Origin of the sequence: Aquimarina rubra, from assembly GCF_042684305.1 — a bacterium.
Taxonomy (GTDB): Bacteria; Bacteroidota; Bacteroidia; order Flavobacteriales; family Flavobacteriaceae; genus Aquimarina; species Aquimarina rubra.
In genome coordinates this window covers 791,542-1,022,227 of record NZ_JBHULE010000019.1, presented here as the reverse complement: position 1 = coordinate 1,022,227, position 230,686 = coordinate 791,542, and the positions used below count along the sequence as shown (strand labels likewise).

Annotated in this window: 174 protein-coding genes and 1 tRNA gene (2 of these 175 running past the window's edge); 63 read left to right on the top strand and 112 right to left on the bottom strand. The window is 33.7% G+C overall.

Annotation, left to right across the window (positions count from 1 at the left end):
• The 3 genes from porW to ACFSR1_RS13020 all read right to left on the bottom strand — a co-directional run.
• Positions 1-914: the beginning of a type IX secretion system periplasmic lipoprotein PorW/SprE gene (porW, locus tag ACFSR1_RS13030; protein WP_378293159.1), read on the bottom strand. The gene continues 1,711 nt to the left of window position 1, outside the view; only the first 914 of its 2,625 coding nucleotides appear in the window; its start codon is at positions 912-914; the stop codon falls past the left edge of the window.
• A 296-nt stretch (positions 915-1,210) separates the two neighbouring features.
• Positions 1,211-1,906 (bottom strand): ABC transporter ATP-binding protein, encoded by a 696-nt coding sequence (locus ACFSR1_RS13025; RefSeq protein WP_378293157.1) that lies wholly within the window; start codon positions 1,904-1,906, stop codon positions 1,211-1,213.
• Positions 1,907-1,912: 6 nt separating this feature from the next.
• On the bottom strand, positions 1,913-3,388 hold the full coding sequence (locus ACFSR1_RS13020; RefSeq protein WP_378293155.1) for a DUF5687 family protein: 1,476 nt from the start codon (positions 3,386-3,388) through the stop codon (positions 1,913-1,915).
• Between the two features lie 241 nt (positions 3,389-3,629).
• Here ACFSR1_RS13020 and ACFSR1_RS13015 point away from each other — a divergent pair, with 241 nt between their 5' ends.
• Positions 3,630-4,682 carry a 2Fe-2S iron-sulfur cluster-binding protein gene (locus ACFSR1_RS13015; protein ID WP_378293153.1) on the top strand — a complete coding sequence of 351 codons (1,053 nt, stop codon included), beginning with the start codon at positions 3,630-3,632 and terminating at the stop codon, positions 4,680-4,682.
• A gap of 89 nt (positions 4,683-4,771) precedes the next feature.
• Here ACFSR1_RS13015 and ACFSR1_RS13010 read toward each other — a convergent pair whose 3' ends face one another.
• The 6 genes from ACFSR1_RS13010 to ACFSR1_RS12985 form a co-directional block, all read right to left on the bottom strand.
• Entirely contained in the window at positions 4,772-5,161 is a 390-nt protein-coding gene (locus ACFSR1_RS13010; RefSeq protein ID WP_378293151.1) for a hypothetical protein, read from the bottom strand.
• A 69-nt stretch (positions 5,162-5,230) separates the two neighbouring features.
• Positions 5,231-6,307, bottom strand: coding sequence for a glycosyltransferase family 9 protein (locus ACFSR1_RS13005; RefSeq protein ID WP_378293149.1), 1,077 nt, complete (start codon positions 6,305-6,307; stop codon positions 5,231-5,233).
• Positions 6,308-6,317: 10 nt separating this feature from the next.
• Positions 6,318-6,926, bottom strand: coding sequence for a DUF4254 domain-containing protein (locus ACFSR1_RS13000; RefSeq protein WP_378293147.1), 609 nt, complete (start codon positions 6,924-6,926; stop codon positions 6,318-6,320).
• 5 nt (positions 6,927-6,931) lie between these two features.
• Complete coding sequence (locus ACFSR1_RS12995; RefSeq protein WP_378293145.1) at positions 6,932-7,924, bottom strand: DNA adenine methylase; 993 nt, start codon at positions 7,922-7,924, stop codon at positions 6,932-6,934.
• 22 nt (positions 7,925-7,946) lie between these two features.
• Positions 7,947-8,591: a hypothetical protein gene (locus ACFSR1_RS12990; RefSeq protein WP_378293143.1), complete on the bottom strand. Its 645-nt coding sequence runs from the start codon at positions 8,589-8,591 to the stop codon at positions 7,947-7,949.
• The gene (locus tag ACFSR1_RS12985; protein ID WP_378293141.1) at positions 8,588-9,508 is read right to left on the bottom strand and encodes a DUF6427 family protein; all 921 of its coding nucleotides are present in this window, start codon (positions 9,506-9,508) and stop codon (positions 8,588-8,590) included. The genes ACFSR1_RS12990 and ACFSR1_RS12985 overlap by 4 nt, the downstream gene beginning before the upstream one ends.
• Positions 9,509-9,621: 113 nt before the next feature.
• Here ACFSR1_RS12985 and ACFSR1_RS12980 point away from each other — a divergent pair, with 113 nt between their 5' ends.
• Positions 9,622-9,852 (top strand): DUF6341 family protein, encoded by a 231-nt coding sequence (locus tag ACFSR1_RS12980; RefSeq protein WP_378293139.1) that lies wholly within the window; start codon positions 9,622-9,624, stop codon positions 9,850-9,852.
• 79 nt (positions 9,853-9,931) lie between these two features.
• Here the strand turns inward: ACFSR1_RS12980 and purD are convergent, their stop codons facing one another.
• Both purD and ACFSR1_RS12970 read right to left on the bottom strand, forming a co-directional pair.
• The gene (gene purD / locus ACFSR1_RS12975) at positions 9,932-11,203 is read right to left on the bottom strand and encodes a phosphoribosylamine--glycine ligase (protein ID WP_378293138.1); all 1,272 of its coding nucleotides are present in this window, start codon (positions 11,201-11,203) and stop codon (positions 9,932-9,934) included.
• 115 nt (positions 11,204-11,318) lie between these two features.
• Entirely contained in the window at positions 11,319-12,128 is an 810-nt protein-coding gene (locus ACFSR1_RS12970; RefSeq protein ID WP_378293136.1) for an O-antigen ligase family protein, read from the bottom strand.
• Between ACFSR1_RS12970 and ACFSR1_RS12965 the strand changes: the two genes are divergently transcribed.
• On the top strand, positions 12,127-12,525 hold the full coding sequence (locus ACFSR1_RS12965) for a hypothetical protein (RefSeq protein ID WP_378293134.1): 399 nt from the start codon (positions 12,127-12,129) through the stop codon (positions 12,523-12,525). The two genes, ACFSR1_RS12970 and ACFSR1_RS12965, sit on opposite strands and share 2 nt — an antisense overlap.
• 110 nt (positions 12,526-12,635) lie before the next feature.
• Here the strand turns inward: ACFSR1_RS12965 and ACFSR1_RS12960 are convergent, their stop codons facing one another.
• The 14 genes from ACFSR1_RS12960 to ACFSR1_RS12895 all read right to left on the bottom strand — a co-directional run bounded on the left by ACFSR1_RS12960 (position 12,636) and on the right by ACFSR1_RS12895 (position 29,202).
• Positions 12,636-13,988, bottom strand: coding sequence for an exopolysaccharide biosynthesis polyprenyl glycosylphosphotransferase (locus ACFSR1_RS12960; RefSeq protein WP_378293132.1), 1,353 nt, complete (start codon positions 13,986-13,988; stop codon positions 12,636-12,638).
• Positions 13,989-13,994: 6 nt separating this feature from the next.
• The gene (locus ACFSR1_RS12955; RefSeq protein ID WP_378293130.1) at positions 13,995-14,975 is read right to left on the bottom strand and encodes a UDP-glucuronic acid decarboxylase family protein; all 981 of its coding nucleotides are present in this window, start codon (positions 14,973-14,975) and stop codon (positions 13,995-13,997) included.
• Positions 14,972-16,282, bottom strand: a complete 1,311-nt coding sequence (locus tag ACFSR1_RS12950; RefSeq protein WP_378293128.1) for a UDP-glucose dehydrogenase family protein — start codon at positions 16,280-16,282, stop codon at positions 14,972-14,974. Before ACFSR1_RS12950 ends, ACFSR1_RS12955 begins: the two co-directional genes overlap by 4 nt.
• Positions 16,283-16,461: 179 nt before the next feature.
• Positions 16,462-17,805 carry an undecaprenyl-phosphate glucose phosphotransferase gene (locus ACFSR1_RS12945; RefSeq protein WP_378293126.1) on the bottom strand — a complete coding sequence of 448 codons (1,344 nt, stop codon included), beginning with the start codon at positions 17,803-17,805 and terminating at the stop codon, positions 16,462-16,464.
• A 5-nt stretch (positions 17,806-17,810) separates the two neighbouring features.
• The gene (locus ACFSR1_RS12940; protein ID WP_378293124.1) at positions 17,811-18,962 is read right to left on the bottom strand and encodes a glycosyltransferase family 4 protein; all 1,152 of its coding nucleotides are present in this window, start codon (positions 18,960-18,962) and stop codon (positions 17,811-17,813) included.
• Between the two features lie 113 nt (positions 18,963-19,075).
• Positions 19,076-20,128, bottom strand: coding sequence for a glycosyltransferase family 4 protein (locus ACFSR1_RS12935; RefSeq protein ID WP_378293122.1), 1,053 nt, complete (start codon positions 20,126-20,128; stop codon positions 19,076-19,078).
• Positions 20,129-20,176: 48 nt separating this feature from the next.
• On the bottom strand, positions 20,177-20,959 hold the full coding sequence (locus tag ACFSR1_RS12930) for an O-antigen ligase family protein (protein WP_378293120.1): 783 nt from the start codon (positions 20,957-20,959) through the stop codon (positions 20,177-20,179).
• 462 nt (positions 20,960-21,421) lie between these two features.
• Positions 21,422-22,732: an O-antigen ligase family protein gene (locus ACFSR1_RS12925; RefSeq protein WP_378293118.1), complete on the bottom strand. Its 1,311-nt coding sequence runs from the start codon at positions 22,730-22,732 to the stop codon at positions 21,422-21,424.
• 39 nt (positions 22,733-22,771) lie between these two features.
• A complete protein-coding gene (locus tag ACFSR1_RS12920) occupies positions 22,772-23,770 on the bottom strand; it encodes a glycosyltransferase family 2 protein (RefSeq protein WP_378293116.1) in 999 nt (332 codons plus the stop codon).
• Between the two features lie 43 nt (positions 23,771-23,813).
• A complete protein-coding gene (locus ACFSR1_RS12915; RefSeq protein WP_378293114.1) occupies positions 23,814-24,764 on the bottom strand; it encodes a class I SAM-dependent methyltransferase in 951 nt (316 codons plus the stop codon).
• A gap of 25 nt (positions 24,765-24,789) precedes the next feature.
• Positions 24,790-26,037 carry an oligosaccharide flippase family protein gene (locus tag ACFSR1_RS12910; protein WP_378293112.1) on the bottom strand — a complete coding sequence of 416 codons (1,248 nt, stop codon included), beginning with the start codon at positions 26,035-26,037 and terminating at the stop codon, positions 24,790-24,792.
• Between the two features lie 126 nt (positions 26,038-26,163).
• Positions 26,164-27,411 (bottom strand): undecaprenyl-phosphate glucose phosphotransferase, encoded by a 1,248-nt coding sequence (locus ACFSR1_RS12905; RefSeq protein WP_378294507.1) that lies wholly within the window; start codon positions 27,409-27,411, stop codon positions 26,164-26,166.
• Positions 27,412-27,586: 175 nt separating this feature from the next.
• Positions 27,587-28,282, bottom strand: coding sequence for a WecB/TagA/CpsF family glycosyltransferase (locus tag ACFSR1_RS12900; RefSeq protein WP_378293111.1), 696 nt, complete (start codon positions 28,280-28,282; stop codon positions 27,587-27,589).
• 17 nt (positions 28,283-28,299) lie between these two features.
• Positions 28,300-29,202: a hypothetical protein gene (locus ACFSR1_RS12895; RefSeq protein WP_378293109.1), complete on the bottom strand. Its 903-nt coding sequence runs from the start codon at positions 29,200-29,202 to the stop codon at positions 28,300-28,302.
• 87 nt (positions 29,203-29,289) lie between these two features.
• On the opposite strand from ACFSR1_RS12895, the gene ACFSR1_RS12890 reads away from it, so the two are divergent.
• Positions 29,290-30,417 carry a hypothetical protein gene (locus ACFSR1_RS12890; protein ID WP_378293107.1) on the top strand — a complete coding sequence of 376 codons (1,128 nt, stop codon included), beginning with the start codon at positions 29,290-29,292 and terminating at the stop codon, positions 30,415-30,417.
• Here ACFSR1_RS12890 and ACFSR1_RS12885 read toward each other — a convergent pair.
• From ACFSR1_RS12885 to ACFSR1_RS12770, 24 genes are all read right to left on the bottom strand, one after another.
• Positions 30,404-31,453: an acyltransferase family protein gene (locus ACFSR1_RS12885; protein WP_378293105.1), complete on the bottom strand. Its 1,050-nt coding sequence runs from the start codon at positions 31,451-31,453 to the stop codon at positions 30,404-30,406. The two genes, ACFSR1_RS12890 and ACFSR1_RS12885, sit on opposite strands and share 14 nt — an antisense overlap.
• A 12-nt stretch (positions 31,454-31,465) precedes the next feature.
• Positions 31,466-32,797 (bottom strand): fibronectin type III domain-containing protein, encoded by a 1,332-nt coding sequence (locus ACFSR1_RS12880; protein WP_378293103.1) that lies wholly within the window; start codon positions 32,795-32,797, stop codon positions 31,466-31,468.
• A gap of 18 nt (positions 32,798-32,815) precedes the next feature.
• Positions 32,816-34,042: an O-antigen ligase family protein gene (locus tag ACFSR1_RS12875; RefSeq protein WP_378293101.1), complete on the bottom strand. Its 1,227-nt coding sequence runs from the start codon at positions 34,040-34,042 to the stop codon at positions 32,816-32,818.
• 2 nt (positions 34,043-34,044) lie between these two features.
• Entirely contained in the window at positions 34,045-34,656 is a 612-nt protein-coding gene (locus ACFSR1_RS12870; protein ID WP_378293099.1) for an O-antigen ligase family protein, read from the bottom strand.
• A gap of 508 nt (positions 34,657-35,164) precedes the next feature.
• Entirely contained in the window at positions 35,165-36,202 is a 1,038-nt protein-coding gene (locus ACFSR1_RS12865; protein ID WP_378293097.1) for a polysialyltransferase family glycosyltransferase, read from the bottom strand.
• Between the two features lie 3 nt (positions 36,203-36,205).
• On the bottom strand, positions 36,206-37,495 hold the full coding sequence (locus ACFSR1_RS12860; RefSeq protein WP_378293095.1) for an oligosaccharide flippase family protein: 1,290 nt from the start codon (positions 37,493-37,495) through the stop codon (positions 36,206-36,208).
• Complete coding sequence (pseI, locus tag ACFSR1_RS12855; protein WP_378293093.1) at positions 37,496-38,515, bottom strand: pseudaminic acid synthase; 1,020 nt, start codon at positions 38,513-38,515, stop codon at positions 37,496-37,498.
• Positions 38,516-38,519: 4 nt separating this feature from the next.
• On the bottom strand, positions 38,520-39,566 hold the full coding sequence (locus tag ACFSR1_RS12850; RefSeq protein ID WP_378293091.1) for a hypothetical protein: 1,047 nt from the start codon (positions 39,564-39,566) through the stop codon (positions 38,520-38,522).
• Position 39,567: 1 nt separating this feature from the next.
• Positions 39,568-40,224: a PglD-related sugar-binding protein gene (locus tag ACFSR1_RS12845; RefSeq protein WP_378293089.1), complete on the bottom strand. Its 657-nt coding sequence runs from the start codon at positions 40,222-40,224 to the stop codon at positions 39,568-39,570.
• Between the two features lie 2 nt (positions 40,225-40,226).
• Complete coding sequence (locus ACFSR1_RS12840; RefSeq protein WP_378293087.1) at positions 40,227-41,120, bottom strand: HpcH/HpaI aldolase/citrate lyase family protein; 894 nt, start codon at positions 41,118-41,120, stop codon at positions 40,227-40,229.
• 5 nt (positions 41,121-41,125) lie between these two features.
• Positions 41,126-41,578 carry a MaoC family dehydratase gene (locus ACFSR1_RS12835; RefSeq protein ID WP_378293085.1) on the bottom strand — a complete coding sequence of 151 codons (453 nt, stop codon included), beginning with the start codon at positions 41,576-41,578 and terminating at the stop codon, positions 41,126-41,128.
• Positions 41,565-42,407 carry an HpcH/HpaI aldolase/citrate lyase family protein gene (locus ACFSR1_RS12830; RefSeq protein ID WP_378293083.1) on the bottom strand — a complete coding sequence of 281 codons (843 nt, stop codon included), beginning with the start codon at positions 42,405-42,407 and terminating at the stop codon, positions 41,565-41,567. The genes ACFSR1_RS12835 and ACFSR1_RS12830 overlap by 14 nt, the downstream gene beginning before the upstream one ends.
• The gene (gene pseF, locus ACFSR1_RS12825) at positions 42,397-43,101 is read right to left on the bottom strand and encodes a pseudaminic acid cytidylyltransferase (RefSeq protein ID WP_378293081.1); all 705 of its coding nucleotides are present in this window, start codon (positions 43,099-43,101) and stop codon (positions 42,397-42,399) included. Before pseF ends, ACFSR1_RS12830 begins: the two co-directional genes overlap by 11 nt.
• The gene (gene pseC / locus ACFSR1_RS12820) at positions 43,094-44,239 is read right to left on the bottom strand and encodes a UDP-4-amino-4,6-dideoxy-N-acetyl-beta-L-altrosamine transaminase (RefSeq protein WP_378293079.1); all 1,146 of its coding nucleotides are present in this window, start codon (positions 44,237-44,239) and stop codon (positions 43,094-43,096) included. Before pseC ends, pseF begins: the two co-directional genes overlap by 8 nt.
• Positions 44,240-44,244: 5 nt before the next feature.
• Positions 44,245-45,261, bottom strand: a complete 1,017-nt coding sequence (pseB, locus tag ACFSR1_RS12815; RefSeq protein ID WP_378293077.1) for a UDP-N-acetylglucosamine 4,6-dehydratase (inverting) — start codon at positions 45,259-45,261, stop codon at positions 44,245-44,247.
• Complete coding sequence (rfbD, locus tag ACFSR1_RS12810; protein ID WP_378293075.1) at positions 45,262-46,119, bottom strand: dTDP-4-dehydrorhamnose reductase; 858 nt, start codon at positions 46,117-46,119, stop codon at positions 45,262-45,264.
• Positions 46,120-46,146: 27 nt separating this feature from the next.
• On the bottom strand, positions 46,147-47,196 hold the full coding sequence (locus ACFSR1_RS12805) for a hypothetical protein (protein ID WP_378293073.1): 1,050 nt from the start codon (positions 47,194-47,196) through the stop codon (positions 46,147-46,149).
• A gap of 73 nt (positions 47,197-47,269) precedes the next feature.
• Positions 47,270-47,815, bottom strand: a complete 546-nt coding sequence (gene rfbC / locus ACFSR1_RS12800) for a dTDP-4-dehydrorhamnose 3,5-epimerase (protein ID WP_378293071.1) — start codon at positions 47,813-47,815, stop codon at positions 47,270-47,272.
• Positions 47,816-47,909: 94 nt separating this feature from the next.
• Positions 47,910-48,767, bottom strand: a complete 858-nt coding sequence (gene rfbA, locus ACFSR1_RS12795; RefSeq protein ID WP_378293069.1) for a glucose-1-phosphate thymidylyltransferase RfbA — start codon at positions 48,765-48,767, stop codon at positions 47,910-47,912.
• A gap of 129 nt (positions 48,768-48,896) precedes the next feature.
• Complete coding sequence (gene rfbB, locus ACFSR1_RS12790) at positions 48,897-49,913, bottom strand: dTDP-glucose 4,6-dehydratase (RefSeq protein ID WP_378293067.1); 1,017 nt, start codon at positions 49,911-49,913, stop codon at positions 48,897-48,899.
• Positions 49,914-50,921 carry a hypothetical protein gene (locus ACFSR1_RS12785; RefSeq protein ID WP_378293065.1) on the bottom strand — a complete coding sequence of 336 codons (1,008 nt, stop codon included), beginning with the start codon at positions 50,919-50,921 and terminating at the stop codon, positions 49,914-49,916.
• 5 nt (positions 50,922-50,926) lie between these two features.
• Positions 50,927-52,618: a DUF6909 family protein gene (locus ACFSR1_RS12780; protein ID WP_378293063.1), complete on the bottom strand. Its 1,692-nt coding sequence runs from the start codon at positions 52,616-52,618 to the stop codon at positions 50,927-50,929.
• Positions 52,619-52,644: 26 nt separating this feature from the next.
• Positions 52,645-54,144: a GH3 auxin-responsive promoter family protein gene (locus ACFSR1_RS12775; protein ID WP_378293061.1), complete on the bottom strand. Its 1,500-nt coding sequence runs from the start codon at positions 54,142-54,144 to the stop codon at positions 52,645-52,647.
• A 9-nt stretch (positions 54,145-54,153) separates the two neighbouring features.
• Positions 54,154-55,023: a M23 family metallopeptidase gene (locus ACFSR1_RS12770; protein WP_378293059.1), complete on the bottom strand. Its 870-nt coding sequence runs from the start codon at positions 55,021-55,023 to the stop codon at positions 54,154-54,156.
• A 375-nt stretch (positions 55,024-55,398) separates the two neighbouring features.
• Here ACFSR1_RS12770 and tatA point away from each other — a divergent pair, with 375 nt between their 5' ends.
• Positions 55,399-55,590 carry a twin-arginine translocase TatA/TatE family subunit gene (gene tatA / locus ACFSR1_RS12765; RefSeq protein WP_378293057.1) on the top strand — a complete coding sequence of 64 codons (192 nt, stop codon included), beginning with the start codon at positions 55,399-55,401 and terminating at the stop codon, positions 55,588-55,590.
• Positions 55,591-55,665: 75 nt separating this feature from the next.
• Here the strand turns inward: tatA and ACFSR1_RS12760 are convergent, their stop codons facing one another.
• From ACFSR1_RS12760 to ACFSR1_RS12735, 6 genes are all read right to left on the bottom strand, one after another.
• On the bottom strand, positions 55,666-56,736 hold the full coding sequence (locus ACFSR1_RS12760) for a Fic family protein (RefSeq protein WP_378293055.1): 1,071 nt from the start codon (positions 56,734-56,736) through the stop codon (positions 55,666-55,668).
• Between the two features lie 134 nt (positions 56,737-56,870).
• Positions 56,871-58,997, bottom strand: a complete 2,127-nt coding sequence (locus ACFSR1_RS12755; RefSeq protein ID WP_378293053.1) for a Tex family protein — start codon at positions 58,995-58,997, stop codon at positions 56,871-56,873.
• A 258-nt stretch (positions 58,998-59,255) separates the two neighbouring features.
• Positions 59,256-60,239 (bottom strand): DUF4837 family protein, encoded by a 984-nt coding sequence (locus ACFSR1_RS12750; RefSeq protein WP_378293051.1) that lies wholly within the window; start codon positions 60,237-60,239, stop codon positions 59,256-59,258.
• Between the two features lie 149 nt (positions 60,240-60,388).
• Entirely contained in the window at positions 60,389-60,868 is a 480-nt protein-coding gene (locus ACFSR1_RS12745) for a T9SS type B sorting domain-containing protein (RefSeq protein ID WP_378293049.1), read from the bottom strand.
• A 36-nt stretch (positions 60,869-60,904) separates the two neighbouring features.
• Positions 60,905-62,542, bottom strand: a complete 1,638-nt coding sequence (locus ACFSR1_RS12740) for a LysM peptidoglycan-binding domain-containing protein (protein ID WP_378293047.1) — start codon at positions 62,540-62,542, stop codon at positions 60,905-60,907.
• Positions 62,543-62,754: 212 nt separating this feature from the next.
• On the bottom strand, positions 62,755-63,942 hold the full coding sequence (locus ACFSR1_RS12735) for a phosphoglycerate kinase (RefSeq protein WP_378293045.1): 1,188 nt from the start codon (positions 63,940-63,942) through the stop codon (positions 62,755-62,757).
• Positions 63,943-64,251: 309 nt separating this feature from the next.
• On the opposite strand from ACFSR1_RS12735, the gene ACFSR1_RS12730 reads away from it, so the two are divergent.
• Positions 64,252-65,406, top strand: coding sequence for a DNA polymerase III subunit (locus tag ACFSR1_RS12730; protein WP_378293043.1), 1,155 nt, complete (start codon positions 64,252-64,254; stop codon positions 65,404-65,406).
• A gap of 81 nt (positions 65,407-65,487) precedes the next feature.
• On the top strand, positions 65,488-65,886 hold the full coding sequence (locus ACFSR1_RS12725) for a DoxX family protein (RefSeq protein ID WP_378293041.1): 399 nt from the start codon (positions 65,488-65,490) through the stop codon (positions 65,884-65,886).
• A 71-nt stretch (positions 65,887-65,957) separates the two neighbouring features.
• On the opposite strand, the gene ACFSR1_RS12720 is transcribed toward ACFSR1_RS12725, so the two are convergent.
• The 11 genes from ACFSR1_RS12720 to ACFSR1_RS12670 form a co-directional block, all read right to left on the bottom strand.
• Positions 65,958-70,313 carry a PA domain-containing protein gene (locus ACFSR1_RS12720; protein ID WP_378293040.1) on the bottom strand — a complete coding sequence of 1,452 codons (4,356 nt, stop codon included), beginning with the start codon at positions 70,311-70,313 and terminating at the stop codon, positions 65,958-65,960.
• A 260-nt stretch (positions 70,314-70,573) separates the two neighbouring features.
• Complete coding sequence (locus tag ACFSR1_RS12715) at positions 70,574-71,551, bottom strand: PorP/SprF family type IX secretion system membrane protein (RefSeq protein ID WP_378293038.1); 978 nt, start codon at positions 71,549-71,551, stop codon at positions 70,574-70,576.
• Between the two features lie 5 nt (positions 71,552-71,556).
• Positions 71,557-86,523: a T9SS type B sorting domain-containing protein gene (locus tag ACFSR1_RS12710; RefSeq protein ID WP_378293036.1), complete on the bottom strand. Its 14,967-nt coding sequence runs from the start codon at positions 86,521-86,523 to the stop codon at positions 71,557-71,559.
• Between the two features lie 54 nt (positions 86,524-86,577).
• Positions 86,578-89,853: a PorP/SprF family type IX secretion system membrane protein gene (locus ACFSR1_RS12705; protein WP_378293034.1), complete on the bottom strand. Its 3,276-nt coding sequence runs from the start codon at positions 89,851-89,853 to the stop codon at positions 86,578-86,580.
• 3 nt (positions 89,854-89,856) lie between these two features.
• Positions 89,857-91,905, bottom strand: a complete 2,049-nt coding sequence (locus ACFSR1_RS12700) for a hypothetical protein (RefSeq protein ID WP_378293032.1) — start codon at positions 91,903-91,905, stop codon at positions 89,857-89,859.
• A 670-nt stretch (positions 91,906-92,575) separates the two neighbouring features.
• Positions 92,576-93,103: an OmpH family outer membrane protein gene (locus ACFSR1_RS12695; protein ID WP_378293030.1), complete on the bottom strand. Its 528-nt coding sequence runs from the start codon at positions 93,101-93,103 to the stop codon at positions 92,576-92,578.
• Between the two features lie 229 nt (positions 93,104-93,332).
• Positions 93,333-94,181, bottom strand: a complete 849-nt coding sequence (locus ACFSR1_RS12690) for a class I SAM-dependent methyltransferase (RefSeq protein WP_378293028.1) — start codon at positions 94,179-94,181, stop codon at positions 93,333-93,335.
• Between the two features lie 546 nt (positions 94,182-94,727).
• Complete coding sequence (locus ACFSR1_RS12685; RefSeq protein ID WP_378293026.1) at positions 94,728-95,207, bottom strand: hypothetical protein; 480 nt, start codon at positions 95,205-95,207, stop codon at positions 94,728-94,730.
• Positions 95,207-97,078 carry a tRNA uridine-5-carboxymethylaminomethyl(34) synthesis enzyme MnmG gene (mnmG, locus tag ACFSR1_RS12680; RefSeq protein ID WP_378293017.1) on the bottom strand — a complete coding sequence of 624 codons (1,872 nt, stop codon included), beginning with the start codon at positions 97,076-97,078 and terminating at the stop codon, positions 95,207-95,209. Before mnmG ends, ACFSR1_RS12685 begins: the two co-directional genes overlap by 1 nt.
• A gap of 77 nt (positions 97,079-97,155) precedes the next feature.
• Complete coding sequence (ybeY, locus tag ACFSR1_RS12675; protein WP_378293016.1) at positions 97,156-97,578, bottom strand: rRNA maturation RNase YbeY; 423 nt, start codon at positions 97,576-97,578, stop codon at positions 97,156-97,158.
• Positions 97,571-100,975: a DUF4175 family protein gene (locus tag ACFSR1_RS12670; RefSeq protein WP_378293014.1), complete on the bottom strand. Its 3,405-nt coding sequence runs from the start codon at positions 100,973-100,975 to the stop codon at positions 97,571-97,573. Before ACFSR1_RS12670 ends, ybeY begins: the two co-directional genes overlap by 8 nt.
• A 100-nt stretch (positions 100,976-101,075) precedes the next feature.
• Between ACFSR1_RS12670 and ACFSR1_RS12665 the strand changes: the two genes are divergently transcribed.
• From ACFSR1_RS12665 to ACFSR1_RS12645, 5 genes are all read left to right on the top strand, one after another.
• Positions 101,076-102,116 (top strand): alkane 1-monooxygenase, encoded by a 1,041-nt coding sequence (locus ACFSR1_RS12665; RefSeq protein ID WP_378293012.1) that lies wholly within the window; start codon positions 101,076-101,078, stop codon positions 102,114-102,116.
• 110 nt (positions 102,117-102,226) lie between these two features.
• The gene (gene gltX, locus ACFSR1_RS12660) at positions 102,227-103,738 is read left to right on the top strand and encodes a glutamate--tRNA ligase (protein WP_378293010.1); all 1,512 of its coding nucleotides are present in this window, start codon (positions 102,227-102,229) and stop codon (positions 103,736-103,738) included.
• Between the two features lie 128 nt (positions 103,739-103,866).
• Positions 103,867-104,046 carry a DUF4177 domain-containing protein gene (locus ACFSR1_RS12655; protein ID WP_378293008.1) on the top strand — a complete coding sequence of 60 codons (180 nt, stop codon included), beginning with the start codon at positions 103,867-103,869 and terminating at the stop codon, positions 104,044-104,046.
• 63 nt (positions 104,047-104,109) lie between these two features.
• Positions 104,110-105,054: an SPFH domain-containing protein gene (locus ACFSR1_RS12650; RefSeq protein WP_378293006.1), complete on the top strand. Its 945-nt coding sequence runs from the start codon at positions 104,110-104,112 to the stop codon at positions 105,052-105,054.
• 252 nt (positions 105,055-105,306) lie between these two features.
• Complete coding sequence (locus ACFSR1_RS12645; RefSeq protein WP_378293004.1) at positions 105,307-105,816, top strand: hypothetical protein; 510 nt, start codon at positions 105,307-105,309, stop codon at positions 105,814-105,816.
• 59 nt (positions 105,817-105,875) lie between these two features.
• Here ACFSR1_RS12645 and ACFSR1_RS12640 read toward each other — a convergent pair whose 3' ends face one another.
• Positions 105,876-107,918, bottom strand: a complete 2,043-nt coding sequence (locus tag ACFSR1_RS12640; protein ID WP_378293002.1) for a glutamine--tRNA ligase/YqeY domain fusion protein — start codon at positions 107,916-107,918, stop codon at positions 105,876-105,878.
• 151 nt (positions 107,919-108,069) lie between these two features.
• Between ACFSR1_RS12640 and folB the strand changes: the two genes are divergently transcribed.
• Positions 108,070-108,426 carry a dihydroneopterin aldolase gene (gene folB / locus ACFSR1_RS12635; protein ID WP_378293000.1) on the top strand — a complete coding sequence of 119 codons (357 nt, stop codon included), beginning with the start codon at positions 108,070-108,072 and terminating at the stop codon, positions 108,424-108,426.
• Positions 108,427-108,479: 53 nt separating this feature from the next.
• Positions 108,480-108,550 (top strand) — tRNA-Cys (locus tag ACFSR1_RS12630).
• 35 nt (positions 108,551-108,585) lie between these two features.
• Here the strand turns inward: ACFSR1_RS12630 and ACFSR1_RS12625 are convergent.
• From ACFSR1_RS12625 to rnr, 3 genes are all read right to left on the bottom strand, one after another.
• The gene (locus ACFSR1_RS12625; RefSeq protein ID WP_378292998.1) at positions 108,586-109,281 is read right to left on the bottom strand and encodes a LysE family translocator; all 696 of its coding nucleotides are present in this window, start codon (positions 109,279-109,281) and stop codon (positions 108,586-108,588) included.
• Between the two features lie 44 nt (positions 109,282-109,325).
• Positions 109,326-110,000, bottom strand: a complete 675-nt coding sequence (locus ACFSR1_RS12620) for a head GIN domain-containing protein (RefSeq protein WP_378292996.1) — start codon at positions 109,998-110,000, stop codon at positions 109,326-109,328.
• A 65-nt stretch (positions 110,001-110,065) separates the two neighbouring features.
• A complete protein-coding gene (rnr, locus tag ACFSR1_RS12615) occupies positions 110,066-112,264 on the bottom strand; it encodes a ribonuclease R (protein WP_378292994.1) in 2,199 nt (732 codons plus the stop codon).
• A gap of 235 nt (positions 112,265-112,499) precedes the next feature.
• Here rnr and ACFSR1_RS12610 point away from each other — a divergent pair, with 235 nt between their 5' ends.
• From ACFSR1_RS12610 to ACFSR1_RS12590, 5 genes are all read left to right on the top strand, one after another.
• On the top strand, positions 112,500-112,682 hold the full coding sequence (locus tag ACFSR1_RS12610) for a hypothetical protein (protein WP_378292992.1): 183 nt from the start codon (positions 112,500-112,502) through the stop codon (positions 112,680-112,682).
• A 57-nt stretch (positions 112,683-112,739) separates the two neighbouring features.
• Positions 112,740-112,979, top strand: a complete 240-nt coding sequence (locus tag ACFSR1_RS12605; protein WP_378292990.1) for a DUF2007 domain-containing protein — start codon at positions 112,740-112,742, stop codon at positions 112,977-112,979.
• 565 nt (positions 112,980-113,544) lie between these two features.
• Positions 113,545-113,976 carry a ribose 5-phosphate isomerase B gene (gene rpiB, locus ACFSR1_RS12600; RefSeq protein ID WP_378292989.1) on the top strand — a complete coding sequence of 144 codons (432 nt, stop codon included), beginning with the start codon at positions 113,545-113,547 and terminating at the stop codon, positions 113,974-113,976.
• A gap of 12 nt (positions 113,977-113,988) precedes the next feature.
• Positions 113,989-114,909 (top strand): cation diffusion facilitator family transporter, encoded by a 921-nt coding sequence (locus tag ACFSR1_RS12595; RefSeq protein ID WP_378292987.1) that lies wholly within the window; start codon positions 113,989-113,991, stop codon positions 114,907-114,909.
• Positions 114,910-114,912: 3 nt separating this feature from the next.
• Complete coding sequence (locus ACFSR1_RS12590; protein WP_378292985.1) at positions 114,913-115,359, top strand: GNAT family N-acetyltransferase; 447 nt, start codon at positions 114,913-114,915, stop codon at positions 115,357-115,359.
• 57 nt (positions 115,360-115,416) lie between these two features.
• On the opposite strand, the gene ACFSR1_RS12585 is transcribed toward ACFSR1_RS12590, so the two are convergent.
• The 7 genes from ACFSR1_RS12585 to ACFSR1_RS12555 all read right to left on the bottom strand — a co-directional run bounded on the left by ACFSR1_RS12585 (position 115,417) and on the right by ACFSR1_RS12555 (position 125,214).
• On the bottom strand, positions 115,417-117,039 hold the full coding sequence (locus tag ACFSR1_RS12585; RefSeq protein ID WP_378292983.1) for a S41 family peptidase: 1,623 nt from the start codon (positions 117,037-117,039) through the stop codon (positions 115,417-115,419).
• A 43-nt stretch (positions 117,040-117,082) separates the two neighbouring features.
• Positions 117,083-117,463: a ribonuclease P protein component gene (gene rnpA / locus ACFSR1_RS12580; protein WP_378292981.1), complete on the bottom strand. Its 381-nt coding sequence runs from the start codon at positions 117,461-117,463 to the stop codon at positions 117,083-117,085.
• A 110-nt stretch (positions 117,464-117,573) separates the two neighbouring features.
• Positions 117,574-119,406 carry a M1 family metallopeptidase gene (locus tag ACFSR1_RS12575; RefSeq protein ID WP_378292980.1) on the bottom strand — a complete coding sequence of 611 codons (1,833 nt, stop codon included), beginning with the start codon at positions 119,404-119,406 and terminating at the stop codon, positions 117,574-117,576.
• An 11-nt stretch (positions 119,407-119,417) separates the two neighbouring features.
• Positions 119,418-121,121, bottom strand: coding sequence for a S8 family peptidase (locus ACFSR1_RS12570; protein WP_378292978.1), 1,704 nt, complete (start codon positions 121,119-121,121; stop codon positions 119,418-119,420).
• The gene (locus tag ACFSR1_RS12565) at positions 121,105-121,965 is read right to left on the bottom strand and encodes an MBL fold metallo-hydrolase (protein WP_378292976.1); all 861 of its coding nucleotides are present in this window, start codon (positions 121,963-121,965) and stop codon (positions 121,105-121,107) included. The genes ACFSR1_RS12570 and ACFSR1_RS12565 overlap by 17 nt, the downstream gene beginning before the upstream one ends.
• A 132-nt stretch (positions 121,966-122,097) precedes the next feature.
• Positions 122,098-124,356 (bottom strand): SulP family inorganic anion transporter, encoded by a 2,259-nt coding sequence (locus ACFSR1_RS12560; protein WP_378292974.1) that lies wholly within the window; start codon positions 124,354-124,356, stop codon positions 122,098-122,100.
• Positions 124,357-125,214: a universal stress protein gene (locus ACFSR1_RS12555; RefSeq protein WP_378292972.1), complete on the bottom strand. Its 858-nt coding sequence runs from the start codon at positions 125,212-125,214 to the stop codon at positions 124,357-124,359.
• A 127-nt stretch (positions 125,215-125,341) separates the two neighbouring features.
• On the opposite strand from ACFSR1_RS12555, the gene ACFSR1_RS12550 reads away from it, so the two are divergent.
• Both ACFSR1_RS12550 and ACFSR1_RS12545 read left to right on the top strand, forming a co-directional pair.
• Positions 125,342-127,177, top strand: coding sequence for a cation:proton antiporter (locus tag ACFSR1_RS12550; protein WP_378292970.1), 1,836 nt, complete (start codon positions 125,342-125,344; stop codon positions 127,175-127,177).
• Positions 127,178-127,294: 117 nt separating this feature from the next.
• Positions 127,295-127,576 carry a hypothetical protein gene (locus tag ACFSR1_RS12545; RefSeq protein ID WP_378292968.1) on the top strand — a complete coding sequence of 94 codons (282 nt, stop codon included), beginning with the start codon at positions 127,295-127,297 and terminating at the stop codon, positions 127,574-127,576.
• A 59-nt stretch (positions 127,577-127,635) separates the two neighbouring features.
• Here the strand turns inward: ACFSR1_RS12545 and ACFSR1_RS12540 are convergent, their stop codons facing one another.
• Entirely contained in the window at positions 127,636-128,691 is a 1,056-nt protein-coding gene (locus ACFSR1_RS12540; RefSeq protein WP_378292966.1) for an endonuclease/exonuclease/phosphatase family protein, read from the bottom strand.
• A 125-nt stretch (positions 128,692-128,816) separates the two neighbouring features.
• Here ACFSR1_RS12540 and ACFSR1_RS12535 point away from each other — a divergent pair, with 125 nt between their 5' ends.
• A complete protein-coding gene (locus ACFSR1_RS12535) occupies positions 128,817-131,771 on the top strand; it encodes a TonB-dependent receptor (RefSeq protein WP_378292964.1) in 2,955 nt (984 codons plus the stop codon).
• 29 nt (positions 131,772-131,800) lie between these two features.
• Positions 131,801-133,204 (top strand): DUF5689 domain-containing protein, encoded by a 1,404-nt coding sequence (locus ACFSR1_RS12530; RefSeq protein WP_378292962.1) that lies wholly within the window; start codon positions 131,801-131,803, stop codon positions 133,202-133,204.
• A 79-nt stretch (positions 133,205-133,283) separates the two neighbouring features.
• Here ACFSR1_RS12530 and ACFSR1_RS12525 read toward each other — a convergent pair whose 3' ends face one another.
• Complete coding sequence (locus ACFSR1_RS12525; protein WP_378292960.1) at positions 133,284-134,012, bottom strand: hypothetical protein; 729 nt, start codon at positions 134,010-134,012, stop codon at positions 133,284-133,286.
• 443 nt (positions 134,013-134,455) lie between these two features.
• A complete protein-coding gene (locus ACFSR1_RS12520; protein WP_378292958.1) occupies positions 134,456-135,427 on the bottom strand; it encodes an endonuclease/exonuclease/phosphatase family protein in 972 nt (323 codons plus the stop codon).
• 146 nt (positions 135,428-135,573) lie between these two features.
• Here ACFSR1_RS12520 and hflX point away from each other — a divergent pair, with 146 nt between their 5' ends.
• Positions 135,574-136,782, top strand: coding sequence for a GTPase HflX (gene hflX, locus ACFSR1_RS12515; protein ID WP_378292956.1), 1,209 nt, complete (start codon positions 135,574-135,576; stop codon positions 136,780-136,782).
• A 9-nt stretch (positions 136,783-136,791) separates the two neighbouring features.
• Here hflX and ACFSR1_RS12510 read toward each other — a convergent pair whose 3' ends face one another.
• Complete coding sequence (locus ACFSR1_RS12510; RefSeq protein WP_378292954.1) at positions 136,792-137,817, bottom strand: DUF3078 domain-containing protein; 1,026 nt, start codon at positions 137,815-137,817, stop codon at positions 136,792-136,794.
• A gap of 171 nt (positions 137,818-137,988) precedes the next feature.
• Here ACFSR1_RS12510 and ACFSR1_RS12505 point away from each other — a divergent pair, with 171 nt between their 5' ends.
• The gene (locus tag ACFSR1_RS12505; RefSeq protein ID WP_378292952.1) at positions 137,989-138,420 is read left to right on the top strand and encodes a GNAT family N-acetyltransferase; all 432 of its coding nucleotides are present in this window, start codon (positions 137,989-137,991) and stop codon (positions 138,418-138,420) included.
• 64 nt (positions 138,421-138,484) lie between these two features.
• Here the strand turns inward: ACFSR1_RS12505 and ACFSR1_RS12500 are convergent, their stop codons facing one another.
• From ACFSR1_RS12500 to ACFSR1_RS12475, 6 genes are all read right to left on the bottom strand, one after another.
• Positions 138,485-139,432 (bottom strand): DUF3078 domain-containing protein, encoded by a 948-nt coding sequence (locus ACFSR1_RS12500; protein ID WP_378292950.1) that lies wholly within the window; start codon positions 139,430-139,432, stop codon positions 138,485-138,487.
• 190 nt (positions 139,433-139,622) lie between these two features.
• Complete coding sequence (locus tag ACFSR1_RS12495; RefSeq protein ID WP_378292948.1) at positions 139,623-140,132, bottom strand: DUF2480 family protein; 510 nt, start codon at positions 140,130-140,132, stop codon at positions 139,623-139,625.
• A gap of 66 nt (positions 140,133-140,198) precedes the next feature.
• Positions 140,199-140,525, bottom strand: coding sequence for a DUF59 domain-containing protein (locus ACFSR1_RS12490; protein WP_091406545.1), 327 nt, complete (start codon positions 140,523-140,525; stop codon positions 140,199-140,201).
• Positions 140,526-140,576: 51 nt separating this feature from the next.
• Positions 140,577-140,999 (bottom strand): SufE family protein, encoded by a 423-nt coding sequence (locus tag ACFSR1_RS12485; protein ID WP_378180051.1) that lies wholly within the window; start codon positions 140,997-140,999, stop codon positions 140,577-140,579.
• 40 nt (positions 141,000-141,039) lie between these two features.
• Entirely contained in the window at positions 141,040-141,495 is a 456-nt protein-coding gene (locus tag ACFSR1_RS12480; protein WP_378292946.1) for a hypothetical protein, read from the bottom strand.
• Positions 141,496-141,508: 13 nt separating this feature from the next.
• Positions 141,509-142,723: an aminotransferase class V-fold PLP-dependent enzyme gene (locus ACFSR1_RS12475; RefSeq protein ID WP_378294506.1), complete on the bottom strand. Its 1,215-nt coding sequence runs from the start codon at positions 142,721-142,723 to the stop codon at positions 141,509-141,511.
• A 78-nt stretch (positions 142,724-142,801) separates the two neighbouring features.
• Between ACFSR1_RS12475 and ACFSR1_RS12470 the strand changes: the two genes are divergently transcribed.
• The gene (locus ACFSR1_RS12470) at positions 142,802-144,154 is read left to right on the top strand and encodes a serine hydrolase domain-containing protein (RefSeq protein ID WP_378292944.1); all 1,353 of its coding nucleotides are present in this window, start codon (positions 142,802-142,804) and stop codon (positions 144,152-144,154) included.
• Positions 144,155-144,311: 157 nt separating this feature from the next.
• A complete protein-coding gene (locus ACFSR1_RS12465; protein WP_378292942.1) occupies positions 144,312-146,273 on the top strand; it encodes an alpha/beta hydrolase family protein in 1,962 nt (653 codons plus the stop codon).
• Positions 146,274-146,356: 83 nt separating this feature from the next.
• Here ACFSR1_RS12465 and ACFSR1_RS12460 read toward each other — a convergent pair whose 3' ends face one another.
• From ACFSR1_RS12460 to ACFSR1_RS12405, 12 genes are all read right to left on the bottom strand, one after another.
• Positions 146,357-147,253, bottom strand: coding sequence for a YARHG domain-containing protein (locus ACFSR1_RS12460; RefSeq protein ID WP_378292940.1), 897 nt, complete (start codon positions 147,251-147,253; stop codon positions 146,357-146,359).
• The gene (locus tag ACFSR1_RS12455) at positions 147,250-147,813 is read right to left on the bottom strand and encodes a DUF2306 domain-containing protein (RefSeq protein WP_378292938.1); all 564 of its coding nucleotides are present in this window, start codon (positions 147,811-147,813) and stop codon (positions 147,250-147,252) included. Before ACFSR1_RS12455 ends, ACFSR1_RS12460 begins: the two co-directional genes overlap by 4 nt.
• 125 nt (positions 147,814-147,938) lie before the next feature.
• Positions 147,939-149,252: a Fe-S cluster assembly protein SufD gene (gene sufD / locus ACFSR1_RS12450; protein ID WP_378292936.1), complete on the bottom strand. Its 1,314-nt coding sequence runs from the start codon at positions 149,250-149,252 to the stop codon at positions 147,939-147,941.
• A 2-nt stretch (positions 149,253-149,254) separates the two neighbouring features.
• Positions 149,255-150,007: a Fe-S cluster assembly ATPase SufC gene (gene sufC, locus ACFSR1_RS12445; protein ID WP_378292934.1), complete on the bottom strand. Its 753-nt coding sequence runs from the start codon at positions 150,005-150,007 to the stop codon at positions 149,255-149,257.
• Positions 150,008-150,039: 32 nt separating this feature from the next.
• The gene (locus ACFSR1_RS12440) at positions 150,040-150,450 is read right to left on the bottom strand and encodes a hypothetical protein (protein WP_378292932.1); all 411 of its coding nucleotides are present in this window, start codon (positions 150,448-150,450) and stop codon (positions 150,040-150,042) included.
• Positions 150,451-150,476: 26 nt separating this feature from the next.
• Entirely contained in the window at positions 150,477-151,922 is a 1,446-nt protein-coding gene (sufB, locus tag ACFSR1_RS12435) for a Fe-S cluster assembly protein SufB (RefSeq protein WP_378292930.1), read from the bottom strand.
• A 44-nt stretch (positions 151,923-151,966) separates the two neighbouring features.
• On the bottom strand, positions 151,967-152,296 hold the full coding sequence (locus ACFSR1_RS12430) for a HesB/IscA family protein (protein WP_378292928.1): 330 nt from the start codon (positions 152,294-152,296) through the stop codon (positions 151,967-151,969).
• A 132-nt stretch (positions 152,297-152,428) separates the two neighbouring features.
• Positions 152,429-153,481: a cytochrome-c peroxidase gene (locus ACFSR1_RS12425; protein WP_378292926.1), complete on the bottom strand. Its 1,053-nt coding sequence runs from the start codon at positions 153,479-153,481 to the stop codon at positions 152,429-152,431.
• Positions 153,482-154,237 carry an MbnP family protein gene (locus ACFSR1_RS12420; protein WP_378292924.1) on the bottom strand — a complete coding sequence of 252 codons (756 nt, stop codon included), beginning with the start codon at positions 154,235-154,237 and terminating at the stop codon, positions 153,482-153,484.
• Between the two features lie 2 nt (positions 154,238-154,239).
• Positions 154,240-155,604 carry a hypothetical protein gene (locus tag ACFSR1_RS12415; protein WP_378292922.1) on the bottom strand — a complete coding sequence of 455 codons (1,365 nt, stop codon included), beginning with the start codon at positions 155,602-155,604 and terminating at the stop codon, positions 154,240-154,242.
• Positions 155,605-155,609: 5 nt separating this feature from the next.
• Positions 155,610-157,043, bottom strand: a complete 1,434-nt coding sequence (locus ACFSR1_RS12410; RefSeq protein WP_378292920.1) for a choice-of-anchor B family protein — start codon at positions 157,041-157,043, stop codon at positions 155,610-155,612.
• A 57-nt stretch (positions 157,044-157,100) separates the two neighbouring features.
• The gene (locus tag ACFSR1_RS12405; protein WP_378292918.1) at positions 157,101-158,318 is read right to left on the bottom strand and encodes a choice-of-anchor B family protein; all 1,218 of its coding nucleotides are present in this window, start codon (positions 158,316-158,318) and stop codon (positions 157,101-157,103) included.
• A gap of 221 nt (positions 158,319-158,539) precedes the next feature.
• On the opposite strand from ACFSR1_RS12405, the gene ACFSR1_RS12400 reads away from it, so the two are divergent.
• On the top strand, positions 158,540-159,055 hold the full coding sequence (locus ACFSR1_RS12400; protein WP_378292916.1) for a hypothetical protein: 516 nt from the start codon (positions 158,540-158,542) through the stop codon (positions 159,053-159,055).
• A 74-nt stretch (positions 159,056-159,129) separates the two neighbouring features.
• Positions 159,130-160,176, top strand: coding sequence for a thiamine-phosphate kinase (thiL, locus tag ACFSR1_RS12395; protein ID WP_378292914.1), 1,047 nt, complete (start codon positions 159,130-159,132; stop codon positions 160,174-160,176).
• Position 160,177: 1 nt separating this feature from the next.
• On the opposite strand, the gene ACFSR1_RS12390 is transcribed toward thiL, so the two are convergent.
• Together ACFSR1_RS12390 and ACFSR1_RS12385 are read right to left on the bottom strand one after the other, a co-directional pair.
• Positions 160,178-160,447, bottom strand: coding sequence for a hypothetical protein (locus tag ACFSR1_RS12390; RefSeq protein WP_378292912.1), 270 nt, complete (start codon positions 160,445-160,447; stop codon positions 160,178-160,180).
• A 219-nt stretch (positions 160,448-160,666) separates the two neighbouring features.
• Positions 160,667-161,446, bottom strand: coding sequence for an alpha/beta fold hydrolase (locus tag ACFSR1_RS12385; protein WP_378292910.1), 780 nt, complete (start codon positions 161,444-161,446; stop codon positions 160,667-160,669).
• Positions 161,447-161,516: 70 nt separating this feature from the next.
• On the opposite strand from ACFSR1_RS12385, the gene brnQ reads away from it, so the two are divergent.
• A complete protein-coding gene (gene brnQ / locus ACFSR1_RS12380; protein WP_378292908.1) occupies positions 161,517-162,794 on the top strand; it encodes a branched-chain amino acid transport system II carrier protein in 1,278 nt (425 codons plus the stop codon).
• A 126-nt stretch (positions 162,795-162,920) separates the two neighbouring features.
• The gene (locus ACFSR1_RS12375; protein ID WP_378292906.1) at positions 162,921-164,261 is read left to right on the top strand and encodes a cytochrome-c peroxidase; all 1,341 of its coding nucleotides are present in this window, start codon (positions 162,921-162,923) and stop codon (positions 164,259-164,261) included.
• Here the strand turns inward: ACFSR1_RS12375 and ACFSR1_RS12370 are convergent.
• Together ACFSR1_RS12370 and ACFSR1_RS12365 are read right to left on the bottom strand one after the other, a co-directional pair.
• Positions 164,258-164,632, bottom strand: a complete 375-nt coding sequence (locus ACFSR1_RS12370) for a VOC family protein (protein WP_378292904.1) — start codon at positions 164,630-164,632, stop codon at positions 164,258-164,260. The genes ACFSR1_RS12375 and ACFSR1_RS12370 overlap by 4 nt on opposite strands.
• A 148-nt stretch (positions 164,633-164,780) precedes the next feature.
• A complete protein-coding gene (locus ACFSR1_RS12365) occupies positions 164,781-166,076 on the bottom strand; it encodes an aminopeptidase P family protein (protein ID WP_378292902.1) in 1,296 nt (431 codons plus the stop codon).
• Between the two features lie 138 nt (positions 166,077-166,214).
• On the opposite strand from ACFSR1_RS12365, the gene ACFSR1_RS12360 reads away from it, so the two are divergent.
• The 5 genes from ACFSR1_RS12360 (at position 166,215) to ACFSR1_RS12340 (ending at position 173,563) form a co-directional block, all read left to right on the top strand.
• Complete coding sequence (locus ACFSR1_RS12360; protein WP_378292900.1) at positions 166,215-169,067, top strand: VPS10 domain-containing protein; 2,853 nt, start codon at positions 166,215-166,217, stop codon at positions 169,065-169,067.
• Positions 169,068-169,168: 101 nt separating this feature from the next.
• Positions 169,169-170,848 (top strand): helix-turn-helix domain-containing protein, encoded by a 1,680-nt coding sequence (locus ACFSR1_RS12355; protein WP_378292898.1) that lies wholly within the window; start codon positions 169,169-169,171, stop codon positions 170,846-170,848.
• 94 nt (positions 170,849-170,942) lie between these two features.
• On the top strand, positions 170,943-171,497 hold the full coding sequence (locus tag ACFSR1_RS12350; protein ID WP_378292896.1) for a collagen-like triple helix repeat-containing protein: 555 nt from the start codon (positions 170,943-170,945) through the stop codon (positions 171,495-171,497).
• A 175-nt stretch (positions 171,498-171,672) separates the two neighbouring features.
• Entirely contained in the window at positions 171,673-172,068 is a 396-nt protein-coding gene (locus ACFSR1_RS12345; RefSeq protein WP_378292894.1) for a DUF2721 domain-containing protein, read from the top strand.
• A 43-nt stretch (positions 172,069-172,111) separates the two neighbouring features.
• Positions 172,112-173,563: an ATP-binding protein gene (locus tag ACFSR1_RS12340; RefSeq protein WP_378292892.1), complete on the top strand. Its 1,452-nt coding sequence runs from the start codon at positions 172,112-172,114 to the stop codon at positions 173,561-173,563.
• A gap of 71 nt (positions 173,564-173,634) precedes the next feature.
• Here ACFSR1_RS12340 and pyk read toward each other — a convergent pair whose 3' ends face one another.
• From pyk to ACFSR1_RS12315, 5 genes are all read right to left on the bottom strand, one after another.
• Positions 173,635-175,062, bottom strand: coding sequence for a pyruvate kinase (gene pyk, locus ACFSR1_RS12335; protein WP_378292890.1), 1,428 nt, complete (start codon positions 175,060-175,062; stop codon positions 173,635-173,637).
• Positions 175,062-175,556 carry an IPExxxVDY family protein gene (locus ACFSR1_RS12330; protein WP_378292888.1) on the bottom strand — a complete coding sequence of 165 codons (495 nt, stop codon included), beginning with the start codon at positions 175,554-175,556 and terminating at the stop codon, positions 175,062-175,064. Before ACFSR1_RS12330 ends, pyk begins: the two co-directional genes overlap by 1 nt.
• Before the next feature lie 198 nt (positions 175,557-175,754).
• Positions 175,755-176,492 carry a ribonuclease III gene (rnc, locus tag ACFSR1_RS12325; protein WP_378179964.1) on the bottom strand — a complete coding sequence of 246 codons (738 nt, stop codon included), beginning with the start codon at positions 176,490-176,492 and terminating at the stop codon, positions 175,755-175,757.
• 2 nt (positions 176,493-176,494) lie between these two features.
• Positions 176,495-177,748 (bottom strand): beta-ketoacyl-ACP synthase II, encoded by a 1,254-nt coding sequence (gene fabF / locus ACFSR1_RS12320; RefSeq protein WP_378292886.1) that lies wholly within the window; start codon positions 177,746-177,748, stop codon positions 176,495-176,497.
• Positions 177,749-177,765: 17 nt separating this feature from the next.
• Positions 177,766-177,999 (bottom strand): acyl carrier protein, encoded by a 234-nt coding sequence (locus tag ACFSR1_RS12315; protein WP_027394586.1) that lies wholly within the window; start codon positions 177,997-177,999, stop codon positions 177,766-177,768.
• Positions 178,000-178,177: 178 nt separating this feature from the next.
• On the opposite strand from ACFSR1_RS12315, the gene purN reads away from it, so the two are divergent.
• Together purN and ACFSR1_RS12305 are read left to right on the top strand one after the other, a co-directional pair.
• Complete coding sequence (purN, locus tag ACFSR1_RS12310; RefSeq protein WP_378292884.1) at positions 178,178-178,756, top strand: phosphoribosylglycinamide formyltransferase; 579 nt, start codon at positions 178,178-178,180, stop codon at positions 178,754-178,756.
• A gap of 167 nt (positions 178,757-178,923) precedes the next feature.
• Entirely contained in the window at positions 178,924-179,559 is a 636-nt protein-coding gene (locus tag ACFSR1_RS12305; RefSeq protein WP_378294505.1) for a ribonuclease H1 domain-containing protein, read from the top strand.
• Positions 179,560-179,660: 101 nt separating this feature from the next.
• Here ACFSR1_RS12305 and ACFSR1_RS12300 read toward each other — a convergent pair whose 3' ends face one another.
• Both ACFSR1_RS12300 and ACFSR1_RS12295 read right to left on the bottom strand, forming a co-directional pair.
• Positions 179,661-180,731 carry a matrixin family metalloprotease gene (locus ACFSR1_RS12300; RefSeq protein ID WP_378292882.1) on the bottom strand — a complete coding sequence of 357 codons (1,071 nt, stop codon included), beginning with the start codon at positions 180,729-180,731 and terminating at the stop codon, positions 179,661-179,663.
• 416 nt (positions 180,732-181,147) lie between these two features.
• On the bottom strand, positions 181,148-181,345 hold the full coding sequence (locus ACFSR1_RS12295) for a hypothetical protein (RefSeq protein ID WP_378292880.1): 198 nt from the start codon (positions 181,343-181,345) through the stop codon (positions 181,148-181,150).
• 208 nt (positions 181,346-181,553) lie between these two features.
• On the opposite strand from ACFSR1_RS12295, the gene ACFSR1_RS12290 reads away from it, so the two are divergent.
• Together ACFSR1_RS12290 and ACFSR1_RS12285 are read left to right on the top strand one after the other, a co-directional pair.
• Entirely contained in the window at positions 181,554-182,483 is a 930-nt protein-coding gene (locus tag ACFSR1_RS12290; protein ID WP_378292878.1) for a PfkB family carbohydrate kinase, read from the top strand.
• Between the two features lie 97 nt (positions 182,484-182,580).
• Positions 182,581-184,479: an amidophosphoribosyltransferase gene (locus ACFSR1_RS12285; protein ID WP_378292876.1), complete on the top strand. Its 1,899-nt coding sequence runs from the start codon at positions 182,581-182,583 to the stop codon at positions 184,477-184,479.
• Between the two features lie 280 nt (positions 184,480-184,759).
• On the opposite strand, the gene ACFSR1_RS12280 is transcribed toward ACFSR1_RS12285, so the two are convergent.
• Positions 184,760-185,368 (bottom strand): superoxide dismutase, encoded by a 609-nt coding sequence (locus tag ACFSR1_RS12280; RefSeq protein WP_378292874.1) that lies wholly within the window; start codon positions 185,366-185,368, stop codon positions 184,760-184,762.
• Positions 185,369-185,570: 202 nt separating this feature from the next.
• Between ACFSR1_RS12280 and ACFSR1_RS12275 the strand changes: the two genes are divergently transcribed.
• From ACFSR1_RS12275 to ACFSR1_RS12225, 11 genes are all read left to right on the top strand, one after another.
• Positions 185,571-188,720, top strand: coding sequence for a UvrD-helicase domain-containing protein (locus tag ACFSR1_RS12275; protein ID WP_378292872.1), 3,150 nt, complete (start codon positions 185,571-185,573; stop codon positions 188,718-188,720).
• Between the two features lie 284 nt (positions 188,721-189,004).
• Positions 189,005-190,399, top strand: a complete 1,395-nt coding sequence (locus ACFSR1_RS12270) for an OmpA family protein (RefSeq protein WP_378292870.1) — start codon at positions 189,005-189,007, stop codon at positions 190,397-190,399.
• Between the two features lie 71 nt (positions 190,400-190,470).
• The gene (locus tag ACFSR1_RS12265; RefSeq protein WP_378292868.1) at positions 190,471-193,206 is read left to right on the top strand and encodes a PD-(D/E)XK nuclease family protein; all 2,736 of its coding nucleotides are present in this window, start codon (positions 190,471-190,473) and stop codon (positions 193,204-193,206) included.
• A 2-nt stretch (positions 193,207-193,208) separates the two neighbouring features.
• On the top strand, positions 193,209-194,057 hold the full coding sequence (locus ACFSR1_RS12260) for an alpha/beta hydrolase family protein (protein ID WP_378292866.1): 849 nt from the start codon (positions 193,209-193,211) through the stop codon (positions 194,055-194,057).
• A 57-nt stretch (positions 194,058-194,114) separates the two neighbouring features.
• The gene (locus ACFSR1_RS12255) at positions 194,115-194,399 is read left to right on the top strand and encodes a hypothetical protein (RefSeq protein WP_378292864.1); all 285 of its coding nucleotides are present in this window, start codon (positions 194,115-194,117) and stop codon (positions 194,397-194,399) included.
• 76 nt (positions 194,400-194,475) lie between these two features.
• On the top strand, positions 194,476-196,875 hold the full coding sequence (locus ACFSR1_RS12250; protein WP_378292862.1) for a TonB-dependent receptor: 2,400 nt from the start codon (positions 194,476-194,478) through the stop codon (positions 196,873-196,875).
• A 4-nt stretch (positions 196,876-196,879) separates the two neighbouring features.
• Entirely contained in the window at positions 196,880-197,422 is a 543-nt protein-coding gene (locus ACFSR1_RS12245; protein ID WP_378292860.1) for a type 1 periplasmic binding fold superfamily protein, read from the top strand.
• Between the two features lie 887 nt (positions 197,423-198,309).
• A complete protein-coding gene (locus ACFSR1_RS12240; protein ID WP_378292858.1) occupies positions 198,310-199,611 on the top strand; it encodes an acetyl-CoA hydrolase/transferase family protein in 1,302 nt (433 codons plus the stop codon).
• A gap of 297 nt (positions 199,612-199,908) precedes the next feature.
• Positions 199,909-201,399 (top strand): xylulokinase, encoded by a 1,491-nt coding sequence (locus ACFSR1_RS12235; RefSeq protein WP_378292856.1) that lies wholly within the window; start codon positions 199,909-199,911, stop codon positions 201,397-201,399.
• Positions 201,399-202,724, top strand: a complete 1,326-nt coding sequence (gene xylA / locus ACFSR1_RS12230) for a xylose isomerase (protein ID WP_378292854.1) — start codon at positions 201,399-201,401, stop codon at positions 202,722-202,724. The genes ACFSR1_RS12235 and xylA overlap by 1 nt, the downstream gene beginning before the upstream one ends.
• A gap of 73 nt (positions 202,725-202,797) precedes the next feature.
• Positions 202,798-203,829, top strand: coding sequence for an aldose epimerase family protein (locus tag ACFSR1_RS12225; protein ID WP_378292852.1), 1,032 nt, complete (start codon positions 202,798-202,800; stop codon positions 203,827-203,829).
• Between the two features lie 37 nt (positions 203,830-203,866).
• On the opposite strand, the gene ACFSR1_RS12220 is transcribed toward ACFSR1_RS12225, so the two are convergent.
• Positions 203,867-204,898, bottom strand: a complete 1,032-nt coding sequence (locus ACFSR1_RS12220; protein ID WP_378292850.1) for a LacI family DNA-binding transcriptional regulator — start codon at positions 204,896-204,898, stop codon at positions 203,867-203,869.
• Between the two features lie 504 nt (positions 204,899-205,402).
• Between ACFSR1_RS12220 and ACFSR1_RS12215 the strand changes: the two genes are divergently transcribed.
• The 12 genes from ACFSR1_RS12215 to ACFSR1_RS12160 form a co-directional block, all read left to right on the top strand.
• Positions 205,403-206,125 carry a glycoside hydrolase family 11 protein gene (locus tag ACFSR1_RS12215; protein WP_378292848.1) on the top strand — a complete coding sequence of 241 codons (723 nt, stop codon included), beginning with the start codon at positions 205,403-205,405 and terminating at the stop codon, positions 206,123-206,125.
• Between the two features lie 105 nt (positions 206,126-206,230).
• Positions 206,231-207,079, top strand: coding sequence for a formylglycine-generating enzyme family protein (locus ACFSR1_RS12210; protein ID WP_378292846.1), 849 nt, complete (start codon positions 206,231-206,233; stop codon positions 207,077-207,079).
• Between the two features lie 342 nt (positions 207,080-207,421).
• On the top strand, positions 207,422-209,038 hold the full coding sequence (locus ACFSR1_RS12205; protein ID WP_378292844.1) for a sodium:solute symporter: 1,617 nt from the start codon (positions 207,422-207,424) through the stop codon (positions 209,036-209,038).
• Positions 209,039-209,300: 262 nt separating this feature from the next.
• Complete coding sequence (locus ACFSR1_RS12200) at positions 209,301-213,467, top strand: hybrid sensor histidine kinase/response regulator transcription factor (protein WP_378292842.1); 4,167 nt, start codon at positions 209,301-209,303, stop codon at positions 213,465-213,467.
• A 575-nt stretch (positions 213,468-214,042) separates the two neighbouring features.
• The gene (locus tag ACFSR1_RS12195; protein WP_378292840.1) at positions 214,043-216,709 is read left to right on the top strand and encodes a glycoside hydrolase family 3 protein; all 2,667 of its coding nucleotides are present in this window, start codon (positions 214,043-214,045) and stop codon (positions 216,707-216,709) included.
• A 120-nt stretch (positions 216,710-216,829) separates the two neighbouring features.
• A complete protein-coding gene (locus ACFSR1_RS12190; protein WP_378292838.1) occupies positions 216,830-219,970 on the top strand; it encodes a SusC/RagA family TonB-linked outer membrane protein in 3,141 nt (1,046 codons plus the stop codon).
• Positions 219,971-219,999: 29 nt separating this feature from the next.
• Positions 220,000-221,550 (top strand): RagB/SusD family nutrient uptake outer membrane protein, encoded by a 1,551-nt coding sequence (locus ACFSR1_RS12185; protein WP_378292836.1) that lies wholly within the window; start codon positions 220,000-220,002, stop codon positions 221,548-221,550.
• A gap of 13 nt (positions 221,551-221,563) precedes the next feature.
• The gene (locus ACFSR1_RS12180; protein WP_378292834.1) at positions 221,564-222,733 is read left to right on the top strand and encodes a hypothetical protein; all 1,170 of its coding nucleotides are present in this window, start codon (positions 221,564-221,566) and stop codon (positions 222,731-222,733) included.
• A 139-nt stretch (positions 222,734-222,872) separates the two neighbouring features.
• The gene (locus tag ACFSR1_RS12175; protein ID WP_378292830.1) at positions 222,873-224,255 is read left to right on the top strand and encodes an endo-1,4-beta-xylanase; all 1,383 of its coding nucleotides are present in this window, start codon (positions 222,873-222,875) and stop codon (positions 224,253-224,255) included.
• Between the two features lie 321 nt (positions 224,256-224,576).
• Positions 224,577-227,858: a tetratricopeptide repeat protein gene (locus ACFSR1_RS12170; RefSeq protein ID WP_378292828.1), complete on the top strand. Its 3,282-nt coding sequence runs from the start codon at positions 224,577-224,579 to the stop codon at positions 227,856-227,858.
• A gap of 6 nt (positions 227,859-227,864) precedes the next feature.
• Positions 227,865-229,793, top strand: coding sequence for a DUF3857 domain-containing protein (locus ACFSR1_RS12165; RefSeq protein ID WP_378292826.1), 1,929 nt, complete (start codon positions 227,865-227,867; stop codon positions 229,791-229,793).
• Positions 229,790-230,686, top strand: partial view of a DUF3857 domain-containing protein gene (locus tag ACFSR1_RS12160; protein WP_378292824.1) — the 5' end (the start) only. It continues 1,083 nt past the right edge of the window; the window shows 897 of its 1,980 coding nt (coding positions 1-897); its start codon is at positions 229,790-229,792; the stop codon falls past the right edge of the window. Before ACFSR1_RS12165 ends, ACFSR1_RS12160 begins: the two co-directional genes overlap by 4 nt.

Here is a 230,686-nt window from a genome sequence, read left to right as displayed (position 1 = left end):
GGTCTATTCTCTCGGTCTTCTTCGAGATCGGTAAGCAACTCTAAAAACTCTTGCTTATTTCCGGTTTCATAATTAAAATTCCTTGCTTTTGCCATATATGCATTTAGCATATATCGTCTGGGTGTTTTTCTATTCAATTCAATCACTTGGTCAAAAGCATAATTGGCACTGTCTTTATATCCTAATTTATTAAGCAGCTGGCCTTTTATGTATAAGTACCTACCTTTTTCCTCATTATTCTTAGAATGGATTGCAGCTTTACTAATATAAGTCACCGCAGAATCTTTTTGCTCCAGATTAATATACGCCTGAGCTATCATAGCTACAGCGTCTGAGTAATCCTGAGCTTCCATATACTCTTCTTCTACCATCTTCATTAGATCCTCGACAGCTTTTTCGTTATTATCTAATCGAAGATTGGTTTTTGCTCTCCAGACCTTAGCATGATTGATATTATTACTAGTAGGATATTTATACAGTATATAATTAAAGGCTTCTAAAGCAGGAATAAAACGCTGTTCATTATATCTAGCTTTTCCTAAAAGTAAAAAAGATTCATCGATTTTAGGATTTCGTTCTCTATCGTCAATAAGCATACTATGCTTCTGAATTGCCTTTGCAGCTTTTTCTTCGGCTTTATCAAAATTTTGATTCAGCACTTCGTTAGGCAATCTAACATCCTCACTAACAATCAATCTTTCTACCGGAAGTAGTTCCCAAAAATTATCCTTATATGTTTGGACGATATCTTGCTTTCCTTTTTCGAAAGCTACTCTTCCGTTATATAGTGTATTGTTCTTAGTCGTTACGTCATGCCAAGTTCTATTTGTCCATTTGTCTTTTTTACGCGAACAACTGAACCCAATCGTTATTAGGAGAAGTATAGCGATGATCTGTGATAATTTCCTGCTCAAAATCTGAATAATTTATACGCTGATAACTTAAAAACTTGCGTTTTAGTGCATCAGAACGGCACAAAAATAATGTGTGAAACGTAAAAATACATTTCTTTCGGCAAAAAATAGGTTATTAACAACTTTTTCTCACTGGGTTAGTGATTTTATTATATCTTCCGAGGTTGTTAACAATGGACGTTCTTTTTTGTTTGTAGCCTCAAAACCTTATTTATTAGTGATCTTTTTCAATAAAAAACACCGATAGTAATCACCATCGATGCTTTTTAGTTTCCCTGCTTATTTTTGATAATATCTTATTTGTTAAAATGCTCTTCCAGCTCTTTTAAAGTTTCTGCTGAAGTCGCAAGATCTTTAACCACTTCTCCCTTATCTAATACTACAATACGTTCACATACTTCTGTAACGTGCATTAAATCGTGGCTAGAAACCAAAACAGTAACATTTGGATCTGCAGCAAGCTCTTTAATTATCTTCTTTAGTCTAATCTGAGTTGTCGGATCTAAGTTCGCAAATGGTTCATCCAGAATAATTACTTCCGGATTACCGATCAGTGCCGCCACTATACCAGCTTTCTTTTGATTTCCTTTAGAGAGGTCTCTTAAGTATTTTTTTTGCCCTAAAATTTCTCCATGAAAGAAATCCTCAAAATCAGCTAACAAGGCATCTACATCCGCTTTATTCTGACCTCTAAGCTCTCCTATAAAATAAAAATACTCTTCTGCAGTGAGATATCCGATTAAAAAAGTTTCATCTATAAATGCCGAAGTTATAGATTTCCATTCTTCGCTTTCGCTTACTTTAATACCGCTGTTTTCGATATACCCGGTTGTTGGTCTAATTAAATCCAATAAAGCACTGAACAATGTTGTTTTCCCTGCTCCATTGTTTCCTACCAATCCAAAACTATCGCCTTTAGGTATTTCTAAGTGCTCGATATTCAACACTGTATTTCCTGCATAAGTCTTCGTAATATTATGTACTCCTATCATCTTCTTTTATTTTTTTTGTTTATAAGCCCAGATTGTTGCGTATTTCTCTGTTCTGTAAATTTTTTCAATTTTATCAAAAACCATATTTCTAAATGCAAAACCAGCGATTCCTGCTACAGCAACTAACAAATATCCTGCGTAAGGACTGTATGCATAATGACCAATTGCATATAATACCATCGGTAATGCTAATTTTGGTAAAGACAACATCATTGTCTTAATATTAAATGATTGCTTATCTCCAAAAGCTTTTTTGTTACTTGTAAGATCTATAGGAGTTTTTACATAAGCACCTGCCCATAAAACAACGTGGGAGTTCATGCCCATATTATAAATCGCTCCAACGACGACTGCCAGGTAGGCTTCCCATCCAAAATATAAATATCCCGAAGCCAGTATTGTAGAGATAAATGTAGCCATAACCATCAACCACCACTTAGAGGATAAGTACTCTCTATATTTGATGTTTTGACTCATCATTAGTGGGTAATATGAGCTATCCCAGCTAGGTACAAATTGTCCAAAACTTAGCAAGAAACCACCAGACACAAAAATCCCTGCAAATATTTTCCATACAGGACCTTCATAAGCTTCCACAGCTCCGGTAAAGAATAACAGTCCGTAAAAAAGAAATAACGCACTCACAATTACGGTGGATCTAGCTCTTTTATTTCTTTTAATAAGTTTGATATCATTTTTAAGGAAAGTTGCTGTTTTACCAAAACGATCCAACCATTCCAGGTTTTCGGTTTTTACCGTTTTAGATTTAGTAGCTAATCCTGCATCCAGGTATAAATCCTTGACAAAAGATTTAAAGGCAATGATATACAATCCTATTGCAGCTACTATAGGTGCTACAAATAAAAACTGAGATTCATATAACCCTTGAAAAAATGGAGCGGTATACAATGTAACATCAAAATATCCCAAATAATGCAATCCTCCTAAAACAGCTATAACTCCTCCCACCCCGTAAATAAGGCTATCTTTATTGTTTAATAAAATATTCAGGAAGTTGTTAGCATATATTAATGCAATTAACCCAATATTCCATAGTAGTACGTTTAGCACTGGAGCGTTTCCTTCTGCAATTAACAGCACAGAAAATGGCACAAAAAAGAACGCATGTATGATGTTGAAAAACGATAACATCGTTTTACCCAAGGCAAAAGAAACTATTTTGTTTTTGGTAAAAGGTAAGATCAATAAGGGTGTTATATTGATTACCGGCATTTTTTGTAAGGCATATCTGAAAATAAGATCAAAAGCCCACCAATAAATCAAAAATCTACTAACTACTGTTAAGGGATCTAGGCACAAATCTTTATTGATATATTTAAAAACAAAAATGCTCCCTCCCATCATCATCAATATGAAATAGACCGCCCAAAATCCCATAAAGATTTTCATCCAGACTCCTGATGAAGCAGAGGCAGATCGCCAAAAGGATTTCCATTGTAAGGATATAAAGTGTTTAAACATAGTTGTGATAGTTTTTAAAGAAGTAAGAAGAACTTCCTACACTATTTAGTAATCAAAAAATGGATTTTGTTACAAATTATTTTTTTTAAGCCTTCAATTATAGTCGTTTAATCTTCTCCAAAGTAGTTTACTTTGTTATTTTTGCAAAAAAAATTTGATTCCTTAATGATCAGGGGTTATCACGATCTTATCTGAAAAACTTAAAAATCAAAGTATTCAGTTAAAAGTTTATCACATTGCTATGTCAGATTTTCACACGCTTACTATAAAAAACATTACAAGAGAAACTTCCAAAGCAGTTTCTATAGAGTTTGATATTCCATCAGAATTAAAGAAAGAATATGCTTTTACTGCTGGTCAATATATCACTATTAAAGCAGAAGTTGATGGTAAAGAAATAAGAAGAGCTTACTCTATTTGTAGCTCATTGGGTAGTGGGTCTCTTCGCGTCGCGGTAAAAGAGGTTGAAGGTGGTACGTTTTCAGCTATCGCTAATAACAAACTAAAAGTTGGTGATACCCTAGATGTTCATACGCCCGAAGGAAATTTTTTGTTAAAATCAAATCCAAACGCTACGAATACCTATGCTGCATTTGCCGCAGGAAGTGGTATTACTCCCGTAATGAGTATGATCAAAACTGTACTCGAAGAAGAGCCCAATAGTAATTTTGTACTAGTGTATGGAAATCAAACTCCTACTGAAACTATTTTTTTTAAAGAGCTTCTCGAATTACAGGCGCAACATCCAGAAAGATTGTTTATAGAGTTTTTCTATAGCCGAAGTCAGGAAGATGGAGCCCGTTTTGGAAGAATAGAAAAATCTACCATCAACTATATCACAAAAAATAAATTTAAGGACACCACTTTTGAAGCTTTTTATCTGTGTGGACCAGAAGAAATGATCAATACGGTTACTGATGTTTTGATTGAAAATGGTATTTCAAAAGAAAAAGTTCATTTTGAGCTTTTTACCAGTAGTACTGAAGCCACTGAAATCGATGCGGATTTAGAAGGAAAGACTACTGTTTCTATTCTTGTAGATGATGAAGAGTTTAGTTTTGTTATGGATCAGAAAAAAACAATTCTCGTTGCAGCTTTAGAAGAAGATATTGACGCTCCGTATTCTTGTCAAGGTGGTGTTTGTAGTTCTTGTATCTGCAAAATCACAGAAGGTAGTGCCGTAATGGAAAAAAATAGTATTCTTACTGACGGAGAGCTTGCCGAAGGTTTAGTACTTGCTTGCCAGGCGCATCCTACCTCATCTACCATTAAGGTGGATTTTGATGATGTTTAGTAGTTAGTAAATTAGAAAAACTAATACTCTTTTCAAAAATAGATTTCAGCCTCTATTAAAACAATCCTTAAAGAAAAACTTTACAGCACTTACTTATTCAGTAAATTATAGAGTTTTGGAAATTCATTTTCTAACCTCTTATCATCCATTTTTCCATCATAATTATTATCTCCGTATTCAAGTCCGGCGTATATTAGAAATTCTAAATCCTTTACTTGGTCTTCGCATAGGTTAGATATTAATTCTACAAAATAATCCTCTCCTAATCTATATATGATTTGAGTAATTATATATCCTAAATCATAGCATCCTGCTCCGCCTCCACACCAAAAATCCTTCAAATCAAGAATAGCATTTTCTTCTTTATTTAAAGAGTTTAATATTAACTCTTTAAGCTCTCTATTCTCCTTAAGGGTCTGGTGAACAAGCAATGTGTGTCCAATAACTACGTCATTTACCGTATCTTCTTTACATCCCAATAATATCAGAGTTAGAAATGTAAATAAGCACTTAATTTTGACTTGCATTATTAAAAATTCTGACTACAATTACAGTTTATTTATAGCTTCGATCACAGTCTCTGGTTTGATCGTATGCATTACTTTTTCATATCCTGCGGGTACTTTATTGCCGTAGATTGATGTAGGGATTTGTTCGTACTTTGCCAGATTAGGCAAAATTGCCCGTTCCATGGGTTGCCCAAAAGGCATAAAACCGGCAAAAGGATGTGTAACTCCCCAAAGCGTTATTGTAGGCACTCCGTACATAGCTGCTAAATGCGCATTCCCACTATCCATAGATAACATTGCATCCAGGTTTCCTATAAGTTTTAGTTCATCTTCAAAAGACAACTTCCCGGCAACATTGATCACATTTTTATATTTGCTATCAATGTTATTAAGCAAGTCAATTTCTTTTTTTCCACCGCCAAATAGCAATATTTCATAGGCTTCGCCTTGATCGAGTTGTTCAATCACCTCTACCATTAATTCTAAAGGATATACTTTACTCTCATACTGGGCAAAAGGTGCAATTCCGAGCCATTTTTTTGTTGAGTTCTCAGTTAGTTTAAGAATTTCTGGAGTTAATGCAGTTTTCTCAGGAAATGTATGTCTTTCCAAATCAACTGGATATCCTAATGCCTCAAAAACATCAGCGTATCGTTCATGTGTCGTTTTTAATTGTTTAAACTCTTTATTTACGGATCTTGTTAATGCTTTTTTCTCGGCTCTTCCCTTGTCAATTTGCACTACTTTAATTCCTCGTAGTGCGAAAAACTTCTTCAGAATATTGGATCGCAGTACATTGTGCAGATCTGCAACAGCTGTTATCCCAAGTCCTCTTAATTCTTTAGAGAGTTTTGACAACCCAAAAACTCCCTTGTGCTTTCCTTCGACATCTGCGTGATATACCTCAAGATTATCAATACCCGAAAATATAGGTTCAAAAAATTTTCTTGTAAGCACCGTTATTTTTACATTGGGATATTGTGCTCTAAAAGTTCTCAAAACTGGAACAGTCATAGCAACATCTCCCATTGCAGATAGTCGAATGACCAAAACATGAGCATCAAAGCCCTCAGAAAGGGCTTTGTTGTTTTTTACTATGTTTTTGCTTTTACTCAAAAATATTTTTCTATTTCTCTCCTCGTAAAACCGGATTTAATTCATCATCGTTATACATCTTCATCTGCTTATAGACTTTCATGTATTTATCACCATTCTCAATATCTTTTAATAGCGTATCTATCGCAGTAGAAAGATCCACTTGTTGCTCCAGCAATACATTGTATTTCTTTTGGCAAGCAGCTTTATGAGTGTCTGATGCACCTTCTCTAACTGTTTCTTCGTGCATATGATACACTTTCAGCGCTAATATTGATAATCTATCTACTCCCCAAGCTGGACTTTCTGTATTTATTGTTGCATCTTCTTTAGGAATAACATCCTTGTACGTTTCTAAAAAGTAACTATCTATATACTCCACCATATCTGTACGATCCTGATTGGATGCATCAATTTGTCTTTTTAGTTTTAAGGCTGCTACCGGATCAATTTCGGGATCACGAATAATATCTTCATAATGCCATTGTACGGTATCAATCCAGCACTTACGGTATAATAAATGCTCTATCTGCTGTGATTTACTATCATATGGATTAGAAAATTCCTGATCTACGCGATCAATCACATGATACATGTCTATTACTTCTTTAAAAATTTTGTTTGCTTTATCTGTAAACATTTCTTCTATTTTTCTAAGATGTGTAAATATTCTGTTGTTGTAGTAGCTTTATGGTTTCGGTTTTCGGTTTTATCTGCTTTAAACCTTTGGTATGCAGTAGTAGCCAAATCATATTTTCCATAACGCTTCATGACTTTTCTTATTTCTTCTTCTGCCATTAATCCTTCATTATTGTAGCTAAGAAAAATGTAGTTAAATTTCGCGTTCTTGATTAATTCTTCAAAAACCGATATCACTTCTCCTTTTTTACAATAATTCGATCTTTTATAAGGTCGTAAACCTGTTTTTCCGGCAGGTACAAAGGTATCATATTTTGCAATAGTATTTAGCATATGATAATTAGCTCCATATTGCCTAGCATTATACGGAGGATCAAGATATAAAATGTCTCCTTGTATCTCTTTTATCAGAGCATTACTATCTCTGTTATAAACTTTGTGTTTGTTGGTTGTAGTTTCAAAATTAGCGGGAACAATTTTTAATTCCTTTTGTGCCGTTTTTTTTAATTTTTTAAGATAAGCGCCATACACTGAAGCTGTATTTGCCACTTTATCTGCACTTTCTAATAATGAAGCCAGTAAAAAATAATAGATATCTTCATTAATCTCTTCAGATGCCTTCCATTTTTCTATCTTCATTCTTGCAGCATCAATCTTACGACCATTTTCATTACTGAAATACTGACGTTCAGAACCACCTAAACAATAATTTTTGTAGACAAAACCTGTTTTTCCTTCAAGTAGATTTAATTCTGCAATATAATCTGAAATTTCAATGGATTTATAGTTCCCTATATAATTCCTATTTAACACATAGCTATAATATTCTAAGTCATTAGCTATCACCTTTTTTACCGAGGTTTTAAAGCTTCTGCCAACAATACCGGTTCCTGCAAAAAGGTCGCAAAATACTTTGTTCTTTAATGAACTCCCAACCGTAGCATTTACAGAAGTTTTAATGAAATCAGAAAGTTTATATTTTGATCCTATATAGTTCATTTTCTATACAACAGATATACATTTATTTTACAGCCCATATCAAACCTGCCTTGGTAATTTTATATGGTTGTAATTGTAATCTAAATAATTTTGAATCGTCAAATGTAGCAACATATGCCGAGATTACATCTTTTAGCCAAGAAATTTGTGCTTTTAATTTCCAATGTTCACCATCATTTGCATGAACGATTATAAACATCCTATTTTCCAGATGTTTTCTTTGTTGTTGACTTTGATTATTATACAACCAAAATATAAGTTCTTTAGGATTTTTCTGGGCATACACCAATGATTTTTTAAATCCTTTGGGAAAAACACTGGTTTTATGATCGAAATTTTCTCCAAATATAGAGAAGTCTACCAACCTATTCTTTTTGTTTTTAGCGGGAATGACTCCATCCAAATCCGTAAAAATTAACTCTATTGCTAAAGAACTCCAATAGTTATACCATCTGTTAATTGCATAATAAAAGAACTCATTTTTATCAATTTTGAACTCTGTAATGGATTCAGAAATTTTGGGAATCAGATCTTTCCATTGTACTGTTGTATATATGAAATTACTATAGCTATCCCATACATCATTTTGTTTTCTGAACCATAAGTACTTATATGATAATCTATTTTGAAGTTCTGATTCTATGGTGGCTAAATAGGGTGTGATCAAAATAGTAAAGTCATAAATGGAAGTAGCAGAAACACCCAAAGATTAATTTCTTGTATGAATTTACCATGTTCCATTTCTACATAAGTAGTTCCAATAATTGCTAAAGGACTTGCTATAAAAATCATTTCTGAGGTATTTTTCTCTGGAGCTATCAAGATGATAGCAATTGCTATCAACAACTGCGAAATAATTAGTCGCAAAACGGGCTTTGATTTGGTAGGTTTTCTGTTAAATTTTAGCAAGTATATGGTCAAGAAAAATAAAATGCAGATCGTTAGAACTCCTACCAAAAAAACGCCTCCATTATAAAAATACCCTTCAAAAGAAAATGATATTGGTTTTACATAGGCTGTAATCGCAAAAAATGAATCATAAAATAATAAAGTGAAGCAGTTGGTTAACACATATACTGCCAACAATCCAATAATAGGAATAATCCAGTTCCTATAATTTTTAGGTTCAAAATATAAAATCCCTAAAAACACAATAATGATAAAACTTATACTCCAAAAATAGGCCAAAGAAGCCAATCCAATGCACAGAGTAGCGTCCAGAATGTTAGATTTTATATACTTTCCATTTCTTAAACTTAACACACTTCTTATTCCTAAAATAACCAGCAGATTTGAAAATAAAATATTTGGTGAGGTAAGTGCATTGGGTATGATAGCAGTTAGGAAAGCAAATAAAAGTATCGTATTGGTGCTTTTCTGAGTTAAATCATTCTTTTGGGTTATTAAGTTTACGATGAGCATTGCCAAAATGTATGCTACTAACCCACCAATGAACAAAAGAACAACACTATAATCAAGACTAAAACCTCTTTTATAATATGCTATATTGTATAGCACAAACATATATAACGCAATGATTATAAAATTAATCGGTTTTGATTTACTAAAAAAGCTTGATAACACTAGTATTTTTTATATTTTTGCGTCAAACAATATATTATTGTTTTCAAATATAATATAACTTATTTATAAAAAGTTTTTAGTTAGTTTTTTATAAAGAAAATGAAAATCATATTATGAAAGATTTTTTTGAAGCTATCGCATCTCTATTTGTTGACGTTCTTTTTGCTCCGTTAGATAGTCTTAGGGCTTTAGAATTAGAAAATTGGACAGCTGCTAATGTCGTTAACTGGTTGTTTATGCTTATCGGTTTTGTAGCTTTTTTCTATTGGATGAAGGAATTGAAAAAATTTAATGACAATAACGAAGAGGATAGAGATCCAAAAGCGCATTCTTTTTTAGATTAAATTATTAGAATTATTTTCTATAAAAAAAGCTCATTGTACTATACAATGAGCTTTTTAAGTTTCCAGTAATTTTATTTTATTATAAATCAAATCCAAGATCTTTTCGGTAGTACATTTTATCAAAATGTAATTTCTCTATATTATGATAAGATTTTTCTAATGCCTTTCTGAAATCATCATCAAATGATGTAACTGCAATAACTCGCCCACCATTAGTAACTATTTTGTTTTTCTCCAACTTGGTTCCTGCGTGAAAAACTATGGAGTCTGAAATTTGATCAATTCCTGTAATTTCCTTTCCTTTTTCATACGCTTCGGGATATCCTCCAGAAACTGTCATTACCGTAGTAGCGGTTCTTGGGTCAATTTCAATATCGATTTGATCTAAGGTTTGATTGGATACATGTTTAAATAGTGACACCAAATCAGTTTTTACTCTTGGTAAAACGGCTTCTGTTTCGGGGTCTCCCATTCGTACATTATATTCTATCACCTTTGGATCATCTCCAACCTTGATCAATCCAATAAATATAAACCCTTTATAATCTATGCCTTCTTTTGCTAGACCCTGAACTGTGGGTTTAATTATTTGTTCCTCGATCTTATTCATAAAAGCATCATCTGCAAAAGGAACCGGCGAAATCGCACCCATTCCTCCCGTATTAAGACCTTTATCGCCTTCTCCTATACGCTTGTAATCCTTAGCAGTAGGCAATGTTATATAATTTTTACCATCAGTTAATACAAATACGCTCAACTCGATTCCATCCAGAAACTCTTCAATAACCACTTTTTCGCTTGCCTCTCCAAATTTTTTATTTGTCAACATGTTTTCGAGCTCTATTTTGGCCTCTTCAATATCCTGAAGAATAAGAACTCCTTTACCGGCAGCTAACCCATCCGCTTTTAACACGTATGGAGGATTTAATGTTTCTAGAAATTGCTTTCCTTCATTAACTGTATTTGCAGTAAAGCTTTGGTATGCAGCAGTGGGTATATTGTGTCTAAATAAGAATTCTTTTGCATATTCTTTGCTTCCTTCTAATCTTGCTCCTTCTTGTGATGGTCCAATAACCGAAGTCTTCTTTAGATCATCATCTTCTGCAAAGAAATCAGCGATTCCCTGCACTAACGGATCCTCTGGTCCCACTACAACCATTTCTATTTTTTCTTTTAATACCAGCTCTTTTATTGCTTCGAAATCTGTTACAGATAACATTACATTAGTGGCAATCTCTGCTGTTCCCGCATTACCAGGGGCAACAAATAATTTATTGCATAAACTACTTTGAGCAATTTTGTAAGTAAAAGTGTGCTCTCTTCCTCCTGATCCTAGTATTAAAATATTCATCTTTGGTGGTTGTTTAATGGCTAATTTTTAAGCATTCAAAAATAATTCTTTACCTCTTTTCTTACTAATAATTTTGATGTCTATTTTGTTTATTTTGATATCTCTCCTGTGATATTTAAACATTACGAATAATTCTACCACTCAAAATACTCCTCTTTTTAAGTAATAACGGGATAACTATGGAGAAAAACACGATCCCGTTAAATCTTACCAGCATCGATTCGAATACAAGTGAAATGAACAGAATAAGAAAAACTGAAAATTCATTTCGACTTCTCCTCATACGTATCGCCAATAAAACAAAAATACTGATCAGAGTACCAAATCCAAGAACTCCTGTTTGAAGGAATGTTTGAAGGAATTGATTATGTGCATTATATTTGTTTTCTAAATTATAGGTATATCCTAACTCCTTATATTTTTCGATCAAAACCTCATTAGCATCTCCAATTCCATATCCTAATAATGGTGCTTCTTCAATTAATTCCAAACTAGCACTCCAAGACAATAATCTTGCTTTTTCTGATGTAGAATTAGCATGCTCGACAGTGCTTCCAAACTCTTTAACTTTAGAATAAAAATCAAAAACACGTGGGTTATTTAGAAAAACTATAAGTCCTAAAAAAAACATAATAAACATTGTGTGTTTTCTATTTTTATCTTTTATATTAAAAATTAATAGTAATGACATTATCATTAATATCACGTACGCCGCTATAGAAGCAAGTAGAAACAGATATAGAAATAGAATAACAACTACAAAAGTTCTCAGTGATGTGTCTAATCTTTTTTTTAGATAATAACTTAGTACTAAAAGAATATAAAGTGAAAGATAGCTGGGGTTGATTAGTTTAGAGAATTCGTCTCCTACAAAGTAGTTCCAGCCATTTGCTAGTGTATTTATAAAAACCGCTAGATCGTCCATGGAAATCTCAAATGGAAATCCTCCTTTAATTATTGATGCTGAGTTATATATAGCTATTGAAAAGTTTATAAAAAATGAGATTATTAACCCCATTAGTAAGAAATCAAATAATTTCCTCACCGTGGATGCGTCTTCTTTTACAAAAAGAAAAATTAAAGGAAATAATAATAAGGAAAGGGATCGTTGTATGAGGTTTAATCCATCAAAAATGTTGTCGGTATATAATAAACTAATTGACATTATTATAAAGTACAATGGAAACAATAGAACTATTTTATTGTCCATATCGAACTTTTTGCCTGATTTAATAATATTTATTAAACCTAGAACAATAGAAACAATAAAAAATGGAGTTGGAAGATTAATACCTAATGGCAATAGTAGAAAAGCTATATAGAGGCTATTCCAGAAAATGGTAAGCACCGGATCGTCATGTTTATAAAACATTTCTGAAAGCTCATATATTTTTTTATTCAATCTCACCGGGTGGGAAGTAGGACTTGATCATTAATACGCTTTTTCCTGTCCTTTTATTAAATTAATTATTGTATCAAGTATAATTTTTAAATCCAACAGTAAAGACCAGTTTTCTATATAAAAAATATCATATTTAATTCGATTTACAATATCTTCATCATTTTCTACTTCTCCTCTATACCCTTTTACCTGAGCCATTCCTGTTATCCCCGGCTTTACCGAGTGTCGAAACACAAAGTTATACTTATCTATTCTTTTTCCATAATCCTTTGTATATGAGATCATATGTGGTCTTGGACCTACTACGGACATATCACCAAAAAACACATTAAAAAATTGAGGTAACTCATCTATACTAGTTCTTCTGATAAAACGACCAATTTTAGTTACACGGTGGTCTTCTTTTTTAACCTGCACCAGATCCGAAAAATCTTCATCTCTCATTGATCTAAATTTATAACAGACAAACTCTTTATAATTGATTCCATTTCGCCTGTGACTATAAATTAAAGGTCCTTTAGATTCTAGTTTTATCAAAATATATAACAAAGGGATTAACCAAGAAAGTACTAAGACGATAACAAACAAGGAAAAAACAATGTCAAAACCTCTTTTAATTGCTCTATTGGTAGCACTATTTAGCGATACTTCGGGCATTGACAACACCGGTAAGTACTCATAATAATCCGTTTTGAGTCTCTTTGAAAAAATCCTTTGTGTATTAGGAACAAATTTAAGTACACTATAATTCCTATCTGCGTATTTTACATATTCATTTACTATTTCATCAGAGATTTCATCTATAGAACAATAAATTTCATCAACATTCTCTTTCTCTAAAAACTCAAAACTATCTTCTATTTTATCAGAAAGGTCATCAGAAAATACTTTTAACACCTTATATCCCAGGTCTTTTCTTTTTTCAAAAAAGGTTTTAAGCTGCTGTGAGCTTTTATTATTTCCAATTATAATTACTTTTCTATTGTTTCCCCCTAAGTACGAACGATATCTTCTAAGCGCATAATAGGTAATGACTTTTAAAACGCCAGTTAAAAGAATCGCAACCGAAATAAAAGAAAAGGCATCTTTTATGGAAAAGAAGTTTATTTTAAGTACTCCGAAATAAGCAAATAAAAGTATTAAAATAAGCAATCCTTGCTTTAATAAAAGAGAGATAATAGTGATTACTTTCGTAAATCTATATACCTCATAAAAATTTAGCAAATATGCTGATACATACCATATAAACGCCAAAAACACATACAATTGGTTATTGGCGATATTATTTAGAAAGTAAAAAGAAGAAGTTAATAAAATGATAAGATCAATTACAATAAGTATTGGTCTAATTAAATATGAATATCCTCCTCTTTTATGATGCATTCTATGTTAAGAATAAGATGAAAAATCTTTGTGTTCGCTTTTATACAATTCCTCTTCAGATAGGTTTTTAAAATACTCTAAAGTTCTTTTCATACCTTCCGATCTTTCCGTTTTAGGCTCCCATTTTAAGATCTTCTTCGCTCTAGTGATATCAGGCTGTCTTTGTAATGGATCATTAACCGGAAGTGGTTTGTAGATTATTTTTTGATCAGTCCCCGTTAATTTAATAATCTCTTCTGCAAAATCTCTAATGGTGATTTCATTAGGGTTACCGATATTTACAGGATACACATAATCACTAAATAACAATCTATAGATTCCTTCAACTAAGTCATCTACATAGCAAAAAGAACGTGTCTGCGAGCCATCTCCAAAAACTGTAAGATCCTCTCCTCTTAATGCCTGGCCTATAAAAGCCGGAACTACTCTTCCATCATTCAATCGCATTCTTGGACCATAGGTATTAAAAATACGAACAATTCTGGTTTCCACTTTGTGATAGGTGTGATAAGCCATCGTTATTGATTCCTGAAACCGTTTTGCCTCATCATAAACTCCACGAGGTCCAATCGTATTAACATTACCGTAGTAATCTTCTGTTTGTGGATGAACCAAAGGATCTCCGTATACTTCACTAGTAGAAGCAATTAATATTCTTGCGTTTTTTTCTTTTGCCAACCCCAAAAGATTATGGGTCCCTAAGGATCCCACCTTTAAGGTTTGAATAGGAATTTTAAGATAATCTATTGGACTTGCAGGAGAAGCAAAATGTAATATATAATCTAAATTACCAGGAACATATACAAATTTTGAGACATCGTGATTGTAGAATTCAAAATTTTTCAATTTAAACAAATGCTCAATATTTTTCAAATCTCCGGTTATAAGATTATCCATACCGATAACGTGACATCCTTCATTAACAAAACGATCACAAAGATGTGACCCTAAAAAACCTGCTGCTCCTGTTATAAGAATTTTTTTCATTTTATATCCTTTCTACCTATAGAAAAATAAGTAATTCTTTCATTTTCTATATCCTTAAGATCGTATAAATTTCTTCCATCAAAAATAACAGGATTTATAAGATCGTTTTTTATTCTTTCAAAATCCGGTGTTCTAAAAATACTCCATTCTGTGCATATAACTAATGCATCTGCACCTTCCAAAACATCATACATCGATTCTGAAAACCTAATTTTATTCCCGTATTTCTTTTCTACATTATCCATCGCTTCGGGATCGAATGCTATAATCTTAGCTCCTTTACTTAACAAACTATCAATAATATCCAAAGCCGGAGCCTCTCTAATATCATCCGTCTCCGGCTTAAATGCAAGTCCCCAAATCCCAAAAGTCTTGCCCTTAAGATTATTCTCAAAATAGGCTGTAATCTTTGGAATTAACGCTACTTTTTGAGCTTGGTTTACTTCAATGACTGATTTCAAAATCTTAAAATCATAGTTATCTTCTTTTCCTGATTTATGTAAAGCCTTTACATCCTTTGGAAAACAAGAACCACCATAACCAATGCCTGGAAATAAAAACCGCTTCCCTATTCTGGAGTCCGTTCCCATACCTATTCGTACCTTATCCACATCTGCACCAACCTTTTCGCAATAATTAGCGATTTCATTCATAAAAGTGATCTTGGTAGCTAAAAATGAATTTGCTGCATACTTAGTCAATTCTGCAGATTTTTCATCCATGATAATAATTGGATTACCAGACCTAACGTAGGGTTTATATAGTTTCTCCATAAGTCCAGTAGCTCTCTCTGAAGAAGACCCAACAACTATACGTTCCGGTTTTAAGAAATCATCTACTGCAAAACCTTCTCTTAAAAACTCCGGATTGGATACCACATCAAAATCACATTTTGCATGCACCGATATAGCTGCCTTAACTTTTTCTGCAGTCCCTACAGGAACTGTGCTTTTATCAACAATAACTTTGTAATCCGTAATAATCTTACCTATTTCGTCTGAGACTCCTAAAACATAAGAAAGATCCGCCGATCCATCCTCGTCTTCCGGAGTCGGTAAGGCTAAAAAGATAATATCTCCATGATCTACACCTTCTTTAAGTGAAGTCGTAAATTGTAACCTACTTGCCTTGATATTTCTCTCAAATAGTGCATCCAGATGTGGTTCATAGATTGGAACCTCCCCTCCTCGCATTTTCTGAACCTTTTGTTCATCAATATCAACACAAATTACCTCATTACCCGTCTCTGCTAAACAAGTGCCCGTAACTAAACCAACATAACCCGTGCCTATTACTGATATTTTCATGTACTTAATTGTTTTTTATCGGTCAAAGGAGTTTACCAATAATCATTTCGGATGGTATTAACCGAGAATTTTTGGCTTATTTCATTTATAGATAAAATCAAAAACCAAAAATCGGCTTTTCTTATGATTTATCAAGCTTTTTGAAGAAAATAATACGATTAAAGAGTGTCTAATGATTGTTAGTATGCCTTCTCTTCTCCCTGAGATATATTAAAAATTGTTTTAATTATTATCTTAATGTCTAATATTAAAGACCAATTTTCTACATAAAACACATCATATCTAACCCTATTTTGCATATCAGAATCCTTTTCAATATTTCCCCTATGACCACTTACCTGAGCTAGACCCGTTATTCCTGGTTTAACGTTATGTCTCATCATAAATCTGTTGATTTTATCTTTATAATCATCTGTATGACTCATCAAAAGCGGTCTTGGACCCACAACAGACATTTCACCAAATAGAACGTTAAAGAATTGAGGTAGCTCATCAATACTGGTCCTTCTGATAAACCTACCTACTTTAGTTGTCCTTGCGTCATTTTTAGAAGCCTGAACTCGATCCGATTCTTTATTTGGATTCATCGAACGAAATTTGTAGCATAAAAACTTATTGAAATCAGCACCATACCTGTATTGTCTAAAAAAAACCGGCCCTTTGCTTTCTAACTTTATTAATAACGCCAAAATTGGTGTTATCCATGAAAGTACCAAGCAAATAACAACGAGTGAAAAAACAATATCAAAAATTCTTTTGATCCATCCTTTAAGTGGATCGTCCAGTGGAATTTTACGTAATGAAATAACAGGTGACAGATCATAATAATCCAACTGAAGATTTTTAGAAAACAACTCCTTGTCGTCTGCAATAAATTTTAAAATCTTCATATTAATTTCACAAAAGTCAATAAACTTCTTAATTTGATCATTGCTCAATTCTTTTATTGAACAATAAACCTCATTTATATTATTTTCTATTATAAAGTTGAAACTTTCTTCTATGGTACCTTTTTTATTCGATATTTCTTTATCACTAAAAAACCCTTCAAACCTATATCCATACTCTGGGGAATGTTTGAAAAATTGTTCCAACTTTATTGTTGATTTATTTACACCAATGATTACAACGTATTTATTGTTGCTTCCTGTAATAATCCTATATTTTTTGAATATTTCGAATAATAAGATTCTCCAAACATTAATCACCAAAAGTAAGGTGATAAAAAACAGAATGATATTTTTGGTTGGAATAAACTTTTCAATAATATAATAATAAGTAAATACTAATAACACTAATAAAATTGTCTGTGTAAAAAAAAGAGAGAGAATCTTAACAAGATTTGTGAAACGGTATACTGCATAGACGGAAACCAGCACAGAAAGTATCATCCAAAATGATACAATAACACCAATATCTATGATATGTTTTGAAAGAAAAACATATGATATAGAGGAGACTATTAACAAATCTATGATGTATAATAAGGGTCTTATATATTTAGAATGTCTTCCTGTATGCATATTTCTTATGAATTACTTTCTCTTTTCCATTGAGAATATAATCGCTGTACTGTTTCTTTAATTTCTTCTTCAAACCGCTCTCGACTAAAAGTTTCTGCGTGTTTTCTAATCAATCCTTTGTTAAAATACCTTTCGTTTTCTTCAAAAAATTGTATTGCTTCTAAAAGCGATTCTATAGTTTGTTTATTATAAAAAACACCAGTATTGTCAGTTACCCTACCTTCTGAAACAAAAATTCCTTTAATGGTTTCTAAGACTCCTCCTTTTGCAAAAGCGATTACAGGTACTCCGCAAGCTTGAGCCTCTAAAGGGGCAATCCCAAAATCTTCTTCGGCAGCAAAGACAAATGCTTTAGCTTTTTTTAGAATTTCACTCTTTTCTTTGGTGTCCAGATATCCTTTTAACTTAATATTATCTGAACAAAGTTTTTTGATCTTTTTATAATCCGGTCCATCACCAATTACAATTAGTTTAGCTTTAATCTTCGTGAACGCCTCTACAATTAAATCGATTTTCTTATATGGTACCATTGAAGAACAAGTAACGTAATAATCTGATGTTTCTTCTGAAATTTCAAAAGCACTGGTGTCTACAGGCGGATAAATTACCTGAGCTTCTTTGTTGTAAATTTTCTTTATCCGTCCTGCCACATATTTAGAATTCGCTATATAGTAATCAGGTCTGTTAGCAGTAACTACATCCCAAACTCTTAGTCGGTGAAGAAAATATTTAGCAATCAATCCCTTAATTCCTTTTTTGAAACCGCTTTCTTCTAAATATTGATGATATAAATCCCAAGCATATCGAACCGGAGAATGCATATAGGTAATATGCAATTGATCTTGGCGGGTCAGCACTCCTTTTGCGACACAAGAAGAAGAAGATAAGACCAACTCATAATCTCTAAGATCAAACTGTTCTACAGCCAAAGGAAAAAAAGGTAAATACAAACGATATTTTTTTTTACCAAAAGGTAATTTTTCGATAAAAGAAGTTTTTGCGCTACTGCCCTTAAATATTTTTTTACACTCTTCGTCATTCAAGGTGTTCACCAAAGTATAGTGATCAAAATCACTCCAAATATTGGTGAAGCTTTCTACACACCTTTCGCCTCCTCTGTATTGTGTATACCAATCGTGTATTAGGGCTTTTTTCATTTTTACTTAATAAATCAGGGGGCGTTAAATATAGAGCTAAATTCAAACATAAATGGTTTATCAAACAACAAAAAGAGTAGCTGTAACAAAAAAATCTTCTGGTATTACTTCTCTTACGTATTTCTGTTTCTTAATTCAGTTAATTTATTTTCGACAATCACCGCGCTTTTCTGCCAATCAAATTTTTTTAAAAAGTTCGTGTGATCTTCTTTGGGTTTTTTAAGGGCCAACTTTATACTTTCCTTTATTTCATTGACAGAACTAGGATCAAAGTATACGGCATATCCTCCACAAATTTCTCGAAAAACTGGTATATCAGAAATACAAACCTGTGTTCCTAAACTCATAGCCTCTATAATAGGGATACCAAAACCTTCATATAAACTAGGATATACAAACAATTCGGCATTTTTATATAAGGCCATCAACTCTCTATCATCAACATTTTCCTTAAATATCACACGATCAGAAAATTTGATGTTTTCATTTTTAAAGTGTTTATGGAAATTACCGACTATCACTAATTTCAGATCTGTTATACCTAAATCCAAAAAAGCGAAAACTAGTCTCTCAAAATTTTTACGTGGATGGTGTGAAGAAACACTTAGAATATATTTACCCTCTATACTTAGATTTTTTTGTTTTTTTGTTTCAAAACTTTTAAATATTGGAGTCACCGCATTATAAATTACTGATATTTTGTTTTCATCAATTCCAATAATATCAATAATTTCTTTCTTAGAAGTTTCACTCACTGTTAATATATGCATAGCTTTTTTTGCAATTCTGGGAATTAAAAAAGAATACGCTTTTCTAAAGTAAAAAGAAAACCACTGCGGATAATTTAAAAAACAAAGATCGTGAATTGTTATTATCTGATTTTTTAAAAATAACGGTGCTGTGTTACAAAGACATATGAGTAAAGCCTTTTCTTTAGCAACAAAAAGTTTAAGTTCCATCTGTTCCCATAAATGCCCTTTGAAGTATCCAATCTCTACCACATCTAATTGTTTAGCTAAAGATTTATGGATAATATTTTTTGGGGCTACAAAAATGATATCAAGATTTGCTTTCTTAAGTTCCTTACATATTTCAATAGCAAAACGTTGAACTCCAGAAACAGGCTGCGTTAAAAACCTACAATTAACAACTACTTTTTGTGTCATTTTTTTAATAATCAACCTTAATTTTTCAGTGTAGGTAAAGAATAAAAACTAGTTTTTCTTTTTATCCAAAACTAATTGTGATTGATAAGCAAAAATACAATTAAACATTACAAAAACTACAATGCCAGTATTTCTTACCAAAATATTTTCCGTCAAAAAAGAAAGGTATAGTAATACTAAAAAAGTAAAATAGCCCCAATTTTTATGAATCCAGGCTATTTTCAAATAATAAACAAAGAAAAATAAAACAATAAGGGTTCCTATAATACCAAAAGCACTTAAATAATGTAAATATTGATTATGAGTGTTATAGTCCTGATAAGTGAAAGCTTTTGTAGGAAATATTTTATAACAATTATTTAATTCATTCTGTATATCTCCAGGACCATACCCTACAAGTGGCGCTTCTTTGATAATAGAAAAAGAACATTTATAAATCGCCATCCTCATATTAAAAGAATTATACTGAATTCCTTCTGGATAAAAATATGCTGTATTTATAAATTCTTCCATTCGCTCTTTTAATGGAGATACCATTACAGCAATGGTGGATGATAGTAATAAAGCAGTAATGATCAGAATTATTTTTTTCTTGCTTTTTACTATAAAAAATAACCCTACTATTATAGAAATTATTAACACAACAAATACTCCTCTTGTTGCTCCCACTATTATCCCACACACAAAAATAAATGCAAAAAGAAATGATATCACTCTTTTTTTAAAAGGGTAGAAAAGAAGCAACACTATACCAATTGCCTGAAGTAGCGAAAAATATATTGGATGTTCGCCTATTAGAAACGTTTTTTCAATACGATCCCTTGCTGTCAAATTTTGACCATCCCAACCCCAAAAAACATTGCATAATGTTAAGACACAAAAAACAAATGTCGAAACAATAAAAATCCTGATAAAAAGAAGGATTTGTTCTTTGTTTTTGAATGGTTTAAAAATGAATATAACGATTGGGAAAACAATAAAAGACAATGTATGTTCTATATACCTATAACCTCGATCCAAATCCTCTGTCCAAATAAGGGAAATAACATAAAAAATAAAAAGAAAGCAAAAGGGAAACAATTTTATAAACAAATCCTTTAGCTTAGTTTTTTTTATGTCTTTAAAATCATAATACCATATTGATCCAACTATAAAAAAGATTATTGAAATACTAACCATACTCAATGAATACAGCGGCAATAATGCTGGAGCATATTTAAAATATTGGCTTATCTTTTTTATCTTCATAAAAATCTCAAAAAAGTATCCTCTGTCAATTTAGATTCTATACTATTATTTAATTTTTTTCATCTCTATCCTATTCATTTTTTGTAATCTATCTTTTCTGTAAAATATTGAAACCGGGATCGCTAAATACACCCAGATAAAAAGCATTATAAACGAAGGAAAAGCATTCAATGAGATTAATAAAGCTATAAGACCTCCTAAAATTGCAGGTTCTTTAATTTTAAGTGTTTTTACAAATATGGATAGAATAAATAAAAGATAAAAAAGAAGCCCAAAAAAACCATATTCACTCCAAACCTCCAAATAAACATTATTTGGAATTGGTCTCTGATTTTTTCTTTTGAAATACTGTTTTGCCCAATCACTCATGTTTTTTATTGTCGACGTAGCATCATTATAATGGTCATAATGCAAAGCATATTGTGCGGGACCAACTCCAAAAAACAAATTGTCTTTTCCAATATTAAAAGCAATTCTCGAAGTCAACAACCTATCAACTTTAGAGAAATTTTCTGTATTCAATTTACTACTATCTGAAAACAGTTTCTGTTCCATCAAACTATAATATTCTGTTTTGGTAAATAAAATACTGAGAAAAATTCCAATTGGTAAAAAAATCAGAAACTTGGTGAAAACTTTTTTGCGAAAAATTCTCTTATAATAAAACACACATAGAAAGATAAATGCTCCTACAATAGCAGCTGTAGACATTGAGGTAATAATCGATATGATTAAAAAAAATCCGATTTTGTAATGTTTCAAATAGAAAGCAATAGATGCAGAAACTAGTAGAAAAACTCCGTAATAGTTTCCTTCTAAAAATGTTCCACTTCTTATGAGCCCAAATCCTTCTTGTGGATTTTCATCCATACCAGGAAGTGCTATATACGGTATATCTAAAAATGATGATATAAATAGATACCACCCATATGAAGCCGCTGCAATTGCACCATAAATCCAAAACTTTAGCGCCGCAGGTCTTTTATTTAAATACCTTAACGTAGTAAAAAATAAAAATATATTTAAAATTACATATACCAGCCTTATAAAGCTATCACCGATTCTATTTATTCTGTAGGGAATAAGTTTTTCCGAATAATCGTAGTTCCAAACTAAATTAATCAAAAAAGAAAGAATTATGACACCTAAAAACAGCCATAGATAATGGTTCTCTATAACAAAATATTTATCCGCTTTTGTTACTTTTTTAGAATACAGCATATAAAAAAGTAAGAACAATAGTAGTAATTCGGATATTTTTAGAGGAAAAAAAATATCAATCGTAAGCGCTTTCGTAAAAGGAAGAAAGAACAAAATTCCTGCAAAAACACTAAGCGCTGTGATACCTGATTTCATTATCTGCTAATTACTATTCTAAAAGTTTTTAATATCGAATTATCTTATTAATATTCTAATGAAATAAGGTATCAATCTAAATTGAAATCTTCGCACTCTATTCATTATAATAAGGATACTGTAAAAATTGAAATGTATTCTATTTCTAAAATACTTTTCGAAAAAAATCTTTCTACTTTTAAAAGATTCTATCTCAGCAGTAAAGCTTCTTTTTTTATAATTCTTAGAACTGCCAATACTTTTACCTTCCTTATGATACACCAATGAATTTGGACACCAATCTACTTCCCAACTTTTTGATTTTGCTCTGTATGCCCAATCTAATTCTTCAAAATACAAAAAAAAGTCTTCGCTCAATATTCCAACATCCTTTAAGAATTCTCTAGAGACCAACATAGAAGCTCCTACCACGTAATCAATAGATCTATTTTTAACTTTTTGTTCAAAATTTTTAGTATTAAGCCCTTCGCCTACATGATTCGTTAAGAATGTCTTCGTGTTTAAAGCTCCGCCTATTGCTTGAATTATATTTGGCTGAAAATAATCTACCAAAACACTTCCTAAAATTCCAGTTTTTGCAGCCTTACCCTTTATGTAATCAAGTTGATTGATTAAAGATTTTTTCTCGACAACCGTGTCATTATTTAAAAGCCAACAAAACTGGAAATCATCTCTGTTTAAGGCATAGTTTAAAGCAATATTATTTCCAGCTGAAAACCCTTTATTTTCAACTGCTTTGATAACTACCAGCGTATGATCGAAATACTGAATTTTAATTTGCTCCTCGGAAACAACTATATACTCTAAAGGTTTTTTAATTAAGGGGTAAACTAAATCCGTAAACTGCGTCTCTATTTCGAAATTCTTCTCGCCACTCGCCCAATTTTCAATTTTTTGTAAGGATTCTAAGGTGGGAGAATTATCTACTAACAATATCTGAAAGTTTACATTTTCTAGTTTAAAAACACTTTCCAAACACTCTATTGTATCCTTCCAACCTTTATAATTAAGTAGGACTATGTAGATTTTATTTTTCAACCTGTACTATTTTGGATATTCGAAAAGATAAAATAAAGCCATATCATTTAGAAAAAATAAAAGTAGCTTGATCTCCTTTTTTTATTTTATTAAGTTTTCTTGAAACTAATGAATAATATAATCTTTTAGGGGAAAATCTTTTAAAAAACGGAATATTGACTTGGTCCTTTAACGGAATATCTTTAGCATAATTCTGACTAGCTGTAAATTGAATCGCCATAGAATCGAAAAAAACATCCTGCATCCTAAGGTTTTGGTTGACAGACAATAGATTCATTCCTCTTAGCGAAGGGATAAATAGATGTCTCGGTGCATCTATCTGAAACCAATTATTCTTAAATTTTTCAAAAGCATGTGATGAACTAATCGGAACTCTTATAATCAATCGTCCATTTTCATTTAATAATTGTTGTACCTCTTGTAATTGTTGACTTGGATTTTCCATATGCTCTAACACATGGCTCATCATAATGATATCATACTTTTTCTCTTCTTCTAATAAGTCCCTTAGCGAGGCTTTTTTGATAACAATATCTTTAGTAATAATATCATTAGCGACATAAGGATCAACTCCGTACAACTTTGTAAAACCCTGCTTTCTTAATTTATGAAGTAAAATCCCACCGCCACAACCGACATCTAATATCTTGGTTGTTTCCTTGTTAGGGTTGCACTTTTCTATTGCTTTAAAATTAGCATCTAACCCGAAGAAAATACTAAACATTGAGCCTAAAAAACTATTGTTCCCCAAACTGTATTCTTCAACCTTAAACTTTACCCAATTCTTAAAGCCGTTTTGTTTTTCTTCTACAAACGAATAATAATCATTTGGATAATAATCACCCAAGTTTTCCGGAATATTCTGAAGTGTTAAACTACCGCAATCGTTACAAACTAAATATTGAAAAACGTGCTTAGTTCCAAACATCATTTCTCTAACATCTATTATTTCGTTTTGTTTGCTATCACAAACTTCGCATCGGGTCTTTGGCACAATAATTTAGTTTAACGAAAGAAAATTAGCTTTTCCTATATTCTTTATAATACAATAACAGCAAGGATACTACATAACTAAATTCTACGAAAACAATTGTGTAAAACGCTCCTTTTGCTCCATAAAATTTTGATAAAGCCAAACAAGTAATAAACCCAACTATAGGGACAAATAGAAATGTTGTCATAATAGCCTTTCTTTTATCCATTGCCACTAGTAATAAATAAAAAGGGCAATTGAAAAGAACGATTACAATTCCGACACATGCTGTTTGAAGCAAATGTATGGATAAATCAAAGTAATCTTTTATAAAATATTGAACTATCTCCTGTTGAAAATTGAGGACCACTATTACAGTAATAAGTACAAAGCCAACCACAAAAACATAGGTGTTTTTTATAGTTTGAATAGCATTCTTTAATGACTCTTCCACAGCAAATGATACTCTTGGTAACATTAGGTTGATATAGATAGAAAAGGGAGCCCGAATAACATTATAGATTTTTTCTACTGCTGCAAAAACACCTACTATTTCCACAGTAACGAAAAAACTGAGAATTATGGGATATAGACTCGTAGAAATGTAGATACTTATATTAGAAATAAAATAATGTATACTTTCGTTAATCTCTGATACAAAGTCTGAAAAAGTAAATTTTATAGCAGGGAGTGAAATTCTTCTTTTAATTAAATACAAAGAAAAGAGTCCGGCTACCAAAATCCCTATTCCAAAAATAAAGTTGATGTAAATATAGTCTTCCGGGTTTTTTACGAATAAAAAAATTCCAAGTAAATATATTGTTTTGTTCAATATTGTTATACCGCTTAGTGGTTTGATCATTTGAAGACCTTGAAGTACCCAATTCAGATTGAGAATAGAAGATAATGGAATTATCATAGAAAGCGAAAACAACACACAATGCTCTCTAAGGTACGGAACCAATAAAACAAGTAAACCAGATAGCAAAAGTAAACCTAAAAAAAGTATAAACTTAGTATAAATTGCCTTGATAATAATTCTTCCCTTTTCTTCATCAGAATTACTTTTAGACAGACTATTAACTCCTGATATTGTATACCCGTAATCAATGATCAATGACGAAAAAAAAGTTGCAGAAAATGCTATGACTGACAATCCATAATTATTCAACCCTACTGTCTTAATAATATATGGAATAATAACTATAGGAACTAATAAGGAATATGCGCTACTGAGTCCAAGGAAAACTGATCCTGAAAAAAAGTATTTTAGTTCATTGGATAGTTTTTTCATTTAGTTAAAATCTTTAATAAAAGTTTTATCTTAAATATTTAGTAAAAAATAAGAGATCCATATAAAACATCGGGATTAGTTCAACTAATTATTTTCAATGCGCTACCCTTTTGAAAAAAAGTTTCGCTAATAAGCTTTTTCTTCTCCCCTAATCGCGTTCAATGCGGTTAAAATGACTATTTTAATATCCAATAATAAAGACCAGTTTTCCACATAAAAGATATCGTATTTTACTCGATTTATAATGTCTTTGTTTGTTTCAATTTCTCCTCTGAAGCCACTTACTTGAGCTAGTCCAGTTATTCCGGGTTTCACAAAGTGCCTCACCATAAACTTATCAACTTTTTGAGCAAAATCTTCGTTATGTTTCACCATATGCGGTCTAGGACCTACTACAGACATATCACCTTTTAACACATTAATAAACTGGGGTAATTCATCAATACTAGTCTTTCTGATAAACTTTCCTATTTTAGTGACTCTCGCATCTCCTTTAGTTGTCTGCCTACTACTAGTACTGGGTTTCATAGAACGATATTTATAGCAATAAAACTCTTTATAGTCTAATCCATTTCGCTTTTGCATGAAAAACACAGGACCTCTTGATTCTATCTGTATCAAAAGAAAAATTAAGGGTGTTAGCCAAGATAATATAAACACCATCACAAATAGAGATAACAGAATATCAAATATTCTTTTTACAAACTTATTAATCGGATCATCCAAGGGGATTTCTCTAAATGATAATACTGGGATATAACCGTAGTAATCAAAACTAAGTTTCTTAGTGAAAATATCCTTGTTGTCGGGTATAAATTTAAGTACCTTAAGATTATTATCCGTAAAATTAACTATTTCTCGTAGCTGTTTGTTAGTGAGCTCAGCTACAGAACAGTATATTTCATCTACATCATTTTCAACAATATAATTAAAGCAATTATTCAAAGTGAAATTCTCTTTTTCGACGCAGAATTTCTTTAGAAACTTATACCCAAAATCACTTCTTTCTTTAAAGGTTTCTATAAGTTGATTTGTTTTTTGGTTGTCTCCAATAACCACCACATTTCTGAAGTTGCCTCCTAGTACTTTTCTATATTTATTTAAAAGAAATAGTAATAAGTATTTGGCAAATGAAACTGAAAGAAATGACATAAAAAAGTACTTTGTCAAATCGAGTCTACTAATCTCCGGTTGCTTAAAAAATCCTATGAAAGCGAAAAGGATTAAGGCAAAAATTATAAATTGTCTCAATAAAGAGGACAAAGTTTGAATAACCTTAGAGAATCTCTTCGTTTCATAAAACCTTGTAGTAGTTGATAAAATGATCCAGCATGTTGAGACGTATACAGAAAAAAGTAATACAGAACTCGACACAATATTTAATATAAGAATATTTAATATAGCTAAATCAACCAATATAAAAATTGGTTTAATCAAGATTGAATAGCCTCTTTTTTTTGAATTCATTCACATAGATTTAGTACCTAATTATCATCTTAACTGGAAGACATTTATAATGTCTATATTTTTATACAATTTTTACGAGACTCTATCTTTTAAAAATCATATCGTATATAAATAAAAATAAAGATTTAGGATAATAAATAAAATATCTTTTTATAAGATAAGGTTCGTCAATAATTCTGTATAACCACCTAAGGTTATATTTATCAAAAACAGTCGGATAATATTGAATACCTTGTGCCGTTTGGTGAATAAAGCCTCCACAAGTAAATCCAGATCCTTTCCAACCCAATTCTTTCAATGATAACAAAAACTCTTCCTGAAAAGGTGTCCCCATTCCAACTACTATAAAATCCGGATTCTTTTCTTTGATTAACGTTAATACGTTTCGCTTTTCTTGCTCATTATCAAAGTATCCATTTCTATACCCTAAAATTTTGAGATTATAATATTTACTTGAAACTTCATTAACAAATAAATTAATCGCACTATCTGTAGATCCAATAAAATATATTGATTTGTTATTAACTGAACAAAACTCGAAAACTTTTGGAGCCAGAGAAGTCATATCAAAACTAGTCCTTTTTACTTTGATACCAAATAATCTAAACCAAATAACCAACAGAATTCCATCTATATATACTTTGTTAAATTTATTAAATAAATCAGGATTTTCCCTATATTTTAAGTAACTGTAGGGGTTCAGAAATGTATTTATTCCTATTATATCTACTTGTTCTTTTGCGGAACTGTTAAGTACTAATTTTTTTAGTTTATTCATTAATGCAATAGTACTTTTTATTTTAAAAACTCATTATTATATTTTAATAATTCATTTTCCTCAATTTCTCTAATAATTAACTCTTGAACCCATATATTACCTTCACTATTATATTGACCTATTCTTATTTTTAAAAACTGATCACTAATGTAAGGGATTTTTACTCTCGCAATTCTTAACTTAGAATAAGGCATTTCTAGAAAATCCTGAAAATTCTTAGAACTAAAAGAAAAGCTTCTGTTTTCAAAAGTATTATCATTTTTTACGAAATGAAGCATAAATTTATCATCAAGATTTCTATCCGATTGAACTATAAAGTAAATATATGTATCACTTAATAAAATATAATCCCCCCATTTATTTTTAAAAAACTTACCTGTTTTTAAAGACTTCTTGAAATCTTCATCAAGAATATTCAAATTAATTTGTTCTTTAAACTCATTCTTGTACCTTTTAGAAGAAGTTAGGATTTTATCCTTTATAATTTGTCTTACCCATACATTAGAAGGTTCTCCTTTATCATTTCTTATATACTGCCCAATCCTAACCGATTCAAAATCTACATTTGGAAAATCTTTTTGTATAACTACTAAATTTTTGAAAAGATTAAGTTCTGAACTCTTAATCATCCCAGGTTCAAAATTAAAGTCTCTATTTACAAAGCCCTTGTCTTTTTTTATGAAATGTAGCAAAAACATATTTTGGACTTTATCTAAGCTGCTGGATAAAACAAAAATCTTTTCTTGATAAATGATTATTCCTAAATCGTCATTAATTTGTTCATAATAACCATTTACAAGTGCTCTTTTCAATATCTTATCAAATGAAGTTAACGATTTTTTAGATTCGTCATTTTTTTGATTTTTACAAGAAAATAAAACACAGATCAAAATAATAAGCAGGCTTTTAGGTTTCATCATTTTAGAAGCAATTTTAGAAGAATCATATTTTGTTTTGGTGATAATCTTAAATAATTATACTTTGTGCAAAAGTATGAAGTTTAACTTATGTTGAAAGGTATTTTGTTTAAAAATGGATATACTCAATATTTTTTAGCTCTAATATTTCTGTCGGATATATTAACTCGTATTTATATTGATCAAGAGATATTTGTTTCAAAATATATAAAAACACTTATAACAATAGTTATTCTTTGTATTTTATTTGTTAAAACAGAGAGGAAATTAATCTTTACTCTTTGCATCTCCTTCGTTATTCTAATTATTGGGCTTTATAGTAAATCTTTCGATTTTGTTTTAAAAAATGTTGCTCAATTTTTAAAATACTATTCTGGAATTCTTTTTTTTTCTATCTTAATTACGCAAGATAATAATGAGATTTACAGAAAATATTTGGAGACAATTTTTATTCTATTCTCTTTAAATATACTAACTGCTGCAATATTTGAAATACAATACTTACAAACATACCACTTCTCCGAAAGATTTGGTTATATGCCTTTATTTAGTTCTCAAAACGAGTATTCTTTTATTGCTATTACTTCAATTGTTTTTTTTTATCAAAAACTGTTGCACAAAAGCTCTGTAAAAAATGTGCTATTGCTTTGTATTACAGTTATAGCTTCATTATTAGTAGGCACAAAGGTGTTGTATTTGTTTATTTGCTTATGGTTTTTATATATCCTTTTTAATTCGCTCGGAAAAATCAAAAGCATTTTTATTATCAGCATACTTATCCTCATTATATATTTCACTAAATCTTATTGGATTGTTTTTTTAGAAACTTATTTCAAACCTATTATATATATATATCGAGAAAAAGGATTAATAGACAGTCTTTCCAGTTTAAGAGTTTCGTTTTTTGAAAATCGCTTTAATTTACAAATGGAAGAATTCGAAACAATAAATTATTTGTTTGGAGGACAAAATTTATTGTTCAAAACGGAAATGTCAATTATCGATATCGTTTTATTTTTTGGGGTTTTAGGTGCTGTTTTGTATTTCTATAATTACTGGAAGTTTGTAATAAAATTCCTTTCTTTAAACAGAGTATCTATTTTTTATGGCTGGTCGGTTTGTATTTTATCTTTTATAGCTGGATACTATTTTGAGAGTTATTCGGCACAAATCTATTCGGTTAGCTTTCTTTACATATATTATTTTAAGCCAAACTAGATTTTTGTTTAGTTAATGCCCTTCCTATTTTAATGAATTTATATTCAATCAATTCATAAATCACTATACTAATTAAAAAAGTCGTAATTATACTTATACCAATAAACATCTCGGGCTGTATAGATTTATTAAAATATTCTATTGTTTTAAACTTATTAAGGTACCAAAAAACTATGGGGTGGATTAGATAAACGGTATAGGAGATATGTCCTAATTTACTTAAAATCTTATTTATCCATTTACTTAAAGGAAAATCCATAAGCAAAAAAACAATAGTTATAACAAAACACAAGCTAGCAAACAACAATCTATTCCAATCAACTAACAAATTAATTCTATTACCGGAAACTGGATAAAAAACAAGTATTAAAACTGTTACAAATAACAAAAACAAGCTAATTAAGTTGTTTCTATAACTACCAATTAGTTTACCAATCAAAATCCCACCTGAAAAAAGAAAGAGTTGATTCAATGGGTTTATATATATACTCCATTGTTTACCAAGAGTTTGATTAACATCTAAATAAAAAAAAGCAAAATATATCGCCACAAACAAAGAGGCAATAAAAAAAGCTTCAACAAAAAACTTAATCTTTTTAGCAAAAAGAATAATTAGAGGAAAAAAAGCATAAAAAACCAATTCGTTGCCTATTGACCAAGCCCCTGTTGATATATATTTATCATGAGCTAGAAATCCAAACAATCCCGATATATTTAACCAAATTGTTTTAATATCAAAAGTCTTGTTCAATAAAAAAATCGTTAAAAAAATACTTATCCACAATAATGGATATATCCTAAAAAACCGTTTAATAGTAAAGTGTAAAATAGTATCTATAGTCAGTCTTTTACTGTAAACAACATAAAGGGTTAATCCACTAAGTACATAAAACGTAGAAACACCGTAAATGCCAAGTATACCCAAAAATGATTCACTACCATAACTACCGTAAGTCCATGAGAAATAGTGGTAAATCATAATCCCTAGTGCCATTAAACCTCTAAGGTAGTCTAATGAGTCAATTCTGTTTTCCATTCTAGATACGTGTTATATACTACAATTACCACCTATGATATCCTGTATTGATGGATTAAAATAGTCGCTGTCGTATGAATCAATTGTTAGAGACCCCGTAAAATTTCCTTCTGAGAATAATGGCCTAAGACCACAATAATCTGTCAATCTTGGATTAAAAGCAAAAAAAACATTACCTGACACTGTATTAAGTTCAGATAAAAAATCGAGATTAATAATCCCTGTTTCAATTATATGTATACTTCCTGTCATTTGGAGCTTATTGAAACCTCTTGGTGCAGTCTGGTAGATGAAAAGACCCCCTTGTATTTCTATTAATTTTTCAAAAATTATTGGGTCAGAATCCATTTGATAACATCCATGTAGATCCAATTCACCCCCTACAGTTTCTAATCTTTCAAACGCATTAAAAAGATGGGCTTCAAATAAGGTTAGATCTCCTTCGACTTGTTTTATGTAAGGAAATAAAGCGACTTCTTGGTTTCTATGAGAACCTTCGATTTTTAAGTTTCCTGAAATTATTTCTATGTCGGCTAATGGGCTTAAGTCATTTATTTGAATACCTCCCTGACCTACATTTTCAATTAATAAGGTAACATCCCCCTGGATTTCTTTAAATCTGTTTGTACCAAAACGATCTATTTGACTTTGTGAAACAAAATAAAGATCATCTACCAGTACATCTCCACTTAATGTAGTAAAAGAAGTTTCGAAAGGATCTGATATTGCATTACCGTCATCAATCTGGACACGTAAATTGTAAGTGGTGCCCTCTGATAAATTATCCAAAAAGCCATTAGAATCTATTAAGTTATCGTTCAAATAAACAATATACTCTTTTTTATAACCTCCAGAATTCTCAAAATCAACCGAAAATCTAGCGTAAAATTTTCTGGATCCAACGGTAATATTATTAATTATTGGTACAACTTTATCCTCTTGAGTAGAAGTCCAAAAAAAACTTTCTTTCCTTTGCCCCTCCTGATCTACAGCTACAACTTTTCCTTTCCATTGCGTATTATGTTCTAAGTTTTCAATCTTATAAAAGAAACGAAAATCAGGATCTGATTGATAGGGACTACTCACTTGTTGTTCAGAAAGTGCAGATGCGATCTGTACAAATTCCGCATTCTGTTCATTCTTAGCAATATAAATATCATATTTTACAATAGAGTTTTCAGGGTCAGTAGATTCTGTCCATCTGATCGATAAACTATTAATACCAGCACTAATAGCCTTAGCGTCAAAATCCCGTGGTGGCAGGTTATCTAATGAATCATCAGAACTGCAACCAACAATAAATAATAGCAGCAGGCACAAAATCATATTTAAATAAAACTTCATCATATATTATTTTTAAATCTATCCTATATTTACTTTCAGTGTATTATGTTTTATAAACAAGTAGGGTAACATAAAACTATAGAAGTATATTCCCATTTGACGATAGAGCAAGTTTTCTGTTATTAAAAATAGAAGAAAAATAATATACACTGATAAAAACACATAATTCTTTCTTTTTAAAGCAAGAAAAAACAAAAACAAAACACTGATTAAAAACAAAAATAAACCTACCAATCCAAACTCATAAAGTATTTGCAAATATTGATTGTGTAAATTTTTTGTCGCTATTCTTTTGGCTGCTTCGGCAAATGAGAAATCCACAAGTTCATCCTTTAACAGTTCCTTTTCTATTTTCCATCTGAAAATAGTTTTTTGTGATTCGACACCATAACCCAATAAAGGTTTTTCTTTAATTTGGTCCACCGTTTTGGTCCAAAGCCAGATTCTCTGAGAAACTCCATCCTCCTCAAAATTGCCTATATTTAGCGATTCCCTATCTTTAAATAATTCTTTTACCCTCAGATTATAATTGGTAGAATACGTTATTCCTAACACCAATGAAAACAACAATGCTACTGCAAAGATCCCTTTCCAATTACCAAATGATTTAATCAGAAAAATTGATATTAACAAAAAGAAAATTAAGATTGCCATTTTCGTTTCTAATAAAATCAGAAAAATTGTAAAAAGTAAAGCAATCGACAATTTAAATCTTAATGTTATAAGCGGCAAAGTATCATCTTTCAATAAAATGATGGCACATAGGATATAAAGGGAATAATAGGTAGGATGTAAATGCATATATGAGCTCAGATTGTAGTAAAAAAATGAGGAAAAATCATTGCCTGTCTTAAAAAAGGTTATAAGAGCTAATAATAATGATACTAAGCACGAAAGAGTAACGCCCAAAATAAAAGCGACACTAATATTAAGCCTTTTTAGTTTATTTGCTATTCTTGGAATAGAAATCAATATCGGAATAACAACAATCGGTAATATTCTGGATATAATTTTAAACCCTCTATTAATCTCTAATGAAAAGGGAACATAAATAACATACATAAAAAATAGCACTGAAAAAAGTAATAGCCCTCCATGTATTGACTCTCCAAACCACTTTTTTTCTTTAATCAAAAGAAATATACTGGCAGCTATAAAAACACCCAAGGCTACGGAAGATAAGAAAGGAAATAAAGCAATAGAAAAAGCATAAAAATATGCTGATAAATTAAATGCCTTTTCCATATTCAAGTCTTTTTTAATTGATCTTCATCACTATCTCCATTATTGAAATATTGTATTATTAATATAGATATCATAAAAAGGTTGAAAATCATATTAGAATAAAACAATAACATGAAAACTAAGGAAACAAAAAGTGTATTTTTATTCTTGGTACCAATCTTATAAAAGAAATAAATAAAAAGTAAAAAACCGACAACTCCCCAATCATTTAGTATTCTTATATAATCATTATGGGGCATTAAATCGTGATCAAATTTTGCTCTTATAAAATTTCTAGAAAACTCATTCCCCTTTCCCAGCATTCTTTCAATCCAATTACCATTAATGAAATTATCCTCTATTAGAGAATATAAGTAAAATCTCAAATTAAAAGAAGAATCTTGTGAATTTTCATATCTTAAAGTTACTAATGAAGGAAACCATTCTGTAACTCTAGTATATAAAAAATAAATAAACAATGTTGTCATCAAAAAAATGACAAATACTCTTTTTATAGTGAACCATTTTTTATAATTCATTAAAACCCTAAGTAATGGATAGACTAACAAAAATAGTAGAATCAACCTTGTTTTTGTTAAATAAACTAGATATAGAACGACTACATAAATGGCCATAGACTTAATAGAAAACAGCCGTTTTTTGTTTGCGAAAATTATATAAATTGCCGAAATTATGCCGGAAAAAATAGTTGGGGACCCTATAAATCCGGAAAACCTGTCTCCTTTTACATATCCTTGCTCTAAAAAAATAAATGGTATAGCTAGTACAATATAAATAAACAGGAAGTTATCAAAAAAAACATCTTTCCTAACCAGATAATTGTCTTTGTCTTCAAAAAATAAAAACAGAAACAATGTATATACCAAATAAAATACAGGAAGGGAATATCTAAGACTTGTAAAATTAAATATCGATAAACAAATTAAGAGCAATAATGCTAAAATAACATTTCGATTATTAATTGTTATTTTACCCTTAATCAAAACACTCAAAAAAATTGCTAAAAATACACCAAAGAAAAATGGTGCTGTAAAAGCAAAACCATTCTTTCCCAAAAAAACAGGAAAAAGAAGAAGAATCGGATAAAATAGCACAAGAAGAAAAACGGTAAAGGGCAATTTTTTAATTCTCAATTTGATCTGTGCTAAATTTATTAATTGGTATATATTTCATTTCTTCTGAAAATTCAATCGGACATTTTTTACGAGAACCTATTGTAATCAATTTATTTGGTGGGTATTTTTTATCTAATATATCTATAATAATCGATGAAAAGAAATTAAAGATTTGTTCATACTCAAAATAATCAATTTCTTCTCCAGAAACACTTTTATCTAAAATAGTTACGTTTTTTATTTCACTAAGTTCACTAATCAATACCTCACTATTTTCTCTGGGATGCGGTTTAATAACAAGTTTTTTTCCTTTTTGATCTAAATACCCAGCAATTATTTTAATAATATTAATCTTCACTTCGACTCTTTGCTTCGAATCTTGTTCTGGAAAAGAATATAAAAGACAGGTTCCTTTTGAAGGTGTTCTTTTATCATTGCTTGAAGTATTAAGAAAAAACTTTATGTAATTTAAATTTTTTCTTTTCTTATCCAACAGCTCAGGAACTCTTAAATAAATATCATTTATTTTTGGATGGCAACCTAATCTTTTAAAATAGTGTAATCTAATACCAAATAAAATAGGTGTTATCATTTTGTATGAAAATGATAACAAAAGGTCTTTGAATTTTATCTTTGAATAAAAACCAATCCCCTCTTCTATGGCTATTAATCTTCTGTTAGGGTAGTTTTTAGAAATTGTTTTATTAATGAGTATTTGAGTAAATATGTCCTTATCTGAGCATATCAGAACCTTAAGTTCATTCGAGAAAGCGTATTTCTTTTTTAATAGTTTAATTTCCTGTTTAATACTATTGACTTTATGTAAAGTACTCTTTAAAAGTCCAAAAGGATTATTAAATAGCTCTCTTCTTGAAAAACCATAACTTTTGAGTCTTTCAAAAGTCAAATATCTTCTATCAAAATCTACGTATTCACTAAACAATATTAACACATCTTCTCTATTTAACAAATCTGGGAATAGATGAAAAACCACTTTTTTATGAAAAGGTGTAACTATTAAAATTATATAATTGATCTTTTTCAAGTTCTATTTTTTTGATGCATTGGGTAAGCTTATCTTTATTATCTTCTTTTCAAATTTACGCTTTATAACAAAAAGAGTTATATTGCTTAAAAGCATAGCAAACGCAGATCCATAAATTCCAAAAAAAGGAATCAAAGAAAAATTTATTGCTAAATTAACCAGACATGCAATAAAGGTTGCAGTAAAAATCATTTTTTCTTTTTCTGCACCTACAATAACATAATGGCTAGTAAAACTAAAATTTAAAAACAAGGTGCTAATCAGCATTATATAAAACAAAAACATATTTTGATTAAGTTCTTCTTTTCCAATAAATTCTAGAAAAAAAGGCAGAAAGAAAAAAGAAGCAATTCCGTAAAATACAACAGCTAAAATTGTTTTTGTTTTAATAGTTTTTTGAGCGGCTCTAACCGCACCAAAGTTACTATTATAAACGCCCTTAATGATACTAGGATATAGGAATGAAATATACATTGTAAACACCACTACATTTACTACATTTACCAACTGAAAAAACACCGAATAAATTCCCAAGTCCTTTTTACTTGTAAACAAAACGATTAAATAACGATCAGAATATTCAATTATTTTTAAACATATCGTTGACAAAAACATAGTTGCTCCGACTATAACTCCTCTTTTTATCCATATTTTATCAACTTTTATTTTAAAAAAACTTTTTAGGTTCGGGAAAAAAATAAAACCTAACATTGCACATATGATTGCTGATATTAACCAAATGACCAAAATATTATTTAAATCAACTTGAAAGGGCTTCAGGAATAATAACCCTAGTACCAAAATAAGACACCATAGACCAGTTCTAATAAATAATAGAATGTTTGCCAATAAAGGTCTACCTAAAGCAATATAAGTTCTAAAAAACTCTTGTCCTAAATGTTCAAATAGTATGAGAACCAATAGGAGTTCAACACGAACAAATTCGATTGAAAAAATCTTAAAAAAAAACCAAATAGCTGGAAAAAGTACGCAATAACTCAATAAATAGAATGTTACAGAGTTTTTCAAGCAAAAAACCGCATCATACTCACCTTTTACTATCATTCTATTACTATGAACATAAAAATCAAATCCAAAAAGAATTACTAACAATGCTACAGAAGTAACAACCAAAGAATACTCTCCTTGAAATTCTAAAGATATTTCCTTAGTTAATAAAAATGTCAACAAAAATCTGGATCCTATCCCTACAAAACGAACAAGTAGTGTTATTACTTTTTCTAATCCAATTTTTCTAAGCACCAAACTATTTTTAAATTCATTTTTATACAATTATTCGATCATACTCCAATCTAAAGGAGACCCTGCTGTAATGTCTCGATTTGCTTTCTTACCAAGTACATCATAAAAGTATTTTGGGTGTAATCCTAAACCAGGTCTAACTGATTTCACATTATTCTTGGTAAGTACCTCACCTTTTTTAACCTTAGAAGATATAAACAAAGATCTTCCTCTAATTTTAGTGTCTTTTTGTTTTTCAGTCAATTCGTAACTTACAGAGCCTAATGCTTTTTCTAATTCACGAATTGATTTTACCATAAATTTGAATTCATCTGGTTCCATTGAAAAAGAAGAGTCCACTCCTCCTAAATTCCTATCCAGAATAAAATGTTTTTCCACTACTTTTGCACCAAGTGCCACTGCTCCTAAAGGAACTGTTGAACCCATCGTATGGTCAGACAACCCTACTTTTACATTAAATGTTTCTCTTAAATTAGGAATAACTTTAAGATTGACTTCTTCAAAAGGAGTAGGATAAGCAGAAGTACACTTTAATAATGTTATATCATTATTTCCTTCTTTTCTGCAAGCATTTACAGCCAATTCAATATCATTAAGATTAGCGATACCCGTTGATAAAATAATTGGCTTTCCCTTTGATGCAACATAGCTTATTAGCGGAATATCGGATATTTCTAGGGATGCAATTTTATACATTGGTACATGTAATTCCTCTAAAAAATCAACAGCTTTAAAATCAAAAGGCGAAGAAAAGCAAATCAAATCTAATTCATTGGCATATTCTAATAGTTTAGCTTGCCACTCCCAGGGCATGCTACCTTCAGTAAAAATTTCATATAAGGTTTTTCCTTTCCAGATTCCAGAATCTCTAGGTCCAAAATACTTGTTGTCAACATTTAACGTTATTGAATCTGCAGTATAGGTTTGAAATTTAACTGCATCAGCACCAGATTCTTTCATGGCATAAATAGTATCCTTAGCGAGCTGAAAATTATTATTATGATTAGCAGATAATTCTGCTATTATAAAGGTTTTGTCTGTTAACACCATTTTTTTAAGAATAAAATTTATCTACTAATATTTTCGAAACACGTTCTATTCCTTTTCCATCAATAAGTCGTATTCCATTTCTTACTAAATCTTCTCTCTCATCTAAAGAATTTATCATGCTAAATAAACCATTCTTAAAACTCTCTTTTGTTAGGTTATCGATTAGACCCAGATCTTTAATTGCCGAATATTTATTAGCTAATAGCTTGCTTCCTTTTGCATTAGGAATTGCGTGTGCTACGCTCAAAACAGGAATACCTAAGTACATTAATTCATATGTACTAACACCAAAAGTCGATATTGCCATATCAGCAAGAATTAATTCTTTAATTGAATAAGGTACCGCTTTCAATTTTAAATGTGCTGAATTTCTATTAGAATCTAAAATTTTGCTTAGTTCTTCTCTATGCATGAAACCCTCACCTATCAAAACAATAATTTCTAAATCCTTGTTTTTTATTCCTTGTAGATATTTTAATATAGTTAATAGAACTCCTTTGGGGTCACTTCCTCCGGTAGTAATAACAATTCTAAAAATATTAGCAGTTTCGGATTCTTTTTTCTGTTTTTTAAGATCTATTAGCTTATCATTTATGATAACATACTCTGGACCGATAAATAATTTATTCTTATTAAAACCCAAAGTTAACAATGAGTTTCTATCTGTATGTGCAGAAGGAATTATGGTTGCACAAGAATCTTTGGAAGCATTGCAAGAATTATGAAAGAATATAACTTTGATATTCTTTTTTAGTTGTAGCATAAATTCTCTAGCATACTGGTGGAGATCGTCTATAAAAACATTTGTGATTTTAAGAGTATCTATTACTTCCAATAAAAACTCTTCTTCTGGTTTATTTTTGTCATTATAATAAACGGAAAAACCTGCCTCGTTAAGTTTTTTTTCCAATATTTCGGAATAATTACTTGCAAAAACAATTTCAAAATTAGTGGTAAGCTTCATGTTTTTTGCTAGAGCAATACTTCTTACCAAATGTCCCAGGCCTTTTTTTAGTCCTCCATCAACTCTAAATAAAATTCTATTTTTCATTTTATTTGGTCGTTCCTATCTCTCTGGAAGGGTTGCCAACAACTTTGGTATAGTCTGGTACATCTTTTAAAACAACCGATCCAATTCCTATTAAAGACCATTTTCCTAAGGATATAAACTCTAGGGTACTACAATTTGTTCCCAAATATGCTCCCTCTTTTAAATGCACATCGGCACCAATACAAGCATTATTAGCCACATATGAATAATTGTCCAGTTTAGCACCATGTCCCACAAGGGATTGTGCATATATTTGAACATGATTCTTTATCTCAACATTTGGTCCTATATTTACAAACGGCTGAATACATACTCCATAACCTAATTTTGCAAATTTAGACACCACAGCTGTTGGATGAATTATGGTAGCAAATCTATTGTCTGGTATTTCTAAATCCAGAAGTTTATGAAGAAATTTATGATTAAGTTTTGTAGAAATCAATGTATAAAAGAAAAAAACATTTTCATCTTCTAGATATTGATCTACTACTTCCTTAGTGATTTTTCCAAGAATTGGATATCCATTAATAGGATTGGTTTCTCTATCATTTAAAAAACCAATGATTTCCCATTCCTGTTTCTGTAAATTAACATCCTCTACAGTCGAAGCTACGACAGTTCCATTTCCATAGCCACCGATAATTATAAGTTTTTTCATTACTAGTTGTCCTTTTTTCTTTGAATCATATTATGCTTCCGTAAAACCTCTTGAGCCTTTAGAATAATAGGAGGGCCAATAAATTTTCCATTAATGACTGCAACACCTTTATTATCCTTTCTAGCCTCTTCAGCATACTTTAGAGTTAATTGGGCATTTTCAACTTCTAAAGATGAAGGAGAATAATGTTCGTGGATTAAATCTAATTCTTTTGGATGAAGAGATAGCATGCCTTCGTATCCCAATTTCTTTGAGAGCACTAAATTTGTTTCTAAATCCTCCAGATCGTGAACATTAATATGAACAGTATCAATTGGTATTACATTCTTCGCTCTAGCCGCCATCGCTATGATAGATCTAGGAGTAAAAATACTTTGATGCTCTTTATCATGTATGCCTTTTAAATCTGAAACAAAATCTTCACTTCCAAAAGCTATTCCGATTACTCTAGTGGATGCTCCCGCTATTTCTTCCGCTTTTAAAACTGCAGAAGCGGTCTCTATTAGAGGAATAATTTTAAAAGTTCCTATTTCATATCCTTTTTCATATTCTATTGTCTCTAATAGTTTAGAGAAAAAATAGATATCCTTAGCTGATTTAGATTTTGGATACATAAAACCTTCTATACCCTCTAAAGTAAGTTCATAAACGTCTTTAAGGAGCTCTCCACTTTCTCGATCATTAACTCTTGGAAAAATATATTTTCCCTCAAATACTCCTTCTTGGATATATTTCTTAACTAATTCTCTTGCTAGTTTTTTGTTTTCCTTTGGTTGCACAGAATCTTCCAAATCCAATAATACAGCATCACTATTTGACCGAATAGCACTTTGCATTAGATTTTCCCTGTGACCAGGAACAAATAATAAACTTCTTAATAGATATTCTTTTTTCATACCACCTATAATTTGGGAACCAAAACTTTCCTTCTAAAACTTAATATTTTTTCCGATTTTTGATTGAAAGCAACGGTTTCAACATATATAATACCTTTTTCCTTATTACTAGTAATCCATTTATCAATAATCTTCGTAGAGGCGTAAATAGTATCATTAATAAAAACAGGTGCTAAATGTTTTACAGACTCATACTCAAGATTTGCAATAGCCTTTCCACTAATATCAGGTACGGTAATACCAACAACTAAACTAAAAACGAGCGTACCAACGACCAAAACCTCTCCATGCTGAGCTTTGTCACAATAATCAACATTAGTGTGAACTGGATGGTGATTCATAGTCAGCAAACTGAATAAATTATTATCACTTTCAAAAATTGTTTTTGATAAATTATGCTTGATGGTATCTCCAACAACAAAATCATTATAGGTATTTCCTAAATTACTTGCTTTCATGAGTATTTGCCCAATTTATTATTTTCTTTATTCTATTAAGGTGAGGTCTTTCATATACTTGACCATCTAATTTTATAACACTAAAATTATTTTCACCTATTTGTAAAACATTTTGCCAAATGGTTTTTGCTGTTTCTATTTCTTCTTCACTATAAAAAGGAAACTCATTGATCCATTTCAATTGATTGGGGTGTATCGTCATAATTCCATCACATCCCAAAGAAAAAGCCTCTTCTATATTTTCTGTATAGATTTCTTTGTTCTTAATATTCATCGAAGGAGAATCTAAAAACATTATTCCATTTGCTCTGGCAATATTTAAGATCTTATGTTTAGAATAATCCAAATTTTTTCTTATATGCTTCATGCTCATTGCATTACAATAATCATGGCTTCCTAAAGAAACGGCAACAATATTTAGTTTAGATTCTAAAATTTTTTCTAACTCTAATAAACAATTAGGATTTTCTACTAATAAAATCACTTCTATCTTGTCTAGTAAATTATCCCCATATTGCTCTATAATCCATTTTTCTAAAAAAAGCATTTCAACTTTTGCCGAAACTTTAGGAAATACAAATTTATTAAAACCAATATTCAAACTTTTTTGTAAAATAACATTATCAATTTGCTCATTAACAAATAAGGGAGGTCTCACCCAACAGTTTTTCTTGTCTGATAGGTTTTTTAGGTTTTTTAAAGCCTCTTCTAGTTCGCTAGAGGCAACTGCATCCTCTAAGTCAAAAATCATATGATCAACAACAAGAGACTTGGATTTTTCTATAAATCGTTTATTATTGGCAGGAACAAAAAAATAACTATCTAACATTTTTTTCTAGTATTTTGAACTTCATTTCCGCGATATTCCAATCTTCGATTGTATCGATATCTTGGGACTCAAAACTATTTATCAAAAAAGGTTTAATACTACCCGATGAAAGTCTATTATTATTTTTCTTCAAAAAACTATTTACTTTAGTAAAGTAAAACATTCCTGCATCATGATATGTCTCTTCCAAGTCTTGAGATCTAGTTTTATAGTCTTCAAGATTGCAAAAATTTAAATGTCCTTTTTTGTTTTTTTTTAAAGCTCTTTGAATAGGATAATCAAATTTAACTACAGGAAGAACCGAATCAGTTTCATCTTGACAAAGTATACTGTGTGCTTCTATTATCTGCTCTGGTTTTAAAAAAGGGCAAGTAGCCATAATACAACTTACCGCTTCAAAATCTATTTTTTTTGCTTTGTACCAATTTAAGACTTCATATACCACATCATACAAAGTTGCATAGTCATTTGAATTTTCCACACTTCTAATAAAAGGCACTACAGCTCCAGATTTTGTTGCTATTTCTGCTATTTCATGATCGTCAGTAGAAACCATTACTTCCTGAAAAATGTCGGAGTCCAAAGCAGCTTTAATTGAATATTCAATGATTGGTATTCCTAAAAAAGGTTTAGTGTTTTTTTTAGGAATTCTTTTACTTCCTCCACGAGCTGGTATAATTGCAAGATTATTCATTATTAGTATATTCTAATACTTTATTAATGACAAAATTTTGTTCTTCCTCTCTAAGGGTTGGATACATAGGTAAACTAATACATCTACTATAATAGTTTTCCGCGTTGATTAAATTGGAACCGTCATACCCAATATTTCTGTAATATGGCAACCTATGAACTGGGATATAATGAATTTGAGCAAAAACTCCCTCTTTTTGTAAATGATTATATAAACCCTCACGATCCTCCACTTCTATAACAAATAAATGATGAGCATTATATCTTTGCTTGGGTAAATATTGATATTTGATTTTATTACTGAATGCCAGTTTATATTTTTCTGCTATTTGATTTCTTTTATCAACTCCAACAGTATTCTTTTTAAGCTGAGTAATCCCTAGGGCTGACTGAATATCGGTCAATCTATAATTAAAGCCTAATTCTTGCATTTCATAAAACCACCCTCCATGATTTTCAGACATGTTTGCTTTTGTAATACCATGAGTTCTTAAAAGAATTAGTTTTTTATATAATTCTTCGGAGTTTGTGGTAATCATCCCTCCTTCTCCACAAGCAATATGTTTAACAGGATGAAATGAAAACACTCCTAAGTCAGCGTAATTACCATTACCGCACATCTGTTTTTTTCCTTTTGAATCGAAAAAGTATCCTCCTGGTGCGTGACAAGCATCCTCAATAATCCAAAGATTGTGTTCATCTGCTAGGTTCCTAAACCCCTCTAAATCAACAGGTAGTCCGCCAAAATCAACAGGGATGATGCCCTTAAAAAATCCTTTTGGTTTACTTTCTATTAATTTTCTGACGCTTTCAATAGACAAAAGATAAGTATCTTGATCTATGTCTGCAAACCAAACTTCTCCCTTTGCATACCTCACGCAATTGGCAGATGCTGCAAATGTTATAGGTGTCGTTATTACTCGTTCTCCCTTTCTCAAATCTAGAGCTAAAATAGATAAATGAAGACCTGCAGTAGCATTACTAACAGCAACTGAGAACTTTGCCCCAACATATTTCGCAAATTTTTCTTCGAATTCTCTAACCTTCGGACCCTGTGTTAGGAAATCTGCATTTAAGGTTTCTACAACAGCTTTGATGTCATCCTCGTCGATGCTTTGTCGTCCGTATGGTATATTCATTTCCATTACACTTCAAAAGTTGAATCTACATGAATTTTTATTAATGATCTAAGAGTTTCTATCGTTTCCCAATGATCATTTTTTCCTGAATTATAACTAAACCCTTGTTCTACTTTTTTTGCATTAAAGGTTTTTATAAAATTTTCTAAGTTCCAATTATGAGAAGCCGGAAGAATAGCATAATATTTTCCTAGATCATATGTATAAAATGAATCCGAAGGAGTTATCATCTCTTCATGTACCTTTTCACCTGGTCTTATTCCAACAGTTATTTTCTTACATTCAGGTCCAATTGCTTCTGCTACATCCATAATCTTATATGAAGGTATCTTTGGAACGAAAAGTTCTCCTCCCCAGGCATGTTCTAGCGCATGCATTACCATTTCTACACCTCCTTGTAAAGAAATATTAAAACGAGTCATGTTAGGATCGGTTATTGGTAATTTACCTTCTTTTTTCTTTTTAATAAAAAAAGGTATTACCGAGCCATTAGACCCCATAACATTTCCGTATCTAACTACAGAAAATTTTATAGGGTTTTCTCCTTTGATATTGTTTGCAGCTACGAAAAGCTTATCAGAAGTTAATTTGGTTGCTCCGTAAAGGTTTATTGGTGCACAAGCTTTATCCGTTGAGAGAGCCACAACCCTTTCTACATTAGTCTTAAAACACGCCTCAACTACATTTTCTGCTCCCCCGATGTTTGTCTTAATACATTCATCAGGATTATATTCGGCAATGTGTACATGTTTCATGGCAGCAGCGTGTATGATATAGTTAACACCTTGAAAAGCTCTTACCAGCCTTTCTTTATCTCTAACATCTCCAATAAAATATCTAATCTGAGGATACATTTCGTTTGGAAACTCTTGAGCCATTTGAAATTGCTTTTGCTCATCCCTTGAAAATATAATAAGCCTTTTAACTTCAGGATGTGTTAACAATATATGTTCAGTCAAAGCTTTTCCCAATGAACCTGTACCACCTGTAATAAGAATAGATTTACCTTTCAAATCTAACATTTAATTCTCTTTTTTTAATTTTATCAAAGAATCCCTCCAGTCTAATATATTATAATTGTATATTCTTTGAGTCTTTTCTTTATCCAAAACACTATATTTCGGTCTTTTTGCAAAAGTAGGGTAATTATCTGTTTTTTCAAGCTTTATTCTTTCCTGTTTCCCTAGTTTTTTTAAAATTTCTTCTGCAAAATCATACCAAGTCGCCTTACCAAGATTGCTAAAATGGTAAATTCCATAATTTTCAGTTTTACTTTCTACAAGCTCTAATAAAAATTTAGATAAGTCGTTAGCATTCGTAGGTGTGCCTACCTCAGTAGCTATAATGGAAAGCTTCTTTTCGGTATTTGACTTATCTAAAATAGTCTTATAAAAATTTTTACCGTATTGAGAATATAACCAAGAAGTTCTTATGATAAAGTATTTATCTGTTATACTTTGAATATATAACTCCCCCTTTAACTTTGATTTTCCATATTCATTAATAGGATTCGGCACATTCTCTTCTGTATAAGGGACCTCTTTTTTACCATCGAAAACATAATCTGTAGATATATGAATAAGTATTATGTCTTTTTCTTTACAGACTTCTGCTAAGTTCTTTACTCCTTCTGCATTAACCAAAAAAGCTTTGCTTGCTTCTTTTTCAGCTTGTTCTACATTTGTGTAAGCAGCACAATTAATAAGATATTGAAATTTTTCTTTACTTAAAAAAGTAGTTATAGATTTTTTACTAGTTATATCAAAATCTCTCTTGGTAGAGAAAAAGATATTTAACAAAGTATAGCTGTCTTTTAAGCTTTTTATGCATTGTGCCAATTGACCATTAGATCCTGTTACTAAAACATTTGTCACTTTCATGAGTCCTTAACCATCTAAAACTAAATTTTAATTTCTATAATAATTTCTCAAATAACGATTCAATGACAAGAATAGAAGTACTAAAAACGTTAACCCAACAAAACCGATTGGCATGAGCACCTTTTTCTGTCTAAAAAAACTATTTACTAATGCTCCTCGATTTGGGAAATCTGAAATTACGTTAATAATATTCTTTGTGTAAGCTTTTCTATTATTAATTTCCAAAATCTCCTGGCCTAGTGATTTTGCTTCTTTTAATAATGCAATCTCAGATCTATCTAATTGATTGTTTTCTGAGCTTAGGTTTATACTTGTACTTGAAGATTTCTCAATCTTTTCTGCGTCAATTAACTTTAGTTTTTGGTAAAATTTCTTTAATGAATCCACTTCTGTTAATTGTTTTCGCACTATAGAATCATTTATTTTTAAATTCAAATCATTCGTGTTTTTGCGTAATTGAAAATACTGATTGTTGGATATAGAGCGAACAATAGCATTTTGGCATTTTTTTGCTACCTCAGGTTCCAAGGCTTTAATAGTAATTTTATGAAATTTGGCATTAATATTATTAAAGTTTTCAAGATAATCTTCGTAACTTAAATTTGCTCTAGAAGTACTATCTAACGTATTAACGAAATCACTGAATTGCTTAAGCTTCTGATTATCATCACTAAAGGCTTCAATGGACACACCAACGATGTTACCTGCCTCTTTATCAGATATTTTTAGAGCTAATGCTAAATTTTTGTACTCAGCATCTTTTGCTAATTCATTATAGAATTCAATATTATTATATAATTGTTGTGCACTATTAAAATTAGGTTCTACGATCATCGAAGATCTATAAATTGGCTCAGTGTTATAATCTAGATACCAACCTAAAGCAATCCCAACTATTCCAGCAATTGCAAACTTCAAAAAATGAACACGAATAAACTGAAGAAATGAAATAATGGCAGAAAAGATCCCTTTAAGAATATTTTCGATAAATTGAAATAGTTTGTTAAACGCATCTCCTATCAATTTAAACAACTGTCCTAAATCTATTTCCTCCGAAGTGTTTTCTTTATTACTCATAATCAGGTACTATTGATCTTTTTAAAAGTGCCGCAAAGGTACTGTGTTTTCTAAAAATAAAAAGAACTTTGTATTATTTATTTAATTCATTAAAATTAGGTAAAATATTATCTTTCTCTGATACTAAAATTTCTGATACTTTCAATTTCCAATCAATTTCTAAATCTGGGTCATCATATTTAATTCCGGTTTCTGCATCTTTGTAATAATAATTATCACATTTATAGTTAAAAATTGCTTGGTCACTCAACACAACGAAGCCGTGAGCAAAACCTCTTGGAACAAACAGTTGGTAATTATTTTGATCATTTAATTCTATGGCAAAATGTTTCCCAAATGTTGGAGAGTCTTTCCTTAAATCTACAGCTACGTCTAAAACGCTGCCTTTTGTTACTCTTACCAATTTTGCTTGTGCATATTCTCCTTTTTGGAAATGAAGTCCTCTTAAAACTCCTCTGGTAGAAATTGATTGATTATCCTGAACAAAATTAATGTTCAAACCAGTTAACTTCTCAAATGTTTTTTGATTGAAGCTTTCAAAAAATGAACCTCTTTCATCTTTGAATATTCTCGGTTTCAATATAAAACAACCCTCTATGTTTGTTTCTTCTATTTCCACTATACGTACTTTGCTTTTTCCATTCTGAACTTATTCATAAATTCCAGCCTTCACTTCGACAGGCTCAGTGTGACACGCTGGAATGACAACAAAATTAAATTAACTGCAATAAATATTTTCCATAACCACTTTTAATCAGAGGTTTTGCCAGAGTTTCTAGCTCTGTTTTTGAAATAAACCCTTTGTTATAAGCTATTTCTTCTATCGCTCCAATTTTTAGCCCTTGTCTTTCTTCTATCACCTGTACGAACTGAGATGCTTGCATTAAGGAATTAAAAGTACCTGTGTCCAACCAGGCAGTACCTTTATCCAGAATGCTAACTTTTAGTTTTCCTTGTGTAAGATATGCATTGTTAACATCGGTTATTTCTAACTCTCCTCTATCACTTGGTTTTATATTTTTTGCTATTTCTACAACTTCATTATCGTAAAAGTAAATTCCGGGAACAGCATAATTAGATTTAGGGGATTTTGGTTTTTCTTCTATGGATATTACATTGCCTTCACGATCAAAATCTACCACTCCGTATCGTTCGGGATCTTGAACGTGGTACGCATAAATAATTCCACCACTTGGATCATTATTGTTTTCCAATAACTCCTCGAGACCTGATCCATAAAAGATATTATCTCCTAAAATCAATGCTACTTTGTCTTTTCCAATGAACTTTTCGCCAATTATAAATGCCTCTGCCAGTCCATTAGGTTCTTTCTGAACGGCATATTCAAAAACACATCCGTATTTTTTACCATCGCCTAATAATTTCTCAAACAACGGCAAATCTAATGGAGTAGAAATAATAAGGATTTCTCTTATTCCAGCAGACATTAGTGTAGAAAGTGGATAATAAATCATTGGTTTATCATACACTGGCATTAGTTGCTTACTTATTGCTAATGTTAGTGGGTGTAAACGTGTACCTGATCCTCCTGCTAGTATGATTCCTTTCATTTGTTGTTATATTGTTTTAGTGATTAAATGGAATTGATCAAAAATCACTCTTCGGTACATCAAAAACTCTCAAGTTGACTCCATTTCATATTTAAAACTTATGGATTCCGGTATTCACCAGAATGACAGTTAAGAGTCGTACTTATCTAAATACCATTGTATCGTTTTTTCAATTCCGGATTCGAAATTTTCTTCGGCCTTCCATCCCAATTCAGCCTCAATTTTTGAGGCATCAATTGCGTATCGGAAATCGTGGCCTGGTCTATCAGTTACAAATGTAATTAAATCCAGATACGATTTTTGATTTTGTAACGGCTTTAAGGTATCAAGAATTTTACAAATAGTTCTAGCTATATATATATTCTCTCTTTCGTTTTTACCTCCAATATTATACGTTTCGCCCAGTCTTCCTTTTTCTAAAACTAAATCAATTCCTTTACAATGATCTAAAACATATAACCAATCCCTGATATTTTTACCATCTCCGTAAATAGGAATACTTTCTTCTGTAACAGCTTTTCTTATTATAGTAGGAATTAACTTTTCATTATGTTGTCTAGGCCCATAATTATTAGAACAATTGGTAGTCACTACTGGTAAACCATAAGTATGAAAATAACTTCTTACCAGCATGTCGGAAGAGGCCTTGGATGCACTATATGGACTATTAGGAGCATACGAAGTTTTTTCTGTAAAAAGACCTGTTTCTCCAAGAGTTCCATATACCTCATCTGTAGACACATGAAGAAATTTAGAATCCTCCATTCCTTCTTTAAAAACGTTAGGCGCATCCATCCAACTTTGGTAAGCAACCTGAAGTAAATTAAATGTACCAACAATATTAGTATCTATAAAAGCTCCCGGATTACTTATTGAATTGTCAACATGAGACTCTGCGGCAAAATGAACTACCTCATCTATTTTATACTCAGAAAATATTTTTTGAACTAAAGTTACATCACAAATATCTCCTTCGATAAAAGTATAATCGCAATTGTCGGACACCTTGATATTATCAAGATTTGCTGCATAGGTAAGCTTATCAAGATTGATCAGTTTGATATTTTGAGACTTTGATTTATAGTTTAAGTAATTTGAACCTATAAAGCCTGCTCCTCCTGTAACTAAAATTGTATTTTTCGACATCTAATCTTTGATAAAGCTATTTATTCTACGAGAAATATTTAAAAGCAAGAAGATCATTGAGACTCCCACACAAAGAATTAACGGTAATAATAGTAGTAATCTTTTATGTACACCAACCGGTTGAGGAATAATATTTCCATACTCCACAACCTCAAAAAGCTCTTTATCCAACGTTAGGGTTCTTTCTTGTTGGTTAATTGCATTTAATAAATCATTCTTTCTTTTTAATAAGGAAGAAATAGTAGGAATTTCCGATTCTTCTGCATACACCACTATTTCTTTATTTTGCTTGCCTTGGTTTTTATTCAATTTATCCAAATATTCTTCCACATAAAGCAAGGTCTCTTTATTTTTTTCTAAATTACGTTTGGTCTGTTTTAATTGTAATGATAATTGTTTATTGTAATATTCGTTGGAGGCAATGTAAGACAGTAATGCTTTTGAAACTTCTTTGTTGTCAGATGATTCGCTATTAAAGTCGAATTTTAGTCTATGATATTTATAAAAATCCCTGTATTTATCATCTTCTAAAGTTTTCTCATCATACTCTTCTATTATGTGATGAAAATAATCCTGATCTCCATATTTTACGTGTAATCCATCCAGCACATCGGTAGCTTGAATTATTGGTTCCAACGTTATTTCTTTTATCTCGGACACCTGAGATGAATCTATTTGTAATTTTTCTAGAAACGCTTTGTCATTTAAATTCTTTGCCAAGCCATCTATAAAATCATAGATGTATTTATTTGTTTCGTATTTGGGTTCTATTATTATTTCCTGAGAAAATATTTTAGTTATTTTTAATTTTTTGTCCAGAAAATACCCTCCTATAGCTCCTAAAATAAGCAAAACAGCAAACAAAGCAATATTCTTTTTATAGAATAGAACAATTGCGACCAAGGTCTTTAAAATCCCTTTGAAACCTTCTTTAATAGCATTAAAGAAGGGCTTAACGTCTATTATTTCGTTATCATCATTGTATGGATTCGGTTGTTCTTGGTTCATAGTATCTATGCTTCCTTAAAAATCTGTTCTAAAATCTTCTCTGTAATCAGGTATGTTGGTTTTACTCCTGTCGTACCCAGTCCTCCTGATGCCAACGTGCTTCCTGTTTCTAATGGATTATCTGATGCGTAGTAAGCGTAATTTACTTTTACATCAGAACTTATACTACCTCGTAATTTTGATGCAGACTGAATAGCTTTTTGATAATGCGCTCCTTCCATTTCAAGTCCGATTACGTTCCAGGTAGAGTCGTGAAAAAACTTCAATATATCCCTGTTTTGCAACGAAGTACCTAAAACAGTTATCATTGAACCGTCATAAATATCGATTCCATGTCCTTCTAAATCTTCTTTCTTTAGTCCATTATCAAAAGGATAATTGTCTGCGGTTCCTTCAAACACGTGAGCAGACGGTATCATAATATCTCCTTTTCCTCCTTCGAGAATACCGGCTTTTCCCATTAGAGAAACTGATTTAACATTGAGGTGTTTTCTTTCTTCAGGTTTAACATATGGTTTCAGAAGTTCATCCATGGTTTCATATGCTTGCTCTCCAAAAGCATAGTCCATTACAATAATAACAGGCTTATCTTCTTTCTTTACATTAGATATCAATGAAGCATATGTGCCTTCAGTATATTTTGAAGTATCAAATATTTGAACATTAATATTTGTTCCGCTTTGATCCTCGATATAGGTCATCCCTTTCTGGAGGGCCAATTTCTCCACTTTTGCCCTTAATCTGTCATTTTTACTTTCACTTAGCAGCTCGTAAACATCAAAAGTGGTTTTATTCTTAAGTTCTGTTTTTAATGCTAAAGGCGTATACAGTGTATTCATCACACTATGCATATTAGCACTAATAATGTGTATGGGTCTGTCTAAGAGGTTGAGTTCTTCGAGCTTGCTCTTGATAGAATTTGCCCATCGCTCTCCGTGAATATGATGTCCTAGACGTTCTCTTAAAACTGGACTAAAAGTTACAATTCTTTTGTTTCCGTTTACAAATTCATCAATAGCTAATTTCCCTAGCCAATAAATAATATGAAGGAATCTCTCTTTGTTTTCCGGACAGGAAAAACTGCCATAAATAGAAGTAACTTCCTGAAAAGTTCTGCCTAATATATTTGCTGTATGAGTAAGGGCAACCTCTCTTTCGGCTTTGGTCAATTCTTTTTTGGAGGTTACGGCGTTTTCCAATTTATCCCAGTCTCGAGTAACATTGCCTTCCTCATTAATCACCACTCGATTCATTATTTTATGAGATTCAATAAACAAAAAGGTGAGGTGTGTAAGAATATCATAGATCTCTGATCGTCCTCTAGTAATCTCAATGTTCATCTGCTCTTCATCTATTCTATAGCAATTTCTTCTTCTTTTTGGTGGAACAATTGCCTTAAAATGCGAGTTTTTGTAACCTTCTTCACTGGTAAGGTTAATGTAACGACATTCTTCTATTCCGATTGGTAATCGATCAATCACGTACAACAAACCATCTAATTCTACTTTTTCTTCTGCAACAGAACCATAAATTTCTGGACGCAGTGTCAATAACCCTTCTCGTAAAGTATCTCCAGAAACTCCCATCGGTTTATAAAAACCTCTATTGAACAGGTGCCGCATTGTGATATACATGCGTTCTATTGCGCTAGAGCTTTCTTGCGCTCTTGTCCTTCCTTGTAGTTTTAGATTTGTCATAAAATTTTTCCGAACAAAGATATAATTTATTTATCTATAGTAATTACTAAGGAATCTACAATCTTTCTATCGTTAGAAAGCCTTGGTAATTTGTTTTGACCACCTAATTTACCTATAGATTTCATATAGTCATTAAAACCGTTTTTTGGAACTTTTCTAACCTTCAGTGTTCTCAATACATTTCCTACGATCAAATCATCATAATATGAGTTTTGTTTTCGTAACGAATTGTCTATTTGTAAAGCAAATTCTTCTATGTCCTCTGGAGTTTCCTGAAACTCAACAAACCATTCATGGTATGGTAATTCTGATTCTTCAGGGTTAATTTGAGGCGCCACAGTAAACTCCTTGATCATTATTCCGGTAGCTTCTGCCGCTTCTTTTATGGCTTGCTCCACTTCTTTGCCAATTACATGTTCTCCAAAAGCAGAAATAAAGTGCTTGATTCTACCCGAAACCACCAATCGATACGGAGAAGTACTGGTAAACATTACAGTATCGCCAATATTATATGCCCACAATCCCGCATTTGACGAAATAAGCATTACATAATTGACTCCAACCTCTACATCGCCAATAGTCAACCTTTTTGGATTTTCTTCAAAAAACTCTTCTGCTTTTACAAATTCATAAAACATTCCAGAATCCAACTGTAAAAGCATTCCTTTTTCATTTTGTTTATCCTGAAATGCAAAAAATCCTTCAGAGGCAGGGTACAACTCAATACTAGCAACTTTTCTTCCAATTAACTTCTCGAATGTAGCTTTATACGGTTCGTAATTTACACCTCCATAAATAAATAATTCAAAATTCTTAAAAAGCTCTCCAATCGGTTTTTCTGTCTTTTTTTTCAGTTTTTCGAAATACATCTGAACCCAAGGTGGAATTCCGCTTATGATTGTCATATTTTCATTTACGGTCTCTTCTACTATAGCGTCAACTTTTGTTTCCCAGTCATCAATACAATTCGTTTCCCAACTGGGCAATCTGTTTTTTTGAAGGTATTTGGGTACATAGTGTGCAACAATCCCGGAAAGTCTTCCTAAGTTAATTCCATTTTTTTCTACGAGCTCAGGGCTTCCCTGTAAAAATATCATTTTGCCATTTACAAATCTTGCATTTCCACTTTCTGCAATGTAACATAAAATAGCATTTCGTGCAGCGCTAATATGTGTTGGCATAGAATCTGAAGTCAAAGGAATGTATTTAACACCGCTTGTTGTTCCGGAGGTTTTTGCAAAATAAATTGGTTTTCCAGGCCATAAAACATCACTTTCTCCTTTCACAACACGATCTACATATGGGCGTAGTTCTTCATAATCCCGAATTGGTACGCTTTTTACAAAATCATCGTGAGTTTTTATCATTGAAAAATGATGATCATTCCCAAAAGCCGTGTCCTCAGCGGATCGTATTAATTTATCAAAAACCTGTTTCTGGGTTTTTATAGGGTTATTAGCCCATTTATTTATCTTTTTACGGATATGTTTTGCAAAAATCTTTGCCCCTAATGATTTAATAGACATTGTATGTTGTTATTCAAAATCAATAAATTTCGACGGATCTGTAGGATATCCATCTCTCCACAATTCGAAATGTAAATGTGGCCCTGTCGAGAGTTCTCCTGTAGATCCTGCAGTGGCGATTACTTCTCCTGCCTTTACCAACTCTCCTTGTTGCTTTGTAAGAGATGCGTTATGCTTATAAACTGTCAACAGGCTATTTCCGTGTTCTAAAATGATCACGTGGCCTGTTGCCGAAGTCCACTCTGCAAAAATCACTGTTCCGGCAGCCGCAGCTTTGATAGGAGTGTCTTTGGGCACTGCAATATCAATAGCATAGTGCCTTTCATTAACATTATAGGTATCAGTCACACTTCCTTTTACAGGTGGGAATAAAGAAAAATCAGTACTTGACTTTTCACTTTCAAACAAACTGTATTTATCTTCCCTGGAAACTTCTTCTCGAAGCTGCATATCTTGTTCTGATGGACTTAAGTCTACTTCTTCTGGATTTATTTTTTGTGATTGTACAGCAGAGTCAATATCAAATTCTACTGTTTTTACGTCTCCCGTTAGTACTTTTTTGATGGAGCTATAGTATTTCTGATTGATGCTCAATACGTTTTCTAGGGAATCCGCAGTAGAAACTAATCTGGTTGCTTTTTGGTTTAATGATGTAGAAGAATATCCGGGAATGTATTCCCTTAAAGGTGTAAAAGCGATAAGTATGGTGGTACAAGAAATCAATACAATAGAAGTAATCATTACCAATACAAAGACGTTGAGTCTTGTTAGTTTAAACGATATTCGTTCTTCAAAAGTATCTTCATTAAGAATTACCAGCCGATACTTATTCAGTAGCTTTTTCGTAATTCTTTTTGGTTCTTTTTTCTTTTTAGCCATAGATTGATCTACTATCAGGGCAATTGTGTTTGATACGCAAATATACATATTGAACTCATCTTGAGTAATGCTTTGACCTGCAAAATTCACATTTTGCACTCTAATTTTGTAGATTTTTTTAACCGTAGCTACGGCTATGCCGAAAAAAAACTACTTCATTGTAGCACAAAAGCCAAACTTTTCAGTTAAAAACCACTGCTAAAGATGAGTTCATTCTGTTTACGGATAAAAATGCTAAATGCTATATTAAAACGTAATCTGAAAGTAAATAGTCTTATTTGAAGGTGTGAATATTATCACAAAAGCAGTATTTAGCACCTCAAAAATGTCTTTTTTAGCTAAATCTTGTTAACTTTGTAATCTAATTTTAAGATCATGATGTCATTAAGTGTATTTTTAGGAATGTTAGGGCCTTGGCAAATCGCATTGATTGTTGCTGTGGTTTTACTTTTATTCGGAGGTAAAAAGATTCCAGAATTGATGAGAGGTTTAGGAAGCGGGATCAAAGAATTTAAAGATGCCTCGAAAGAAGAAGAAGATCCTAGCAAAATAGAAGAGAAAAAGTAATTTTCAACTTTTATAAAATATTGAAAACCCATTTGCTTAAGACGAATGGGTTTTTTGTTTTTAATGTGGTTTTGGTTATTGTTTTTTAATCAATGTATTCATCAATAAAGGATTAATATAATAGTTACTTTTTCCTAATTTGTGTTTGTGGATAATTTTATCATCTGATAATTTGTTTAAATAATTTGAAGCAGTGACACGGCTTATATTTAAATCGTTTTTTAAAAATTCGATTTTAGTGTAGGGCATCTTAAAAAGATGATTTAATAGTTCTTGACTATAAAATTTATAATTATTTCTCAAGATATTTTTCATAGACATCATATCTTGTTTAATACTTTTTATGATATCTATGGTGTGTATTGCCGTTTCCTCAACTGCCTTTATCATAAACAGAATCCAAGATTCCCAATTTTCATTATCACGTACATCTTGTAATAATCTATAATAATCTCCTTTATTTTTAATGATATACCTACTTAAATAAAGAATAGGAATTTCAAGTAAATTTTGGAGTACTAAGTAAAGGATGTTAATAATTCTTCCGGTACGTCCATTTCCATCATAGAAAGGATGAATACTTTCAAACTGAAAATGGATAATTGCCATTTTTACCAAAGGGTCATAATCTATAAGTTCATTGTCATTAATGAATTCAACCAAGTTCTGCATTAAATCCTTTATCTCGTCAGCACTCTGTGGAGGTTCATATACCACCTCTCCTGTTTGTTGATTTTTAAGATTTGTTCCAGGCAATTTTCTATAACCTGCATTATTCTTTTCTAAAATTCTTTGAATTTCAAGAATACTATTACTACTTAATATCTTTCTTTTGGATACAATTGCAAAACCTTGCTTAAGCGCTAAACTATAATTTTCCACTTCTTTGGCTGCTGGTGAGATGAATTCACTATAACCTAAGGAGCTTTTATAAAGTTCGTCATGAGTTGTAATTATGTTTTCTACCTCAGAACTATCCTTAGCTTCTTGAAATGTAAGTGTATTGATTAATATTTCTTGTCGTGGAATTGATTGTGCCACTCCTTTAAGTTCTGCTAGTGCTCTATGCGCAGCAGAAAGGGTTTTAAGGACTTTTTTGGTTTCTGGGTCTTCTTTATATGGAAGATATAGAGGTTTCCAACTCATATCAATAATTTGAGTGTTTCTTTACATGTTATAGCTTTCATGTAAAGATAATCGTATTTTCTTTACGCGTTATAGTTTTCGTGTAAAGATAATCGTATTTTCTTTACACGTTTACACCACAGAAAAAAATCATATCAATCAATTAATGATAACTGAATTCTCTTCCTGGGTAAATCCACACTCATTACAGTGACCATCAAATGCTGGTTTAACTGTACTACAGCATTAACATCACTGATATATTCATTGGCCAGTTTTGAGATATGTATCAATCCACTTTCTTTAATGCCAATATCTACAAAACATCCAAAATTGGTGATGTTATTTACAATACCAGGCAATTTCATTCCAGCTTTTAGGTCATTAATCGTTTTTACATTCGGATCGAACTCAAAAACGGTGGCTTTCTTTCTGGGATCAACCCCGGGTTTTTCTAACTCTTTTACGATATCTGTCAATGTTGGTAATCCAACATTATCAGAGATATAATCTTGTAACCTGATCTTGGTAATCGCTGTTTTATTTCCTATTAATTCTTGCAAAGGTACACCAACGTCTTTGGCCATTTTGGAGACCAATTTGTAACGCTCAGGATGCACTGCAGAATTATCCAGTGGATTTTTTGGTTCAGCGATTCTCAAAAATGCTGCTGCCTGCTCATACGCTTTTCCTCCTAATCGTGGAACTTTTTTTAATTCTTCTCTGGATGTAAGTGCGCCATTTTCTGATCGATAGTTTACAATATTTTCTGCAAGTTTATCTCCAATTCCAGATACATAACTCAATAATGGAGCGCTGGCTGTGTTTACATTAATTCCTACACGGTTTACACAACTCATCACTACTGTATCTAGTTCGTTTTTTAATTTAGTTTGATCGACGTCATGTTGATATTGACCCACTCCGATTGCTTTGGGATCAATTTTCACCAATTCTGCTAGTGGGTCTGCCAATCTTCTTCCAATGGATACAGCTCCTCTCACAGTTACATCATAATTCGGAAATTCTGCCCTGGCAATTTTAGAAGCTGAATATACAGATGCCCCACTTTCATTGACCATAAACACCTGAATGGAGGATTCGAATGGAATTTTTTTAATAAACGCTTCTGTTTCTCTGGCTGCTGTCCCATTTCCTATGGCAATGGCTTCAATTTTATAGGCATTCACCAAAGATTTAATTTTTTTTATGGCATTCGTAGTTTCGCGTTGTGGAGGATGAGGATAAATATTTTCATTATGCAGTAGATCCCCTTGCTTATCTAAACAAACCACTTTACAACCAGATTTGAAACCAGGATCTAGCGCTAATATACGTTTCTGTCCTAAAGGAGATGCCAGAAGTAATTGCTTTAGGTTTTCTGCAAATACATTAATTGCATCATCATCTGCTTTTTCTTTGGTTTGGTTAAGAATTTCAGTAGAGATTGCAGGTGCTAACAATCTTTTATAAGCATCTGCAATCGCCAAAAACATTTGATCTGTGCACGCTTCTACATTAGATTTGATCATGATATCATCTATAATGTCTAAAGCATCATTTTCGGGAACTGTAATTTTTACTCGAACTATCTTCTCATTTTCTGCTCTCAGAATTGCCAATAATCTATGTGATGGACATTTGTGTAAAGGTTCTTCCCATTCAAAATATTGTTGATACTTCTGTGCTTCTTCTTCGTCTTTTTTGGATTTTACAACGGCGGAAGAAATGGCAGCTCTACGTTGATACAATCTTCGCAATCTATTTCTTACTTTTTCATCCTCATTGATCCATTCTGCAATAATATCTCTTGCGCCCTGCATCGCCAACTCTTCGTTGACAATAGTGTCGTTAAGGTATTGAGAGGCTACAAAAAGAATTTCTTCTTCTCGTTGCTGCATTATGATTTTAGCCAATGGCTCTAACCCTTGCTCTTTAGCAACCGTAGCTTTGGTCTTTCGCTTTTTCTTGTAAGGCAGATATAAATCCTCTACTTCTGAAAGAGATTGGGCAACCTCAATGCGTTTTTGTAGTTCTGGTGTTAGTGCTTCCTGTTCTTTAATACTTGCAAGTACACTTTCTTTTCTTTTTTGTAAAGCTTCAAACGAAGCTTTATGTTTTACTATTTCTCCAATCTCTACCTCATCAAGATTGCCGGTCATTTCTTTACGATATCTGGATATAAATGGAATGGTAGCTCCATCATCCAAAAGCTCAATAGTCTTAGTAATTTGTTTTTCCGAAACGGGAACCTGTTTCGCAATAAAAGAAACAATATTCATTGGTTGCATTTTTGAACCGCTAAATATATCATAAACCTACTCCAAAATCAAAACATATTAAGATTGCTCTTGTATTGTTTATAAACTTGTTCCGATACATTGGGCTTCCATTGTATATAACAAACAGTTGAAATGGATGCCTTTTCGTTTAACTATCTAAATGAACAATTGAATAAAGAGCATCTTATAAACCTCTCACCTTAATCCTCTCCCCAAGGAGAGGAAACTCAGTTTTAGAATCAAAAAGATTAAACCCTACTATTCAAACTTAATAGTTTTCACAATGGCTTCTAGTTCGAACATGTAGTTTCTTTTTCTAACTGATGGCGCTAACACAAAACCTTCTATCACCAATTGCCTGTTATTTTCAAGATCGTCGATCACATAATTCACAAAAGGACCTGCCATATATCGATCTTTGATTTCCCACGTTCCTTTGGTTTCGAAAGCAAATTTATTATCTAAGGAAGTTTCGAACAAATAAGGAGCATAGGCTTCTTCAGTAATAAACTTTCCCGAATTGGTTGGTATTTTTAATACGCCTATAGAGTCTCTCACTTTTATGATCTTAGCAATGGTATTGGAGTCTTTAGGTATGGTTCCTAAAGGAAGTTCATATATCATAAGATTCGTATCACCATTTTTAATATCCTTACGCAACCAAAAGAATTTATCTTCCTCTTTTGCTATTCTATATGCAGAAGGAATTTTGAGTGTAATTCCCATCTTTTCCTTTAGCTGTGGAATATATTCTACCGATTTCTTAATCTTGAATTGCTTTTCTCGGGTTTCTACCTTTTTATATTTAGCAATCATTCCTTCAGATCTTTCTTGTATCAAGCTAATGATCTCATCATTATTGACACCTGTGATCACGTAACCTAATTGCGGTGTAGCATATTGATTATTGGCTACATAAACTTTAGGCTCATCCCCTATTTGAATTTTAAGAAACAATCTGTTTCTTCTGGAAATACCGGTAAAAGCTTCTGGAGGTAATTGCCTCATAGAAAATAGTGGTTCTTCTTGAGGTAAACCTGGAACTTCTGCTCCAAAGTATTTACGTATGGTATCTCCTAAACTACCTTTCCATAAATCATTCTCCACTACAACCGCTAGTTCATTAATTTTACCCACGGATTGGGCAAGGGAACCGTTTATTTTTTCAGAAGTGTCTTTTTTCTTATCGCTACAGCTAATGATGCATAACACAGCAATAATGGCAAGTGTAAGTTTTTTCATAATACAAATATACTTGGGATGAACTAATATCAAAATAATTATATGCAGATAACTGATATAATACTGCTTTTGACATCATAAACCGTTCCAATTGTATTTTAGAAGTTAAGAAACATTAGTCCATTATTTGTTAAAATACAGAATACAGGCTAATCACGAATAATAGGGTCAGGATCTTCAGGGTTATCTAATGAACAATTTATTGCATTTGTTCGAACCTTAATTGCACAAACATAACCACTAGCTTTGAAAATCTCACCATTTTCTATTTCCAGTTCATATCGATATACTTTGGTGTCAAAATTCTGATCGAATAATTCTGATCCAAATACTTTGTCACTAGCAGTGCCATAATTATCCGCAATAAAAACGAGAGTATTTCCTAAGAAAATTCTAACAGTATTATCAGGAAAGTCCTCAAGCCCATCAATGTAAAAAGTTTCATGAAACCCATCTTGATTAGGAGTAAAATATTTAGCGTGTTCTATTTCTTTACCTTCTGGTAGATTATCTACTTGAATAACATATGAATCCGCAGAGCAGCAATTTTTTTCCTCTATGTTATCATCGTCACCATTACAGCTAATCACAAAAATGATTGATACTAAAACTAGTAAATATTTTTTCATAAAATTTGTTCGATTAGGTTATGTAAGAAAGTTTTATTAAGATTTGGATAACTTCAGTTTCATACCAGGTTTGATTCCTGTTCCGCTGATATTGTTCCAGCTGCGAAGGTTCTCTATAGAAACTCCTTTAAACTTTTGTGAGATACTCCATAAGGTATCACCAGACTTTACTGTATATGTTTCAGAATTACCTGGATTGGCACTTACCACAGCAGCTTTCGATGTTGTTTTTTTCTTTGGTGCTCTGTCTACAACCGGACGACGAGGATAAATAGTTAGTCGTTGTCCAATCCTAAGATTGTTACTACGTAATCCGTTCCATCTTTTGATCTGGCTTACACGTACTCCATATCTTCTAGCAATTTTTCCAAGGAAATCTCCGCTGCGTACTCGATACCGGATTTTATCATTTGCTTCGAAAAATTTGGGAAGTGGCTTCTCTCGTTTATTAAATTCTTCTTGCGCCAATGTATATATTTGATCTTCATTTGCTACAAATTTACCAACCTGATCCAATGGTAAACGCAACACATAATTTTCGTCTTTAATATGTGGAATGATATCCAGTTTATAGGAAGGATTTAAGAACTGTAATTCTTCTATATTGATATCCATCACTTCAGAAACCTGATCTAACGTGATCATTTGCTTGACTTTTATCGTATCTGTCTCGAAATAGGCAAACTCTGGCCTTCTTGGTTTAAATCCGTGTTCTTCTGCATATTCAAAAATATACATGGTTGCCAAGAACGCGGGTAAATATCCTGCGGTCTCTCTTGGTAGGTTGTGACGTATATTCCAATAATTGGTGAATCCTCCACTTCGTCTGATTGCTTTTGTTACATTTCCTGGTCCGGAATTGTAAGATGCCAGCGCTAAATCCCAATCACCAAACACACGGTACAGACTTGCCAGATATTTGCAGGCTGCTTGTGTAGCCATAATAGGATCCATACGTTCATCTACATAAGAACTTACCTCTAATCCAAACATCTTTCCTGTACCAAACATAAATTGCCAAAGTCCTGTGGCACCCACTCTGGATTTTGCCCTAGGTTTTAGTGCCGACTCTACGATAGCTAAATATTTTATCTCTAAAGGAATATTCTGATTGTCCAATTCCTGCTCAAATAATGGAAAATAGAACTCACTTAAAGCCATTAGTCTTTCTAGATGTTCATGACGATTCTTAAGATAATTCTTAATAACACTTTCTAAAGAAGGATTATATTCTACGTTAAACGGTGTGCGAGCATTCAGTTCTGCCAATCTTGCTTTTAACGTGTCTGTAGGAAGATCAACATACTCTACCGGTTCATACTCTAATTCTGTAACCGATTTGTAAATCGTATCAAAAAGACTAGAATTGTACAGTTCTTGTTTCCAGATAGAATCTAATTCCGCAATTTTGGGGTGATCCTTAACCGCATATACCACACTATCTTTAACACTGGTTTTTGTAAAGGTGGTCGTTTTCAGTTCACCTAAAGCATTAACGACGTTAGTCGTATCAATTACTTGAACGGTATCCTTTTTTAATGTTAGCTCTTTATCTAGTACTAATGTTCTAGAGGCTTTCGCTTTTTGGTTTACAGATGATGGAATAGTATCCTGAGCTTGTAGTGTAACCAGACAAAAAAGAAAACTAAGACAGAACCAACAATTTTTAATCATTTTGGGTATTGTTTACATTTAATTCAACTAACGGATATTTTGGGGTGACTAGTGCTACACTTCAACAACTTATTAACACCACTGCTGCGAAAATCGTGTTTTTTTTCTAAAATCCAAAAAATCAACAAGTTAAAAACACAAAAAAATCAGTCTAAATGACTGATTTTTAATAACTTTTACTTTTATTAAGTCTTTTCTTACAAGATTTTTACTTAATTTCCTATAGCTGCGATACCAGGAAGTGTTTTTCCTTCTAAACTTTCTAACATAGCTCCTCCTCCTGTAGAGACGTAACTTACTTTATCTCCAAATCCAAACTGTTTTACCGCAGCGACAGAATCACCTCCTCCTACCAAAGAGAACGCTCCTTTTTCTGTTGCTTCTGCAATAGAATGACCAAGGGTAATAGTTCCATTTGCGAAGTTTTCCATCTCAAAAACTCCCAAAGGTCCATTCCAAAGGATAGTTTTAGAATTTAATATTACTTCGTGAAAATTCTTTAAGGTTTCGGGTCCTGCATCTAATCCTTGCCATCCATCAGGAATTGCATCCACACTCATTGCTTTGGTATTTGCATTATTATCAAAAGCATCTGCGCCAATTACATCTACCGGTAAATGTATTTGCACTCCTTTTTCTTTTGCTTTCTTTAAAATTTCTAAAGCCAACTCTTGCTTATCATCCTCGCAAATTGAATCACCTATTTTTCCTCCTTGTGCTTTGATAAATGTATAGGTCATTCCACCACCTACAATCAGGTGATCTACTTTGTCTAAAATATTTTCAATGATGGTAATTTTAGAAGAAACCTTAGATCCTCCTAAAATCGCTGTAACGGGCTTTTCTCCGCTTCTTAGCACTTTGTCAATGCTTTCGATTTCCTTTGCTAATAAACTTCCAAAACATTTGGTTTCAGGAAAGAACTGTGCGACAATTGTTGTGGATGCGTGTGCTCTGTGCGCAGTACCAAAAGCATCGTTTACATAAATATCTCCTAACTTGGATAATTGCTCTGCAAAACCAATATCACCAGCTGTCTCCTCATTATGAAATCTCAAGTTTTCTAATAACAATACTTCACCCGGATTTAACTGTTCCACGGCTTCTTCAGCTTCTTGACCAACACAGTTGGATACAAACTTAACTTGTACACCAATTACATCTGCTACTGTGTCTACAATATGATTTAACGAAAATTCATCCTGCACTCCTTTCGGACGACCTAAATGAGACATTAAAACTGCACTTCCACCATCTTCCAGTACTTTGATAATGGTTGGTTTTGCAGCCTGAATTCTGGTATCATCAGTAACATTAAAATTTTCATCTAAGGGAACATTAAAATCTACACGAATTAATGCTTTTTTATTTTCAAAATTGAGATCATTGATTGTCTTCATCGGATTGGATTGATTTTTCGCAAACGAAAATAATTTTATTTCCTCAAAAACACCGAAAACTAATAGAAAAAATCACCAATTTCTTCGCTAAAGTTTCACTTTTATCGATTTTTAGCAAAATGATGGTTTTCAATGCAAAAATCACATTCTGTTTACATCCAAATCGGTCTGTCAATATGTGGCTGTATTCTACCAAAAATCAATTACAGTATTAAATTTCAGATCTCTCATTCTTGTTTGTCCAAATAGAGAAATGATAAAAGGGTCGACCAATTAATTTATAAACTTTATATAAATTATATTTGCGCTATGCTTTTTTCAGAAATATTAGGGCTTACTCACATTAAAAGTTATTTGACAAACAGCGTAGAACGTGGTCGTATTCCACATGCGCAACTTTTTGTAGGACCCAATGGCAGTGGTACATTACCTATGGCTATCGCGTATGCTCAATATATTTTATGTCAAAATAAGGATGGCGAAAATACAGGAGGTATTTCATCTTGTAATGTGAAATTTGATCATCTGGCACATCCTGATTTACATTTTGCGTATCCGGTTGCCACGAATGATAAGGTAAAAAAGCATCCAACAGCCAATCACTTTGCTGAAGAATGGAGAACTTTTGTAAAGGAAAACCCTTATGGAAGTATTTTTGACTGGTATCTTTTACTGGGAATTGAAAAAAAACAAGGTCAGATTGGTGTAGACGAAGCATTAGATGTGGTAAAAAAATTATCACTAAAGAGTTATGAAGGCGGTTATAAAGTAATGCTGATATGGATGGCTGATAAAATGAACATAGCAGCATCTAATAAACTACTTAAACTCATCGAAGAGCCTCCGGAAAAAACAGTTTTTATTCTGATTTCTGAAGATGAGGAACAACTGATACAAACCATAAGATCCAGATGTCAGGTCTTGCATTTTCCACCTTTGGGTGAGCAAGTGATTAAAGATGCTATAAAAGAATCCGAAAATATTTCTGATGCAGAAGCTTTAAAAATTGCACATCAGGCTAATGGTGACTACAGTAAAGCATTGCATTTATTGCATCACGATGGAGGCGATGAACAATTCGAAGATTGGTTTATTCAATGGGTGCGAACTGCTTTTAGGGCGAAAGGGAATAAATCGGCTGTTAATGACTTGATCAATTGGAGTGAATCTATCGCTGGTTCCGGAAGAGAAACCCAAAAGAAATTTCTGAATTATTGTCTTGATTTTTTTAGACAGGCATTATTGTTAAACTATGGGGCAGAAGACCTGGTGTTTTTAGAGCCCCAAACCAATGGTTTTAAATTACAAAATTTTGCTCCTTTTATTCACGGTGCAAATATTATGGATATAAGTAATGAAATTCAAGATGCAATTTATCATATAGAGCGCAATGGTAATGCAAAAATTATTCTGACTGATTTATCTATTAAGCTAACACGATTACTTCATAAAAAAGCTATTTAAGGTTTTATCTAATATTTTTTATTCTTATTCTTTATTACGACTTTTAGAATTCGTTATTTCTTCAAAACTAAACTTGACTTTATGGATAATTTTATGACTCACATTGTATCTATTACAATCTTACTATTCTTATTGATTACTTTTTTACAATCCGGTGTTGATAAAATCACCGATTGGAAAGGTAATCTAAGTTGGCTAAAAGATCATTTTTCCGCAACATTTTTAGGTAATATAGTGCCTCTTCTTTTAGGAACCATACTGATTATCGAAATCATTACTGCCATTTTTTGTATTGTAGGCATCTATCATTTGATTGCTGATAATCATACAGGGTTTGCCATAGGCGCTATGTTTTCTGCTTGCATTACTTTGCTAATGCTGCTTTTTGGGCAGCGAGTTGCGAAAGACTACCAGGGAGCTCTAACTATCACCTGTTACTTTATAGTTGCTATTTTTGGTTTATCTATAGTACACTCTTAAAAAAGGTTTTAAACGTAAAAGAGCACTGTTGTAGTGCTCTTTTGTTAATTCTGCTTAATATTTTTCTTATTCTATTCTTTCAGTAGTTTGATAATTTTTTTAGTTCCTGTCACGGTTTCAACTTCGGTAAAATAAACTCCCGTTTCAAGACGACTAATATCGAAAATGTTTTGAGAGCTTTTTAATACAACTTTCCCGGACACATCAAAAACTCTCACCTCTTTTACTTCGGTGTTGATGTTGATCATTGTGTTTCCAGGATTTGGATATAGTTTAATTCTTTCTATTGTGATATCATCAACGCTTAGAAGGTTACCATTTGCTCTGAAATAGTATGTTTTTGTACTCATTCTAGATTTGGTATTAAATGTAATAACTACCCTATATTCTCCAGGTTCTGTAATTACGCAACTTGATCCTGTTTCGAAATCAAACCAATCTGAAGCACAACTAACATCTGTAGTTGGACAAGTTTCGTCTATAGGTCTATTACAAGAAATGTCGTCTAACTGTTGCCAAACAATAGATAACACATTGGCAAACGGTATGTCTACAACTTCTCCATTTTCATTCTGGATAGTAATCACAGGATAGCTTTGTCCAGTTGCAGTACAGAACAATATTTCGTCTGCATAATCAAGAATTGGATTTTCTTCGGTAGTTTCTACTGTTAAAAATTGATCTCGAATACAATCGTTACCATCGGTTACTCTAACAATGTAATCACCTGTAGTGCTAACAACAAACGTATTGTTACTTTGAGAAGGTACAAGAACATTGGTTCCTGAAGCATCTAATAACTCATATGTATAGTTTTCAGCTCCTCCTGAGGCGTTGACTACTATTACTCCATCATCATTCGTAGAAACCGGTGTTATGACAACACTTATTTCTATTTCTGTAACCTCATCGATAGTAATATTAAATACTTCTGAACATCCCATAGCGTCTTGTGCTAAGAAATCATGTGTTCCGGCAGGCACTCCTGTAAAAGTATGTTCTCCTTCAATACCATCTTCGACATCTGAATAAAACATTGCAGGATTAATAGATGACGCAAATGAGTATGGAGGCGTTCCTCCGGAAATTTCTATTTTAACTACTGCGTCTGCTTCATTACTGCAGCTAATACCGGATACTATATTTGCCATTCCTTGTAAAGGTGATGGTGCTGTAATAGTAATATCTTCTACAAAATCACAATTGCCATCAGAAGAAGTAACTTCTACTGTGTAACTACCTGGTAGTAAATTATTGAAAGTAAAATTAGGGTCATCTGTTACAACTTCGTCTATGATATTATTGGAAGATACGTTGGTTAAAGTATAAGAAAAAGGTGAAAAACCATTGCTTACCATAACCTGCACTTCTCCAAAGTCTCCTTCGCAAGGAGCATCAAAAGCATTTACGTTAAAAATAGGATCTATAGAAGGCACATTAACCGTAGCCGTATATGTACATCCAGGGAAAGTAGTATCAATAGCATAGACTGTTACATTTCCATCTATGGCTATTGGGAAAATTCCGGTAGTATTAGTAAAAGGACCCGTAGGATCTAAGCTGAACACAAAATTAGGAGGAACATTAGTCACCATAATACTTCCATCATTATCACATACAATAGGGTTTACTGTTAGTTCAGGTTGATACTCATTTTTCTGAACACTAAAATAAAAGGGCACTAAGCAACCACCATCAAACTCAGCAAGAATTCTGTAATCACCAGGCTCTGAAACCATATAATTTACAGTATTCCCATCTATTACTTCTGCCCAGTTGGCATCTGTACAATTGTTATTTAACAAAGAACAGGCCTCACTAGGATCCAGAATACAAGCGCCAGAAGGGTTTAATCTTTGCCACGAAATACTATCTAGATTACCAGGATCAAAATTAGTCTCTAACAGCATTGTCTGATCACCACATAATAAAATTTGTGGAATCAAAGTACCACTACAATCTTCTGTAATAACTGTTACTCCATCAACATAATCCAGTATTGGATTTTGGATATCTCTACTATCTACAACAGTAAACTCTTCTGTTAATGTTGTACATTGTGGATCAACTCCATCTAAATCCTCCTTAATCACCGTATACAAGCCACTCTGAGGATTTGGAACCTGAAAGGTATTCGCTGCGGTCACCACCGGAGTTGTAATTCCTGGACCGGACCAAGTATATTGGTTATAGCCTTCTCCTGCGATCAACAGTAAGTCATCATTACAAATGCTAACATTTATCTCACAGGGTGGAACATTTATTAAAACATTGGTGGTGTTCGTTTCACCATTTCCGCAGGCATCCTGGGGAACATTGCCTACTGAACTGACTACTGTACCAGAAACCAAACCTGTATATGTTACGTTTACCGAATTTTCTATATTGTTAGAACAAGCGTCTCTTAATTCTTCACAACTTGATACAACTTGAACTCTGAATCGAATAAAAATAGGTGCATCTCCGGTCGTACCATCATTTGAAGTTTCAAGCAAGCTTGAAGCTACATTAAATTGTAGTATACCCGGTGTTATTTCTGAATAGACCACTCCTGCCGGTAGAGATCCATCTACAACACCAACTAAATTCGTATTAACAGGTATCAAATCTGTGATTACTACAGACCCATCCACGAAATCCTCGTTACCAATATTTTCAATCTCCAATTCATATATAATTTCATCTCCTGGTTCCACGTTTCCTCCGGTGATTTCGGTGACCCCATCAGCACTAAAAACTCGTTGTACCACACTAAGTTCCGGTTTTATTATAGTAACTGAAAATGCATTGAAGAATACACTATAGCGATCTGCATCTGTAAATAGTTGAAATGTTACATCTGACTGACCATTTCCAATAACCGAATTACTCGGATTTGGAATATCAAAAATATCTGCATCAAACCCCTGAGTGTTCTGAGAATTAGGAGTTCTATCTGTGATATACGCTCCATCTGAAGAGATCGAACCATTAAAAAAATTAGTTTGTGGATTCGCACTTGTATTTCCTTGTCCCAAAGATGTGGTATTACCTGCTACATTAACAATTCTTAATTCATCTCCACCCAAGGAAGTATCACCTTCTAACGATGCGGTTGCGTATCTTAGCTTAACTGGTTCAGTTCCCCCTGGTGTCGTGAATCCGTTAAAGTTAAAGTTTACCGGAGTCTGATCTCTAAATATCTGAGCAAATCCATCACTAACACTTATATACTTTGCTTCATCTTGCGGGTCTTCATATACAGCTACCAATACCCAACCACCACAGGCACCATCCCCTCCAGAAGTAAAACCTTGTGTAGCATTCATATCTGCTATGGTATATGTCCCAAAAAGATTATCCTGATCCAATAATCCGGTAACATCTGCATAACACACATAAGGAAACTCGTCCGTAGCAGTATCTCCCAAAGGATTAGACGGTGTATTACTATAGCCATCAAAAACAACACTACTGGCAGTCACATTTATGTAGTCTCCTCCAGGAACTTTAAACTTTACATTCCTAAAGTCTGCAGGACCTTGTTTTCTTGGATCGGTTAGAGGTAAACCTGTTAAAATATCATCTCCTTGATCTGTTGATAAAGTGGCTAAAACTACATTGGTCTCTGCTTCGAGAAGGGTTACTATATCCCCTCCAGTGAAATTAGCATTTGTTATATCATCATTTCCTATTGATACTATAGGTATATTAATAGCAGGACCATTTCCTAAAAGTCTTGGTAAAAGGTTGTTGTCATTTACAATAACAACTCCTACTGCACCTGCGTTTTGTGCATTCACTGCTTTCTCTCTTAAAGAACAACTACCGCCTTTTCTTAACACCGCAATATTACCTGCTAATGCTGCAGCATTGGTGATACTACATCCATCAACCGGCTGTGCAACTACTAGATAAGAAGTCACAGGGCTTAATTGTATATCTGAAGTGTAATTATCAAACTCAGAGTTTCTTACAGTATATTGCTGTGCTAAAGGACCATTATTAATAATTAAAGCGGTATTTGTATCGGCATTACTTGCTATTTCGTCATCCACAAAATTATTTGGACTACTAGCTCTAGCCATATAATAATTTGCTGACCAATATAACCCAGCGTATACTAATGTACTGCACTCTTCATTGGGGGCTGTTAAACCTGCTTCACTAGAACTAAAAGTACTAGGGTCATTATCTACATCTATATATGCGGTAACAGTGTTACCATTATTATCAGTTCCATTGTAATTTCTATTAGGATCTGTAAACCTGGTTCCATCCTTATCTTCAATAACTCCGACAATATCATTACCAGTCATAATCAAATCACCTTTAACGCCTGAAATAGATTTTCTGATCTGAAAAGGAACCGTTTCTTGACTAAAAATTGATATGCTCGTAAATAATAAACCTATAAATAATATTCTGCAACGTAATTTTTTATTCATTCTTTATTTTTTGTTAATAATATATATTGTTTTAATCCAGATTATGCTTTTGTAAACCAAAATGAATTATGGATATGTCTATAAGTTAGTGCTCAAAAAGACATAAATGTTACCCCGTTTTTATTCATTTTTTTTATTTATTAAATTAAAAAAGGTGACTAGTCCTAAATAATCTGTATCGATTATTTAGGACGGGACAGGGAGTTATCAAAAAAACCCACTCAAACAGGTGGGTTTAAATATTTGTAACTATTAATTTTTTAATAAGTACATCCACATTTACTTTGCCTACAACCAAAATCTATCCCCAAGGTGATCATATGGGATCCTGCAGCATTACTTGCGTCAAATACTTCATTTACATTTACCTGATATCCATAAGCCACATAAAAATTGGATTTCTTGATACCAATCATTGGTGACACAGAAAGTGGTTTGAAATCCTGATCCACTAAAGACCTCATGCTTATTCCTGCCCAATAGTAATCACCTCGATGTAGCTTTCTTACTTTTATGTTTAAATCAGCTGTACTTCTACCGTCTCCTGCAAAATTTTGATATAACACCGATGGCTCTATTTCTATATCACTAAATCGATCGTAAAAAGTATAACCAGAATACACATAATAATTCTGTATGGAAGCTGGTTCTGTAGGATTAAAATCATCTATTTCTTTACGTAACAAGTTTACCGCATTCGCACTTAAGAAAAATCTTCCTAATCGATATAATACTCCAATATCAAAATTGGAATTATTTACGGTAACATTCTCCAAAGATTGACTAGGTGGTTGATTGGGATCTCCATCATTAAACTCTGAAGTATCAATACCAAACTGGGTAAACTTATAACTAATACCAAAGGACAAATACTGATTTGTGTACTCATTTAATGTTAGATGATGCGCAAAAGATAACTGAACACCTTTCTGCGTAGTAAATCCATTCTGATCATTGAATAAGATAGCACCAACCCCGGAACGATCAGATATACGCCCATCTATTGAGATAGACTGTGTACCGGGAGCATCTGCAATATCTACCCATTGCTCGAATCCTGAAGCTCTAACCTGCCAGCAATCCCCAATACCCGCATAGGCACTAGAAATTAAATATGGATTATCAGCAATGTATTGGTTCTGAACAGGTGCAAAAAACTCCTGAGCATAGCTCCTACCGCCAGCCATAGTCATCAATAAAACTATGGCGCTTATCATATGTCTTGTGTACGTTCTCATACTTATTATCTATATAAAGTAAAGTGACCTGTAAACTCTCTATTATCAATATCATTCAGGATAATCGTAAACCAATAATCTCCTGAAGGCAACTCACTACCCTGGTAAATACCATTCCAGCCTTCTTGCTCTCCAACGAACTCGGCTAACAATCTACCATATCTATCGAACACTCTAACTTCCATATCGCTAAAGAAGAAAGGATCGCTGTTTGGATTAGCACTGTCTTGTCTTGGATACCAAGTATCGTTTGTACCATCTCCATCCGGAGTAAAGTAATTAGGGATTACGATATTGATATATGTCAATTCCTGAACCGCTATTACCTCACAAGCCATGTTATCAATTACTCGTAGTGCATAATCAGCAGTTTCATCTATAGAGAAGGTATTATCATCTAACTCTCTATAGTCTGCATCAGTTAAATCATTAACAGTTAAACCATCCGGTACAATTGCAACAAAATATGTATAATCTCCACTACCACCAGTTACGATGATTTCGTACTCGTTAGGATCTTGTGGATTATTAGTCATCTGAGCAACTGGTGATGACAAAGGAATATATTCTTCTACAGTAATTGTTCCTAAATCTTCCACACACCCCGTTGGCGTATAGGTCATAGTACCTTGGTATTGTCCTGGTTGTACAATAAATGTCGGAGACAGACTATCACCTGGACTAACTCCTCCATCAAGAGATACCAAGTTGTAAAGAATATCTGTGTCTACAGAATCCTCTCCTAACGTAATGTCAATGTAATACACCGGAGGCTGACTTATAGACCCATCTGTATTTATTACCGGACAGTCTATTCTAGAACTCATAATACCATTAAGTATAGCTCCCTCCGGAATTACTACAGGCAATTCAAGAGGACAGTCGTTGGCATCGAGAATGTATATCGTGGTTGTTCCTCCCGGAAGATCCATATAAGTCAGCATTCCTTCTACAAAATCTGCAGGATTGTTCGTGATGCTTGTTCTGTATGGCTCCGTACCACCTGTGATTTCAATTGTTACAGCTCCATCACTATCACCAAAGCACCTCTCCGGCGTTACCGATCCTACAATATTAGCCAGTAGCTGATCAGGTTCTCCAATCGTTACATCATAAACCTGAGGACATCCGTTGGAGTCTTGTGCAAATACCTGATACGTTCCTGGAGCAAGATTTGTAAATGTGTGTTGGTTTGGTACATTATCAGAATCATCTCTAAAAAATTGATCAGGATCAGTACTTATGGCAAATGAATACAATCCTGTACCGCCTACAGCAAATACCACAACGGATCCATTATCCTCTCCAAAACATACTACATCATTTACTTCCGGTGGAATGTTTTCAAACTCCGCAGGATTGTCGATACTAAAGTCGGCCTGAGAAACACAATCTCTATCACTTCTTACTACATAGGTATAGTTTCCTGGTGGGAGATCCGTGAATTCGCTGTTATTTTGTGGTCCCCAGGTTTGTCCTGTTGTATTATTTGTCAACTCAAATATATAATCTCCAATACCACCTGTAACGGTTGCATCAATTACTGCAGTTGCCTCATTAAAACAATTGATATTTGCCGCAGTCGTGTCTAAAGCAATAGCTATCTGGTTGATAGGTATTACGGGCACCGGCGAAGATAGTTGAGATCTACAACCATTTATATCTTCTACAAAGAATTGATATTCTCCGGCTCCAAGACCTGTAAAAATTCCAGATCCACCATTTGCCACCTGATTACCGTCTTGATCTATATAGTAGTATTCTGTGATAGCGACGTCACTAGTTCCGCTAATTGTTACATCAATTGTGTTGATATTACAAGTCACTTCAGTAACATTATCAATACTTACCGTAACCTCATTAGGCTCATTAATTAAAGCCGTAGTCGTTGCAGTACAGTTCAGGTTATCAGAAACTGTAACTGTATATGTTCCTGCACCTAAGTTGTTAAACACATTTACAGATTGCGGTCCACTTGTAGTAACTCCATCTGGGAATGTCAATGTGTATAGATACGTGCCAGGTCCCTGACCTCCGCTTGCAACTATAGTAATAGTTCCATCGGTGTCTTCGAAACAAGTTACACTACTATCTGCAATTGGATCTACAATGATAGCATTTGGTGATTGTATAGTAAATTGTTCATCATCTGTACATCCTTGACTATCCTCGGCAGTAACCGTATATAATCCAGCAGTTAAGTTTTCAAACAATCCTGTAGTGTTTGTTATACCTCCGGGAGTTAACGTATACGTTACGGCTCCTTGAGCTCCTGTAACAGATGCCTGGAATGATCCATCGGCACCAGGAACACAAGACTCTACAATATTAATTGGAGATATCGCAGTTACAATCGGTGCACCAGGCCCCATTACCGCAACAGCATTAGATCTCTCTGTACATAATGGATTTGCCGTCTCGGTTATCTCAACAATATATACTCCTTGTGGTAGCGTTACCGGTAAAATATAAGGATCGGGATCTGTTGTCGTATCACCTGTTCCTGTAAATGCTGTTGGATTTCCATTTTCATCAAGGATGGTGAAGTTATATGGTCCAGAATAACCTGTTATCGAAATATTAATCGTACCATCTGCATCACCAAGACAAGACTCTGGTGTTTCCTGCGCTGCTACCAACTGTACAAAATCAAATTCATCAATTTCATGTGTTACTGTAATAGTACAATTTGTAATTTGATCTGTTATTCTGAAAGTATAAATACCCAATGGTCTTGGTAGTACAAAATTGGCGGTAAAAGTACCTGCCGGTGTATCGACAGGAGCTGGTGGATTAATTACTGTACCTGCATTATCAATAAGTTCGAATAAGAAATCACCCGATCCTCCTTGTACTGAAACTGCCACTTCTTCATCTACTGCACAAGTAATATCTGTTACTATAGCAACCGAAGGATTTGTCATAATTGGGAACGGAGCTACTGTCTCTGTTTCAGTAACAGGGTTCGTTGTACAACTATTGCCATCAGTTACAGAGATCAAATAATCCCCTTCTTCATTAGCTGTGATTTGATATTGTACTCCAGCTGTAGTTCCATCTGCATCTGTAATATCCAGCTCAGTAACTGTAACTCCAGAAGGTGTAACATAAGAAATGCTGTAAGGTGCCGTACCATCGGTAATTGTCACTGTGATTACAGGGAATATCGAGCTATTATCTGCAGCACAACCGTAAGCACTTTGAGCTGTAGCAACAGCTACCTGAGTTGCATTAGCTACAGTAACAGGTACCTGACCGGAACAACTTCTATCCGAAGTAACCACTACAATATAATCTCCAAACGGTAAATCTGTAAACACAGGATTATCAACTTGATCAACTCCAACTTGTGCTCCAGGAACACCAGCATTATCTACAAATATTTGATATGTGTAAGGTCCATCTAAATCAGTACCCGCTTGTAAAGTGACTGTTACCGTTCCATCCGTAGCACCCACACAACTAACCGCTGTTGGAACAGCTGTTGGAATAGGATCAATTGGTACAGTTAATTCTGGCACATCAACAGTTATCGTGCAAGGTGTGGTGATCGCAGGAATATTAATATCTGTAATTTCCACTATATAATCGCCCGCTGCAACCGGAGTAAATATATTATTTCCGACTTGAGGCCCTGCAACAATTGCATTGGTAGCTTCGTCCCTAAGGGTAAATGTGAAATTGCCCGGATTTATACTAAAGTCTGATCCACCGCTAACTGTCACTGTGATCGTACCATCAGTGTCTCTACAAGTAGGATCTCCATTAAAGTCAGCCGTTGCAGTTAATTCTGGTAAAATCGTAATTGTTTCTACGTTCGATGGACATCCATTTTCGTCATAAGCTGTAACTGAATATGTCCCTGGTGTTGAAACTGTAAACGTATGTGCTGTAGTTCCGTTATTAGCATCTTCGATCACACCTCCATCCAACTGGAATCTTAACTCTCCTGAACCTGGTGGGGAAGCCACGTTGCTGGTTCCCGAAGCAGCTATCACAAAGCTACCGTCGTGTGTACAAACATCATCTACTGTTAATGGATTTAAAACAGGGTTGTCTGTTCTATTCACAGTTTCTACTATAGAAGCTGGATTAGAAACACAACTATTGACATCAACTACGCTGATCGTATAATCCGTACTTGCTCCTACCACTGGTAAATCGAATATTCCGGTAGTATTAGTTGTTGTAAATGTTCCTCCGCTTGGCACATCTGTTGCTGTAAATGTATATGGAGGTGTTCCTCCAGAAGCAATTACAACAACTCTACCATCATCATTACAATTGGCGTTGATGTTTGAATCTAACGTCAATAGCAGCTCTGCTGGTTGTGTAATAGTAACAACGTTCGATGTATCATTACATGTAGAAATAGGATCTATTATAGAAACCTCAATATTTCCAGCTTCTAGGCCAGTTATTGTTATAGGGTTTTGTACTGTAGTATCTGCCCCTATTGGCCCTGTAACAGTTCCCGTTGTTGTATTTGTTACTGTATAATCATAAGGACCTGTATGTCCTGTTACAGTCAATTCAATATTTCCTGTAGCATCACCGAAACATAAAATATTAGGAGTTACTACAGCTATATTAGCTTCAATAGTATCATACGGCCCAATTTGATATGGCTCGGTTTCTATAGAACATTGAGTTCCCTGATCAAATACTCTAAACGTATAATTACCAACTCCAGGTAGGAAGAACGACCCACTAGTTGTCGTAGCACCTCCAGATGGAACTCCCAATTGAGACGGTACAGCTCCGTTTATTTCAATAAAATCAAATGGTCCTGTTCCTCCAGTTACTGTTACTGTTACTTCCTCAGTATTGGTTGTACAGTTAATACCTGTAACCGGATTCACAACTGCATCTGTCATTACAGGGAATGCTGGGATGTTAAATGGCGCCAATGGATTTGGACAATTGTTTACATCAAATACCGTAAATGTATAATTTCCAGATTCGTTTGCTATAATTTGAATACCTGCTGTTGCAGTATCCGTATCCAAGGTTGCCGGGTCTATTGGACCAACTACATTACCTGAAGGATCTGTATACGATATAGTATAAGGTGCATTACCACCACTAAAGTTATCTACTGTTATTACTGGAAGATTTATCACAGCTCCTGTACATCCATATGGTGTTTCTAGTGTAACCGTTGCTAGAGGAGCCGAAGGCTGGTCTATAATATAGTCCTCAGTATCAGTACAAATCACATTCAATGATCCGTTTGGTTTTGTAGCTCTTACTTCAACAGTATAAGTTCCTATACCAAGACCTGAAAACACAGGACTTGTTTGAAATGCTGTTGGTACTACTATTGGACCCGCTATAATTCGATACTCGTAAGTAACTGCAGGGTCTGTATCTGTAGATGCAGCTGTTAATGCAGCCGTTATTACACCATCTGTATCACCAATACACGTTACAAAAGTAGTTTCTGGTACAAGTACAGGTGGTGTTGGTGCATCTATGCTCACCGGAGCAGAGAACGAACAGAACGGTGCTATTCCACGACCATCATCTGTAGCAACAACGATGTAATCACCAGGTGCTACTCCAGTGTAAATTCCAGTAATATCACCAGTAGTGTTTCCTGTTGGAGTTCCTGATCCATCCTGTAAAACATATGTTAATGTGCCAATGGCAGCACCAGAAGTAATCGTTGTAGTAATTTCACCAGTCGGATTTTCACAATCAGGAGCAGCTGTGAATACAGCACTAATTACCAATGCATCATATACTGTAGCAGTTGTGTTAACTGAACATCCAGATTCATCTGTAACGGTAATCGTATACGTTCCTGGAGTAGATACTATAAACTCATGACTTGTGTTACTATTAATACCTGTGACCGCAGTTCCTCCATCTAATTGATATAATAACGTACCCAGTCCTGTACCAACAACATCAATCACGTTGCTATTGTCATATGCACAATCATCAATGAAATTTGCTGCTACCGTCGGTAATGGATTTACTACAACGGTAACATCCACTGGACCAAAACTACATCCCCTGGAATCAGCAACCCAAATATCAAAATCACCAGCAACATTGCCAAGATCAATCACATTACTATTTAAAGGATAAACACCCGGATCTCCTGCACCGTCTGCAACTACAGCATACGTGTATCCATCAGCTGTTGGAGGTATTGTAAAAGGTGTTCCTCCATCAGTATCCATAATTACCTGTGCATTTGTTCCACAACTATTAGCTGCAGTAAGATTGGTTGCTACAGAAATTAGTAGATCTGGAACTGTAATCTCAAAATTTCGTCTCGTTGAGCAACTAGTTCCATCTACTTCTTCTACGACTACATAATATCTTCCTGGAGGGAAATCTGTAATGGTTACAGGCACATCTGCACCCGTAAGTCCGGTTGCATTTCCAGAATACACTGTCGGTGCAAAGGTGATATCGAGTGAAATATTTGTAAACTGGTCAAAAACTTCCCAACGAACTTCGGTCACAGCTGATGCCGGAGGCGCTGGTGGAGAAGTTGTATATCCCGAAATATCAAAACTTATTGATCCGTTATTTAATGCTGGTGTCTCATTACAAGTAACATTAGTAGGAATAAAATTGATAATATCAGGATCCGATGGTGGTGCAACGGGCGGCACCAACTCCTGATACAAACAGTTAGTTTCATTATCTCTAACTTCTAATATATAAGTTCGATTAAAATCTAATCCATTGTAGACATGATCTCTTATTGGAGTATTAGCATCTACAGTTGTTGCTCCGCCAACAAGATCATTTAACGGAACAAAATCTCCTAATCCCGGAGAAGGTTCTCCTACGATACGAATATCAAATCCTGGTGGTGGATTTGTGGAGCCGTCGATACCAGACCCGCCTTGAACATCAATTTCAAAAGTAACTCCACTTATACAATCACCAAATGTTACCACATTCTGCACCAAATCATTTGGTGGTGAAAATATATTAAACGGTCCTATAGGATCCGGGTTAGAAACACAACCATTAGTATCCTCAACAAAAATAAAATACTGACCAAAGTCTAATCCTTCAAAACGAACGGTTGTTGATGCAATCGTTGTTGGATTAGGAGTCGTAGCTGCTGTAGCCGATGGAACCAGTGGTCTAACAGATACATTGCTTGCATCTACCAAAGTGTATGTGTATGGTCCAGTTCCTCCAGTGATTGTTAGGTCAATTGCTCCTAGCTCAGTAATTATTACCGATCCACCACACGTAACAGGAGTTTCTACTCTGCTTACTTCTACAATTTCATCTGGAGCAGCAATTTCTACACTGCCAGTATATAAACAACCTCTGCTACTTCTCACTGTAAAGTCATACACAGCTTCCGCAAGATTAGGAAAAGTTATTTGTGTTCCTGTAATGGTAACAAAAGTTCCTGTATTTTCGAAATCAATTTCATATGGGGTTTCTGTACCAGTAACTGTAATTATGGCTGTACCTGTATCCCCAAAACAATCCACATTAACAGTTGGTGCTGTAATTGTTGGCGCAACAGGGTCTGTCACCGTAAACGGTGATGTAGTAAACGTACACCCTCTATCATCTGTAACTCTAAACTCATATGTTCCGGCTCCCGAAACAGCAATGTAATCAGCAAAAGGTGCTGTTTGATTGGTGAGGTGATCTACAAAAGCTCCACCATTAAAAGAAACTGCTATATCATAAGGAGTATATCCTCCATTCACCACAAAAGAAAAGGAAGCGTCTTGAGGAACACCTGCAGCGTTACAAGTAATATCTACTTGAGTAACATCAAGGGTTACCGCTTCTTCTATAGTTTCGGTAAGTGCTGCCGAACAACCATTACTATCTGTTATGGTAATGGTATACGTACCTGCTTGTGTTAATGCCGGAGTTGTTGTAAACGTTGTAAGTGCTCCTACATTGGTATCCGGTATAACAATGGATCCACCAAGCTCAACATTGTAAATATAATCTGGCGTACCTGTATTTGTTCCATCAATATTTATTATAAAACTAACTGCTCCATCATCTAAACAAAAATCAGAGCCTGCATCTATCGTAGCAGCTATTGGCGTTGGATCAACTACAATTGCTGTGGTATCGACATTACAGCTTTCAGAATCAGTTACCGTAATCGTATACGTATCTGCTGTGCTTACTGTAAATACATTACTAGCCTGTGGTCCAGCTATAGAAGTTGGAGTACTATCGAATAATTCATATTGATATCCTCCATTTCCGCCTGCTGCAGTTACTGTAATTGTTGCATCAGCAGTACAGGTTAATGCTGGGTTAACAACAGCACTAGCAGTTAAAACCGCAGGATCTGTCAATGTAATAGTCGTAGGAGCAGTACATAATGTAGTTTCATCTCTTACTTCTATCACATATGCTCCAGCTCCCAGGCTACCAATATTGGTAGTAGCCACATTGGTTGGTGCAGAACGTGTTCCTCCATTAACTGTATAAGTATACGTTGTCGCTGTTAAATCAATTCCTGAAACTGTAAACGAAAGTTCTCCATCAGTAAAACCATTACAAGAAGGCTCAGAAACAACCGTTCCGTTAACCGCTATAAAATCTATCGTAGGAACTGTAAAAGTTTCCGTATAAGCACAACCATCTGTATCAGTTCTTGCCAAGAACGTATAGGTAGTACCAGAAGTTAAACCTGTGAATACATTAGATGGTTGAGGACCTACCGTTATTGGTGCTGTAATTTCATACTCTACTGTGCTCGCACCATCCAAAGTAGCAGTAACAGTAACGTCTGCAGTTAGTCCAGGACATTCAACCTGAGTAGCGGCAAAAGAAAGGTCTGTTACCTGAACTAAAGGTTCAATAACGATTGTGTCAGCAATTACCGGACAAGAAATAGTATTCGCACCTCTTACGGATACAATATAAGTTCCATCCGCCAACCCGGTAAACACATTGGACGCTTGCCAGGTCACACCATCAATACTGTATTCAAATGGTGCTATTGCATCTCCTGGATTGTTAATCGTAACTGTAATATCTGCTAATTGTGGTGTCGTACTTGAGCCTGAGGCATCACACCTGTAATCTGAAGCAACCGCATCAGCGTCAATCGCTACGGGGGCAGTTATTGTTGCATTTACATCTAATGTACAGGCAGGGCTCGCACCAGTTCCATCGGTAATTGTAATTATATGGTTTCCAACGGGAACATTATTAAATATAATTGGACCTGTTCCTGTAGGTCCTTGCGTTGTTGTTACGTCTCCATCCAAAATATAAGTAAATGGTCCTTCACCCGCAGTAACAGTAATTTCTATACTTCCATTGTCTGTAGGACAATTTGGGTTCATAACCACCGGTACGTCCGTGGCAATTGCTTCATAGGCAGTAACTGTCACCGGATTAGAAAATGCAGTACATCCTTGGTCATCAGTAACCTGAATTACATAATCACCGGGAGTATTTACCGAATGAGGAGATGTAATATTTGCTTGTACTAGCGTAGGTGGTGTTCCTTGTGCATATAAATCAAACTGAGTATACACTGTACTTCCTCCACCAGGAGTAAAAGTTATATTAGCATCTTCATTACAGTTAATATCATTTGCCAACGTCGCAGTAATCGTTAACTCTGGATTTATTGTAAAAGGTAACGCCGCTGTAGAACAATTTGTTGCTGTATTCGTTACAACCACCGTATAACTACCAGGAGTTAAATTAGGTATCTCAAAGGTATTTGCCGGTGTTCCTAAGAAGGTCACTGCCACACCTGTTCCTCCATTTAAACTATATTCGAAAGGACCTAATGGTGCTGGTATACCCGGAGTAATCGTAATCCACTGAGTCGCTTGATCCGTTCCATCATAACAGGGGTCTCCTCCTGTTGCTAATGCAATTGTAGGGGAAGCAGATTGAACAATAGTTTCAGTATTGTTTATTTCACAAGCAGCAGCAGAATTACCATCTCTAACAAAAATGGTATACGTGTCAACTGCAAGTCCTGTAAATACGTTACTAGTGTTAGGGTAATCTACAATTACAGTTCCTCCACTGTCCACTAGTCTATATTGATAATTTCCTCTGCCCCCATTGGCAGTAACCGTTATAGTTCCTGTATTTGCTCCACAATTAGTTTCTGTTGCTACAGTTGTAAAAGTAAGCGGTGTTGCTGGTTCGGTAACATCTACCGTAGCGGTGTCAGAACAGTTTAATGGGGATCCCGAACCTCCTGGGTTGGTATCTGTAACTGTGATCGTATAGTTTCCTGCTGCTAACCCCGTTACGTTTACAGGGCTTGTAGTAATACCGTTTCCTGAATCAACTACCGTTCCTGTAGATGTAAAGGTTACCGTATAGTCAAAAGATGTGCTATTAGTAACACTAAAAGATAAAGCACCATTACTTTCTCCAACACAAACGACAGGAGTAGTTTCTACTGCGTTTGTAATATCTATCGGATCTATTACATCTACCCTATAATCATCAGCAAATGTACATTGATCATCACTTCTTCTTGCCGTAACCGTATATGTGATACCCTGAGCAATTGTATAGCTGTTGGTTGTTAAGAAACCTGTATTACCTGTTGCACCTGTTCCTGTTGCAGGATCAGGAGACACATCATATTCATATACGACACCAGCAGCTATATCAGCAGCTGATAGAACGGGTTGTGCTTCAAAACTAACTAATGAACTTTGACTATTACAATCCCCATCACCTGGTGTAAATGTAATAGCTGTTATCGGAGTAAGTGCCGGCACATCTATTGCAAAAGGAACCGCACAATCTCCGCTTCCTTGATTTCTAATATATATTGTATACGATCCGTCTGTACTTACTAAAATATCAAACGGAGTAGTTGTTATACTTGTAAAAGTAACATTGTCCAAACTCCATTCATATGTACCAGAACCTCCGGCAATATTGTCTACCTGAATAATCGCATCCTCGCTTCCGACGATACAACTTAAAGGCCTGTCTAGTGTTACATCAGCTGTAATTCCTGTTGGAGAGCTAATAGAAAATCCGTATTGTGTTACTGGGCATATTGTTGGCTCCGGTACTGGGAACGTACAATCCGCATTAGTAATTGCAGGTGTAGTATTAGCGTGAACTACTTGTACTACATATGAATTACCATCTGCTACTCCTGTAAAGGTTATTGATTGGCTATTTGATGTTACATCATCAACCAAAGTCCATAAACTTGGATCTTCATCGTTTAATGGATCAGCAGGATCACTAATACCATTACCACAATTAGGATCTGCCGCACAATCCCATAATTGGTATGTATATACTCTTCCGGCAACAGTTGGAGAAACATCCACCTGGATCAAACCTGTGTCTCCCGGACAGGCTGGCTGTGTTACCGCAACATTATCAATTACAATCGGTTCATACGGTGTAATGTTATCAATACTTGCAGAAATAACACAAGATGGTTCACCACTAGGAATATTTTGATCACTAACTCTAAACGTATAAGTTGTAGAAGGGTCAGCAGGCGAAGGAATTTCAAAAATATTACAGGGAACAAAATTCCCATTTCCATTATCAAACAAATAGTTTCCAGAACCGTTTAAAACGTTTACTTGAACCAATGCTCCACTATCACAAGTTTCTGGAGCAATTAATACCACCTCTGCATCAAAAGCCGGTGCAGGATTAATGATCACGGTTGCATCAAACACACACTCTGGTGTTGGTCTATTTGATATCACCTCTACTGTATACGTTCCCGCGGGTAAATTATTCTGTGTATAGTTACCGTTGTTGGCACTACTATTAGGTACAATTATAGGATCCGCAGCTCCTAATGCCGAGCTGGAAATTGTGTATTGATACTCTGGAATTCCTCCTGTTACACTTATATTGATTCTACCAAATCCTGTTCCATTGTCATCATTAACACAGCTAGGATCAACACCAACCACACTAAATGTTGGATCAATAGAAGGCACGTTAATCGTGGCTGTATATTCACATCCTGGGAAGGTAGTGTCAATAGCATATACGGTAACATCTCCTGCTGTAGAAATTGGAAAAACGCCTGTAGTATTATTATAAGGTCCTCCAGGAGTTAAGCTAAATGCAAAATTGGTTGGTACATTTACCACACTCACACTACCATCACTACCACACTCTATTGGGTTCATAGTAAGCTGTGGTTGATAATCATTCTTAAATACACTGAAGTAAAATGGAATAATACAACCACCATCAAACTCAGCAAGAATTCTATAGTCCCCAGCTTCAGAAACAGTGTAATTAGGAGTATCACCACCGGTAACCTCTACCCAATTAGCGTCTGTACAATTTCCATCTAATAAAGAACATGGGTCATTAGGGTCTAATACACAAGAACCGGATGGACTGAGTCGTTGCCAAGAGATGTCATCTAAACTAGAAGGATCAAAGTTCGTTTCTAACAATAAATCCTGATCACCACACAATAATATCTGTGGTATTGGAAGTCCACTACAATCTTCTGTAACTACAGTTGTTCCATTAACATAGTCTAAAACAGGATTGGTAATATCTCTAAAGTCTTCTACATTAAACTGCTCAGTTAATGTCATACATTGAGGCTCAACACCATCAACATCTTCTTTTATTACTGTGTAAACACCTGTTTGAGGATTAGGAACCTGAAAGAAATTAACAGTTGTTACTACGGGTGTAGCAATTCCTGGACCTGACCAGGTGTACTGATTATAACCCGTACCTGCTACTAATAATAAGTCATCATTACAAAAAGTTACATCCAATTCACAAGCTGGTACATTTACCAGAATATTGGTGGTTTCTCCGGGAGCCTCTCCACAATCCCCTAATTCTGAACTACTTAACGTTGATCCGTTAGTTCCAGATATCAATCCTGTATATGTAGCCGTAGCAGAATTGGTAATTTCATCAGAACAGGCGTCTCTAAGTTCTTCACAACTACTTACTAGTTGGGCTCTAAATCGGATAAAGATAGGGCCATCACCCTCTCCTACCGGTTCGTCATTAGGAGTTTCTACTATACTTGCCGGAATATTAAATCGCAATACTCCAGGCGTTATTTCGGTGTAGGTAACTCCTGGTGGTAGTGTAGCGTCTACAACTCCTAATAAGTTCGTGTTTGCGGGTAATACATCTGTAATAATTACGGATCCGTCTACGAAGTCCTCATTTCCTATGTTTTCAATTTCTAAATCATAAAACAACTCATCACCTAGCTCTACGTTTTGACCAGTAATTTCTGTAACTCCATCTGTAGCAAATGCTCTTTTTATAATTCTTAATTCCGGTTCTATAATTGTTACAGAAAAAGAATTAAAGAACACACTAAATCGATCCCTATTTGTATTTAATTCAAAAGTTGCTGAGGTTTGACCGTTTCCAATTAACGAATTATTATTATTTGGTAAATCGAAAATATCCAAATCAAAACCCTGTGTGTTCTCGGAATTAGGAGTTCTATCCGTAAGATACGCCCCATCAACAGAAATTGATCCATTAAAAAAGTTTCCAGACGGATTTACAGTTCCAGAACCCTGGCCTAATGCTGTAAAGTTATTATTTGTATTCAATACTCTCAATTGGTCTCCCCCTAAACTAGTATCCCCTTCTAACGAAGCTACTGCATATCTTACCGCCACCGGTTGATTTCCTTGTAAGGTAGTAAATCCGCTATATGTAAACTCTACTGGTGGATCACCTCTAAATATTTGAACAAACCCATCACTCACACTTATATACTTTGCAGCATCCTCTGGATCTTCATAAACCGCAACCAATACCCATCCACCACAAGCACCGTCTCCACCACTTGTAAAACCTTGGGTAGCATTCATATTAGCAACCGTGTATGTTCCAAAAGGATTATCCGGATCCAAAAGATTGGTAACATCCGCATAACAAACATAAGGAAGTTCGTCATTTGCGTTATCGCCTAAGGGGTTTGTTGGATTAGATCTATATCCATCAAAGACTATTCTATTAGCCTCTACATCCACATAATTTCCTCCCGGAACTTTAAACTTCACATATCTAAAATCTGCAGGAGAAGGCTGACCGTTTGGCAAAAGTCCTGGCTTTCTTGGATCGGTTAACGGCAATCCTGTAAGTATATCATCTCCTTGATCCGTAGATAATGTGGCTAGAACCACATTGGTCTGTGTCTGTAATAAATTAATTAAATCACCATTATTAAAATTCGCATTGTTTATATCATCATTACCTATAGAAACTGATGGGATTGTGATGGTAGTCCCCCCGTTGCCCGTCATTCTTGGTAAACGGCCTCCATCATTTACAATCACCACACCCACAGCTCCCGCATTCTGAGCATTCACCACTTTATCTCTCATAGAACAACTACCACCATCTCTAATAACCGCAATCATCCCTTGCAACTCTGAGGTATTAGTGATAGTACCACAACCATTTATTGGCTCAGCTAATACCAGATAAGAGGTAGCCGGACTTAATTGTATGTCCGAATTGTCATTGCCAAACTCACTATTCCTTGCTGTATATTGTTGTGCTAAAGGACCATTATTAATAATGAGTGCTGTATTGGTATCTGAATTGGAAGAGATTTCATTATCACTAAAATCATTGGGGCTGTTCGCTCTGGCCATATAATAATTTGCAGACCAATATAACCCAGCATAGATCAACCTACTACATTCTTCACGTGGAGCGGTTAAACCAGCTTCACTAGAGCTAAATGTTGTAGGGTCATTATCCACATCAATATGAGCAGTGATATAATTACCGTTGTTGTCATTACCGTTGTAGTTTCTATTTGGATTGGTAAAGGTATTTCCATTATCATCCTCAATAACTCCCACAATATCATTACCTGTAGCTGTTAGATTCCCTCTGGTATTGTTAAACTGAGCTCCAGGAACTGTATCAAAAGCAACAGTTACCTGTGCGTTCATTTTGCTTATGGCGCCAATAACAAAGATCATTATTATCAGCACAGCTTTATTGGGTAATCGTGTTTTCATAAGCTGCTTATTTTGAGTTGTGTCATTCATTCTAATACTATTTTGGGGTGCTTACTACTGTATTTTTAATATATAAAGATCTCCGTTATAGGTGTTGCCAACATTAGAGAACAGGCTTTGTTTTGCTTGATCTAATGTGTCAAATCTATCTAAATACACATATATATAATTATCTTTTGGATTCCTGAAAAACTTAGGCTCTAAACCTTGAGACTTAAGTCTATCCATTCCTCTTTCAAAATAATTCTCTCTCTTAAAAATATTCGTAATCAAGTAGTAACCATTTTCTATGTTATGACCACCGATATATGATAAACTCTCGGTCAAAACGGTATCATCCTTAACTGTATCTTTTATTAATCTGGTTTCTTGCACCAATCGTTTTAAAGATTCTACTCTATTTTTAGCAATATTTAAAATCCACATATCACCAAAATATTTATTTCCGATATTATTTAAATAGTTCTCAGCGGCTTCTGTTTTATCAGCGTAATACTTAATAGCCACATACTGATACTGATTTTCTGGATTTAAAATAATCTGAGCGTCATTAAACCCGAGATCTTTTAACTTATTCGTAAAGCTATCTGCGTACGTTCCTCCTCTAAATACGTTACCTATCAAATAATACCCTTCTGGATATCCAGGAATAAATTTAGTAGCATATTTAGCTTCAGGTCTTGTAGCTTCCGCAAATTTGATAAACCTATTTTTAGAAGTAAGTCTTTTCGAGCTGTTAGGATCACTATTATTCTTCACTTCCTCAGCTTCATTACTCATATTCACTAATGATTCTAAAAGCTTATTAAACTCTCTTTTGTCAAGGTTCTTAGAAGATGTTAATAATGAATCTCTAGAAGCAATTAATTTATCAGTAATTCTACTACTGCTTTCTAATTCTTTCTCTATCTGTTCAATATCTTCACTACTCTCCTCTGTTGTCTGTGCTGCAGCTGCAGCTTCCTGGCGTTGTCTTTCTTCTTCAGCCAATCTTGCAGCTTCAGCCTCCTGACGTTGTCTCTCTTCTTCAGCCATTCTTGCAGCTTCAGCTTCCTGACGTAATCTTTCTTCTTCAGCTAATCTTGCAGCCTCAGCCTCCTGACGTTGTCTCTCTTCTTCAGCCAATCTTGCAGCTTCAGCCTCCTGACGTAATCTTTCTTCTTCAGCTAATCTTGCAGCCTCAGCCTCCTGACGTTGTCTTTCTTCTTCAGCTAATCTTGCAGCTTCAGCCTCCTGACGTTGTCTCTCTTCTTCAGCCAATCTTGCGGCTTCTGCCTCCTGACGTTGTCTCTCTTCTTCAGCTAATCTTGCAGCTTCCGCTTCCTGACGTAATCTTTCTTCCTCAGCCAATCTTGCAGCTTCCGCTTCCTGACGTAATCTTTCTTCCTCAGCCAATCTTGCAGCTTCAGCCTCCTGACGTTGTCTCTCCTCTTCAGCCAATCTTGCAGCTTCAGCTTCCTGACGTTGTCTTTCTTCTTCAGCCAATCTTGCGGCCTCTGCTTCCTGACGTAATCTTTCTTCTTCAGCTAATCTTGCGGCTTCCGCTTCCTGACGTTGTCTTTCTTCTTCAGCTAATCTCGCAGCTTCAGCCTCCTGACGCAATCTCTCTTCTTCAGCTAATCTTGCAGCTTCAGCCTCCTCATCCTTTTGCAATGAAACTTCTCTTTCTAAAGTTTTCTGAGATTCCTCTCTTCTCTTTTGCTCTTCCATTTCGAGCTGGAGCTTTTTCTGAGAAGCTAATCTTTCTTCCTCTGCTTTTTGCTCAGCCATTTCAAGCTCTAATTTCTTCTGAGCAGCCAGCCTTTCTTCTTCTTCTCTTGCAGCTTGCGCTTTAACTTCTTCTGCAGCAGCAATTTGTTGCCTTTCGGTCTCAGCTTCTTGCTCTGCTAACCTGATCGCTTCTTCTTCTTGTCTTTTTGCTTCGGCTTCAGCTTCTGCAGCAGCTTCTTGTTGCTCTGCTTCAGCTTCTCTTGCTGCTTCTTCGGCAGCTATTCTAGCTTCTTCGGCTTGTCTTCCCGCTGCTTCTTCAGCATTTTTCTGCTCCTGCATTTCTAAAGCCAGCTTTTTCTCTGCTGCCAACCTTTCCTCTTCAGCCTTTTGCTCGGCCATCTCTAGTTCTAATTGCTTCTGAGCAGCCAGCTCTTCTGTTTGCTTATTTAAGAGTTTTACTTCTTCCTCACGCTGTAAAGCCAATTGTCGTGCTTTTCTTGCTTCTTCTTCTTTCGCCTCCTGAATAGATCTTTCGAGTTTATTCATAGATCTTTGAGCTTCAGTTAATGAATCTCCTCTAGAATTTTGTAACTCTCTAATTATTTTATTTTGATCTAAAATTTCTTTCTTTAATCTTCTTATTTCAGAATCTCTCTGCAATGAACTATTAGATGAGAAATTTCTTCTCTTTTTTCTCTTTTCTTCTTGTCCGAAATTATATGCCAAAGCGACCTCCCAAGAAGAGCCAAATTCTGCGGTTGTTCCACTTCCACCAATACCAGGTTCTACAGAAAGTCCTACAGATACTACTTTTGATATGTTTGCTCCAATTCCTATAGCGCCTCCATAAAAACTGTTGTATCCTAATTGAGCCCATCCATACTTGGGTATCTCAAATAAAACGTTTCCTCCGTATCGTAAGTCAAGTTCTCCGGGTTTAGAAGCGTATACCATTCCTCTTAGTTCATTGTCCGTTCTCCAGTCCAATTCGGTGGTATACATTACATGTCCTAAATATTCGAAATTGTCAGTTAATAACTCGCTTGCTGATATATTATATGCCACCAGGTTACCAACAGCGACACCTACATCAAAATTACCGTAGTTGAAATTTACTCCCGGTTTTAACAAAAAGACAGAACTACTTTCAAAATTATCCGTAATAGGATCACTTATTTGTGCTTGATCTAATTTGCTTTTAAGCGAAGATTGCAGGTATTGAAGATTCACTCCAAAGGTGAAGTTCATATCCCTGTTCAATTCTAAATTATAGGCATAGTTTAGCGTACCTCCAAAATAACGTAACACACCTAAACTTTGCTGGTAAAGGCCTATTCCTATTCCGGTTTTTTCATCAAATCTGGCATTGTAATTTAGAACATATGTCTGCGGATTATCCTGAAAAGAAATTCGTTCATTACGGTTATATACATTTACAGAATTTTTATTTTCCCTTACCAAAGAAAATGTGGGATTAAACAAAAATCTATTATACTTGATAGAATTATGAAGTGGCACCTCGATAGGAAGTGCTTGCGACGTAATAGGGGTTGTTTCCTGACTGTAAATGAGATTTAAGCAGGTACTACATATTAATATAAAAAGTATTTTTTTAATCATAAATTATCTCATTACAGTAATTGTTCCTTTTCTAACTACTTCGCTGTTTCTTGTAATAATGTAATAATAAATCAACTCATCAGCTCCTGATGCCGAGTTTGAGGGCCAATCAGCATTATATCCTCCGCTCTTTTGAAAATCTAATTTTCCATTAGAAGAATAAATGCTCACCTCTACACCGCTATCGCTAAAGGAGTTTGGTAGCACCCAAACATCGCTGGATGAACCTCTACCTTGTGTTATAACGTTTGGAATTACTTCGGATTGTGCTCCAGGTCCTCTTACCGAAGCAATTAAAGTATCCGTGGTACACAAAGAAGAGCTTATTCTTGCAAAATAATCCCCTTCTTCTGTAACTGTTAGGGTGTTTGTTGTTTCACCTTCTATTAAAACTTCTTCTCCATTTAGAATCACAAACCATTCATACGTAAAATTAGCACTAAATGGCCCCGTTAAAACTACTGATTCACCAGCTTCTAAAACAGGGGGTGTGATATCCAAAACAATATTATTGGATAAGAAATCAATAGATAACTCATTAGAAACGGTATCTGGCAATCCACCTGGTGAAAAAATAGCTCTTAAATCAAAAGTACCGCCACTATCTGAACGGCTTATATCTAACGATAAAGAAGTCTCACCTGTGGAGACTCCGTCTTGAAACCATTCAAAATTAAAAAAATTGAATTGTTCCGTTGTTAACGGAACCTGTTCTCCGCTGGAAGTTATACCTACCATTTCGATAAGCGCTATGGTAATGGGATCCTGTTCACAATCAACAACCTCATTAGGTCCGATAGTAATAGCAAATCTTTCTGCAGCAAAAATATCGGTTTCTGAAAATAACATGGAGTTACAAGGATCGTTTGCTTCGATTTCAACCCGATAATTTCCAATGTTTGATGTAGGAACCTCAAATGTTAGTGTTTCACCATCACTAGCCGTAACTCCCTGACGCTGAACATTCGTGTTTGCAATCCATCTAAATATACTTCCTGCAGGAACGTCTGTTTCTACCACTAATGTTAATGACTGAGATGGTAATAATATTAAACTTTCGGGAAGAGGCACCGTAATGTTTGAACCTTCATTAGTAACAATGACAGGATCAGTAATCAGAGTACAATCTTCACTGAGTACTATTTGTAAGGTATATTCACCGCCGAAGTTGTTATCCGGTAAAATAATGGTTGGTGAAATCTCTCCGACCAGCTCTTCACCATCTTTTATCCACTGATAGTTATAAGAAAAATCTATCTCGCTTGCCCTAAGTTCTTTAAACTCTTCAGGACAGAAAGAAAAATCAGTAGCCGTTGTTTCTATAAAAAAATTGTCAACATTTTCCAGAACGGCATCCACCGCATTCGATCTATTGCTAGGGTTGAAAAAATTATTACATAATCCCAGTGGAACTCTTGCTATATATCTTCCTTCTTCTGTAACCAAAAGTCTAGGACTTGTTTCACCTGGAATAATAGCTCCATCCTTTAACCACTCCCAATTGAAGTCATTAACATCCAAAAAGTTATCATTTTCATCTCTAACCTCCACAGCGATTTCTCTGGCAAAAGACGCTACACTACAAAAAATTAAATCATCCCTTCCGTTAAGGATTATTTCTAGATTATCATCAAAAAAGTGGAAAGGAATAGGATCCGATACATCACCAATAATATCCGCTTCAGAGGCTCTTACCCTTACTCTATAATCATCGCTATTTGCGTTGGCAGGAACCTGAACGCCCGAAAACAGAATATTAGTGGTACCTCCAGCAGCTTCGTTAGGTCCTAAAATCCGAGCCAATTCTGTAATATCGGATTGATTAGCAAAAGAGCCTGAAGGATCTGATAGTTCCAGTATGAATTCATTGCGTTCCGGCAAGGCCTGTCCGGGGGACAACTCTGCAGTAAACTCAAAATTATTCGCTGGTGTTCCACAAGCTTGAGGTGCAGAAATAAGAACAGGAGGCTTTATGTTCCGCTGTGCTTGAGCAACTTGGAATCCAAATGCCAATACGATCGTAACGATTGCGAGGTTAAGTCTTCTTTTCATGGGTATCACATCAGTTAAATTTATGTGAACATCTGCATCATCAATCAAGCGATTTGGGGCGCTTGTTAATAATGTTGTTAATATAAATATTGTAAAGTCATAAAAATATGAATTAAAAATTTATATCAAACCAATTTTTCGTTTTTTTTTGTAATAATATTCTTACTTAACTTTGAGGGGTATGATTACATCTCTAAAAACCATAGCTTTACCGACCTTTACGAACACCTAAAACCCTATTAATCAAAATAATAAATATAAAATTTACGTGTTCATACCCACTTAAAAAACGCCTGTTTTCAATGATAAATAGCTCAAAAAATCAGATTTTTTGATTAGAAAACTTAAAAATATTATAAAAATCACACGTTTATCTCTTGTAGAAAAACTCTGAAAAAGACAGTTTTTGCCGATTAAGTGTCTTATTTTTTCACGTATTTCAGTTTTTTTGTGTTTGAATTTAAAGAGAAAATATACCTTATTTTTTTCGGTAAATCCTTAAACATTTATTCTCTTTTAGAACTTCTGAAAAGGTCATACACAGACCTCAAAAAACTATTTAAGATTTATGGATAAAATGTTAAATATCTAAACATCTTTTTAAGGGAATTTTCCCTGTATAAAATTATTAAAAAACCATCTAACATTTTGATGGTTTTTTAAGTTTTATTTAATTTTTACTTTCTGTTGATTTCTCTCCGTTCAATTCTGCAATAATCTTATCCGTCAGATCCAATTCTTCTTTGGCATAAAAAATATTCTTTACCTCAGTTTCTCCGTAGATGTAAGTGTATCCATTCTTTTTACCATAGTCCTTTATAAAACTATCAACCTTGGCAATAATCGAATCAATTTCTACCTGACTTCCTTGTTGAATTTCCTGCATTCTGGTTTGTTGCTCTCTTTGCAATGTCTGCTGTTTCACCATTAGCTCCTGCTCTTTCTTCTCTCTATTGGTCTGGGACATAGATTTCATTATATTCTGATACCCCTGAACCTCTATTTGAAATTGCTTTGCTTTCTCTTCCAGCTCTGCTCTAACTTCATTATTCTTTTTTGTCCACTTTTCTTTAGCAGTTTTCATTTCATTGAAATCAGATACCACTTTGGTGTTATTTACATATCCGGTTTTTTCAACTTGCTGGTTACATGCAGTCATTGCAAATAACGCTATTGCAATCCATATAAAATTTCTCATCATTTAATATTTAGTTCTGCGCAAAAATATCAAAGTTCATTTGATGTAATACTCTTAACTTCATCAAATTAACACGTAATAAGAAAAAACGATTGTTTCGAAATCTGTTATTGTTAAAATCTATAGAAAAACACTCAAATAAAACGTTTTTACCAAGCTTTTAGAAAAACCAAAGGTATTTTATCCCAAAACTTTTCAAAAACCATAAAAACAGCCTCAAAACAAGAATTTATTCGTTTTTTAAAATATAAATATGTGAAGAATACTGTTTTGACCTTTTTGCTTTTAAATTTGAAAGAAAACCAATCCAAAATGCTTTGAAGAAATTCATTTTTCCGTTTTTATATTTTTCTGACAAGAGCGAAACATAAAAAGAATCAAATATCAATGGCATGGTTTTTTCTAATCGTATTCCTTCTTTATCAAAAAGTATTTTTATAGCGTTCTTAGAAAAATGCCATAAATGTCTAGGCACATCATAAGCAGCCCAAAAAGATTTATAATAATTTGCATCGTATGACTTAAAATTAGGAACAGCGACTATCAGATACCCTTGAGGTTTAAGTAAACGCTTTAATTCTATAATCTGCGCTCTTAAATTAGGAACATGTTCTAATACGTGCCACATTGTAATTACATCAAAACTCTTGGCCGGCAAATTTGCTGTGTCGGATTGCAAAGCCATCCCTTTCTCTATAGCCAATCCTCTAGCCTGATCATTAGGCTCAACACCTTCAATCTTCCAATCGTTCTTGCTTGCTTCCAATAAAAAGTCTCCCGTTCCTGCTCCAATATCTAATAGGCTTCCAGCTTCACCATTTAAACCTGTTATAAGTTTAACTTTTTTATTTAGCGAATACTTTTTTACTATATGATATAACTTTTCAAAAACACTTCGTTTCGCATCGGTATGAGAGATATAATCTTCACTCTCATAATACTTTCCTAAACTCCCCTCATCGGGTTTAGGAGTTGTTATCAGTAAATCCAAGTCTTTATCCCTATACAGAGTAAACCTTTCATTTGATACTGTATGGTCTTTACATTCTAGATAAAATTCTAATTTTTCTTTATTCATTATTAGTTTGAAGAAACATTAATATATTCTTACTCTTTAATGCTGTTCTTAATATTCAACAAAAAAGATTTGGTCTTGCTGGAAAACAAAGACTTTCTTGAAAGGCAATTTTCTTCGTTAGGATCAAAACTTCAATTTTCACAAAAATTTCTAATGTTTTGGTTTTTTGGATCTTCACGATTTATAATTGTTGGTGTCAAATCTATATACATATTTCGATCTGTACTTATATCTAATTTTACATCAAAACAATATTAAGATCATCAAACAGTTTTGTGTCGAAATCAGATCTTTTCTCATATTCAAAAACACTAAATTATTTTCTTAAAGAAAGTTCAGTTTGTCCTGGCGACAAACTGGACTTAAAATGAAAATATTCCTCTCCACTCCAATCGTCTACTTCGACCCTAAAATTATCAAGCTGTCTTACAGTTTTTACAGAAATGCAAGATGTAAAAAAGAACATTAATTACTTTGGTTAACAAATATTTTATTTTATAAAGTTTTGTTTTAATACGACGAATATAAAAATTGTTCCACGTGGAACTATAATTTAGTGGTATCATAAATTTCCACACTCAACAGATCACTTAATTCTCTTGCTTTTTCAAAAGCTGCGTTGTAAGTATTAGTTTTGTATACCGTGACTTTTCTATTATCAGTAAAAAACCGAACCACTATCTTTTCGTGTCTTTCTTTAGTTCCTAAAGCACTCACCGTAGCCCACTCATTATTCAAACTAAAAGAACCAGAAAAAACAGAAATATAATCAGGAAACTCTAGATCCAGCTTAGCTCTATATAAAACCAAACCAAAAACAGAAAACAACTTTTCGTTATTAAAATCTTTATTAATCTTATAAGACACCCCAAAACCAAAAACTAGTAAAGAGCCTGTAAAAAGAAGAATCCTTGGTGTTAAAGGTTCTGAGCCAAAAAATAACATCATAAACGAAAACGACAAAACAATAGCAACAAGTATTTTTGCTTTTAAAGCTCTTTCTTGCTTACAAATAACATTTTTCATTATCTACCCATATAAACCAATAACACAGAAATATCACTTGGAGAAACTCCACTAATCCTCGATGCCTGAGAAATAGTTGCCGGTTTAATTTTTGTCATTTTTTCACACGCTTCATAAGAAAGAGATTTTAGCTTCGTATAATCAAAATCTTTAGGGATTTTTATATTCTCTAAACGATTTAACTTATCGGCGTTGTTCTTTTCTTTTTCAATATATCCAGAATACTTTACTTGTATTTCAGTTTGTTCTAAAACTTCTTTGTCCAGATTATTCTCATCAATATAGGTAGAAACCTTTTCCAATTGTTTCATGTCTTCCAATGTAATCTGTGGCCTAGCAAACAACTTAAACATTTTGCCGCTTTGATTTATTGGTGAAGATTTCTTTTCCTCCAAAACCGGGTTTGCTTCTTGGGGTGTCACACTTGTTTCTCTGAAAAAATCAACAAAAGCATTTGATTTCTTTTTCTTATCCTCCATCCTTCTCATCCTCTCGTCTGACGCCAATCCAATTTCATGAGCCATAGGTGTCAGTCTAAAATCTGCATTATCCTGTCTTAATAAAGTCCTATATTCTGCTCTGGATGTAAACATACGATATGGCTCTTCTGTTCCTTTAGTAATTAAATCATCAATCAGAACACCTATATAAGCCTCACTCCTTTTAACGGTAAACGCCTCTTTTTCTTTAACCTTTAATGCTGCATTTATACCCGCCATCAACCCTTGCGATGCAGCCTCTTCGTAACCAGTAGTACCGTTAATTTGTCCAGCAAAAAACAAACCAGAAACCAATTTTGTTTCCAACGTATGTGTCAACTGTGTGGGTGGAAAATAATCATATTCGATCGCATAACCGGGTCTAAAAAACTTTACCTTTTCGAAACCAACCACAGACCTCAAAGCTTTAAACTGAACATCCTCTGGCAAAGAAGTTGAAAAACCGTTTACATATACCTCTACGGTATTCCAACCTTCGGGTTCTATAAACATTTGATGTCTCTCTTTATCAGCAAACCTATTAATCTTGTCCTCTATAGAAGGACAATATCTAGGTCCTATACTTTTAATTCTTCCATTAAACATTGGAGAACGATCAAAACCTTCTCTTAACAAATTATGAACCTCTGGAGAAGTGTATGTCATGTAGCAAGATCTCTGTTCGGTGAGAGGTTTAGATAAATCAGTATAACTAAACTTTTCAGGAGTTTCGTCTCCAGGTTGTTCCACCATCTTAGAATAATCCAAAGACCTCCCATCAACTCTTGGAGGTGTACCTGTTTTCATTCTTCCTGAGTCGAAACCTAAATCAACCAGTTGTTCTGTAATTCCGGTTGCAGCTCTTTCTCCAGCTCGTCCACCGCCAAATTGCTTTTCTCCAATATGAATTAAACCATTAAGAAACGTTCCGTTTGTTAGCACCACCGTTTTCGCTTTTACCTCAATTCCTAATGAAGTTCGAACTCCTTTGATCTGATCATTTTCTACAATCAATCCACTTACCATCTCTTGATAAAAATCCAAGTTAGGTGTTTGCTCTAACAACAGTCTCCACTCTTCTGCAAAACGCATACGGTCACTTTGAACCCTTGGACTCCACATTGCAGGCCCTTTGGATTTATTAAGCATCTTAAACTGAATTGCTGTTCTATCACTAACAATACCACTATACCCGCCTAATGCATCAATTTCTCGAACAATTTGTCCTTTTGCAATACCGCCCATCGCCGGATTACAACTCATTTGGGCTATGTTTTGAAGGTTCATTGTAATCAACAATGTACTACATCCTAAATTAGCAGCTGACGCCGCAGCCTCGCTTCCGGCGTGCCCAGCACCAACCACTATAACATCATATTCTTTATCAAACATACTCTATATTCATTTGTTCCACGTGGAACATCACTTTAATCGAAATTTGTTCCACGTGGAACAAATAATCAAAAAAACTAACTATGTTCCACGTGGAACATAGTTAGTTTTTCTTCTTCCTTTTGTCTCATAACCCTTTCTTCACCTTCAGTTTTATCTTTATATCCACAAAAGTGCAATACCCCGTGGATTATCACTCTTCTTAATTCTTCTTCTCTAGCCACCTTATATGTACTTGCATTCTCAGCAACCCTTTCTGTAGAAATAAATACATCTCCATGAAGCTCATTTCCTAAACAATTATCGAAACTTATAATATCTGTATAGGTGTCATGATTCAAAAATTCTCGGTTAATCTTTAGTAAATATTCGTCATTACAAAACACAAAACTAAGTTCTCCTTCTTTCTTGTTTTCAGACACTATCACTCGGCTTATCCAACCCGAAACTGAAGCCTCGTTTATATCTAATTCTACATCCTCATAAAAAAAATTAATCATAACCTTTCTTAAAATATTCTTGAACCTTACGTTTGTAATTTTGCCGCAAAGGTAATACTTGTCGGTTTAATATTTCAGTAGTGTTGAAATATTGTTTTGCCCTGTTTAATTGAATCTCATTGTCATTACTAAAGAGTCTGTTATTACTCTTGCTTTCTCTTCTCTCTTCTTCTCCCTGTTCTATCGTAGCATCTTCTAGTTTCAACAACTCATGTTTTAGATTTAACATCTTGCTTAATGTTCCATCATTAAAACCTTTTTCCAACAACTCTTGCTCAACCTGCTCCATTCTCCTCAGCAAATCACTACCAATTTTATTTCCTTTTCCCTGCTCTTTTAATTTGTTCTGCAACGCATTTCTTAACTCCTGTTGTTGCTTATAAATCTCGTAGAGTTCGCCATTCATATTCTCCTCTTGTGAATCCGAATCCCCTTCACCATCATCAGAGTTTTTGCCGCCTTTTCCATTCTTTCCATCTTTCCCGTTTTTACCATTTTTTTCTCCCTGTTTCCCTTTTCCATCTTTTCCCTTCTCCCCATTTTCGCCAGCCTTACTTCCATCTCCTTCGCCCTTCTTCTCGTCACTCTTTTTCCCTTTGCCCTTTTTGCTTCCCTCCTTCATCTTTTCATTTAACTCACCTTGCTTTTTTATAATGTCTGGCAACTGAAACCCACGAGACTCACTGCCTCCTTTTCCTTTACTTGAAGACATACTGTTTTGCATTTGATCCAGTACCTGACTTAAAAAATATGCCAAATCGTTTGAACCTGTGACCGCATATTGCTGATTCGCTATTCCTTGTATCGATTGATTTTCTGCAAGCCTTTCTAATGACTTATCTATATTGAATTCAATATCGGTAAGTTTACCCGTAACCTCATCTGATATCTTAGGTGTCCTCAAAGCCAATGCGTATAAACTATCATCTATATGAATAAAGTTCTCGCGTAAAACACTTTGCTTTTTTAACTTATTAGAATATGTAGGATTATCAATACTTATTCCCTTAAAACCTTTCATAAGGTTTTCCTGTTCCATAGAAAAATCTACAAGGTTATCCAATATTTGGCGAAGCATTTCCATATCTTCTTGCTGCTGTTCTCCACCACCCATTTGCATTTGCATCTGCATTCCGTCACTCATTTCCTTCATCTTTTGTGCAGCACTTTTCTGGTTTCTCTTAGCGTCTTCTTTCTCGTTCTTTTCTAACTTGTCGCTAGCCTCTTGTTGCTCTTTCTTAATCTCCTCTTCATCCTCTTTGTTCTGATCCAATTTCATTGGTTTTTTCAGATCCTTATTATCCTTCCTGAGCTCTTCCATCTCCTTTTGAAACTCGTCAAATTTCTCATTTATCTCTTCCTGCTTTTCTTTTGTGTTCTCTTCCTCACTCTTCTCAGACAACTCCTCCTGTTCCTTTGATAACTGATCCAGTTTGCTGGCCAATTTTTCATGTTTCTCTATCACATAATACCTCTTGGTCAACTCTAATAATTGCTCTAAGTTTTTCTTTAAATTCTTATTCTCCTTTGCCAGCTCCTCTAATTTTTCTGTCAACTCTTCCTTCTGAATTTTTTCTGTTAACTTCTCTATTTCCTCCAATAACTTTTCATTCTTCTTTAATCTTTCCTCATTACGTTCTAACATTTCTTTCAACGCATCTTTAAACGGTTCCTCCTTCTTTTTATCCTCCAATTGATTTAAATTTTCCTTAAGTTTATTAGAAAAATTCTGCATCATCTTTTCTTGCTCCTTCTGCCTTTTTAAATAATCTTCTAACTTCTTTTTATCATTATAATCCAACTGCTTCTTTTCCTTTTGTAACTTACTCAACGTTTTTAGATCTTGTTCCTGATCTTTAAACTTCTTTAGAGATTTATTAAGCCCAGAAATCGCCTCACTTTGCTCTTGTAGTTTTTTCTCCTCTTCCTCATTTCTCGTTAACTTCCTAAAACTGAAAACCTGACTTTTTGTACTCTTATACCCATGAATAATATCGTTATCAAACACCTCAAAATAAAAAGAATAATTTACACCATCTTTTAAAGTAAGGTTACCAGGAAAAGCATAAACAAACTCGTCGAAAACAGAAGAAGCTACTTGTAAATTCTTGTTAGTTCTTGTTCCTTCCTTATCACTATCATAATACACCAAACGTAATTTACTCAAGCCATAATCATCACTAACCCTTCCATAAAAATACATCGTACTATTATCTACTGTATCTTTCTCTGAGGTCAAATTAAGTTCAGGATATTGATCCTTTGTCACATTTATGTTAAATGATAAATTATCATAATTACTAACATTACTGTTTGACGTTGTAATTTCATAATCTAAATCAGCGTACAAGTTATTTTGATAAAGAAAATCAGAAACATTTTTAGTAAATGCTGCTACAGAATCCTTCATTACCATAGTAACCTTCTCTGTATTTCTGGTCTTTACCCTCCATACCACTTTTGTTCCTTCTGGCACCGTAGCGTTACCCGAGCTCTTTAACACTTCATCTTTCTTGTTTGTATAATTAGGATAATCTAGCTCCATAACAAAATCCAATAATATTGGTACGGATACTACATTCAAAGTATATTCTCTAGAGCTTATATCATTAGACGATAAAACAAAATCCATGGGCTCTTTTGGTTGTACAAATACGTGTTGGAACTCTCCTGTTCCAGTGTTTTTTAAAAAATATACTTCATCATTATATATAATTGTAACATTTTCAGGAACCAAATCTCCTGCCGTTTTAACCTTTAAAACATAGTCCTTTCCTTCCAGAGCGTTCAAATTCTCATTAACCACAAAAAACTTAAACGGTGCTGGTGGTTCATACGCCGTTTCATAATTAATCACTCGCTCATAACTTTCTGAAAACCAACTACTTTTACCAAATAAACTTACAAGTAAAAAAACAACAGGAATCACAGCATATTTTAGATACTTAGCATTCTTCTTAAAATCTATTGCCAACTTAAAAGGTATCGGCTTTAGTTGTGCCGATTTTTGCTCAATACCTGCTAACAATAGTGACGAAGATTTGTCACCTCTACTAAGTTGTAATAGATTCAATAATTTATCATTAACATCAGGAAAATAATTCCCAATAATTTTTGATGCATCTATGTAATCTATTCCCTCCGTTAACTTCAAAAGCTTTATAATCGGGATAGCAATAAGTTTAATGAATAGAGATAATTCCACAGTAATAAACAACCAAAATAATATCGTTCTCCCAGTACTATTTAACCATAAAAAATACTCTATTAAAAGTGTTGCTAGAAAATACAAAACGCCAATTGAGAAAAAAAGAATTATCCCTTTTATCAACTCATTTACATAATACTTCTTAATGAATTGTTCTAACTTATTTTTTATGAACTCGAAATTATCCATTCTACTCTTTTTCTTTTTCAGTAATTTATAAAACTACAACTTTATTTCTTATAGATTTGTTATATTTATTATAATTCAAACCTCTAGTAGTTAATCCATTATGAAAGATTTAAAGTACATTTCGGCATATTCTATTCCAGTCGTTGCTCTGTTAAGTATATGGTTGCAAGGCGTATATACTTATTTGACTCCTATCTATGTGTTTGGTTTTATACCTCTTGTAGAGCTCTTTACTCCTGCATCAGAAGAAAATTTGGATGAGGACACGAGACTCTATAAGTCTAAAAAAAAGGTCTTCGATTGGTTATTATACATAAACCTTCCTATAATTTATTCAATTTTATTTTATGCCCTATATACTGTATCTAATGTTTCTTTGAACACCTACGAAATAGTTGGTATCGTCATTTCCACAGGTATTGTTCTTGGTGCAAACGGTATTAACGTTGGGCACGAACTTGGTCATCGTTTTTCGAATGAACGATTCATTGCCAAAGCTTTACTTCTACCATCTTTGTATATGCATTTCTACATGGAACATAATTTTGGTCATCATCTTAAAGCTGCCACCAAAGAAGACCCAGCCACAGCCAAATACAACCAACCACTTTACTTTTTCTGGTTCACTTCTGTTGTTGGACAATATATAAGCGCCTGGAAAATTCAGATGAAATTACTCAAACAAAATAACCAATCCTTTTTATCCTTTAAAAACGATATGTTTTGGTACTCTGTTATAACTTTTGTTTATATATTTTTAATATTTTCTATTTTCGGTTCTTTTGGGTTGATCATAGGACTATCCTGTGGAATTGTTGGTTTTCTATTATTAGAAACCATCAATTATATAGAGCATTATGGATTATCAAGAAAGAAAAATGATTCCGGTCGATATGAAAGAGTTCGGGAAATACATTCCTGGAATTCTAACCATTTGTTAGGCCGCATCTTACTTTTTGAGTTAACCAGACATAGTGATCATCATTATAGAGCTTCAAAAAAATATCAACTTCTTGATCATCATGACAAAAGTCCTCAGCTTCCTTTTGGATATCCTACCTCTATGGTCCTATCTTTATTTCCACCGCTTTGGTTTGTGTTAATGAATAAAAGAGTTCCAGATGAGATGAAACCTCAATAACATTTTTGATTGTTTAGAATTTATTAAAACATTTGTTTTTCTATCACTTATTTAAGATTGTATCTTTGTCGTCGATTTTATAAACCTTTTTAAGGTATAAACAGAAGATCATGACAAAAAATACTAGAGTAAGATTTGCACCCAGTCCAACAGGACCTTTACATATAGGTGGAGTAAGAACCGCTTTGTTCAACTATCTTTTTACTAAAAAGAATAACGGAACCTTTGTTCTTAGAATAGAAGATACCGATGAAAAAAGATTTGTTCCTGGAGCAGAAGATTACATTATAGAGGCACTAAATTGGTGTAATATTCCATTTGATGAAGGACCCGGAAAAGATAGTGGTTTTGGTCCCTATCGCCAAAGTGAACGAAAACATTTGTATAAACAATATGCTGATCAATTAATAGAAAACGGTTATGCTTATTATGCTTTTGATACTGCAGACGAACTTGATGCATACAGAAAGAAAGACGAATCCGAAGGAAAAACTTTTATATACAATTGGCATAATAGAGAAAAATTAAATAATTCCTTAACTCTTTCTGAAAACAAAATACAGGAAAAAATCAACTCAGGTGATCCATATGTTATCCGTTTTAAATGTCCTACAAATGAAACGCTGCATCTAAAAGATGAAATACGTGGGGATATTAAAATAGACACCAATATTCTAGATGACAAAGTATTATTTAAAAGCGATGGTATGCCAACATATCATTTGGCAAACATTGTAGATGATCATCTTATGGAAATCACTCATGTTATTCGTGGAGAAGAATGGTTACCTTCTCTTGCTTTGCATATATTGCTTTATAGATGCTTTAATTGGGAAGCACCTAGTTTTTCTCATTTACCATTAATTTTAAAACCCAACGGAAAAGGAAAATTAGGAAAAAGAGATGGTATAGAAGGCGGTTTTCCTGTCTTTCCCTTGCAATGGACCGATCCTAAAACTAATGAAATTGCATCGGGATATCGAGAAGATGGATATCTACCTCAAGCAGTAATTAATATGCTTGCCTTCCTAGGATGGAATCCAGGGACAGAACAAGAACTGTTCTCACTGCAGGAATTAACTCATGAATTTGATTTAACAAGAGTTCATAAAGCCGGTGCTAAATTTGATCCAAATAAATCTAAGTGGTTTCAGCAACAGTATTTTCAACAACTTGATGCTTCTGTACACGTGGAACAATTGAAGCAACTACTTTCTTATAAGAATATTTCTACTTCATTTGATCTTACGGAAGTTGTTGATTTAGTTAAAGAAAGAGCAGTGTTTTCTAAAGATCTTTGGGATCTTAGTTCTTTTCTTTTCATTGCACCTTCTGAGTACGAAGAAAAAGCTATTAAAAAAGCCTGGAAAGAAGATACTCCTGCCCTTATGCACGAGTTAACTAGAATCCTTGGTGATATTTCAGATTTCACTTCCAACAATGTTTCAAATATTGTAAAAGGTTGGATAAAAGCAAAAGAAATAGGTTTTGGAAAAGTAATGATGCCTCTTCGTATAGCATTTGTAGGATCTTTACAAGGTCCTGATCTTTTTGAAATTGCAGCAATTCTTGGTAAACAAGAAACCATTAAAAGAATAGAATCTGCTATTGAAACTCTGTAATCGTTTCGTTTTTAACATAACAAAAACCCATTATCCGATTATAGATAATGGGTTTTGCTTTTTACCAATATGTAACATTTCAACAGAAAAACGTACATATATAGTAACCAATATTTAAAAATACAACTATGTCAAAACAATATAAAGTTCTCAAAAGATCCAATTTATGGTCAACTGAAAAGCTTAGAAAAGAAGTTGAAGATACTTTAAACAAGGCATCACAAGAAGGATGGGAAATTGTTTCTGTAGCTTTTGGAACTTCTAGTAGTTCTGGAATGTCTACAGCTATGATAACTATTGCCAAATAAAATTGTTGAATGACTTTTTATCTTTACTTTTAATATAAACTATTAACTTTTTAATTTACACTAATGAATTACTATATCATACCATTAGCTATTTTAGGACTCTTCCTATTCTTTAAATTTTTCTTTGTCGTTAAACAACAGACATCCGCCATTATCGAAAGATTTGGAAAATTTCACAGTATTCGTAACTCAGGATTACAGATGAAAATTCCTGTTATTGATAATATAGCAGGACGTATCAATCTAAAAATTCAACAACTTGATGTTCTTGTAGAAACCAAAACGAAAGATGATGTATTTGTTCGTCTAAAAATTTCAGTACAGTTTCAGGTTATCAAAGAAAAAGTATATGACGCTTTTTATAAACTAGAAAATCCACATGATCAGATTACTTCTTATGTATTTGATGTAGTTCGAGCAGAAGTTCCTAAAATGAAACTTGATGATGTTTTCGAAAGAAAAGATGATATTGCTATTGCTGTAAAACAAGAACTAAACGAAGCAATGATTAATTATGGTTATGATATTATCAAAACGTTAGTTACAGATATAGATCCAGATTTACAGGTTAAAGAAGCCATGAATAGAATTAACGCTGCAGAAAGAGAAAAAGTTGCTGCAGAATACGAAGCTGAAGCTGAACGTATTAAAATTGTTGCAAAGGCTCGTGCAGAAGCGGAAAGTAAAAGATTGCAAGGACAAGGTATTGCAGATCAAAGAAGAGAAATTGCAAGAGGTCTGGAAGAAAGTGTTGATGTTTTAAATAATGTTGGTATCAATTCCCAAGAAGCCTCAGCACTTATTGTTGTTACACAACACTATGACACACTACAATCTATAGGTGAAGAAACTAATAGTAATTTAATATTACTACCTAATTCTCCACAAGCGGGTAGCGATATGCTAAATAACATGATTGCTTCATTTACAGCTTCTAACCAAATTGGAGAAGAAATGAAAAGACAAAACGCAAAAAAAGGTTTAGGCAAGAAAAACCCTGAAGCATAAAATTAGTATAAATTTTACTTAAACCCGGTCATATTTTCTGATCGGGTTTTTTTTTTACTAATTTTGTTCCAAATTTAAAATAATACGTTTTAAGCGCTTTTTTATAATTGGGATATAATATTACATTGTGCAACTTTTATCTTCTCTTAGCGTCTTTTATATAAACTTATTTTTAATAAACAAAAACAATAATTTTAATAAAACTATAGTTATTATTTATAACATATAAAAGAGTACTTTTACAAAATGAAAATGAAAAATTATCTGCTTATATTCTTACTTGTTTCCGGAAGTGTTTTTTCGCAAAACTTAAACAAGTTAAAAAAACAAGCACTACGAGATGCAAAAATAGTTTCTGAAGCTTCTTTAAAAAAAGATGTAAATACTCTATTGGAATATACACATCCAAAAATTTCTAAAAAGTATGGTCAAGAACAACTTAAAAATGACATTGATCAGGTTTTTAAAACCATGACTGCTCAGAAAATAAAAATTATAAGTTCTGAAATCGACGAGGTAACAGACATAAAAAAAGAAAAAAAAGAATATCGTTGTCTTGTAAAAAATACCATTAAGATGGATTTTAATGGTAGATTTATAACCTTAAAAAGTTCTTTATTTGGATTCTACGATAAAAAGAAAGAAAAATGGTATTTTATTGAATCCAACAAACTGCTGGATGACGAAGAAACGCAGAAAATCTTTAGGAATTTCGAAACTGAAATTGAAATTCCACAAGATGAGCAAATAGCTGATAATTGAGTAAAAAAAGAGGGTGATAAAATAATTATCACCCTCTTTTTTTAGTATAACATTAAATATTATATGTCATATTTATTAGCAATTATTTCTGCTTCATTACGTAATAATTCATGAGTATCCTCTTTCCCTTTTGTAATAAAATCTTTTGCTAATTCATCAGGTTGCACACTGTTATTTTCTAAAAAAGCACCCAAAGCAATCGTTGTAACAATACGGGTTCCCACTTTTTTTGCGGCTGTTCCGTAAAGTGGAACTAATTCTTCGATATCAATCTTCTTGGCAGCTTCTAAAATCTTAGTTTTAAGCGCTTCTCGCTTATCTTCAGGTAAATTGGTATACTTCTTTCCTGCCCTTTTAATTTCTTCAATTGCAGGTATCTCTCTTTGTGTATTTTCCTGTGGTTTACTACTAGATTGTGTATTCGATGAAGGTTTAACTTTAGCCCAAGTATCGCGCAGACCAACTGTTTTATTAAATACTAATGTATTTGATGTGCTATCAGGATCCACATTAAAATAACCTAATCTTTGAAATTGAAACTGATCTAATGGTTTTGCTTCTTTAAGACCGGGTTCTACATACCCGGTAATCACTTTTAAGGAATCAGGATTAAGAAATTCCATAAAATCTCTATCCTTATGACTATCCGGAGCTTCATCATTGAATAAACGATCATACAGCCTTATTTCTGCAGGGATTGCGTGTTGTATGGATACCCAATGTAATGTCCCTTTTACGTTGCGCTTAGATTCTTCTGTACCACTACCCGATCTACTTTTAGGATCATAGGTACAACGTATCTCTGTAATGTTTCCTTTCTCATCTTTTACAACGCTTTCGCCTTTAATTATATATGCGTTTTTAAGACGAACCTCCTTACCTAATGTTAACCTAAAATACTTTCGACCGGCTTCTTCTTTAAAATCTTCACGCTCTATATATAATTCTCTAGAAAACGGAATTTCTCTAGAGCCAGCTCCTTCATCTTCTGGATTATTTTCTGCTTCTAACCACTCTTCTTTTCCTTCTGGATAGTTAGTAATCACAAGTCTTACGGGATCTATAACGGCCATAACTCTTGAAGCCGTTTTATTGAGATCTTCGCGAACGCAAAACTCTAATAATGAAACATCTATAACATTTTCTCTTTTAGCTACACCCACTGTTTCTACAAACTTTCTTATAGATGCAGGTGTATATCCTCTTCTTCGCAAACCAGAAATAGTAGGCATTCTTGGATCATCCCATCCTTTTACTACACCATCATTTACCAATCTGAGTAATTTACGTTTACTCATAATCGTATAACTAAGATTGAGACGCGCAAATTCTCTTTGTTTTGGTCTTATATCATTCGTATAGATTTGATCCAAAAACCAATCATATAGCTTTCTATGTGGTTTAAATTCTAATGAACATAAGGAATGAGAAATATTTTCTATATAATCACTTTCTCCATGAGTCCAATCGTACATTGGATATATACACCATTCATCACCTGTTCTGTGATGTGATTTTTTTAATATTCTGTACATCAATGGATCACGCATCAGCATATTCGGGTCGGCCATATCAATTTTGGCTCTTACCACATGTGCACCTTCATCAAATTCCCCAGCCCGCATCCTTTTAAATAAATCCAGATTTTCTGCTACTGATCTATCTCTATATGGGCTATTTGTTCCTGGTTCTGTAGTAGTACCTTTTTGCGCCGCTATCTCCTCAGAAGATTGACTATCTACATATGCCTTACCATCTTTGATAAGTTCTACTGTCCAATCATATAATTGCTGAAAATAATCAGAAGAATAACATTCTTTATCCCATTGATATCCTAACCACGCAATATCTTCCTTAATTGCATCCACATACTCCTGCTCTTCTTTAGCTGGGTTGGTATCATCAAAACGTAAGTTAACCGGAGCGTTATAAGTAAGTCCCAGACCAAAACTAATTCCTATTGCTTTGGTATGCCCTATATGCAAATATCCGTTAGGTTCCGGAGGAAATCTAAATCGTAAATCTTTAGGATTCATTCCATTAGAAAGGTCTTCTTCTACTATGTGCTCTAAAAAATTGAGTGATTTTTTTTCTTCTGTCATTGGTTAAAAATAAAATACAAAACTACCTAATATTTCTAATGATACACAACAATTATACGATAACTGTTTGATTACTGAAATACCTGTTTATAAAAGGGTTATTTTCCTTATTACCTTATCAAAGATTCTAGTACCTTTGTAAAAAAATTCTGTGGGATTAATTACGCTTAAAAACATCAAGATATATGCATATCACGGATGTCTGGTAGAGGAGAAAAAAATAGGTTCTGATTATCGTGTAGATCTAAAAATCAAAGCAGATCTTAATACATCTGCGAAAACTGATAAACTTTCTGATACTGTTGATTATGTACACCTTAATCACATTGTGAAAGAAGAAATGGCTATTCGTTCTAAATTGTTAGAACATGCTGCGGAACGAATTTTAACTCGTATATTAGATGAATTACCTTTGGTAGCTAAAGCAACGGTCGATGTTTCTAAAATTAATCCGCCTATTGGAGGAAATGTACAGATGGTTACAATTACTAGGAGTAAAAAAAGATAAATAAATCTGAAGTAATCATAAATTTTTTTACATTTGCCCTCGAAGACAAAAAGGGTGTCGTGGCCGAGTGGCTAGGCAGTGGTCTGCAACACCATCTACAGCGGTTCGAATCCGCTCGACACCTCAAAAAAATCCTGTAAGAATATTACAGGATTTTTTTTATTTAAAACTTGAATCAGGCCTTATTTTTTCTATCTTATCCTGAATTTTCTTCTCCATGGTATCAGGAATAACCCCTTTGAGGATTAAAAATATTCCAAAAACCATCATAATCATACTAATTCCTCTTTTTATCATGTAGGTACGTTTAGGAGTAAGTTTTCTTTTCAACCGTTTTGCTAGAAGCATTTTTAGTACATCTATAAATAAATAAGTACTAAGAACCATTACAAAAAACAGAACAATTCTATTAGTATCCATATCCATTTGTGGTCCTGCAACCACAATTATTCCGATCCAAAATGCTAAAACACCTATATTTATAAAGTTTAATAAAAATCCTTTAAAAAAAAGTACCAGATAATTATGTTTATTAATAATTTCTACAGAAGTATCTCTAAGTTTATTATAATTTTTTCTTTCCTTAATAAAGGAAATAGCACCATAGGTAGCTAATAACATCCCACCAAAAATAAATAAGGCAGGATCATCTTTTATTTTTTCTAAAATCTGATTGGTACTGAAATACGCTATTAAGATAAATACGACATCTGCAAAAATAACCCCAAGATCTACCGCTAAAGCTGCTCTAAAACCTTTTATTGCAGCCGTTTCGAGTAAAACAAAAAACACTGGCCCTATTAAAAAAGCTAAAATAAATCCTAAAAATATTGCTGCCTGCGCATCTTGAAACATAGAGAGGGTGTAAGCGTATTTCTTACAAAGTTAGAAAATACTACTTAGTTTACCTCTATTATTTTACCACCAAAAACTTTTTTTCCATCTACCTCTTTCGGATTTCCGTAAATTCTTATAGTACCACCAGCAGCTGTATTTGCTTTTACATAGTCACTCGCATTTACATTTGCTCTTCCTCCGGCACTAATTTTCACCTGCGTTCTTTTAGTTTTTAAGTCTTCCGCAATAAACTGTCCTCCCGCTTTGACTGTCACTTCTTGCTCAATAGCGCTTCCTTCTAAATGCAACTCTCCGCCACTAACGGCTCTTGCTAATAACTTATCTGTGTCAATTTCTGCATAAATATCTCCTCCCTCTTGAGCTCTTATATCTAAATTAGTTGCTTTTATGGTTCCTTTTACCATAATCTTAGCTCCTTCATTGACATCTAACTTTGAAATATCAGTATAATATACTGTTACCTTAGTATCATTATCATCCCAGGTATTACTTAACGACATTTTAATTTTGAGAATATTATCCTTAATAACTACGTCAACTTCTTTTCTACTGATACCCGAAATTTCAACTTTATTCTCTGATCCTTTTAGAAGTTTGACTTCTATTTTATCAAAAACTTTAAGTTCATTAAAATCTCCAACATTCTTTGTGATAACGTTTTGTGCGTTTAATACAGCTACGACAAAAAATAACGAGAGAAATACTACTTTTTTCATTGCCTTTTAATTTAAGTTTGATTTGTATATGATTTATTGTTTAAAGTAACGATGTAATACATCGTTTATTCTATTTCTTCTTTACTACCTAATAAGGTAAAATCCAAATGACGTTTCACAAGATCCGCATTCTTTACTTTTACATATACCTCATCTCCTAACTGGTACACTTTCTTAGAACGTTGGCCAATCACTGCATATTCATCCTGATCAAAAAGATAATGATCATCACTCATATCCTTGAGACGTATCATTCCTTCACATTTATTACTAATAATCTCTACATAAATACCCCATTCAGTTACTCCAGAAATCACTCCCAAAAACTCTTCGTCTTCGTGATCTTTCATGAATTTAATCTGCATATATTTTATAGAATCTCTTTCAGCACTAGCTGCCAGGTTTTCCATGGAACTACTATGATTACATCGTTCTTCATATTCCTCTTCTGAAGCAGATTTTCCATTATCCAAGTAATGTTGTAACAAACGATGTGCCATAACATCAGGATAACGTCTTATTGGAGAGGTAAAATGTGAATAATAATCAAAAGCTAATCCATAATGCCCAATATTATGTGTTGTATACTCCGCCTTACTCATACTTCGTATTGCTAAGGTGTCTACAAGGTTTTGTTCTTTTTTCCCCTGAACATCTTTTAGTAATCCATTTAGAGAATTGGTTGTAGTTTTACGGTCTCTTAAATCCAGTTTATAGCCAAAACGACCTATTACATTTTGCAAAGCGGCTAGTTTCTCATCATTAGGTTCGTCATGGACCCTGTATACAAATGTTTTCTTTGGATTTTGCTTTCCGATGAATTCTGCTACCTTTTTGTTAGCAAGCAGCATAAACTCCTCAATAAGTTTATTTGCGTCCTTAGACGTCTTAAAAAACACTCCTACGGGATTATTTTCTTCGTTTAGATCAAACTTCACCTCTACTTTATCAAAAGAAATTGCTCCTTGTCTCATTCGTTTCGTGCGCATGATCTTAGCTAATTCATCCAATTTTAGTACTGCATCCGCTATTTTTTGATCTGCTTGATACTGTTCTCCTGTCAAAGAAATTTCGGTAGGAATTGTATTTTCTTTAGTTTCTATAATATGCTGTGCTTCTTCATAAGCAAAACGAGCATCAGAATAGGTAACAGTTCTACCAAACCATTGATTCTTAATTTCTGCTTTATTATTAAGCTCAAAAACAGCTGAAAATGTATACTTTTCTTCATGTGGTCTTAGAGAACACGCATTATTTGACAAAACTTCAGGAAGCATAGGCACTACTCTATCTACTAGATAAACTGAAGTTGCTCTTTCGTAAGCTTCTTCATCCAAAATTGTTCCTGGTTTTACATAATGTGATACATCTGCTATATGAATTCCTATTTCATAATTCCCATTTTCTAAAACTTCAAATGATAGTGCATCATCAAAATCTTTAGCATCTTTTGGATCAATAGTAAAGGTTAGCGTTTTACGCATATCTCTACGTTTTTTGATCTCTAATTCCTGTATAGAAGTATCCAATTCATTCGCATACGATTCTACTTCTATAGGAAATTCGTATGGTAAACCATACTGTGCTAATATGGAATGAATCTCTGTATTATGATCTCCCGGTTTACCGAGTACTTTTATTACTTTTCCGAATGGAGAATCTGCTTTTTCAGGCCAATCTTCCAGTTTTACTAATACCTTATCACCATCCTCTGCATCTTTTATTTTGTTTTTAGGAACAAAAATATCCGTATACATTTTGCCATCTTGCATATTAACAAATGCATAGTTCTTTTGTATTTCTATTACTCCTACAAACTCGTCTTTCTTTCTAGAAATAATTCTCGTAATCTCTCCTTCACTTTTACCTCTGCGCTTACGTTTGTATACATATACTTCTACTTCATCTCCGTTTAATGCTTTATTAAGACTATTATTAGGTATAAAAATATCATCCTCCAGATCTTCTACAATAACATACCCTGTTCCTTTTGAGGTGATTTCTAATTTACCGGAATATGTATTAATATTTGGTACAATTTTAAATTTCCCTCTATCTGTTTCCTCTATTTGCTTTTTTGCAGCGAGCTGAGCTAATTTCTTTATAATTTGATTTCTACTACTTGGATCATCTACACCAAACTTTGCAGCAATCTGTCTATAATTAAATGTTTTACTAGGTTCTGATTTAAGTATTTTGAGTATTCCTTGGGTAATGTTTTCTATTTTCGGAGACTTTTTTCCTCTTCTTCTTTTTCTTTTCATTAATGTCTTTTAAATGATACAATATAAAATTACAGCTTATCTTTTAACATAAGTTGTTTTCTATATAAACTTTTATTAAATATTGAATTTTATTGTTGTTTATAGTTAAAAAAATATGTCATCTGTAAATCAATTACTTACAGATAACTATTATCAACAAATCTTCTTTTTTTTCTTAAAATTTACTTAATTTTAAAATACGAAGATTGTGTTTTGTTCGTTTGGTATTAAGTATATGAAGTACAAAATCAAAAAAATCCATAAGATTATATTTCTATTCACACTAATATTTCTATTAGGTATATATTACTCTACACTTTATATAGGAAATACAATGGATCAGACAACAGATATTGATAAGAAATCAGAAATAAACGGTGCTATCAATTCTGATAAGGAAGCTACACAAATCAATTAATTCCTTTTTTATATAATTTGTATATTTAGATAATCATCTATTATCTGGATTATTTCTATGAAAGATTTTATTACAATTGCAACCTTTACGTATCCAAACGATTATGCAATATTACGACTTCTTTTGGAAAGAGAAGGTATTTCTTATTTTTTTGAGAATGAAACCATGATTGGAGTCTTTCCTTTTTACTCGAATGCTCTAGGAGGTATTAACCTAAAGGTTCATCGAAAGGATCAAATAAGAGTCCAACAAATAATAGATGATCTTAATACCAATTCACATCTAAGAATTATTTGATTTAATAATTATAGTTTTCAACATATAATTAATATATCTTTTTTCTTTTTCTAAAATTAAAAATTAAAAATGATGATTATCATGTAGTGTTGATAGCGGTATAACTTTATCAAATTTTATTTGTTTATTAAGTTAGACTGATTTTTCAGAATTATATCAACAGGATATTAATATGGTAAATACTTGAAAATCTTATATAAGTTAAATTTAGTTAACAGTTGTTCATAGGTTATAAACACATGTTTTTATTCATATTTTTACGGTAAAACCATCGTTAATAACAGAGGTTAAATATTTAAAAACTCATCAAAAGAAACTGACTAAAAAATTTTGATTTATAGATAATAGTGGTGTATTGAAATTATAATCAATAACTCCAAATAAAGTTCCTCAATTTTAGGAACTATTTATACACAGCTGATGTTAACAGTGGGTAAGGAGTTATTAACATTAAGATAGCTTCGGTTTAATTTATTGATTTTTTGAAGTTTACTTTTTCTGATTAAAGTATCTTTGTGATTAACGTATAAATAGAATCCTTAAATAATATTAAAAGTATAAAGTTGTGAAAATAGCTATTGGAAATGACCACGCAGGAACCGAATATAAATTTGGAATAATATCATACTTAAAATCAGAAGGTATAGAGGTAGTAAACTATGGTACTGATGAAAATAGTAGTGTCGATTATCCAGATTTTGTTCATCCGGTAGCAAAAGACGTAGACACTAATGCTGTTGATTTTGGGATTCTAATTTGTGGAAGTGGAAACGGTGTTTCAATGACAGCAAACAAATATAAAAATGTACGTGCTGGATTATGTTGGACAAAAGAAATTACCGAATTGACAAGACAACACAATGATGCAAATATTATAAGTATTCCAGCAAGGTTTACATCTTTACCACAAGCCATTGAAATGGTTAAAACTTTTTTGAATACTAAATTTGAGGGAGGAAGACATCAGAATAGAGTAAACAAGATTTCTATGTGTTAATCAAATCAATAAATGGTAAAAAGTCACCCTCATAACCACCATACACATTCCCATCCAAAATTAAGAGGGCGTAATTTATTAGTTTCTATTTTATTAAATATTGTAATTACAGTTGCACAGGTTATTGGTGGCTTGGTTTCAGGAAGTCTTTCTTTATTGTCTGATGCGCTTCATAATTTTAGTGATGTACTTTCTTTGATTGTAAGTTTTTTTGCCAATAGATTAGCAAAAAAGGAAGCATCTATACAACGAACTTTTGGATTTAAAAGAGCAGAGATAATGGCTGCGTTTATAAACGCATCTACCCTTATTGTGGTCGCAGTTTTTTTAGTTATAGAAGCAATAGAACGACTACAAAGCCCAAAGGAAATTACAACTCAAACAGTGATTATATTATCTTCTGTAGCTATTCTTGGGAATGGTTTGAGCGTTTTGTTGTTAAAAAAAGACAGCAAGGTAAATATGAATATGAGATCTGCATATTTACATCTTATTACAGATATGATGGCGTCAATTGCAGTTTTACTGGGAGGTTTATTAATGAAGTTTTATCAAGTATTTTGGATAGACAGTGTCCTTACTTTTATTATTGCTATTTATTTGATTGTTGTTGGGTATGATTTACTAAAATCATCTTTTAAAATATTAATGTTATTTACACCAGAAAATATTGCGGTAAAGGAGATCGTGGATGTTGTAAATAGTTTACCAGAAGTTAAAAGCATTCATCACGTGCATGTATGGCAACTTAATGAAGAGGAAACACATTTAGAGGCACACATAGACTTTAACAAGGATATCCATGTTTCTAGGTTTGGGGAAATACTTCACCTAGTTGAAGACGTATTACAAGATAAATTTGGTATTAATCATATTACTTTGCAACCAGAGTATAATAAAAATGATAGTAAAGATATTATCGTACAAGACTGATCTATGGATATCGAATTTAGAATTAAACGTTTTAATGAATTGGAGTTGATAGAGCTGTACAAAATTTTGCGCTTACGCGCAGAAGTATTTGTGGTAGAGCAAGATTGTGTTTATCAAGATGTTGATGATAAAGATCAAATAGCACTACATGTCATAGGATATAAAAACAACGAAATTATAGCATACACAAGAATATTTAATGCAGGAGATTATTTTGATAAAGCAAGTATTGGTCGAGTAGTGGTGTCTGAAAACCAAAGAAAATATGGTTATGGGCACGATTTGATAAAGAAAAGCATAGAAGGAATAAAAGAACAGTTTGCAACAGACCAAATTAAAATATCAGCTCAATGCTATCTGAAGAAGTTTTACGAAAAACACAATTTTAAACAAATAGGGGATGAATACTTAGAAGACGGTATTCCACACATTGCGATGATAAGATCATAAAAACAAAAAACCATTCACCGCAGCGAATAGTTTTTTGTTAATCTATATCTATTCAGATTATTTTAAAATCTTTTCGTACTTAGCCTTATTTCCAAGAATTTCTTTGCTCTTTTCTATTTCGGGATTATGCTTTATGTAATAGTCATACAGTCCTTCTCTATAGGCATAGCGCTTAACAATTTCATCAGTAAGTAGATTGGCAATTTCGGTTTTATACGAATCCAATCCTTTTTCTTTTGATGCTTTTATGGATGCTAATAAGGCATTATAACTTTCAGCAATATCTTTGTCCAGTTTGTCTCTTTTAGCCACTTCTAAAGATTTTTTAAGAGATTTTTCAGTAGCGGTTTCATAGTTAAAACTACTCTGTTTTACAAAGTTTTTAAAATCCTCATAATCTTTATCGGTAAACTTAAATTTAGAGATATCATCTATCTTGTGAGAATAATAATATTTTGTTCCATAATCAAATATTGCATCTGATTGAAGAAGTGATGTTGTGATATTACTGAATTTTGATGTTTCTAATTCTATATCCGGTTGAATACCACCACCATCATAGACAGTTCTACCGTTTTTTGTTTTAAAAGCTTTAAAATCCTTTTCGCTTATACGAACTGCTTTGTTATTTTCATCACGATTCCAATAGTCTAATGCCTGAATGCATCTTCCACTAGGTGTATAATAGCGAGATATAGTTATTTTTAACTGGGTACCATAGGTTAACTTCTTTGGTCGTTGTACCAGCCCTTTTCCAAAACTTCTGGCTCCAATAACAACACCTCTATCCAGATCCTGAATACTTCCGGCAACAATTTCACTAGCAGAAGCACTTCTGCCGTTTACCAATACTACCAAAGGGATTTCTATGTCTATAGGAGTTTTTTTTGTGGAGTATTCTTTATTATATTTTTTTACTATTGATTTTGTGGTGGTAATTAACTCTCCTTTAGGAACAAATATGTTTGTAACATTTATGGCCTCACTTAGTAATCCTCCCGGATTTCCTCTTAGATCCAGAATAATCTTATCTGCACCTTTAGCTTTGAGATCTTTTAGTGCAGCAATTGTTTCTGTTGATGCTTTATTATTAAATTTAGATAAAACAATATAGCCTGTATTATCATCTAATAAAGTAAAGAATGGAACTGCCTTTACTTCAATTTCTTCCCTGGTAAGAATTGTGGTTTTTGTTTGGTTTTGTCTTTTGTATGTGATTTCTACTTCGGTGCCACTAGCACCTTTAAGGAGTTCTCCCGCATCTTCTTCAAAATCTGACACTACGACATCGCCAATCTGAATAATCTCGTCTCCCGCTTTAAGACCCGCTTTATCGGCCGGATAATCTTTATAAGGTTCTACAATAATTATTTTATCTTTAACTGTTTTTACTGAAGCTCCGATACCTGTATATTCTCCGGCGTTTCTAATTTTAGAAGCCTCTACATCCTGTTCGTTCCAATACTTTGTATATGGATCTAAATCATCTAACATGGCCTTAATGGCAGTATCCATAAGTTCTGCAGGATTGGTTTCATCTACATAATTCATGTTTAGCTCTTTAAACATGGTCGTAAAAATTTCAATCTGTTTTGCGATTTCAAAAAAATCAGACTTAAAACTTACTGTAGATAATAGAATAATAACCGCAATAGCAGGATAAAGGATTTTCTTTTTCATACGTTTCATCTTTTCATTTTCATCAGCAAAAAGAACCTTAAAACTAAGGAGTTTTAATTTCTTTCGTTATAAACTTTTGTATTACTTCTTTTGTTTTAGCTTCAATCAATTTATAATCAGGCATTTCTTTTCCCGTATATAAAAACATAAAAGCAAAGTGATGAGTAGTGTTGTTGAGTACAATATACTTATTTTTTCTATAACTTTCACGTAGCAAACGTTTTATACGATTGCGATCCACAGCTTTCTTAAAATTACGCTTACTAACAGAAACTCCTGCTTGAACCTGAACTTCTTTTTTTAGGGTAACTTTTCTGTAAATAAGACGTATAGGGTAATTAGCAATAGTCTTTCCTTCAGAAAAAAGAAGCTCTAATTCCTTTTTGCTTTTTAGTTTTTCTTTTTTGCCAAAAGTTGCTCTCATATCCGGGTAAAAATAATAATAAGATTTGGGATACCTGATTCCCAAAATAAAAATCCAGAATTAAAAATTCAATTCTGGATTTTTGAAATAATTTTAAAAGACAATATGTGTTATTGAGAAAAACTATTGTTTGCTCTATTGACATCAGCCATTTTATTTGTTTTATCAATCAGTATGGATTTTATTTCCGATTTAGGCTTAGATAAATCCAATGTGTATGTAGGATTAGTCCACGCCCAATCTGATAAAACTGTGCGCGTAATCTCTGGAAACGGGTTTTCTTTTTCTTTTCTCATCATTCTTAGCGGAATGTAGAAAGACTCCTGATTACCATCCGCATATTCGACGTGTAAATCTATAGGCATAGGCATTAAACCAATACGCTCCAATGTTATAGAAGCCTTCTTTCCGTTTTCAGTAATTTCCTTTATACCATAATCGATGGTATTAGTGGTTTGCGTCCAATCGGTCAAATACCAATCTAGTTGCATTCCAGAAACCTTTTCTGCTACACGTTTAAAATCATTTGGAGTAGGGTGTTTAAACTTCCATTCGTCATAATATTTTTTGATGGTTTTTGATAAGTTTTCTTCTCCTATAACGTATCCAAGTTGTGCCATAAAAACAGCTCCTTTGGCGTATGCAGAAGCTCCGTAAGCTCCATTTCTGCTATACCTGTCGGCGTGAGTAGATTGAGGTTGTTCTATTCCTGAAGTTGCTAACTGAAGGTAACCTTGATACATTCCCTCTAAAGCGTTGGGTCTATTTTGTTGCATTACCTCGTTCATAGCTAATGTAGAAATATAGCTGGTAAAACCTTCATCCATCCATTCGTGTTTAGCTTCGTTAGTGGCTAATATGTGCTGAAACCAAGCATGCGCCATTTCGTGCGCTGTAACACCCACTAAACTTCCAAAATTTCTTCCTCCTGTAATTAAAGTACACATAGCGTATTCCATTCCACCATCTCCTCCTTGGATAATAGAGTACTGGTCATAAGGATACTTTCCGATTTTAGCACTAAAGTACTTCATTAACTCTACAGATTTAGGCTGTAATTTTTTCCAGTTTTCCAGGTATTCTTCTTTGTTTTTATATAAAAAGTGAAGTGTCGGTCCACCAGGAACCTGAACTACATCATGTATATATTCGGGGTCAGCGGCCCAGGTAAAGTCATGTACATTGGGTGCAACAAAATGCCAGGACAACTTTTTGCCTTTTTGTTTAACTTTTGTGCCGGGTTTTTCATATCCATATCCTATTTCCTGTGGGTTTTGAAGGTATCCAGATCCACCAAGAACATAGGTTTTATCAATATTTATAGTCACATCAAAATTACCCCAAACACCGTGAAATTCGCGAGCGATGTAAGGATCAGCATGCCAGCCTTCAAAATCATATTCGGCCATTTTTGGATACCATTGTGTCATGGATAAAGCAACATCTTCTTTGCTATTGCGTCCAGAACGACGTATCTGATTAGGAACTTGCCCATCAAAATCCATTAAAAAAGTAACTTTTTCTCCCGGTGCAATTGGCTTATTCAGCATCACTTCCAACACGGTACCAGCTACTTCGTACTTTACGCTTTGTCCGTTTTGTTTTAAAGAAGAAACTTTTAAGTATCCTATTTCTTCTGGAGTAAGTTTGCTAATTCGATCCATTACCCTTGGATCCGGGTCTGGGATATTTCTAGAACGAACATCCATTTCGCTTCCCGGTTGAAAGGCGTTAAAATATAAATGATAAAAAACCTGATATAAGGAATCAGGAGAATTATTTGTATAAATTAATTCTTGTTTTCCTGTATATTGAAAATTTTTCACATTCATATCCACGTTCATTTTGTAATCAACGTGTTGTTGCCAGTAGTTTGTGTTATTCTGTGCAGAAACACCTAAAACTGATAGTAGGAATCCTATTGTGATTGTTTTAAACATCATATGCCTTGCTTTTATTTAGATAGTTTCTCGGCCAAAATTAGAGCGTTATATAGATTTACCATCTTACCAGATTTAGATAATTCGGTAAACTTATTAGATTTAGTTTCATCTCCACCAACTATAACTGTAGTTGTGGTACTTAAACCACTATCCATTAATATTTGTTTTACCTGAGAAGCTTTTAGTTTTGGATAATAGGATCTGATCAATGCTGCAACACCAGCAACTGCAGGTGCAGCCATAGATGTTCCCTGAAGATACTCATAAGAATTTGATGGGGTAGTAGCCCATATTTTAACGCCTGGCGCAAAAACATCTACATTGCTTTTTCCGTAATTAGAAAAGTTGGCAACAAGATTAGAGCCATATTCATAGTTTAAAGCACCAATAGTGATAAAATTATCAGAAATTTCTGAAGAATTGTCTGTTTGATCGTTAGGGTAGACCGCCTTTTGATCTAAGTCTATTCCTTCATTTCCTGCTGCATTGACAATTAACACATCTTTTTCTCCGGCATATTTTATAGCTTCTCGCACCCACTCCGGATGTGTAGAGTAATATTTACCGAAACTAGTATTGATCACTTTTGCTCCATTGTCTACCGCATATCGAATAGCCAAAGCAATGTCCTTGTCATATTCGTCACCGTTGGGAACAGCCCTTATTGCCATTATTTTTACGTTTTTAGCAATGCCGTTAACTCCTTTTCCATTATTTCGCTCTGCCGCAATAATTCCTGCAACGTGAGTACCGTGTTTTATACCTTCTTTTTCAGGATTAGGACCCATTACTTTATTGTTTCCGTAATTAGTATCTGCAATATCGTCTATATTATCTCCAACCTTTGCTCTTCCATCAAAATCAAGATTAAGGTGATAATTTAACTGTTCTGTAAAATGCTCAATACCTTCTTTTAGGTTTTTTATTAAGTCCGGAATAGCTTCGTCTTTTTCTAAGAATCCAAACATTTGAGAAAGAACGGCCACGTACTGCTGCATTTCGGGAGTTTCGGCTTTTACAGAAAGCAATTCCTGCTGAGAGTAATCTTCTTTTCCTAATACCTCAGAAATCTTTTTGTGTGAGATTTGAACCTGTTGTAATATCTGTTCATATCTGTTTTTGTTACCTAAAGCTTCTTGATATTCTTTTTCAAATTCTGCCTTTGCTTCAATATACGTTTGATATTGATCTTTATCTGCCGGATCTATCGAGGCTAAGTTTTTACCTTCGAATTTTGGCTTTAGCTTTTTAACGATTCTTGTGAACTCCAGGTTTTCATTTTCAGAATCACCTAGAAAATTCCATCCGTGGATATCATCAACATAACCGTTTTGATCATCGTCTTTTCCGTTGTTTTTAATTTCTTTGGTATTTGTCCAAATGACACCATCGAGATCTTCGTGTTCTATATCAACGCCACTATCAATTACGCCTACAATAACAGTTTGCCCTTTCTTTGTTTTTATTAAATCGGTATATGCACGATTAACACTCATTCCTGGAATCGTATCGATTGTTAAATCTGCCGAGTTCCAGTTTTTTAACTGAGCATCTGTTAACACAACATTTTTCAAAGGAATTGTATCAATATTTTCTATTGGAGTAGAAATTATGGTTGGTGCTCCACAGCTACTCAATAGAATTGAAGAAGCAATAGAGGCGATCATTATTTTATTAGACTTGGGAATCATAGCATTATTAATTAAAAATTTCATTACTAGTAAAAGTTTCTTTGTATCGTACACCTTTTTCTGTTTGTTGTACGGTTATAATCTCATTATGTGCATCGTGTTCCATAAACAGGTACCAATTATTCTTGGCCGCATTTTCCAAAAATAATTTTTTTTCAGGTAATGTTAATAATGGTCTGGTATCATACCCCATGACATAAGGTAGTGGAACATGGCCAGCTGTGGGCAAAAGGTCTGCCATAAACACGATTGTTTTTTCTTTATATTTTATATGAGGGATCATTTGTTTTTCTGTGTGACCATCTACAAATAGTACGCCAAATCCCAATTCAGTATTTTTTTGGAATGTTTCTCCTGTTCTGGAAATAAAGTTAAGGTGTCCACTTTCATGAATAGGAAGAATATTTTCTTTTAAGAAAGACGCTTTTTCTCTGGCATTTGGTTCGGTAGCCCATTTCCAGTGGTTTTCGTTGCTCCAGACTTTAGCATTCTTAAAAGCTGGTTCATATCCTGTTTTACCTTGATTCCATTGAATGACTCCTCCACAATGATCAAAATGTAAATGAGTTATAAAAACATCCGTAATATCATCTCTATGAAATCCTTTTTCTTTTAGAGATGTATCTAAATTATCATCTCCCCAAAGAGAATAATACCCAAAAAACTTGTCTGATTGTTTATTTCCCATTCCTGTATCAATAAGAATCAATCGATCTCCATCCTCTATTAATAGGCATCTAGCAGCAATATCAATCAGGTTATTAGCATCTGCAGGGTTTGTTTTATTCCATAAAACTTTGGGAACGACACCAAACATGGCGCCCCCATCAAGTTTAAAGTTTCCTGCTTTTACCGCATGTAATTTCATGTATTGATACTATTGTTTTAGGTGTCACAAGGAACTCTCCAAGTAATTATTTTCGATGCAAATCAAAAGTTTTTTACTAGTTTGTTTCATAATCGTTTAAAAATCTTTGCAAAATAGAAAAAATGGTAAGGATCAGGATTTAATTTGTAGACTTTTTAACAATATTTCATCATAATCGATCTGAGATATAACTTTCTCTAATCGAATTCCATAGTCTAATAGTGCTTTTATTTCCTTAACACTTGCAACACGTTCTTTTCGCATTAATAACAATGTTTGACCATTGGACTCGATATGATAATAAGGATTGCTTTCGAAAAACAACACTAATTCATCAGTAAAAAAAAGTTTAATTTTTTCAACATCTTCTCCTAAAAGAAAAAAACGTTTAGAAAAATCCGGATGATCTTCGATCAAAATATCTTTAAATCCTGCAATTTTATAGACAAATTCTATAAAACCTTCCCGATCTAAAGTAAATACTGGGATTTCCTTTTTAAGATGAATGGTCAAAATAGTTGTTCTAATATCTTTTCTGGCAATAAACTCACCTTCAGAAAATTCAACATCTAAAATTTCAACTGAAGAGTCATTGTTAAATATATTATTATAAATGTATTTTACTTTTTTGATTTTGAAAAACAAGAAATTGTTTAAAACATTGACATTCTGTTGTTTTTTTGGACTATAATTCCAGGAGAAATCATCGGCAATTTTTTGCAAGTCTTCTTGTCTTTTAGTAAGATTGGTTCCAATATTAAATTTTCTGGAAAAAGAGACAAGACTTCTTACTGCTAGTGGATGTTCTGAGGCGGTACCGTGCTTGTCAAGGCCTGTAATTTCAAAAGAGCCTCCTTTTCTCTGAAAGGTCTCCTGGTATCCAAAAAGACTTTCCTGTACGGTGTAATCAACAAAATCACTATGAGAAAAATCTACTACTACATCACTATCCTCAGGAATTGAATCTAGGTTTCTTTTTAATTTATAGTAATTAAGAAAACTGGAAAAGTTTTTTACACTTACGAAATAAGTTCCGTTTACTTCTTCTTTAAACATAAGAACATTAGGCTTAAAGAGGTTTCTGGCAAAAAGCATAACACTTTTATTAAGTATGAAATGGATTAGTAAAGTGGTAAGAATTCCAATAAAAATACCACTGATTAAGTTTGTCGTAATGGTACCAATGATGGTTGCAGAAAAAATAATGAATTGCTCTTTGCCAATTTTTGCTGCATCTTTTAGGTTTCTTGGTGCAGCTAGCTTATATCCGGTAAACACTAAAATCGCAGCCAATGCAGTAAGTGGAATTCTGCTCAACTGATCCTGAAACAATACCACAAATAATATCAAGAATACTGAATGGAAAAAATTAGCAGATCTATTGCTCCCTCCATTATTTACATTTACAGAACTCCTTGCGATTACGGTTACTACATTTAAACCCCCGAGAAAACCACTTACAATCGAAGCTATTCCTAACGCGGTAAGGTCTTTATTGGTATTGGATCTTCTTTTATCAGGATCAAGCTTATCAACGGCTTTAATGCTTAATAAAGATTCTATACTGGAAATTAAGGTAATGGCAATAACGACCCCGATAAACTTAAACTGAAATACAGAAGAAAAATTTGGAGAAGGAAAATTGGAAAACACCTTGTTCGGAATCTGTACAAGAAGCGAATCATTTATTGGATATGTTTGAGACGAAAAAAATTCATAGTAATAACTCAAACCAATTACTAGCAAAACTATCCACATAGGTGCGGGAACCAGCTGAAGGTATTTGTTGCGGATTTTTCCGTAAAAAACCATAATTAGCAAACTAATTATTCCAACCGCCGCGGCAACTACAAGATGATAATATTCTGGGGAAAATAACTGGACCACACTACCGGGAATGTCTAAAAGCAGAGAAATCGTATCGCCTTTTGCGCCAGTATTCGCTAACATTACATGAAATTGTTTTGCGAAAATACTAATACCAATGGCTGCTAACATACCCTGAATAGCAGAAGAAGGAAAAAAATCACTTAATATTCCTAAACGCAATAATCCGATAAGAATCATTAAAACACCAGAACAGATGATTGCTGCAAGTGTAAAGAGATATCCTTGATACAAATCTCCATCAGCCAAGGTGGTGATTGCTCCTAACAATACAACTACCAATCCATTACCGGGACCTGCTATCGTAACATTAGAACCACCTATAACCGATACTATAATTCCACCAACAATAGCAGCAATAACTCCGGATATTGGAGGTGCTTCTGAAGCCAATGCTAATCCCAATCCAAGAGGGAGTGCAATTAAAGAAACCACAAACCCCGAAAAAATATTCTTAGGCAAGTTGGATATAAACCCGGATGTGTTAGTTTTAATATTTTTCATTTATCTAATAATTAACACATCGGTTGGTAATTCTGCTAATATATGTTCCAGGTCGTGAGGAAAAATTCGATCCCAGAAGTTCGTTTGGCCTGGAGCATTCATAATCAGTAAATCTGCAGCTTTAACACGAGCATAGTGACCAATAGAATATCCTCTTTTTCCGAATATAGGCTGGGTTTTAACGTGTATACCAGATTTAAAACCTATAGGAACCTGATTAAGAATGTCCTGAACTCTAAGATGTTCTTTTTTGGTTATTTGTTCTTTTCTTTTAGTTGCTTTCAGCAACGATTGATCATCTTCTATCACTACTTGTATTTCTTGCTCAGCAATCTCTTCTACAATGGTTAGTTGATGAGCGCCCAGATTTTGTGCAACTTCAAAGGCCGCCAGAACCGTTTGTTTTGTTTTTTTGTTTTTTAATCCGTTGACCACCACATGATGACAAGGTCTAAGATCCTCTGAAGGTTTTACAAGCAACAAAACAGAACAATGAGCATTTCGGGTAATTTTTCTGGCAATGGATCCAATATAGAACTTTAAAAAGTCTTCTCTTGGTGTCGCACCGAGTATAATCAGGTCTGCATTTTTTTCCTCGGCTGTTTTTATAATGACATCTACCGGATTTCCTTCTCGCCAGATAATTTTTACTTTTTCTGTATCATCAGAAAAGCCTGAGATTAATTCTTTAATGGTTATTTCTTTTTCTTTTGTTTTTGCACCGACGTGTACAAGAATCAGTTTAGAATCAAAGAAGTCCACCATCCTCATAGCTTCATAGACATTGTTCTTCAGATTAGGAGAAAAAGCTACTCCAATGAGTATGGTCTTAAATTTATGATCTAAAAATTCGCTCAATATAATCTAGTGTAAAAATTGTAGGAGCGGAATATAAGCTATTTTTTTAAACCAGAAAACTGATTCAATCCTACCTAATTATAAAAAATTCCCGATCTTTCATTTTTTAAACTACAAATAAAATAAAATGTTAGAACTGGCAGGTATAATAATATTGGGTATTTTGGCACAATGGGTGGCTTGGAAATTCAAAATACCTGCGATCTTACCATTGATACTAATAGGTCTTCTTGTAGGGCCCTTTGCTACACTATTTACCGAGGATAATTCGAAGTTGATTGAACCCATTTGGAACGGAGAAAATGGTTTGTTTCCGGGAGAAAGCCTATTTTATTTTGTGTCTTTAGCAATTGGAATCATTTTATTCGAAGGAGGGCTAACCCTAAGAAGAAGTGAGATACTCAATGTTGCACCAGTTATTGTAAAACTAATTACGTTGGGAGCGGCAGTGACTTTTTTTGGAGCTGGATTTGCGGCTCATTTTGTATTTAATCTAAGCTGGCCTATTTCTTTCTTATTTTCTTCACTTATTATTGTTACCGGCCCTACTGTAATTACGCCTATTCTAAGAAATATACCTCTAAAAAAAGATTTATCAACAGTTTTAAAATGGGAAGGAATTCTAATTGATCCAATAGGAGCGTTGGTAGCAGTATTGGTTTTCGAATTTATTAGTGTAGGAGAAGGAAAAACCTATACGTTAACAGCGCTGATAGAGTTTGGAAAAGTGGTTTTATTCGGTTTTACGTTTGGTTTTACTTTTGCCCACGCATTGGCTTTTGCTATTAAGAAGAATGTTATCCCTCATTATTTATTAAATGTATTTACGTTAGCGACTGTTCTTGCTGTTTTTGTTCTTTCTGATCTTTTTGCTCACGAATCTGGACTACTTTCTGTAGTGGTAATGGGAATGGTTTTAGGAAATATAAAATTACCAAACATTGATGAACTCCTATATTTTAAGGAGTCACTAAGTGTTTTATTAATTTCCATACTTTTTATTCTTTTAGCTGCAAATATTAATATAGAAGACTTAAAATTGGTTTTCAATTGGAATGAAGTAGCTTTATTTGCCACAGTTGTTTTTATTATAAGACCACTAGGCGTTTTTTTAAGTTCCATAAATTCTGGTCTAAAACTTAATGAAAAATTATTTATTAGCTGGGTAGGTCCTAGAGGTATCGTTGCAGCAGGTATTGCTTCTTTATTTGGTCTCAAACTAGCAAGACAAGGTGAACCGGGAGCTGAATATATAACACCTTTGGTATTCATGATTGTTTTAGGAACGGTTCTTCTAAATGCAACAACTGCGAGATTATTTGCAAAGCTAGTAGGTGTTTTCCTTACAAAGTCTGAAGGAATATTGATCGTAGGAGCATCAAAAGTTTCTCGATTGATTGCAATATATTTAAAGGAGAATAATCGCCACGTAACGCTGATCGATAATAATAAAAATAACATAAAGATTGCTAAAAGCTTAGGATTAGAAGGATTGGTAGGAAGTATTTATAATGATAAAATAAAAGATAATATAGAATTAAATGATGTTGGCTTTTTAATGGCATTAACCGGAAACAGTGATATTAACAAACACGCTATCACTAAATTTAGAGATCAGTTTGGAGAAAATGGATCTTTTAGATTAGTAAGCACAGAAGAAATGAATGACCCCAAAAACAACCAGCAGGAAGTTTTATTTTCACATACAGATGGGTTTAATACTTTGATGGATCTTGTCGAGAAATACCCGGTAATCAACGAGATCAAAGTAAATGACAAAGAACATTATAAAAAACTGATTGCTATTACCAAGAAAGACAAGGAAGTGGTGCCATTATTTATCAAAGACCCAGTAAAAGGAATCAGAATAATATCAGCTTTTAGCGAAAAAGTAGAGGATATTAAAGAGGATAGTATCCTGGCCTATTTAGGTAAACCCATTTATATAGAAGAGGTGGAATAAGGCGACAAAAAGCACTATTTTTTCGATAAACAACACAAAATTAACAAAAATTTTTGTTAATCATAAATTAATATTCTATATTCGCCTTCGAAAAATTTAAATTTTAAAACCCAAATTATGAAAAAACTTATGTTTGTTGCCGTTTTCGGTATGGCTTTAGGATTCACTTCTTGCGGATCGGATGACGTTGTAGACTTTGTATGTGACGCTGTGATAGAAGAGCTTAGAGCTGATGTGGATACTGCATTTGCTGCTTGGCAGAATGAAGAAACTCCTTCTACTTGTGCAGATTTAAAAGGTGCAATTGAAGCTTTTAGAGCTAGTGAGTGTGGATCTGCAGATGCATATTCTGAACAATTCAATGCTTTACCGGATGATTGTTCTACAATTGGGAGGTAAACTAATTAATAAGAATTATATAAAAAAGGTGATCATTTTCGATCACCTTTTTTTATGAATTATTTTGCCTCCTTTATCAGATACACATAGACAGGAAAATGGTCGCTATATCCTCCTGTGTAGGCTCCATTGGCAAAACTTCTATAAGGATATCCTTTATATCTTCCACGTGGATTGGCTAGGTAATTTTTGTTATAAACACCGGCTTTATAGTATTTATAAGAGCTATAATCTTTATCCAGTAAACCTTTTGATACAATAATTTGATCAAAAAGGTTCCAGCTATCTCTCCAGGCAAGAGAACCAATTCCTTTTTTAGACATATTATACATTGGATTGTATAATCCTTTTAGTTTTACATCTTCTTTTTCTGACTTAGCACCAAGAACTTTTTTCACACTTGCATTGTCTGGGTCGTCATTTAAATCACCCATAGTAATTACCTTAGCGTATGGATCGATATCAAAAAGAGAGTCAATGATCTTCTTGTTTAAAGCTGCAGCTTTTTCTCTTTTATAACGACTACGAGCTTCGCCACCACTTCTTGATGGCCAGTGATTGACGATCACATGAATTAAATCACCATCGAGATACCCACTAACTAATAATTGATCTCTAGTATAAACCCGTTTTTTTTCATCACCATTATTATAGATTAATAATTCGTGTACGCTAGTGTTTACCGGTCTGAACAAAGATTTTTGATATAACAATGCCACATCGATTCCTCTTCTGTCCGGAGAATCAAATTGCACAATTCCATAATCTTTGGGTAGAAGAACGGGTTCATTTGCAAGATCCTCAAGCACCTTTCTGTTTTCTATTTCTGCAACTCCTATAATCGCAGGTGCATTTTTTGTAACGTCTGCACCGATTTCTGAAATAACCTTAGCCATGTTTTTTAGCTTGTCTTTGTATATTTCTTCTGTCCAGTGATCTTTACCGTTTGGTGTTCTGTCATCGTCATAGGTTATAGGGTCATCCACTGTGTCAAAAAGATTTTCAACATTATAAAAAGCAATTGTATTAACTTTATATGTTTTCTTTTCTTGCGAAAAAACGCCAAAAAAAGGACTTAATACTAAGGCTATGGCAAGCAAATATTTTGAGTTCATTATATAATTGATTATTAACTTATTGTAAATTGTATTCCAAACTTTGGGCCAAAATTAGCTTTTCTATTTAAAAAATGTACTTTTGCGCCGCAGAAATGTTAAATATTTAACTAAAACAACAATTAATGAAAGTGTCACAACTCAAAAAGAATCTATTCTTTTTCATGATTTTTTTAAGTTCTGTAGCTATGTCTTATGCACAGCAAACAGGATTAAAGGGTAAAATTGTTGACGCATCTACAAATGAAAATCTTGCACAAGTATTGATTGCTATCGAAGGAACTTTAGTTTCTTCGACTACGAATACTTTGGGAGAATTTGATTTTGCAGGCGTACAACTACCATTAGGAGAACAAATTGCAGTCATATCCAAAGATGGGTATTTTGCCAAACGTTATCCTATTGTAATTAACGAGGGAAGTGTTCTAGATCTAGGCGTACTAGGCTTGGACTATGATCTTAACCAGGAAGAAGTTCAATTAGGTACTATCAGCCTTTCGGACAATGAATTAGACGACGGAGATGATGATGCATCTGCTAACGTATCTGGTTTATTACAAGCATCAAGAGATGTATTCCTTAGTGCAGCGGCCTTTGATTTTAGTGCTACGTTTTTTCGCCCAAGAGGTCTTGGTAACGAAAATGCAAAAGTATTGATCAATGGTATCGAAATGAACAAGCTCAATGATGGAAGACCTCAATGGAGTAACTGGGGAGGATTGAATGATGTACAACGTAATCAGGAATTCTCTATGGGAATTTCTGCAAACGATTATACATTTGGAGATTTAGCCGGATCCACCAATATTATTATGAGAGCTTCTCAATACCGTCAAGGAGGTAGAATATCATATGCAGCTTCTAACAGAAGTTATACCGGTAGAATGATGGCAAGCTATAGTTCTGGTTTAATGAGTAATGGTTGGGCATATACAATTTCATTAGCACGCAGAATGGGTAACGAAGGTTTTATTGACGGAACATTATATGACGCTAATTCAATCTTTGCATCGGTAGAAAAAAAGATCAATGATAAGCACAGTATTAATGTTACTAGTTTTTATACGCCAAACCGAAGAGGAAGGTCTACGGCAATAACCGAAGAGGTTTTTAACCTAAAAGGAAGACAGTATAACCCAAATTGGGGTTATTTTGATGGAGAAAAGAAAAACTCCAGAGTCCGTGAGATAGAGGAACCAGTATTTATGTTGAATCATTATTGGAACATTTCTGATAAGACTACCTTAAACACAAATGTTGGATATCAAACCGGTAAAATAGGAAACAGCCGTTTAGATAATGGAGGAACTGACTTAGTGAACTTTAACGGTCAGGAAACATATACAGGAGCAGGAGCTAGTAGGGATACGAATCCAATACACCAAAGCTACTTACCAAGCTCATTTTTAGATGATCCTAATCCCACTCCACTAGACTTTCAGAATGCTTTCTTAGCGCAACAAGCGTTTATTAGAGATGGTCAGTTAAATTGGAATCAACTTATACAAGCTAATCAATTAAATACTCAGCAGGGACTTAATGCTACTTATATTTTATATGAGGACAGAATTGATGATACACAATGGAGTTTTAATTCAATTTTAAACAGCCAGATATCAGATAATATTACAGTGAATGGAGCTGTAAATTACAGAAACTTAAAAAGCGAAAACTTTGCAGAAGTAATTGACCTTTTAGGAGGAACAGGATTTTTAGATGTTGATTCTTTTGGAACAAACATCGATAATGATGTGCCAGTAGATTTAGGCTTTACACCAGAAGAGTTGGCAGACAGAGCACAAAGTGATTTAAGAAACCGTAACCGAATTGTAGGTGTTGGTGATCGATATGATTATAATTTTGAGATTGATGCTGATGTGATCAGTGGTTTTGCTCAGGCACAATTTAAAACTAATAAAATTGATTTCTTTTTAGGAGGAAATGTTTCTCAAACTACCTATCAAAGAACTGGTTTATATGAAAACGGATATTTTCCTGGTGAAGGACGTTTAGGGTCTTTTGGGAAAAGTGACAAGTTAGAGTTTACCAATTATGGAGCAAAAGGAGGATTTACCTACAAGATAAATGGACGTAATCTAATTGATGTTCACGGAACATATTTTACAAAGGCTCCAACCATTCGCAACTCTTTTGCGAACTCAAGACAGAACAATAGAACAATTGCACAGCTAATAGAAGCGGAACCAACAATTGCCGGAACACAGGAAAGTGAAAAAGTACAATCGATTGATGTTGGTTATATTTTAAGAACTCCTAAATTAAAGGCGAGATTAACAGGATACTATACTAAAATAGAAGATGCGACAGATATATCATTCTTCTTTACGCAAGCAATCTCTGGATCTGATGTAGGTTTTGTTCAGGAGATTCTTACAGGTATTGACAAGCAACATTTTGGAGCTGAGTTTGGTATAGAATATCAAATAACTCCTACTATTAAACTTAAAGGTGCCGCAGCACTTGGACAGTTCACTTATGACAATAATCCTGACTTATTTTTAGCAAGTACAAGTAGTTCATTCCTCGGAGAATCAATTACAGAAGGATTGCAAGGTACTCGTTACGAAGGTAAATCAGCATTAAAAGATTATCGTATTGCAGGTGGTCCACAAAATGCCGCACAATTAGGTTTTGAATATAGAGACCCTAATTTCTGGTGGTTTGGTACTACAGCCAATTATTTCTCTAATGCTTATATTGATGTGAGTCCTTTTGCGAGAACCTCAAACTTTAATGAGGATGTAGATGGTTTACCATTTAATGATTATGATGAGAGTATTGCAAGAGATTTACTAAGACAAGAGCAATTTGATGATTATATACTAGTGAATGCCGTAGGAGGTAAGTCTTGGAGAGTAAAAGATTACTATATCGGATTCTTTGCAACTATCAACAATATTTTTGATAAACAATATCAAACAGGAGGATTTGAGCAAGCTAGAAATGGTAATTACAGACTAGCTTTAGAGGAATCTCAGCGAGAAACACCCGTTTTTGGTCCAAGGTATTTTTATGGATTTGGTACTTCGTACTACCTTAACGTATATGTAAGATTTTAAAGATGAACACAACAAAAAAAAAGTATAAAATGAATTCAATTAATTTAAAGAAACTAATAAGCGTTTTGGTTTTGGCAGTTACATTTACTGCTTGTGTACAAGACGATGATTTTAAAACACCACCTCTTAGTATAGATGAGCCAAATATTGATGGAATAGTTATTGGCGTTGATGCAGTATTGGGAATTTTAGCGCAAGAGGTTGCTGATGAAGGAGAAGATGCTAAAGTAACTTTTGAAGACACAAACAATTATGTAGAAGGATATGTAGTATCCAATGATAAAGCCGGTAACTTTTTCGAAGAGTTTGTTATACAAGATTCAGCAGAAAACCCTAGCGGAGGATTAAGAGTGCTAATAGATGTAAACCCTTTATTTACAACATATGAATTTGGGCGTAAAATATTTATAAAACTGGATGGACTATCTGTTGGAATCGAAAATGGTGTTGCCACTTTAGGTGTTTTGTCTGGAGATGAGGTTGATAAGATCCCATCATTTTCTCAAAATGATTTTATTCAGAGATCTGCTGAAGTTGCAGATATTACTCCTTTGGAAATCACAATGGCGGACTTTTCTGATGATTTGACTAACTTATATATTAAGATTAACAACGTACAGTTTAATAGAAATGATGTATTAGGTGATAATCCTCTTACTTTTGCTGGAGAACCAAGCGACGAGTTTGATGGAGAGAGAAATTTAGAAAGTTGCGATAGCGGTGCAATTGCAGTCTTAAGTACGAGCACATTTGCAGATTTTAAAGGATTAACATTGCCAACACAGCAAGGAAGTTTTGAAGGAATTTTGACTAAAAACTTTTTTGGTGATACGTTTAACTTAGTATTAAATGACCCTACAGGTTTAGTGTTTGATAATGAAAACCGTTGTGATCCTAATGTATTGGAATGTGATGGAACTAGTGGAGGAGCAAATGTAGTATTCGAAGAAGATTTTACAGGATTAAGTATTAGTGATCTGGAAAATTCTGGATGGTTAAACGTAAACACAACTGGTGGAAGTTTGGATTATATCGTAGGAAGTTTCAGTGGTAATCAGTATGCTCAGATTTCTGGATTTAACTCAGGAGAAAGTCCATTCGAGGTTTGGTTAGTAACTCCAGAAATTGATTTAACAGCTTCTACGGCTGAAGAGTTGTCTTTTGATATTCAGGCTAATTTCGATAATGGTAATATCCTTACTGCGTTTATCACAGATAACTTTACCGGTGATGTAACGACTACAGAGTGGAGTCAGTTAGATGCTACAATTCCTAATGGAAATCCTAATGGATTTGGAAGTTTTGAATCAGTAGGACCAGTAAATATTTCTTGTGTCGAAGGTAATGTAAGAATTGCTTTCCGTTATGCTGGAGCTGATCCGGGACCAACAACAAGATATCACATTGATAATATCGAGATCTCAGGAAACTAAGAGTTTCTGATTTTAAATAATAGTAAAACTCCCTGAAGAATATTTTTCAGGGAGTTTTTTTTGGCTTTAGGGTAGTATATTAATAATCAAAAGTAACCGTGTATGCACTGTTGTTTTTTGTCTTTACTCGCATTCTAAATTGGTAACAAGGGTTTTTAGTATGTGAAAAACTCTGGTTGTTCGAAATTGATTTCCATTCGTTCTGGATGGTAGCCCAACTGCTATTGCTATATGCTTTGTACTTCAGTCCATAATATACTCTTCTCCAGAAATTATGTCTCGCGATCTCTGCAATCTGAGCTTGATTTACAGAACTATAATGTGTATAATATTGCCAGCTGGCTTTAGCAATATTGTTTTGCGGATGATCAAAATTGATACCATATTTTGAATTAGGATTTGCTTTAGTAAGTTGTATTAATTCAAAAGCGATATCATTACCGGCTTCTTCCAGAGAAGCACTTTTTTCATCACTAACATTTTCATCTGTATCTGGTTTGGTAAGATCCATCTTGTTATGACGCACCAAACTTTGTTTTAAGGTTTCATTTTGATTGATTTCCATTAAACTAAGGTTCGTGTTAGAGTAGCCGATTAATGCTGCTTCATTGTTGGCATATACTCTTACAACTCCTGTACTTCCTTCTTCAGAAGTAATAGTTACATCTTTATGAAAATCATAGATACTTTTTAAAGAAAATTCAGGTGTTATCGCTGATTCATTCATAACTTCGTTAGACTCATCTTTATCACAAGAGGTAAAGAATAATAAGCCGATTATTGGTAATACATAAAATAATTTTTTCATTTGTTTGGTTTTTTAGAATAATTAAATTGATATGTTTAGTGCTGGGTACATAAGTACCCGGTTTTCACAGCGTGAGACAATAAGATTACATATCCAGAAACTACTTTTTTGGCGCCTGTTGTGTTTCTAATCCAATAGATGGTTGATCTTTATAAGCATTATTATCATACAAGTGAAATTAGATCCATAAGTGAACCCTTATCGATTCTGAATCAAAAGTAGAATGAGGTTTATAATTAGAAAAGCCGAAAAAGGCAAAAAGGGAATTTTCCGCTAAATAAAAAACTGAACAACAGGGTTTTAGTGTTTTTAATAGGGTTTGATGACTGTATAAAAAGGGTTGTATAACCCGTGCTTCCACAAGTGAAAGCCCTTTATAAAAAAGAGGTATTCGTTGGGTTTTTTTCTATGGGAAGAACGTATTTACGTAAAAAGCAAGGTGCTTAATTATGTTTTAGATACACATATACCGGAAAATGGTCACTATAGCCTCCTTTATACTTTCCTCCCGCATAGGTTCTAAAAGGATTTCCTTTGTATCTGCCTTTATAGATTTTTAGAAAACTATCATCAAAGATGTTTGCTTCAGAAAAACTATGTGCATCTTTTTCATATTTATGAAAGTTATTGCTAAAAATAATCTGATCGAATAAGTTCCATTGGCTTTTATAGTTAAGTGTACCGCGATAACGAGTATGTAGCATTTCCATAGGATTATAAAAGTCATGCAACACCAGATGTTGCTTTATACTCTCGCTGTTAGGATCATCATTAAAATCACCCATAACAATAATTTTTGCCTCTGGATCCTTTTCTGTAATCTGGTTTATAATTTCTCGGTTTTTATCGGCAGCTACGATACGTTTATAGGATGTTAATGCTGCACCATCTCTGCGAGAAGGCCAGTGATTTACCAATATATGAATCTCTTCTTTATGTAGCGTTCCTGTGACCCATAAAATATCACGGGTAAAATCTCTTTCACCATATTCATTGTTAACTAACACAGGTACACTTTCTGAGTTTATGACAGTAAAACTATCTTTTTGATACAAAAGACCGACATCTATTCCGCGTTCATCGGGTGATTCGTGATGAACTACACCATAGTTTTTGTTAACAAGGTGCTTTGTTTTTACAAGATCTTCTAAAACGGCTTTATTTTCTACTTCAGCAACTCCTAAAATCACAGGTGCTTTTCCTGTTTTTGCAAACCCTATATTAGAAATAGCAGTTCCAAGCTTACTTATTTTCTTTTCATATCTTTTTTTATTCCAACGCTTTTCTGAATCAGGTAAAAAGTCATCATCCAGCGTGTTAGGATCATCTTTGGTATCAAAAAGATTTTCCAGATTATAAAAACCGATGGTATGCAGATTGGTATGTTTCTTTTTAAAATAAAGCTTTGAAGACATTCAATAAAAATTTGTTGTAAACATCTAATGTACAAATTCAAATGCATACAATATTGTACCTTTGTGGATTAATGAAGGAAATTTTATTTTGACTATACCATAAAAGTTGAAGGATTTATAATTTAAGTTTGAAGAAGGAATAACACATGTTAGAAAAGGAAGAAACAGTATACGAAAAAGCAATTTTAATAGGAATCATTACCAAAAATCAGGATGAAGATAAACTGACTGAATTTTTGGATGAATTAGAATTCCTGACCTATACAGCTGGAGGTGAAGTAGTAAAGCGGTTTACTCAGAAAATGGATATCCCTAATTCTAAGACTTTTATTGGATCCGGCAAAATGGAAGAAGTACTTGCATACGTAGAACAGCACGATATAGGAACGGTCGTTTTTGATGACGAATTAACACCTGCTCAGCAACGTAATATCGAACGGATCCTTAAGGCAAAAATAGTAGATCGTACGAATCTAATTCTTGATATTTTTGCACAACGAGCACAGACAAGTTATGCCAGAACCCAGGTAGAATTAGCTCAATATCAATATTTATTGCCACGGTTAACAGGATTATGGACGCATTTAGAGCGTCAGCGAGGTGGTATCGGTATGCGTGGTCCTGGTGAAACAGAGATAGAAACAGACCGTCGAATCGTAAGAGATCGTATTTCTTTATTAAAAAAGAAATTACTTACGATCGATAAACAGATGGCTACGCAACGCGGCAATCGCGGTAAATTAGTAAGAGTCGCCTTAGTAGGATATACAAATGTTGGTAAATCTACACTGATGAATGTAATTGCCAAAAGTGACGTTTTTGCCGAGAATAAACTTTTTGCGACTTTAGATACAACTGTTAGAAAAGTAGTCATTGGCAATCTTCCTTTTTTACTTAGTGATACCGTTGGGTTTATAAGAAAGTTGCCTACGCAGTTAGTAGAAAGTTTTAAAAGCACCTTAGATGAGGTTAGAGAGGCTGATTTATTACTTCATGTAGTAGACATATCACATCCTCAGTTTGAAGACCATATCGATTCTGTAAATAATATTCTTAATGAGATTGATAGTTCAGATAAACGAGCTATTATGGTTTTTAATAAAATTGATGCATATCAGCACGAAACCATTGACAAAGATGACCTAACTACCGAAAGAACTAAAGTTCATTATACACTTGATGACTGGAAACAAACCTGGATGAGTAAAATAGGAGACAACGCCTTGTTTATATCAGCAATTAACAAGGAAAATATGGATACATTTAGAAAAAGAGTGTATAAAGAGGTAAGGGATATACATGTAACACGATTTCCATATAACAATTTTTTATATCCAGAATTTGTAGAGGAATAGAGAAGAGGTTTAAAACTCATAATTTAGTCCTAATCCGATAACTTCTCGTATCTGAAATCCACCGGTTGCATTATCATCATAGATTGCCTGAAAAGCAAAACTTCCAGAAATGTATTTATTGACGACCAGATTGAGGTTTAGTGTATAATCAATATCCACATTATAAGGGTCTTCTATATAGTTGGTGTATAGATTAAGTATATTTTCCATAGTGATATTTTTGATGATCTCAAATTTTGCATAAGCAGCTAAAGATCCACCAAATTCAAATCTGGAACTCCTGCCTGCATCTACACCAAAATAGTCGCCATCCTCATAATCAGGAATAGAAGTAAACTGATCATCTACGAAAATCATACGCGAAGTTACAGGAGCAATATTGACATTAAAATCGTCACTTTTTTTCCACAGTAATCCGGGACCTATTTGTATAAAAGCTGGAGAAAAGAAATGAGTTTCTTCTGTTCGAATGGTTTCATCAGTATCCGGATCTTTACTAAAACTATATCCTGTGGCAAATTGAGATCTAAAATTAACAAATAACGAATAATTCCAGAGGCTTTCTCCAATTCGTTGTCCTAATCGTGAGTTAAATTCTATTCTATCATTCGTTTTGCGAGCAAAGTTTTCTCCTTTCAAAAATGTTATACCATAATCAGCGAGGATTTTATTATCCCAGGTCAGACTATTTTTTTTATAGTTGAACTCATAATTAAGGGCAATGTTACTGGCTACATTAGAAGTTCCTCCTCCTTGCCAGTCATTATTAAAAGCAGATTGATTGAAGAAAAAAGCAAATTTACCGATAGATCTCCACCCAATATGTGGTTTTTTTACCGGTTTAGGATTTAGTTTTTTTAATAATTTTTTGAGAACTATTGTATTGAGTTCTTTGGTTGTATTTTTTAATAAACTATCTAATGATCTTTCTAATCGAACCTGAATAGAATCTAGTTGCTTTACTTCTTTCTTTTCCTGACCAATCGTCTCGGAAATAGAAATGAATAAAAAAACAAATAAAACAACCTTTCGCATAATATAAATAATAAAATGGTGCACAAATATACTTTATGCGCACAGCTTATTCAAATATGGCTACATTGAGCCAAAATAGTTATTCTACAAAGAGTGATTGTTGTTTTAAAAGAACTTTAATTTTTTTAAAATAGTATATAATATTTACAAAATTATACCAGTAAAAAGAGGATGCACATAGAATTAGTTAAGGCACAAAATAAAGATATCGTGTTTTTAGTAAAGCTGAGAAAATTAACAATGGTTAAACATCTAGAAAAAGCAGGACTGCATTTATCAGATGATCAGCACTTATCCAGAGTAAAATTCCATTTTAACGAGGCATATATAGTAAAACAACTGGATGAAAGAATTGGTTTGCTAAAGTATATTGAAACCAGTAATGCAATAGAAATACTTCAGCTTCAGATACTACCAAGTTATCAGAGAAAAGGCATTGGCAACTTCCTTCTTAATCATATGATACAATTGTCAAAATCTCTCCATAAAAGTTTAGTTTTGAAAGTACTAAAAGAAAATCGGGCAAGGTATCTATACGAGAGAAATGGTTTTAAAACTATCGGAGAAGATCGATATGAGTTTTATATGGAGTTAAAGAAATGACAGAAATAAAAAAGGGCATCTAGATACCTGGATGCCCTTTTTTGGTAATAGAATATTTTTCTATTTAGAAAGAGTAACTCAATCCAAGATTCCAGAAAGATTGTAACTCATTATCTGTATTCTCTAATGTTCTCACATCAGTTGGTGGAGGAACTAATAGAGCGTCCTGTGCTAGGGAATAATTAAATGCTTCCTGTTTATTTCCTCTAAGTCCAAAATCAAATCCAACACCAATAGATTTCCATAAAGTATAAGAGAAAGAATTGGTCCAAGTCCAGTTAGAATAATCACCATCTTCATAGCTTAAGAAAGCAGAAAGATTAGTTTTAAAGTTTATCGCTCCGATTTTACGCGTATAGTCTGCAACTAATTTTGCACCTAAAGAAGACTCATATTGCGCTGCTCCTTCGCTAAATACAAAATTGTAGTTAAGAGGATGTACCACTACTACTAAGTTGTTAATAGGAGTCCAGGTAATACCCACACCAAGATCTAAGTATCCCGGATCGTTAAAATTATTTAATACAGAAGTTCTATATTCTGCCAATGTCGAAACAGCTAATGTTTTAGTAAGCTTGTAACCAAATAACGAAGTAATATTAAATACATCTGTTGATTCTCTGAAGCTATCATCATCTGTTGGATCATCTTTATCATCCAATTTTACCCAAGCAAGGTTAACATTAGCACTATTTCTCCAAAAGTATTTTTCTTGTAACAAATTAGCATACGCATTTACAGTAATACCAATTGTTCCTGCTTCATTATTAGGAATACCTTGAGAAAACCAGTTATTAAACCCAGAAATACTTCCTCCAATTGTACCAAAAGCACCAATTTTCCATCCGGGTAAAGCATCAATCTGCGACTGGATAGCATTAGCTCTTCCCTGTATTGCGGCAATTGAATCTTTTTTTGCAGCTAATGTAGCTTTTAATTCTTCCTCTGTTTGTGCAAGACCAATTTGGATACCTGCTAACATGAAAATAAAAATGAATGCGATTTTTTTCATAATTAATAGTTTTAAGTAGTTTGTTTTTAAACTAAAAAGCCTCTTAAAAGAACGTTTTTGTAAAAACAAGTTCAAGATTTATGTAAAATTTTGCGTTGGCAAATATAATTGAAGTAACGTTTTTCAATGTAAAACAATGTAATTGCAAAAGAGATTTTCGATAAAAAACAGCTTTAAGGGATGAAATGAACTATTTTCTCTTAAACAGAGGAACTGAAGAGCATGCTTCTCCGTACATGATGCTTTTAGCAACTGGTTGTAGTTTTTGGATAAGCTCTATATATGCGCTCTCAGGAACGGGTTTGTTAGAGCATCCTTTAATGATCAAAAATTTATCCTGGTATTCAGAAATATCGATTTTATTAATGATATGTGCGTATAGGATAGTCTCTAAGTCTTCTAAAGAACCAACCGCTACTTTTTTGGCAAAAGGGATGAGTGCACTGGTTAATAACATATATGCCCAACCTGGTATGATCGCATCCGATGAGCAGTTTAAAGCAACATACTTGTCTTTATACTGGCTCCAATCATGATCAGATACGTGTTTTCTGAAATCTTTTTCACGAAGAATGAAACCTTCATAAAGCCAATCTTTTATGTCAAATAACACACGCTCTCCTTCTGGATAGTGGTCTTCCAGATCAAATGTGATCAGGTTTTTGTTATTAGCGACTCTATTGATAATTTCTTCTTCCATAAATAGGATAAAATTTAATTAGAACGATTCATCTCTCGACTCCGCTCGAGATGACAGAGCAATGAATTATAACATTCCTAGTTCTAGCTTAGCTTCTTCGCTCATCAAATCTTGTGTCCACGTCGGTTCAAAGGTAAGCTCCAGCTCTACATCGTTTACAGCATCTAATGATTTCACTTTTTCTTTCACCTCTTCCGGTAATGATTCTGCAACCGGACAATTAGGAGATGTAAGAGTCATCAAGATTTTTACATCATAATCCTCATTTACAAAAACATCATATATTAATCCTAGTTCATATATGTCAACCGGAATTTCTGGATCGTAAATCGTTTTAAGTACTCTTACAATTTTTTCTCCAAGTTCTGTGGTGTCTATGTTAGTCTCGCTCATAGTATATTTTTGATCGACTTCGACAGGCTCAGCCTGACATTGAACGACAAATTAATTTAGTTGTGTTTGGTATGCGATGGCATACATTTTTAATTGTTTGATCATACTCACCAATCCATTAGCTCTGGTTGGAGATAAATGTTCTTTTAGACCGATTTCATCAATAAAATCTGTGTTTGCTTCTATAATGTCTTTAGGATGTTGACCAGAAAACACTCTGATAAGGATAGCAATAATACCTTTGGTGATAATAGCATCACTATCTGCAGTAAATTCAATTTTATCGTCTTTCATTTCTGCATGCACCCATACCTTGCTTTGACAGCCTTTTATGATATTTTCATCAATTTTGTATTTCTCATCAATTAAAGGAAGTGATTTACCGAGATCAATCATGTATTCATAGCGCTGCATCCAGTCATCAAACATGCTAAATTCATCAACAATCTCTTCCTGAAGTTCCTGTATCGACATATACTTACAATTTTTGACAAAAGTACAACATGAATCTTTGCTATTCAATACTTTCTGTCAATGATAAGATAGTATTAACTAATGGTTTTAATTCTTGAGGAGGATTACCGTCGTCAAAACTAGTAGAAGTATATGTTTCTTTAGTTGTGGTGATTTTTAGCTGTGCATGTGCTGCACCATCAAAGGTACGTTTATCACTCGGTGCTTGTAGATCCGAGATTTTTTCTAATTCTAATTTCTTTAAATATGAAATAATTGTATTCCAATCCTTTTCCGGACACGACACAGAAACAGATTCCTGTTTATTCCTGTCTTTGAATTTGGTAATCGAATCATTAGTAATCTTAACAGCAAAAAAATAACCTCTGGATATTGCTTCGTATTCAACAAGCACCATCTTTTCTTGTGCATCAGGTAAGTTTTGAGCAATTATCTTGGTTTCTTTACAAGATCCTAAAAAGAAGATGATTGAAATGGTATAAAGAATACTTCGCATAATTCAAATATTTTTAACTCAACATCGTTTTTGCTTTTTTTACAGCTTCTACCAGAATATCAATTTCTTCTTTGGTATTATAAAAAGAAAAAGAGGCACGAATTGTTCCCGGAATTTTATAAAAATCCATAATAGGTTGTGCACAATGGTGACCTGTGCGGACAGCTACACCTAATTTATCTACGATCGAACCAACGTCATAAGGATGAATACCTTCTAAGTTAAAAGATATCACAGAAGTTTTGTTTTTAGAAGTTCCGTAGATTCTCAAACCTTCAATTTCCAAAAGTTTTTGAGTTCCGTAGTCCAGTAATTCGTTTTCATATTGGGCGATGTTATCAAAACCAATACTATTCATATAGTCTAAAGCTACTCCAAAGGCAATACCTCCACAAATATTAGGAGTTCCAGCTTCAAATTTATGCGGAAGGCCAGCGTAGGTAGTTTTTTCGAAAGTTACCTGGTCTATCATTTCTCCACCACCTTGGTAAGGAGGTAATTTATTCAACCATTCCTCTTTTCCGTATAATAAACCAACACCGGTAGGTCCACAAAGTTTATGCGCAGAAGCTACATAAAAATCTACATCAAGATCCTGAACATCCGGTTTTATATGCGGACACGATTGTGCTCCGTCAATTAATACTGCAGCTCCTACATGATGAGCCTTTCGTATAATCTCTTCGATAGGATTAATAGTTCCGAGGGCATTAGAGATATGATTGGTAAAGACCAATTTTGTTTTATCAGAAAGTAGTTGATCATAGACATCCATTAAGAGCTCTCCTTCTTCATTCATAGGAATCACTTTAAGAATTGCTCCCGTTCTTTCACAAAGCATTTGCCAGGGAACGATGTTGGAGTGGTGTTCTAGAGCAGAAACGATGATTTCATCTCCTTTAACCAATAAATTAGTGAAACCTGTAGCTACAATATTGATACTGTGCGTTGTTCCAGAGGTTAAGATGATCTCGTGAGTATGTTTCGCATTAAAATGTTGCTGTATTTTTTTACGAGCAATCTCATAGGCATCTGTAGCTTCTTGTGATAGGGTATGTACACCACGATGAATATTGGCATTATAATTACTATAATAATCCACAATAGAATCAATCACAACTTGTGGAGTCTGTGAAGTGGCAGCATTATCAAAGTACACTAAAGGTTTTCCGTTTACTTCTCTCTTAAGAATTGGAAAATCTTCTCGTATCTTCTGTACATCTATCATATCAATTTCTTTCTGCAAAAATAGGAACTATTTCTAAGTGATATTGTTTATTTTTAAAAGGATTTAACACCTTACTCAATGAAGCGATTTAAAAAGATTTTAGGATATGGATTCATAGGAATTGTTGGGATTATAATTGTATCTGTTTTTTGGAATTATCCTAAGCTTACGATAGTGTCGGGATATTCTGCCAAGAATATGGCTTCTTCTGTTTTTATAGGAAATCGTACTGTAGAATTTACAGATGCGCAGGATAACAATTTTGCTCCGATTCATTTGGCGGAGGATGAGGTCAATATGAACGAAAAATCTGCTGTTGCTTCGGTTTTTGGACTTAACGAACGAAAAGCACTGTATAGAGAAGGTCTAGGGAGTGTATTGATTAATGATGAATTTGATGAAAAAGCATCGTATCTAAAACCAAACCGAAATAAGACTAAAAAAAATCTGCCTTTTCCGTATGGAGATCTTCCTCAAAAAGATACAGTTTTTGAAAACGTTGATTATCAAAAAATAAAAACTACAGTTTCTTCGATTTTTGATGGGGAAGGAGAAAGCATACAAAAAACACGAGCGGTATTGGTCATTTATAAAGATCAGATAATAGCAGAAAAATACGTAGATGGTTTAGACCAGAATTCTATTCTGTTAGGATGGTCTATGACCAAAAGTATATTAGCCACCAACTACGGAGTGTTACAAAAACAAGGTAAGATTAATATTCATGAAAAAGCGCCTATAAAAGAATGGCAGAATGATGAGCGAAAAGAAATAACGATCAATAATTTATTACAAATGAATTGTGGTTTGGCCTGGGATGAAGATTATGGATCGATCTCTGATGCAACGACAATGTTATATTTAGATGAAGATATGACCAAAGCGCAGATACATAAGGAAGCAATGCATAAACCGAATGAATATTGGTATTACTCATCTGGTGTTTCTAATCTGTTATCTGGAATTCTGAGAAAACAGTTTGATAGTTATCAGGAGTATCTTGATTTTCCGTATCGAGAATTTATTGATAAAATCGGGATGCATTCTATGCTTATAGAAACGGATATGGCAGGAAATTATGTGGGTTCTTCTTATGCTTGGGGAACGGTTAGAGATTGGGCGAAATTTGGATTGCTATATCTTCATAAAGGTAATTGGAATGGAGAGCAAATTTTTAATTCTGATTGGGTGGATTATGTTACGACACCAAGTCCAACATCAGAAGACGATTATGGCGGTCATTTTTGGTTGAATGCAGGCGGTTTTTACCCAGACGCTCCCAGAGATATGTATTCTGCTAATGGTTTTCAGGGACAACGGGTTTTTATTATCCCTTCTAAGGATTTAGTTATTGTACGTTTTGGATTGATTGGTGATGCTGGTGTGGATTTTAATACATTTTTAAAAGATATTGTTGGAGCGATACGGTAATTGCGAGGCATGTCTTGATTTTTATACAAGTTGTTTAATAAAAAACAAATTATCAGGATAAATCTCACGACATTTATACCTGAAATTTTAAAAAATTATAATGAACGGCTTTTTGTTTACACTAAAAAGAAATGGAGTTTTGTTGTGCACAATGATAATGATGTCACTAACAATACTAGCGCAAGAATTACAATTAAACACTGGTTATGATGTAAAAGAATACCTCTCGCAAGTTAGTGTAAATACTATTTCGATTTCTCCTAACGGAAACTATATTGCAGTGATTACTTCTTATGATGATTTAGAAAAGAATTCAACAGAAAAAATGTTGTGGTATTATGAAATAAATGATCAGGGCAAAGCAATTTCTAAAACTAAAATAGAGTTTTTTAATAATACAATATCCCAACTTAACTGGACCAACGATAGTCGTTATTTGATTTTTAAGGCAAAAGACAGCATAGGATATAGCTTGTTTAAAACACCTAATAATAATCCAACAAAAGTAACTCCATTATTAAAGGAGAGAGAAAAACTTAAGGAATTGTCGTATTATAAAATACTAGATGCTACCACTCTTGTTTTTTTAGAATCAAAGAAAAAAAATGAAGATAAAAGTCAAAAAGATATTTTAAGTTTTCCTAAAGCAAAGAATGAGATTCATACCATTTTCAAGAAAATAAATTTTGAAACAGGGAAAATAGATTCTTTATTTACTTTGGAAAAAAACGTAGTTCATTTTGATATTTCTCCTGATAAAAAGAATATACTTTATTCAAACTATAATTATTCTACATATTTTGATAATAACTCGTATGCAGATTCACACACTTATCTTATTGATGCAACAAATGGGGAGTTAAAAAAGCAACTTACTAATGATTATGTTTGGGATGAATCTAATTGGTTTGGTGAGGATAAGATCTTATCTCATTTCTCGGGAAACCCTAAGATAAAACATTATAATTCAGTGTTTAACTGGCTTTCCATAATAAATCCAACGAATGGTGATCAAAAAAAACTGGGTAATTTCAAAGGAAGGATTCGAAATTATATAACGCTAGAGGGTAGTAAAATTATCCTTAATGCTCAGCAGTCGACTACATCTAACTTCTATTTTTATAAAGATGGACGATTTGAAAGAATAAGTGATCATAAAGGTACTATTAGTAATTTTGAAAACGATAATGACAAAAACCTAATGGCTTTTTCAATGATTACAAATTCTTCGTTTGAAGAAGTATACATTGCAAGAACGATAGAAGAACTAAAAAATCCAATTAAAATTAGTGACTTTAATAGCTCTCTTAGTGCCCAACCTAATCCGGAAATAGAGAAAATAAGTTGGAAGAATTCTTCAGGAGAAATTATAGAAGGAGTTTTAATGTGGCCTCCAGGAAAAAAAGGGGTTAAAAATTTGCCTTTTGTTGTTGATATACATGGCGGTCCTCGGTCAAGTAGATCTGAAGCGATATCACTAGGAGGATTACATTATTATTACGCACCTTCATTATTGGCATCTAAGGGTTTTCTGGTTTTATTACCCAATTATAGAGGTAGTACAGGTCGTGGACAAGAGTTTGTGGATTCTCTAAATGGTTATCCGAGTTCTAGACCATCAGATGACATTCTAACAGGTGTTGCTTATATACTAGCTAAAAAATGGGCAAATAAAGACAAAATGGTCATAAAAGGAGCTAGTTACGGTGGTCAGTTAACAAATTGGATTATAGGGAATACAGATATTTTTAAAGTTGCTTTACCGAGTTGCGGAATATGGAATGAGCGTGCAAGTTTTGGTACTGGAGATGGTGATATAGGACAATTGATTAAGTTTAATCAATTGCATTATTGGAATAATCCAGAATTGTTTGATAAAGAGAGTGCTTTTCTTTATGCTAAAAACATTAAAACTCCAACATTAATAACTCACGGAGGAAAAGACGTAAGGGTTCCAACACATAATGCTTATGCTATGTATTATACGTTAAAAGAACTAGGAGCACCTGTTGAACTTTTAATTTATAAAAATGAAGGACATATCTATAGAAAACCTTCTAATAAATTGCACAAAGTAGAGGCAGAGCTACTTTTTATAGAAAAGCATTTAGGAAATTAAAAAAACCTCAACAAATATATGAAGAGGCTTGTTTCTCACCAGACCTCACAGGTTTCTAAAACCTGTGAGGTCTGGAAGTTCAATTACCTCCCAAAATAATCATAGTATCTCTCCGCGTGTTGCTCATAACGCTTAATCAAATCAATGTTTTTCTTTTCTCGATCTGTTAATTCATTTCTGACATCTGTAGACACTGGAATATACCAATCAATTTGACTGTCAAAAAAGTAACGCATTTTTCGGTTTTTAAAAGAATACCCATGTCTGGCATAAATTAGATTTCTAAGGACTTCTAATTCTCCTTTATTTAGGTTTTCAATATCTTGATTGGTTAGTTCTTGAGTAGAAGCATTAAGTTTACCAATAATTTGTGCACTTATCGCCTCCAATTCTCCATTTTCATCTTCTTGAGAATTATACAAAGCTAAATTGTAATCATAGTCAACATCGAAATCTAAATTTAACATGGAGTCATATTTAAATTTTCTTTTGGTAAGCTTGTACTTTCTTTTTGTTACGGATAAGTTTTCGTTGTTTGCTATCCAGATTCCTTTAATTTCGTTTTGTCCTGGTAAAAATTTAATTTCAAAAACACCATCATATTTGTCATCGCCAGGTTCTGAAGCTTTAGCGAAAAAAGAAGTTTTGTCAAAGGTTCCCTTGAATGGTCTTTCGTTTCCGGCAACGACAGAATGACCAAAAATAGAGTCAGCTTTAATTTGGTCAATAGAGATGTTTATTTTATTGGAATATGATGGAGTGATGTTAGTATCAGTAAATTCTGATGCTTCAAAATAACCTACATAATAACCTAACAAATATGTATGATCTGATTTAGAAACTTTTTCAATCACTGTATCATTCTTTTCTTTAATAATTTCATTTTCTAAAGTTGAAGTTGTTTCAACTTTTTCTTTTTGTACTTCTTTTTTACAAGAGATAATAAGTAGAGCAAATACTAAGAAGATGGCGTTTTTCATTTTTTAATATATTTTATAATAATGATTTCTGCAATAATAAGATTTAATACCCAACCTAACCATGCTACAATTTGATATACATCCATAGGTCTTGGCTGAAAAACCAGAACAATCAGGTATTTCCATAAGCGTAAAGTTATAGCAGATAATGTTAAAGCAAAACTTCTGATCATAAAAATTTGATGTTTTTGATAGTCTTTTTGTTTAATTGCTAAAAACGCTTTTAAAGTAAACCAAAACCAACCAATAGCTAATAAACAGAAGGCAAGTTGAGACCAGAAACCACCATTGGCATAATATCCAATAATAAGTCCGGATGGTGCAGCAAGTAGTAGCACGGATACTAAATACATCCAGCCAACAATTTTATGAACTTTGGCGTACTTTGTTCTTACCTTTTTAGAAAATTGTGTAAATCCTGCAAATAAGGAAAAAACAGAGAATGTTACGTGAACATAAAATGCAATTTTATAATGTGTAAAATGAATATACTGTTGCTTGATTCTTAAAAATGCCACATCAAAATCAATAGGAAAGTATTGAAGTGTAATCTGAAACATCAATATACAAAAGAAGGTATACAGTATCAGGAGCACTATTTGATATATGGTAACTTTCTGCATAAAAATAAAAAAACCTCAACAAATATATGAAGAGGTTTAGTATATGTTACGATTATTTGTTTCTACAAATCAAATCCAATGTTTACACCAAGCTTGTTGGCAATTAACTTGTTGATTCGTTGTTTTAGCTGAGGTATTTTTACGCTTTCTAATACGTTATTTGCAAAAGCATACATTAATAAGGCTCTTGCTTCTTTTTCTCCAATTCCTCGGGATCTCATATAGAACAAAGCTTGTTCGTCTAACTGACCGATGGTACAACCGTGAGAACATTTTACATCATCAGCAAAAATCTCTAGCTGAGGTTTAGAATTAATCGTTGCCTTGTCACTCAATAAAATATTATTATTAGACTGAAAAGCATTGGTTTTCTGAGCCTCTTTATTTACTATGATTTTACCATTAAATACACCTGTGGCTCTTTCGTCAAAAATACCTTTGTAGTCTTGGTGACTTTCGCAATTAGGTTCGGTGTGGTGAACCAGCGTGTTGTGGTCTACATGTTGCTTACCTTCGATAATAGTAACGCCATTAAGGATAGAATCAATACCTTCTCCTTTCTGATAGAAATTTAAATTATTTCTGGTCAGGTTTCCTCCAAAAGCAAATGTATGTACAGATGCCACACTTTGTGCTTGTTGTTGGATATGTGTATTATCTATTAACGAAGCATTCTCATGGTCATTCTGAATTTTATAATAATCAACAAAAGCCCTTTTATCAGCAAAAATTTCGGTTACTGAGTTTGTCAAAACTGAATTCTCAGTTAAACTCTGATGACGCTCAATGATCTGTACGTGCGAATTTTCTTCAACAACGATAAGATTACGAGGTTGTAAAAGTTGTGTTGATTCTTTTCCTGTAGAAAAGTGAATGATCTGTATTGGTTTGTCTGCTTGCTTATTCTTCGGGATATAGATATAAGCTCCTTCTTTAGAAAAAGCAGTATTTAATGAAGTCAAACCGTCTTGTGGAGCAATTTTATTAAAATAATTGTCAATAATTGGCTTGTACTTTTCGTGGCTCAGCGCAGACGACATTAAACAAACATCAATCTTGTCATGGGTGGTTTCTGATAAATGCGATGAGTATTTACCATCTATAAATACGATTTTATAAGTATCTAAATCATGAAGAAAGTACTTTTTTACATCCTTAAATTCAAGGGCATTTTCTTCTTTAGGAAAAATACTATAATCGTGCTTTAGTATCGCATTTAGCGAAGTATATTTCCAGGCTTCTTCTTTTTTAGAAGGAAATCCTTTTTCTTCAAAGACTTTTATTGCTTGACTTCTGATATCATGAACAGGAGCGTCTACATCTACTGTATTTTCAAAAGCAAGAAAAGAAGATACTAATTTTTCTTTTAGCTCCATAATTATGCGTTTATCTCTTCTTTAATCCAATCGTATCCTTTTTCTTCCAATTCTAAAGCAAGTTCTTTGGTTCCGGACTTTACTATTTTTCCATCATACAAAACGTGTACAAAATCAGGTACGATATGATCCAATAAGCGCTGATAGTGAGTAATTACTATGACAGCATTGTCCTTGCTTTTTAATTTATTTACGCCATTAGCTACGATACGTAATGCATCAATATCTAATCCAGAGTCTGTTTCATCCAAAATAGCCAATTTTGGCTCCATCATCGCCATTTGGAATATTTCGTTACGTTTTTTCTCTCCTCCAGAAAATCCTTGGTTAAGGGAACGAGATAAAAATTTACGATCGATATCTAATAATTCAGATTTTTCACGAATTTTCTTCAGCATATCCTTAGCCGGCATTTCTTCGAGTCCTTGAGCTTTTCTGGTTTCGTTGATAGCGGTTTTCATGAAATTAGTAACCGTAACTCCAGGAATCTCCACCGGATATTGAAACGAAAGAAAAATTCCTTTATGAGCACGTTCTTCTGCTGCTAATTCTTCTATATCTTCACCATCTAACAGGATGTTACCTTCTGTTACTTCATATTCCTCTTTTCCCGCCACAATACTAGCTAATGTACTTTTCCCGGCACCGTTAGGACCCATTATTGCGTGAACTTCTCCTGCTTTTACATGTAGATTAAGACCTTTTAAAATTTCCTTGTCTTCAACGCTAGCGTGTAAATCCTTAATTTCTAACATCTTGTATTTTTATATCTATTTAAATAAATTTTTTAGTGATTGTGACCTTCATGTCCGGGCTCACTGGATTGTTCTTCCGAATCTGAAGATTTTATTTTTGTAGGTAATTCTGAAGTTGGCTCACTTACACCAACAATTTCTTTTATTTCCACAACTTCAGGCCAACCTTCTTCTGTATTAGGCTTTATGACACCATTCACTACAACGGGTACCATATCATATTCTTCTCGTTGTAACGGCTTTACTTTTTCTGCTAATTGTTGAGCCATATCATCAACGATAACTCCATAAATAAAATCTTTACCTTTTAGGACACCTGCATTATTAATTAAAATATATTCTCCACGAATTAGAGTAGTTTCAATATCAGATGACTCTTTTTTTTCATTTTTACAGGAAAAAATTAATAGGCTTACGATGATAAGAAGAAATGATTTTTTCATTTGTGCGAATTTGTTAGTTAAACACTTTATCCTACAGAACCTTCCAGAGAAATTTCTAAAAGTTTTTGGGCTTCTACCGCAAATTCCATGGGGAGTTTGTTCAACACCTCTTTACTAAAACCGTTTACAATCAAAGCAATTGCTTTTTCTGTATCGATACCTCTTTGGTTACAGTAAAAAATTTGATCTTCTCCAATCTTACTGGTAGTCGCTTCATGTTCTATTTGAGCAGTTTTATTCTTTGCTTCAATATAAGGAAACGTATGAGCGCCACATTCATTGCCCATCAACAAAGAATCACACTGAGAAAAATTACGAGCATTCGTTGCTCTACTATTTATTTGTACTAATCCTCTATAACTATTTTGTGATTTTCCGGCAGAAATACCTTTAGAAATAATGGTACTTTTAGTATTCTTTCCTAAATGTATCATCTTAGTACCTGTATCGGCTTGCTGGAAATTATTAGTAACAGCTATGGAGTAAAATTCACCAACCGAGTTATCTCCTTTAAGTACACAAGAAGGATATTTCCAAGTAACTGCAGACCCAGTTTCTACCTGAGTCCAGGAAATTTTTGCATTTGCCTCACAAATACCTCGCTTCGTTACAAAATTAAAAACTCCACCTTTTCCTTCAGCGTTACCGGGATACCAGTTTTGTACTGTAGAATACTTAATTTCCGAACTATCTAAGGCTATTAGTTCTACTACGGCAGCGTGTAATTGATTTTCATCCCTAGAAGGAGCAGTACACCCTTCCAGATAACTTACATAACTACCTTCATCAGCGATTACTAAGGTGCGTTCGAACTGACCTGTACCCGCTTGATTGATTCTAAAATACGTGGATAATTCCATCGGGCATCTTACACCTTTTGGGATATAACAAAAAGAACCATCGCTAAATACTGCAGAATTTAATGCTGCATAAAAATTATCTTTTTGTGGAACAACGGATCCGATATGTTTTTTTACCAGTTCTGGATGTTCTTGTATAGCTTCAGAAATAGAACAGAATATAATTCCTTTTTCCGCAAGTGTATCTTTAAAAGTTGTTGCTACCGAAACAGAATCCATCACTATGTCTACCGCAACACCTGCTAATTTTTTTTGTTCATCCAAAGAAATACCCAACCTTTTGAAGGTATCCAATAATTCTGGATCTACCTCATCAAGACTATCATATTTTGGCTTTTTATTAGGAGCTGAATAATATGAAATATCTTGAAAATTAGGTTTTTCATAATTTACGTTAGCCCATTCCGGCTCTTCCATTTGTTCCCAAGCTCTGAATGCTTCTAATCTCCAGTTTGTCATCCATTCTGGCTCATTTTTTTTCTTAGAAATCGCACGAACAATGTCTTCATTTAGACCAACAGGAAACGTATCGGATTCTATATCTGTATAAAATCCATACTCGTATTCTTTGGTTTCTAATTCTTTTTTTAAGTCGTCTTCGGTATATGCCATCTTACTAAGTCCTGAACTTTATTCAGGATCTTTTTTTTAAATTTTTAAAGGGAAAAACTTTCTCCGCAACCGCAAGTTCTATTAGCGTTGGGGTTATTAAAAACGAAACCGGTTCCATTTAATCCTCCGGAATATTCTAGGGTAGTGCCAATGAGGTATAAAAAGCTTTTTTTGTCAACAATTATTTTTACTCCATTATCTTCAAAAACTTTATCTCCTTCTTCCTGGTTTTTATCAAATTTTAAGTCATACGATAAACCTGAACAACCTCCACTTTTAACACCTACCCGAACATAGTCTGAAGAAGCGTCATAACCGTCATCGCTCATCAACTCTATGACTTTCTTTTTAGCTGTATCTGATACCTTAATCATACTATTATAAAATAGATTAATTCTAAATTGATTGCAAATATACTACATATGTAGGTTTTATTTACATAACCTAACATTTATCTAACATATATTAGAATAGGTATAATCTATAACAAATTCAGGCAAAGAACTTTAAAATTCAGAAAAACGATGATCATTTACAAAATCGTCATCGGTAAGGGTTTTTAAAAAGGAGATAATTTGTTGTTTTTCTTCTTCGGCCAGAGGAATTCCGGTAACCATTCCCTCAGAATTTTTGAACATAGGATCTAAGGTTTCAGAATCGACCATTCCATCACTGTAATGATCTAAGACATCTTTTAAGGTTTTTAATCTTCCGTCGTGCATATACGGAAATGTTAGTTCAATATTCCTGAGATTAGGCACTTTAAACTTATATAGGTCAGAAGCCAGACCAGTAACTCGGTTTCTACCGATGTCGTTGTATTGCGGATCTACAGCTAGTCCATTATTGCGATAGGATTGATCAGTAAACAAAGTTCCGGAGTGACAAGAAGCACATTTTGATGTAAAAAGCTCAAAACCAGCTGCTTCATCCGGCGTAAAAACTGAACCCTCATTTCTTTCTATTTTATCATATTTAGAGTTTGATGAGATCATCATAATCGTAAATTGTGCTAATGCTTTGAGGATATTTTCAGAGTTGATTTTTTGATCTTCAAACGCCTCGGCAAAAAGGGTTACATATTCTGGTTGTTCTTCGAGTTTTTTAATAATATTTCCAAAAGACTCATTCATCTCCACTTCTGCAGTGATCGGTATGATCGGTTGCAGATCCAAGTGTATAGCAGCACCATCCCAAGTAAATTCGTTCATAAAAGCCAAATTATGTAAAGGCTGTGCATTTCTCGTTCCTAAAGCTCCATCGACCCCATGGCTTACAATGTGTGTGTGATGCGTAAAAGCAAAATCCTGAATATGGCAGAACCCACAAGAAATAACTCCATCTGAAGACAGTCGACCATCATAAAACAACTTTTTACCTAATTCAAATCCTTTTTCTGTTGGTGGGTTAAGGGATACATTATAACTAGGTTCTGGAAAATTGGAAGGGACTGTAAATTCTAGTTTCGGATTTTGATCAATAGGGATATAATCTTCTTTCTCAGAACTGCAGGCAGCTCCGAAAAGAATGAGTATAATATAACCTATGTTTTTAATCATTTAATTAGAATTACTATTTATCGTAAACATAGTGCCTACATTTTCTGCTAATATTGGCGCGTTTACGGGATCTACCTGAACATCACTTTTTTGTTCTAATGAGTATGTATTGATACCATCAAAAATTTTAGCAATATCTGCGTCAATTGATAGGTTAGATGTGGTTTCATCTCCTATTGTAATTATACTGGACGCATCTAGTATAATTTCTTTATAGTTATCCAAAGCAGTTCCGTGGCTTCCTATATGTAATAGAAAATCACCAGCGGTTCCTCCCTGAGGAGTAAAAGAACCTTCGAACTTTAGAAACTTATATCCTGCAGACCAAGACCAAAGCATGCCATTTTCTTCGGCAGTAGGAATGAAGTTAGCTATTCCATTGAGAGGGTAATTAGATTGATCCACTCCAAATCCGAATTTAATTTTGTTATAAACACCGGTATCTATATTATTAAGTGTAATTCGTTTACTGGAGGGAATTTCTTCATTAATTAAAAAATAACTATCCTCAACCGGATAGATGAATTCTTCTCCATTTTCTTTGATCAGAACAATATTGCTAATGATATATTTTAGTTCTGTTATAGTATAAGACTCGTTACTTTGATTTGTATAAGAAGCAGTATTTAAACCAATCAGATCAGTGCCGACCTTATTTGTAAAATTTATTTCCAAGGTTCCAAATGTAGGGGCATCATCATTTTTACAAGATATTACCGCCATTAGAACAAATACTATGAACGTAAACTTTTTCATGTTTATTTATATTTTATGATGATAACGTCTTTACCACCTCGATTATTAGGAACATCTACATCATTACTTTCAGAACTACCGGCAATAATGATCTTTTTGTCTTGAGTCTCTATACATCCAACTGCAAATTCTTCACCGCTACCACCTAAGGTTGATTTCCAGATGACATCACCATTATTGTCAATCACAACATTCCAGATATCACTTTGACCTTGGTTTTCTGTAATGTCACCATCATCACTTCTAGAATTACCTGTAATGATGAAACCGCCGTTTTGTGTCTTGTGAATTCCTCTTCCCGTATCAAACTCGGCACCACCAAGCGATTTTTCCCAGATGAGGTTTCCATTGCCATCGATTTGGATCATCCATAGATCTGCGTTACCACTAGATTCAGAAACATCTCCGTCGTTACTTCTAGAGTCTCCAACAATAACATATTTGCCATCTCCTGATGTGGCGATAGCATATCCCACATCAATTTCAGAACCTCCATACGTTTTTTCCCAAACCTTGGTTCCCTCTGTATTTACTTTAACTACCCAAAAATCATAGCTTCCATTGCTATTAGAGACATCAAAATCATTACTTTCTGAGGATCCGATCATTAAAAATCCGTCATCTTCGGTTTGTACAACATCATAGCTTCTATCATTATTGGTTCCGCCAAAATAACGCCTCCATTCTTTATCACCTGCCGCATCCAATTTAATTCCCCAAAATTCTCCAACTCCATGTTTTTGGGAAATATTTTTATTGTCATTCCCTTCTCCGTTACTAGCTGATACATCCAGAAATCCTGTAATAAAATATCCATTATCAGTGGTTTGGATTAATGAAAAAGCACGATCAACACCAGGAAACCCAAATGATTTTTCCCATTGGATATCACCTGTAGCATTGATTTTTAGAATCCAATAATCTTGTAGGCCTTCATTTATACTAACATCTCCGTCATTACTTCGGCTGTATCCTACCAAAGCATAACCGCCGTCATTAGTTTTGATTATTTTCTGACCTCTATCATCTGCTGTACCACCGTATGTTTTACTCCAAATAACATTTCCTTCATTAGATATCTTTAGAACCCAATAGTCACTATCTGTTGCAGTTTTATCTACAATATCTCCATCTATACTTTGTGTGTAACCAAAAACGACATAACTTCCATCTTCAGATTCGACCACCGATAATGCATCGTCTTCACCACTGCCGCCAAAGGTTTTAATCCATTCTACTTCACCTTGGAAACCTTCTGGAGTAGGATTGTTAGGTTCTACAGGAGTATCATCACTACTACAGGCTACCAAACAGAGCAGCAAAAAAACGGTAATGAAAACCAGAAAGAAATATTGTTGTTTCTTCATAATCATTAATTAATAATTAGCTTTTTGGTAAAATCATTTATTCTAACCAGATAAATTCCGGGAGCATAATGAAGTGCAAGGTAGATGCTTTGTGAATTGTCGAATTTTGTAATCTCCTGCATCTTTTTCCCTAAAACATTAAAAATCTCTATTTTTTCTAAATCAGATGTATTAATCCCATCAATTGTAATACCGGATTTTGTTGGGTTTGGATACATAGTGAATGCCGATTTCTGCGTAAAGTCGTTTACACTTAAAGTGTTACTCTCTCTAACGAGCAAAAACCCTCTTTCGATATCACTGATGACAATATTTCCACTATTAAAATACGGATAAACATTCCAGGCGCCGTTAAATCCCGCATTATCATTTGAAGGATAGCTGTCAAACGACCCAATTTCTGATATGTTTTTATTAGCAATATCCGAAATATCAACTACACGTAAACCAGACCTATAGTTTGCCAGATAAAACTTATTATCTTTTACGTACCCATTATGATCTATGGCTGGCGTAGGGCCAGAATAATTCATATGAAATTTCGGGTTATCTAAATCTTCAAAATCAAAAATAATCGTTCGAGTATTGAAACCAACATTCCTTTCATCAGTCTCATCACCCAACAAAAAATAACGTTGATCTTCTGTAAACCAGCCTTGATGTACATAACCTATATTAGTATATCCAATTGTCGAAATAGTCACTGGATTATTTTTATCGGTTATATCTGCAATTACAACTTCAATTTCATTACTTCCGATCAATATTTCACGACCTGTATAATCGGTATCTGTTCCATTATATGTAACTACCTGAGCATCGTGACTATAAGCTTGCCCTCCATTAGATAAGAAACCACCGGCATCGACAGGGTTTTTAGGATCTCGTATATCAATAAATAATGGTCCTCCCCGATAGGTTCCGGACCTACTTGTCCCCACTGCATATGCGAACCCAGTATTTTCATTGATTACAATGTTATGAGCGCTGCCAAAACCAGTATATCTAGTATCGGCAGTAAAAGTTTGCGGTGGATTGGTAACATTTCTTAATCTGGTTAAATCAAACACCTGCATTCCGTGATTAGATGCTTCACTAACGATAAACGCGTGATTTTGATATACTTTTACATCTCTCCAAGAGCTGTTGGTTGTTGCTGTTGGTAACTTTCCTAAATATAAAGGACTCAAAGGATCTGAAATATCAATAAAAGCGGTTCCGTTATTAAGTCCTATAAGTGCATATTCTTTTCCTGTCGAAGGATCTATCCACCCCCAACTGTCATTTCCTGCTCCAGCATTCATTGTTGTTAAAGAAATCTGAGACATAAGGTCGTAATTATCGCAAGGAAAAGAGCCGGCCATTCCATTATCACAGACGGTTTGAGAAGAAATGCTTAACGATAGGAGCAGTAGGCTAAGTGTGAATAAATACTTCATTGGTTTAAGGTGTTAAGAGATTATATGGTGAGTATTGAGTTGTTTAAATTTGATTTGTTAATCAGGAGTACTTTCTTTTACCAAGAGAAAACCTGCATTGATATCACTAATGACAAGGTTTCCACTTTCGAAATATGGATACACATTCCAGGCTCCGTTAAAACCGGCTGCATTACTAGAAGGGAATGTATCAAAATAGCCTATTTCACTTATAGATTTTGACTCGATGTTCGAAATATCAATAATTCTGATTCCGGCTCTATAATTCGCTAAATAGAATTTATTTCCTTTCACATACCCATTATGATCGATTGCCGGTGTTGGGCCCGTATAGTCCATATGAAATTTTGGATTATCAAGATCTTCAAAATCAAGTATAATTGTTCTGGTATTAAAACCTACACGTGATTCATCCAATTCATCTCCTAATAAGAAAAATCTCTGATCTTCTGTAAACCATCCTTGATGCGTATATCCAACATTGGCGTAACTAAGGGTAGCGATTGTTTTGGGATCATTTTTATCAGTGATATCAGCAATCACGATTTCAATTTGATTGCTGCCTATTAATATCTCTCTTCCTGTGTAATCCGTATCTGGTCCGTTATATGTAACAACTTGAGCATCGTGGCTGTAAGCGTCTCCACCATCAGAAATAAAACCTCCTGCGGCTACTGGGTTTGTTGGATCTTGTATATTTACAAAATGAGGACCACCTCCAAATGTAGATGTACCAACGGCATATGCAAATCCGGTATTTTCATTAATCACAATATTATGTGCACTTCCAAAACCAGTATATGTAGTGTTTGCAGTGAATGTTTGAGGAGGATTAGTTACATTTCTTAAAGTCGTTAAGTCAAAAACCTGCATTCCATGACCTGCAGCTTCGCTAACAATAAAAGCATGATTTTCGTATACTTTAGCATCTCGCCAGGAACTGCTTGATGTTGCGGTTGGAAGTTTTCCTAAATATATCGGAGTTTCGGGACTAGAAATATCTATAAAAGCGGTTCCATTATCAAGGCCCATAATTGCATATTCTTTACCGCTGCTGGGATCTGTCCATCCCCAACTATCATTTCCTGAAGACGCACCCATTTCCGAAAGTGATATGGAAGCAATGAAATCAACACCACAACTCGTGTAAATTCCTCCTTCACTTTGGGTTGAACAAGCAAGAGGATTGCTATTGTTATTTTCATCGTCATTACTACAATTTAGAAATAACAAAAAGCTTAAGAAACAAACTATACTACTAAGATATCTTTTCATGTTTTAGAATACTGTTTTTATAAATGGTCTGCAGGGTATATATATAACAAGTAAATTAACAAATACCCTACTAGCCTAAGGAAGGAAAGTTAACTAAAAGTAAGGGTAACACATAGTAAGGACGTAAAAACTTGTCAGTTTTTTGATAAATCCTTTCATAACGGGTAACAAAATTTTAGAACTATTGATATAAAAGCGTAAAACAATAAAAAGACATACAAATGAAAACACAAGTTTTTAGAAAGATAGTAATTGTAGTTATTACAGCATTGTTAGCTAGTTGTTCTAATGATGATTCACCAGTTATAAATCCGGGTGTTACACTTATTGAAAAAGTAGGGGAATGGAATTGTAATGTATCCGAAACATGCCAGGATATTTATCAATACCAGTTTAAAGCAGGTTCTAGAATTTCAATAAATATTGAAGAAGTCACAGGGAATTCTGTGGTGGCAGTAGACGTTTATGCTGAATTTGGTGAGATAGGGGGTCCAAATCTATTAACTAATGGCGGAATCGCACATTACGGTTGCACAGGACAGAACGAAGAAGTTAGTTTAGGAAATATTTTGTTACCCGAAGATGCAACGTATCACATTGCGGTTGCAAGAGATTGGGGACTGAGTGCAGGTGGAGAGGGCAGTTATAAGCTGACGATAATTTCAGACACCCCGTTTTTAGAAGAAGAAATTATAAATGATTCTACAGTGGTAAATTACGAACGAGAATGTATTTAGAATAAACAAATTAATCCCGGATTTTTTCGGGATTTTTATGCAATGAAATCAGCTTGTTCGCTACCTTTGCAATTATGATTGAAGATAAAAATACATCAAGAACATCCTTATCAGAATTAGGAGAATTTGGTCTTATAGACCACTTAAGTAAAAATTTTGAAATCAAACAAGAATCTACTATTCGAGGGATCGGTGACGATGCGGCGGTTTTGGATTTTAAAAATAAGAAATGTGTCCTGACCACAGATCTATTGATTGAAGGAGTGCATTTTGATTTATCTTATGTTCCACTAAAGCATTTAGGTTATAAAGCAGTAATGGTGAACCTTTCTGATGTATATGCAATGAATGCCACTGCAACACAGATCACGGTATCTATAGCAGTATCTAATAGGTTTCCATTAGAAGCTTTAGAAGAGTTATATGCAGGAATTCAAACCGCAGCTAAAATATATAACATAGATGTAGTTGGAGGTGATACCACTTCTTCTACAACCGGACTTATGATAAGCATTACGGCCGTTGGTTATGCGGATGAAGAAAATTTGGTATATCGTGATGGTGCCGGAGAAAATGACTTATTGGTAGTTACCGGTGATTTAGGAGCTGCCTATTTAGGACTTCAGATATTAGAAAGAGAAAAACAAGTATATAAGGCCAATCCCAATTCACAACCGGATCTCGACCAGTATTCCTATTTGATCGAGCGACAGCTGAAACCTGAAGCAAGAAAAGATATTTTTGAACTTCTTAAAGCTTTGGAAGTAAAACCTACAAGCATGATAGATATCAGTGATGGGTTATCTTCTGAAGTTATTCATTTATGTAAAAAATCAAAAGTAGGAGTAAATCTATATGAAGAAAAGATACCTCTGGATCCTGCGGTTATTTCTACATGTGAGGAATTTAAATTAAATAGTACTACAGTAGCCCTTAGTGGAGGAGAAGATTATGAATTATTGTTTACAATTAAGCAAGAAGATTTTCCGAAGATTAAGGCAAATCCTAATCTTACCGTAATTGGTCATATGACCGATGAGAAAAGCGGAATTGGATTGGTAACCAGAGCAAACGAAAAAATCGAATTGATTGCACAGGGCTGGAATCCAATAAAGGAATAATTTATGATGCAGTTTGTAGGTTAATTTTACCTTTATTTCTTGCAATTTTTTTAGCGTGAACAGAGGCTAATGCATCATTAATTTCCTTAAGTTTTGGTGTCATCACCTCTAATCTACCTCTACTATTAGTTGTGGCTTGTTCACCACAATGTGAGCACGTATATTCTTTAATATGATGTGTAACCTGTTTAGAAGTAACATAATCATGACCGAACAAAGCGCAGTAGATTTTTGAAATGGAGAATGACGAATGTGGGGTATATTTCTTCATCTTTGTGGGGGTTAAAAGTTCATTATCAATACAATAATAACATTTTTTTAGTTATTAACAACGATTTGTAAGAAAAATTTTTAAAAAAACTTTAAAATATGCTTGAAAATTCTATTTTATAGTGTTTTTGACCCTAAAAAGTGCACTTGGTCGAACAAACGTGTTTCGAATGTGGCTTTTTTTCGAGTAATCAATATGGGGTAAAAAAAGGAAAATAGATCAGGTATATTTTAGAAAATGTAGTAATGCTTTTATAAACTCATCATGATTTTCGATATAAGACATATGCCCCCCATCAAACGAAATTAAATCTGTTTTACATTGTTTGGACTCATTAAGGTTTTGTTGGTATGATAACACAGGATCTTTTTCTCCTGCAAAAATGACTTTCGGTTTTTTAAACTCTAATAAAATTGAAGTATGATCTTTTCTGATTTTCATGCCTTCCAAGGCTGAGATAATTCCTTGTAGTGGAGTTTTGGAAGCTTCATTCTTTATAGCTTCGATTTGACTACTATATGTTAAACGGTTTTCTTCTGCAAAAAGATTGGCGATTGCCATACTGGTATATGCATCAGGATTTTTCTTAACGATATCTATTGCTCTACTTCTGTTTATTTTTTTTTCCTGGCTATCTGGTAAAGAAGTAGAATTGAGTAATACAAGTCCGGAAACGTTTTTGGGAAACAAATCTAAATAAGCTAATGAAACATATCCACCCATAGAGTGACCAATAAATATGGGATTATCAATTTTGATGGTATCTAAAACAGCCTTAACCGCCTCTGCCATATCTTCCATTCTATGGATATAACCGATACAATCTGTTTTTCCGTGTCCTAACAAATCAATAGTAATACATGTGTATGTATTAGAAAAATAAGAAACGATCTCATTCCACATTGTAGAGTTTTCTAAAAAACCATGTAAAAAAACTAAAGGAGCACCTTTTCCTAAGGTGTTATAATGAATTTCAATGCCTTTGTATGCTAATGTCATTTTGAAATTTTATATTTCAACTTTTTTATCAAATTATCAATTTTCGTTTAAGCGATATAAACCTAACCAAATGCAATTTAATAAAGAAACTTTTATCACGGGATTTGCTTTGTTCTCTATGTTTTTCGGAGCGGGCAATTTGATCTTGCCTCCTAACCTGGGTTTTAAAGCAGGTGAAATGTGGTTGTGGGTTGCTGTTGGTTTTGTTATTTCTGCGGTAGTATTGCCGTTGCTCGGAATTTTCGCACATGCACGATTACAAGGAACTATGCTGGATTTCGGAAAGAAAGTGTCTCCTGCCTTTAGTCTTATTTACTGTCTTATTGTCTATGCTATTTCAATTACATTGCCGTCTCCCAGAACAGCTTCAGTGACTCACGAGATGGCTATCCAACCTTTTTTTGGAACTAGTTCATTATTAACAAGTAGTCTATATTTTGGATTGGTATTATTTTTTGTACTTAATCGATCAAAAATCTTAAATATAATAGGAAAGTTTCTCACTCCTATTATCTTTCTAGTGATTCTTAGCATTATTTGTATAGGAATTTTTTCTACCCATTCTCCAATGAATATTTCGGTTTTTGAAACACCTGTGGTAAATGGATTATTAGAGGGGTACCAAACATTTGATGCGATCGGAGCGGTGGTTGTAGGAGGTGTGGTTATTATTTCACTTCGATTAAAAGGAAGAAAAACATTTGCAGAAAACCGATTATTAATACGCAATTCGGGAATCATTGCAGGAATCGGACTGTTTATAGTGTATGCAGGATTGATATATAATGGAGCTTTGTTTAATAGTGATTTTGAAGGCAACATCAGCAGAACAGAATTGTTGTCGGGTCTAAGTTTAAAAACACTAGGAACTATTGGGAGCACTTTTTTAAGCGTGCTTGTTTCTTTAGCATGCTTTACTACAGCCGTTGGAATCGTAACAGGAACTTCGGATTTTATAAAAGGGTTATTCAGAGAGTCTCAGCAAGCATATATCGTTACAGCAATTATTGGGTGTGTTCTTGGGGTTGTAATGGGGCAATTAGACGTACACGATATTATTGTGGTTGCTGTTCCTGCTTTAATGTTCATTTACCCAATTACTATAGTATTAATATTATTAAATGTATTGCCAGAAAAGTTCACTTCTTCTTTCGTATTTAGAGTTGTTGTTGTCACGACTATTTTATTTAGTTTCCCTGATTTTTTGGCATCAATTGGATTTCAGGATCAAGTACAGCCTATTTTGGAGGCTATTCCACTTGGTCAATATAGTTTAGCGTGGTTACTTCCAGCTACTTTTGGTTTTATTTTTAGTAATATCTTTATCAAATTCTTTAAATCCAAATAGATTTTGATGTTTTTAAAGAGTAAAAATTGTATGGAATAACCTTTTTTTGCTAAATTCGCATTTTAACATTTTGTTAAGAGTGTTAAAAAAAGGGAATTTTATCAATAAGGGGAAAAATATACACTAATGAAAAAACTAATATTTCTGGCCGTTGCTGCTATACTAATATCTTCATGTACAAAGGATGATTATATTCCAATAACGTCAAATTTGGATGTAGAATTGTTAAGCGCTTTGGATGATGCGTCTAACGGAGAAGGAGCAGCATTCTTTGTATTACCGGAAAGTGACGACTTTGCAAATATTCCACAAGATCCATTAAATCCAATTACAACAGAAAAAGTTACTCTAGGAAAATTGTTATTACACGAGACCGCTACAGGAGGAAATCCAAAGATTTCAGAGATGGAATCGACTTATTCTTGTGCATCTTGTCATCAGGCAGCAGCTGGTTTTGGTGCTGGTTTACGACAAGGAATTGGTGAGTGTGGCGTTGGTTTCGGAATAAGAGGAGAAGAAAGAGTTGTAAATTCTTCTGTTCCCAGAGATTCTGTAGACGTACAACCAATAAAGTCCCCAACAATATTAAACGTAGCATATCAAGATGTGATGCTTTGGAACGGACAATTTGGAGGAACAGGTACCAATGCAGGTACAGAGGCTAGTTGGACGAATATTCAGGAAAATTTTTTAGGACTTCAAGGAATAGAAGTACAAGCTATCAAGGGACAAGGTGTGCATAGATTACAAATTGATGCTGGGTTTGTGAATACGTTTGGATATAAAACGCTATTTGATGCTGCATTTCCTGATGTAGCAGAAAATGAAAGATATACAACAAATAATGCTGCTTTAGCAATTGCTGCTTATGAGAGAACATTATTGGCAAATAGATCTCCTTGGCAGGATTGGTTAAAAGGGAATAATAATGCATTAAGCGATGCAGAGAAAAAAGGAGCGATTGTTTTTTTTGGAAAAGGAAAATGTTATGAATGTCATACAGGACCTGCATTAAATGATACTGGATTTTATGCTTTTGGAATGGGAGATTTTAACGACACCAATGACGCCATACTTTTATCTGATGTAAATATGGAAAACGTTAAAAGAGGTAGAGGTGGTTTTACCAACAATCCGGCGGATAATTTTAAGTTTAAAACTCCAACGCTATATAATATTATAGACAATGGTTTCTACGGTCACGGAGGAACTTTTACTTCGGTAAAAGATGTAATATCTTATAAAAACCAGGGAACTCCGCAAAACGCTGAGGTACCTTCAGATAATTTAGCATCCCAGTTTGGAACTATCAATCTCACAGAAGAAGAGATTGATAATATGACTTCTTTTATCGAGAATAGTTTAAGGGATCCTGAATTGAGTAGATATGTACCAGCGTCTATCAATTCTGGAAATTGTTTCCCAAATAACGACGATACATCCAGAGCGGATTTAGGATGTGATTAATTTAAGGTTGCGATCCACCAGGTATTCCCATAAGGATCTTTAAAACCGGCTCCTCGGGCTCCATAATCTTCCTCCATAGGTTGCATTAGGGATATGGCTCCTGCGTCAATCGCATTATAGTAGGTTTGATCCGTGTCTTTTACATATACGTACATCGAAGTATGTTGAGCAGGATATGTTTTGGAGGCTTCTGTGATCATAATAGTTGCGTCTCCTATCATCACCTCAGAATGTTCAATTTTGTAGGCGGTATCGACTTTACGGATCATTTCCTGAGCGTTGAATATTTTTCTGATAAAATCAATAAAATCATCGGCATTTTCGACCACCAAATATGGCATTGCTTGTTGATGCCCTGCTGTAATTTTCATTCGCTGCATTGTAACTCTTTAACGTTTTGCTATGCAACGATAAAATCAGTATAAATATTCTATAAAATTTCAAAAAACGGTCACAAAAAAACCTGATAGCTTTTAAAAGCTATCAGGTTTGTGATTCCTTATAAATATAAAATTCAATCTATGACTGATTCATTAATTCTTCAATTTCTTCTGCTTCAATAGGTATATTCGCCATTAAGTTAAAAGGTTCTCCCTTTTCCTGTACGACTACATCATCTTCTAATCTTATTCCAAATCCTTCATCAGGAATATAGATTCCCGGTTCGACGGTAAAGACCATATTAGCCTGCATCGGCTCAGTTAAGATTCCATAATCATGAGTATCTAAACCAATATGATGAGAAGTACCGTGCATAAAATACTTTTTATAAGCTGGCCACTCAGGATCTTCATTTTGCACATCGGCTTTATCGATAAGTCCAAGTCCCAATAATTCTGAGGTCATTATTTTACCAACTTCTACGTGATAATCTGCCCAGATAGCACCAGGCACCAACATTTTGGTTGCCTCATTTTTTACTCGTAAAACTGCGTCATACACAGCTCTTTGTCGATCTGTAAACTTACCGGATACAGGAATTGTACGACTTAAATCACTAGAGTAATTAGCATATTCTGCGGCAATATCCATCAGTATCAACTCTCCTTCCTTACATTGCTGATTATTTTCTATATAATGTAATACATTGGCATTATTACCACTGGCAATAATAGGAGTGTATGCAAAACCTTTAGATCGGTGATTTATAAATTCGTGTAATAACTCAGCTTCAAGATTATATTCCCATACCCCTGGTTTTACAAAACCAAGTAATCTTCTGAATCCTTTTTCTGTGATGTTACAAGCAGTTTGCATCAAATCAATTTCTATGGCATCTTTTACAGAACGTAGTCGTTGTAGTATAGGATTACTTTTTGCAACAGAGTGAGCAGGATATTTAGCTTTCCACCATTTAGTAAAACGATCTTCTCTGGTCTCAGTTTCTACATTTGCTCTATAATGCTCATTAGTATTGACATATACGGTATCACATTGCGTCATGATCTCAAAGAATATTTTCTCCAGATCTTGTAACCAATACACGGTCTTGATTCCTGAAGTTTCAAAAGCTTTTTCTTTTGTCAACTTTTCGCCTTCCCAAATGGCAATTAATTCACTAGTTTCTTTTAAGAATAAGATTTCACGATGTTTTTCATTGGGAGCATCTGGAAATAAGACCAAAACACTTTCTTCCTGATCTACACCACTTAAATAAAAAATATCCCGATGTTGTTCGAAAGGCATTGTACTATCGGCGCTAATAGGATAGATATCATTACTATTAAAAACTGCAATACTATTAGGTTTCATCTTAGCTGCAAAGTTCTTTCTGTTCTTTATAAAGAGATTTTTATCTATTAGGTGATATTTCATATGTTCAATGTATTAAATGTTGTGTATTATGGAATTCCAAAAATACTAAAGCCAAAAGGATGTATTGTTAAACAATATCTAAAAATTTTGACACTATATTAGCATTCTATACTTTCAGCCATCTAAATTTCCATCGTAATGAAAACATACTTCTCATCTTTTTTACTACTATTCATTAGTATTTCAATTTTTTCTCAGCAACCAGCAACACTAGCTGAAGAAATTCAAAAAGGACTTTTACAAAAAGCACAACTAGAAAAATCATCTCTTGTTAAGAATGTTCCTTTTGAAAACATAGGGCCATCCGTTATGAGTGGTCGCGTAGTAGATGTGGACGTAAATCCTGAAAACACCACAGAATTTTATGTTGCTTATGCTTCCGGTGGATTGTGGCATACAATAAATAATGGAACTACTTTCGAACCTGTATTGGATAATGCCGAAACCATCAATGTAGGCGATATCGCTGTGGATTGGAAAAATGGAATTATTTGGGTTGGTACCGGAGAAAACAATTCATCCAGATCATCGTATGCAGGAATAGGAATTCTAAAATCTAATGACAAAGGAAAAACCTGGCAAAATGTAGGACTTATCGACTCTCATCATATTGGTAGAATTATTATAAACCCTACTAATTCTGATGAGGTAATAGTTGGTGTTACAGGACATCTGTATTCTAATAATGAGGAAAGAGGGATATATAAAACTACAGACGGAGGGACTACTTGGAAAAAAACATTGTTCATTAATAACGAAACAGGAATTATCGATGTTGCTTATGCACCTGACAATTTTAATATTATCTATGCTGCTGCTTGGGATAAGGATCGTAAGGCTTGGAATTTTGAAGGGAATGGATCAGGATCAGGGATTTATAAAAGTATAGATGCCGGTAATACTTGGAATAAAATTTCGCTAGAAGGAAGTGGTTTTCCGACAGGGAATGGAGTAGGAAGAATAGGATTAGCAGTTTTTGATTCAAATACTTTGTATGCTGTTCACGATAGCCAGTTTAGAAGAAAAGACAGTAAAAAAACAGAAAAAGGTACCGGGCTCACTAAAGATGATTTTAAAACCATGTCTGTAGATGCTTTTCTAAATTTAGAAGATAAAAAGCTGAACCGTTATCTAAAAACTAATGGATTTCAGGAAAAATATCGTGCGGAAAATGTGAAGCAAATGGTTCGAAGCGGTTCTGTAAAGCCAATCGATCTTGCAAAATATTTAGAAAATGCAAATGCAGCACTTTTCGATACTCCGGTAATTGGTGCCGAAGTGTACAGAAGCGATGATGGTGGTAAAACATGGGAAAAAACACATAAAGAATATCTGGACGACATTTTCTATAGTTATGGATATTACTTTGCTCAGATACAAGTAAACCCAGCAAATAAAGACCATATTTATATCTCTGGAGTACCGATTCTGAAATCAAAAGACGGTGGAAAAACATACAAAAGTATTAGTGCAGAAAATGTGCACGCAGATCACCATTCACTTTGGATAAACCCTAAAAACCCCAATCATTTGGTGAATGGTAATGATGGAGGTGTGAATATTACCTACGATGATGGAGAGAATTGGATCAAAGCGAATCAACCGAGTGTTGGTCAGTTTTATGCAATTAATGTAGATCATGAGAAACCATATAATGTATATGGAGGACTACAGGACAATGGTGTATGGGTTGGTTCTGTTAATGCAAGAGAAGATGCTTCTTGGCATCAAAGCGGTCATTATCCTTGGAAAAGTATTATGGGAGGTGATGGTATGCAGGTACAGATTGATAATCGTGATAGCAATATTGTGTATACCGGGTTTCAGTTTGGAAATTATTTTAGATTAGATCGATCAACTGATGAACAAACTTATATTCAACCAAAACATGAATTGGGAGAATCTCCATATCGATTTAATTGGCAAACACCTATTTTATTATCACCACACAATCAGGATATTTTATATTTAGGTGGAAATAAATTGATGAGATCTATGAATCAAGGTGATGAATGGACTGCAATTTCTAATGATCTTACCAACGGTGGTAAAAAAGGAAATGTAGCATATGGTACATTGACCTCTATTTCTGAATCAGTATTTCAGTTTGGGTTAATATATACTGGTAGTGATGATGGTTTGGTTTATGTTACCAAAAATGCAGGAGGAAACTGGAATAAAATTTCCGATAGTTTTCCAAAAGATTTATGGGTATCCAGAGTTATAGCCTCTGCACACAAAAAAGAACGTGTGTATGTAAGCTTAAATGGATATCGATGGGATGACTTTACCCCATATGTTTATATGAGTGATAATTATGGTCAAACATGGAAAAACATTGGAAGAGAATTGCCTATATCCGCAGTTAACGTAATCAAAGAAGATCCTAAGAATGAAAATGTATTGTATGTCGGATCGGATAATGGTGCTTATGTTTCATTGGATAAAGGAAACACTTGGCAAGTATTTTTTAATGGAGTGCCAAACGTGGCAGTGCACGATATTGTTGTACAGCCCGAAGCCAATGATCTGTTGTTAGGAACTCATGGTAGAAGTATTTATAAAACAAATATTGAACCGCTACAAAATTTAAATGCGGAAGTGCTTGCTTCTGGTTTGTATTTATATCCAATGAGTACAGTAAAAGCGTCGCCACGTTGGGGAAGTTCCTGGAGTAAGTGGTTAGATGCTTATGAGCCTTCTACCACTATTAAATATTACGCTAACAACTCTGGAACAGCTACTGTTAAGATTGCAACCGAAAGCGGAAAAACGCTTCAGGAGTTTTCTTCTGATTCAGATAAAGGATTGAATTATACAGAGTATGATCTCACCATTTCAGATAAAGGAAGAAAGGTGCTGTTAAAAGAATTTCCAGATGAAGACATAACAGAAAAGAAAAATGGCAAATATTATCTTCCTGTGGGAAAATACGAAGTGATTATTTCTGACGGAAAATTAACCGAAAAAGTTCCTTTTGAAATAAAATAAAGCATAAATCCGAATTTATTACGTTTAGTATTTATTACACAATTATATAAAGACAGTCAATCTTTTTGCGTTACTTTATATAAAGTTTATTAACCAACGTAATGAAAGTAAACCCTTATAATACGGTGATCTTTTTAGGATGCCTGACACTTGTTGTCATAGCACTATGGAAGCTCTTTATTTTTTGGAAAAAGGATAAAACGTATCGATTTTTTTATGGGTTTTTGATTACTGCTAATCTGGTTATTATACAGGTATTATTGATGGATTTTGGTATCCAAAAGTCTTATTCTTGGATATTGGCTTTCTTTATCCCATTTCAATATTTGTCACCAGTTTATTTTACGGCATTTATTTGTTATTATTTAAAAAAAGAAGAACTGTATGTAAGGAATCGAAACTACTTGTTTCTTCCATTTATTGGTTTTTTTGTACTGTACACCATACTTAAAATCAACGTTTTTTTGGATTATACTTGGATTTCGAGAGAAGTTTTCACGATCATTCATACAGAGATCGATGAGAACTCTGCATTGACATTCAATATTATTCTAAGCATTTGGAATCTTATGATCATTCATAAGTACGAAAACACACTTGGACGATTATCTTTTAATCAGGTAAGAAAAAAAACACAATGGATTAAAACTATTGTTGCCATTTTTGTTACGTTCAATGTCATTTGGTTATTAACGATTATTCTATTTTTTATAAGAGAAGATATTAGTGGTCATTTTCCTTATTATCCATACTGGATTTTATACCTACTTTTTTACTTTACATTTTTATATTTAGGTTCAAAACATCTTAATGAAGTTGCCGAAAGAAAAGAATCTGAGGAAGAAGCAGTTCAGAAAGCCATACAGAATTTCAGAATGTCTGGACTAAATCACATGTTTTCAGAAGAAGAATTAGAGTTAATCCATTACGACAAACCATCCCAGATTACAGGTATACTGAGTTATTTTTCAACTTCTCTATTTGATAAAAATAAACTTGAAGATGTTTTGTGGGATATTGTAGAGAATTGCATAGCCTATTTACAATTAGAAGATTGTATCATATATATTGTAGATGAATCAAAAAATGTTCTCGTTCAGAAAGCGGCATTTGGCAATAAAAACCTAGGCGAGCGAAGTATCTTAAGTCCTATAGAAATTTCTATGGGAGAAGGAATTGTAGGACAGGTTGCTCAATCCGGAGAATACGAATGTGTATACAATGTTACCTATGATGAGCGATACGTTGTCGATGATATTAGTCGAAAATCTGAATTAGCGGTTCCAATTATGGTTGATGATAAGGTAGTGGGAGTTTTAGATTCAGAACATTCTCAAGAGGGTTTTTTTAATGAACATCATATCCTATTATTTCAACTTATTGCTAAACTCACAGCTAAGAAACTTGCACAGATTAACATTAAGAATACAACGAATATCACCAATGACAATTTGTATTTTAAAGAACTTCATTTTTTAATGAAAGAAGCGAAGATTTATAGAGACTCAAATTTAGGACTTGATAGTATTTCTAAAATGCTTAAGATAAGTAGCAATTATTTATCGCAGATGGTCAATAAATTAAGCGGATCTAATTTTTCGGATTATGTAAATAGCTTTCGTATTGATGATGCAAAGTCTAAACTTAAAGATCCAAAATTTTCGAATTATACGATATTAGACATCGCTTTAGAAGCTGGCTTTAATTCTAAGTCTACTTTTTATAGCGCTTTTAAAAAATACACAGGTATTTCACCCAAAGAATATAGGGAAACCCCCTGAATACCGTCCGAATTCTTTGAAATTCAAATTTCTAGGACACTTCGATTTTCATCCATTGCTAGGTTTGTTGCATTAATTTTTAAATCGTAAAAAAATGAAAGCAATGACAAATTTAGTGAGGCTTATTACTGTTTTAGTTTTATCTGTAGTTATTTTTTCCTGTGAAGGAGAAGATGGAGCTATTGGACCACAAGGAGAACAGGGTGAACAAGGCCCACAAGGAGAACAAGGAGAACCCGGAACGGCAAACGTGATGTATTCTGATTGGATAGATTCTGGATTTGAGAATGACATCACGGATGGTTTTGATGCATTTAATATTGATGCTCCAGAAATCACACAAGAAATTTTGGACACGGGTACTATTCTAGTATATGCCAGAAGTACAACCAATACAATTTACCAAGTACCGGTTACATTTTATGGGTTTTTAAATGAAAGCTATTTTTTTAGAGTAATCAATGCAGGAACATTGAATATCGGTGTAGAAGGAATAGGAACTAATAACATAGGAGAACCTTTCCTTAACGATGTTTTTAGATATATAATTATTCCTGGGGGAGTGGCTATAAATAATTCCAGGTCGACAGAAGATTTTGCAAGTATGAGTTACAAAGAAATAACAACACTCTTTAATATTTCGGAATAACCCCTGGCATGTACTATTTATTATTTAGGATTTGTAGTAGTGAACAAGCATACCTTGTTCACTACTTTATTTTAGAATCTAACGATTATAAAGAATAATTAGTGAATTATTTATCAGTTCGAAAGGAATCAAAGTATAAGTTTTACAGTAAATTAGTGTTTATAAAAAGTTTTCTATGACACTTACTATGAGCATTCCGGCATTGCTTTTTCCTGCAATATCATTAACTATGTTGGCATATAATGCAAGATATTTGGCAATCGCTGCCTTAATACGTCAATTGCATAAGGAGTATTTGAATACGCCATCAAAAAACACGGTGTTGCAAATCAAAAACTTAAGAAAGCGATTATGGTTGATAAGAAACATGCAAGCAATTGCAATTGTAAGTTTTCTTACTAGTGTAATTACTATGTTTTTGTTATATGTTGAGGAAAATGGTTTAGCAAATTTAATATTTGGAATAAGTTTGTTTGCACTAATGATTTCGCTGTGTTTGTCATTTATTGAGGTTCAGATTTCTACAAAAGCACTTTCTATAAGGTTAGACAGAATTGAGGAAAACAATTAGAAATTCTTATATTGTTAGAATCATTTATTTTAACCAACTTTAAATGCTTAAGAATGAACTCTATAGTAATGTTCTGCAAGACTTCAATACAGGTTACTGGCAGCTACACAAAAACCCTTACAAAGAGGATTGGTCTGATAAGTTCTATGAGAATCTGGGATATACAAAGAATGATATTCGATCCAATTTAGATTATTTTTTAGACGCGCTTATTCATAAAAACGATGTAGATGTTTTTAGGGATAATTTCCTCAATTATCGCATCAATGATTTAAACTTTAAGCAACATATTAAGATACTTAAAAAAAACGGGAAGTATCAATTGTTTAGATGTGCAACAAATAGCGAATTACCTGTAAATATCAGAATAGAAGGATGTTTTCTGTTTTTCTTTGAAATTAAGCTTGACCAAGAAGGAACACTCAAAAAAGATAATTTCTACTATCAAGAAACGGCTCAGATGACTTCTACAGGAAGTTGGCATGTAGATTTCCAAAAAAAAGAGAGTTATTGGGATTTCGAAACCTACAGAATATTAGAGTATCCAGAGGATTATAAGCCCTCTTTAAAACATTCGGCAAATTATTACGCAGAAGACTGTAGGCAACTGGCTGTAGATTGTTTTTTAAATTGTGCCATGATAGGAACACCATTTAATACCGAAATAAAAATGGTGACTGCAAACAACAGAGAGTTTTGGGCTCGGGCTATCGGAAAACCCATATATAATGAAGCTAAGGAGATTATAGGAATCAGAGGTGTTTTTCAAGATATTGATGATCTTAAAAGAAAAGAAATCAGCTTGCAGAAATCGGTTGATATTATTGCTGGTCAGAACTCCAGACTGTTCAATTTTGCACATATTGTATCTCATAATCTTAGATCACACACCAGCAATTTGTCGCTTTTAGTTCAGCTTATAGAAGATGTTAATGATCCACAAGAAAAAGAAGAACTTATAAATGAGGTAAAAACAATTTCTGACAACTTAAATACCACAATAGAACATCTTAATGAAGTTGTAACCATACAAACCAACAATAAACAACAAAAAATTCCGGTAAAATTTAAAGATGCTTTACATCTGGTTGTGAATGGGATTAGTCATATGGTTAGTAATAGTAATTGTCAAATACGTTCGGATTTCACAGCACTAGAAGAGATTCGTTATATACCTGCCTATTTGGAAAGTATATTATTAAATTTAATTACCAATGCTATAAAGTACAAACATTCAGACAGAGATCCCATCATTAATATCAAGTCCTACATAGACAAAGACAAGAAGTATCTAAAAGTTTCAGATAATGGAAGAGGAATTGATTTGACACTTTTTAAAGATAAAGTATTCGGTATGTACAAGACTTTTCACTACAACGAAGATGCAGTGGGCATCGGATTATTCCTAACAAAAAATCAGGTTGAATCTATGGATGGTAGTATTTCTGTAGAGAGTGAAGTAGATGCAGGTACCACATTTACTATCGAATTTTGATTACTATAAATGAAACAGACCACCCATCTGGGTGGTCTGTTTCATTTATAGTAATTAGCAAGCTATACTTTTTATGTCTGTGATACTCTTAATGTGTTTACCATTCCTTTTTCGGCTACTGGCATTGCCGCAAGGTTAATCAACATATCACCTTTTTCCACAAACCCACGTTCTAGTGCAAGATTATTAACATCTTCTACGGTTTGGTCGGTACTTACATATTTGTCATAATAAAACGCTTTAACACCCCAAAGAAGACTAAGCTGAGAAAGAATCCTTTTATTACTGGTAAAAACTAAAATATGCGCTCCCGGTCTCCAGGCAGATATCTGAAATGCGGTATATCCACTATTAGTTAATGTACAAATGGCTTTGGCATTGATATCATTGGCCATGTGCGCCGCATGATAACAAATCGATTTTGTAATAAATCTATTGGTTCTTATATGAGGCGGATTTTGAGGAACCTGTATCAAATCAGAGTTCTCTACACTATTAATGATTTTAGTCATGGTTTCAATAACCTGTACAGGATATTTACCCACAGAGGTCTCACCAGAAAGCATAACAGCATCAGCACCATCCATTACAGAGTTGGCTACATCATTAACCTCAGCACGAGTAGGTGTTAAACTGTCGATCATAGTCTCCATCATTTGTGTAGCTATAATCACAGGTATTCTGGCTGTTTTAGCTTTTAAAACTAGTTTCTTTTGGATCAGTGGCACTTCTTGTGCAGGAATTTCTACTCCAAGATCTCCTCTGGCTACCATTAAACCATCACAATACGCAACAATCTTATCGATATTTTCTACACCTTCTGGTTTTTCAATTTTCGCAACGATAGGGATTTTATGTTCACTATGCTCCTTAATTAAATCCTGTAATCCAATAAGATCCTGTGCGTGACGTACAAAAGATAATGCGATCCAATCCACTTGTAGGCTACAAGCAAAAATTGCATCCTTCACATCTTTTTCTGTAAGTGCAGGTAAAGAAATATTAGTATTTGGAAGATTCACTCCTTTTTTAGATCTCAAAGGACCTCCCTGAATTACTTTGGCTTTAACAGTGTCTTTATTATTAGATGAAACCACTTCAAAAATTAACTTTCCGTCATCTAGTAAAACCCGTTCTCCTGATTTTACATCTTTTGGAAAATTAGCATAGTTCATGTATACTTTTTCTGTGGTGCCTTCAAAAGGCTTACCAGTAACAAAATTAATAAGATCACCATCATTGACAATGACATCCCCTTTCATGACACCAACTCTTAACTTTGGCCCTTGTAAATCTGCTAATATAGCCGCATTGTAACCGTGTGTTTCACTTAAATTACGTATCATTTTTACACGCTCTTTAACATCCTCATAATCAGCGTGAGAAAAGTTTATTCTAAAAACATTTACACCTGCATCAAGCATATTTTTCAGTACTTCTTTTGTACTGGTAGCAGGTCCAAGTGTTGCCACTATTTTAGTTTTTTTGGTTTTTGGCATTATTCAAATATTAAATTGTTCTTTGATTTTAGTTGAGTATAATCTACAACATAAGCTGTTATGATCTGTGGTATGGCAAGCAATTTAGTTGTTAAGGATTTACTAGAAAATTGAGAAGTTTCAGCTTCTATCTTCAAAAAGTAATCCACATTTTTTAGTTCTGGGATCAGATGTTTAGTAATATAACTATCCTCTTCTGCCGCAGCAAATAACCCAGTAGATGGTGCAGTTTCAGTTTCAGTTTTTGTTCTATACTTATTTCCCAAAAGACTATATGTATTATATTGGAAATGATCTTGATATTGAAACAGCGGAAAACTTGCTGAAAACGTATCATATTCAAATTTTATATCTTGCTTTTTTCTGAAAAGCCTAAGATCCACATATTTATTTAACGCAAAAGCTAATCGATATGAAGCTAACGAACAATGAATGGCAATTAGGTCATAATCATCATCCATAATGGTATCTAAAACTAACCTTTGGATCGCCATTAGAAATTACATTTTTCCAGAATTATCGAGAAATATACAAATAAAATCTCCTTAGAAGTTTAATAAAACACAAAGATATTATACGAAAACGATTGAGTTAGTATCTTTTAGCGCTGCTAAAACTAAAGAGACAAGAAATTAACAATTTTTCAATCTATTAACACCTTTTTAGAATAGATATAAAAGAAGGTTTATGATTTATGGGAAATTAATTTTTGATTGAAATGCAAAGTAAGCCCTTTTAGAGGCTTTTTCTTCTGCTTTTTTCTTAGAAGTAGCTCTTGCTTTAGCTACTACTTTTTCATCAATCCAAAGCTTTACTGCAAAATGCTTCATTTCATCTTTTCCGGTATCCTCGTAAATCTCATAGTTGAAATTCTTTTTCACCTTTTGGCACCATTCAATCAACAAACTCTTATAACTAATAATCTGCCCTTCGAGGCTATCTATATCTACATATGGGTTGATAACTGCCTCGTGTATAAAACGTTCACAATAAACAAATCCTCTATCTAAATAAATAGCACCGATTAGAGCTTCAAAAAGGTTACCGTGAATATTTATTCCAAATTGAGACTTTGGGATGTTTGTACGAACCAGATCGATTAATTTTAGATCCTTTCCTAGTTCATTCAAATGTTTTCTACTAACTACCTTAGCGCGCATTTTGGTGAGATACCCTTCATTGCCTTCAGGAACTTCTTTAAAAAGATGGGCAGCAATAACACTACTTAGCATGGCGTCACCCAGAAACTCTAATCTTTCATAGTTAACGGCGTTTCCTTTTTTATCCTTTAGGTTTAAAGACCGGTGGGTAAAAGCCTTTTCATAGGGAGCAATACTCTTAGGTTTAAAGCCAAGAATATTTTGAATTTTGGAAAAAAAATTCCCGTTCTTTTCAGAGCGGGAATTTAATATGTTGCGAATAACACTCATTATTATTCGTCTAGTTTTTTAAATAATACACAAGCATTATGACCTCCGAAGCCAAAGGTGTTGCTCATCGCGTAAGTAATATCACGTTTTTGAGCTTTGTTTAAAGTTAAATTTAACGTAGGATCTATGTTTTCATCCACAGTAGTGTGATTGATTGTTGGAGGAACTAAACTGTTCTGCATAGCCAATATAGAAGCGATAGCCTCGATAGCTCCTGCAGCACCCAGCAAGTGTCCTGTCATAGATTTTGTCGAATTTATGTTGATGTTAGGTGCGTGATCACCAAAAACTTTAGTAATTGCTTTCAGTTCTGCAACATCTCCTAATGGAGTGGATGTTCCGTGAGTGTTTATAGCGTCTACTTGTTCTGGTTCTACACCTGCATCTTTTAAACAATTTAGCATTACACGTTCTACTCCAATCCCATCTGGATGTGGGGCTGTCATATGATAGGCATCACTAGACATTCCTCCACCTACAACCTCTGCGTAGATTTTAGCACCACGTGCTTTAGCATGTTCATATTCTTCAAGAATAAGGGCTCCACCGCCTTCTCCTAATACAAAACCATCTCTGGTTGCATCAAAAGGTCTGGAGGCAGATTCCGGACTTTCATTTCTTGTAGATAGTGCATGCATAGCATTAAACCCTCCCATGCCGGCAATAGTAACTGCTGCTTCACTTCCTCCGGTAACAATGATATCGCAATGTCCTAAACGAATATAGTTTAGCGCATCGATCATTGAATTGGCAGAAGAGGCACAAGCCGAAACTGTGGTATAGTTAGGTCCCATAAAACCATTTCTGATAGAAATATGTCCAGGAGCAATATCAGCAATCATCTTCGGGATGAAGAAAGGATTGAAACGTGGTGTTCCATTCCCTTTGGCATAACCAATTACTTCTTCCTGAAAAGTTTCTAATCCACCGATACCTGCACCCCAGATAACACCAACTCTAAATTTATCTACCTTCTCAAGGTCGAATCCGGCATCTTTTATTGCTTCTTCTGAAGAAACAATAGCGTATTGCGCAAATTTATCAAGTTTACGTGCTTCTTTTCTATCAAAAAAGTCTTCTGGATTGTAATTTTTGACTTCGCAAGCAAATTTAGTCTTGAAATGTTCGGTGTCAAAATAAGTAATGGGAGCACAACCGCTCTTGCCATTTGCTAATCCATCCCAATATTCTTCAATATTGTTACCGATGGGCGTCAATGCCCCTAGTCCTGTGACTACAACTCGCTTAAGATTCATATTGTGTTGTGAAGTTATTACTTTGCGTCTTCAATATAAGATATTGCTTGACCAACTGTTGCAATGTTTTCAGCTTGATCATCTGGAATCTGAATATCGAATTCTTTTTCGAATTCCATAATCAATTCTACAGTGTCTAACGAATCAGCGCCTAGGTCATTTGTGAAGCTAGCTTCAGTTACAACCTCATTTTCGTCTACTCCTAATTTGTCAACGATTATCGCTTTTACTCTTGATGCAATGTCTGACATAATGTTTAATTTTAATTTTTTAATTAGGTCGCAAAAATAAAAAACTTTATTTTAAAACCCCACAATCCTCTAAAAATGTATTTGTATTTTATCAAATATATGGAAGTATTGGCTTTTTGCTGCCTAAAAATGGATAATAATTATTTTTTTTGTGCTCTCTAAATTAACAACTCTATCTATGAAGCGTATCATAATTTTTGCTTCCGGTTCCGGTACCAACGCCGAAAATATCATTAAGTACTTTCAAAAACGAAAAAATGCAGAGGTAACACATGTGTTCTCTAACAACCTGCGTGCCAAAGTTTTAAAACGGGCTCACGACCTGAAAGTAAAGGCCTTGCATTTTGACAAAGAGTCATTTTACACAACTAATGAGGTGCTAAACATCATTAAAGATGCTCAACCAGATATTATTGTACTAGCTGGATTCCTATGGATTTTTCCGAAAAAAATCATTGATGCTTTTCCTAATAAGGTAATTAATATTCACCCTGCTTTACTTCCTAAGTATGGAGGAAAAGGCATGTATGGGAGGTTTGTACACGAAGCCGTAGTGCAAAATAAAGAAAAAGAAAGCGGCATCACCATTCATTATGTTAATGAACACTACGATGAAGGGGCAATTATATTTCAGGCAAAAACACAAGTTAATGGAGATGACTCTGCAGACGATGTAGCAAAGGCAATTCATGAATTAGAATATAAACATTTTCCTGTCGTTATAGAGAAGGTATTAGGATTGAGGGATGAGATTTGAGCTAGTTTTTGAGTATCTGAGAGATTGAAAATAATGAGAATTATGTTGGCGTTCGAGCGGGCTATCCGCTATATCTTTTTATGTGTACCCTTCGAGAGCCTCAAGGCACACATAAAAAGGATGCCACTGCTATCCCTAACGCAGCAACTAATAACAATCAACAAAATATGGGCAAAAAAGAAAAGTTTTATGTTGTTTGGGAAGGACACAGACCTGGAATCTATACCAAATGGGATGATTGCAAAGCAGCAGTAAAAGGTTATGCTAGCGCAAAATATAAGTCGTTTGAGTCTTTTGATTTGGCTAAAAAGGCATATAATGGAGACTATGAAGATTACAAGGGTAAGAGCAAGCCAAAATCTTCTTTAACCAAAGAACAATTAGAAAAAATAGGAGAGCCTAACTTATATTCTATCGCTGTAGATGCAGCTTCTAGTGGAAATCCTGGTAAAATGGAGTATAGAGGTGTAGATACCCAGACAGAAAAACAGCTTTTTCATCAAGGACCTTTTCCGCAAGGAACCAATAATATAGGTGAATTTTTAGCTTTGGTTCACGGATTGGCATACTTAAAAAAGAAAGGCAGCGATAGAATTTTATATACAGATTCTAAAATTGCTATGGGTTGGGTTAGACAAAAAAACTGCAAAACCAAACTACAGCGCAACGCGAAAAACAAAGAGATGTTTGACCTGGTAGATAGGGCAATTACTTGGCTTAAAGAAAATAAATACACTACAACAATAGTAAAATGGGAAACCAAAGCGTGGGGTGAAATTCCAGCAGATTTTGGCAGGAAATAAAATTGTGCTTAACAACGGAAGGACGATATCGTTTACAAAAAAAATGCCTTGGCTTTAGTCCAAGGCATTTTTAATCTATCTAATTTTAATTTATTACTTTTTTAAGCACCGCAAGCACCTAGATTACTCCATCCAGAGGCAGTTCTCTGATATAATGTTCCGTTATAGGTAACTTGATCTCCAACAGAATAAGAAGTGCTACCATTATATGGTGCTACACCGTCACATGGGTCAGTACTAACAGGGCCACAAGCTCCTAGATTGCTCCATCCTGTAGAAGTTCTTTGATATAAATCTCCATTGTAAGTAACTTGATCTCCAACAGAATATGATGTACTACCACTATATGGAGCTACACCTGCACATGGATCACCACCTGTATCAGGAAAAGGATAAATAGAACCAATAAATTCTTTGTCAGTTGCAGATAACTGACTATTAGAACCTACTCCAACGCCATCTAACGTATGCTCTGCAGGAATAGGATAGTGCATAATTGATAAAGGATCATATGTACTATAATTAGTTATACTAGCTTCATAACGTCTAAAAAGGTTATTATCAACCTGTGCTCTTGTCCAATTATTTGGTGGTCCCGCATAATACGCATAAACAGCTTCTGTATCCCAGTTGATTCCTGCTACTGGATTTTGATGCTCGTGGATTAATCCAAGCGCATGTCCGAATTCGTGAATAGTAGTTCTTCTAAATTCTGAATCAGTGGTATTATCATTAAACCATCCAAAATGCATACTATGTGCATAATCATTAGAATCAGTTCCTAAATAGGACCAGGAACCGGCTTCATTTGCATATTGACCTTCTCTAAAAGCAATTTTAATATTCGCACTGCTATTAGAAGAAACCCATTGAAATTTTAGGTTGGCGTAATTTTCCCATTCTGCTGCATATTGTCTAACTTTAGATTGCACAAAGCTGCTTCCATTTAAAAATTTTATACGAATCGTTTGACCGGGATCCCATTGTACATCCTTAACACTGGTGGCTTTTGCTCCATAGGGCGAATCCCATTTAGCGATACATACATGAGCAACTTTTGCATTATCAATCTGATTCGATTTAAACACATCTTCTGTATCCTTTTCACAATTTGTAAGAGAAAACGAAACTAGGGTAGCCAGGGCAAGTCTAGCTAGCTTACTTTTTTTCATAATAGTTGAGTTTTTGTTAAATATTTCCTAAAATTAACATAATTTTAGTAAGAATGCAAGTTTTTTTGAAAGAAAAAGTATTTTAACAGTAATTTTTTTATGCTAAAACCGTAAAAATTGCAGCCGATATAAATAGCATTTTAATAGTTAAAACTGGATAAAAAATTACCCTGTTGTCCTTACTTCAGGGTAATTTTATTTTTATCTATGATGGCGACGATAGACTAACAGATTTATCTATACTAGTCCATACCAGCTACAAGATTATTCGACCCACTAGCTATTCCTTTAGTATAAAGCTGGTTTTTAATATTTGCATTACTGGTTAGAAGAAACTCATTCAAATTTAATATTTGCGTAGTTTTCCTATTGTACAGCGTATTACCGCACTTTGGATTGTACAAAATTGTTACCATTTAAAATTTTACCCGAATTGTTTGACCTGGAGTCGATTGCACATCCGCAACACTTGCAGCTTTTGAGTTGTTTCTATTGATGTTCCACTTTTCAATATATATATTAGACGTATTTAATGTCAACTCTTGATTTGTGTCAGGGATGTCTTCAGAATCTTCTTTTCGGTTAAACAATAAAAATGAAACTAACGAAATCAAAAACAAATCTCTTCTAATGTGGATTTGGCATAACAAATTAGTCTTTAGAAAAGGATTTTGTATCGTATTTCAGGAAATACTGGCGAAAAAATTAACAAATATCAGATAGATGAAATGTATCTAGATTTTAGCAAATAGTAAGTTTACGTCAATCTGTTTACTACTCAAAAGTAAAGCGTATATTTGCAAAAAAATTATAAGCTATTTTATGAGCAAATTATTGATTGTAGGTACCGTAGCCTTTGATGCTATCGAGACACCATTTGGAAAAACTGATAAGATCTTGGGCGGAGCCGCAACATATATAGGTCTTTCTGCTGCTAATTTCAATATACCTTCTGCAATTGTTTCGGTTGTAGGAGATGATTTTCCGGAGGAATATCTAACAATGCTTCAAAAGAAGAATATAGACACCTCTGCTGTTGAGATTGTAAAAGGAGGAAAAACGTTTTTCTGGAGTGGAAGATACCACAATGACCTTAATTCTAGGGATACTTTAGATACACAACTTAATGTGCTGGCAGATTTTAATCCTGTAGTTCCTAGTGATTATAAAGATGCAGAAATTGTTATGTTAGGAAATTTACATCCTTTAGTTCAGTTAAGTGTTCTAGAGCAAATGTCATCTAAGCCTAAGTTAGCGGTTCTGGATACTATGAACTTTTGGATGGATAACGCCTTAGAAGACTTAATGAAAGTAATTGCTGAAGTAGATGTAATTACTATCAATGATGAAGAAGCAAGACAGCTAAGTGGAGAATATTCGCTTGTTAGAGCTGCAAGAGCTATAGAGAAAATGGGTCCCAAATATATAGTGATTAAAAAGGGAGAACACGGAGCATTATTATTTCATAAGGGTCAGATTTTCTTTGCCCCTGCATTACCATTAGAGGAAGTATTCGATCCTACCGGAGCCGGAGACACATTTGCTGGAGGTTTTGCCGGATATTTGACAAAAACAGGAGATCTTTCTTTCGAAAACATGAAAAAAGCAATCATTCATGCTTCTAATTTGGCCTCTTTTTGTGTAGAGAAATTTGGAACAGAAAGAATGGAAAATCTAAAACGCGAAGAAGTTCAGAAAAGACTTCAGCAGTTTAGGGAACTAACACAATTCGAAATAGAATTGACTCAATAATAAATAATCAGCCCTGCTCATTTTGTGTAAGGGCTTTTTTAATTGGCTATTAGAAATTTTACCTACAATAACACAACAATAGAATTTTTGGAATACCATGAGTGATGCCTTAAAACATGAATGCGGAATAGCATTTATAAGACTACTAAAACCATTAGACTATTATAAAGAAAAATACGGAAGTGCATTTTATGGAGTAAATAAAATGTATTTGATGATGGAAAAACAGCATAATCGAGGACAAGATGGAGCTGGATTTGCAAGTATTAAACTAGATAGACCACCGGGAGAAAGATATATAAGCAGGGTTCGTTCAAGCGATTCTCAACCTATTCAGCATATCTTTTCTCAAATTAATGATCGTATTAATAAGGAATTAACAGAACATCCAGAATATGCAGATGATGTTGATTTACAGAAAAAAAACATCCCTTATATAGGAGAAGTTCTTTTAGGACATGTTCGTTATGGCACATTTGGTAAAAATAGTGTAGAAAGTGTACATCCGTTTCTGAGACAAAATAACTGGATGCACCGTAATTTAATAGTGGCGGGTAATTTTAATATGACCAACAACGATGTGCTGTTTGATAACTTAGTACGTTTAGGGCAGCATCCTAAGGATCATGTAGATACCGTTACTGTAATGGAAAAAATAGGTCACTTTTTAGATTCTGAAGTAGCCAAATTATATAAAAAGCTTAAAAAAGAAGGTTATAGTAAAGTAGATGCATCTCCACAGATTGTAGAGAGACTGAATGTTGCAAAAATTCTTAAGAAATCTTCAAAAGATTGGGATGGTGGATATGCAATGGCGGGTATGTTAGGACATGGTGATGCTTTTGTACTTAGAGATCCTGCGGGAATAAGACCAGCATATTATTATAAGGATGATGAGGTAGTTGTAGTGGCTTCAGAAAGACCGGTAATTCAAACCGTGTTTAATGTTCCTTTTGATCAGGTCATAGAATTGGATCCGGGAAAAGCTATTATAGTCAAAAAAGATGGAACAACATCAATAAACAAGATTATAGAGCCATTAGAGAGGAAAGCTTGTTCTTTTGAACGCATATATTTTTCCAGAGGAAGCGATGCAGAAATTTATGAAGAGAGAAAAAAACTGGGTAAGTTAATCATGCCACAGGTGTTAAAAGAAATAGATCATGACACAGTAAACACTGTTTTTTCTTTTATACCTAATACAGCTGAAACCTCTTTCTATGGAATGGTCGAAGCCGCACAAGATGAACTAAACAAACAAAAAAACGAAACCATACTTTCTGAGAAAGATTCATTGACCGATGAGCGATTAACAGAAATACTTTCTGCAAGATTGAGGACAGAAAAGTTAGCGATTAAAGATGCCAAATTACGTACATTCATCACAGAAGATAGTAGTAGGGATGACTTGGTAGCGCACGTCTATGATGTTACCTATGGTGTAGTAAAACCAGAAGACAATCTGGTTATTATAGATGATAGTATCGTAAGAGGTACTACTTTAAAGAAGAGTATTATAAAAATGCTTGATAGGTTAAAACCAAAAAAGATCATTGTTGTTTCTTCGGCTCCTCAGATTAGATACCCTGATTGCTATGGGATTGACATGGCAAGATTAGAAGGTCTTATTGCTTTCAAGGCATCGTTGGAACTTCTAAAAGAAAATGGAAACTATGACTTAGTGGAGCAGGTGTATGAGAAATGTAAAGCACAAGAAAATCTTGCAGACAAGGAAGTGCAGAACTTTGTAAAAGAGATATATCAAGGATTCACAGATCAGGAAATAAGTGATAAAATAGCAGAGTTGTTAAGCGATGATACAGTGAATGCAGAGATAAAAATCATTTACCAAACCGTTGACAACTTACACAATGCTTGTCCTAAAAACTTGGGAGATTGGTACTTTACTGGTGATTATCCGACTGTTGGTGGTAACAGAGTGGTAAATAAAGCTTTCATAAATTTTTTCGAAGGAAAAGATGAGCGTGCATACTAAAAAAACAAAATATTGCGTTGTTAAAATCAGTTAATTTGTGTATTTCAACAAGTATTTTAGCTTTTCATCTAAAACATTTTTACACAATGAAATAACGCTTTATATTAGCAGAGCCATAGCATAAGTAGGTTAAGTTCATGGTAGATTTGGGGCAAAAAAAGGTGGACTTTCCACCTTTTTTTATTTTACGACAATTTGTAAATAACATTATATAAAAAAAGGGGATACAAAATTTTGTATCCCCTTTTAGTTTGTTTTGTTATAAAGAATAGAGTATACTCTATTTTCCTTGCGCGTATCTTTTAGAAACTTCGTCCCAGTTGATCACATTAAAAAATGCAGCGATATAATCAGGACGTCGGTTTTGATAATTTAAGTAATACGCATGTTCCCAAACATCTAGACCTAAAATAGGCGTTCCACCACAACCAATACCCGGCATTAAAGGGTTGTCTTGGTTAGGTGTAGCACATACCTCTACTTTACCTCCTTCATGAACGCATAACCAAGCCCATCCAGAACCGAATTGCGTTGCTGCAGCTTTAGAAAAAGCATCTTTAAAAGCATCAAAAGAACCAAAGGCAGCATTGATTGCATCACCAAGCTCACCAGATGGAGTACCGCCTCCATTAGGAGACATGATTTCCCAGAACAAACTATGGTTATAATAACCACCTCCATTATTTCTGACAGCACTATTAGATTTATCTAGGTTAATAAGAATATTTTCTATGGTTTTGCCATCCAGATCAGTTCCAGAAATAGCTGCGTTTAATTTATTTGTATATCCAGCATGATGCTTATCATGATGAATTTCCATGGTGCGAGCATCTATATTAGGTTCTAATGCATCAAAAGCATAGTTTAATTTTGGTAATTCAAATGACATAATCTATTTTTTTAGTTAATAAGAAAAAAATGAAACCAAATTTAGGAATAAGAGCGATGAATAAAAATTAATATTTGTTATAAATTAATTAAATTAAAATTTTTCAAACCTCTTTCTAAACCTAATGGATGTTCAATTTATTTTTAGTAGTCATTAATGTTCAAAAACTACTCTTTTTTGATACTTTAGTAAAAAAACAAACTTGACTTCTCAATCTCCGTTTACTATTTATAATGCAGCTGCAGGAGCTGGAAAAACCTATACACTAGTTAAGACGTATTTAATCGCTCTTTTAACTGGAGAGTTTAGGGATGCTTATAAAAACATTTTGGCAATCACCTTTACAAATAAAGCTGTTGCCGAGATGAAAACAAGAGTTTTGGAAAATTTGGTGGGGATTAGCAGCGAACAAACGACATCAAAATATAAGCTTTTACTAAACGATATTATTCAGGAAACAGGATTAGAAGAACATATATTAAAACGGAAAGCTGATAGAATTCTTAAAAATATTCTTCACAACTATGCAGCTTTTGATATCGTTACAATAGATACTTTTACACATAGAGTGATCCGAACGTTTGCTCGTGATTTGGGAATACCGATGAATTTCGAAATTGAAATGGATACCGAATCATTAATTGAAGAATCTGTAGACGCCGTAATAGCAAAGGTCGGGGAGGACGATGAACTCACCAGAATAATTATAGATTTTGCTCTAAGTAAATTAGAAGATGACAAAAGTTGGGATATCACTGTAGAACTAAACAAAATAGCCAGGCTTCTGTTTAGCGAAAATGATCGTGTACATTTGGATAATCTTTCGGATAAAACAGCAGAGGATTTCAAAAAATTCAATACTGTTTTAAACAGTAAGATCTCAGAAAGCAAAAAGAGTATTGTTCTCCGATCAAAAGAAATTTTAGATGTAATAAAAGATCAAGGAATAGAATTTAATGATTTTACACGTGGATCAATCCCTAATCATTTTCAAAAGATTGCAGATGGAGAAACAAAGTTAGATTTTAAAGCCGCTTGGAAGCAGAACATTGAAACCACTTCTTTTTATGGAGCAAAGTTAGATGCAAATAAAAAGGAAGTTATAGATCGAATTCGCCCCTTGATTGAGGAAGCATTTCTTTTCACAAAAGATGAGTTACTTAACTTAAGCTTATATGAAAACATAATCAAAAACCTCGTTCCTCTTTCTGTACTGAATGTTATTAATAAGGAGCTTCAAACAATTAAAAGAGAAAGAAGTGTTCTTTTAATTTCAGAATTCAATAAAATTATAAGCGATGCGATTCAGGACCAACCGGCACCTTTTATATATGAACGATTAGGAGAACGGTATAGAGACTATTTTATAGATGAGTTTCAAGACACCTCAGAATTACAATGGAAAAATATAATTCCTCTGATTGAAAATGCACTTACTTCAGAGACCTTGTCAGGTAAACAAGGACAATTAACTATAGTTGGAGATGCCAAACAGGCAATCTACAGATGGCGAGGCGGAAAAGCGGAACAATTTATTAATCTTTGTCTGGACGAAAACCCATTTCCGGTTGATAAAAAGACACTTAATCTACCTAGGAATTATAGAAGCCATCAAGAGATTATTAAGTTCAATAATGATCTTTTTACTTTTTTATCAAATGACTTTAGTAATGATCTACACAAGAAATTATATCTACTGGGCAATAATCAGGAATATAATGATAAGAAAAATGGTTATGTAAAAATCTCTTTTGTGTCGTCCAAAAACGTAGCTGAGGAAAATGAGATATATCCAGAAAAAGTATATGAATCCATATTAGAACTTAAAGAAAAAGGGTACTTGCTTAATGAAATATGTATTCTTACCCGAAAACTAAAAGAAGGAACGGTTATAGCAGATTTTCTAACCGAAAAAGGGTTGCCCATTATTTCATCAGAGACCTTATTGCTTAAAAACGATCCTAGAGTACGCTTTGTTATAAATATGCTTACCTGGTTTGTATATCCAGACGAACTTTTAGCTAAAACCAATGTTCTACATTTTATTACAGAACAATTTTCAATTCCGGATAAACATGCTTTCCTAAAGAAACTCGTATTTGCAGATAAAAAAGCATTCTGTAATGAATTACAATCGTTGGGGATCGAGTTTAGTTTTAGCAGATTAGATGTAAGGCCTTTTTATGAAGGAGTAGAGTATATCATCAATAGCTTTAGTCTTGCGGCAACATCACCTGCATATATTCAGTTTCTTTTAGATGTAGTGTTTGGATACACTCAGAAACATGCTGAAGGTATTATAGGTTTTCTCTCTTATTGGGAGCATAAAAAAGATAAGCTTAGCATAATAGCTCCAGAGGGAGAAGAGGCAATTGAGATAATGACTATACACAAGTCCAAAGGTTTAGAGTTTCCTTGTGTGATTTATCCGTATGCAAATATGGATATTTACAGAGAAATAGAACCAAAGACCTGGTTGCCGGTATCTAAAAAAGATTTTGGTGGGTTTAACGAGGTGTTTGTTAACTATAATAAAGAGCTTTCTAATTATGGAGAGCAAGCAGAAAAAATTGTACAAGAACGACAATCGCAATTAGAGTTAGATGCTTTTAATCTTCTGTATGTGGCTTTAACAAGAGCCGAGGAACAGTTGTATATTATCTCTAAAGCAGAATTAAATGGTAAAGGCGAATGTAATTCAAATAAGTTTTCAGGGAAGCTTATTAATTATCTAAAGCATATAGGAACATGGAATAGTGAACAATTGACTTATGATTTTGGAACTTCTGGAAAACCGTTTAAAGAAATTGAGAAGACGGATTCTAAAATAAAAAACATAACGCTCACAAAATTTGATGGAACTCGGGAGAAATGTAAAGTACATATTGTTACGAATTCTGGAAAACTTTGGGACACGTCACAAGCAGCTGCGATAGAAAAGGGTAACTTGATTCATGAACTGATGTCCTCTATATATACGCATCAGGATCTGGATAAAGTTATTGAAAATGCATTTGAAACCGGAAAAATTAGTCTTCTAGACAAGAAATTACTGTATGATGAACTAAAAATGGTATTAGATCATCCAGAACTCTCAAGATATTTTTCAGAGGATAATGAAGTGCTAAACGAAAGGGATATTATGTCAAACGGACACTTATATAGACCAGATCGGGTTACCATAGACCCCAAAGGATTGGCAACGGTAATCGACTATAAAACAGGAGAACACAGTGCTTCGCATGCTAATCAACTAGAAGAATATAGTCTACTTCTTCAGAAGATAGGATACAAGCTTGAAAATAAAATACTAGTATATTTTAACGATGAACTAACTTTAAAATACTTATAAATAACAACTATTTTCGTAATTACTAGTAGAAATTTACTGATAAAAAATATTTTTATCTTATAATTGTACCGTAATTAAAGAAATTACAATAATAGATATTGTCTTAATACGTCATTTTTTTCACATTTGAGGGGGGCTTAAAGATTTAAAATTAGACTTTAAAAACTTCGCAAAGGTCGATATACACTGGCCTATTAAGAAAAATTTATTAGTTTTGTCTTTGACAGTAATTTTTAACATATTACATTTGCTCTAATTAACACTTAAAAATTAAATTATTGAATATGAAACATCTTAGCAGATTTTTAGTGGCTTCGTTATTAGTACTTGGGTTTAGTACTGCGAATGCACAGGATGAAAACAACCCTTGGGCAGTATCGATTGGCGTTAATGCTGTTGATATTTTTCCTACCGGAGGAGATTTACCTATTCAAGGAGAAATCTTTGACGAGTTTTTTAACGCTAGTGACCACTGGAACATTCTTCCATCTGTATCTAAACTATCAGTTGGTAGATATATAGGAGATGGGTTTACGTTTACTGTTGCAGGTACAGTGAACAAAATAGATAAATTAGGAGAGACTCCTGATGGAACTCAAGTTTCTGCAGACGACTTATCTTATTATGCAGCAGATGCAAGAATTAGCTATAGTCTTAAAAACGTTTTAAAAACTGGATGGTTTGATCCTTACCTAGGAGTAGGTGGTGGATACACTTGGGTTGATGAAGTTGGTGCTGGAACTTTAAATGGTTCTTTAGGATTTAACTTCTGGTTAACTGAAAATTTAGCTTTCAACTTACAGACTACTTACAAGCACGTATTCGAAGATTACGCTGCAAGTAACTATCCTCCAACTCATTTCCAACACTCTGCTGGAATTACTTTCGCTTTCGGAGGTAAAGATACTGACGGAGATGGTGTATTTGATAAAGATGATGAGTGTATCGACGTTCCTGGTTTAGCTGAATTTAATGGATGTCCTGATACTGACGGTGACGGAATCACTGACGCTAAAGATGACTGTCCTGATACTGCAGGTACTGCAGAATTTAATGGATGTCCTGATACTGATGGTGACGGAATCGCTGATCCTAAAGATGACTGTCCTACAGTTGCTGGTTTAGCTAACTTAAACGGATGTCCTGATGCTGACGGTGATGGAATCACTGATGCTAAGGATGGTTGTCCTAATGAAGCTGGTCCTGCTGCTAACAACGGATGCCCTTACCAAGATAAAGATGGTGACGGAGTATTAGACAAAGATGATAACTGTCCTGATGTTGCTGGTACTGTTGCTAACAACGGATGTCCTGAAGTAACTGAAGAAATTCAGAAAACTTTAAATGAGTATGCTGCTCAGGTATTATTTGATTCAGGTAAGTCTTCTATAAAAGCTCAGTCTACTAAAGTATTGAATGATATCATCAAAATACTTAATGAATATCCAACTGCTAAGTTTACTGTAGAAGGTCATACAGATAGCCAAGGTGCTGCAAAATCAAACCAGAGACTTTCTGACTCTAGAGCTAATGCTGTGAAAAACTTCTTAACTGAAAACGGAATTGATCAGTTCAGATTATCTGCTGTAGGTTACGGAGAAGACAGACCAATCGCTTCTAACAAAACTAGAGCTGGTAGAGCACAAAACAGACGTGTAGAAATCAACTTAGTGAAGTAATTATTGCTCACTAAATTATAATACATAGATAAAACGTCCCGATTATTCGGGACGTTTTTTATTTTTAATGGGTGGATAGTTTTTTAAAAGAAGTTATATCTGAGATAGAGAAGAAAGGTCACAATATTAGTGAGCTTATTTTTATACTTCCTAGTAAGAGAGCAGGACTTTTTCTTAAAAGAGAGTTATTGCAAAAGTATGCTGATAAAACTGCACTCGCGCCAGTAATTATTAGTATTGAGGAATTCATTACTCAATTGTCAGGATTACGTCAAATAGATGCGGTACAAACCTTGTTTGAGTTTTATGAAACCTATCTAAATACACATACCAAATTAGAGAAAGAAAGCCTAGAAACATTTAGCAGTTGGGCGCAGACACTTATTTATGACTTCAACGAAATTGATCGATACTGTATCGATAATGAAAGTTTTTTTTCATATCTATCTGGGATACAGGATCTAAATCATTGGTATCTTCAAAAAGAAAAGACAGAACTGATACAGAGGTATATCAGCTTTTGGAACAACCTATCCGACTATTATACCAATTTTAAAAATAAACTCTTAGGAAAGAAGATTGGTTATCAAGGTTTATTGTACAGGAGAGCATCAGAAAATATTTCCAGTTATATCGAAAAGAATGCATATAAACATGTATTAGTTGGTTTCAATGCGCTTAATAATGCAGAGCAAACTATTTTTCAATCACTGTTGGAAGCAAATATGGCGGAGATATATTGGGATGCAGATACATTTTTCTTAGAAAATAAATATCACGAGGCTTCCTTGTTTCTAAGGGGATATAAAAATCAATGGAATTATTATAAAGAACATCAATTCGAATGGATAAAAGATAATTTTTCTTCTACCAAAGACATTAAGCTAATAGGCGTTCCTAAAAATATAGGACAAGCAAAATTAGCGGGTCAAATCCTTAAATCTATTTCTCCAAAGAGCATCGAAAATACGGCATTGGTATTGGCAGATGAGTCACTGTTGTTGCCGGTCTTAAATTCATTACCAGAATCAATAGGTTCACTGAATATTACCATGGGATTACCGCTTAGAGATGTTCCTTTAACGTCATTTTTCGAACTATTGTTTACATTACATAAGGCCAAACATCCTAAAGGCTTATATTATAAATCAGTTCTTGAGATATTAAATAGCCAACCGGCACATTGGTTGTTGGGTTCATTGGCGAATCAATTAATTACCAAAATCTCAAGAGAAAACTTGATTTTTATTTCTTTAGAAAAAATACAAAATGAAGCAAGCCATGCAAAAAACGAAGTTTTAGAATTATTATTTTCACCTTGGAACAAAGCTTCTAATGCTATCGAACAATGCAGGAAAATAGTCCATTTATTAAAGGAGAGTTTGGATAAAGATAAGGACTCTTTAGAATTGGAATATGTATATCATTTTCATTTGATTTTCAATAAATTATTAACGCTTAGTAATCAGTATCAATATCTCACAACGGTATCTTCTTTATATCATTTATATAAAGATCTGATTCGTTCAGAAACATTGGATTTCATAGGAGAACCTTTTAGAGGATTACAATTAATGGGAATGTTAGAATCACGTTGTTTAGATTTCGAAACAGTTATTATTACTTCAGTTAATGAAGGGATACTACCGGCAGGAAAAAGCATGAATTCTTTTATACCATATGATCTTAAGAGAGCTTATAATCTTCCTACATACAAAGAGAAGGATGCCATTTATACCTATCATTTTTATCGTTTGATTCAGAGAGCAAAAAATGTATATTTAATTTATAACACAGAGGATGAAGGAGTCGGTGGAGGAGAAAAAAGTAGATTCTTACATCAGTTGGAAATAGATAAAATACCAGCACATCAATTATCTAAATATATAGCATCTTCTGAAGTCCCGACTTTGGAAAAAGCACTATTGGAAATTGAAAAAGATGATACAATACTGCAAAAAATAAAAGAGTTAGCCCTAAATGGTTTATCACCTTCTGCATTAACATCTTATATTAGAAATCCAATTGATTTTTATTATAAATATGTATTAGGAATTAGAGAGACCGATCAGGTAGAAGAAACTATTGCCGCAAACACCTTAGGAACTGTAATTCATAACACGCTCGAAAATTTATATAAACCTTTAGAAAATAAATTTGTAACTACAGAGGACATTGCAAAAATGATTGCTGAAATTGATGCTGAAATCAAATATCATTTTCGCAAAGAGTATTCTAAATTGGATATCACCCAAGGTAAAAACTTGCTTATTTTCGAGGTGGCTAAAAGGTATATTTACAATTTTCTAAAAGCTGAAGAGAAGATGCTGAAATCTGGATCGCAATTGAAAATTATCGCTATAGAAAGCAATCTAAAAACCGAATTAAAAGTACCGGAACTTGGGTTTCCTGTTTTTATAAAGGGGAAAGTAGACCGTATAGATGAGTTGGATGGACAACTTCGAATTATAGATTATAAAACAGGTAAAGTAAATAAAAATGATGTGGTTTTAACAGACTGGGATGTAATTACAGAAGACTATAAGTATAGTAAAGCAATACAGGTTTTGGCGTATGGGTATATGCACTATAATGAACAGCCTCTCTCAGACTCGTTTCAGGCAGGAATCATTTCTTTCAAAAATCTTAAAGAAGGTTTTCTAAAATTTGGTACCAAAGCTTCCGTAAGAGGAAAAGTTGATTATGAAATAACAACAGAAGTATTTGATGAATATTTGTTGCAGCTTAAGAAACTAATTACAGAAATTTCTAGTTTAGAAATCCCTTTTACAGAAAAAGAAGTATAATTATGATGATAAAGAAAAAGGATATAATTATAGAAGGAAAACATCAACGACCAATTCTTATGGATGTTTTTTATGACGATCAGAAAAAGCAGCAACCGATAATAATCTTTTGCCATGGATATAAGGGATTTAAAGATTGGGGAGCTTGGGATGTGGTGGCGAATACCTTTGCAGAAGCAGGATTTTTCTTTGTGAAGTTTAACTTTTCTCATAATGGAGGAACCATACAGCAGCCAATAGATTTCCCGGATTTAGAGGCTTTTGGCAATAACAATTATATAATTGAATTAGATGATCTGGAATCTGTTCTGGATTGGGTTACAGCCACAGATTTTGAGTATAGACAGTATTTAGATTCTAACGAAATAACACTCATCGGCCATTCTCGAGCAGGTGGAATTACAACTATCAAAACATCAGAAGATACTAGAATCACAAAACTAATTACCTGGGCGAGTGTTTCGGATTATGAAAAAAGATTTCCGAAAGGTGAAGCGCTCCAAACCTGGAAAAATGATGGCATATATTATATAGAGAATGGAAGAACCAAACAACAGATGCCGCATTATTTTCAATTTTACACATCATTTATTGAAAACAAAGAAAGACTAACCATTTCGAAAGCAATAAAGAAAATAAAAGTACCACATTTAATCATTCACGGAACAGAAGACCCTACTGTTAACATACAAGAGGCAGAAGAATTACATAGCTGGAATCCCAATAGCGAATTGTTTTTTGTAAAGGGAGCAGATCATGTTTTTGGTACTAAACACCCTTGGAATGAGGAAATATTGCCTGAGGATTTATACAATGTAGTTGCTAAATCTATAGCATTTGCAATACTTTAACATACTTTGGTTAGAGAATTCATAAGGATTTTAATTTTTTTTTGTTTATTTGTTATTATGAAGACTCATAAACATATCATTGCTTCTGTATTTCTGATACTTTTCAGTTTTATACAATTGGCGGATTTACATGCTGTAGGTCACGATGCTAATGATATGGATTGTAAGATATGTCAACTTGCTTCAGAAAATATTGATGACAATTTTACTTCTGCTGATATTATAGAGCTTCCTGAATCAATCATTATTCCTTCTGATGTTGTTAAGAATTATTATCAGAAGCGATATGTTGATTCATCCACTAAATTCTCTTTTTTAAACAAAGCGCCACCAGCAGCGTAGTTTTGTATTTATTTTTCGATTGAACAAAGCTCATTATTGCCTTTATCAGCAATAAGAATCCCTTTTACTTTAAGTAATGAAAAGAAACACTTTAATGTTTGTGTTTCTTCTAGGAGTTAATTTTTTATTCGCTCAAGAATGTGATAAAACACTTTCTGGACGTGTAATCGATTTTCACGATGGAGTACCTCTAGAAGGAGCAACAATAACGTACAATAGCACGACGATAAAAACAGATAGTAACGGAAAGTACAGTATTGCTGGACTTTGCGCTACGTCCTATGCTTTTACTATATCGCATGAGGATTGCAATTCTCAGGTCGTTACTATTGACGTAGAAGAGGTTTCAAACAAAGACTTTTATTTAGAGCACCATTTTACTAGTTTGGAAGAAGTAGATGTAGCTTCTTCTTCACAAAAGAAAACTACAAATAGTCAGACTGAGGACAGACTTAATAGAAAACAATTGGATCAATATAGTAGTTTATCTATTGGAGATGCTTTACAAGAAATATCGGGTGTAAATAGTCTAACTTCTGGAAATACAATCGTAAAGCCTGTAATTCAGGGACTGCATAGTAGTAGGATTATTATGATTAACAATGGCGTTCGGCAGGAAGATCAGGAATGGGGAGAGGAACATTCCCCCAATCTAGATATCAATGCTTTTAATGAACTTAAAGTTATAAAGGGTGCAGGCGCATTACAATACGGTGGAAATGCGATAGGAGGAGTTATTATTGCTGAAAATAGATTAACGACATTACGGGATACGATTTTTGGAAAAGCACAGCTGGCGCTAAGTAGTAACGGAAGAGGTGGTGGATTAAACTCAGCAGTTAATCTTGGTTTTAAAGAAGGTTGGGGAGCTAAATTTCAAGGGACCTTAAAACATTTTGGTGATAGCGAAGCTCCGGATTATATTTTAAGTAATACAGGACATAGAGAACAAAGTTTTTCTACAGGTTTTGGGTACACCGATTTTGCACATGGCTTTGAAGGCTATTATAGTTTTTATAATGCTACCCAAGGAATACTAAGGTCCTCGCATATTGGTAATGTTGGAGATTTAGTAAGAGCAATTAATAATAATCAACCTTTGGTTATAAACGATTTTACCTATGATATCAATGCTCCTAAGCAGGAGACCCAACATCATCTGGCAATGCTAAAGGCATATAAAAGGTTTCAAAACCTTGGTAGACTAAATGTGCAATACTCATTTCAATATAATAATAGAAAGGAGTTTGATATTAGAAGAGGAGATGATAGAGATAAAGCGAGTCTCGATCTTGAATTATTAACGCATGGCTTAGATGGTAATTTTTTATTTGATTCTAATGATAATTTTAAAAAGAATATTGGTTTTCAGTATTCATACCAAGTTAATACGCCAAATCCAGAAACAGGAATCCGAAGATTAATACCGGATTATAAGAAAACAACAGCAGGTATTTACGCAATTACAGAATTTAAGATTACAGAAAACTTTACAGCAGATGCCGGAGCGCGATATGATTTTGTAAATATAAATGCCAAGAAATTTTATAGAAAAGAATTTTGGGATGAACGTGGATATAATAATGAATTTTCAGATTTAATTATAGAGGATGAAGGAGATCAGTGGTTAACGAATCCCGATTTTGATTATAGCAGTATTTCAGCATCTGCCGGAATTAATTACTCTTATGGAAATCAAAACGCTCTTTTGTTTAATGTTTCTTATGCTAATCGAGCACCTAATCCTGTTGAGTTGTTTAGTGATGGTCTACATCATAGTGCTGCTATTATAGAGTTAGGAGATCTACGATTTGATCAAGAGAAAGCGTTAAAATTTTCATTAAGTAGTACTCATCAAGATTTGTTTGGGATTGGTAATCTAACCATATCTCCTTATCTAAGTAGTATACAGGATTTCATCTTATTAGAACCAACCGGTTTAGAGTTTACCATAAGAGGGTCTTTTCCTGTATGGGAGTATATGCAAACCAACGCTATATTATATGGAGTAGATATTGATTATGGAGTTGCTATAACGGATCACTTGAGATTTAACACAGCATTCTCTTATATCTATGGGCAAGATACAGAAGCTGATGAAGCTTTGATAAATATGCCAGCTCCTAATTTTAGATCAGAACTGATTTATGAAAAGGAAAAATGGAATTTGAAATTGAGAAATAATACAGTTTTAGAACAAACTAGATTTCCCGATAATAATTTTGATACTAATTTTATTGAAAACGAAGTCGAACAAACAGTATTGGTTGACGTTTCTACACCACCGCCAGGCTATAGTGTTTTTGATATTTCAGGAGCTTATATGTTTAGTATATGGAACCCTAAAGATGTAACCGTAGGAATGAGTATTACTAATGTATTTGACACAAATTATAGAGATTACCTTAATAGACAACGTTATTATGCCGATAACGTAGGAAGAAACTTTACACTTAACATAAATTTTAAATTTTAAAACAATGAGAACAACAGTTAGCAAATTAACAGCATTATTTTTATTCGCTATTGGATTAACCGCATGTAGTAGTGATGATGATAATCCGCAGGTGATTAATGAAGAGGAAACTATTACAACAGTTAGATTAACAGTTTTAGAGGATGGAGCAACTACTCCTGAAGTATATACTTGGACAGAAAGCAGCCAAGATGCGATTTCCTTATCTGCAGACACAACATATAATTTTAAAATTGAATTTTTGGATGCATCCGATCCGAATGATGTAGAAGATATTACTGAAGAAGTGATAGCAGAAAAAGATGAGCATTTTGTTTTCTACGAAACTACGGTTAGTGGTTTAACATTTACTAGTGCATCTGATGACACCATAGATTCTGATAATATAGGAATTAATATTTCTACAGATTGGTCATCATCGGGTACAACTGCTGGAATCGTAAGAGCTTTTCTAATCCATGAACCTACAAGCAAAACAGGAGATTCTAGAGATGATTTTGGAGGAGAAACAGATATCGAAGTAACTTTTGATGTAGCGGTACAGTAAAATACAAACGATAAAAAATATAATAGTAAGTTGAGTTTGTTTATATAAAACAAACATTTTTTTCAAGACAAGGCTCTTGAGAAGTAGTTACCTCGAGAGTCTTGTATTTTGATTACTAAAAAAGAATATACTTATTGTAAGTATATACATAAAAACATATTACAATTGAAGCAGCCATAAATCATAGTATTATAATAAGTTGAGTTTGTGTATTTTATTATTAGTACAGATTTGTTTCAATTAGACCCTCAGGATGCAATTAACCTGAGGGTTCTTTTGTTTTTCCAAAAATTTTAACCCTAACTTCTAGGATTTGGTACAAACTTTGATCAATTATTAAAAAATAATTGACCGTTTTTTCTTTTTTGAGCAAAAACAGCTAATAATATGGTAACAAATTAGAGAGAAAAGACACTAATATATAAGAAAGAGTGATTTTTAGTGAGTTAATCTCAATAATTTTAATTAGATATTAAGGCATTGTTAAATGTGTATTATCACTAAATATTCGCTCGAATATTTGAATTTTAGAGCTTATATTCGCGGCGTAAAAACCTAACCAAAAAATATAGCAAAATTGAAACAATCATAATTATGTATAAGTTGAGTTTGTGTTAAATATTATAATTTAGTTTCAATTCAGACCCTCAGGAAGTAGTTAGCCTGAGGGTCGTTTTTTTTATGACTTTTTCTTAATGCTATAGAATCTTAAAAATATTCTTCTTTAGGCTTTGTAATATGTTTATATGCCTCTCATGTTTAGTGTTTAATAACATTCATTTCTTTGATAAGAAAGTTTGTTTAGAAAAGTTACGAAATATGATTTTGGACAGTTTTTAAAAACTTTTCAAAGCATAATTTTGCTCTTTAATCGAAACACTTATCCTATGTACACAGCAATTTCTGCAGAAGATGCAGTTAAGGTGATAAAAAGCAACGATAGAGTTTATATACAGGCTGCCGCTGCAGCACCTCAGGCACTAATAAAAGCAATGACAAATCGACATGATGAGTTAAAAAATGTAGAGGTTTGCCATTTGCATATCGAAGGAGAAGCTCCATATGCGAATCCTGATTTAAGAGAAAGTTTTCATGTCAATTCTTTCTTTCTTGGTAAAAATGTAAGACATACACTGGCAGCCGGAAATGGTTCATATACTCCGGTGTTTTTAAGTGAGGTTCCTTTACTATTTAAAAGGAATATATTGCCAATTGATGTAGCTTTGATCCAAGTCTCTCCACCGGATCATCATGGATATTGCTCTCTAGGGGTTTCTGTAGAGGCAACTTTGGCGGCGATCGAAAATGCAAAGAATGTTATTGCTCAGATAAATCCCAAAATGCCTAGAACTCACGGGGAAGGAATAATTCATATTTCAGAGTTGGATGCATTTATAGAACAAGAAGCAGATATACCGGAATTGTTTATTCCTAAGCCTTCTGAAATTGAAAACAAGATTGGAGGTTTTATTGCTGAGCTTATCGATGATGGCAGTACGTTGCAAATGGGTATTGGAACGATACCAAATGCTGTATTAGGTTTATTGACCAATCACAAAAACTTAGGAATTCATACCGAAATGTTTTCTGATGGCGTGATCGATTTAATTCTAAAAGATGTTATAAACTCTAATAACAAAGGTATTAATGAAGGTCGAGCATTGACTACATTTTTGATGGGAACCAAACGATTATATGATTATGTAGATGATAATCCTTTTATAGAAATGAGAAGTGCGGATTATGTAAATGATGTTTCTAATATCAGGAAAAATTCTAAAATGGTAGCCATTAATTCTGCTGTAGAAGTAGATCTTACCGGTCAGGTATGTGCAGATTCTATAGGTTCTAGAATGTATTCTGGTGTTGGAGGACAAATGGATTTTATTAGAGGAGCTTCTTTAAGCGATGGTGGTAAAGCAATCATAGCTTTGCCTTCTATTACCAAAAAAGGGCTTAGTAAAATTGTCCCTTGTTTAAAACGCGGAGCAGGTGTGGTAACAACCAGAGCTCATGTGCATTATATAGTAACAGAATATGGTGTAGCTAACTTATATGGGAAATCATTAAAACAAAGAGCAAAAGCGCTTATTGATATTGCACATCCCGCTCATAGAGAGCAATTAGAAAGAGCATATTTTGAACAAATAGAAATGAATTCTTTTGTCCCCGCTTCTGTAAGATTCTAAAAACCATTTGTTGTTATTCAAAAGAAGTCTGTATTGGATAATGAATTTATAAGAAAAGGTTGCTCACGGATATTTCTGAAGCCTTCAAAATTGCTGGTTTTTGTGAATATCTCATAGATTTATCTATTGAGATTACTTGTTTATTTAGAAGGTTTTATGATAATTTTGGATGAAAAGATTAGTACATAATGATGACTTTTACGAAAATTTATTATCAAGTTTTCGTTTATATATAAGACGGATCGATTGTAATCAGGATAGATTTTAGACTTTTATATCCAACAACTAAGTGACTTAATGTATTATATAGGTTTTGATATAGGAAGTTCATCAGTGAAAGCAGCATTAATCAATTCTGAGAACGGAAAAAGTGTTGCTATAATCAATGAACCACAAGAAGAGATGAAGATCATCTCAATAAACAGAGACTGGGCAGAGCAGAATCCGGATGTATGGTGGGAGAATGTTTGCATAGCCAGCAAACGATTATTGAAGGAGAATACTGTTGCTCCAGAGTTAGTTCAGGGGATAGGAATATCGTATCAAATGCATGGTCTTGTTTTGGTAAATGCTAATGGAGCGTTGTTGAGAAATTCAATAATATGGTGCGATAGCAGAGCAGTTAATATTGGAAATAAAGCTTTCAAACAGTTAGGAGAAGAAAAGTGTAAGAACAACCTTCTTAATTCTCCTGCGAATTTTACAGCTTCAAAATTAAAGTGGGTACGAGACAATGAACCGGAAATTTATGAGAAGGCTCATAAATTTATGTTACCTGGAGATTATATTGCTTATAAATTTACAGGCAGTATCAATAGCACTAAATCAGGATTATCTGAAGGAATTTTGTGGGATTTCAAAAAACAAGAACCCGCAACATGGTTATTAGATTATTATGATATTGATTCAAGTCTTATTCCTGATATAGTAGATACTTTTTCTAATCAAGGAGAGCTTAGTAATAAAGGAGCCAAAGAAAGTGGATTAAACGCAGGAACACCTGTTTTTTATAGAGCTGGTGACCAGCCTAATAATGCATTGTCCCTAAATGTATTTAATCCCGGCGAAGTAGCAGTAACAGGTGGTACTTCGGGAGTTATTTATGCCGTAACGGATACCTTATCCGGAAAAGAACCTGTGAAGTACAATAATTTTGCGCACGTTAATTATAGTGAACAGAAACCAATAATCGGAAAATTATTGTGTATTAACGGAGCTGGTATTCAGTATAGGTGGTTAAAAGATAATCTTAATCTGGAAACCAGTTCATATCAAAGCATGAATACGCTGGCTTCAAAAGTCCCGGTTGGATCTGATGATTTACAAGTAATACCTTTTGGTAATGGCGCGGAGAGAATGTTTGAAAATAAGACAATTGGAACTCAAATTTGTAATATTAATTTAAATAAACACAACCGATCACATATATGCAGAGCAGCATTAGAAGGAATTGCATTTTCTTTTGTATATGGTATGGAAATTTTAAGAAAAGATGGTGCAAATATAGAAGTAATAAGAGCTGGAAATGACAATTTATTCAGATCCGAAATATTTTCTAACACAGTGGCTACATTAATAGATCAGGAAATTGAAATTTACAATACAACAGGCGCAGTAGGAGCAGCTAGGGCTGCAGGATGGGCTCATGGGACATTTAAGGATATTGGTGGAATGATCATCAATAATGATAAGGTTACGACCTACCATCCTTTGGATAATAGTGATGATTATCAGTTAGCTTATCACAGATGGAAAAAGGAACTAAATAGAATTTTAAAAGATAAATAATGGTTTTACTAGGAGATAAGGAATATTTTAAGGGAATAGGTGAAATTAAATTTGAAGGGAAAGAATCAGACAATCCATTAGCATTTAAGTATTATGATTCAGAGAGAATTGTAGCTGGAAAAACGCTGAGAGAACATTTTAAATTTGCCATAGCTTATTGGCACACCTTCTGTGGTCAGGGTGCTGATCCATTTGGATGGGGAACACAAAACTTTGCTTGGGATGAGTCTTCAGACCCAATCCAGGCAGCAAAAGATAAAGCAGATGCAGCATTCGAGTTTATTAGTAAAATGGGGTTCGATTACTTTTGTTTTCACGATTTTGATTTGGTACAAGAAGCTCCCTCATTATTAGAATCAGAGAAAAGATTGGCGACAATTGTTGATTATGTAAAGAATAAGAAAAAGGAATCGGGGATTAAGCTTTTGTGGGGTACAGCAAATTGTTTTTCAAACCCTCGATATATGAATGGTGCGGCAACGAATCCTGATTTTAATGTGTTAGCCAGAGCAGGTGCGCAGGTTAAATTAGCATTAGACGCTACGATGACTTTAGATGGCGAAAATTACGTGTTTTGGGGAGGAAGAGAAGGTTATATGTCATTACTTAACACCGATATGAAGAGAGAGTTAGATCATTTAGCTCAGTTTTTAACAATGGCTAGAGATTATGCAAGAGCACAAGGGTTTAAAGGAACGTTTTTTATAGAACCAAAACCTATGGAGCCAACCAAGCATCAGTATGATTTTGATACAGCTACTTCTATAGGATTCCTTAGAGAATATGGTTTAGAGAAAGATTTTAAAATTAATATAGAGGTGAATCACGCAACCTTAGCACAGCATACATTTCAGCATGAATTAGAAGTGGCGGCAAGTGCAGGAATGTTAGGAAGCATTGATGCAAATAGAGGTGATTATCAGAATGGATGGGATACAGATCAGTTTCCTAATAATATTTTGGAAATTACCGAAGCAATGTTAGTCTTCCTTAAAGCGGGTGGATTGCAAGGAGGAGGAGTTAATTTTGATGCCAAAATAAGAAGAAACTCTACTGATATAGAAGATGTGTTCTTAGCACATATTGGAGGAGCAGACGTCTTCGCGAGAGCATTGATTACTGCGGATAAAATTATTACTTCATCTTCATATGAAAAATTAAGGACAGATAGATATAGTTCCTTCGATACTGGAAAAGGGAAAGATTTTGAAAATGGAGCTTTAAAATTAAAAGACTTGTACGAAATAGCATCAGATAATGGTGAGCTTTCTTTACAAAGCGGGAAGCAAGAGTTATTTGAGAATATTGTTAACCAGTACATTTGATAGATTTCTAAACGTTTTTCAGATGCTACAGTATTAGCAAATACGAAGTCTCTAAAGATAATAGTTGTTATAAATGGCTCAAAAAATCGTAGATAAAGATGAATATACAGATTGTGTTTCTGTAGTACTCACAAATGATCAGGGAACTAAGTTAACCTTAACTAATTTCGGAGCATCTATTACTAGTTTAGAGATTCTAAACAAAAAAAGAGAATTTGTTAACGTCATTGTTGGTCTCGATGCTGTTGAAGATTACCCAGAAGTTGCATACCATCCAAGTGCTAAGTTTTTAGGTGCTTCAATAGGAAGATACGCAGGCAGAATTAGTAACGGTAGCTTTCATCTAAATAATCAAAAGTATCCTTTGTATCAAAACGCAGGAGTTCATTTGCACGGAGGATTAGAGGGTTTTGATAAAAAGTTCTGGAAAATTGACGCTATTAATCGTGACACAAACACTGTTATTTTTTCATATCATAGTAAGCATATGGAAGAAGGATACCCAGGGAATTTAGAAGTAAAAGCAATCTATCAGTTATCGGATGAAAATAATCTTACAGTTACCTACAAAGCTATTTCAGATCAAGATACTTTTGTGAACCTTACCAGTCACGGCTATTTTAATCTAAATGGTTCGGGTAGCATTTTAGATCATATGTTGTTCTTAGATTGTCCTGAATATTTAGAAGTTGATCTGAAACAATTACCAACAGGAAAGCTAAGATCAGTCAATGGCACTAAGTTTGATTTTTTAAAGCTGAAAAACTTACAATCCTTAACAAATTTTGGCCTAATAGACGACACCTTTATTTACAATGTTAAAAATGTAGCATCAACAGATAACATCAAAGCCAGGCTGGTTGCACCCGCAAGTGGTTTGCAAATGGAAATTAGTACAAATCAACCTGCTGTAGTAATTTATACTCCGGAAAATTTACCCAACTGGAATTTCAAAAATCAAGTAATATATGATCATTTTCCGACTATTTGTTTTGAAAATCAGAATTACCCTGATGCACCTAATCATCTTCATTTTCCTTCCGCTTTACTAAAAGCAGGAGAGGAATATGAGAATAGAAGTGTTTTTCAGTTTTCCGTTATTTAAAAACAGCTAAAATTATAAATTAGTTCCTCCTACTCTATTAATGAAAGCGTTTTGTGCTTTCCCTCTCGATCAGGTTCGTTTTTATTACTTTGGTGGTATATGAGGTTTCAATGTTTTCATTTTCAATTTTATCGATAAGGATCTTTGCAGCGGCTTCTCCAAGATAAATACTATGTTGACTTACCGTAGTAATAGATGGTGTTACGTGGCGAGGAAGAATCCCATTAGTAAAGCCTATGATAGAAATATCTTCAGGCACTTTATACCCTTTGGACAAGGCCATTTTTAGAGTACTCACTGCAGAATCTTCCTCCAGACACAATATAGCATCTACCTTTTTCGAGTCAAGCAAGATTTTTAGCAAGGTATGAATGTCATTAAATTCGTCAACCTTAAGGATCAAGTCTTCATCAATCAAAATGCCTGCTTCTGTAAGCGCTTTTTTATAGCCTTTTAATCTAAGTTTTCCAACACTAAGCTGATATATGTTAGAGACAATAGCAATATTTTTACAACCAGTTTTGATAAAATAATTAACAGCATTATATGCGCCTTCTTCATCATTTACAATAACCTTATCACATTCTATTTCGTCAGTGACTCTGTCAATCATTACGATTGGAATACCTTGATTTATCGCATTCTGAAAATGACTAAAGTTCTTTTTGACTTGAGTTTCTTCTGCAATTGATAATATGAACCCATCTAAATCAGAGTTTTTTAATAACTCCATGGCGGCTACTTCTTTTTCAAGAGATTCATTAGATATACAGGTTATAATATTATATCCTTTTTCGGTAGCAATCTTTTCGATACCTACAAAAACCTTCGTAAAGAAGTGGTTAAGCATATTGGGTATAATAACACCTATAGTTTTTGTGTTTTTATGTCTTTCAGTCGTTAAAGAGTTACTATTAGATTTGTATTGGAGTTCTTTTGCATATTCCTGAATCATAGATTTAGTGCTATTGCTGATTTCATAACTGTCATTAAGTGCCTTTGAAACAGTTGCAATAGAAACATTGAATTTTTTTGCAATATCCTTTAATGTGATTCTCTTTTTTTTCATGCGTTATGTATTCATAAAAAATTATTAAAGATAAATGGTTTTTTAGAGGTGTATTTAGAAGTATCACTATGTTTTAAAAACCTAACTTTTTAAGTTTATAATGAAACAAATACGTCTTTTTTGTAAAGTAATCTTAATAATTTAATTTGTAAGAATCTGAAATTCTAATTGCAACAAAACTAATACACATTGCTTCAAATATTGTATTAGAGGCTCCATTTTAAAAAATTGTCATTTCCAAAAAACGAGTTGAATCTGTTAGCCAAACGTTATACAAATACCTGTTTGATAATTAGTGTGTTATGTGTCAACGAAAAGTTTTCGTAGAATTTAATCCAAAAAGAACCTATTTAACGATGGTTTTATCGCAAACGTTATAGTTTTGAATATTGACTAAATATTTAACACAAATTCATTTATATTCACAATTATGTTATCTCAAAATATCAATATTGATAATTGGATGTGAATTTTTGAATTATTCTAACTTAAACACATTTAATTATGAGAACTTTTTTAAGCATTTTAGTGTGCTGTTTGTTTTTACTTACAAACTGCTCTGATGACCTAAATTCTGACGATTTTGCGGAAACATTAGAAATCGACCAAAAATCAATCGACAGTAATGGTTATATCAGTGATAACCGTACCGATGGATCTAATAAGGGTTACTTTTGGACCATATATAAAGAAGGAGGATGGGGCAAATTAACATTTCCGTATGCAGATCAATACAGTGGAAACTTTGAGATCGAATATAAAGACAATCGAGATATCGTAGGAGGAAAAGGTTGGTCAACAGGTAATGGAAGAAGGATAAATTATAATATTGGTACGCTTCAAGGGTCTTATAATTTTGTAGGAGTATATGGTTGGACTCAAACCCCACTTGTAGAATACTACGTAGTAGAAAAAGGGAGTATTACCGGCCAAAACCAAAATAAGAATTATACAGTTAATGGAAAGAGGTATAAATTTAAAAAACAGTTAAGATCTAATGCACCTTCCATTTTAGGAACCAAAACATTTTATCAATATATCAGTGAACACGGGAACGCTCCAACAAGTTCTAATCAACAAGTTCACATGCAGGCACATATTAACCATTGGAACAAATATGGTGGACATCAATCCGAATGGGGCAACCTAAGAAATTTTGATTATCAGGTTTTTGGTATAGAATCTTACACTGGTAATTGGGGAAAAATCAACGCCAGTATTTGGTAATTGATACACACAAAATTAAAAACTACAAGACCGATACATTGTTTCGGTCTTGTTGAGTTTTATGCCCTTATTAATTAATGAAAAGGGTTAATTCCTTACTTAACTATGAAAAAAGGTTTGTTTTATTTTTTAGTTGGATTCGTAATGACATTCTATTCCTGTAACAAAAAAGAAACAAAAAGAGTTATCAATGATAATCTGATTTTTGTCAAAGGAGGAACCTTTATTAACAAGCAATCTAATTTGTATGGAAAAAATGCCCGTATAAATGATTTTTATATAGCCAAAAGTGAAGTTACACAAAAGCAATGGATGAAGATTATGGGTAGTAATCCATCCAGATTTAAAGGAGAAAGTCTGCCGGTTGAAATGGTAAGCTGGTATGATTGTGTGGACTTTTGTATCAAAAAAAGCATAAAAGAAGGGTTGATCCCTTATTATAAAATTTATAAAGACTCTATTGATGAGTTTAATAAATCTGAGTTTGATAGTATTAAATGGTTAGTCAAGAAAAATCCAAAAGCAAATGGATATCGGTTACCCACTGAAGTGGAATGGGAGTATGTAGCAGGAGGCGGTCAGTTAAGCAAAAATTATTCTTACAGCGGAAGTGATAATATTGATGAAATAGCCTGGTATTGGAGGAATAGCGGCAATACCATCCTAAAGGGACAATGGGATTATAGTATTTTAGAGAAAAATCAATGTAGAACACGTCCCATATGCATTAAAAATCCAAACGAACTTGGTTTATATGATCTGACAGGAAATGTTAGAGAATGGTGTGATGATTGGTATGAAGATGAGCGCACACCGCGTGGATATTTTCGTTCACAAAGAGGTGGTGGGTGGATTGGGCTTGAAATATATGCAAAAAATAATGACAGAGATTATTTTGAAGCTAACGGTGTAGGTCCTGACCAAGGCTTTAGAATCTGTAGAAACAAAAGTTAGTTGGTTGGATGGATGTCTAATAACAAATGAATTATTATAGAACAAGGATCACTTTCCATTTTTAATAATCACAGATATATATCCAAGATTTTTTTATGATCTTAAGATACACTTCGTTATGCGTCATAATTTATAGCATTCGCTTCAAATTTTCCATTTAATTGAAGCACCACACGATAGTTTTGATTTTAATAAAATTTTAAGTAAAAATTAGATGATCTGTTAAACCCTGTTTAAGAAAATTATTAATCACACATCAGCCAGTAAACAAGTAGTCATTTAGAATCAAATTACTAGGAATAATTAATCAACACAAATCATAGAAACAATTAAATAATATTTATGGAATCAGTCTTAGAACAATTGGATTGGGTAGTATTAGGAGTGTATTTTTTAGCACTTATCGGAGTAGCTGTATGGGTGATATTACAAAAAAATAAGGATACGGCAGATTATTTTTTGGCGGGGCGTAATGTAGGTTGGTTTGTTATCGGAGCATCAATATTTGCCTCCAACATAGGCTCAGAACACGTAGTTGGTTTGGCCGGTACCGGAGCAGAATCAGGGATGCCCATGGCTCATTATGAATTACACGCTTGGATTGTGTTATTGTTAGGATGGTTATTCTTACCATTTTATATGAGAAGCAAAGTGTTTACCATGCCGGAGTTTTTGGAAAAGAGATTTGACAGCAAATCGCGTTGGTTCTTATCGGTTTTCTCTTTAGCAGGATATGTAATCACTAAGGTTTCAGTAACCATCTATGCAGGTGGGATCGTAGTTTCTGAATTGTTAGGTATACCTTTTTGGTATGGAGCTATTGGGATTGTAGTTTTTACAGGCGCATATACTATAATAGGAGGCATGAAAGCTGTAATCTATACAGAAACACTACAAACTGTAGTTTTAATCGCCGGCTCTATCATCATTACATATCTAGGTTTGCAAGAAGTGGGTGGTTGGGAAAACCTAAAGGCTACGGCGGGATCTGATCATTTCAATATGTGGAGACCCATGTCTGATCCAGAGTTTCCCTGGACTGGGTTATTGTTTGGTGGAACTATTGTAGGTATCTGGTATTGGTGTACAGATCAGTATATTGTTCAACGCACCTTAGCTGCAAACAATATAAAAATAGGTAGACGTGGAGCTATTTTTGGAGCGTACCTTAAGATACTACCAATTTTTATCTTTTTAATTCCTGGAATTATAGCTTTTGCTCTGGCAAAACAAGGTGTTTTATCTTATGAAAAAGCAGATGAGGTGTTTCCTGTTTTAGTAAAGACGCTATTGCCAACAGGGCTAAAAGGATTAGTTGCTGGTGGACTAATGGCGGCTTTAATGAGTTCCTTGGCATCAGTATTTAATTCTTGTTCAACTATCTTTACAATAGATATTTACAAAAAACTGAAACCAACGACGCCAGAAAAAAAGTTATTAAATATAGGAAGAGTAGCAACAGCATTAGTAGTAGTTTTGGGTATTATATGGATTCCTATTATGAACAAAATAGGTGGAGGTGTCTTGTATCAATATCTGCAAAGCGTACAGTCTTATATAGCGCCACCTATTACAGCAGTATTTATACTAGGAATAATTTGGAAAAGAGTAAATTCTAAAGCTGCGATTGTTACATTGTTTTCAGGACTTTTAGTGGCAGCACTAAGAATTACTTCAGAAATTTTAAAGGATGATTTATCAGGTTTTGCCTATGAGTTTGCAACCATCAATTTTGCACATATGGCAATATTTATGTTCATCTTTTCTGTGATCGTTTGTGTGATTACCAGTTTAGCTACAACCGCACCGGATTATGCAACTATAAAAGGCCTTGCGTTTGGAACATTGTCATTAGAACAAAAACAAGAAACTAAAAATAGTTATACTCTAATTGATATTGTATTGTCAGTATTATTGGTGGTCGTTGTGGTTGTAGTACTGACGTATTTTACAGGATGATGACGTGAAAAAAGTTTGTCTAAACCCTAGACATATTAGACAATGAACTTAGAGTTGCTTTTTAGGAAAAAGATAAAAAAACAGTATATTTTAGGGATGAATTTTTTCAAGTGACACAAAAAATAATTGTAGCAAATTGACTTCAATAAGTTGATAAGAAATAATAAAAGAGTAAAATTCTGATCCAGAAGAAGAAAGGGAAAGATTGATGGATTAGCACAAAAGATGCTACCTTTATTATTTGGTAAAGGAATACAAGCTTATGAATATAAAAAAAATCATTGTACATATACTGTTTTTCTGTTGTTGTGTCAATTACCTATGGGCTCAACAGAAATCAAATGATTTTAATTTTGTAAATATAGAGGATGGTATTTCAAAGATAGCAGTACCGGTAATTGTCCAAGATCATAATGGTTTTATATGGATTGGTACTAGCGGAGCAGGTATACACAGATATGATGGAATAGAATTTAAATCTTACAAACATAAATTACAGGACACCGCTTCTTTAAGTAGTAGTTCGATCTACTGCGCGTTTGTAGATAGAAAGAATAGACTTTGGGTAGGTACAGAAAACGGATTGGATCTATATGATCGGGAATTGGATCAATTTAAACGAATTGATATAATTTCTCAGCTAAAAAATTTCTATCAGTCTGAAATTGCAGTTAATTGTATCATTGAGGATGATAGCGGCGATATTTTTATTGGAACGTACACAAGGGGCTTACTTAAATTGGATGCAGAAACTTTTAAAATAGAACAGGTTGCCAATGTAAACAAGGGTGCTAACCAAGGATTTGTAGATGTTCACGATCTTCAGATAAATTCTGAAGGAAAAATATATGCTGCAACCAATTATGGGTTGAAAATTTATGATCCTGAAACAAATACGTTACGTCTTTCAGTTTTTGAAACAGAAAAAGGTTTGCAATCTGTTCAAACTCCTATTAAATCTTTATTAATTGATACAAATAATAACATTTGGTTGGGTAGCTTTTCTCAAGGAATATACAGAATTGAAAAAAGATCAGATAAAGTATTCAATATTAAGAATCTTCAATTTACAAATAAGCGAATATTTTCATTGATCTCTAATGCAGATGGATCCATCCTTTGTGGTACTGAGAATGATGGTTTGTTTCATATCCAAGCCGATGGAGAGCTCATAAAAAATTATCTTTTTGATAAAAATAATAAGAATAGTATACGATCTAATTCTATATGGTCTTTGTTTCTGGATAGCAATGAAAGGATATGGATGGGTTATTATAACAAAGGCATTGCAGTACACGATAAATTGTACGATAAGTTTAAAAATATTGAAAGCCTGGCTAGCAATCCAAATTCTTTAGAAGCAGGTTCTGTTACAGGTATCGTTCAGGATAAATCCGGTTTACTATGGATCAGTACAGACGGAGGAGGTATAGATGTTTATGATCCAAATAGTCAAAAATTCATTCATATTAATAAATATAGTACTAAGGAATTTTCAAATCTTACTGCATATGATATTCAAACGATATTTATAGATAGTAATGAAAATGTTTGGGCAGGAAGTTGGAGTGGAGGTGTTTTTTTGCTCAAGAATGGGTCTAAGAAATTTATTAACTATACAGTAGAAAATACCAAAGGCAGGTTATCTTCTAACAGTATTTTAAGTTTTGCAGAAGACGCAGATGGCGTCATCTGGATAGGCACTTTTTTTGGAGGAATTGTTTCGTACAATCCCGTTAATAATGAGTTTACTCATTACACATCTAAGGAATTCTCTACATATGGAATTCCAACAAGCGATGTTCGAAAGGTGCTAATGGATTCTGATAATAATTTATGGATAGGCACGGCAACTGGATTGTATAAAGTGAGTAAAAATAAAACTGATCAATTTTCTGTTGTTTCATTAAGAGAGAAAATGAACAGTAAATATCAGAACAAATCCGATACAAATCATATACTTTCAATGTATGAAGGTACCGATGGATCTATCTGGATTGGTACAAAAGGAGCCGGTTTATGTCGGTATAACCCAAAAACAGATAATTTTATATGGTATAATGAACTATATGAATTAAAAGATGAAAATGTTTCTGCTATTATAGAGGATGAACAAAATAACATTTGGATTAGTGGTAATAATGGGATTCATAAACTGGATCTTATAAAAGAAACCATTAAGAACTATAATATCAATGATGGTTTACTATCCAATGATTTTAATTTTAATGCCGTATTTAGAGATAAAAAGGGGACTATATATTTCGGTAATTATGAAGGGATAGACTATTTTAATCTTAAAAATATAAAGACTAATAATAGTACTACGAACTTATTTCTTACAGATTTTAAAATATTTAACAAAAAAGTATATCCCAATCAGGAAGGATCTCCATTAAGTAGGGTTATTTCTGAGACAGATAGTATATCTCTAAGTAATGAACAATCGGTTTTCACAATAGAATATACAGGTGTCAATTATACCCGTCCAGAGAAAAATCAATATGCATATTATTTAGAGGGATTAGAAGATTCCTGGAACTATGTTGAGAATACAAGAAGTGCTACCTATACCAATTTAGATCCCGGAAATTATATTTTTAAGTTAAAAGTAGCTAATAATGATGGCAAATGGAATGAAAACCCATTACATCTACACATAAAAATTTTACCTCCCTGGTGGAAGACAACTTGGGCAATGACATCCTACATATTATTGTTTTTATTAGGGATATATCTTCTAAATAAAATTACACAGAAAAGAATCAAAGAAAAGCAGCAGATACGATACGAAAGAGAAAAAAGAATCAAAGAAGAAGAGCTTCATAATAAGAAGCTACAATTTTTTACTAATATATCCCACGAGTTTCGAACCCCACTAACGCTGATACTGAATCCCCTAGAAGACATACTTAAAAACAAAGAATTAAATCTACCGAAAGAGGTAAACGAAAAGCATCTGGTAATTCACAAAAATACAGACAGACTATACAGATTAATCAATGAGTTGATGGATTATAGAAAGCTTGAACTTAATAAGCTAAGTATTAAGGCAAGAGAGCTTGATATCATAAATTTTGTGCGGGATGTAGTAAGTCATTTTGTAGTAGAAGCATCTCATAAAAAAATAGACCTTACTGTACATCACGATTTACCAGAATTAAAAGTATGGGTTGACATCGGTATGCTGGAGAAAATTATTTTTAATTTATTATCCAATGCGTTTAAAGTTACCAAAGAGGGAGGGAAAATAACCATTTCGATAAAAAAAATAGGACAAACGCTTGCCGAAAAAACAGGTAATAGTAAGTTATCAGAATCATTTGAAATTAGTGTGTCTGATACTGGTCCCGGTCTCAAAAAAGAACAGTTGGATAAGATATTTGAGCGATTCTATCAAGTAGACAACCTAAATAAATGGTACTACGGAGGTACTGGTATTGGCTTAGAGGTTGTGAGAAGTTTTGTAGAACTACATAAAGGGAAAGTAGAAGTTGATAGTATTGTTAATCGGGGAACTACATTTTCGGTAATCCTACCTTTAGGCAAAGAACATTTTACCGAAGACGAGATTTTGTTAAGCGATGAAGAATCAGACGTTCTTTCGAAAACCAGGTTTATAGGCAGTGTGCACAATCAAAACCTAGAAAATCAAATAGAAGAGGAACATAAAACCAATAGGTTATTAATTGTTGAAGATAATACCGAGTTAAGAAACTATTTAAAACAGGAATTGAGTAACAATTACAGGGTTTTTGATGCCAAAAATGGTGGAGAAGGTCTTGAAATTGCCAAAAGAGAAGTACCGGATATAATTATTACTGACGTAATTATGCCAGAAATGGACGGTTTTGAATTTTGTTCGAAAATTAAAAAAGATATCAAAACAAGTCATATCCCTATTTTAATGCTTACTGCAAAAACGATGGAAGATGATCGATTAAAAGGTATTGAGTCTGGAGCAGATGTGTATCTCAATAAGCCTTTTGACATGAGAGTATTAAAATCCTATTTAACCCAGATGCTAACCATAAGGCAAATAGTTTTCAATAAGTATTTCAGTGATGTTAGTGATGCCCAAATCAATGAGAATAACACATCACTGGATAAAGAATTTATTCAAAAAGTATTGAATCATATCTACGAAAATTTAAGTGACCCTGATCTAAGTGTGGAATCTCTATCCTCAGAACTACATCTTAGCAGAAGTCAATTTTATAGAAAAGTAAAGACACTTACCGGACAAACGGCTAATCAGTTTTTAAGAAACATAAGACTGCAAAAGGCAAAACAAGTGTTAGAAAGTGGCTCTACCAATATTAGTGAAGTCTGTTATAAGGTTGGGTTTTCTTCTCCCTCCTATTTTACAAAGTGTTTCAAAACACATTTCGGAATATTACCCACAGAGGTGACGATAAATGAATCTTAATTTATCGATAAATGTAATTGGAGTATCAATTACAATACAAAGTATTTTCAGATAAAAGCCTTTTCATCCTGAACTTGTCGAAGGGTCGATAATCTCCATATGCGGGCAGGCTAATTTTTCTTCTGTCACCTCGAGCGCAGTCGAGAGGTCACCATGAAAAATCACTCACCTGACAGTTTTTATGAATTTAGAAGTTTAAGATATTTTCAATTTTCTACGCCATTCATTATAGAAGTATTAACAGAAAGGATTATAAGATATATTCTTCATAATTATATCACATATCGGTCAAGTTCAGCTATAACGATTGTTGCTTCTACTGCTTAAAATGTTGTAAATCCCCGGTATTGAAGGTAGATGCAACAAATGTTTTATCATATGCTCTATCTGTTGCATTGTTTTTTTAATCCTGTACATAAATTGTTAAAAAATTGTGAATTAGCCAACAGGACATGAATAAGAAGTACTCTAAAGTTAAAGTTTTGGGAGAGATATTTTTGATAATAATAGTACTCGGATTGTTTGTTTTTATACTTGACCTAATATCATAAAAAGAACCAGCTTAACTTAAAATAATGATAAGAAAAGAATCTAAAAAAATACTAAAAAAACTTTTCAGGGTTAACCACTTCATTGTCGTTTCAGTTATTCTTCAATTGAATACAGGGTGTGCGACAAAAAGCGAGACAGAATACAAATTTAAGAATCCGGAACTACCTATTAAGGAAAGAGTAGATGATCTTATAAGTCATATGACTCTTTCCGAAAAGGTATCTCAGATGCGATATGATGCACCCGCAATTGAGCGTCTCGGAGTACCTGCATATAATTGGTGGAATGAATGTCTACACGGTGTTGCCAGAGCAGGAGAAGCAACTGTATTTCCACAAGCAATTGGGATGGGTTCAACGTGGAATGCTCCTTTACTATTTGATGTAGGGACAGTAATTTCTGACGAAGCAAGAGCAAAGCATCATGGTTTTATCAAAGAAAATAAAAGAGGAATATATCAAGGGCTTACTTTTTGGACTCCTAATATTAATATTTTCAGAGACCCAAGATGGGGTAGAGGTCAGGAAACGTATGGAGAAGACCCATATTTGACCAGTAGAATGGGAGTTAACTTTATTAAAGGATTACAAGGTGATGATCCAAAATATCTTAAAGTGGTAGCGACGGCTAAACATTTTGCAGTACATAGTGGACCAGAAAAGTCAAGACACGAAGATAATTATCACACATCAGATAGAGATTTAAAAGAAACATATTTACCTGCTTTTGAAGCGGCTATTAAAGAGGCTAATGTACAATCAGTGATGTGTGCATATAATAGATATAGAGATGAAGCTTGTTGTGGAAGTAATTTATTATTAAATGATATACTTCGAAAAGAGTGGGGGTTTGATGGTTATGTGGTTTCAGATTGTTGGGCAATCAACGATTTCTGGGAACCAAATAAGCATGAATTAGTCGAAACCCCTGCTGAGGCTTCAGCTTTGGCAGTAAGTAGAGGTACCGATTTAAATTGTGGAGACGTATATGATCCAAATCTAAGCGATGCGGTTCTTAAAGGATTAGTAGATGAAGATAAGGTCGATCAGGCATTATCCAGATTGATGGAAGCTAGATTTAAACTGGGGATGTTTGATCCTGAGGAAATGGTGTCTTGGTCTAAAATATCGTATGATGTGGTATGTAGCGATAAACATTATAAGTTATCTGAGAAAACAGCCAGAGAATCGATGGTTTTGTTAAAGAATGAAGATAAACTACTTCCGTTAAAAAAAGATATTAAATCGATTGCCGTAATAGGGCCTAATGCAAATGCAAAACAGGTGTTGTTAGGAAATTACCACGGAACTCCCCTTAATAACATTACGCCTCTAAAAGCGATCCAAGAAAAATTACCGAATACAAAAGTACATTATGCTAAAGGAAGTCATATTGCAAATGGATGGCCCTTATTGCAACCAATACCTGCTTCTGCATTGCGAAATGGTGATAATATTGGGTTAAAAGGAGAATACTTCGATAATAAAGAATGGAAAGGTGAACCAAAAGTGACCCGAATTGATAGTGTTGTTGATTTTATTTGGGTCTCTGAAAAGCCATTTGAAAATGCATCTTCAGATAGTTTTTCTGTTAGATGGACAGGAAAAATTGTTCCGGAAGAAAGTGGAGAATATCGCATAGGATTAAGAGCAAGTAGTGCTGGTAAACTTTTTGTAAATGATTCTCTTAGAGTAGATTTTAAAGATGATCACGAACCAAAAATGAGGTATCTGGACATGAAATTAGAAGTCGGAAAGTCATATGATGTTAAAATAAAATATTATAACTATCACACAGACCCTCAAGCACAGTTAGTATGGTCTAAATTGGATGAAGATCTTTTATCTCCAGCGATAGAGGCAGCTAAGAATTCTGAGGTAGTAGTCCTTTGTTTAGGGTTATCGCCGGATATAGAAGGAGAAGAAATGCCAGTTGTTTTAGACGGTTTTGATAAAGGAGATAGATCAGAAATTTCTTTACCACAATCTCAGATTACCTTATTAAAAGAAATACATGCTACAGGTAAACCAATAGTATTAGTATTGATGAACGGAAGTGCCCTTGCAATTAACTGGGCAGACGATAATATTCCTGCTATTCTTGAAGCTTGGTATCCGGGAGAGTTTGGCGGAAGCGCAATTGCTGATGTTCTTTTCGGAGATTATAACCCGGCAGGCAGATTGCCTGTTACCTTTTACAAATCTGTAGAAGATCTTCCTGATTTCAAATCCTACGATATGACAAATCGTACGTATAAATATTTTAAAGGAGAGCCTCTGTATCCATTTGGACACGGATTATCATATACCACCTTTTCGTATTCAAAATTAGAAATACCAGAAGAGATAAAAACTGATGAAAATATTCCTGTAACAGTAGAAATTACCAATACTGGAGATATTAAAGGAGATGAGGTTGTTCAGCTTTACCTATCTCACGATAAAAAACTGGATACCGATGGACCTAAACACTCTTTAATTGGATTTGAAAGAATCAACTTAGAAGCCGGTGAGACAAAAAAAGTGAGTTTTTCAGTGACTCCAAAACAATATGCTCGCATCACTGCTGATGGAAAACAAGAAATTAAATCAGGATCCGTCCAATTTCATATTGGAGGAAAACAACCAAATAGTAAAAACCATGAAACAACACAACTTATGACAAAAACAATTATGATTAATGATAAATAACAAACAAAAAACAGCACATAGCTAGCTAATTTTTAAAAAGCTAAGGTATTTAGGGAATCTTAATTAGCAGAACAAAAATTGTAATACGAATATAATTAACAACTAAAAAAACAATATCATATGATAAAGCTTAAACTCGCAATTATTGGATTGTTTATAATTGGGACACAGCATGTTTTTTCGCAAGAAAACACTATTAGCGGAACAGTCACAGATGAAAGCGGTTTGCCGCTACCTGGTGTAACGGTAGCGGTAAAAGGAACCACAAAGGGTGCCTTAACCGATTTTGACGGTAAGTACGAATTAGAAGGATTATCAAACGGTGAGATTTTGGTATTTTCTTATGTCGGAATGCAATCCGTACAAAAAACTGTTGCTGGATCGGACCAGATTAATGTCGTACTGATGCAGGAGACAACAGATTTAGAACAGGTAGTAGTCATTGGATATGGACAAAGCAGAAAAAAGGATCTCACCTCGGCCGTGTCGGTGATTAGTGGTGAGTCCCTAGAAAAGCAACCTGTTGCTAATATCGATCAGGGAATTCAAGGGTTAGTATCCGGTGTAACTGTAACGAGAAGTACCGGTAGACCAGGAGGTGCGGTATCCGTAAGGATTCGTGGAACAACATCGGTAACAGGATCCAATGAGCCTTTATATATAATTGACGGAGTAAACGTTCAGAATTCTGAAAATAACTCCTTTAATTTCTCACGTTTTGGAGGTACTGGTGGACAGACTGCTACAAGTCCGCTTTCTGCTTTAAATCCGAATGATATAGAATCTATAACCGTACTAAAAGACGCTTCTGCGGCAGCGATCTATGGCGCACAATCTTCTAACGGTGTAATATTGATCACTACTAAAAAAGGTAAAGCAGGTAAAGCTAAAATAACCTATGAAACGTATGGAGGAATACAAACTGCTCCTAAGTTATTAGATATGATGAATCTTAGAGAATTTGCAGCGTATTCTAATGAAGTTAGACAAAGTCCATCAACCAACTTACCTCCTGCTCCACAGTTTGAAGATCCAAGTATTCTAGGTGAGGGAACTAATTGGCAGAGAGCTATTTTCAGAGCAGCACCGATCCAGAATCATCAGTTATCAATTTCAGGTGGAAAAGAGAACACTAAATTTTATGCCTCGGCGAATTATTTTGAACAGGAAGGGATCATTATCAACTCTGGCATGAGAAGATATGGTTTCCGATTAAATCTTGATCATAAGTACAATAATTGGATTAGTTTTGGTCACAATATCAATATGAGTAGTTCCTTAGAGGAAATAGGATTAAACGATTCTCGAAACGGAACCATTACTTCAGCGCTAAGACAAACACCAGATGTACCCGTTCGAAACCCGGATGGAACATTTGGTTCTCCAGAAAATGGCTTAGGTAATACTGGTGCACTCAACCCGGTAGCTGCATCCGAAATAAGAAATAGTACTTTAGAAAGATTTAAGGTAAATGGAAATATTTATTTAGACTTGAAATTGGCTAATAACCTGAAGTTTAGATCGGATTTAGGATATGATTATAATACTGGAAAGACAGAAAGTTTTTTCCCAACTTTTGATTTTGGATCCATTTCAAATAATTTAAATTCAGCGTTCAAAAGCGCCAATGAAGGATTGTATTATCTTTTTAAAAATTACCTGACCTATACTCCTCAGATAGGAGACCACGGATTAGACATCTTATTAGGAACTGAAGCACAAAAGGTTCAATTTCAGGGGCTATCAGGACAACGATCCAATTTTCCTAGTAATGATATTCCTGGTCTGAACACAGGTGATGCAGAAACTTCATTATCAGAATCTTTTGAAGGATCAAATTCGATACTTTCTTACTTCGGTAGAATAAATTATGATTATAAAAGTAAATATTTACTTTCTGCTTCCTTAAGATATGATGGTTCTTCGAAATTTGGAAGGACTAGTACTCGATGGGGATTATTTCCGTCCGTATCCGGTGCTTGGGTAGTAAGTGATGAGCCTTTTATGGAAGGAATTTCTAGTGCCTGGAGTTATTTCAAAATTCGAGCAGGATACGGTACCAGTGGAAATCAAGGTATAGGTGATAATTTATTTTTAAGTTTCCTGAGAAACCAAAATACTGCGCTGGGAAGTGGATTTAGTTTGGCCAATTTCGATAGTCCTGATATAGTGTGGGAATCACTGATTTCTCCCAATATAGGGGTTGAACTTGGTTTTGCGGATAATAATATTAGACTAGATGTGGATGTATATAGAAAAACATCCAAGGATTTTCTGGCCACCAGACCGGTTCCCGGATTTTTGGGTAGTTTGAACACATTATCTTTCATAGGTATTAATGCCCCGGTGGAAAACTTTGGTGAAATGATCAATGATGGTATTGATGTTACTTTAAATACCAAAAATGTGAGTAATGATAAATTCAGTTGGGATACTAATATTGTATTTTCTATGTACCGAAATGAAATTACTGAACTATCCGGAGAAAACGATGCGATTATCGGAACTTTAAGAGATGAAGAAATCATAGCGGATTTAACAAGATCTGAAGTTGGACAACCAATTGGTATGTTCTACGGTTTTGTAACAGATGGTTTGTTTAGAACACAAGAAGAATTAGATAACGGAGTCATCCCTGCAGAAAGTACTCGGGACGAAGCTACAGGGACCTGGATAGGAGATGTGCGTTTTGTGGATCTTAATGGAGATGGAACTATAGACGATAACGATAGAACTTTTATCGGTAATCCACACCCGGATTTCACATATAGTATCACAAATAATTTCCGATACGGAATGTTTGATTTGTCGATATTCCTTCAGGGGTCTTACGGTAATGATATTTACAATTATACCAGAACCTATATCGAAGGTGTAAATCGTTTCAATTCAAACCAAGCAGCTTCTGTAATTGATCGATTCACCGCAACTAATACAGATGGAAGTTTACCAAGATATTCGGACGGAGATAAAAACGGAAACAACCGAGTGTCGGACAGATTTATTGAGGATGGTTCTTATCTAAGAATCCAAAACATTACGTTTGGATGTACGCTACCCAAAGATGTATTTGGAAAATTCAAATTTTTTGACCAAATCAGAGTATATACCACTATCCAAAATTTATACACTTTTACAAACTATTCTGGTTACGATCCAGAAGTTGGTTCACTAAACCAAAGCGCTCTTTTTAAAGGAATTGACTTTGGTAGATATCCGGTTCCAAGAACTATGACCCTTGGACTAAATGTACAATTTTAAAAAAATGAAAAAGAAATAATATGTTTGGTATGAAAAGTAGTAAGAAGTTTTTTAAGTATTTGATTGTATTGACCTTTCTAACCTCGTGTGGTGATGACTTTTTAATCAATGATGTTGTAGACTCTATCACAGAAGATAATTTTTATCAAACCGATGAGCAATTATTGTCAGGTGCAAATTCGTTGTACGGACAATCCTTTTTTACAACGAATGATAAGTTCATGTACTCTTTGGATATGTTAGCCGGTAACTCTATTGGTTTTGAAGGTGATGCTCCCTGGAGATTATTCTCTGTAGGAATAAACAATGGTACTCTGTTAGAAGGATGGGAAGGGTTTTATAAGGGTATTGCAGATGCCAACCAGCTCATCAAAGTTACGAGTGGTGAGCTTAACCCTGAAATTTCAGAAGAGGTTAAAAACCAGGTAGAAGGTGAAGCGCGATTTATAAGAGCGTTCTCGTATTTTTATTTGGTACGATTATGGGGAGAAGTTCCTGTGATTGATAAGTTAACTTCAGATACGTCTTCCTTGTATCCTCTTAATACCGTTTCCAGTATTTATGCTTTTATAGAAAGTGATTTGCTCAAAGCAGCAGAATTATTACCATTAGGTTCTTCTGGAAATATAAGAGTTGGTAAAACAGCAGCTTGGGCTTATTTGGCAGAAATGTATTTAACCCTTAAGGATTATACAAAATCCAGAGAGTATGCAGAATTAGTCATTAATAGTGGGTTGCACAGCTTGCAACCTAATTATCAAGATCAATTTATAGATCCATCAGCCAGTGTAAACAGTGAAGGTATTTATAGATGGGTTTGGACTTCTATCAATGGATTATGGGGTATACAAAATACCAACCAAGCTTATTTGATCGCTAACGATGATGTTATTGGCAATGATGGTTCATTTGGTTCTGTAGCTCCAAGTATTGATTTATACCTTGCGTTTGATAAAATTACACAGCCAGGTGAAGAAGACTTAAGAAGACAATGGATCATTTGTGAACCAGGAAGAGTATATCCTGAATTATTAACCAGCGAAGGAGGTTGGACTTTTCCCGAAAATGGAGATGAATCTGCAACCAAGATACGATATAGAAAGTACGTTGTAGGATCATTGAATGAACATCCAAATGTGTTTTTTATGAGAACCGAGATGAGCACACAATTGATGCGATATGCTGATGTTCTTATGATTTATGCAGAAGCTATTTTAGGAGATGCTGATTCAACAGGGGATGTATTGGCACTGGATGCTTTTAATCAAATTCGAAGAAGAGCTGGACTTTCTGAAAAAACGTTATTAACTAGAGAAGCCCTTATGGATGAAAGAAGAATCGAATTCGCTTTTGAAGCAGGAAAGTATTGGCTTGATTTGATAAGAATGGATAGAGAAACAGCAAAGTCTATTATAAGAAGTCAGGATAGAGGTACGGTTAACACACTAGTGCCATTTGATGTTGCATCGTTTTTCATAGAGAATGTAGATGACAACGGATTTTTATTACCAATACCATCCGCAGAATTATCATTTATAGATACTGCAAACCCAGCAGTAGATTATGTAATTAATGACTAATAATTAAGTAATGATGAAAAATATTAAATTAATGTACCTCCATAAGAGATTACTTGTTTTATGCTCAATAGCCGGATTGTTAACCTGTATATCTTCTTGCGAAGACGATGGTGATACAAGTAGATTCGGTAATCCGCAAATAGTAAATCTTATTTCTTTAGGAGACGAACCCACCATCAATGAAGGGTTTCCCGAAGAATTGGTGAGAGTTGAAGGAACAGGACTAGGTAGTATGAAAGAAATAGTTTTTGATGGAACTATAAATACGTTTTTCAATACAGCGCTGAACTCTGATGTAGCATTGTTTTTTAATGTACCATTCGATGCCGATGCTGGAAGCCGATTTGGTAATCAAACGGTAAGATTTACCAATCAGTTTGGCGAATCGGTATCCTCTCAATTTGAGATTAAGCAACCCGCACCTACTTTAACGGTAGAAGGAACTTTTTCTCCACCTAAAGGTGAAGGTGGTATAGAGATTAGAGCCTTTGGTAATTGGTTTTTCAACGTAGAGGATGTTCTAATCGATGGAGAATCTGTTGGTGATTTTACCGTGGTTTCTCCACAAGAATTGCTATTTACTTTTCCTGAAGGTAAAACTCAAACAACCGAGTTTACAGTGGTAACCGCTGCCGGTATGGTTTCTAAAGATTTACCTATTGAAGGTGGTTTTGTAGAATATCTTATTACAGATTTTGATGGAAACGGAGTAATTCCTGGCGATTGGTTTTCTTATGGAGATCGAATATTTCAGGTAGCATCTGGCATTGGTACTGATGGAAGTATAGGAGCAGAAATTATTTGGGATGATACTGGTACAGATCCTTTTACGGGATGCTCTCACAATTCAATAGCCCCTGTAACCACAGGAACAGATGCAGAAAATGCGTTTTTAATTGTAGACGTAAATAATAATGGAGCAATAGGCACCATCTCAGAGTTTATTTTAGAAGATGACAGGAGTAACTGGTTAATTCAAATCCCATTACAAGAAACTGGATGGCAAACCCTAAGAATTAAAATGTCAGATTTTGGATTTGGTTTCGATCCAAGTAACCAAGGTAACGGAGATGTAGATCCATCAAAAATATTCGCTGTTAAAGCAGGTGTAAGTCATGCAGGCGTAATCCCATCTGTTTTACGTTTTGACAATATAAAGTTCGAAGTTTTAGAGTTGGATTAATTCCAGAGGTACTCATTACTAATATTGTCCCAAGTATTTTTCTCTGAAAAGAGGAGTTGATTACCATTTCAAGGAGGAAATAATTCAAGTTATAATTGAGTAGATCCTCCTTGTTTTGTTTAAATAAAAAATAAATGATATGAAAATATGGAAAAGTTGTAAATCGGTATTTTATACTGTGTGGTGTTTTGCTTTAGTAGTGTTTGCATCCTGTTCTAGTGATGACAGTGGGGGAAATAATCCAAGGGCTATAGCCCCGGTAGCCAATGAAGCTTCAAACGTTTCTTTCACAAGTTTTAGAGCGAACTGGAATAGCGTATTCCTTTCAGAAGAGTATCGATTAGATATCGCGACAGATGAAGGATTTACCTCTTTTGTAGATGGGTACCAGGATTTGGCGATCAATCAATTGTCTCAGATGGTATCCGGATTAATACAGGACACGGATTATTTTTATAGGGTTAGATCAGTAGTTCAAGGAGTAGCTTCAGAAAACTCTAATATTATAACGGTTAAAACAAGTACTGAATTTCCGGATGATATTACGCTGAAAAGCGCTACTGAAAATAACTTTTTCGTAGGCGTAGCGGTATCTGAAACCAGAACCAACTTACCTGCTTACGATGAAGTATACACAAGGGAGTTTAGTAGTATTACAGCAGAAAATGACATGAAAATGGCTTCTATATTTACAGGTATAGATGGCTCAGGAAATATCATCTATGATTGGAGTAAAGTTGATGGCCTGATCGCATATGCCGAGGCAAATAACCTCAACGTACACGGTCATACGCTTATTTGGCATAGAAGTTTACCACAAGCTTTAGAAAACTTTGCAGGTACAGATCAGGAATTTGAAGATCTGATAGAACAATATATTACAGACGTACTCACAAGATATCAAGGTAAGATAAACTCTTGGGATGTGGTAAATGAGGCTATAGATGATGATCCAAATATCCAGTGGAGAAACACGATATTCTTGCAAAGAATGGGTGTGGATTATGTAGAAAAATGTTTTGCATTTGCAAGGGCAGCGGATCCTAACGTAAAGTTGTTCTATAATGATTACAATATGACTTTTGATGCGACAAAAAGAGGAAAAGTTCTTACGTTGGTAGATGACTTACTATTAAACGACCTTATTGATGGTGTTGGGTATCAAATGCATATAGACTATAACTTTCCCACAAAGCAGCAAATACAGGATGCAACAGATGATTTGGTAGCAAAAGATGTATTGATTCATTTTGCCGAACTTGATGTAAAGGTAAATGCTGCGAATGATCTAACAGAACTTACAGAAGAAAGAGCTATCGCTCAGGCACAAAGAGTAAAAGAAGTAGTAGAAATCTTTAATGCAATTCCACAAAGTAAAAAGTATGCAATAACACTTTGGGGGTTAAAGGACAACGATACCTGGTTAATTCCTGAAAATAACGGTCGACCAGAATGGCCACTTTTATTTGATGCTTCTTTTAACAAAAAAGAAGCTTATCAAGGATTTTTAGAAGGACTCTAATAGATTTTATCATCTAACACAAATCGTCATATAAAACCCTGTAAATTGATTTTTAATTTACAGGGTTTTTCTTTTAGATTGTTATTGTTTATTGTGCCGCATCCAATAAGATTTTGAGTTTGTTTTCGAGATGTGCCAAAAAATCTATTTCATTTGATAAATGAAAAAAATCTTCTTGCTTATTGGATGCAGCTCAATTTATATAAGTTTTTATTTTAGCAAAAAATTAAAAGGTAACATTTTCCTCTTTTATGACACTTATAATAAAGGAAAATAAAAAAAATTATTCGAGTCAATTGTTATATAACTTTTAATCAAATTATGAAAAGAATATTTTTAGTAATTACGTTAATTACATGCTCATATTTTTTTGGTCAAGAGAAGGTTCCATTTATAGACTATGATCAAATTTTAGAACGTGTATACGAGTTTGAAGAGAAAGAAGATTATGAAAGCATCCTGAAGGAACTAGATAAAATTAGCGTAAATGATTCTATTTATGCGGCTAATTTGGTTTCAAAATCCTATTACCTTCTTCAACTAAAAAAGTATGATGAGGCTATTAAGATTTGCGATAAAGGTTTACAGACCGGAAATAGTATTGAAGAATATTCTTTTTATTTAAATAAAGGATTGGCTTTTATTCAGGAGGAAAAATATCCGCAAGCGATAGAAGTGTATTCTAATGCACTAAAAAAGTATCCTAAAAATAATGTGCTGTATCATAATCTTGGGTTTATTTACCAAAAAATGGAACAATGGGATAAAGCATTACAAAACTATAAGCAATCCATTATCCTAAATCCATTCTATGATAAAAGTCACCTAGAGGTTGGGAAGATATGTTACAGAGAAGGCAAAATAGCACAAGCGATGATGGCATTTAATATGTACTTATTATTAAATCCAGATGGAGAAAACTCTTTTAATGTACTAAACTTTGTTAATAATTTGGTCTCACAAGAAAATGAGTATGAATCATTGGGAATCACTATATCTAAGGATGATGAGACCTTTGAGGATATCGATTTGGTATTGGATAGCAGGATGTCTCTAAATAAAAGTTTCAAGCTTAATAATAAGATAAATATTGGATTAACCAGACAGAATCAGGCGCTTTTTGAGCAGTTACAAGACTACGAAGGAAATGGTGGTTTTTGGGACCAAAAATATGTGCCATTTTATACCTGGGTTTTTGACAGTAACAACTTTAATAAGTTTACGTACACTGTTTCATATAGTATTCAAAACAAAGATTTTAAGAAAATAATAGATAAAAATATAGACGAAATTAAATCTTTTATCGACCTATCTTATGATAAGTGGAAAGAGATCATGCAAGATGAAAATGAAGAGATATTCGAAGGGAAAAAACAAAAGGTCACCTATGCCTATGAGGATTACAGCTTTCTGCAAGCAGTTGGAGTTACTGAGCAAGGAAAAAAAGTAGGAAACTGGGAGATATATGATAGTAAAGGAAGACAAATCGGAAGAGGAAAGTTTAATGATGATGGATTGCGTGCAGGAGAGTGGGAATGGTATTATACGTCTGGAAAGGTTTCCGAAAAAGAGAACTATAATAATGGAAAATTAGAAGGACCTTATGAATACTTTTATAAAAATGGAAACACAGAAATAGAATGTACTTACAAAGAAGGAGAACTAGATGGAGATTATAAAAAATATAACCAAAAGGGAGCCCTTATAGAACATAAGATTTTTAAAAAAGGGATTCTTAACGGCAAGTACCAGTCGTTTCATAAAATAGGAGAAATCTCTAAAGATTATGAGGTAGAGTATCAAGATAATAAACCTGTAGGAGTACTTCAACAATATTACTCTGATGGAGCATTGTTTAAAAAACGTTCTTTTCAGAATGGAAAAGTAAATGGAATAGAGCAATTTTATTTTAATACAGGAGAGCTTCGTGGAGAATATGAGTACAAAGATGGGTTATACGATGGATCATATATAACGTACTATCCTAACGGTCAGAAATCTGAAGTAGGCATCACTACTGAAGGGTATTATGACGGTAACTGGAAGCTGTATTATCCCGATGGAGAATTGATGAATGAGATAACGTATGATAAAGGAAAATTAAATGATTCCTATAAAGAGTATGACATCGATGGAAAATTATTATACGATTTTACCTATAGAAATGATGAATTTATTGCGTATAAATATTTCAATAAAAACAATGAAATTATTGAAGAGGGTAGAAAAAAGAAAGGAGAGTTTTATTATAAAGGATACTCCTCGTTGGGCGATTTAATTATCGAAGGACTATATGATATCAAAGGAGGAAAAAAGGGAGAATGGAAATATTATACAGAAGGTTTTTTAACGTATAAAGCCACTTATGATGACGATGCCTTGCAAGGAAAATATTATAGCTATTACAGATCTGGGAAAGAGGAGTCTGTAACGGTATATAAAAATGATACTATTAATGGATATTATGTAAGGTATCACAAAAATAATAAGATGGCAGAGCAAGGATGGTATAAGAACAACCAACTTCATGGAAATTGGATTTCGTACTATCCGGATGGAAAAGTCAAAGAAGAGACTTTTTTCCACAAAGGAAAACGGCATGGTACCAAAAAACTCTATGGAGTAGAAGGAAAATTGGTATCTAGTCTTACATACGAGTATGACGATCTAGTTTCTGAGATACATTATCTGCCAGATGGTAGTAAACTACAAGAGATAGTGCGCGATCCTACAAAAAAAACATATTCCCTTTCATTGAAGCAATACAATGATAAAGTTGATGCAACCACTCAGTATCTTTATGGAGTCAAACATGGTAATTATACGGGCTATAACCCGGAAGGCGAAAAAATCGTTGAAGGAGAATTTTTTAATAATAATTTACACGGTTCTTGGACATGGTATTATGATGATGGAAAAACTAAAAGGAAAGGAAATTATTCTCACGGAGACTATGCAGGAGAATGGACAACATATCACGAAAATGGTGAACTTAACGAGAGGTTCTCTTATGAATCAGGAAAATTACAAGGAATTTATGAAAATCATACTGAAGATGGAATCATAACCAGGAAGATTCCTTACCGAAATGGTAAAATCCACGGAGAAAGAATGTTTTATAGTCCAGAAGGCAAGTTACAAGTCATACGATATTATCATGATGATAAAATTATTGGCTATAGTTATCACGATCAAAAGGGTAATGTAAAACCCATGATCCCGATAAAAAATTATTCGGGGCAAATGAAGGCATATTTTGATAATGGAAAGCCATCTATGGAAGCTGAGTTTAAAAATGGAGTACTTGTTAATGAGTTTAAAGCCTATTACTATTCTGGCCAGTTAGAACGTTTTGCAAATTATAAATATGGCGACAATCATGGGAAGTATATAAACTACTATGATGATGGAAAAGTTAAATCCGAAATGGTATATGAATATGATGAGTTAAACGGATTCTATAAGAAGTATTACCCAAATGGTAATATAAAAGAAAGTATCAATTACCTTCATAATAAACGTAGTGGAGCTTCTAGATATTATAATGAAGAAGGTAAACTCACTAAGGAGCAAATATATTTTAATGATATAGCAACAAAATAAAAAACAATGCTTAGTAAACAGTTATTCGGAATCATATTGTTATGGTCATGGGTAGGACAAGCTCAGAACATATCTCCTCTATTCGAAGAATATAAAAAAAAATATCCTGATGAGTACTCTGTAAAATTATTAGAAGAACGAAATATAGATATTCGTCTTAAAAATGGAGAAATTTTTATTACTCAAGAAGTGATAGAAGAGAACCTATATCTGGATGCTGCAGCTACGTATCGATCAAAGGAATCTATTAATTACTCCTCATTTTTTGAGGTAGAATCTATAGAAGCTGCATCAATGATATATGAAAATGGTAAGTACAATAAGATCGAGGTCGAAGATTTTGTGACTAAAGATGAGATGAATCAAAGCTTTTATGACGATTCTAAGTCCATTAATTTTATCTATCCGAATTTGCAACGAGGCTCAAAATCAATATTGAGGTATAAGGAAAAAATTAAAAACCCTAGATTTTTGGGGACTTTCTACTTTGCAGACTTTCATCCTACTGTGAAAAGTAAACTCACCATTACAGTTGATAAAGATGTGTCAATGAAGTTTAAAGAGTTTAATACTGGAGAATTGCCTGTGAATTTTTCAAAATCTGAAAAACGAGGCAAACAGGTTTATCGATGGGAAGTAAATAGCGTGGATAAATTCAAACTTGATCCTGGAGCTCCTAATTTTAGAAATACACTACCACACTTAATCCCCATGATTACCGAATACAAATCTAAAGGAGAAAAAGTAAAAGTATTAGGAGAAGTATCGGATTTATATACTTGGTATTACTCTTTGGTTAAGAATATAAATAAAACTGAAGCTGATCAAGAGTTAAAAAAGGTTGTAAAAACTTTAACAAAAGACAAAAAAACAAATCTTGAAAAAGTAAAAGCAATTTATTATTGGGTTCAGGAGAATATCAAATATATCGCTTTTGAGTACGCACTAGGTGGATTTGTTCCCAGGCAGGCTAATGATGTATTCAATAAAAAATATGGCGATTGTAAAGACAATTCAAGTATACTGCAGGAAATGTTGGAAATAGCAGGTTTACAAGGAAATCTAACCTGGATTGGAACAAGAAGCATCCCATATAAATATGATGAAGTTCCTACTCCTGCGGTCGATAATCATATGATTTTAACGTATATCGAAGGAGATGATGTTTATTATCTGGATGCTACCGGAAGATATATTCCAATTGATTTACCAACATCTTTTATCCAAGGAAAGGAAGCTTTGATTTCTGTAAACGAAAAAGAGTTCTCTATTAAAGAAGTACCAATTATAGATTCCGAAAGGAATACTGTTATTGACTCTACTCATATAAAAATTGATGATCAAACGATAAAAGGCATCGGTAAATTTAAGTTATCAGGATATTCTAAAATTGATTTTTTCAATGCATTTGAAAGAGAGAAAAAACAAGAGGATTTAAAAGCAGTTTACACCAGAGAACTTAGAAAAGGAAATAATAAGTTTTTAATAGAAAACTTTGAAGAAATCAATAAATATCACTACGAAAAAGACTTTGTGGTAAACTATACTTTTAATATTCAGGATTATATCAATAAATTGGATAAAGAAACCTATATCAATCTTAACCTAAACAAAGAGATTAGTCAATTTAAACTAAAAGAAGACCGAAAGACTGCAAAAGAATACCGTTATAAATCACACGTAAAATATGTGACTACATTAGAAATTCCAGAAGATAAAGAAGTCATATATGTCCCAGAGAATTTTTCTGCCTCTACTGATTTCTTTGAGGTTTCGATCAGATATACAAGACGAGACACTTCGGTTATTTATGAATTAGAGATGGATCAGAATTTTATTCTTCTGAATGTCAAACAACAAAAAGAGTTTAACACCCTCATAAAGAAAATAGAAAAAAATTTTAAAGAAGTAATTGTTCTAAAAGATAAACCATGAAATCATTAATATATCTAGGTATACTATTTCTTTGTCTTACCAACGTCTGGTGTCAAAAAGATCCGTTTTACAAAACATACGACTGGGAAGAGAACCCGATAGCCAATATTAATATAAAAAATTATGAAGACAAAGATATTGTTGCCTTCAAGGATAAGATAATCAACGAGTTTTATTTTTTGGATAAAGAAAACTTTGTAGAATATTCGTTGATTCATAAGTTATACTGGCTCAATTCGAATGATAATATTGAGAAGTATAACAAAGTGTATCTTCCTTCTGCTTCAAACTCAGAGGTTGTAAAAAATAAAGCACGTGTAATTACTAAATTAGGTAAGATTATAGAATTGGACGATTCTAAAATTTTGACATCTGAAGATGAAGAAACAAAACAAACGTTGAAATACTATGCATTAGAAGGAGTAGAAAAAGGAGGGTTTATTGAGTATTTTTTCGTTGTAAAAAGATATCCTACGTATACAGGGAGAAGAGTAATATTACAATCAGATTTTGATAAACAAAATGTAACATTCGAACTTCTTGCACCTTCTAACCTGAATTTTAAAATTAAGAGTTACAATAAGCTTCCTGATGCTGAAAAGGATACCACCAATACTCATAAAAATCATTGGAAATTACATCTTGAAAAACTAGAGGCTTTAGAAAGAGAAGAACAAGCTCCTTATAGTTCTATGAAGAAGTATTTAGTCTATAAGTTAGAGGAAAACTCTGATAATCCTAAAAATGATATTGTTTCGTATAGGGTTGGCTCTCAGAATATTTATAAAAACTTATATGGTGAAATCGATGACAAGCTATCCAAGAAAATAACAAAGTTTTTAAAATCGATTGAGGATATAAATAATGAAGATAAAGATACTACGCTGAAAATT

Coding starts and splice junctions, on each gene's coding strand:
- ACFSR1_RS12400 (WP_378292916.1), top strand. CDS start 158,540: ATGAAAACACAAGTTTTTAGAAAGATAGTAATTGTAGTTATTACAGCA.
- ACFSR1_RS12205 (WP_378292844.1), top strand. CDS start 207,422: ATGGAATCAGTCTTAGAACAATTGGATTGGGTAGTATTAGGAGTGTAT.
- ACFSR1_RS12730 (WP_378293043.1), top strand. CDS start 64,252: ATGCTTTTTTCAGAAATATTAGGGCTTACTCACATTAAAAGTTATTTG.
- ACFSR1_RS12980 (WP_378293139.1), top strand. CDS start 9,622: ATGAAAGATTTTTTTGAAGCTATCGCATCTCTATTTGTTGACGTTCTT.
- rfbB (WP_378293067.1), bottom strand. CDS start 49,913: ATGTCGAAAAATACAATTTTAGTTACAGGAGGAGCAGGCTTTATAGGT.
- ACFSR1_RS12540 (WP_378292966.1), bottom strand. CDS start 128,691: ATGAACTCAAAATATTTGCTTGCCATAGCCTTAGTATTAAGTCCTTTT.
- ACFSR1_RS12315 (WP_027394586.1), bottom strand. CDS start 177,999: ATGTCAGACATTGCATCAAGAGTAAAAGCGATAATCGTTGACAAATTA.
- ACFSR1_RS12525 (WP_378292960.1), bottom strand. CDS start 134,012: ATGAAAAAATTATTTTATGTATTACCAATAATCGGCTTATTATTCTTT.
- ACFSR1_RS12995 (WP_378293145.1), bottom strand. CDS start 7,924: ATGAACTATATAGGATCAAAATATAAACTTTCTGATTTCATTAAAACT.
- ACFSR1_RS12590 (WP_378292985.1), top strand. CDS start 114,913: ATGGATATCGAATTTAGAATTAAACGTTTTAATGAATTGGAGTTGATA.
- ACFSR1_RS12345 (WP_378292894.1), top strand. CDS start 171,673: ATGACACTTACTATGAGCATTCCGGCATTGCTTTTTCCTGCAATATCA.
- pseF (WP_378293081.1), bottom strand. CDS start 43,101: ATGAATAATCTTGCAATTATACCAGCTCGTGGAGGAAGTAAAAGAATT.
- ACFSR1_RS12895 (WP_378293109.1), bottom strand. CDS start 29,202: ATGATGAAACCTAAAAGCCTGCTTATTATTTTGATCTGTGTTTTATTT.
- ACFSR1_RS13015 (WP_378293153.1), top strand. CDS start 3,630: ATGTCAGATTTTCACACGCTTACTATAAAAAACATTACAAGAGAAACT.
- ACFSR1_RS12700 (WP_378293032.1), bottom strand. CDS start 91,905: ATGAAAAGAAGACTTAACCTCGCAATCGTTACGATCGTATTGGCATTT.
- ACFSR1_RS12620 (WP_378292996.1), bottom strand. CDS start 110,000: ATGAAAAAAGTAGTATTTCTCTCGTTATTTTTTGTCGTAGCTGTATTA.
- ACFSR1_RS12355 (WP_378292898.1), top strand. CDS start 169,169: ATGAAAGTAAACCCTTATAATACGGTGATCTTTTTAGGATGCCTGACA.
- ACFSR1_RS12185 (WP_378292836.1), top strand. CDS start 220,000: ATGAAAAGTAGTAAGAAGTTTTTTAAGTATTTGATTGTATTGACCTTT.
- ACFSR1_RS12940 (WP_378293124.1), bottom strand. CDS start 18,962: ATGAAAAAAGCCCTAATACACGATTGGTATACACAATACAGAGGAGGC.
- ACFSR1_RS12225 (WP_378292852.1), top strand. CDS start 202,798: ATGGCTCAAAAAATCGTAGATAAAGATGAATATACAGATTGTGTTTCT.
- ACFSR1_RS12740 (WP_378293047.1), bottom strand. CDS start 62,542: ATGATTAAAAATTGTTGGTTCTGTCTTAGTTTTCTTTTTTGTCTGGTT.
- ACFSR1_RS12965 (WP_378293134.1), top strand. CDS start 12,127: ATGGAAATCTCAAATGGAAATCCTCCTTTAATTATTGATGCTGAGTTA.
- ACFSR1_RS12200 (WP_378292842.1), top strand. CDS start 209,301: ATGAATATAAAAAAAATCATTGTACATATACTGTTTTTCTGTTGTTGT.
- ACFSR1_RS12785 (WP_378293065.1), bottom strand. CDS start 50,921: ATGAACCAAGAACAACCGAATCCATACAATGATGATAACGAAATAATA.
- ACFSR1_RS12470 (WP_378292944.1), top strand. CDS start 142,802: ATGAAGCGATTTAAAAAGATTTTAGGATATGGATTCATAGGAATTGTT.
- ACFSR1_RS12455 (WP_378292938.1), bottom strand. CDS start 147,813: ATGTTTCAGATTACACTTCAATACTTTCCTATTGATTTTGATGTGGCA.
- ACFSR1_RS12340 (WP_378292892.1), top strand. CDS start 172,112: ATGCTTAAGAATGAACTCTATAGTAATGTTCTGCAAGACTTCAATACA.
- sufD (WP_378292936.1), bottom strand. CDS start 149,252: ATGGAGCTAAAAGAAAAATTAGTATCTTCTTTTCTTGCTTTTGAAAAT.
- ACFSR1_RS12655 (WP_378293008.1), top strand. CDS start 103,867: ATGTCAAAACAATATAAAGTTCTCAAAAGATCCAATTTATGGTCAACT.
- pseI (WP_378293093.1), bottom strand. CDS start 38,515: ATGGTGTTAACAGACAAAACCTTTATAATAGCAGAATTATCTGCTAAT.
- ACFSR1_RS12780 (WP_378293063.1), bottom strand. CDS start 52,618: ATGACAAATCTAAAACTACAAGGAAGGACAAGAGCGCAAGAAAGCTCT.
- ACFSR1_RS12720 (WP_378293040.1), bottom strand. CDS start 70,313: ATGAATAAAAAATTACGTTGCAGAATATTATTTATAGGTTTATTATTT.
- ACFSR1_RS12950 (WP_378293128.1), bottom strand. CDS start 16,282: ATGAAAATATCAGTAATAGGCACGGGTTATGTTGGTTTAGTTACGGGC.
- ACFSR1_RS12245 (WP_378292860.1), top strand. CDS start 196,880: ATGAGAACAACAGTTAGCAAATTAACAGCATTATTTTTATTCGCTATT.
- ACFSR1_RS12350 (WP_378292896.1), top strand. CDS start 170,943: ATGAAAGCAATGACAAATTTAGTGAGGCTTATTACTGTTTTAGTTTTA.
- ACFSR1_RS12560 (WP_378292974.1), bottom strand. CDS start 124,356: ATGAAAAATATTAAAACTAACACATCCGGGTTTATATCCAACTTGCCT.
- sufC (WP_378292934.1), bottom strand. CDS start 150,007: ATGTTAGAAATTAAGGATTTACACGCTAGCGTTGAAGACAAGGAAATT.
- ACFSR1_RS12410 (WP_378292920.1), bottom strand. CDS start 157,043: ATGAAGTATTTATTCACACTTAGCCTACTGCTCCTATCGTTAAGCATT.
- ACFSR1_RS12475 (WP_378294506.1), bottom strand. CDS start 142,723: ATGATAGATGTACAGAAGATACGAGAAGATTTTCCAATTCTTAAGAGA.
- ACFSR1_RS13020 (WP_378293155.1), bottom strand. CDS start 3,388: ATGTTTAAACACTTTATATCCTTACAATGGAAATCCTTTTGGCGATCT.
- ACFSR1_RS12390 (WP_378292912.1), bottom strand. CDS start 160,447: ATGAAGAAATATACCCCACATTCGTCATTCTCCATTTCAAAAATCTAC.
- hflX (WP_378292956.1), top strand. CDS start 135,574: ATGTTAGAAAAGGAAGAAACAGTATACGAAAAAGCAATTTTAATAGGA.
- ACFSR1_RS12330 (WP_378292888.1), bottom strand. CDS start 175,556: ATGGCGATCCAAAGGTTAGTTTTAGATACCATTATGGATGATGATTAT.
- thiL (WP_378292914.1), top strand. CDS start 159,130: ATGATTGAAGATAAAAATACATCAAGAACATCCTTATCAGAATTAGGA.
- ACFSR1_RS12610 (WP_378292992.1), top strand. CDS start 112,500: ATGAAGTACAAAATCAAAAAAATCCATAAGATTATATTTCTATTCACA.
- ACFSR1_RS12180 (WP_378292834.1), top strand. CDS start 221,564: ATGAAAAATATTAAATTAATGTACCTCCATAAGAGATTACTTGTTTTA.
- ACFSR1_RS12830 (WP_378293083.1), bottom strand. CDS start 42,407: ATGTTAGATAGTTATTTTTTTGTTCCTGCCAATAATAAACGATTTATA.
- ACFSR1_RS12900 (WP_378293111.1), bottom strand. CDS start 28,282: ATGAATAAACTAAAAAAATTAGTACTTAACAGTTCCGCAAAAGAACAA.
- fabF (WP_378292886.1), bottom strand. CDS start 177,748: ATGAATCTTAAGCGAGTTGTAGTCACAGGACTAGGGGCATTGACGCCC.
- rnpA (WP_378292981.1), bottom strand. CDS start 117,463: ATGAGAGCAACTTTTGGCAAAAAAGAAAAACTAAAAAGCAAAAAGGAA.
- rnc (WP_378179964.1), bottom strand. CDS start 176,492: ATGAGTGTTATTCGCAACATATTAAATTCCCGCTCTGAAAAGAACGGG.
- ACFSR1_RS12885 (WP_378293105.1), bottom strand. CDS start 31,453: ATGGAAAACAGAATTGACTCATTAGACTACCTTAGAGGTTTAATGGCA.
- rfbA (WP_378293069.1), bottom strand. CDS start 48,767: ATGAAAGGAATCATACTAGCAGGAGGATCAGGTACACGTTTACACCCA.
- sufB (WP_378292930.1), bottom strand. CDS start 151,922: ATGGCATATACCGAAGACGACTTAAAAAAAGAATTAGAAACCAAAGAA.
- ACFSR1_RS13000 (WP_378293147.1), bottom strand. CDS start 6,926: ATGTTTACAGATAAAGCAAACAAAATTTTTAAAGAAGTAATAGACATG.
- ACFSR1_RS12840 (WP_378293087.1), bottom strand. CDS start 41,120: ATGAAAAAAGAATATCTATTAAGAAGTTTATTATTTGTTCCTGGTCAC.
- ACFSR1_RS12970 (WP_378293136.1), bottom strand. CDS start 12,128: ATGGACGATCTAGCGGTTTTTATAAATACACTAGCAAATGGCTGGAAC.
- ACFSR1_RS12480 (WP_378292946.1), bottom strand. CDS start 141,495: ATGCGAAGTATTCTTTATACCATTTCAATCATCTTCTTTTTAGGATCT.
- ACFSR1_RS12250 (WP_378292862.1), top strand. CDS start 194,476: ATGAAAAGAAACACTTTAATGTTTGTGTTTCTTCTAGGAGTTAATTTT.
- ACFSR1_RS12870 (WP_378293099.1), bottom strand. CDS start 34,656: ATGGCCATTTATGTAGTCGTTCTATATCTAGTTTATTTAACAAAAACA.
- ACFSR1_RS12440 (WP_378292932.1), bottom strand. CDS start 150,450: ATGAAAAAATCATTTCTTCTTATCATCGTAAGCCTATTAATTTTTTCC.
- ACFSR1_RS12405 (WP_378292918.1), bottom strand. CDS start 158,318: ATGAAAAGATATCTTAGTAGTATAGTTTGTTTCTTAAGCTTTTTGTTA.
- ACFSR1_RS12520 (WP_378292958.1), bottom strand. CDS start 135,427: ATGTCTTCAAAGCTTTATTTTAAAAAGAAACATACCAATCTGCATACC.
- rfbD (WP_378293075.1), bottom strand. CDS start 46,119: ATGAAAGTGACAAATGTTTTAGTAACAGGATCTAATGGTCAATTGGCA.
- ACFSR1_RS12545 (WP_378292968.1), top strand. CDS start 127,295: ATGAAAAAACTTATGTTTGTTGCCGTTTTCGGTATGGCTTTAGGATTC.
- rnr (WP_378292994.1), bottom strand. CDS start 112,264: ATGAAAAGAAAAAGAAGAAGAGGAAAAAAGTCTCCGAAAATAGAAAAC.
- ACFSR1_RS12575 (WP_378292980.1), bottom strand. CDS start 119,406: ATGATGTTTAAAACAATCACAATAGGATTCCTACTATCAGTTTTAGGT.
- ACFSR1_RS12500 (WP_378292950.1), bottom strand. CDS start 139,432: ATGAAAAAAATCGCATTCATTTTTATTTTCATGTTAGCAGGTATCCAA.
- ACFSR1_RS12805 (WP_378293073.1), bottom strand. CDS start 47,196: ATGAGTAATAAAGAAAACACTTCGGAGGAAATAGATTTAGGACAGTTG.
- pyk (WP_378292890.1), bottom strand. CDS start 175,062: ATGCCAAAAACCAAAAAAACTAAAATAGTGGCAACACTTGGACCTGCT.
- ACFSR1_RS12935 (WP_378293122.1), bottom strand. CDS start 20,128: ATGACACAAAAAGTAGTTGTTAATTGTAGGTTTTTAACGCAGCCTGTT.
- purD (WP_378293138.1), bottom strand. CDS start 11,203: ATGAATATTTTAATACTAGGATCAGGAGGAAGAGAGCACACTTTTACT.
- ACFSR1_RS12255 (WP_378292864.1), top strand. CDS start 194,115: ATGAAGACTCATAAACATATCATTGCTTCTGTATTTCTGATACTTTTC.
- ACFSR1_RS12665 (WP_378293012.1), top strand. CDS start 101,076: ATGAAAGATTTAAAGTACATTTCGGCATATTCTATTCCAGTCGTTGCT.
- ACFSR1_RS12490 (WP_091406545.1), bottom strand. CDS start 140,525: ATGAGCGAGACTAACATAGACACCACAGAACTTGGAGAAAAAATTGTA.
- ACFSR1_RS12215 (WP_378292848.1), top strand. CDS start 205,403: ATGAGAACTTTTTTAAGCATTTTAGTGTGCTGTTTGTTTTTACTTACA.
- tatA (WP_378293057.1), top strand. CDS start 55,399: ATGATGTCATTAAGTGTATTTTTAGGAATGTTAGGGCCTTGGCAAATC.
- ACFSR1_RS12845 (WP_378293089.1), bottom strand. CDS start 40,224: ATGAAAAAACTTATAATTATCGGTGGCTATGGAAATGGAACTGTCGTA.
- ACFSR1_RS12485 (WP_378180051.1), bottom strand. CDS start 140,999: ATGTCGATACAGGAACTTCAGGAAGAGATTGTTGATGAATTTAGCATG.
- ACFSR1_RS12715 (WP_378293038.1), bottom strand. CDS start 71,551: ATGAGAACGTACACAAGACATATGATAAGCGCCATAGTTTTATTGATG.
- ACFSR1_RS12725 (WP_378293041.1), top strand. CDS start 65,488: ATGGATAATTTTATGACTCACATTGTATCTATTACAATCTTACTATTC.
- ACFSR1_RS12705 (WP_378293034.1), bottom strand. CDS start 89,853: ATGATTAAAAAAATACTTTTTATATTAATATGTAGTACCTGCTTAAAT.
- mnmG (WP_378293017.1), bottom strand. CDS start 97,078: ATGTTTGATAAAGAATATGATGTTATAGTGGTTGGTGCTGGGCACGCC.
- ACFSR1_RS12670 (WP_378293014.1), bottom strand. CDS start 100,975: ATGGATAATTTCGAGTTCATAAAAAATAAGTTAGAACAATTCATTAAG.
- ACFSR1_RS12910 (WP_378293112.1), bottom strand. CDS start 26,037: ATGAAAAAACTATCCAATGAACTAAAATACTTTTTTTCAGGATCAGTT.
- gltX (WP_378293010.1), top strand. CDS start 102,227: ATGACAAAAAATACTAGAGTAAGATTTGCACCCAGTCCAACAGGACCT.
- ACFSR1_RS12550 (WP_378292970.1), top strand. CDS start 125,342: ATGTTAGAACTGGCAGGTATAATAATATTGGGTATTTTGGCACAATGG.
- ACFSR1_RS12880 (WP_378293103.1), bottom strand. CDS start 32,797: ATGAAGTTTTATTTAAATATGATTTTGTGCCTGCTGCTATTATTTATT.
- ACFSR1_RS12270 (WP_378292870.1), top strand. CDS start 189,005: ATGAAACATCTTAGCAGATTTTTAGTGGCTTCGTTATTAGTACTTGGG.
- ACFSR1_RS12775 (WP_378293061.1), bottom strand. CDS start 54,144: ATGTCTATTAAATCATTAGGGGCAAAGATTTTTGCAAAACATATCCGT.
- ACFSR1_RS12690 (WP_378293028.1), bottom strand. CDS start 94,181: ATGAATAAAGAAAAATTAGAATTTTATCTAGAATGTAAAGACCATACA.
- ACFSR1_RS12385 (WP_378292910.1), bottom strand. CDS start 161,446: ATGACATTAGCATACAAAGGCATTGAAATTCATTATAACACCTTAGGA.
- ACFSR1_RS12465 (WP_378292942.1), top strand. CDS start 144,312: ATGATGTCACTAACAATACTAGCGCAAGAATTACAATTAAACACTGGT.
- ACFSR1_RS12960 (WP_378293132.1), bottom strand. CDS start 13,988: ATGCATCATAAAAGAGGAGGATATTCATATTTAATTAGACCAATACTT.
- xylA (WP_378292854.1), top strand. CDS start 201,399: ATGGTTTTACTAGGAGATAAGGAATATTTTAAGGGAATAGGTGAAATT.
- ACFSR1_RS12235 (WP_378292856.1), top strand. CDS start 199,909: ATGTATTATATAGGTTTTGATATAGGAAGTTCATCAGTGAAAGCAGCA.
- ACFSR1_RS12365 (WP_378292902.1), bottom strand. CDS start 166,076: ATGAAATATCACCTAATAGATAAAAATCTCTTTATAAAGAACAGAAAG.
- ACFSR1_RS12650 (WP_378293006.1), top strand. CDS start 104,110: ATGAATTACTATATCATACCATTAGCTATTTTAGGACTCTTCCTATTC.
- ACFSR1_RS12505 (WP_378292952.1), top strand. CDS start 137,989: ATGCACATAGAATTAGTTAAGGCACAAAATAAAGATATCGTGTTTTTA.
- ACFSR1_RS12760 (WP_378293055.1), bottom strand. CDS start 56,736: ATGAGTTGGAAACCTCTATATCTTCCATATAAAGAAGACCCAGAAACC.
- ACFSR1_RS12925 (WP_378293118.1), bottom strand. CDS start 22,732: ATGAAATCAGGTATCACAGCGCTTAGTGTTTTTGCAGGAATTTTGTTC.
- ACFSR1_RS12495 (WP_378292948.1), bottom strand. CDS start 140,132: ATGGAAGAAGAAATTATCAATAGAGTCGCTAATAACAAAAACCTGATC.
- ACFSR1_RS12460 (WP_378292940.1), bottom strand. CDS start 147,253: ATGAAAAACGCCATCTTCTTAGTATTTGCTCTACTTATTATCTCTTGT.
- ACFSR1_RS12285 (WP_378292876.1), top strand. CDS start 182,581: ATGAGTGATGCCTTAAAACATGAATGCGGAATAGCATTTATAAGACTA.
- ACFSR1_RS12535 (WP_378292964.1), top strand. CDS start 128,817: ATGAAAGTGTCACAACTCAAAAAGAATCTATTCTTTTTCATGATTTTT.
- purN (WP_378292884.1), top strand. CDS start 178,178: ATGAAGCGTATCATAATTTTTGCTTCCGGTTCCGGTACCAACGCCGAA.
- ACFSR1_RS12850 (WP_378293091.1), bottom strand. CDS start 39,566: ATGAAAAATAGAATTTTATTTAGAGTTGATGGAGGACTAAAAAAAGGC.
- ACFSR1_RS12420 (WP_378292924.1), bottom strand. CDS start 154,237: ATGAAAAAGTTTACGTTCATAGTATTTGTTCTAATGGCGGTAATATCT.
- ACFSR1_RS12220 (WP_378292850.1), bottom strand. CDS start 204,898: ATGAAAAAAAAGAGAATCACATTAAAGGATATTGCAAAAAAATTCAAT.
- ACFSR1_RS12530 (WP_378292962.1), top strand. CDS start 131,801: ATGAATTCAATTAATTTAAAGAAACTAATAAGCGTTTTGGTTTTGGCA.
- ACFSR1_RS12595 (WP_378292987.1), top strand. CDS start 113,989: ATGGTAAAAAGTCACCCTCATAACCACCATACACATTCCCATCCAAAA.
- ACFSR1_RS12570 (WP_378292978.1), bottom strand. CDS start 121,121: ATGAAATTTTTAATTAATAATGCTATGATTCCCAAGTCTAATAAAATA.
- ACFSR1_RS12565 (WP_378292976.1), bottom strand. CDS start 121,965: ATGAAATTACATGCGGTAAAAGCAGGAAACTTTAAACTTGATGGGGGC.
- ACFSR1_RS12735 (WP_378293045.1), bottom strand. CDS start 63,942: ATGAAGACAATCAATGATCTCAATTTTGAAAATAAAAAAGCATTAATT.
- ACFSR1_RS12165 (WP_378292826.1), top strand. CDS start 227,865: ATGCTTAGTAAACAGTTATTCGGAATCATATTGTTATGGTCATGGGTA.
- ACFSR1_RS12305 (WP_378294505.1), top strand. CDS start 178,924: ATGGGCAAAAAAGAAAAGTTTTATGTTGTTTGGGAAGGACACAGACCT.
- ACFSR1_RS12370 (WP_378292904.1), bottom strand. CDS start 164,632: ATGAAAATTACAGCAGGGCATCAACAAGCAATGCCATATTTGGTGGTC.
- ACFSR1_RS12605 (WP_378292990.1), top strand. CDS start 112,740: ATGAAAGATTTTATTACAATTGCAACCTTTACGTATCCAAACGATTAT.
- ybeY (WP_378293016.1), bottom strand. CDS start 97,578: ATGATTAATTTTTTTTATGAGGATGTAGAATTAGATATAAACGAGGCT.
- ACFSR1_RS12280 (WP_378292874.1), bottom strand. CDS start 185,368: ATGTCATTTGAATTACCAAAATTAAACTATGCTTTTGATGCATTAGAA.
- ACFSR1_RS12695 (WP_378293030.1), bottom strand. CDS start 93,103: ATGAGAAATTTTATATGGATTGCAATAGCGTTATTTGCAATGACTGCA.
- ACFSR1_RS12945 (WP_378293126.1), bottom strand. CDS start 17,805: ATGCATACAGGAAGACATTCTAAATATATAAGACCCTTATTATACATC.
- ACFSR1_RS12425 (WP_378292926.1), bottom strand. CDS start 153,481: ATGATTAAAAACATAGGTTATATTATACTCATTCTTTTCGGAGCTGCC.
- ACFSR1_RS12415 (WP_378292922.1), bottom strand. CDS start 155,604: ATGAAGAAACAACAATATTTCTTTCTGGTTTTCATTACCGTTTTTTTG.
- ACFSR1_RS12625 (WP_378292998.1), bottom strand. CDS start 109,281: ATGTTTCAAGATGCGCAGGCAGCAATATTTTTAGGATTTATTTTAGCT.
- ACFSR1_RS12750 (WP_378293051.1), bottom strand. CDS start 60,239: ATGAAAAAACTTACACTTGCCATTATTGCTGTGTTATGCATCATTAGC.
- ACFSR1_RS12755 (WP_378293053.1), bottom strand. CDS start 58,997: ATGAATATTGTTTCTTTTATTGCGAAACAGGTTCCCGTTTCGGAAAAA.
- ACFSR1_RS12745 (WP_378293049.1), bottom strand. CDS start 60,868: ATGAAAAAATATTTACTAGTTTTAGTATCAATCATTTTTGTGATTAGC.
- ACFSR1_RS12300 (WP_378292882.1), bottom strand. CDS start 180,731: ATGAAAAAAAGTAAGCTAGCTAGACTTGCCCTGGCTACCCTAGTTTCG.
- ACFSR1_RS12875 (WP_378293101.1), bottom strand. CDS start 34,042: ATGGAAAAGGCATTTAATTTATCAGCATATTTTTATGCTTTTTCTATT.
- ACFSR1_RS12360 (WP_378292900.1), top strand. CDS start 166,215: ATGAAAACATACTTCTCATCTTTTTTACTACTATTCATTAGTATTTCA.
- ACFSR1_RS12195 (WP_378292840.1), top strand. CDS start 214,043: ATGATAAGAAAAGAATCTAAAAAAATACTAAAAAAACTTTTCAGGGTT.
- ACFSR1_RS12240 (WP_378292858.1), top strand. CDS start 198,310: ATGTACACAGCAATTTCTGCAGAAGATGCAGTTAAGGTGATAAAAAGC.
- ACFSR1_RS12710 (WP_378293036.1), bottom strand. CDS start 86,523: ATGAAAACACGATTACCCAATAAAGCTGTGCTGATAATAATGATCTTT.
- ACFSR1_RS12955 (WP_378293130.1), bottom strand. CDS start 14,975: ATGAAAAAAATTCTTATAACAGGAGCAGCAGGTTTTTTAGGGTCACAT.
- ACFSR1_RS12375 (WP_378292906.1), top strand. CDS start 162,921: ATGAAAAAACTAATATTTCTGGCCGTTGCTGCTATACTAATATCTTCA.
- ACFSR1_RS12510 (WP_378292954.1), bottom strand. CDS start 137,817: ATGCGAAAGGTTGTTTTATTTGTTTTTTTATTCATTTCTATTTCCGAG.
- ACFSR1_RS12430 (WP_378292928.1), bottom strand. CDS start 152,296: ATGATTAAGGTATCAGATACAGCTAAAAAGAAAGTCATAGAGTTGATG.
- ACFSR1_RS13025 (WP_378293157.1), bottom strand. CDS start 1,906: ATGATAGGAGTACATAATATTACGAAGACTTATGCAGGAAATACAGTG.
- pseC (WP_378293079.1), bottom strand. CDS start 44,239: ATGAATATACCATACGGACGACAAAGCATCGACGAGGATGACATCAAA.
- ACFSR1_RS12210 (WP_378292846.1), top strand. CDS start 206,231: ATGAAAAAAGGTTTGTTTTATTTTTTAGTTGGATTCGTAATGACATTC.
- ACFSR1_RS12170 (WP_378292828.1), top strand. CDS start 224,577: ATGAAAAGAATATTTTTAGTAATTACGTTAATTACATGCTCATATTTT.
- ACFSR1_RS12260 (WP_378292866.1), top strand. CDS start 193,209: ATGATGATAAAGAAAAAGGATATAATTATAGAAGGAAAACATCAACGA.
- ACFSR1_RS12835 (WP_378293085.1), bottom strand. CDS start 41,578: ATGAAAGCAAGTAATTTAGGAAATACCTATAATGATTTTGTTGTTGGA.
- ACFSR1_RS12640 (WP_378293002.1), bottom strand. CDS start 107,918: ATGACAGAAGAAAAAAAATCACTCAATTTTTTAGAGCACATAGTAGAA.
- ACFSR1_RS12890 (WP_378293107.1), top strand. CDS start 29,290: ATGTTGAAAGGTATTTTGTTTAAAAATGGATATACTCAATATTTTTTA.
- ACFSR1_RS12175 (WP_378292830.1), top strand. CDS start 222,873: ATGAAAATATGGAAAAGTTGTAAATCGGTATTTTATACTGTGTGGTGT.
- brnQ (WP_378292908.1), top strand. CDS start 161,517: ATGCAATTTAATAAAGAAACTTTTATCACGGGATTTGCTTTGTTCTCT.
- ACFSR1_RS12585 (WP_378292983.1), bottom strand. CDS start 117,039: ATGAAAAAGAAAATCCTTTATCCTGCTATTGCGGTTATTATTCTATTA.
- ACFSR1_RS12190 (WP_378292838.1), top strand. CDS start 216,830: ATGATAAAGCTTAAACTCGCAATTATTGGATTGTTTATAATTGGGACA.
- ACFSR1_RS12645 (WP_378293004.1), top strand. CDS start 105,307: ATGAAAAATTATCTGCTTATATTCTTACTTGTTTCCGGAAGTGTTTTT.
- ACFSR1_RS12290 (WP_378292878.1), top strand. CDS start 181,554: ATGAGCAAATTATTGATTGTAGGTACCGTAGCCTTTGATGCTATCGAG.
- ACFSR1_RS12770 (WP_378293059.1), bottom strand. CDS start 55,023: ATGGCTAAAAAGAAAAAAGAACCAAAAAGAATTACGAAAAAGCTACTG.
- pseB (WP_378293077.1), bottom strand. CDS start 45,261: ATGTTAGATTTGAAAGGTAAATCTATTCTTATTACAGGTGGTACAGGT.
- ACFSR1_RS12685 (WP_378293026.1), bottom strand. CDS start 95,207: ATGAAAAATGTTATTTGTAAGCAAGAAAGAGCTTTAAAAGCAAAAATA.